Source organism: Devosia ginsengisoli, assembly GCF_024707105.1.
Taxonomy (GTDB): Bacteria; Pseudomonadota; Alphaproteobacteria; order Rhizobiales; family Devosiaceae; genus Devosia; species Devosia ginsengisoli_A.
On sequence record NZ_JANQAJ010000006.1, the window covers coordinates 726,799 to 952,395 of the forward strand.

The window sequence follows — 225,597 nt, forward strand, 5'->3', positions numbered from 1 at the left end:
CCGTAGATGACAATCCTGACGACAGGACTATCGGTCCTGAACCGGAGGATTTGAAATGGAACGTCGTTTGCTGTGTGCCGCAGTCGCGGCCTTGACCATGCTCTCCCCATTGCCCGCCTTTGCCATGAAGGGGATCGACGCCGCGCGCGCCTGCGAGGCGCGCCCCGGCTGCAAGGTGATCTATGACAATAGCGGTGGCGACGTGATCGTCATCGTCGTCGATGGCTCGACGATCGTCTGCCCCACCCCGCAAGGCGAGTGCGAGGTCTGGACCCGGGTGGGCGGCGCCCGCCTGCCGCATGTCAATGTCGACAGCGTCATCGCCGATCCGGGCCGGACGCCGGGTGGCGGCAAGCCATCGGTCGCGCCCAGGCCCGGTGGCCTCACGATCACACGCTAGGTCCGACTGCGACAAAGCATCGCAATATCCATTGCTTAACCAAACAATCCCGTTAATCTCCTCCCCGGAAGGGGCTCTAGGAGGGCAGGCCGTGCGGGTTGGAGGACTGGCATCGGATCTTGCGTTGAGTCCCCGGAGGAAAATCTAGAGGGACTTCGAATGACTTTGGCACTCTGGCTGATCGTCCTGTGCGGCGCTCTGTCCATCGTCTATGGCGTGATCACCACCCAGCAACTGCTTGCCGCCGACAGCGGCTCGGCCCGCATGCAGGAAATCTCGGCGGCCGTAAGGGAAGGCGCATCGGCCTATCTCAAGCGGCAATATACCACGATCGGCATTGTCGGCGTGGTCATCCTGATCGCCGCCTTCTTCCTGCTCGGCATCTATGCCGCCATCGGCTTCCTGCTCGGCGCGGTGCTGTCTCGGCGCCGCCGGCTTCATCGGCATGAATGTGTCGGTGCGGGCCAATGTGCGCGTGGCCCAGGCCGCGGTCTCCTCGCTCGGCAAGGGGCTGGACCTGGCCTTCAAGTCGGGCGCGGTCACCGGCATGCTGGTGGCTGGCCTCGGCCTGCTCGGCGTCACGCTCTATTTCATCGTGCTGACCCAGATGCTGGGCTTCGAGCCCACCAGCCGCATCGTCATCGACGCGCTGGTGGCCCTCAGCTTCGGCGCCTCGCTGATCTCCATCTTCGCCCGTCTCGGCGGCGGCATCTTCACCAAGGGTGCCGATGTGGGCGGCGACATGGTGGGCAAGGTGGAAGCGGGCATTCCGGAAGACGATCCGCGCAACCCGGCCACCATTGCCGACAATGTGGGTGACAATGTCGGCGACTGCGCCGGCATGGCCGCCGACCTGTTCGAAACCTATGTGGTGACCATCGTCGCCACCATGGTGCTGGCCGCCATCATCCTGCCCGACGCTTTCAAGCTCATCGGCATGGTGCTGCCGCTGGCCATTGGCGGCGCCTGCGTGGTGACGTCGATCATCGGCACCTATTTCGTCAAGCTCGGTGCCGACAACAACATCATGGGCGCGCTCTACAAGGGCATCATCGCCACCGGCGTGCTGTCGCTGGTGGCTCTGCTCCCGGTCCTGTGGTTCGTCTTCGGCGATCTCAATGTCGCCATCGAGGCCTCCGACAAGACCTTCACCCCATGGGCCCTGTTCTGGTGCGGCGTGGCCGGCCTGGTCATTACCGGCCTCATCATCGTCATCACCGAATACTATACCGGCACGGGTCGTCGCCCGGTGAATTCCATCGCCGAAGCTTCGGTCACCGGCCATGGCACCAACGTCATCCAGGGCCTCGCCGTGTCGCTGGAATCGACGGCCCTGCCGGCGCTGGTCATCATCGCCGGCATCATCGTCACCTATAATCTTGCCGGTCTCTTCGGCATCGCCTTCGCCGTCGCGACCATGCTGGCCCTGGCCGGTATCGTGGTGGCGCTCGACGCCTTTGGCCCGGTCACCGACAATGCCGGCGGCATTGCCGAAATGGCCGGCCTCGACGCGGCCGTGCGGCACAATACCGACGCGCTCGACGCGGTCGGCAACACCACCAAGGCCGTCACCAAGGGCTATGCCATCGGTTCGGCGGGCCTGGGCGCCCTGGTGCTGTTCGCGGCCTATACGCAGGACCTGATCTACTTCTCGGGCCTGCCCGATGCTCCCGCCATCTTCCAGGGCGTGGGTCAGCTCACCTTCTCGCTGGCCGATCCCTATGTCGTGGTGGGCCTGCTGTTCGGTGGCCTCCTGCCCTTCCTGTTCGGCGGCATGAGCATGACCGCCGTGGGCCGCGCGGCCCAGTCGGTCGTGGTGGAAGTGCGCCGCCAGTTCAAGGAAAAGCCGGGCATCATGGCCGGCACCGAAAAGCCCGATTACGGCCGGGCCGTCGACATGCTGACCAAGGCGGCGATCAAGGAAATGATCGTGCCGAGCCTGCTCCCCGTGCTGTCGCCCATCGTGGTGTTCTTCGTGATCTACTGGATCGCGGGCGCCGCTGCCGGCTTCTCGGCTCTGGGCGCCATGCTGATGGGCGTCATCGTCACCGGCCTCTTCGTCGCCATTTCCATGACCGCCGGCGGCGGTGCCTGGGACAATGCCAAGAAGAGCTTCGAGGACGGCTTCACCGATAGCCACGGCGTCAAGCACCTCAAGGGTTCGGATGCCCACAAGGCCTCCGTCACCGGCGACACCGTCGGCGACCCCTACAAGGACACGGCCGGCCCGGCCGTCAACCCGATGATCAAGATCACCAATATCGTGGCCTTGCTGCTGCTCGCCGTGCTGGCGCATCTGGGGTGAGGCATCAGTCTGGACGAAAACTGTGGCGGCCGGGTCATTCCCGGCCGTCGTTTATTGAGCACGAGGACTGCGCCCCACCCACCGGGCGGCACCTCCCCCTTGATGGGGGAGGTTGGGAGGGGGTGACGAGAGCCACGATGTCGGGGCCAATCCCACCCCCACCCTTGATCCCTCCCCACAAGGGGGAGGGTGTCGACTGAGGCATCGAGGCTAAGACGGAGGAGTGCTCGTCCTTATGCCCAAGTCATCCCTGCCCAGAATTCTGCGCCAACAGCCGACACAGGCAGAAATCCGCTTCTGGCGCCTGATCTATTCCTTGAGGCAGCAGGGTTGGCACTTCCGCAAGCAGGCACCGATCGGACGCTATGTCGTTGACTTCGCCTGTCACAGCGCCAGGCTGGTGGTCGAGATTGATGGCGATAGTCACTATACGGACCGCGGCATCGCCCATGATGCGGTCCGGACGGCCTTCCTTGTCGGTGAAGGTTACCGCGTGCTGCGCTTTACCAACCTCGATGTGATGGACAATGAAGAGGCGGTATACGATGCCGTTGCGGCGGCGCTGGGTGCAAGCGGACCCACCGCCTAGACACCGTCATCGTGGCTCTCGTCACCCCCTCCCATCCTCCCCCCTTGATGGGGGAGGCAGGAGGGGGTGAGGCGCTCGACATCCTCGACTTATCCATCTTATCTCCGCCCCCAAAACCTTCCATCACCCCGCGCGGCGGCCTGCAGGCGAACAGTGGCGGTGGGGGCCGGGCGTGGCTCGCCGCCGCGCAGGTTCGAGCCCGGGCGGAAGCGTGTGCGCGACCCCCCGTACAGTTCCAAAAACCGGCGCCCCGAGACGGCTTCCGTCTCACTCTTAATTACTTAGAGGCGTCAGCCGTCTCGGGGTCCGCTCACCTGTAGAACCGGAGGCTGGAGAGCCGTCCGGCCGTCACCGTTGCAAAAAACTTCGCGGAAAAATGTCGAACTCCGCTCCCCCCGCTCGTCGCCCTGTCAGATGGCGGCCGGGAGGGTCGCCGGACACACGGGAGAATACCAATGCGTAAAGTGACTGCAGGCCTGTTCTACTCCATCGATGGCGTGGCCGAGGCCCCGGACCAGTTCCAGTTCGACAGCTTTGACGATGAGTTGGGCGCGCTGCTCGGCAGCGTCATGGTCGATGTCGATACGGTACTGCTGGGCCGCAAGGGCTATCAGGAATGGGCGGGCTATTGGCCCAATGCCGGCGAGGACATGGATTTCGCCGCCTATATCAACAATGTTCCCAAATTCGTCGCCTCGCGCACGCTGAAGCAGGGTGACCTGACCTGGCAGAATTCCACCCTGATCGAAGGCGATGTCGAAGCCTTCGTGCGCGATCTCAAGCAGCAGGCGGGCGGCACGATCGCCGCCATGGGCGGCCTGTCGCTGGTCAGCCAGCTCACGCTGGCCGGGCTGCTGGACGAATTGACCCTCATCGTCCACCCGGTCATTGCCGGCAAGGGCAAGCGCCTGTTCGAAGACGGCACCCCCACCACGCGACTGGAGCTTATCAACAGCCAGATCACCAGCAAGGGCAACGCCCTGCTGACCTATGGCAAGCGGGCGGACTGACGCCCTTCCCCTCTCCCCTTGCGGGAGAGGGACGACATTTCTGCGTTCAGCAGAAATGTCAGGGTGAGGGGTTCTGCGCTCGCCTATGCTTTGATGCTGGTGGACAGCGCAGACCCCTCATCCGCCCTTCGGGCACCTTCTCCCGCAAGGGGAGAAGGGAGATGGTGCGCGGCGTGGGCAAGTTACGACCCCAAATCCGCATCCTGCGCTTCCAGCACGGCGATGACGCGGCCGAGCAGGCTCAAAAATTGCCTGCGCTCTCCGACATCGAGCTGTTCCAGCGCCAGCGCGTTGATGGCGGTCACCACGCGCTCCACCGTCTCCACCTTGCCCAGCGCCAGCGGCGTCAGCGCGACCAGGGCGCTGCGTTTATCCCCGGGGTCCTGCCGCCGGTGTATCATGCCGTCGCGTTCCATGCGCTTGAGCGTGGCGGCCATGGTGGGCTGCTCCACCGCGGCGCGGCGGGTCAGTTCCTTCTGCGTCAGCGTGCCGCCATCGGCCAGGGCGAACAGCACCGGCATATAGGCCGGGGCGATGCCTGTTGGGGCGAGCTGCCGCTCCAGTTCGCGGCTGAACAGGCGCGCGGCCCAGTTGGCCATGTAGCCGGCGGAGGTTTCGCGGGTCAGGACCATTTACATAGCTTGCTATCTAAATACATAGTGTGCTATCTATAACCCCTCAACCAATGCCCCGCAAGGAGCCCGTCATGTCGCTCACCAGCAGTCCAACGCGCTATGGCAGCGTCGCCATCGCCATCCACTGGATCACGGCCATTGCCGTTCTCGGCATGCTGGCCAGCGGCCTCACCGCCGCCAATACGAGTGACGAGGCGGCCAAGCTCACCCTGCTGCGCGGCCATGCCGTCACCGGTGTGCTGATCGGGGTGCTGACCCTGTTGCGCATCGTGTGGTTTCTGGCCTTCGACCGGCGCCCTGCCGCTGCCGCCGGCCTGTCGCGCGGGCAGGTGCTGGCGTCCCGCTTCGTTCATTACGGGCTTTACGCCGTCATCCTCGTCATGGTCTCGAGCGGCATTGCCACGCTCATCCTCAGCGGCGGCGGCGCACAATTGGCCGGCGCGGCGCCGCTGCCCTTGCCCGATTTCACCCTGGCGCCGCCCTTCACGGTGCATGGGCTGCTGGCGCGGGCGCTGATCGTGCTGCTCATCGGCCATGTCGGAGCGGCTTTGTGGCACCAGTTCGTCAGGCGCGATCGTCTGCTGGCGCGGATGGGGCTGGGCTCATAGCGGCGAGCTTTTCGAAGGCCCGCTGCTGCGGTGGCTTGGCCAAAGCCGCGGCGATGGCGTCGATGCAGCCATCCGGGGTCATCGTGCCGGTATCGACCACGAGGTCGTAAATGCCCGGCACATGTACCGCTTCCTGCCAGCGGCGCACCGGCTCGGGCACGCCCTCGCCCGCCGCATAGAAGCCGCCCTGCGGATCGGCATTGCGGCGGCGCATGATGGTTTCGATGGGACAGAGCACCCCCACGAACAGCACATCGAGCCCCGCCATGCGCTGGGCGCAACGCGGCAGGATGCCGAGCGGGGTCGAATAGAAGTCATGATGGCCGAGGTCGGCAACCACGTCAAAACCCTGCCTGGCATGAGCGGCAATAGCGTCATACAGCGCCAGGTAGAGCCGCATCACATCGGGCTCCAGTTCGGGCATTTCCCCGCCCGGCCGCAAACCTATCCCCGGCTTCAGCGCTTCGGGTAGACTCGCATTCTGGGCATCGACGCCCAGATTGATCCAGTGGCCGGGCAATCGCGCCTGCATGGCCTTGGCAATGGAGGATTTGCCGGAGCGGGGAGCGCCGTTGAGGATGACGATACGACCGGTCATGGCACGCGGATCGCTGTCATATTCTGTCCGTTCTGGTGCAGCATCAGGCTTGGCGCGGCGCCCTCCACCGGATCGGCAAAGGTGATCTGGGCATCGACGACACGGAAGAAGAAGCGCCGTTCGCTTTCCGGGAAGATTTCAAAACGCTCCTGCCCGGTCAACTGGGCAAAGAGCCGGTCATCTTCGGTGGTGATGGCGATGGTAACGCCGGGCGCCAGCAGATACTGGCCGGCATAATCGGGCAGGATGGAAAGATCGATTTCGGCGACTTCCCGCGGCTTTGGCTGGGGCCGCAACGGCAAAGTGGAATCCAGCAGATGCAGGCCGATATCCTCGATGCCGGCTTCGGTGACCATGCTGGACAGCACTACGACGCCATTGCCGGTCTTGCGGTCATAGCCGGCAAAGCTGCGATAGCCGCCGGTAATGCCATTGTGCCAGGCGATGTCGCGCCCGCCTTCGGTGAGGTTGAACCAGCCCAGGCCGATGACTTCACCCGCCCCGCCGGTGGGTCTCGTGCGGTCCAGCATGATGGCGAAGGCCGGTGTGAGCGGGCTTTCCACGGCGCCGCTGGCGGCGGCGATGAATTTGGCGAGGTCGGTGGTATTGGTGACCAGCGCGCCCACAGGGGCAAAGGCCTCCATGTCCCAGTTGGGCACTGGCTCGCCCGCCGCGTCGTGGCCCTGCGCCATGCCGGCAATGGTGCCGGGCGCGGTGGCAAGGCTGGTTTCGGTCATGCCGAGGGGATCGAAAATCTGTTCCTGCAGCAATTCGGCATAGGGCTTGCCGCTCACATGTTCGATGGCCTGGGCCAAGAGGGCGATGCCGACATTGGAATATTCGAATTGGGTGCCGATAGCGCGCGGCAGCTCATAGCTGGCAATCCAGGCCATGAGCTCGTCGGCGCCATAGCCCGAATAGGGATTGGCGGCGCCCTTGGCGATCAGGGCCTCCGGCAGGCCGGAAAAGCCGGCACTGTGGGTGGCGAGATCGAAGGCGGTGATGACCTTGCCATCGCGCTCGGGCAGCACGGTGCCCTCGGGCAGATAGTCGGTCAGCGGTGCGTCGAGATCGATCTGCCCATCGACCACCAGTTGTGCCAGCAGCAGGTTGGTCATGAGCTTGGTGATCGAGCCGGCCTCGAACAAGGTGTGCTCATCGACCGGCGTCGGATCGTCCTTCGACAGCGTGCCATGCGAGATGAAGCGCGACACGCCACCTTCGATCACCGCCACCGCGATTGCCACATTGGCTTGGTCGCGGGTGATGCGGTCGGCCAGGATCTGCTCGATCGCGGCGTCAGGCGGCATGGTGGCCTCCTGCGCCATGAGGGGCGTGGCGAGCAGGGCCACGGTGGCGAGGGCGGCAAAGGCGCGTTGCATCGGAGCCTCCGGATTGTGCATGGACCGCGTACCGGCATGCACAATCCATGCGGCAGGGATGAGGCCGGCTTACTTGGCGGTCTTGGCCAGTTCGATGGAATCGAGGATCACCTTCTTGGCGTCCTCATAGCCGCCGACATGGCTGATCTTGGCCCATTTGCCGGGCTCGAGATCCTTGTAGTGGGTGAAGAAGTGCTTCACGCGCTCCACCTGGATGGCCTGCATGTCGGCGATATCCTTGATCTCGTCATACATGCGGGTCAGCTTCGGCACCGGCAGAGCGAGGATCTTTTCGTCCTGGCCGCCGTCGTCTTCCATGAACAGCACGCCGATCGGGCGGCAGCGGACGACTGCCCCCGGAACGAGGGGCCGCGAATTCATCATGATGACATCGAGCGGGTCGCCATCGCCGCACAGAGTGTGGGGCACGAAGCCGTAATTGCCCGGATAGCGCATCGGCGTATAGAGGAAGCGGTCGACGAACAGCGCGCCACTGGCCTTGTCGATTTCGTACTTGATCGGCTCGCCGCCCATGGGCACTTCGATGATGACATTGAGGTCGTCGGGCGGATTCTTGCCGGTCGGGATGGCGTCGATATTCATGATTCAGGTCTCATTCATCGGGGGAGGCGACAAAGTCGCGGACTTGTGCCCACAACAGGCCGCAAAGGCAAGCCAGTTTGGCGCAACCCTGCCTGTCCCTTCTTGCCCAGCGAGGAACGTGATGAAACAGATCCTGGCCGCCATGCTTGCAACTGCCGCCCTCGCCACGCCCGCACAGGCGGCGTTCAACAGCGCTTATACCGATCTCGACCTGGACGAATGCCTGGTGCTCGATGCCGATGATTTCGGGGCCAGTTGGGCCTGCCCCGGCTACAAGGGCTATCCGCTGATGGTCAGCGAAGGCGACCTGCGCTTTTCGCTGGCCTATGGCTTCAATATCGATCCGTCCGATCGCTGGCAGACGCTGCCGCCGTTCAACCGCCTGGGCGAAAGGCTCGAATGGCGGCTCAGCAACGATCTCGGCCGCTGGATGCCGATCGCTACGATCGTGCGTTATCACACCGCCGATCCGGAAACCGGCGAGGACAAGGGGCAGGTGCTGGTGGTGACGCAGCTGGTCGAGGGCAATATCTGCCACATCGCCTATATCGACGCCGTGGCTAATGAGAATGCCAACGAATTGGCGCGCGAGGCGGCCGATACATCGGGTGATTTCGATTGCGTCAATGACGAGGTGGAGATCATCGGCACGTTCGAGGCCTATTAGGCCTTTTCGGCCTTGCCGACCTGATTGCGCAATATGGTGCGGTCGCGGCTGGAGACGCCGATCAGTTCGGCAATGCGCCAGACCATATTGTCTTCCAGCTCGTGGTTCTGCTTGTCGGAAAACACCACCATCCACATCATGCGCACGATTTCGATGCGGTCTTCCATGTCGAGCTGGGTCAGGCCCGAAGTGAACTTGTAGAAGTCCACCGCCTCGGCATCGCGCAGGGCCGCCTCACGGACCAGCTTGTCCACGGCGGTTTCGTCCATGTCATAATGGTCGGCCAGCGCGGTCTTGATGGCATTGCGCTCCTCGTCCTTCATCTGCCCGTCCACGGCGGCCAGATGCACCAGCAGCACAGCCACGGCCAGTTTGGGGTCGTGGTTGGACAGCATGGCTTCTGGCTTGTTGAACAGGCGGGTAATGGCCTCGAACATGGCGCAAGCCTCCTTCGGGGAGCGGCAGGAGTGGCGAAAGGGTTTGCACGCCGGGAGGCAGGCAGGCGGCAGAATTAGCAGTCCGGCCTTGTGGCGTGAATGGGCGAGGCGCCAGGTCACGCGCTCTTGACCGTGCTTGATGCGGAAGCGCCACACCCGTTCCCGCGAAAAGGACTCGACTCCGCGGGGATTCGGAGTCTAAATGTTCCTGTTTTGTTCACATAAGGATTGGTGCGATGCCCGCACCCGACCTGCAACAGCGCCTTGCTGCGCTGCGGGAAACCATTGCCGATATCGAGCGCAAGCCGGCCCTGGCCGAAGCGCGGGTGCTGGTCGAACAGCAGGGCAGCGCCTTCCCGGTGCTGGCCGGCGGATTGCTGCAGGAAATATTCACCGACGAGCGGCGCAATGCCGGGGCACTGCTCGGCTTCGCCCTGGCGCAGGCCAAAGGCCTGCTGACCGCGCAAAGGCGGGCCGTCATCTATCTGCAACTGGCCGACGAGGCGCAGAAGCTGGGCCTGCCCTATGGGCCGGGTCTGCTGAGCTTCGGGCTCGATCCCGATGCGCTGGTGCTGGTGCGGGCAGCCAATATGGGCGAGCTGCTCTGGGCGGTCGAGGAAGCCATTGCCTGTCGGGCGGTGGCAGGTGTGGTGGCCGATATCGGCAGCCACTCCAAGCTGCTCGATTTCACCGCCAGCCGGCGCCTCAGCCTGCGCGCTGCCGCCACGGGCGGCTCGATCTTCATGCTGCGCTACGGGCAGGGGCGGGCGGCGAGCGCGGCGCATCTGCGCTGGCGCCTCATGCCCATCCACAGTGCCCGTTCGCGCTACGACGCCAAGGCGCCGGGGCCGCTGCGCTGGCGGGCGGAACTGGAAAAGGGCGCCCTCATCAGGAACCAGACCGAATTTGTGCTGGGTTGGACGGAAAATGGATTCACAACACTCCCTGCTCAGCGCCGCCATGCAAACCGGCTCGCCGGGCGCGCGGCGCTTCCTCGTACTGTTCCTGCCGCATTGGCCGACGGATTATCTCAAACGGCGTGATCCGCAGCTTGGGGGGCCGCTGGTGCTCTACGAACCCGTCAAGGGCGGGTTGCGGCTGGCTGAAGTCGATGCCGAAGCCATGCGGCTGGGGCTCAGCGCCGGGCAGAACCTGGCCGATGCGCGGGCCATGGTGCCTGGACTGACCGTGCGCGAAATGGATCGTCCACAGCTCGAAGCGGCTTTTGCCGATTTTGCCGACTGGCATTCCAATGCCAGCCCGCTGGTGGCTGTCATGAACGAGGTCAGCGGCTTCGGCAACCTGGTGCTCGACATTACCGGGGTGGCGCATCTGTTTGGCGGCGAGCGACCCATGCTGCGTCTGTTGCTGACGCGATTGCGCGACCTCGGTTATACCGTGGCCGGCGCCATTGCCCCCACCATCGGGGCGGCCTGGGGCATCAGCCATTTTGCCCGCAGCCAGGTGGTCGAGGCGGGTGATCTCGAAAACATTCTCGATGCGCTGCCGGTTCATGCCCTGCGACTGACGCCGGTCCAGATCGCGGGCCTGACGCAGATGGGGCTCAAGACAATCGGCCAGCTCCGCCCACGGCCGCGCAAGCCGTTGCAGGCGCGGTTCGGCCTGTCGCTGCTGACCCGGCTCGACCAGGCCTATGGCATGGTCGAGGAGCGGATGACGCCGCGCCTGCCGCCGGCCGAACGCTATGCCGAGCGGCGCTTCGCCGATCCGATCGGGCTGATGGATGACGTGCTGATGACCTGCCACGACCTGGCCATCCAGCTCGCGATAAGGCTGGAGGCCGAGGGGCAGGGCGGACAGGCCTTTCATCTCTTCCTCTATCGCGTCGACCACAAGGTCATGACCTTGTCGGTCAATTCGGCACGGCTGACGCGCGATCCCCAGCATATTACCAAGCTGTTCGCCAACCGCTCCGAGCGATTGGAAGGCGAATACCATGCCGGCTTCGGCATCGACATGATCCGGCTGGCGGTCAGCTCGGTTTCCGAACTCGATGCGGTGCAGCTTGGCGCCTTCTCGCATCAGGGCGTGGCCGAGGATCTCGACCAGCTCAGTGACCGGATGAGCAGCCGGCTCGGCACGATGGCTGTGCTGAAAACGCAATTGGTGGCCAGCCATATCCCCGAACAGGCAGCGCGGTTGGTGCCGGCGCTGGCGGCCAATGATGCGTTGCGCGATGCCGGTTGGCCCGTGCCGCCGCGGCCGCTACGGCTGCTGCCCATGCCGGAACGGGTGGCCATCAATGCCGAAGTGCCCGACGGGCTGCCTGCTTCGATGATCTGGCGGCGCGACAGCTACAAGATCGAAAAGGCCTCCGGCCCCGAGCGGCTGGGCGCGGAATGGTGGCGCAGCGGCCAGCGGTTGCAACTGGTGCCGCCCCGGCCGCCGAAAAAGGGCGAAACCCCGCCCTATATTCCCAATCTGCCGCAATTCGATCCCGAGGCCGGCACGCGCGACTATTTCGTGGTCGAGGACGCAACCGGTCGCCGCTTCTGGATTTTCCGGCAGGGTTTCCATCGGGCGGGCGAGCCGGCGGTCTGGTACCTGCATGGATTTTTCGCATGAGCCAGGTCGTTGCCTTCGAGCCAAGAGCAGGTTCCCGGCCCCCGGCGGGCCAACCTGCTGCCGACTATGCCGAGCTGGTTTCGACCACCAATTTCTCCTTCCTGCGCGGCGGCTCGCATCCGGAGGAAATGGTCTCGGCCGCCATCCATCTAGGGCTCACCGCTTTCGGGGTGACCGACCGCAACAGCTTTGCCGGGGTGGTGCGCGGCTATGTGGTGGCGCGCGACCGGGACAAGGTCCGCTTTCCCGATTTCCGCTACCTGGTCGGGGTGCGCCTCGTCTTTGCCGATGGTACGCCCGATATCATCGCCTATCCTACCGACCGGGTGGCCTATGGGCGGCTGTGCAAGCTGCTCACCGTGGGCAATCAGCGCGGCGAAAAGGGCAAGCCGCTGCTCTATTTCCCGGATCTTTTCGGTACGGGCAATCCGGCTTCAGACAGCGAGCAGGGACCGCCGGAAAACTATGCGCAGGGCCAGCTCTTCATCCTCATGCCCGATGAGAGCGATTGGGGCCTGACGGCAAGGACGCTCGATACATTGGCGCGCCAGGTGCCCGGCCGCGTCTGGCTGGCCGGCACGCCGCGTTTCGATGGGCAGGATCGGGCCCGCCTCAACCGGGTGGCCGAACTGGCCCGGGTGCACCGCGTCCGGATGATTGCGACCAATGATGTGCTCTATCACGAGCCCGACCGCCGCATGGTGCAGGATGTGGTGACCTGCATCCGCGAGCATCTGACGCTGGAAAGTGCCGGCTGGCGCCTCGCCGCCAATGCCGAGCGGCACCTCAAGCCACCGGGTGAAATGGCCCGCCTGTTCCGCGACCATCCCGATGCCCTGGCCGAAACCGGGCGCTTCATCGCCCGCGTGGATTTTTCGCTCGGCCAGCTCAAATACAATTATCCCGAGGAAACCATCGGCAATGGCGAAACCGCCCAGCAGACGCTGGAACGGCTGACCTGGGAAGGGGCGGCGAAGCGGTTTCCCGAGGGGGTGCCTGACAGCATCAAGCGCTCGATCTGGAGTGAGCTCTGCCTCATCGCCTACAAGGGCTATGCCGCCTACTTCCTGACGGTGCACGACATCGTCCGCTTCGCCCGCGATGAGCGCAACATCCTGTGCCAGGGCCGCGGATCGGCGGCCAATTCCACCGTCTGCTATTGCCTCGAAATTACTGCGGTCGATCCACGCAAGGCCAAGCTGGTGTTTGGCCGCTTCATTTCGACCGAGCGTGACGAGCCGCCCGATATCGATGTCGATTTCGAGCATGAGCGGCGTGAGGAAGTGATGCAGTATGTCTATGCCAAATATGGCGGCAAGCGCACCGGACTGACCGCCAATGTCATTTCCTATCGCTCCAAGAGCGCCATGCGCGAGACCGCCAAGGCCTTCGGCATTTCCGACGATGTGATCAATGCCTTCAACCAGTTGAACTGGGGTTGGGGGTCGAGCGTCGAGCTGGGCAAGGTCCGCTCGATCGGGCTCGATCCTGACGATCCGGTGCTGGCGCAGATGTTCGAAGTCATCAAGGTCCTCAAGGGCTTTCCGCGCCATCTCAGCCAGCATGTCGGCGGCTTCGTCATCACCCGAGATTCGCTGGAAAGCCTGGTGCCCATCGGCAAGTCGGCCATGGATAATCGCAATATCATCGAGTGGAACAAGGACGATATCGACGCTCTGGCCATTCTCAAGGTCGATGTGCTGGCTTTGGGCATGCTCACCTGTCTGCAGCGGGCCTTTGGCCTGATGAAGGAGCATTATGGGCGGGAGGTGGAACTGGCTGAGCTGCAGAATGAAGAATTCAACCATCCAGACAGGGCAAAGCCCGTCTATGAGATGACCCATCGGGCAGACACGATCGGCGTGTTCCAGATCGAAAGCCGGGCGCAGATGTCGATGCTGCCGCGGTTGAAGCCGGTCGAATTCTACGATCTCGTCATCGAGGTTGCCATCGTGCGGCCGGGGCCGATCCAGGGCGGCATGGTGCATCCCTATCTCAAGCGCCGGCAGGGCATCGAGCAGGTTTCCTATCCCAGCAAGGCACTGGAAGAGGTGCTCAAGCGCACGCTGGGCGTGCCGCTGTTCCAGGAACAGGCCATGCAGATCGCCATTGTAGGCGCCGGTTTTTCAGCCGGCCGGGCCGATCAATTGCGCCGTGCCATGGCCGCCTGGAAACGCACCGGCCAGATCGAGCAGTTCGAGACCGATTTTCTCGCCGGCATGGCGAAGAATGGCTACAAGCCCGAATTCGCCCGCAGCGCCTTCGACCAGATCAAGGGCTTTGCCGAATATGGCTTTCCCGAAAGCCATGCGGCTTCCTTTGCGCTGCTGGTCTATGCCTCGTGCTGGCTCAAATGCCATTATCCCGATGTCTTTGCCTGCGCGCTGCTCAATTCCCAGCCCATGGGTTTTTATGCTGCCAGCCAGCTGGTGCGCGATGCGGTCGAGCATGGGGTCGAGGTCCGGCCGCCCGACATCAATCGGTCGGATCATGACAGCACGCTGGAGGATACGAAATGGCGCGCCAGTGACCATGTCTGGGAGCGCCATGCCCCCATGCGCGAGGTCATCTGGTCGAAAAAGGCATTGCGGCTGGGCCTGCGGGAAGTCGAAGGCCTGGCCAAGAAGGATATCGAGCGGATCGTGGAACTGCGTGGGGAAGGCTATACGTCCATCCGCGACCTGTGGCTGCGCACGGGGGTGCCCATTGCCAGCCTCGAAAAGCTCGCCCGGGCCGATGCCTTTGCCGAGCTGGGGCTCAACCGGCGCGAGGCGCTCTGGGCGGTCAAGGGCTTGATGGGCACGCATGGGGCCGAGGTGCTGCCGCTCTTTGCCGCCACGCAACCGGCACTGCCCGCGCCGGCGGAAGAGAAGACCAACCTGCCGCTGATGCAACTGGGTGAAGAGGTGATCCACGATTATGCGACGCTGTCGCTGTCGCTTAAAGGCCACCCGGTGCAGTTCCTGCGGCCCATGCTGGACAAGCGGGGCACGATAAAAGCGGCGGACCTGGGCAAAGTGGAGCCCGGACACCGGATCGAGGTTGCCGGGCTGGTGCTGGTGCGCCAGCGTCCGGGCACGGCAAGCGGAGTGATCTTCGCCACGCTGGAGGACGAGACGGGCATTGCCAATATCGTCATCTGGCCAAAGCTCTTCGAGAAAGACGAGATGCGCCGGACGCTGCTGGCGAGCCGCCTGCTGGCCGTGCATGGCAAATTGCAGAAGGAGGGCCTCGTGATCCATATCATTGCCGAGGACATGGTCGATCTCACCCCACAATTGCTCGATATCAGCAATGGCCGGGATATCGAAGAGATCGCTCCGCCCCGCAACGGAGGCCATGACCGCAATACCCAGCGCGAAGTTGAAATGGCCCGGCGACGAGCCTATGCGGCGCTGCCCGGCGGTCGCAATTTCCACTGAGGCCAGAGCCTTCGTTTGTCGCGTTTCCGAACCGCAAAACCGTTGCCGCTTTTGCTGGAAACGCTCTAGATCAGGATCTTGTCGATCGCCTTGGCCAGAGCGATGTCCCGGGCGCTGAGGCCGCCGGCGTCGTGGGTGGAGAGGCGGATGGAGACGCTGTTATAGCTGTTGGACCAGTCGGGGTGGTGGCCGGCTTTTTCGGCCGCCAGGGCGACCCGGCTCATGAAGGCGAAAGCCTCGGAAAAATCCTTGAACTTGAAGACGCGGTCGATCGCGCTGGCCGCCTCGTCATAAATCCAGCCATTGAGGCCGCGCAGGCCCGTTTCCCGTTCCGCGTCGCTCAGCTTTTCGACCATGCCGTTCACCTGTTCCAGACCTGCAGCATCGCATCCCTAGACAGGCAAAGCGACGCTTCCGTGGCGGGTGTTAACGCGGCGGCAAGCAATTTGGCCGCAGCGTGATGACCAACCCGGATGGCCGATAGCCGGCCGGGTCAAATTCAGATCCGCGAGCGAGGGGGCGGCGCGTGGTTTGGACCAGACGAGTTGCGGCCTTTGGCCTGATCGGGGCGCTGGCCATTCCGGCCGCCGCTGCGACCGAGCTGGTGGTTTATCACAACTGGGCTTCGCCGGCCGAGCTGACGGCGCTCAACGTGCTGCGCGACGCGCTTGAAGCGCGTGGGCACAGCTGGGTGTCATTGGCCATTCCGCATGATGCCAATGGCGATATCGATGTGGTGCAACTGATCCAGGCCGGGGCCACGCCCAATGTCTTCCTGCAGTTGCAGCCCGATATCTATCGCAGCCTCGATGCCGAGGGAAAAGTGCTGCATCTGGAGGCGCAGTTTGCCGAGAGTGGCGTGCTGGCGCAATTTCCGCCCGTGGTGCGCGACGCCATCACCGTCGATGGCGCCATCGTCAAGACACCGGTCTCCATTCACGCCGATGCGATGATCTATTATAGCCGCGCCGTGGCGGAGGCCGCGGGTATCGACCCCGAAAGCTGGACCTCGCTAGAGGATATGTGGGTCGATTTCGATGCCGTGCGGGAGGCGGGTTTCCAGCCCATTGCGCAGGGCGCCCAGCCCTGGCAGGTCGGCTACCTGACCCATGCGCTGGTGGCGAGCCTGGCTGCCCCCGGCGTCTATGCCGGGCTTTACGGCGCCGTCACCGATCCGGCCGTGCTCTACGATGCCAGCCTGCGCGAGGTGTTTGCCTGGCTGCGCCGCTTCCAGCAGGAAGCCGATGCCGGGGCGGCGCAGCGCGACTGGAACATGGCCACCAATATGGTGATCAACGGCGCGGCTTTGCTGCAGGTGCAGGGCGACTGGATGAAGGGAGAGTGGCGCGCGGCGGGGAAGACTGAGACCGAGGACTATGGCTGCCTTTTCCTGCCCGGCGCGGCGCATCTGCCGGTCACCGTGGATAGCTGGGGCCTGCTGGGCGGCGTCCCGCCCGAAGTCGAAGCCGCCGAACGGACCTTCGCCGATGTGGTGGTCGATGCCGATGTGCAGGCGCGCTTCGCCGCGGCCAAGGGCTCCACGCCGGTTCGGTTCGATGCGCGCGGCGGCGCGGATGCCTGCTCGCAAAAGGTGCTGGCGGCGCTGGACCGGCCGGATTTCGCCCGGCCCACGCCACACCTGACGGCGCCTCCGGCCTGGATTGCGGCGGTGTGGGATATCGCCAACGCCTATTGGAACGATCCGGCCATGACGCCGGAAGCGGCGATTGCCGCACTCAAGGCCGCCCAAACGGCGTTCTAGCGCCCGCCCCCTGCCGAAGCAGCCGGTGTTAAGCTGTTGTTCACCCTGCCATCGGGAATTTCCGCGACCCCATAGGCGTTTTGCTCAAAGCAAGGCGTTCTTAAGGGCTTAGGGGTTTCTATAGCTGCTAACCAGGGGAACTACGTGTTTACCTCAGCGCGAAAGACAATGCCGGCCCTCGACTATGTGTCGATCATCCGCTCGGTCTACAGGGACCGGCGCGCGATGTTGGCGGCTGCGTGGGGAACGGCGCTGGCAGCGGCGCTGAGCGCCTACAAGTCCCAATCATTGCCGCTTTTCGCCATTGCCCTGGCCTTCATCATCATGGGCGTGCTGCGCTATGCCGATTCGCGCGCCTTCCAGCGGGCGGATATCGGCAGCGACGATGCCGAAGCGGCCGAACACTGGGAAAACCGCGCCGTGGTTTCCGGTGCCCTGACGGGCATCGTCTATGGCGCGTGGTGCTTCATCTCCATGGTCGTCGTCAGGGATCCTTTCGCCGCGCTGACCAGTGCCACGCTGACCACGGCCGCCATGGTGGGCCTGGTGGCCCGCAATTTCGGGCTGGATCGCCTGGTCACCATACAGATGGTGCTGGTCATCCTGCCGCTGTCGGTCGGCTATGCCATGCATGGCGATATCTACCATATCGTGCTGGCCCTGCTGCTCGGCATCATGCTGGCGAGCTTCCGCAAACTGGCCGCCGACACCCGCTCCATCCTGCTCAGCGCCGTGCATGGCCGCGTCGAGGCCTCGCGCCTGGCGGCAGAACTCGACATGGCCATGACCACGCTCGAGCATGGCCTGTGCATGCTCGACGAGCGCGGCGTCATCTCGGTCGCCAATGAGCGGGCGGTGCGCCTGTTCAACCTCATGGGCCAGTCCGACCTGCTGGGCCAGCCGGTCAGCGCCGTGCTCGGCACGCTGGGCGATAGCGGCGTGCTGCCACGCACCGCAGTCGATCGCCTGCTCGACGTCATCGGCAAGCATACGTCGGGCAAGGTGCTGCTCTGCCTGCCGGCGGGCCGCTATTACGAAGTTTCGGTCAGCTCGCGCCTCGAGCGCAGCGTGCTGCTGTTCGAAGACATCAGCGAGCGCATCGCCTCGGAAGAGCGCATCAATTTCATGGCGCGCCACGATACGCTGACCGCGCTGCCCAACCGCACCTATTTCGGCGAATTGGCCACCGAGGACATGGAGGCCCGCCGCTTCGCCGGAGCCCGGCCGCGGCTGGTCTCGCTGATGATCATCGACATCGACGACTTCAAGCATGTCAACGACACGTTCGGCCATATCGTGGGCGACGAATTGCTGATGCAGGTGGCCAACCGCCTGCGCCAGACCGTGCCGGCCGAAGCCGTGCTGGCGCGGCTGGGCGGCGACGAATTCGTCATCTATCGCGGCGCCGTGGGCGATGCGGCGCAGGCCCAGGCCGATGCCACCGCTATTCTCGGTGCGTTTTCCGAGCCATTCCGGCTCGAAGGGCTGACGCTGTCGGTTACGGTCAGCGTCGGGCTGACCACCAGTGCCATCGCCACCGAAGCCCTCGACGACCTGATGACCAAGGCCGACCTGGCGCTCTATTCGGCCAAGGGCGACGGCAAGGCCCGCAGTCAGCTGTTCCACGCCCAGATGGATATCGACTACCACTATCGCCAGCGGCTCAAGGCCGATTTGCGCGATGCGGTGCGGGATGGCGCCCTGTCGCTTTCCTTCCAGCCGCTGTTGGACATCGCCACCCGCAAGGTGGTGACCTGCGAGGCGCTGGCCCGCTGGAACCATCCCGAACTGGGCCCGATTCCGCCCTCGACCTTCATTCCGCTGGCCGAAGAAATGGGCCTGATCTCCACCATCACCTCCTGGGTGATCGGGCATGCGACCGAGCAATGCAGCCATTGGCCGGGCAATGTCGGCGTAGCCGTCAACATTTCGGCGCGCGATTTCCGTGGCAGCGACCTCGGCAACCTGGTGGAAGACGCGCTGGCCCGGTCCGGCCTCGATCCGGCGCGGCTCGAGATCGAAGTGACCGAGACGGCCGTGATCGAGGAGCGCGAGATCGCCCATCGTGTGCTCAGCGACCTGGCCGCCAAGGGCATTGCCATTGCGCTCGACGATTTCGGTACCGGCTATTCGTCATTGAGCTATCTCAATGCTTTGCCCTTCACCAAGCTCAAGATCGATCGCTCCTTCGTGGCCGATATTGCCAGCAATCCGCGTTCGCTGCGCCTGCTGGCCAATGTGGCCCGGCTGGGCCGCGATCTCGACCTCACCGTCATCGCCGAAGGGGTCGAGACCGAAGAGCAGCTCAATACCATGCTGGCGCATACCGAGATCCAGCAGGTGCAGGGTTATTTCTTCAGCCGGCCGCTGCCCGAGCGCGATATCGGCGAGCTGATCGGCCGGCTCAATGCTGCCCAGGCCACGCCCCAGGCAAACCTTCGGCATGGTTAATCTGCATTAACACTTTGTAAACGAGTATTAATTCTTGCCCGACAGGTCTTCACGTCGGTGCGATCATCATTTTTTCCAATGCCGACATGCCTAACAAAAGATTAATATCCCCGCAGACTAGGGGACTTGGTAATGAGTTCGGCATCCCAGCAAAGCAGTGCGCCCTCCCGTTTCGCCCTGACCTTGATCGATCTGCTCGACCGGGTGCAGTACCGGCGCGTCTCGGTGGAGGATCAGCTCGATCCGATCTACCGGCTGCGCTACGAGGCCTATCGGCGGGAGGATTTCATCCCCGTCAATTCCGAGCAGATCACCCGCGACACCTATGACGAAGCGCCCAATTGCTATGCTTTCGGCGTCTATATCGACGACAAGCTGGTGAGTTCGATCCGCCTGCATTTTGCCACGCAAGAGCAACGGACTTCGCCCAGCCTGGGCATCTGGCCCGACGTGCTGGGCGGCATTCTCGACAATGGCGAGACCTATCTCGACCCCAGCCGCTTCACTGCCGACCGCGACGCCACCCTCGCCTTCCCGGCTCTGCCCTACCTGACGCTGCGTCTCGGCGTCATGGCCAGCGAGTATTTCGGCGCGACTTACTGTCTTTCTTCGGTTCGCCCCGAACATGCCCCTTTCTACAAAAGGGTGTTCGGTTCGACCCAGTTGGCCGGCGAGGGCCACTGGGGCGAACTGGCCTTTCCCGTCTGCCTCTATGCGACCTATCTGCCGGTGACGCTGCCCCGCATCATCGAGCGCTATCCCTTCTTCATGTCGACGCCGGAAGAGCGGGAAATCCTGTTCGGCGCCGAACCCCGTGCGATCCAGGCCATTGCGCCCACGGCACGCCAGGCACACCGCCTGCGCCTGGTGGGCGCAACGGAAGAAGCCTGACGCTGAAGGGAAGTGGTGCCGCTTGCGTGACTCGAACACGCGACCCCATCATTACGAATGATGTGCTCTACCAACTGAGCTAAAGCGGCAACGGCTGGCCTTTTACGTTGGGTTTGCGGCCGGTGCAAGAGGCAAGGGGGCTTCCGCGGGCAATTGCGGTGGCAGGGGATCGGCGGCCGGGCGTCCGGTGACGGTCATGGGGATTTTCCACTCGAAGGCGTCGAGCTTGCCGGTGACCGGCGACATGGGTTCCCATTCGTCGCTGACCAGGCCATCGGCGGTCCAGGCGGGGTCGCGCGGCGCGCGCACGGCGCGGGCCAGCCATTCGCGGGCCTTGCCCTGGTCGCCGCTCTGGCCCTCCTCGATTTCGGCCATGAGGCTCGCCACGCCCTGCGTCGCATCGGCGCCGATAAAGGGCGCCAGCGCCTTGCGGGCCAAAGGCCAGTCATAGGCGTCGATGGCTGATCGAGCCAGGACCATACCGGCGGCGCGATGGGGCGGCGGGGTCTGGATGATCTCGCCCAGGCGCTTGAGCCGTTCCACCGCCGAAGCGCCGGGCTGGGCATGGGCATAGAGCGTGGCCACATCCGGATGGCCGGTGGCGCGCCAGATGCGGCGCAGCAGGCTCATGGCCTTGCGCGTATCGCCCCTGTTGATGTGGATGCGGGCGGCGATCAGTGCGGCGGGCACGAAATCGGGCAGCAGTTTCAGCGCGGTCAGGGCGTGGTCGAGCGCGGCCAGCGGATCGCTGGTTTCGGCCTCGCGGGCGCGGGCGGTTTCGATCACCGCCTGGCGGCGGCGCTTGCGGGCGCGGTCCTCGCGGCTCTGCGCCTGTTCGACATTGACCATGGCCACGGCGGCGGCCCATTGGCCGCGCCGCGCCAGGTCGTCGAACACGGCATCGGCCGCCCAGCCGCTTTGCGGCGCCAGCGCCAAAGCCTTGCGGGCAAAGGTCAGCGCCGCCTCGGGCCGGTGCTGGGCGCGCGCCTGGTCATAGAGTCCGGTGAGCGCCGCCACGGCGGTCTTTTCGCTGGCGATAAGGGCGCGGTAATGCTCGCGGGCGGCCGGCATGTCACCCAAAGCCAGGTCGGCACGGGCCTCGAGCAGACGTGCGGCGGCATTGGTCGGCAGGCGCGCTTGCGCATCTTGGGCCAGCATGCGGGCGCGAGCCGGATCGCCCGCCTGCAGGGCCACGATGGCGTCGGACAGGGCTTCGACGCCCTGTTCACGTCGGCGTTCGCTGCGGCGACGGGCCATGTTGCGTGGCGCCGAGAGAATGCGGCGGATTATCGCCCAGAGCCCGATGACCAGGATGGCGATGACGATGAAAATGACGATAGCGGCGCCCAAGCGCGGCTGCATGCGATAGCCGGCCGCTTCCAGCGTCAGCGTGCCAGGCAGCGAAATGAGCCAGGCCGCCAAGGCGGTGACGACGAGGCTGCCGGTTATCCACGAGGCGAGGCGGATCATTGGCCGGCCTCGCCGGACAGGGCGCTGACGCGCAGATTGTCGAGGAAACGCGTGGCCTCGGCCTGGCCGGCGACCAGGGAAGGCAGGTCCTCGCCGGCTGCCAGCATCGGGGCGGGCAGCGAGGCGAGCAGGGTCTCGGCGGCGATGAAATCGCGCCGGGCAATGGCGCCTTCGAGGCGCGACATCACCGCGTCGGGCGTGTCGCCCTCGATTTCGCCGGTAGGCCGAAGCGCAATGGCCGAGCGGAACCAGTCGAGCGCGCCATCCTGCCATTGGGCATTGGGGTCGGCCGGGCGCCCGGCCAGCATGGCTGGCAGCACGGTGGCGAAGCGGCTGGCAATGATGTCGGGTCGGGGGAGGCCGGTTTCGGCATTGTTGGCGATGGCTGACGGCACGGTTGCCGCGGGCAGCGCGGCGCGGAGGGCGCCGAGTTCGTTGGCATAGGGCCGGCCGGTGTCGAAGGCGGTTTCCAGCCCCGACAGGATCAGCGGCAATTGCAGTACCGCACCGATATCGCCGGGTTGCTCGGCGAGGGTCGCGGTGGCTGCCGACATCGTGGTGTCGAGCGTGCGCAAGCCGGCTTCGGCGGTGCCGAGGCGTGCGGCGACTTCATCGAGGCGTGCGGTCAGGGCCGCCAGGTCGGTGCGCAGCGTTTCCACTGCGCCGGTATCGGCGGCAGGCACCGGTGCGTTGGCGAGCCTGTCGATCCGCGCCGTCAATGCCGCAATGTCGCCCTCGATATTGCCGAGATCGACAGGAGCGGCGCTGGCCGTGGCGGGCGCTGCCGGCTCGGCCGATTCCAGTGCGCCGATGCGCTGATTGAGCGCCGCCAATTCGCTCTGCGTGGTCTGGGTCACCGTTTCGAGTTCGGGAATGGCGGTGGCGAATTGCGCCAGGCGCGGGTCCGCGGCGGGGGTAGGGGCCGGCGTGGTCGGCCACAGGCCGAGCCAGGCCAGGCCATAGGCTGCGACGAGACCCAGCACGCCGCCCGCCACAGCGGCGCCAAAGGCAAAGCCGCCGGATGCCGGGGCAGTGTCGGCCGGCTTGGCGCGCGGGGGTGGTTCCTTCGCCGGGGCAGGCTTGCTTTCAGGCTTGGCTTCGGGCTTGCCGGCGCCGGTTTCGCGCGCCTTGAGGTCGAGCACCGGCGGCTTGACCGGGCCGGTCTTGCTCTCGGTCGGCTTGGGATCACTGTCCTTGCTATCCGCCATTGCTGACTGTCCTCTTCTCGGAGCCGATCATGGCCCAGTTTGCTCGCGGGCAAAAGCCAAAGCGAGCGACATCATGGCGTCTTCGTCGGGCCGATCAGCCAGGCTGATGCGGCTGAAGCGGGCTTCCAGCAGCGGTTCGGCCACCGCTTCGGACATGCACAGCATGGCCAGCCGGCTGCGGCGGGTGCGTGGCAGGGCGTCGGCCAGCCGGGCAAAGACCTCGGCCGAGCGCCGCGAATAGGCCAGCACCGCGCCGATTTCCTCGCCCAGCTCGGCCAGAACAGCATCAGGCAGGGCATCGGCCGCTACCATTTCGTAGACTTTTGCTGTCGCCACCATCACGCCCAGAGGGGCCAGCGCCTTGGCGAGGTCGGCGCTCTGGTGCTTGCCGGCGGGATAGAAGATCGGCCCTTTCATGCGGGCAATGGTCATGGCGTTGACCAGATCCTGAAAGGCTCCCGCCGCGCTGCTGACTCGCTCGAAGCCGGCTTCATTGGCTTCGCGCGCCGTATGGTCGCCCACGGCGAAAACCGGCAGGTGCCGATAGGGCGCCAGCATGTCCCGGTCGGCGAGGGCACGGACGGCATTGGCTGATGTCAGCACCATGGCGGTGAAGCCATCGGGCGGCGGCAGGCTGGAATCGAGCGTCTGCCGTACCATGAGCGGCACGGCAACACCGGCGATGCCGAGCGCATCGAGCCGCGCCAGCGTCGCCTGTGCGTCGGGCTCGGGCCGTGTCACCAGCATTTTCATGAGCGTTGCGCCCATTGTGCCAGCCAGTCGGTGCCGGCCTGGGCGATCAGGTCGTCGCCCACCTGCCGGCCAAGCGCTTCGGGGTCGCTGCCGGTGGCGGCGCTGTTGAATTCGGTGCGGCCGTCCAGGCTCAATATCTGCCCCTTGAGGGTGAGGGTTGCGCCATCGAGCCGGGTCAGCGCGCCCACCGGCGTGCGGCAGGAGCCGTCGAGCACGGCCAGCATGGCGCGTTCGGCCGCGATAGAACGGTGGGTCGGCTCATGGTCGAGCGCCGCGACGAGTTCGGCCATGCGCGCGTCATCGCTGCGCACGGCCAGGCCGATAGCGCCCTGCGCCGGGGCCGGCATGAAGATTTCGGGGTCGAGCAAGGCGGTGGCGCGGTGGCCCTCGCCCAGGCGGTTGAGCCCGGCCATGGCCAGCATGGTGGCATCGGCCACGCCATCGAGCAGCTTCTGCAACCGCGTGCCGACATTGCCGCGGAAGGGTACGATGGTCAGGTCCGGCCGCGCCCGCAAAACCTGCGCGGCGCGGCGGATGGACGAGGTGCCGAACTTGCCGCGCTCGGGCAGGTAGTCGATATCCCGCGCCTTGACCGACAGGAAGGCGTCGCGCACGTCCTCGCGTTCGAGAAAGGCGACGAGCCGGATGCCGTCGGGCAGACGGGTCGCCACGTCCTTGGACGAATGCACGCCGATATCGACGCGCCCGGCCAGCATGGCCTCGTCGATTTCCTTGGTGAACAGGCCCTTGCCGCCGATTTCGATCAGGCTGGCATTGCTGGCCTGGCTGCGGTCGCCGCCGGTGGAAATCACCTCGATGGCGATATCATCTTCGCTGACGCCATGGGCCTCCGACAGCAGGCGCCGCACCAGCCGCGCCTGGGCCAGAGCCAGCGGGCTGCCACGAGTTCCGATGCGGGCGAAGGGGGCGGGCGATTGCAATGTCTTTGCGTCCTATAGTAGGCAGAACCATCCCCAGAGGGAGTAACCAGTTCGTCGTGACCGGGCAAGCGCCAGCCATTATCCTCGGCATAGAGACCAGCTGCGACGAAACCGCGGCGGCGGTAGTCCTGCGCGACGAATCCGGCAGAGGCACGATTCGTTCCAATGTGGTGCGCAGCCAGCTCGATGAACATGCGGCATTCGGCGGCGTGGTGCCCGAACTGGCGGCGCGGGCCCATGTCACCTATCTCGACCACATCATCGCCCAGGCCTGCCGCGAGGCCGGCGTGACGCTTGGTGATGTCGACGCCATTGCGGCCACGGCCGGGCCGGGGCTGATCGGGGGCGTGCTGGTGGGCCTCACCACGGCCAAGGCGCTGGCGGCGGCGCTCGACAAGCCGCTGATCGCGGTCAATCATCTCGAAGCCCATGCGCTGACGGCGCGGCTGACCGATGGGGTGCAGTTTCCCTATCTCATGCTGCTGGTGAGCGGCGGGCACAGCCAGTTCGTGCTGGTGCGCGGCGTGGGTGACTACGAGCGCTGGGGTACGACGATAGACGATGCGCTGGGCGAAGCCTTCGACAAGGTGGCCAAGCTCCTGAGCCTCGGCCATCCCGGCGGTCCGGCCGTCGAAGCCATCGCCAAATCGGGCGATCCGAAACGCTTCAAGTTTCCGCGCCCGCTGCTGCGCGAGGCCCGGCTCGATTTTTCCTTCTCCGGCCTCAAGACCGCGGTGCGGCTGCAGGCCGAGGCGCTGGCGCCGCTCAGCGACCGCGATGTGGCCGATATCGCCGCCAGCTTCCAGGCATCGGTGGCCGAAATTGTCGCCGTGCGGGCCGGGCAGGCTCTGGCGAAGTTCAAGGCCGAACTGCCGGAGGCCACGCCGCAACTGGTGGTGGCGGGTGGCGTCGCTGCCAATCAGGCCATCGGCGCGGCTTTGCGTGCCGCCTGTGCCGAGGCAGGTGCCGCGCTCATCGTGCCGCCCATCGCGCTCTGCACCGACAATGGCGCCATGGTCGCCTGGGCCGGGGCGGAACGTTTCGCTCTCGGCGTACATGACGGGCTCACCTTCACCGCGCGGCCGCGCTGGCCGCTCGATCTCGAAGACATGAAGGTTGCGCCCGATGCGGCTTGAAACGGTATCGGTCATCGGCGGCGGCGCCTGGGGCACCGCGCTGGCACAGGCGGCCGCCATGGCGGGCCGAAGGGTGTCGCTGGTGGCGCGCGATGCGGCCCAGGTCGACGAAATCAATACCAGCCGCACCAATGTCCGCTATCTCGGGACGCAGCAATTGCATCCCGCCATTACTGCCGCGACCAGTGCGAGCCTGGCCGATATCGTCATCCTCGCCGTGCCGGCGCAGGCGAGCCGCATGGCCCTGGGCGCGCTCGACCCGGCCTTGCTCACCGGCAAGCCGGTCGTGCTATCGGCCAAGGGGCTCGAAACCGGCACGCTGGAGCGGCAGAGCGAAATCCTGCTCGACATGGCGCCCGAAGCCATTCCCTTTGTGCTGTCCGGCCCCAGCTTTGCTGCCGACGTGGCCGCGGGTCGACCGACCGCCGTGACGCTGGCGGGCGACGATGCCAGTGAGACCTCGGCGCTGGCAGCGGCCCTGGCCGGCCCCAGCTTCCGCCCCTATGCCGCCGATGACCGGATCGGGGTCGAAATCGCCGGGGCGCTCAAGAATGTCTATGCCCTGGCCTGCGGTGCCGTCGAAGGCGCGGGGCTCGGCGCCTCCGCCCGTTCGGCGCTGATTGCCCGGGCCTATGCCGAAATGGCGCGCATGGTCGCGGCCATGGGCGGCTCGGCCACGACGCTCACCGGGCTGGCCGGGCTGGGGGACCTGACGCTGACCTGCACCTCGGTGCAGTCGCGCAATTACCAGTTCGGCATGGCCTTGGGCCGCGGCCAGTCGGTCGAGGCAATCATGGCCGGCGGGGCCAAACTGGCCGAGGGCGTCGCCACCACGCCGGTTGCCGATGCGCTGGCCAGAAGCCTCGCTGTCGAGGCGCCACTGATCCAGGCGGTGCATGCCGTGCTCAGTGGCAGCGCCGATATTGCCACAGTCGTTGCGGGGCTGATGTCCCGCCCACTCAAACGGGAGGATTGATCCCATGCCGCTCTTCGTCATGATCGCCAAGGACAAGCCGGGCACCGGCGACAAGCGTACCGCCACGCGTCCGGTGCATATGGATCACCTTGCCGCCATGGGCGAAAAGCTGGTCTTTGCCGGCGCGCTGATGGGGGATGATGGCAATCCGGAAGGTTCGCTGCTGGTGCTCGAAGCTGATAATCTCGAGGCGGCCAAGGCGGTGCTGCTGGCCGATCCCTTCGTCTCCGAGGGTATTTTCGGCTCGGTCGAGGTCAAGCCCTGGCGCATCGCTTTCAATCATAGCGGACGGGAGTTCTAGCCATGGCCTATTGGCTGATGAAATCAGAGCCTGATGTCTTCTCCTTCGACGACATGATGGCCAAGACGAAACACGGCGAACCCGAGCAGTGGCATGGCGTGCGCAATTACACGGCGCGCAACAACATGATGGAAATGCAACTGGGGGACCTGGCCTTCTTCTACCATTCCAATATCGGCAAGGAGATCGTTGGCATCATCAAGGTGATCGCCCTGGCCCATCCCGACACCACCGCCGAGCCCAATGACAAGGGCAAGGTGGTCTGGCAATGCGTGGATGTGGAAGCGGTGAAACCCTTGCCGCGGCCGGTGACCCTGGCCGAGGTCAAGGCGACGCCCGAACTCGCCAATCTCGAACTGGTCAGGCTCTCGCGCCTGTCGGTGTCGCGGGTCGGCGAGGATGAGTGGAAGCTGATCTGCAAGATGGGTGGGCTTTAGGTTTCCTGGGGCTGGTGTTCGTGGCTTTACCCCCACCCTCATTCCCTCCCCACAAGGGGGAGGGAAGCCTGGCCGGTGGATGAGGTAGCATTGGACCACTGCCCTCGCCCATGCGCCTCCCTCCCCTTGATGGGGAGGGACTGAGGGTGGGGTGACGGGGGCCACTGAGCCACGGTCGAGAGACGCTAGGCTATAGGCTCTTCGGGCGCTATCCTTCCCCCCTGCGCAAAACAGCGCTTCGGGGGAGAACATCATGTCGCATTTCGCCGTCAACTGGCTGGCCGTGATCCTGGCCACTGTTGTGAGCTGGGGCTTCGGGGCCGGCTGGTACATGTTGCTGGCCAGGCAGTGGACCGCCGCCATCGGCAAGAAGCCGGAAGATATCAACAAGGCCGATTACACGCCCTATCTCTGGTCGGTGCTGTGCCTCGCCATCATGGCCTATTTCATCGCCCTGTTGACGCCGCTGCTGACGGGCTCGCTCAGCGTCACCAATGGCCTCATCGTCGGTGCGCATATGTGGCTGGGCTTTATCGTCACGTCGATGGTGCTCAATCACCGCTACCAGGGCGCGCGCTGGTCGCTGACGCTGATCGATAGCGGCTACCTGCTGGCGGTGCTGCTGATCGATGGCGCTATAATCGGGGTATTCGGTTGAGGCGTTTGCGCCTCAGCTCTCCACCACGATGGGCGGCACATGCTTGGGCTCGGCCGGCGGGGCGTATTTGTTCAGCAGGCCGACCTGGGTGATGGAGAAGATCACGGTCAGCGGCATGACGCCCCAGACCTTGAAGGCCACCCAGATATCGGTCGAGAAGTTGCGCCACAGGATCTCGTTGATCACGGCGAGCACCACGAAGAACAGGCCCCAGTTGAGCGTCAGCCGGCTCCAGCCTTCGGGGCGCAGCTTGTAGACGTCGCCGAACACATATTTCAGCAGCGACTGGCCGAACAGCAAGCCGCCCAGCAGCACTGCCGCGAACAGCGAATTGGTGATGGTCGGCTTGATCTTGATGAATGTGTCGTCCTGCAGCCACAGCGTCAGCCCGCCGAAGATCAGCACGACGACGCCGGTCACCAGCGGCATGACGGCGATCTTCTTGAGGATGATCCAGGTCAGGACCAGCGAGATCACCATGGCGCCCATGAACCAGGCGGTGGCGACGAAGATGTCGGCGCGCGCATTGGCGATGAAGAACACCACCAGCGGGCCCAGTTCGAGCGCCATCTTGGTGAGCTGCGGGCGCAACTCGTCCCAGTTGATTTCGGGCTCGGCTTTCTCGGTGGCTTTTTCGACCATGGGCAAGGCTTTCAGTTCGACGCGTTGCAATGTGAGGGCAAGCGCCGGGTGATGCAAGGCGGGATAGACCGCAAGCGTGGTGAGATTGGGGCTATTCCCCCCGGCAATGGCCCGAGCGAAGTCGCTGGCGGTAAATGGTTCGAGATCGCCCACGCTTTCGCCCACGCCGATGAAATGCACCGGCAGGCCGAATTTCCGGGCGATGGCGACCAGAATCCCGCCGCGCGCCGTGCCGTCCAGCTTGGTCATGACCAGCCCGGTTACCCCGGCGCGCTGGCCGAAGATTTCCACCTGCCGCAACGCGTTCTGCCCCGTCGTGGCGTCGAGCGTCAGCAGGGTGGCATGGGGCGCCGTGGGGTCGACCTTCCTGATGACGCGGATGATCTTTTCGAGCTCGTTCATCAGCTCGTCGCGGTTCTGCAACCGGCCGGCGGTGTCGATGATCAGCACGTCGCGGCCTTCGGCCCGGGCCTGCGTCACGGCATCGAAGGCGAGCCCCGAGGCATCGGCGCCGGCCGGACGGCTGATGACAGGGGCATTGGTGCGCTGGCCCCAGACCTGCAATTGCTCGATCGCGGCGGCGCGGAACGTGTCGCCGGCCGCCAGCATCACCGACTTGCCCTCGGCGGCGAATTTCTGCGCCAGCTTGCCGATCGTGGTGGTCTTGCCCGAGCCGTTGACGCCGATCATCAGGATGACGAAGGGCTTTTGCGTCGTATCGATTTCCAGCGGTCTGGCCACGGGGCCCAGCACTTTCTCGACCTCGGCGGCCAGCACGGCGCGCACATCCTCGCCTGATACATCGCGATCGAAGCGGTCGCGGCGCAGGGTTTCGGTGATTGCCATGGCCGTCTCGATGCCGAGATCGGCCTGAATCAGCACATCTTCCAGTTCGTCGAGCGTCGCCGCATCGAGCTTGCGCTTGGTGAAGACCGAGGTGATCGAGCCGGTGAGCTGGTCCGAGGAGCGTTTGAGGCCGGTGGCCAGCCGGGCAAACCAGCCCTGGCGCGGCGCTTCGACAGGCACTTCAACCACGGCGGGCGGGTCGATGGCGACCGGGATGGTCTCGACGTCAGGCTCCGGTTCAGGCTGCGGCGCGGCGGCGGCTTCGTCCTCGATATCCTCGACATAGTCAGGCGTGGTCTCGGGCGGACCGGGGAATGGGACCGGCTCGGGCTCTGGCACCACGTCCGGCGGTGGCGCTGGCGTGGGCGGCACAGGGTCGGGCGCCGGGACCGGCGTTTCCGGACGCGTTTCGGGCGGCGCCGGCGTATCGCCGCCAAACAGGCGCTTGAAAAATCCCGGCTTCTTGTCGGTCATGCGTATGCCTTTGGTCCGTGCCACGACCTCGTCCTTCGACAAGCTCAGGATGAGGTCTACTGGTTGGCTCGTTCTTTAAGTCGCCCTCATGGTGAGCCTGTCGAACCACGAGGGCGTGCCCAGATCAAGCCGCTTCGCGCAAAGCCTCGCCCACCAACCCGTCGGCGGCAATGCCGGTAATGCGAACGGCCAGCAGCTCGCCCGGTTGTGATCCCGCTACGGCCACCGGCACGAATTGTTCGGTCCGGCCCAGCCCGTTACGCTCGATCAGCACATTCTCGACCACGCCGACCCTGCTGGCGCAGAGTTTTGCGAATTGCCTGTCGCCCTCGGCGCGCAGCAGTGTCGCGCGGTCGCGGGCCACGCGCTTGCTGACCTGCGGCATGCGGGCGGCGGGGGTGCCTTCACGCGGGGAATAGGGGAAGACATGCAGATAGGTCAGGTCCGCCTCGGTGACGATAGCAAGCGTATTGGCGAACATGGCATCGGTTTCGGTGGGGAAGCCGGCGATGATATCGGCGCCGAATACCATGTCGGGGCGCAGCGCACGCAGCTTGCCGACAATGGCCAGCGCGTCGTCGCGGCTGTGCCGGCGCTTCATGCGCTTCAAAATCATGTCGTCGCCCGATTGCAGGCTCAGATGCAGATGCGGCATCAGGCGCCGGTCTGACGCCACGGCGTCATAGAGCGCTTCGTCGGCCTCGATGGAATCGATCGAGGAAATGCGCAGGCGCGGCAGGTCGGGCACATGGCGCAGGATGGCCTGGGTCAGCTTGCCGAGCGTCGGGCTGCCCGGCAGGTCGGGGCCGTAGGAGGTGATGTCGACGCCGGTCAGCACCACTTCGCGATAGCCATTGGCGACGAGCTTTTTCACCTGCTCCACCACCATGCCCATGGGCACGGATCGGGAAGGCCCGCGACCATAGGGGATAATGCAGAAGGTGCAGCGGTGGTCGCAGCCATTCTGTACCTGCACGAAGGCGCGGGCGCGGCCATCCATGCCCTCTATCAGGTGGCCGGCGGTTTCCCGCACGCTCATGATGTCGTTGACCTGCACCTTGTCGTTGAGCGGCGTGCCGAAGACCATGGGCGCATAGCTTTGCGCCTTCATCTTGTCGGCATTGCCGATGACGAGGTCGACCTCGGCCATGTCGCCGAAGCTGCGGGCCTCGGTCTGGGCGGCGCAGCCGGTGACGATGATGCGGGCTTCGGGATTGTCGCGACGGGCCTTGCGCACGGCCTGCTTGGCCTGTTTCACCGCCTCTGCAGTGACAGCGCAGGTGTTGATGATGATGGCATTGTCGAGCCCGGCTTTCTGGGCCTCTGATTTCATCACCTCGGCTTCATAGGCGTTGAGCCGGCAGCCGAAAGTTACCGTTTCCACGGCCATCAGGCCGCCACCTCGTTGCGCGCCCAGATGCCGGTGGCCGGGTCCAGCGTGCCGGTCCATTCGCGCTCGGCGGGGCCGGTCAGCACGACATGGTCGTCGTCGCGCCATTCGATGAACAAATCGCCACCCGGCAGGGTGACGGTCGCCGCGCGCGCCGTGCGGCGGGTGCGGGCGCCATTGACCACGGCGGCGCAGGCCGCGGTGCCGCAGGCCTCGGTCAGGCCTGCGCCGCGTTCCCAGGTGCGCAGGATGATCCTGTCCGGCGCCATAACCTGGGCAATGGAGATATTGGCGCGTTCGGGGAAGATGGGGTGGTTTTCCAGCATCGGCCCGAAGCGATCGAGCGCGTAATTCCACACATCGTCAAGCACCCAGAAGGTGGCATGCGGATTGCCCATTGAGGCGACCGAAGGCGAATGCAGCACCGGCGCGTCGATCGGCCCGATCTGCAATTCGATCTTGCGGGTATCGGCGAATTCCTCGGCAAGCGGAATGTCGTACCAGGCGAATTTGGGCGTGCCCATATCGACGGTGATCATGCCATCGTCGCGGGTTTCGCCGAACAGGATCCCGGCCACGGTCTCGAAGGTGAAACGCTGCCGGCCCTGCTCTGACGTGAGAACCTGCACGACGCAGCGCATGCCATTGCCGCAGGCCTGGGCGATGGAGCCGTCCGAATTGATGATCTCGATATAGTTCGCGGTGCCCGGCGTACGCGGATCATGCACGGCCATGATCTGGTCGAACTTGGTGCCCTCGGTGGCATTGATGGCGATGGCCGCTTCAGGCGTGACCCGGTCGGCGCGGCCGCGCATGTCGGCCACGATGATCTGGTTGCCCAGCCCGTTCATCTTGAGAAACGGCACGCCGCTCAATGGTCTGCCTCGCCGGAGGTTTTGCAACGAATGGCCCTATATGGCGGATAGCACGCGAAATTGCCAGTGGCCGGAATGAACAGCCGCCATGCAGCCCATCCGGCACGGCGCCATACGTACCGCGGAAAACCTAAAATTGTTCATATTCTGTAAGGGTTTCGCACTTCATGGCGCTTTAACCAGCATACCAGTCTGGGCGGGTCAAAGCCCGGCTTGTCGGTTATCTTCACCGCAGATGTTGAGGATCGACCCATTCTGTCATCGCTTAGGAGCCCGGCCCCATGAACATGACCATGCAGACCGACCAGATCATCACCGACTGGCAGCCGCATTTCCCGTCCCTGTGGGGCAATCATTCGCTGGCGCTGAGTCACCGCCTGGCCGCCTCGCCGCTGTTCAGCGATGACGCGCTGGCGCAGTTGATCGACAAGAGCCCGCGCGAGGCCTACCACGTCAATTATTCGCAGAAGACGCCGGGCAACCCGCCCAAGCGCCGCGAGGGCGAGATCAAGGGTTTGTCCGGCAAGGAGGTGCTCGATGTCGTCAGGAATGGCAATATCTGGGTCAATCTCACCGCGCCGGCCAGCGTCGATCCGGCCTATGGCGAGCTGCTCGACAGCCTCTATGCCGAATTCGAGGAGCGCGTCCCGGGTTTCAAGAGCTACAAGCGGAACCTCACCATCCTGATTTCTTCGCCCAATGTTTCGGTGAAGTATCATTCCGACGTGCCGGGCCAGAGCCTGTGGCAGGTGCGCGGCACCAAGAAGGTCTATGTCTATCCCGCCAATAAGCCCTTCATTTCCCAGCCGGCGCTGGAAAAGCTGATCCTGGGCCAGTTGCGCGAAACCGACATGCCCTATGAGGGCTGGTATGACGACTATGCCGAAGTCCATATGCTGGAAGAAGGCAAGATGCTGCATTGGCCGCTCAACGGGCCGCATCGCGTGGTCAACGAGAACATGATGAATGTCTCTTTCACCACCGAGCACTGGACCGACGAGCTGCGCAAGCATTATGCGGTCAACTATGCCAATGGGTTCCTGCGCTCGAAGCTGGGGTTCAACAAGCTCAGCCAGCAGGTGACCGGCGCCTCGTATCTGGCCAAGCTGGGTCTGGCGGGTCTCGTCAAGTTCACCCCGCTCAATCCGCAGAAGAAGAAGGTCTATACGGTCGATTTCCAGGTCGATCCGGCCGCGCCCGAAGGCGTGCGCGACATCGAGGGCTATTCCTTCAGCAAATGACATCGCTCTCGGCTCTTCCCCGCACCGATGAACGGCGGCACTTTCATGCTGCCGACCGCATCGGTGCGGAGGTTTCCGCATTGCGTGCCGATGTGGTGCGGACGCGCGAGGCGTTCGATGCCATGGCCCATCAGTGGCAGGGGCTGGAGTGGCAGGCCGATGGCGCCGTGCTGTTCCAGGGCAGCGGCTGGGCCAGGGCGATCTTCGATTTCGAGGCCGCGCGCGGCAATGCCGGTTTCGATCCGGTCGTGGTCACGCTCAGTGACGGGCAGCGGCTCGTCGCCGTGCTGCCGCTCGAACGCATCCGCACCCGCGCCCGCACCGTGCTGGCGCCGCTCGGCCATGCCTTCAGCCAATATTCCGATGTGCTTGTTGGGGCCGGGCTGGAGCCGCGCGATGTGATCGCACGGCTGCTGCGCACCGCCATCAAGGCCGCACCCTGCGACGCGGTGAGTTTCCTCAAGGTGCGCGGCGACAGCCTGCTGGCCAAGGGCATGCCGGACAATCACCTGGTAACCGGCACCGAACAGGGCGCGCCCTATGTCGCGCTCAGCGCCTTTGCCGACTACGCCGCCTATTTCCAGACCATCAAGTCCAAGACGCGCAAGAATATGCGCAATGCGCGCAACCGACTGGAGCGCGACGGCGCGGTGACCCACCATATTGCCGAAAGTGCCGAGGAGACGCTTGATGTCATCGAGCGGACCCTCAGCGGCCGCGCCAATCGCCTCAAGGACCAGGGCCTGACCTCCCGCGCCTTCCGCGATACCGCCTTCACCAGTTTCTGCACTGCCATGGCCGCGCGAGCGGACCTGCCTGTGCTGGCCATGTCGCTGCGCCACAAGGACGAGCCCATTGCCGAGCAATGGGGCTTCATCCACAAGCAGCGCTACTATGCCTTCGTCGCTTCCCGGGATTTCTCCAATTCCGACGAAAGCCCCGGCAAGCTGCATCTGGGTGAAGTCATTCATGCCTGCGCCGAGCGCGGCCTTGCCGGTGCCGACCTCATGGTGCCGGTCATGCCCTACAAGCTCACCTGGGCCACCGAAGTGGTGACGGTGCGCGACTATGCCCTGCCGGTCACCCCGCGCGGTATGCTGGTGCTCCATATCTGGGACAAGACGATGCGGCCCCTGTTCAAGCAGACCGTATTGCGTATGCCGAAGGGGCTGCGCAGCCTGATGATGAAGCTGGCCGGCCGGGGGCTTTAGTCCGGACTTGAACCAAACGTCTTGAGACCTCCTCACCATGAGGTCTACTGGTTATTCGACATGCCGATTGCCCATAGACATAGCGCTGCCGTCTCGGCGCTTTCCCTGACCGGTACCGAATCCGTGCTCGAGATCGGCTGCGGTCATGGCGTCGCGGTGCGACTGGTGCTGGATCGGCTCACGTCAGGCACCATTACCGCGCTCGACCGTTCGGCGAAGATGATCGATGCGGTCGCGGCCGGCAATGATGCCGCGCTGGCCACCGGTCGGCTGGTGACGCGGGCCGAAGCACTGGAAGATGCCGATTTCGGCGGCGCCACCTTCGACGCCATCTTCGCCGTCAATGTCGACCTCAACCTGCGGCTGGGCACGCGCTGGCCTTCCATGCTGAAAAACCTGCTGCGGCCCGGCGGGCGTATCGTCCTTGCTTTCGATCCGCCGCCCGACAGCAGCAAGGGCCATGCCTTTGCCACGAAGTCCCTCGACCGGCTGGCGGCGGTGGGTTTCAGGGCCACGTTGTTGCCGGCTCATGGCAAGGTCACGGTCATCCGGGCCGAGGCCTAGCGCCTTTTCTTGACTCTCCCGCGCCTTTCCCCTAAACGCTGGCCCATTCATCAGGCACAAGTTCCTGACCAGCCGACCGGGACCCCCAGTGGTATAAACCGATCCCGGAGGCCACCATCCGCCAGCGCGTTGCGCCCGCGGGTGGGTTTGGCGTTTGGACCGATGGATCCTATGTCTCGCGGGTAACCCGCAGAGAAGGACCAGTTTATGTTCGAGAGCCTTTCAGACCGGCTTGGCAAAATCTTCGATGGACTCCGCGGCCGCGGCGCGTTGAACGCTGCCGATGTCGAGGCAGCCATGCGCGAAATCCGCCGCGCGCTGATCGAGGCCGACGTTTCCCTCGAAGTGGTCCGGGCCTTTGTCGAGCAGGTCAAGGAGCGCGCGGTTGGCGCCGAAGTCACCCGTTCGGTGACGCCGGGCCAGCAGGTGGTCAAGATCGTCCATGACGAGCTGGTCTCGGTGCTGGGCGACAGTGCCGTCGCCATCGACCTCAATGCCAAGGCGCCGGTGACCCTGCTCATGGTCGGCCTGCAGGGCTCGGGCAAGACCACCACTACCGCCAAGATCGCCAAGCGCCTCACCGACCGGCAGAAGAAGAAGGTCCTTCTCGCCTCGCTCGATACGCGCCGCCCCGCCGCCATGGAACAGTTGCGCGTACTGGGCGAACAGGTGGGCGTCGATACGCTGCCCATCGTCACGTCGGAAACCCCGGTCGAGATCGCCCGCCGCGCCGAGCGCGAAGGCCGTCTCGGCGGCTATGATGTGCTGATCCTCGATACGGCCGGCCGCACCCATATCGACGAAGAGCTGATGGCCGAAACGGCCGAGATCAAGGCCATCGCCAATCCGCATGAAATACTTCTTGTGGTTGACGCTCTCACTGGCCAGGACGCCATCAACGTTGCCCGCAGCTTCGACAGCCGGCTCGATGTGACCGGCATCGTCATGACCCGCGTCGATGGCGACGGCCGTGGCGGCGCGGCGCTCTCCATGCGCGCGGCCACCGGCAAGCCGATCAAGCTGATCGGCGTCGGCGAAAAGATGGATGCGCTGGAGGATTTCCATCCCAGCCGCATCGCCGACCGCATCCTGGGCATGGGCGATATCGTCTCGCTGGTCGAAAAGGCCGCCGAGCACGTTTCGGCCGAAGACGCCCAGAAGATGGCGAAGAAGCTCAAGAAGGGCTCTTTCGACCTCGAGGATTTGCGTGCCCAGCTGCTGCAGATGAAGAAGATGGGTGGCATGGGCGGGCTCATGGGCATGCTGCCCGGGGCCGGCCAGATCAAGAAGGCCATGGCCAATTCGAATGTCGACGAGAAGGTGTTCGATCGCCAGATCGCCATCATCAATTCGATGACCAGGAAGGAGCGGGCCAATCCCGACCTGCTCAATGCCAGCAGGCGCAAGCGCATCGCCGCCGGCGCGGGTGTGGAAGTCAGCGAGATCAACAAGCTGAGCAAGCAGCACCGCCAGATGGCCGACATGATGAAGAAGGTTGGCAAGGGCGGCATGGGTGCGCTGGGCGGCATGTTTGGCGGCAAGATGGGCAATATGCTCGGTGGCATGCCCGATCTGTCCAAGATGGACCCGGCCCAGCTCGAACAGATGGCCCGCCAGGCCGGCATCGACCCCAGCGCTCTCAAGGGCCTGCCCTCGGCAGACCTGCCTGCGCCCAAGGCATTGCCTGATAATGTCGGCGCCCTGCTCAAGAATTCCGGCAGCCCGCTGCTGCCCGGTCTCGGCGCCGGTGGCGCTCCCCGTTTCCCCGGCCTTCCCGGCCTGGGCAAGAAGAAATAGTCGTTTCAACCAAACCTAGGATACCAAGAAAATGGCCCTCAAGCTCCGTCTCGCCCGTGGTGGCACCAAGAAGCGCCCGTTCTACCACATCGTCGTTGCCGATGCCCGTTCGCCCCGCGACGGCCGCTTCATCGAAAAGCTCGGCACGTTCAACCCGCTGCTGGCCAAGGATGCGGAAAACCGCGTCGTGCTGAACACCGAGCGCGCCAAGCACTGGCTCGATGTCGGCGCCCAGCCGACCGACCGCGTGCTGCGTTTCCTCGATACCGCCGGTATTGCCAAGCGCGATGCCCGCAACAACCCGGAAAAGGCCAAGCCGGGCGAGAAGGCTACCCAGCGCGCTGAAGACAAGGCCGCCAAGGCTGCCGCCGTCGAAGAAGCCAAGAACGCTCCCAAGGAAGCTCCGGTCGAAGAAGCTCCTGTCGTTGAAGAAGTCGCTGAGGCTCCGGCTGCCGAGGAAGCTGCTGCGGAAACCACTGCCGAGTAAGTCCGGCACCGAAAATACGAAAGCCCCGGTGCGCGAGCGCCGGGGCTTTTTGTTGTCTCGGAACTCTCCAACTCCTCGGTGTCATCCCGGCCTTGAGCCGGGATCCATCTCGATATTGCCGTTCTGCCGCAAGGTGGTCCGAGTGATCCACCTTGCGGCTGTGGCCGCATCTCAGGATGGGCCCCGGGTGACATCGCGGGTGGGGAGGTGGCGGTGGCTAGGCCTTAAGCTTGGCCAGGATCGCCGCGCCCATTTCTTCCGTTCCCACCGTCTTGCGGTTGTCCTGGGCGATATCGCCGGTGCGCAACCCGTCTGACAGCACGGCCGAAATGGCATTCTCGATCTTGGTCGCCAGCTCGATCATGCCGAAGCTGTAGCGCAGGGCCATGGCGACCGAGGCGATCATGGCGATGGGGTTGGCAATGCCCTTGCCGGCAATGTCGGGGGCCGAGCCATGCACGGGCTCGTAGAAGGCCTTGCGCTTGCCGGTCACTGGGTCGGGTGCGCCGAGGCTGGCCGAGGGCAGCATGCCGAGCGAGCCGGTCAGCATGGCGGCGACGTCCGAGAGGATGTCGCCGAACAGGTTGTCGGTCACCATGACGTCGAACTGCTTGGGATTGCGCACCAGTTGCATGGCGGCGTTATCGGCCAGGATGTGGTGCAGCTCGACATCGGCATAATCCTTGCCGACGCCCTTGACCACTTCGTCCCACAGCACGCCGGACTTCATCACATTCTTCTTGTCGGCCGAATGCACCTTGTTGTTGCGGGTGCGGGCCAGGTCGAAGGCGACGCGGGCAATGCGGTCGATTTCATAGGTCTCGTAGACCTGGGTATCGATGGCGCGCTTCTGGCCGTTTTCGAGGTCGGTAATGGTCTTGGGCTCGCCGAAATAGACGCCGCCGGTCAGTTCGCGCACGATCAGGATATCGAGGCCTTCCACCAGTTCGCGCTTGAGCGAGGAGGCATCGGCCAAAGCCGGGTAGCAGATGGCGGGACGCAGATTGGCGAAGACCGCCATTTCCTTGCGCAGGCGCAGCAGGGCGGCTTCCGGGCGATGCTCATAGGGCACATCGTCCCATTTCGGTCCGCCCACGGCGCCGAAGATCACCGCATCGGCGGCCTTGGCCTTTTCGGTATCCTCGTCCGATATGGCCACCTGGTACTTGTCATAGGCCGAGCCGCCCGCCAGGCCGGAATCGGTCGAGAAATCGGTGAGCTGTTCGGAATTGGTCCATTTGATCAGCTTTTCCACCTCGAGCATGATCTCGGTGCCGATGCCGTCGCCGGGCAGCAGGAATAGGGAATGGGTGGCCATGAAAATCCTCGCCGTACTGGTGGTTACGCCTTTGCCGCGCACATAGAGGCATTTTGGCCCGCTGTGCAAGGGTGTGCAGGGCGGATCGGTCCTGGCGGATATGAAAAAGCCGGCCCGAGGGCCGGCTTTGCTCGTTCAGCGCTGCGGCCCGCTTCAGCCGGCGAAGAAGGGCTGGGTGCCGTGCGCCTCGATGGCGGTGGCCAGGCGCCCCAGCGCATGGATATAGGCGGCCGAGCGCACCGAGACGCTGCGGTCCTGGGCGATGGCCCAGACGGCGCGGCCTTCGCGTTCCATCATCTTCTTGAGGCGGGCATGGATCTCTTCGAGGTCCCAGTAGAAGCCCTGGCGGTTCTGCACCCATTCGAAATAGGACACGGTGACGCCGCCGGCATTGGCCAGGATATCGGGTAGGACGACAATGCCCTTGTCGGTCAGGATCTTGTCGGCTTCGGCGGTCACCGGGCCATTGGCCAGTTCCAGCACCACCTTGGCCTTGATCGAGGCGGCATTGTCCACCGTGATCATTTCTTCCAGCGCCGCGGGCACCAGCAGATCGGCATCGACGGCGATCAGGTCATCGGAGGGGATCACCGCGGCGCCCAGTTCAGCGGCCATGTCGGCGACGTGCCGGCCGGCATTCTTGCCCTCGATCAGCCGCGCCACGTCCAGCCCGTCGGGCTTGTGGATAGCGCCGGTGGAGTCGGACACGGCCACGATCTTGTTGCCATCCTCATCGGCCAACTGGGCGAAAAACTGGCCGGCATTGCCAAAGCCCTGGATGGCGACGGTGCGCGAACCGGACAGGCCCAGTTCCTGCGCCAGGTGCCGCACCAGATAGAAGCCGCCGCGCGCGGTGGCATCGTTGCGGCCCAGCGAGCCGCCCAGGGCAATGGGCTTGCCGGTGATGACGGCGGGCGAAACCGAACCGGTGATCTGGTTATATTCGTCGGCCATCCAGCCCATGATCATGGCATTGGTATAGACATCGGGCGCCGGAATATCGCGGTCGGGGCCGACCGTGCTGGCAAAGGCCTGCATATAGGCGCGCGACAGGCGCTCCAGCTCGGTCTTGGACAGAGCATGCGGGTCGACCCGCACGGCGCCCTTGCCGCCGCCATAGGGCAGGTTCATCACGGCGCATTTGAAGGTCATCCAGAAGGCGAGCGTCTCGACTTCCTCGATCGTGCTGTCCGGATGGAAGCGGATGCCGCCCTTGGTGGGGCCGCGCGTATCGTCATAGCGGCAGCGCCAGGCCAGGAACGACTTGCGCGAACCGTCATCCATGCGGATCAACAGGCGCGTCTTGGTGGTCTCGCGCGGATATTTGAGTTTCTCGATGACATCCTGGTCGATCTGAAGGTGGCTTGCAGCCTCTTCGAGCCGGATCAAGGCGCGGTCTAGCAGGGTGTCGTCGGTCATGGTTAGCCCTCATGAGCGGAAAATGTGCATAACGCATAAATATGCGGCACTGATCTGCCATGACGGCGTGCTTAGGTCAATAAAGCTGACGCAAGTTGCTCAGATTTGATGCTTTTCGCCTATTGACGGTGCATTTTCTCGCCAGCAATGTCGTGATATGACGAACCCATGAGCCCAGACGTGTTCCCCTCGCAGCCACTGCCCGAAATCCTGGTCAATTCAGACGATTACAATCGCGTCATGCTGCTCGCCGAGCGGGTGAGCATGACCATGCCCTATGTCTCGGCCTATCTGGAGCGCGAGCTGAACCGGGCCGAGGTCTGCCAGCCCTGGGACCCGGCGGGCGTTTCCATGGGCCAGCGCGTCATGTTCCGGCTCGACGAGGAGCCGCTGACCCGGATCGGGCGGCTGATCTATCCCAACCGCGCTTTTGGCGAAAAGGGCAGTGTGCCGATCCTGGGCCCGGTCGGCGCCGCGCTGATCGGCATGCATCGCAATTCATCCATCGAATGGCTCGATGACGGCCGCACCCGCACGCTGACCGTGCTCGATTACGGCTGGTAGCCGACCGCCGCCACGAAGCCATTGGTGTCGAACAGTACCCAGAAGGTCAGGGCGTTGGTCAGCACATGCGCCAGCGCCGTCCAGAAGATCGAGCCGGTGCGCCAGGCGATCCAGCTCCAGATCAGGCCCAGGCCCGCTGCGCCGCCGACCAGGTAAAGCCAGCCACCGTCAAAGGCGATGTCGTGGCTCAGCGCCAGCGGTATATGCCAGGCGGTGAACAGCACCAGACTCAGCACGAAACCCAGTCGGGGTCGTTCGGCGAAACGGGTCAGGAAGCCGCCGCGCCAGGCCGCTTCCTCCAATGGTCCGTTGATCAGCGCCACCAGTCCCGCCAGCATGGCGGCATGCGTGGTCAGCAGGGCGGTATTGGGCACGAAGGCCACCATGGCCACCGCGCCGACCTGCAACAGCAGCAGGCCCGGTACGAACCAGTCGCGCCAGGCCAGTTTCTCGGAAAAAAGCCTCGGGCTTCGCCGCCCGCGCACATGCCAGAAAATCACCGGCAGGCAGAAGCCCAGCCAATAGACGAGCAGGGACAACAGAAAGCCCCGCGGTCCGCCCAGGGCTTCGGTCAGAACAGGCACGATAAAGACCAGCGCCGCGATCAGCACCAGCGCATGCAGGACAAGAGCAATTTGTGGGCGGGTCATGGAGGCGGCTTGTTCCGGTGGAACCCGCATTGAGTCAGAAGATGGGGAATTGGGCAATGGCCCCAGATCGGTGTACCCGATTCCACCCCACCCTCAATCCCTCCCCATCAAAGGGGAGGGAGGCGCCAGCTCCGAAGCCCGTATTCATCGTCTTCCTCCCCCTTGTGGGGAGGGATCAAGGGTGGGGGTGGGCCACAAGCACCAAGCTCGCGGCAGCAAGCAATGAATTCAATTCGCCTGGCTGCGATCCACCAGTTCAAAGTCGTCTGCCGCCAGATCGACCTTGAGCGCCAGTTGCTGGCGGTCGAGTTCCGCCAGCCAGGCGGTCCAGGAGCAGGGGCTCATGCCGTCGTCCTGGCTGTCAATCTGTGGTTTGCGGCGCCGCTGGAAGCTCAGCTTGAGCTGGGCGCGCTCCTCGCCGAAGCGGTTGCGCACCCGAGCGATGGCCGGAATGCCGTGCCGGTCGGTCACCCAGTTCTGGATGTCCCGGTGGCGCGTAAGCGTGTGAATCTGGGTCATGGCCTCCCCTCCAAAATATGGTTACTAACCTCGTAAAACGGGTCCGGTCCTCCGCCGGTTCCCCGCTCCGGGATCAATTGTCGTCCAGTTGGGTGACAAGGTTGAGACGCGTCATCTCCTCGGGGTTGAAGTAATAGAGCCGGTCCGGCGGGGTCTCGAGCGCATGCAGCCAGAGCGCCGGGTCTACGCCCGTTTTCGTCAGGTGGCTGATGATCTCGGCGGTGGTGGTCTGGGCGTCGCTCATGGCGGTGCCGGCGACGCGCAAGGCATTCTGCGGCTCGCCCGACAAAGCGGCGGCATAGATCTGGTGGACGCCGATGGCGGATTCGGCGCTGGCGATGCGTTCCTTGCCCGAGGCGAAGATGATGGGGCAGGACGAGGCGCAAAGGGAGCCGGCAGCGACCTTGGTGGCAAGGCCCTTTTCATGGATCAGACTGCCTATGGCGAGTGCATCCACGACCGATCCTCCAGGCGAATCGAGAACCACAGTTTCCACGTATTCGCCCCGCGCCGCAATCTCGGCGGCAAAGCGCTCGGCCGAACCGAGGTCGATCGAGCCGGTCAGGCGCAGTTCTCCACCGGGTGCTAGGGCGATTTCCAGCGGCTGTTCAAGCACTTCCGGGCTGGTGGTTACATGTGGCGCATTTGCGTCGCCCGGTCCTGCCGGGTTGAATGGCGGCAGGATGGGCCGGGTAGGAATGGCCAGGGCCGCGCCCTCATTGGCGGTCAGTTCGCGATAATCGACATAGAGCACCGAGGCCGTACCGGCGAGCAGGGCGAAAAACGCCACCCGCAGGATGGCGCCATCCTCGATGGCGGCGACGGCGCGGATGGCCCGCTGGTAGAATGAACCGCTCTCGCTTGCCGCGGGGGCATTGGCCTCGGTCTTCATGCCGGGCGCGGCGTATCGGTGCGCTTGCGTTGTGCCGCGTCGATCGGGGTTACCGTGCCATCCTCGGCCGGCGCTTCGGCCACTTCCTCCACCGGCTCCGGCTCGGCTGGTTCGGGCTTGGGCCGCCCCGTCGTCACGTCGATGCCGGCGGCTTCCATCTGGCGATAGAGCGCCATGGCGCGCAGCATTTCGGCGGCGGTGATGTTCTCGGCCTCTTCCAGCGAGGCGGAATCCCGGCGCATGGCGTCATGCACGATCATCAGCACCAGGACCAGCACGACCGGCAGCAGGTCGATGGAAATGGCGCCGGCCCAGCTCGGGATGAAATCCTGCCAGTAGCGGATCACCGCCTCGGCGCTGGACAGCGGCACGAAGCGGCGCTGTTCCACCGCCGGATTGGCGAGGATTTCGTCGGCCGCCGTGGTCAGCGCCAGCGATTGCGAGGCCACCGAGACGCGCACGGTTTCCATCACCTGGTCCTGCCGCAGGGCCAGGTCGCCCGAGCGGCCATCGGCCACCGGGGCGATGAAGCCGGCGCTGAGATCGGCCGAGGCGCGCTTCACCGAAGCGGCCACATCGGTCTGCTGCAGGGCGGCGATAACGGCGGAAAGCTGCACGGCTTCGGCCTGGAAACTGTCCGAGCGCGGCTCGATGGCGCCCGGCGTCGAGACCAGTTCGCGCATCGTGGCGAGCCGCGCGGAACCCTGTTCGAACAGCAAGGCCACCTCTTCGCGGCTGCCGGTTATGGTGGCGGCGAGCTGGTTCATCTGTGCGCTCATCTGCGTCAGCAACTGCACCACGCTGCCCGAGCCCTGCGTGCCGGTCAGCGCCCCGCTTTCGCGCTCGTCGGCGGCCAGCCCGGCAAAGCGCTCGGCCGCCCGTTCCACATCGGGCAGCAGGCTTTGGCTGGCCAAAGCATTGGCATGGGCCTGGTCGAGATCCTCGGCATAGCCCTGCAGGGTCACGGCCATATGCTGTTCCAGCGCGGCCGAGCCGGCCAAAGCCGCCGCATTGAGCCAACTCGACATGGCGATGATCATGGCGCAGCCTACCGCCATGGTGAGGAACAGCGCGATGCGCTGCACGCCTGATGTGACCAGCGGCACGAAGCGCAGCATGAAGCTCCAGAAGGCATAGATGGCGACCGATACGGCGGCCGAATAGATCACTGCCGCGAAGAAGACGAAGCTGGCCGAGCCATCAAGCAGGCCGCGCACGCCCAGATAGGTATAGACGCCCGAAGCCAGCGCCAGCACGGCCAGGGCAAAGCGCGACATCGTCTCGACGCCCTTGACGGTTTCGTTGAGGCGGTAAGCGTTTGGCTTGAGCTGCATGTGTTCCGGGCCCCGACTGTTAAGAGGAGGTTAACACAGCGATGGCGGCAAGATGTAGGCGGAGAGCGTGCGGGGTTAATGACGGTAGCGTGAGAAGGAACCGCCGATATTGCAGTCGTCCTTCCCTCCCCTTGTGGGGAGGGATCGAGGGTGGGGGTACACACGCGCCGGACTCGCGGAGAGGACCCCCACCCGACCCCTTCGGGGCCACCCTCCCCACAAGGGGGAGGGAGAGGGGCCGGTGGCCAATTACCCATTCAGCTTCCGCAGCAGTTTCTCCACGCGCTTGCGCTTGCTGTCCTGCCCGATCCTGCCCAGCCTGTCCTTGAGCACCGCCAGAAATCCCGGCTTCTGCTCCGGCGTCAGCACCGTCGCCGTCTGCTCGGCATAGGTGGGGAACTGGTTGGGCGCGGCATGTTTCAGCCGCTCCACCAGGATGGGCACGGCCTTGTCGCCATAGCCAGCCCGCGCCAGCTTCACCAGGATCGAATTGCAATGATCCTTGGCGATGACAGAGCCACGGTCGGCCGCTTCGATAATGGCGGGAAGTTCCGCCACCAGGGTCGCAGCGCGCTGTTCGGCCACCGCGTCCAAAGCGGTCATGGCGCCCCAGACCTTGCGGTTGTTGGAGCTTTTCAACGCCTCGATGAAAACAGGGCATTGCCCGCCCACCAGAGCCGGATTGCGCGCGCCGACCTCGTAAAGCACCTTGAGCGCATCATTGGCCTGCCGCGCCGGCCCCGATCGCACGGCTTCCGCCAGTTCGGCCACGGCCGCCTTGTCCTCGCGGGCCACGATATCCTCGGCCAGATCAACATTGGGTTGTTCATCGCGCCGGTCCAGCGCGCCGGGAGAGTCGGTCGAGTACGGTCATGGCAACCTGTTCTGTAAGCCCTCATGGTGAGCTTGTCGAACCACGAGGGCGGGCACACAGATATTGCCATGACCTCGTGGTTCGACAAGCTCACCATGAGGTCTATTGAGGGTTCAGGCCTCCACCGCCACATCCAGCGCCAGCGTCACCATCTCCTTGAGCGAGGTCTGCCGCTCATTGGCGTCGATTTCCTCATGGGTGATCAGGCAATCGGTCATGGTGCAGATGGTCAGCGCCCTGACCCCGAAACGCGCCGCCAGCGTATAGAGTGCCGCCGCCTCCATTTCGACGCCGATCACGCCATGGTCGGGCAGCTTGTCGTAACCGGCAAAGCCGTCGGCATGGTAGAAGATGTCGCTGCTCAGCATATTGCCGGCATGAAAGCGCATGCCCGCCGCCTCGGCCTTTTCCGCCGCGGCGCGCAGCAGGCCGAAATCGGCGATGGGCGCGAAATTATACGGCCCGAAGCGGTCGCGCACGATGGCGCTGTCAGTCGAAGCGGCCTGCGCCAGGATCAGGTCGCGCACCTTCACCCTGGCATTGAGCCCGCCACAGGTGCCGACGCGGATCAGCGTCTTGAGGCCATAGGTGTTGATCAGCTCATGCACATAGATGGAGAGCGAGGGCTGGCCCATGCCCGTGGCCTGCACGGAAACCCGCTTGCCCTTCCATGTCCCGGTATAGCCCAGGCAATTGCGCACCGAATTGACCAGCTTGGCATCATCGAGGAACGTCTCGGCGATCCACTTGGCGCGCAGCGGGTCGCCCGGCAGCAGCACGGCTTCGGCATAGTCGCCTTGCTTGGCGTGGTTATGGGGGGTCATGGCGGCTCCTCGTTTTTGTCCACTTGGTCAAATCAATGCCATTGCCCCGGCGGAACGGCAAGCGTCCGCGGGAACGGCAAGGTCGGCGGGAACGGCAAGCGCCGCGCTTCGTTTGCCTTCCAGACACCAAGGAGGCCTCTCATGTCCGACACGGTCGAAGCCAAGGTCACCCACCGCTTCGCGGCCAGCCCCGAGCGGGTCTATGACACGTTTCTCGATCCCGACAGGGTGCGTGACTGGCAGGCGGCGTGGCTCCGCCATGGCGGCATGGGCGGCGATGTCACGGCGAGCGAACTCAACCCCATCGTCGGCGGCACCTTCCTTTTCGCCGACAAGCGCGAGGATGGCGAGGCGCGCCATTGGGGCATGTTCCTCGATCTGGAGCGGCCGACCAGGATCGCGTTTACCTGGATCGTCGACGAGAGCGAGGAGGATGACCCTTCCGAGGTCACGCTGATCATCGAGCCGGAACCTGACGGGCCGGGCGCCATTGCCACGCTCTATCACGCCATGGATGCGCAATGGGCCGACTATGTCCCGCAGACGGAAAAAGGCTGGCAAGCCATGCTCGAAGGCCTCGATTCGGTGCTTTAGCCGCTCCGGTCTTGACCCGGTCATGCCGGAGGTCCATTTACGCTGCCGCATCTGGAGATAGATCAATGGTCGCGAAGATTTTCATCGATGGCGAAGCTGGAACCACGGGTCTGCAGATCCGCGAGCGCCTGGCCGGCCGGCGTGATCTCGAAGTGCTCTCCATATCAGCCGACAAGCGCAAGGATCAGGACGAGCGCAAGCGCCTGCTCAATGCGGCCGATATCGCCATTCTCTGCCTGCCCGACGATGCGGCCAGGGAAAGCGTCAGCCTGATCGAGAATGGCACGACGCGCGTCATCGACGCTTCTACCGCTTTCCGGGTCGATCCGGACTGGGCCTATGGCTTTGCCGAAATGGACAAGGGCCAGAGCGAGAAGATCGCCACGGCGCGCTTCGTCGCCAATCCCGGCTGCTGGCCGCAGGGCCTCATCGCCACGGTGCGGCCGCTGGTGGAAGCCGGACTGCTGCCGGCTGATACTGCCGTCACCTATAACGGCATTTCCGGCTATTCGGGCGGCGGCAAGCAGATGATTTCAGAATATGAGGCGGCCGGCAGCGCTGCCAGCCATTTCATGCCCTATGCGCTGACCTTCAATCACAAGCATGTGCCGGAAATGACCAAATATACCGGTCTCGCCGGCGCGCCGCTTTTCGTGCCCACCGTCGGCGATTTCGCCCAGGGCATGACCACTTTCGTGTCGCTGCAGCTCGGCCAGTTGGCCAAGGTGCCCACGGGCCGTGACCTGCACGCCGCCATTGCCGATCACTTCGCCGGTATCAGGGACAGCTTTGTTACCGTCGCGCCCTATGAAGAGATCGCCAAGACGCCTGATCTGGACCCCGAGATGCATAACGGCACCAACACGATGACGCTGCACGTCTTCGCCAATGACGCCCGCGCCCAGGCCGTGCTGGTGGCGGTCTACGACAATCTGGGCAAGGGCGCCTCCGGCGCCGCGGTGCAGAATCTCAACCTGATGCTGGGCGTGAGCGCCAAAGAGAGCCTGGCGGCCTGATCGCTGTCCACCCACCGGCTCCCCCTCGCCCCTTGTGGGAGAGGGGGCAATTTCCTCGTTCAGAGGAAATTGCGGGTGAGGGGTCTGCGCCATCCCATGCTTCAATGCTGGTGGATGGCTCTGCGCCCCCTCATCCGCCCCCTTCGGGGCACCTTCTCCCACGAGGGGAGAAGGGGAGCACTGGCTGCGGCATCCCCAGCCGAACGCTTTCACCCTATCCCGACTTGACCCAAACCCTGCTTTCGCGCGATGAACCGCCCCAAAGCGAGGTTTTCCAGCCATGGACAAGTTCACCAGCCTGACCGGTGTCGCGGCGCCCCTGCCGATCATCAATATCGACACCGACATGATCATCCCGAAGCAGTACCTCAAGACCATCAAGCGGACGGGTCTGGGCACGGCGCTGTTTTCCGAGATGCGCTACAATGAGGACGGCACGGAGAATCCGGATTTCGTGCTGAACAAGCCGGGTTACCGCAAGGCCTCCATCATCGTGGCCGGCGACAATTTCGGCTGCGGCTCTTCCCGCGAGCATGCCCCCTGGGCGCTGCTCGATTTCGGCGTGCGCTGCGTCATCTCCACCAGCTTCGCCGATATCTTCTACAATAACTGCTTCAAGAACGGCATCCTGCCGGTCGTGGTCACGCCTGAGCAGCTCAAGCTGCTGCTCGACGATGCCGAGCGCGGCTCCAATGCCACGCTGACCGTCGATCTCGAAAGCCAGACCATCAAGGGTCCGGATGGCGGTACCATCCATTTCGATATCGACCCCAGCCGCAAGCAGATTCTGCTCGAAGGCCTCGACGATATCGCCGGCACGCTGAAATCCGATCCGTCCATCACGTCCTTCGAGACGAAGATGGCCGCCGACCGCCCCTGGCTTTAAAGGCAAAACATGGTCCAGCGCGTTTCCACCGGTTCGCCCTTCGAGGCGACTTTCGGCTATTCCCGTGCCGTCAGGCACGAGGATACGGTCTATGTGTCGGGCACGACGGGCTATGACTATGCCAGCATGACCATGCCCGACGATATCGGCCAGCAGGCAAGCAATGCGCTGGCCACCATCGACAAGGCGCTCCGCGAGGCCGGTTCGTCCATCCAGGATACGGTGCGCGTGGTCTATTATGTCGGCGACCGCAATGATGTGGATGCGGTGGTCAAGGCCGTGGGTCCGGTGTTCAAAGATATCCGCCCGGCCGCCTCGATGCTGATCGTCTCGATGATCGAGCCCGGCATGAAGATCGAGATCGAGGTCACCGCCCGCATCGGCGCGGCCAATTCCTGATCAGTCGCGCTGGCGCGAGCCCTGCCGGCGTTCGCCATAGGGCAGGGCCGCCGGCGGCATTTCCGCGTCGGGCTCCGAGACGCAGACCCGGTCGCGCCCGCCTTTCTTGGCCTCGTAAAGCGCCGCATCGGTGCGGCGCAGCAGGTCTGACAGGCTGTCCCCGGCCTTGAGCGAAGCGACGCCGAAGCTGGCGCTGACGCGGCAGTCCGGCCCCAGATTGGCGATGGAGAGGCTGGAAAAGCCTGATCGTACGCTTTCGGCATAGAGCCGTGCCGTGGGCAGGTTGGTGCCTGGAATGAACACGGCGAATTCCTCCCCGCCCAGCCGGCCGATCACGGCGCGTTCGTCGGCGGTGGCGCCCAGCATGTCGGCAAAGGCGCGGATCACCCGGTCGCCCGCCTCGTGGCCATGGCTGTCATTGATGGTCTTGAAGTGATCGAGATCGGCCACGACCATGGCGCCGGGTATGCCGGTGCGCAGGGCGGTGGCCAGCAGGCTTTCGGCCCGTTCCTCGAAGCCGCGCCGGTTGAGCAGGCCGCTGAGCGTATCGGTTTCCGAGCGCGCGGTGATTTCGGCCATGGCATCGCGCACGATGATCAGCAGCATGAGCAGGCCATTGGCGATCAGCAGCATCGCGCCCGAACTCTGCGACAGGGCAGCGTAGGTGGTGCCGATATAGGCCTGGGCGCTGTCGCCCGAGCCCAGCAGCACGGCCGCAAAGGGCTTGAGCAGGAATTGCAGGCTGGACAGGCCGAACAGCACCGCCAGCCAGACATCGAGCACCTTGCGGCGCCTGAAGCGCAGCACGATCGCCAGGCACATCAGGGACGCGATGGAATAGGGCAACTGGTAGGCCAGGCCACGCAGGATGGAGTCGCGCGGCATGGAGATGGTCTGGCTGTTGATGAGCAGCGCGACGACGACAAGGGCGCCCAGCGCAGACCAGGGCGGGGTGAGGCGATAGTGCCGCGCCAGCCCGACGACGATGAAGTTGGCGGCAAAGAGGTAGGCGGCGAAGATGCCGAACTGCACCAGCCAGGGGTCTTGCTGCAGGGGCAGGATGAGCTCGAGCAGCGGATTGAGCATGCCCACGCCATAGGCCAGCGCCAGCCAGCGCGCACCGACCGAGGAGCGCGCATAGGCCGCCACCACGCCAAATGCGGTGGCGAAGACCCCGGCGATGAAGAGATTGATTGCCAGAACGAAGGCAGCAGCGCTCATGGCCCGACCCGAAACGTCAACTGCCGCAATGGTAGCGACAGGGGCGAAACGTGAGGTTAACGGGGCAAAGTTGGGGCGGTCGAGCCACCGGACCTACCCTCTCCCCTCGTGGGAGAGGGTGGAAATCCGCGTCCAGCGGATTTCCGGGTGAGGGGCTGCGCTCGCCCATGCTCCAATATTGAGGGAGAGCTCAGTGCCCCCTCATCCGCCCTTCGGGCCCCTTCTCCCACGAGGGGAGAAGGGAAGACGCCAAAGTCACCCCTCCTCAAGGGAGAGGGGAGACGACTGAAGGTTCAGCGTCCCGCCACCCCGAACGCCTCTGATATCAGCGCGTAGCTGCGCCGCCGCAGCTCGTAGCTGTGCATGGTCGTCGTGATCATCACCTCGTCGGCCGCGCAGCTCTCTGCCTTTTCGGCAATGGCATCGCGTACCGTCTCGGGCGAGCCGACGATCCACAGCGTCGATTGATGGTCGATGACGCTCTGCTGCTGCGGCGTCAGCACGCGGGCATGGGCTTCCTCCGGGCTCATCAGCTTGCGCTGCTCGCCCGTGGTGAACAGGGCCCAGCTCACCGCCTGCGAATGCGACAGGTACTGCGCTTCATCGTCCGTCGGGGCGCAGACCACCGAAAGGCAGAGCATGGTTTTCGGCTTCGGGAAGGCCTCATTTCCCTTGAAGCCATAGCGATAGGCCTCGAAGGCCGGGGCAGGGGGTGTATGGCTGAAATGGGCGGCAAAGGCATAGCCCATGCCCAACTGGCCGGCGGCCTGGGCGCTGGCGCCCGACGAGCCGAGCAGCCACATGGGCGGCAGCCTGATCCCGCCGGGCGAGACGGGCACCCGCGAAAACGGGTGGTCCTGGGGAAAGCCATCCTCGTCGAAGGCCATCAGTTCGGCCAGATAGGCCGAAAATTCCTCGCCGCCGCCGCTGCGCAGGGCCCGCATGGCATGGCCGTCGCCGCCCGGCGCGCGGCCGATGCCGAGATCGATGCGGCCGGGAAACAGCCCTTCGAGCGTGCGATAGGCCTCGGCGATGCGGAGCGGCGCATGGTTGAGCAGCATGACGCCGCCCGAGCCGATGCGGATATCTTTGGTATGCGCCGCGGCGCTGCCGATGAGGATTTCCGGCACCGAGGAGGCGATGGAGGGCATGCCGTGATGCTCGGCATACCACAGCCGCGTATAGCCCAGCCGGTCGGCTTCCTGCGCCAGCAGGATGGTTTCGGCCATGGCCTGGGCCGTCGTGGTGCCTTCGGCAATGGGGGCAAGGTCCTGCAGCGACAGGGCGAAGGGAGCGGCCATGGTCATATCCTTATGCGGCGATTCCGGCTTCTTCTATCGGCAAAATGCGATGAAAGCGAGATATCTGCGTTAGCGTCTGGTTCATTACAATTTTACTCAAATCTTGCCGAGGGACCGCCCCCTCCCTTCAATCGAAGATTGACGGCAAGGAGCCAGCCCATGCGCAGCCTGATTTCCCGACTGAGCCTTGTCCTGGCGCTGCTGCTCGCCGCTGCACCAGCCGCCCAGGCCCAGTTCAATTTCCTGCCCGAGGTGCGGGCCGGCATCTCGGCACGCGGCGTCGATGGCGGCGGCAACCTGCTCGATCCCGCCAGGATCGGCGATGCCAATGTGGAATTGCTGTTCACCGCGCCCGACCTCAATGCCTGGTCGGTCATTGGCGAGCTCCGGCCGCATCTGGGCGCCACGATGAGTTTTCGCGGCCAGGACAGCTACGGCTATGCCGGGTTGAGCTGGACCTTCCAGGCGCCGATCCTGCCCGTCTTCGTCGAGGCCAGCGCCGGCGGTGTGGTGCGCAGTTCGATGTTCAACGCGCCGCAAAACGATCCGGCCCGCAATTTCGGCTGTGGCGTGGGGGTGCGCGTCGCCGGCAGCGTGGGCGTCAACCTGCCGCTGGGCGCGTCACTGATCGGCACGGTGGAACACCTGCCCGATTTCGGCGCCTGCGGGGCGACCAGGGCCAATACCAATGTCGGGATGCGGCTGGGTTTCAGGTTTTAGGCGGTAGTAGCAGTAGACCTCATCCTGAGCCTGTCGAAGGACGAGGTCGTGGCTGGAAGGTACAGCGTGCCCGCCCTCGTGGTTCGACAAGCTCACCATGAGGTCTAATGGCTTGTCGTTTAAGCCACCTGTCCGGCAGCCCAGCCGGACGCCCAGGCCCATTGGAAATTATACCCGCCGAGCCAGCCGGTCACATCAGCCACTTCGCCAATGAAATACAGCCCCGGCACATCCCGCGCTGCCATGGTTTTCGCATCAAGATCGCGCGTATCGACCCCGCCCAGCGTCACCTCCGCCGTGCGATAGCCTTCCGAACCCACCGGCTTCAGCGTCCAGGCCTTCAGCATGGCCTCCACCACAGCCAGTTTCTTGTCGGAAAAATCCCCGATCATGCCACCCATATCCAGCTCGTCGCCGAGCAATTGCGCCAGCTTTTTCGGCAGTACATTGCCCAATACCGTCTGCACCTGCAGCTTGGGCGTCGCCTTGCGGGCCGCTCGCAGCATGTCGCCGGCATCGCGATGCGGCAACAGGTCCACCGCAATGGCGTCGCCTTCGCGCCAATAGGACGAGATCTGCAGAATTGCCGGCCCACTGAGCCCGCGATGGGTGAAGAGCAAAGCCTCCTCGAATGCCGTCCGGCCATGGCTGACAATGGCTGGTGTGGCGATGCCGGAAAGCGGTTTGAGCTTTTCCAGCGCCCCCGCCTCGAAGGTCAGCGGCACCAGAGCCGGGCGCGTTTCGGTCAGCCGCAGACCGAATTGCGTCGCCAGCTGATAGCCCAGCCCGCTCGCCCCCATCTTGGGAATGGATTTGCCGCCGGTCGCGACGATGAGGCTCTCTGCCGTCACCGACGCGGTCGAAAGCTGCACCGCAAAGCCGCTCTCGTCCCGGCTCACGGATTCAACGCTGGTTTCCAGCACCAGCGTCACGCCAGCCTTGCGCATCTCGCCCAGAAGCATGGTGATGATCTGTGTCGCCGGTCCGTCGCAGAACAATTGCCCCAGCGTCTTCTCGTGGAAGGTGATGCCATGTTCGCGCACCAGGGCGATGAACATGTCGGGCGTATAGCGGCTCAGGGCGGAGAGCGCGAAACGCGGATTGGCGCTCAGGAACCGGTCGCGACCCTTGTCCACAGTAGCGTTGATATTGGTGAAGTTGCAGCGTCCGCCGCCCGAGATGCGGATTTTCTCGCCGGCATATCTGGCGTGGTCCACCAGCAGCACCGAGCGCCCACGCCGGCCGGCCTCGATCGCCGCCATCATGCCGGCGGCACCGGCACCCAGGATCACGACATCATAATGGGGCATGGCTGGTCCTGTTCATTGAGCGACCAGGAGTAGACCTCATCCTGAGCTTGTCGAAGGACGAGGTCGTGGTGAGATCGTGCCACGCCTCGTGGTTCGACAGGCTCACCATGAGGCTGTTGGTGGCTTGATGCCCGCTCTTAGTCGAAGTGATGCACCAGGCCAAGGGTGACCTTGGTTGTCGGTATGGAATAGCGCTTGGTGCTGGGACCGGGAACGCCATCCATCCGACCCAGCAGCAGCGCTTCACCGCGCAAGGCACTCTTGCCCCAGAGCGCATATTCAACGCCCCCGCCAAAGGCATAGGCGCCTGACGCCTCCACCAGCCCCACGCCGCCTGCGGCATAGGCCAGCACGCCCGGCGCCGGCACCACGCCGATGCGGGCCAGCGCCAGCGCATCGAGCCCGGCATCGCCCGATGTGTCGAAATTGGCCCCGAGCTGCACTTCGACGCCGGCCCGCATCATATCGCCCAGCGCATGATTATAGCCGGCCAGCCCTCCCATTTCGAAGCGGCTCAGGTGCCAGCCATGGCCGTAATCGTCGTAGAAGTTGAACTGCGGATCGGTCAGCCCGCCGATATTGATGCCGGCATAGAGTCCGGAAAAATCGGTCACCGGACCCGTATTGAATGTCGTCGCAGCCGGTCCGCCATCGAGCTGCCATATGGCCCCCGACGTCACCCGCATGGCCGAAATGGCCGGGATGTCATTGCCATTGGGCACCGGGCCGAGCTGGCCGATGCCGGCCGCTTCCAGCCGCAGGGCCATATTTGACGTCACCATCACCTCGGCGCCCATGCCGGCCTCGAAGGCCCAGCCTTCGCCCATGCGGCCGGCGCCGCCGAGCAGGTAGAACAGCGTATTGTCGCCGGCGGCAAAGCCCAGCCGGGCCAGGGCCATGGCGCGCAGATAGGCCGAGCTGGAAAAATCGGTGGCCACCGTCGCCTGCAATTCGGCGCCCACGACCACGCCCGGCGCGACGGGCTGGTTCCAGCCGATAACGGCGCCGATTTCGGGGCGGATTTCCCAGCCGGTGGTGTTGAAATTGTTCTTGCGCGCCGAGATCGGGCCGAGCAGCACGCCGGCATAGAGCCCGTCAAAGGCGCTGGGCGCGGTGAATTCTGCAGTGATGTCGGGGCTGAAATAAAGCGCGGTATCCTGTGCTACCGCGCCGCCCGTCAGCGCCAACAGACCCGCCCAAACCCCCACACATACGCCAGCACGCATGACCAATCCCCCGTCTCGCGCTATTGCCGCGCGAAGACCTTCACAGCGCAATAATCTAAACCCTTAATGGCGTCTTAACATAGTCCTTGTTGCAATGGCGCATCACCGATGCTGGCGGTGTGGCAATTTCATTGACTCTTTCCTATTTGGGCGTATGAGAAGTCCTGCTTTTCAACCGAAGCAGTCATTCGATGCGCAGCCTTTTCGATAGTGCGGACCTCGCAACCACCCGGCGTTTCGCCGGTGGCGTCGCTGTGTCGATGACCAAAACCACCAAAACCGCCTGACGCTTTTCCCCGGGTCGTCTCCCGACGGGGAGAGGCTCAAAGCACTGACCGCGATGGATAGCCATCGCGCGGGGGCGGAAATGGCAAGGGACTGGAGTTCCAAAATGGGTTATCGCGTCGCTGTCGTCGGTGCCACAGGCAATGTGGGCCGGGAAGTTCTCAATATTCTGGCCGAACGCAAGTTCCCCGCCGACGAGGTGATTGCCCTGGCGTCGTCCCGCTCGATCGGCCGGGAAATTTCCTATGGCGACAAGATCCTCAAGGCCAAGAATCTAGACGATTTCGATTTCAAGGGCGTCGATTTCGCCATCATGTCGGCGGGTGGTTCCATCTCCAAGGACTGGGCCCCGCGCATCGCCGCCTCGGGCTGCATCGTCATCGATAATTCCAGCTACTGGCGCTACAATTCGGACGTGCCGCTGATCGTGCCGGAAGTGAACGGGCAGGTGCTCGACCGCTGGCTGGCCGATCCCAAGCGCGGCAATATCATTGCCAATCCCAATTGCTCGACGGCCCAGCTCGTGGTGGCGCTCAAGCCGCTGCATGATGCCGCAAAGATCAAGCGCATCGTCGTCTCGACCTATCAGTCGGTCTCCGGCGCCGGCAAGGAGGGCGTGGACGAGCTCTGGAACCAGACCAAGGGCATTTTCGTCAACGATACGGCGACGCCCGGCAAGTTCCCCAAGCAGATCGCCTTCAACGTCATCCCGCATATCGATGTGTTCATGGAAGACGGCTACACCAAGGAAGAGTGGAAGGTGCTGGCCGAAACCAAGAAGATTCTCGATCCCAAGATCAAGGTGACCTGCACTGCCGTGCGCGTGCCGGTCTTCGTGGGTCATTCCGAAGCGGTCAATATCGAATTCGAGAACCCGATTTCGGCCGACGAGGCGCGCGACATCCTGCGCGAGGCACCGGGCATTTCGGTCGTCGACAAGCGCGAGCCGGGCGGTTACGCCACCCCGGTCGAGTCAGTGGGCGAATACGACACCTTCGTCTCCCGCATCCGCGAGGACAATACGGTCGAAAACGGTCTGGCCATCTGGGTCGTTTCCGACAATCTGCGCAAGGGCGCCGCGCTCAATACGATCCAGATCGCCGAAGAACTCATTGCGCGCGGGCTGAAGGCGCGCCTGGCGGCGTAGGGTCCGCACCAGACTGCCCCCCCCCCCTTGTGGGGAGGGAGCCAGATCGAGCGCCTGCCGCCTCGCACTCCAAACTGCAAGTACCCATGCCCCTCCGCGACATAGCCCTGGCCCTCGGCGTCGTCCTCATCTGGGGGCTCAATTTCGTCGCCATCAAATGGGGCGTCGACGAGATTTCGCCCTTCCTGCTGACCGCGTTGCGTTATCTCGGCTGCGCCCTGCCGGCCGTCTTCTTCATCCGCAAGCCCAAAGTGAGCTGGGGGCTGCTCGTCGCCTATGGAATGACCGTCGGCGTGCTGCAATTCGGCTTCCTGTTCACCGCCGTCGGGCTGGGCATGCCGGCCGGGCTGGCGAGCCTGGTCATGCAGATGCAGGTGTTTTTCACCATGGCGCTGGCCGTGCTGCTGCTGGGCGACCGGCCGACCATGCTGCATCTGGCAGGTGCCGCCATTGCCCTTGTCGGCCTCGGCACGATCGGGGCCGAGCATATCGGCGGGGCCGTGCTGGTGCCGCTGCTGCTGACACTGGTCGCCGCCGGTTTCTGGGCCATTTCCAATATCCTCACCAAGCAGGCCGGCCAGGTCGACATGCTGGGTTTCGTGGTCTGGGGGAGCCTGGTGCCACCGCTGCCCATGCTGGCCCTGTCGCTGCTGGCCGAAGGGCCGCAGGCCGTCGCCGGGCTTCTCACCATCAGCCCGCAGGCCATCTTTTTCGGTGCTGTTCATCGCCTATGGCTCGACCCTGGTCGGCTATGGCTGCTGGGCGGTGCTGCTGGGCCGGCACAAGGCCAGCGTCATCGCGCCCTTCTCGCTGCTGGTGCCGGTGGTCGGCTTTGCCGCCGCCTTCGTCTTCCTGGGCGAACAGGTCAGCGCGTTGGAAGTGGCGGGAAGCCTGCTGATCTTTGCCGGCCTTGTCCTCAATGTGTTCGGGCCGCGCCTGCTGGCGCGGTTGCGGGTGGCCTGATGCCCATCCGCCACGTTCTGCTCGCCTTGCTCGTCGTCGTCATCTGGGGCTTCAACTTCGTCATCATCAAGCTCAGCGTCGAGGCGCTGCCGCCCATTCTGGCCGCCGGCCTGCGCTTCGTGGCAGCGGCTTTGCCGGCGGTGTTCTTCATCCGGCCGCCCAAAACGCAGTGGTATTATGTGGTGGGGTTCGGGCTGGCCTTCGGCTTTGCGCTCTATGGCTTCCTCAACCTCGCCATCGCCTGGGGCATGTCGGCGGGGCTGAGTTCGCTGGTGCTGCAGACGCAGGCCTTTTTCACCATGGCGCTGGCCTTCCTGCTGCTGGGCGAACGGCCCAGCCGCTTCCAGGTCATCGGCGCGCTGATCGCCTTTGCCGGCATCGGCGTCATCGCCATCGAGCGGCTGGCCGCCACCGCGCTGCTGCCTCTGGGCATGGTGCTGCTGGCGGCGCTGAGCTGGGGCATGGCCAATGTGCTGACCAAGAAAGCCGGCCGCGTCAATGCGCTGGCCTTCACCGTCTGGGGCGCGCTGGCCGCGCCGGTGCCGCTGATCGGCCTGTCGCTGCTGGTCGAGGGGCAGCAGGTGGTGCTCGATGCGCTGGCCGGCTTCGGCTGGAGCGATGCGGGGCTGATCGCCTTCCTCGCCTATCCGGCGACGCTGTTGGGCGGGGGCATCTGGAGCTGGCTGCTGGGCCGGCATCCGGCCTCGGTCGTGGCGCCCTTTACCCTGCTGGTGCCGATCACCGGGCTGCTGTCGGGCTATCTGGTGCTGGGCGAGACCATTACCTGGATCGAGATCGGCGGCGCCGCGCTGGTCATTGCCGGACTGGTCGTCACGGTATTGCGCGGCCGGGCAGCCGAGCCGGCTATCCGGCTCGACTGAGGGCGGGCCTATTCGGCCGGCGTTGCCGGCAGGGTGGTCGGCTGCAGCGCATTGAGCTCGTCGGGGGTCAGGCCCCCGCTGGCATCGGCATCGGCACTGTCGAACTCTTCCTGCGTCAGGTCGGTCCAGATCACCTGCAGCTCGGCAAAGCTCAGTTCGCCATTGGCGTCGGTATCGACATCGGCAAAGCTGGTGGGCGTCTGGGCCAGGGTGGCCGTGGTGGCCAGACCGAGAACGGCCAGGCTCAGGACAAGTTTGTGCATGGGATAACTCCACTGGAGGGTCGCAGGGTGCGACCGGGTATAAAAGAAGCCACCCCAGGGAGGCATGGGGTGGCTTCATTGGGCGCCCAGGAACTGGGCGTTAGCGGCTTAGTTCGCCGGGGCGGCCAGGGAGGCGACCAGGGCGTCATACTCTTCAGCCGACAGATCGCCATTGGCGTCGGTATCGGCGGCCGTGAAGGCCTCTTCGGTCAGGTCGGGCCAGGCAACCTGGGCTTCGGCCAGGGTCACGCCGCCGCTCGCATCGGCATCGACGGAAGCGAAATCGGTGGCAGCCTGGGCGAACGCGGCAGTCGAGAGACCGAGAACGACGAGGGACGACAGGATGATCTTCTTCATGGGAGGTAAGCTCCAATGTTGGGGAGAAAAACGGTGACCGGTTAGCCAGTCTCCGACGAGCCGCTCTCCTGCGGCCCGTGGGACAGACATTGCTGGTCCATCATGGCCCTCGCGGGTCGGCTCCTTGGCCGGGCTGGATCGATGTCGGGGCATTTTCCGGGCAGGGCTAACCCCCCGGTTTCCGGGCCTTTCAAGAAGAAAAGCCGGGCCTGCACGCCGCTTGAATGCATATCATTTACCGTATCCGTTCACGATTACGGCAGGGCCGGTACAGATTCCCGGCAAAAAAGAGGCGATTGATCACGGCGAAGTGATCGACCCTCCATGGCTCGTGTCAGGCCGGCTGAAATCGGCGGAAAGACTGGGGGCGCTCAGATATTGGGGCGCTGGAAATCGCCGCTCTTGGCGTCCATGATCCACAGCTCGCCGGTCGAAATGTCGAACCAGGCGCCGTGCAGCAGGAGCTTCCCCGCCTTTTCCAGCTCGGCGATATAGGGGAAGGTGCGCAGGTTGCGCAGCGAGTTGCGAATCGAGATGCGCTCGAGTGCGGTCTGGCGTTCGGCCTGCGTCATCAGGCCGTTCTTGCCAAGCTGGCCGGGCAGTTCGCCCAGCATGGCCATCCATTTGCCGATGAAGTCGCCTTCGTCGAGCGGGGCCTGGTTGGGGGCCAGGGCCGCCTTGATGCCGCCGCAGCGGCCGTGGCCCATCACCACGATATTCTCGATCTCCAGCGCCTTGACCGCGAATTCGATGCCGGCCGAGGTACCATGCTGGCCGCCGTCGGGCTGGTAGGTCGGCACCAGGTTGGCCACGTTGCGCAGCACGAAGAGTTCGCCCGGCCCCGCATCGAAGATCATTTCGGGCGCCGCGCGGCTGTCGCAGCAGGCGATGATCATGGTGGACGGGTTCTGGCCCTCGCTGGCCAGGTCCCGAATCCGGTCCTTTTCACGCATGTAGCGGCCCGCCATGAAGTTGGCGTGGCCCTGGAGCAGGTGTTCGGGAAAGGTGTGCATGGCTTTTCGATTAGCGCTAAGCTTGGCCGAGATCAACTGTTTGCGCATCTGTCGGCGCGCATTGGGGCCTTGCATGCTTATCTATCGTTTCCTCACCGGCGAGGATGATTCCAGTTTCTGCCACAAGGTCACCAAGGCCCTGAGCGAAGGCTGGCAGCTCTACGGCTCCCCCACCTATGCCTATGATGCCGTCGCCAAGAAAATGAAGGCCGGCCAGGCCGTCACCCGCAATGCCAAGGACCAGCCCTACGATCCGGACAGGAAGCTGGTGGATTACTAGCCAAGCTGCTTCATAAGAGAGGGCCTCAATGATCGCCCCCGAGTGGAGCCACCCCTCGCCCCTTGTGGGAGAGGGTGTAATTTCCTCGTTCAGAGGAAATTACGGGTGAGAAGGCCATGAGGGCTACGCCCGAATGGCGCGCCCTCCCATGCATCAATGTAAGTGGATAGCGCGGCGCCCCCTCATCCGCCCTTCGGGCACCTTCTCCCACGAGGGGAGAAGGGATTCGGTCTCGCGGCCGGGACACGAGGGCTGGGAGCCTACCCCTAAACCTCTTCCCCAGCCGCCAGCCGGAGCGCCAGCGCCTGCAGCATCATTATCGTCTTGGCGTCGCTGATCATGCCGCTGCCCACCATGGCCAGCGCTTCGTCCAGTCCCAGTTCGAACACTTCGATATCCTCGCCCTCTTCGGTCAGGCCCCCGCCGGCACTCACCTGCCGGCCCGGCGTATAGCGGCCCAGGAAGCAGGCGCATTTCTCGGTCAGCGAGCCGGGGCTCATATAGGCGTCGAACAGGAAGATCATGGCTTCCGGCTCATAGCCGGTTTCCTCCACGGCCTCGCGCCGGGCGGCAGTTTCGATATCCTCGCCATCGGTCAGCCCCGCCGGGGCTTCGATCAGCCAGGCCGGATCGCCATTGAGATGGGCGGGCAGGCGGAACTGGCGCGTCAGGATCAGCGTGCTTGTGGCCGGGGCATAGAGCAGCACCGCGGCGGCGCTGCCATGGTCATAGACCTCGCGCTGCACGGTTTGCCGCGTGCCGTCGCGGCGGGCGTGGTCCACCTCGTAGCGGTCCAGCTTGCCCCAGCCATGCGCCAGCGGAGTGGTGCTCAGTATCGTCACGCGGTCGGTCATGCGGGCTCCTTTGTCGGTCCGTCTTCTGCCCCAAAGCGCCGTCCCGGGCCAGCCCACAATCCTGAATGCCAGCTAAACGCGCAGTTCACGCCGGAGTGAAGTGGGGCTCGCTAGAAGGCGCCCCATCAGCGGCGACCACAACGGCGCCGCACGCTTCAAGGGAATAAATCATGTCCAACAAGACTTTCGCCATTGCCTTCGCCATCGCCTCGTTTGCCGGCCTCGCTGCCGCCATTCCGGCCCAGGCCGCCACCCGCGCGGTCGATATCCATGCCGAGCTGTTCGCCAACCGCTGTATCGCCCAGGGCGGCGTGGTGACCGCCGCCAGCCCTGCCGTGGCCTGCCAGACGCCCGATACGGTCATCGTCTGCAGCTTCGTGACGCTCAACCGCGCCCATTGCCAGTGGCCGGGCATCGAAGGCCAGGTCGCGGTCAACCGCATCATCGGCATGCAGCCCGCCCATTCGGTCGGCGGCGGCGCCGGCGGCCCGGTCAAGAAGGATGGCGGCATCGATCTGCCCGACCTGCCGCTCGACAATGGTGGTGGCGGCGGTGGCATCGACCTGCCGGACCTGCCGTTCGACAATGGTGGCGGCGGTGGCGGTATCGACCTGCCGGACCTGCCGCTCAACAACGGCTGAGCCACACCCATCGCGTCATGCTGCCCTCGGATACATCCGGGGGCAGTTCTGTTTCCTATGCCTGCGCCAGATGCTCGTCCCGCAGCGCCGCCATCTGTCGCTCCACCGCACCGGGCCCACCGCGGTCGCGCGCTTCGCCCGTCGCCGCCATTGCCGGGTCGACCGGCATGTATTTGCGGCTCCAGCGGCTGATCTGGGCGATGACAGGCAGCAGGTCGATCCCCTTTTCGGTCAGCGAATAGATGGCCTTGAGCCGGTGGTTCGGGTCATCAGCCTTGCTCAGGATGCCGGCATCCACCAGCATGGCCAGCCGGTCGGCCAGGATATTGCTCGAAATGCCTTCATCCGAGGCCAGGAATTCGCGGTAATGGCGTTTGCCGGCGAACATCATGTCGCGAATGATCAGCAGGGACCATTTGTCCCCGAAAATTTCCAAACCCAGATTGATGGGGCAGCCGGAGCGATAGGTACGATCAGTCATGGCTTGACTCTAAGATGAATGCTTGCGAAAAGCAATCACTTGCATTTTGCAATCAAAGGAGGAGCCAATGTCGACCTTTGTCATCGTACACGGCGCATGGGCGGGCAGTTGGGGCTGGGATCCGGTGGCCGAGCGGCTGCGGGCCAGCGGGCACCGCGTGCATGTGCCGACGCTCAGCGGTCTGGGCGAGCGCTCGCATCTGGCCCATCTGCCGATCGACCTGATCACCCATATCGACGACATCGTCAACGAGATGGTCTGGCATGCGCTTGATGATGTCGTGCTGGTGGCCCATTCCTATGGCGGCTTTGTCGCCACCGGCGTCGTCGAGCGCGCCGCCGACCGGATCGCCTCGATCGTCTATCTCGACGCCTTCATCCCCGAAGATGGCCAGTCCTTCGCGGACATTATCGGCGAGAAGCTCACCGGTCCTGTCGTGCCGGCCCCCGAGATCGGCGGCAACGAATATCCCACCGAGGCCGAGCGCGACCGCATCGCCGCGCTTGCCACGGCCCAGCCCACCGGCACCTTCACCGAACGCCTCAGGCATAGCGGGGCCTATCGTCAGGTCGCGCGCAAGACCTACATTCTGGCCACCGGCTGGGAGGGGTTCCAGCAGGTCGCGTCGCCCTTGCGGGACGATCCGGCCTGGACGGTTCATGAATTGCCCTGCGGTCACGACGTGCCCCTGCTCATGCCGGACGAACTGGCGGCCTTGCTGGAACAGGCGTGAGGCGGCCGCAGCGACATTCCAGACCGAGAACTAGGTAGCGTGGTTCATGATCGAAAGCGCCACCATCGTCAGGCCGGCGAGGATCACGGCGAAGCCGAGCAGGATATTGCCTGCCACTTCGAGGATGGCCCGGAGCCTGCGGGTTTCGCCCTGGCTCTCGACCCAGGCGACTTCGACCGAGAAATACCAGGCCAGACCGGCCAGAAAGATCAGTATGGCCGCGATCGTCGTTGCGGTCGTGCCGTGCTGGCTGACGATTAGCGCCAGATCGAGCGCCAGGACGAATGGCACCGTCGCATAGCATTGGCTGTAGAAGGCCGGCTTCAGGACCTGCTTGGTGACCCTGGCGCCACGCTGCCTGACATCGCGCAGCGCGAGAATGAGTGGAAAGAGGCTGAAGGCCACCGCGCGGGAAAACAGCAGGTTCTGCTCACTGTCGAAGAATCCGCCGAGCGGGGGAGACGGCCCTTCGACGATCAGTTGCAGCAGATAGGCGAAGAACATGGTGAGCAGCAGGAAGATCGGCGGGCTGAGCGCATCATCGAACCGCCCCACGCCGTCGTCCTGGAGTTCGGTCTTGGCGTAATTCATCATGTTGTGCGGATGCCGAAGGCAGCGCCAGAGCGTTATCGGATAGAACAGAGCCCAGGAGACGATCTCGTAAAGCAGCTCTTCGATCGATTTGAGCAGCTTCATGAAGTCCATGCGTGATCTCCCAATGCCATGCCGCAGACCATAATATAGCTGGCTGCGAGCACTATGCGTAGCCGGGCGCCGTTTGATGGCGATCATTCGCCTGCGCCGGCAGCCAGCTAATTTGCCGGGCGTGTCGATTTCTCTCCCTGCTGCTCGTCGTCAAGGCAGAGAAGAGGAGATTTCCCATGCTGAGACGCACCTTCCTGTCCCTGACCGCCGCGCTGGCTTCGCTCATGGCGCTGCCCGCAACCGCCCAGCAATCCGACCAACCCGCTCCAGGAGCCGCCATGTTGCCCGCCCCGTCGAAATCCGGCTACGCCCCCGTCAACGGCGTCGAAGTCTATTATGCCGTTTATGGCGAGGGCGATCCGCTCGTCCTGCTGCATGGGGGCCTGGCCAATATCGACATGTTCGGGCCCAATGTCGCCCTGCTGGCGCAAGGCCGTCAGGTCATCGCCATCGACCTGCAGGGCCATGGCCACACTTTGCCCTTCGATCGCCCGATGAGCTACGAGGCCATGGCCGACGACGTCGCCGGCGTGATCCAGTATCTCGGCTTCGAAAAGGCCGACCTCATGGGCTATTCGCTGGGCGGCGGTACGGCCCTGCGCGTGGCGATCCAGCATCCGGAGCTGGTGGACCGGCTGGTCGCCGTCTCCGCCCCCTATGCCTGGGCGGGCTGGCACGATTACAATCAGCAGGGCATGCGCTCGATGACGCCCGACATGGCCGAAGGCATGAAGGGCACGCCGCTCTATGAATCCTATGCGGCGGTCGCGCCCGATGTGAACAACTTCCCGGTCCTGATCGAGCAGGTCACGGCGATGATGATGCATGATTTCGACTGGGCCGCCGAGGTCAGGGAGATCGAGGCGCCGACTCTTCTGATGTTCGCCGACTGGGATGCGGTGCGCACCAGCCATGTCGCCAGCTTTTTCGAACTGCTTGGTGGCGGGTTGCAGGATGCGCTCTGGGACGGCTCGGGCATGAATGCCAATCGCCTCGCATCATCCCCAATGCCACTCATTACAACATCTTCAACGACACCCGTCCCGGCGAAGCCGCCATCGCCTTCCTCGATGCCGCCGCGCAATAGACCCCGGCGCGATTCCTCGAAAGCCCGGCATTGCCGGGCTTTCTATTGGGCGAACCTGCGAGCCCCGATAACGCACAGGATGACCGCGACCGTAACCAGCAGCATGATCGGGGTCACCTCTTCGCGCAGCAATGTGGCGGCCAGCGCCAGGCCGAAGAACGGCTGCAGCAATTGCAACTGGCCGACCGCGGCAATGCCGCCCTGGGCAAGGCCGCGATACCAGAAGACGAAGCCGATCAACATGCTGAAGAGCGAGACATAGGCCAGGCTGATCCAGGCCGGTGCGGCGACATCGGCAAATGAGCCGGGCCAGTAGAGCAGCGTCAGCAACCCCATCAGCGGCAGCGACAGCACGAGCGCCCAGCAGATCACCTGCCAGCCGCCGAGCCTGCGCGAGAGCCTGGCGCCTTCGGCATAGCCCAGCCCGCAAACGACGATTGCGCCAAGCATCAGCGCATCGCCGACCGGCGAAGCCGTCAGCCCCTGCGACAGGGCGAACCCGGCCACGAGGGCACTGCCGAGCAGCGAGAAAGCCCAGAAGGCGGCCCTTGGACGTTCCCCGCCCCGGACGACGCCGAAGATTGCCGTCGCCAGCGGCAGCAGACCGATGAAGACGATGGAATGCGCCGAAGTGACATGCTGCAAGGCGAGGGCGGTCAGCAGCGGGAAGCCGACGACGACACCCAGGGCCACGATGGTCAGTGATGCCAGGTCGCCACGGGCCGGCCGGCGCTCCCGGAACAGCAGCAACAGTGCCAGGCTCAGGATACCGGCAATGGCGGCGCGGGCCACCGTGAGGAATACCGGATCGAAGGCCTGTACGGCCACACGGGTGGCAGGCAGCGACCCGCTGAAGATGATGACCCCGATCAACCCGTTGATCCAGCCGCTTCTTGCCTGTTCCATGACCCGCTCCCTGTCGCGGGCCCTTATCCGTTGCCGCTGGCGAAAGTGCCAGCTACAGTGCGGTACGGTTTGAGCGAACTGTTATGGCCACTGAAGCAATACAGACAGAGCCGGTAAGCCGCATCGGCATGGTGATGGCGACCATTCGCCAGCGGATTGCCGCCCGGACCTTGGTCGCCGGCTCCAAGCTGCCATCGGTGCGGGCGCTGGCGCGATCCATGCAGGTCTCGGTGTCCACCGTGGTGGAGGCCTATAACCGGCTCGTCGCCGAAGGGGCGATCCTCTCCCGTCCGGGATCGGGCTTCTATGTCGCCTCCCAGGTTGCCCCGATGGAGTTGTCGGCGCTGGAGCCGAAGCTGGACCGCGCCATCGATCCGCTCTGGATATCCCGGCAATCGCTGGAAGGGGACGAGGCCGTGCTGAAGCCGGGCTGCGGCTGGATGCCGGCATCGTGGTTGCCGCAGCAGGTTATCCGCAAGGCTCTGCGTACCGTATCGCGGGGCCGTGCCGAAGCGCTGGCGAATTATGGCTCGCCACTGGGATTGCCGCCGCTCCGCCAGTTGATCAGCCGGCGGCTGGGCGAGCGTGGTGTGGAAGCATCTCCCGATCAGATCATGCTGACCGAAAGCGGCACGCAGGCCATCGATCTGCTGTGTCGATACCTGCTCGAGCCGGGCGACACCGTGCTGGTGGACGATCCATGCTATTTCAATTTCCAGGCCCTGTTGCGGGCGCATCGCATCAGGATGGTCAGCGTGCCCTACACGCCGACCGGGCCGGATATCGACGCCTTCGCCGCCATTCTCGCCGAGCGGCACCCGCGGCTCTACATCACCAATTCCGCCGTGCACAATCCGACAGGGGCCATCCTGTCGCCGGTCACCGCGCACCGCGTCCTCAAGCTGGCCGACCAGCATGGGCTGATCATCATCGAGGACGACATCTTCGCTGACTTCGAGCATGTGCCGGCGCCGCGGCTTGCCGGGTTCGACGGGCTCAATCGGGTGATCCAGATCGGCAGCTTCTCGAAGACCCTGTCGGCATCGGCCCGCTGCGGCTTCGTTGCGGCCCGGCCGGAATGGATCGAGGGGCTGATCGATCTCAAGATCGCGACCATGTTCGGCGGGGCGCGGCTGAACGAGGAACTCATGCATGCCGTGCTGAGCGATAGCGGCTTTCGCAAACATGCCGCCGCCCTGCGGGTCAGGCTCGAACGCGCGCGCCGCGAAGTGGGGGAGCGTCTCCGCGAGATCGGCGTCATGCCCTGGATTGAGCCGCGCGCCGGCATATTCCTCTGGTGCCGCCTGCCCGCCGGCATGGATTCTGCCGAGGTGGCGCGCCTTGCTCTGGCTTCGGGGCTCGTTCTCGCACCGGGCAACGCCTTCAGCGTCGCACAGACTGCGGGCGCCTATATGCGCTTCAACGTTGCGCAGATGGACGAACGTGTATTCGACATCTTGCAGTCCTGCATCCGACAAGGCCTGCTTTCGCCTTCCACCCGACAATAAACGCCGCCGCCCGAACCGATGCGGCAGCAGCGTTCAGCCATCCAGCCAGGTGGCAAGGCCGTCCAGGGTCTGCAGTCCATATTCCACCGCGCCGAAGTCGATGACCGCCTGCCGCCGCTCGCGACTTGGGTGAAGCTGGCGCATGGTCAGCACGGTCTTGCCGTCGGCCTGTTCATCGAAGGTAATGGTCATGTAGAAGCGCTCGGGATCGTCGGGCTCCGGAGTGCCGTAATCCACCACGATCAGTTCGCCGGGCACGATCTTGAGGAAGCGCATCATGTTGGGGAAGCGCTGCTGCTGGCCTTCGAACTCGCCCACCATGTCGAAGCGCCACACGCCACCCTCGCGGATATCGGCCTCATGATTCTCGATGACGAGGCCGGCCGGACCATACCATTGGGCCAGCGCCTCCGGATCCATCCAGGCGGCGAAGACCTTGCGGCGCGGATGCTTCAGCACCTTGACCAGAACGATCTCGCGATCGAGCGACCAGGTCTCGAACAGCTTTTCCATGCTCATTCTCTTTCCGTCCTGTCCAGATAGGCTTCCAGCCGGTCGAGCCGCTCGGCCCAGCCGCGGCGCTCCGCTTCCATCCAGTTTGCCGCCTCGTCGAAGCGCGCCCGCTCCAGCCGGCACCAGCGGCTGCGCCCGCGCTTCTCGCTGGCAATCAGCCCGCACTCTTCCAGCACTTTGAGATGCTGGGCGAAGGAGGGCAGCGCCATGTCGAAGGGCTCGGCCAGAACAGTCACAGGCATCTCCCCTTCGGCAAGCCGTGACACCACGGCGCGGCGGGTGGGGTCGCTGAGGGCGTGAAAGGCAAGGTCGAGCGGGGTCGAATGATAAGGCATGCGCCACGGTAAGGTGGATCGTGCAGTTGCGTCAACAACAATAAGGCACTTGCCTTTGTATTCCATCTGAATTATTAAGGCATCTACCTTACTATCAGGAGGCGCCAATGGCCGTTCGTGTCGATCTCAACATTTCCCTGGACGGTTTCGCGACCACCACGGATCAGACGCCCGACAATCCGTTCGGCGATGACTGGCCGCGTCTGGTTGCTGCCTATGCCGCCACCCGAACGGTGCGTGAGCGCGTGTTCAAGGACAGGTCCGGAGCAGGCACTACCGGCATCGACGAGCAATATGCCCAGGCCTATTTCTCAACTATCGGAGCCGAGATTATCGGCGCGGCATGTTCGGGCTTCACGCGCATCCCAACGATCCCGACTGGCGCGGCTGGTGGGGAGAAGAGCCGCCCTTCCGCGTTCCGGTCTTCGTTCTCACGCACAAGCCGCGGCCCCCCATCGAAATGGAAGGGGGCACCACGTTTCATTTTCTCAGCACCGCGCTCGCCGATGCGCTCCAGCAGGCGGCGCGCGTCGCCAATGGCAAGGATATACGCATTGGCGGCGGCCTCACCATCGTTCGCGACGCTCTCAAGGCCGGTCTTGTCGACAGGCTGCATGTCGCCATCACACCCATCCTGCTCGGACGCGGCATCCGTCTGTGGGACGACCTGCGCGGGCTGGAAGCCGGTTACACCGTCAAGGCAGAAACCGCCGAGAGCGGGACCGTGCACCTCACTTTCCAGCGCCAGCCGGGGGCCGGCGATCTACGGTGGTCATGGGCCGCCCGGTCGGTGGCTTCTTTCTGGTTAGCTGACCGAAACATGCCGACCGCTCGCCCCGCGAGAGTGATGGCAGCCGAGCGGACCGGCTGCCTCCGGGATTGTGCCGGATTGCCCGATGTCCCCAGGGTCCAAACCACCACCGCAGGCCACTTCGTCCGTTCCGCGCACACCTCGTGCGCTCCACGAACAAAGTGCGGAATGCGCCAAAAGTTGCAGTCCGGCGCTTTGATTTTGTAACCTTTGGGCGCTAGAAGTCTCAAACCATTCCAAACTGCGAGCGGCAGAGCCGCGCGCCAGCGAGGCTTCATGACGGTTCGCTCCCGCCCCCTTTCGCCGCATCTGCAAATCTACCGCTGGACCATCACGATGACGATGTCGATCGTCCATCGGGCTACCGGCATCGCCAATTATGCCGGCACGGTGCTGCTGGTCGCCTGGCTGGTCGCCGCCGCCAGCGGGCAGGAAGCGCTCAATGTGGTCAATGCCATCTATGGCTCCTGGTTCGGCCAATTGGTGCTGTTCGGCTTCACCTGGTCGCTGATCCATCACATGCTGGGCGGCATCCGCCATTTCATCTGGGATTTCATCATCGGCATGGAGCCGGGGCAGCGCGAGGCGCTGGCCTGGGCCAATCTGATCGCTTCCATCGTCCTGACCCTCCTGGTCTGGACCGTTTTCGTCTGGATGGCATGATGCGCGACACCGTCATTACCCGCGACATGGTCGCCAATCCCAAGACCAAATACGGCAATGCGCGGGCCTCGACCCGGCATTTCATCACCCAGCGGGTGACCGGGGCGATCAATATCGCCTTTCTGATCTTTCTGCTGTTCGTGGTGGTGCGGCTGGCCGGGCAGGATCGGCCGGACATGGTCTCCGTGCTGGGCAATGCCTGGATCGGCCTGCCGTTGGCGGCGCTTTTGGTCGTGGTGACAGTGCATATGCGCAACGGCATGCGCGATACGCTCGAAGATTATTTCGCGGGCAGAATCTATCGCCTGCTGATGCTGCTCAACACCTTGTTCTGCATTCTCGTCGCGGTGGCCGGGGTCGCCGCGCTTCTCAAGCTCGTCTTCTGGGGTTAACGCAATGGCGCAATACGAACTCATCGACCACGAATTCGACGTGGTCGTGGTTGGCGCCGGCGGCGCGGGTCTGCGCGCCACGCTCGGCATGGCCGAGCAGGGCTTCAACACCGCCTGCATCACCAAGGTCTTCCCCACCCGGTCACACACCGTGGCGGCGCAGGGCGGCATCGCCGCCTCGCTGCAGAATATGGGGCCGGATTCCTGGCAGTGGCACATGTATGACACCGTCAAGGGGTCGGACTGGCTGGGCGACAATGACGCCATGGAGTACCTGGCCCGCGAGGCGCCGGCGGCGATCTATGAGCTCGAACATTACGGCGTTCCCTTCAGCCGCACCAATGAGGGCAAGATCTACCAGCGCCCGTTCGGCGGCCACATGACCGAATTCGGCGAAGGCCCGCCGGTGCAGCGCACCTGCGCCGCCGCCGACCGTACCGGCCACGCCATCCTCCACACGCTTTACGGCCAGAGCCTGCGCAACAATGCGCAATTCTATATCGAATATTTCGCCCTCGACCTGATCATGGGCGAGGATGGCTCCTGCCAGGGCGTCATTGCCTGGAAGCTCGACGACGGCACCCTGCACCGCTTCCGCGCCAAACTGGTCGTGCTGGGCACGGGCGGCTATGGCCGCACCTATTTCTCGGCCACTTCAGCCCATACCTGCACCGGCGACGGCAATGGCATGGTGGCCCGCGCCGGCCTGCCTTTGCAGGACATGGAATTCGTGCAGTTCCACCCCACCGGCATCTATGGCGCCGGCGTCCTCATCACCGAAGGCGCGCGCGGCGAGGGCGGCTATCTGACCAATTCGGAAGGCGAGCGCTTCATGGAGCGCTATGCCCCCAATGCCAAGGACCTTGCCAGCCGCGACGTGGTCTCCCGCTGCATGACGCTCGAGATCCGCGAGGGCAGGGGCGTGGGTCCCAAGAAGGACCATATCTACCTCCATCTCGACCATCTCGACCCCAAGGTGCTCCATGAGCGCCTGCCGGGCATCACGGAGTCGGCCAAGATTTTCGCCGGCGTCGACCTCACCCGCGAGCCCATCCCGGTGCTGCCGACGGTGCACTATAATATGGGCGGCATTCCCGCCAATTATCACGGCGAGGTGCTGAATCCCACGCCGGACAATCCCGATCGCGTCGTGCCGGGCCTGATGGCCGTCGGCGAAGCCGCCTGCGCCTCGGTGCATGGCGCCAACCGGCTGGGCTCCAATTCGCTGACCGACCTCGTGGTCTTCGGTCGCGCCGCCGCTTTGCGCGCCGGCAAGGTGCTCGACAAGGCCGCGCCCGTTCCCGGCATCAACAAGGCGCAGGACGACAGGATTCTCGCCCGCTTCGACCGGTTGCGCAACGCGTCGGGCAGCCAGCCCACGGCCAAGCTGCGCGACGAGATGCAGCGCACCATGCAGGCCGATGCCGCCGTGTTCCGCACCGACGAGTCGCTCAAGAGTGGCGTCAAGGGCATGACCGAGATCTATGGCCGCCTCGCCGATGTGCAGGTCACCGACCGCAGCCTGATCTGGAATACCGATCTGGTCGAAACGCTCGAGCTCGAAAATCTCATGGCCAATGCCATGGTGACCGTGGTTTCGGCCGAGGCGCGCCACGAATCGCGCGGCGCCCACGCGCATGAGGATTATCCCAGCCGCGACGACGAGAACTGGCGCAAGCATACGCTGAGCTGGATCGACACCGATACCGGCGCCGTGCGGCTGGGCTATCGCCCGGTCCATGTCGATCCGCTGACCCCCCAGAGCGAAGGCGGCATCGATTTGAAGAAGATCGCGCCCAAGGCGCGCGTGTATTGAGATGAAGCCTCTGGCACTCGCGATTGCAGCAATGCTGGCGGGAGCCTCGGCTCCCGCCCATGCCGTATCGGAGACCGCCGAAGGCTTTGCCGCGGCCATGCAGGGCTGCTGGAACCGCGCCAGCTGGAGCGCCGATATCGACGCGCAACGGGCCGATCCCGGCTATTCCATATCCAGCCAGATGTGCCTGTCGGGCGGCGTCGAAGGCGCGTTGACCCTGCTCGATTGTGGCGGCGTCAACAACCTGGTCGAGTGTAACCAGGCCGGCGGGCGCTATGTGTTCGCCGCCGAAAAATTCCAGCGCATCTATGACGATGGCCTGCTGGCCGGGGGCAGCGACAGTTGCGACGTGTTCCTCGAGGCGGGGCGTCAATTCACCCTGCGCAACTGCCAATGGGTGGTCGCGCCGGCTGCGGCCGAAGCCATCGGCGACGTGGTCTATGAGCGGGCGATCGGGCAATGAGCAAGGTCATTCGCAAGGAGCTGAGATGAGATTTTTCGCCATTCTGGCCGCCTTGGGCCTGCTGACCGTCCCGGCTCTCGCCGCGCCCAGCCAGGCGCAGAAGGATGAATTCTATGCCGTCTGCATGGGCATCGCGCAGGATGCGCAGCTCTGCGGCTGCAAGGCCGATGCGGCCATGACGCTGATCGACGAGCGCTTCATGGGTGTGGTCATCGCCGCGATGAAGGGCACTGCCTCGCCGGCATCGGGCGATTACAACGCCTACAATACCTACGTCGCCAAATCGAACCAGATCTGCAAGCCGAACTACTAGAATTTCGCGCCGGTTGAGCGGCGTGTGTTGAGAAGGAAGACCGACCCATGGTCGAACTGATGCTCCCCAAGGCCGATCGCCCCACCAAGGGCAAGACCTGGCCCAAGCCCGCCAATGCTAACAGGCTGCGCGAGTATCACATCTATCGCTACGATCCCGACCAGGGCGCCAATCCGCGCATCGATACCTATTTCGTCGATCTCGACGATTGTGGCCCGATGATCCTCGATGGCCTGCTGTGGATCAAGAACAAGGTCGATCCGACCCTCACCCTGCGCCGCTCCTGCCGCGAGGGCATTTGCGGTTCGTGCTCGATGAATATCAACGGGCTCAACACGCTGGCCTGCACCAAGGGCATGGATGACTCCACCGGCCCGATCAAGATCTACCCGCTGCCGCATATGCCTGTCGTGAAGGACCTCGTTCCCGACCTCAGCACCTTCTATGCCCAGCACCGCGCCATCGAGCCCTGGCTCAAGACCACTTCGCCCACGCCGGAAAAGGAATGGACCCAGTCGGTGCCGCAGCGCGCCAAGCTCGACGGGCTCTATGAGTGCATTCTCTGCGCCTGCTGCTCCACCTCCTGCCCGAGCTATTGGTGGAATGGCGAAAAATATCTCGGCCCGGCGGCCCTACTGCAAGCCTATCGCTGGCTGATCGATTCGCGCGACGAGACCACGCAGGAGCGGCTCGATGACCTCGAAGATCCGTTCAAGCTCTATCGCTGCCACACGATCATGAACTGCGCCAAGGTCTGCCCCAAGGGGCTGAACCCGGCCAAGGCCATCGCCGAAATCAAGAAGATGATGGTGGAGCGCAAGGCGGCCTGAGCCGCCTTGCTTTAACGCCGCATGAAGTCCTTTTCGATATAGGTCACCAGCGCCTCGAGTTCCTCGAGCGTGAAGGCGCCGTTGACCTGGACGCCTGCGGGGATCGGCCCCAGCTCTTCGCCGAAGCAGGACACGTCAGTATAGGCGCCCTTGAGCCAGCCCGGCATGCGCGTTCCGGGCAGGCCGCAGCTGATGATGTCGAGCATGGTCTGCCGGTCCAGCGCGCTGGTGCGCAGGTTGGGGCCCTTGGGGAAGTCGACGCTCACCCCGCCGGCGCCCTTGGGACCATGGCAATTGGCGCAGCTGCCTTCGACATAGACGCGGCGGCCCTCCTTGAGCATGTCGGCATCGGTATTGTCCTGGGCCAGCGTGGCTGGCCCCGCTGCGGCGAACAGTGCCGCCCCGCCCAGGACGGCAAGCCAGAGCTTTCGGCCCCCTTTCACTGAAGTCATCGTTCTCCCTTCCATTGGTGGAACCCGGCGGCATGGCTGCCGCCGGGACAGGCATGATCAGATCAGCGGTTCCTGCACGATATTGGTCGCGGCCATATAGCCGGTGACCGTGGCCCGGCCGATGCCGTGCTGGCGGCCGCCGCCGCTGGCTTCGCCGCCGGCATAGAGGCCGGGTATGGCCTGCCCGTTCATGTCCATCACCTGGGCCTTGCCGTTGATGCGCAGCCCGCCATAGGAATCGTTGACCGCCAGCGGGATGATCGCGGCATAGAAGGGGCCGGTCTCGATCTTGTGCATGACGGGTTTTTCGAACTCGTCGTCCACGCCCGCTTCGGCGGCAGCGTTATACTTGGCCACCGTCTCCTCGAGATATTTGAGCGGCATATGCTGGTAGGGGTTCTCGGTGACCTTGCGGGCCAGTTCGGCCAGCGTGTCCGCCTTGTGGAAGAACCCGTCCGGCGGCTCGGCGATATAGGGGTGGCGCAGGTCCCAGCCATTGGCGTCCACCGCATTCTGGTCGAAGATCGCCCAGACCGGTCCCGAGGCATAGTCCGGCCCGCGCGAGCCTTCATTCATGGCCAGGGCCGCATCGGCCGCCGCGCCCTTGTTATAGGTGTCGCGCACATGCTCGACGCTGCTGTTGCGCCAGTCGAGCGGGGTGAACGGGTTGTTCGTCCCCGACGAGCCGGGCGGATAGGCGGCATGGGTATCGGCATTGGCCGCGATCGAGCTCTCGTTGTAGAAGCGCTTGCCCACCTGGTTGACGGCGATGACATGTTCCCAGCCGCCCCCGCCGATCGGAATGCCGAAGGCGCGGATGAACTTGAAGACCGGGTGTCCCGGCATCACGGCGTCATAGACGGCGCGCGTGCCGATCGTGCCGACCAGGTGCGGCGTGCCCAGGCTATAGCCATAGGGCTGCAGCATGCCGGCCAGGTTGGCACCCACCCGCATGCTGGCGACGATGCCGCTGGCATCCTCATGGCGCACGCCCATCAGCCCGTCGCCATACTGGATGGATGGCTCGCTCATGCGCGGGTCGAACATGGTGCGGAACGGGATATTGCCCATATAGCCGCCCGTGCCGATGATGACGCCGCGGCGCGCCCTTATATTGATGACCTCCTTGGTCTCGTCGATATTGCCGTCGCTCCACCAGCTTTCCAGGCGCTCGCCGGTTTCGGGGTCGAAGCGCGGCGTATAGCTCGCCTTGACGCCGAGCACGCGGCCCGAAAACTGCTGCTCGCGGATCACCTCGTCCAGGTGCCGGTTGACCATGAAGCGCACGCCCTTCTTGCGCGCGCTGTATTCGAGCGAGCGGGCGATGACGAAGCCGCCATAGATCCAGCCCGGCGCGCCGAAGCCGGTGGCCGAGGGTGCCGGGCCCATGGACTGGTGGTTGAAGGGCGAACTGCGTTCCTCCTCGGTGCTGCCGGCATCCTCGGTGGTGATGGTGCCTGCCTCGATATCGGTGACGTCGCCCAGCTTGATCATCGCCCAGGGCGCGCGGGCCCGGCTCACGCCGCCGCCGTAATGGGTGCCGGCAATGCGGCTGAAGCGGATATGGTTGTCCATCAGGAACTGCCGCACGGCAGGGGCATTGTCGGCCCAGGCGCGGTGCAGTTCGCGGTCGTTGTAGCGATATTCGGCCACCGCGCCGTCATTGACCACCGACCAGTCGGTCATGTCGGTGAAGAGGCGCTCCGGGTCGTCCTCGAAATCCTCGGACGGATGCAGCGGGGCGGTCAGGCCCAGCCCGTCGGGGTCCAGTCCGAGCCGATCGCGCTCCTGGATGGCGTCGCCGCCGCCCAGCGAGGTCCAGCCGCCGCTATGGGCCAGCTTGCCGCCCAGGTCGTAATTCTGCTCGACCACCAGCACCGAGGCGCCCAGGTCGCGTGCCCGCACCGCCGCGGTGAGGCCTACGCCGCCGCCGCCGAGAATGACCACGTCGACCTCGTAGTCCCATTCGGTATCGTTGGCGTCGGCCGCCTGCGCGCCCGTGGCGCCGATGGCGGTGAGGCCCACGGCTCCCACGCCGGCCGCGGCGCCCTGCTTGAAGAATTCGCGCCGGCTCAGCGCATTGTCGTCGTCGTCATCCGGTTTTTTGGACATGCCTTCTCCTCCAGCCGGCACGTTGTGTGCGCGGCTCCCTAAACAACTCATGCTGATGACTTTTCCTCCACCCGACTGTTGCTCAGTTCTTATGGGGGTCGTCAGCTAGTATCCTAGCATACGATTATGCCGGCGCAAGTTTGTATGCATGCATATTTTTCTCTGTTTGAATCGGGCAGGAACAGGATGCATAAGGTGCGCCTTGCGTGATGCGGGAGACCTCTCATGGCCAAACAGGCGGAACAGGACCCGGCCGGGTCGGTTGGCGCGGCGATCCGATCGATGACCGACACGACCTATCGGCAGCATTCCGATGTGCTCTATTCCATCCACGAAGTGTCGCGACTGGTCTCGACCCTGTCCGACCGCGGCCTGGGCGCCCATGGCATCACTCACGCGCAATGGTGGGGCCTGATGCATATCTACGAGCATGAAGGGGCCACCCAGACCGAACTGGCCGAGATCTTCCATATGGGCCGGGCCGCCGCGGGCAAGCTGCTGGAACGGCTCGAAGCCAAGAACTGGGTGGAGCGCCGCCCCGATGCCAATGACAGCCGCGTGCGCCGCGTCTATCTGCGCCACGAGGTGGTGCCGGTCTTCCGCCACATGACCGACCAGGGCTGGCGCCTGTTTCGCTCCCTGCTCGAAGGCATTTCCGATGCCGACGAACAGGTCATCCTTGCCGGCCTGCGCCGCATCAAGGCCAATGCCGAGCGCTGAGCCTGTTTCGCGTTAGGCTCGATCTTGCCCCAGGCGCGGAGCCACCCCTCGCCCCTTGTGGGAGAGGGTGGTTTTCCGCGTTCAGCGGAAAACCGGGTGAGGGGCTTCGAACCGGCCGAAGGCAAAATCGCTCCAGCGGAGCGATTTTAGGTGAGAAGGCCATGAGGGCTACGCCCGAATGGTGCGCCATCCCATGCTTCAATGCTGGCGGGTAGCTCAAAGCCCCCTCATCCGCCCTTCGGGCACCTTCTCCCACGAGGGGAGAAGGGAAACGGGAGTTGCGGCCCCATCCCACCTCGGTCCCACCCCTCAAAGGGCGAGGTGGGCAGGAGCCGAGAATGCCACCCTAAAACGAAAACGGCGGGGCTTTCATCCCGCCGTCCATAAATCCCGCTGCTGCCGAATTACTCGGCTTCGCTGCTCAGGATGACCGTGCCGGCCTCATAGGCGGCCTTGCAGTCATTGGCATCGTGATATTCGTCGCTGTCCAGCAGCACCGAGGCGGCGTCCGGGCCTTCGAAGCGCGGGTCGTCGCATTGGTCGTCATTGGCATAGCTCGACTTGTTGTCGCCAAATTCGATGTGGCTGCTGTCATAGGGCGCGCCGGCGGCATATTCGGGCGAATAGACCATGCGGATCGATACCTGTCCGGCTTCTTCCAGCGTGCGGCAGTCGGTGGCATCGCCATACATGTCGTCGGTCATCAGCTTCTTGTCGGTGCCGGGGCCCTGGAAACGCAGGTCGTCGCATTCCCCGTCATTGGCCCATTTGCTCCAGTCGCTGCCATAGTCGAAGGCGGCGGTGGATGCGAGGGACGTGGCGGAGCCGCCAAAGGTGGCGGTGCCCGCTTCCACGGCGGCGCGGCAATCGTCGGCATCGTGGCCCATATCGGCGTCGAGCAGTTCGCTGGCAACGCCTGACCCCGAGAAGCGCGGATCGTCGCATTCGCCGTCATTGGCCCATTCGCTGGTATTGTCGCCATAGTCGATATCGGCGCTGTCACCCACGAAGGTCACCGTGCCGAGGTCATAGGCGGACTGGCAGTCATTGGCATCCTTGAGGATGTCGGCATCGACCAGCTCGGCGGCGGAACCGGTGCCCTGGAAACGCGGATCGTCGCATTCGCCATCATTGGCCCACTCGCTGGAATTGTCGCCGAAGTCGATATCTTCCGCCGTGGCGGCCGGTGTGTCGCCATCGCCCACGAAGGTCACCGTGCCGGTGTTATAGGCGGCCTGGCAGTCGGTGGCGTCCTTGAGGATATCGTCATCGACCAGTTCGGCGGCCGTGCCCGAACCCTCGAAGCGCGGATCGTCGCATTCGCCGTCATTGGCCCATTCGCTCGAATCATCGCCGAAGTCGATATCGGCTTCCGTGACATCAGGCGTGTCGCCATCGCCCACGAACTGGACCGTGCCGGCCTCATAGGCGGCGCGGCAGTCGGTAGCGTCCTTGAGAATGTCGTCATCGACCAGTTCGCTGGCCGAGCCGGTGCCGGCAAAGCGCGGGTCGTCGCATTCCCTGTCATTGGTCCACTGGCCGGAATCGTCGCCGAAGTCGATATCGGCAGCGCTGGTGGCGGCTGCCCCGCCCTCGACCAGGGTCACGGTGCCGGCCGCAAAGGCGGCGCGGCAGTCGGTGGCGTCTTTGAGAATATCGCTGTCGACCAGCTCGGCAGCCGAGCCGGAGCCTTCGAAGCGGGGATCGTCGCATTCCCCGTCATTGGCCCAGGGGCTCGAATCATCGCCGAAGTCGATATCGCCGGTCACGGCGGTGGTTGTGGCTGGCGGATTCTTCTTGTTGTCGAGCTTCTGCGCCATGGCTGGCGCGGCAAGCCCACCGGCCAGGACCAGGGCGAGCACGGCTCCGCCCAGAACCTTTTGGAATGCGTTCATCGGTTGTCCCTTCCCAGATGTCTGCCGCAAGTCGTGGCTGGACATTACAGCGGCTTTGCGGCGGCCAAAAGCCGTCGGCAAAAGATTCAGCCCGTTGCGCCACGCGCCCGGCGCTCGGCACGGGTGAACAGCACCGATCCTAGCAGGACCAGCGCCGTGCCCACCCCATGAAACAGGGTGAAAGGTTCGGAAAGCACGATGACGGCAATGACAATTGTCACGATAGGCCCGAAGGCGGCAGTGGAGGAAGTGGCCCGCGCCCCGATCCGTGCCATGCCAGCATTCATCAGGAAGCTGGGCAGCACCGTGCCGAGCACGCCCAAAGCCAGGCCATAGGTCCAGAGCTGCGGCGTCAGGGCCAGATAGCTTTGTGGTCCCGCGATGATCAGGTTCTGCAGAATCGCGCAGATGGCGGCGGTGGACATGCCGATGCAGGTGAACAGCGCCGAACCCAGCATCAGCATCTGCCTTTTGGCCAGGTGCTGATAGAGCGCGAAGGTAATGGCCGAGCCCAGCACCAGCAGTGTGCCGATCACGATGCCATCAGGATCGACCGCCAGGTTCCAGCCGAAAATCACCAAGAGGCCCCCGTAGCTCACCAGCATGGCGGGAACCACGCCCCAAACCATGCGGTCGCCGAAGAACCAGACGCCGAACAGCACGACGAAGAAGGGATAGGTGAACAGCACCAGCCGCTCATATTGTGCGGTGAGGAAATTGAGCCCGAGAAAATCGAGATAGCTCGACAGGTAATAACCCAGAATGCCGATGGCCATGCTCGATAGCACCAGCTTCGGGCTGAGCCCGGCGCGCAATCTGGGCTCTCGGCTCAATATGGTGACGAGAATGACCAGATAGACCGGCAGGGCCACCAGCATGCGCAGGCTCAGCAGCATTTCGGTCGAGACGCCCTCGCCATAGGCGAGCTTGATGAAGATGCCCTTGGTGGAAAACAGAATCGCGCCGCACACGGCAAGGCCGTAACCGATGGGGTCGTTGCGGGCGGGAGCGGTTGGTGCGGTCGAGGTCATGGAAGGGTCCTGGGAGGAGCCGCCATGCCAGTCACCGGAGCGCCAGAATGGCGGGCCGGTGAGACGAAGGGCTGGACGTCAGCGCTCGTTCCGGTCCCTGATGGGGCCGGTAAGAAGGATCGCGGAAATGAGGATCGCGGTGGCGTGCATGCCAGTTTGATAGGACCGGCGCGACGGTTCGGCAAGGCCGATATCGCCAAATGCGTTCGCACCTTCTTCTTCGCGTCGATGCTAACAGTCCGTTAACATTAGCCCCGCGGATGCGCCTTGCGGTAGCTCTCCAGCAAGCGGTCCGTATCGACGGCCGTATAGATCTGCGTGGTGGAGAGGCTGGCATGGCCCAGCAGTTCCTGGATGGCCCGCAGGTCGCCGCCGCGACCCAGTAAATGCGTTGCAAATGAATGCCTTAGCGCATGCGGCGTGGCCGAGGGTGGCAGTTGCAATGCACTGCGCAACTGCACCATCCGTTGCTGGATCAGCCGCGGCGACAGCACCCCGCCCTTGACCCCGCGAAACAAAGGCTCCTCCGGCCAGGATTTGAACGGGCAGAGCTCGATATAGAGGTCGATCGCCTTGCGCACTGGTTCGATGACAGGCACCAGCCGCACCTTGCCGCCCTTGCCGGTCACCCGCAGAACCTGGCTTTCGAGATCGCCCGAGGTCAGCGCCAGAGCCTCGGAAATACGCAGGCCCGCGCCATAACACAGCGACAGCACCGCCATGTCGCGCGCCGCCACCCAAGGGCGCTCCTCCATGTCAGCAGTCGTGGTGATGGTCTGCCGCGCCTCGATCACGGTCAGCGCCTTGGGCAGGCTCTTGGGCAGTTTGGGTGTGCGGATCACGTTGAGCGCCTCGGTCGCCACCACGCCTTCGCGTTCGAGGAAGCGGAAGAAGCTCTTGAGCGCCGACAGCACCCGCGCCAGCGAGCGCGAGCCCAGGCTTTCCGCGCGCCTCTGCGCCATGAAGGCGCGAATATCGGCGCCGCGCAGCTCCTTCAGCGTTGCCAGCGTCACCGGCCCGCCGGTATGGCCGGCGAGAAAGCTCAGGAACTGGCCGACATCGCGGCTGTAGGCTTCGAGCGTATTGGGTGCCAGCCGGCGCACCGAGCCGAGCTCGCGCTGCCAGCCGGCAAGCTGGGCGCGGATGAATTCGTCACTGGCAAAGGCGGAATCGACCATGGCTGCAGTCTGGTCCGGCATGGTAAACCCAACCTTAACCCGGCTCGGCCATGGTTGTTGCAAAGGAGACAGGCCGATGCGCATTTCATTCATTCCCGCCCTCGGCATTCTGGCGTCGCTCGGGTCCGGAACCGCCATGGCCCAGTCTCCCGATATGTGGCGGCAGGACCCCTATTGGGGCGGCGGCGCCACGGTGAACTACGCTCCCGACGATACGGTGCGCGCCAATGCCAGCCTCGGCGTCATGTATCTTGAAGGCAACGAAAAGGTGCTCAGCGGCGACTATACGGTCAGCCACCTGATCTGGCAGACCCTGACGCCGGTGCTGCGTGGCAGCATTGCCGTGGATTTCGGTGGCGGCCTCAGCGCCAGCCTCGAAGGCAGCATGGCCGGTTTCGGCAGCGGCTATATGGAAGATTACGACTGGCTCAAGGGCGACGATACCTTTGCCGACTGGTCCCATCGCAGCCAGCATCCCGATACAAGGCTCGACCATTATTTCACCGGCGCGGCCGCGCTGGGCTACGAACTGGTCAATGACGGCAGCGCGGTCATCCGGGCGCATGGCGGCATCAAATATTCCGATGTGCAATGGACCGCCTATGGCGGCACCTACACCTATTCCAGCGGCGGCGGCTTCCGCGACATTGCCGGCAGCATTCCCGATGGTGTGGCGGGCATCACCTATCGCCAGCAACTCCCGGAGCTGTTCCTGGGCGTCGACGGCGAGGAGCATTACGGCAATTTCCGCGTCGGCGGGCTGCTGCGGGGCGGGCTGACGTTCCTGGGCGTCGCCACCGACGATCACTATCTGCGCATTCCGCCGCTGCATTTCGTGGATTCGCTGTGGGTCGCGCCGACCTTTACCGCCGGCGTCGATGTCGGTTTCGCCCTTGGCCGCAATGCCGAGCTGACCCTGGCGGCCCGCTATGACCACATCTTCGAGCAGCGCGGCGATACCAAGGTCTACGACGCCAATACCGATACCTTGATCAGCAATACGGTAGCCACGGCCGCGGCCGGTCTGCGCAGCGCCGAGATCACGGCGGGAATCAAGGGCTCCTTCTAGAGCGTTTCCAGCAAAAGTGGCCACTGTTTTGCGGTTCGGAAACGCGACAAAACAAGGCCCTAGCGGACATGCAGGGTGAAATCGGGGCGCTGGCTGGGCGGAATGCCCAGATCGTCATAGAGCCGCGCCGGCACTTGCTGCGGTATCCGCTGGCGGCGCAAAGCCTGCTGCAGCAGGGCATAGAGACCGGCTTTTTCGGCAATGGCGACCAGCTCGTCGCTATGGTTCAGGCGATCGATCATCTGCGTCATGACACTCTCCTGTGCTTGGGACGTCATGTTGCACCCGATCCCTGACAGGGCCTGTCAGCAGTCGACGGCGCCCTGCCTGTGGCCCAATTGCACCATGTCCGAAGCCCAATGTCCGGCGGGCCAACACGCTGGCGTGAGCAGGCTTTTACCCGCCGGGCGGGCGGGCTAAGGCCGGGCCATGACGCGTCTGCTCAGCATTGCCGTCCTGATCGTGGCCCTGGTCGCCCTTGCCGCGCCCAGTCTGTCACTGGGCGTGAGCGCCTATCCGCCGACATCGACCCAGCTCCATGTTTCATCGGGTGACCTGATGGCGGCAAAGCCCTGCAAGTCGCTGGGTGGCAAGCGCGTGCTGCCCTGCCATCCCGATCTCGGAGTCATGGTCAGCCAGGCGTCACTTGTCTTCCCCTCGATCCGGCAGCGGTCGTGGCGCGATGTGGTGGTGCCACTCGCGGCGCCGCAGCCAGAGGCCGAATTGCCGCCGCCCAGAGCGGCCTGAGCTTTTCGTCCTTCACCATTTCCCTGTCCGCGGCCATAAGGCCGCCTATCCAGTATTGTCATGACCAGTCTTTCCCTTGGCCGCCGCCAGTTCATGGCCGGCGCCGCCAGTCTTTCCGCCCTGGCCCTTGCGGGGTGTGCCACCACGACCCAGCGCCCCAGCGTGCCCGCCGCCCCGATCCGCCATGCGGTCCCCGCCGATGTGCAGCTGATGTATGGCCCGGTCTATGACGAGCCTTTCCCGCTGCGTGCTGCCGACATGTCGCTGGTCGATCCGATCTACTGGCGCCAGCAGGTCATCGATCCGACGGGAGAAAAGCCCGGCACGGTCGTCGTCGATACGGCCAACCGCTTCCTCTATCACGTGGGCAACGATGGCATGGCCACGCGCTATGGCGTGGGTATCGGCCGTGACGGCTATGCCTGGTCGGGCCGCGCCCATATCGCCTACAAGCGTGCCTGGCCGAAATGGACGCCGCCCTCGGAAATGATCGATCGCCAGCCCGAACTGGAGCCCTATCGCTACGGCATGGAGCCGGGCATCGATAATCCACTGGGCGCGCGCACGCTCTATATCCACCAGGGCAATGTCGACACGATCTACCGCATTCACGGCAATCCCGACGAGCGTTCCATCGGGCAGGCGGTGTCGAGCGGCTGCGTGCGCCTGCTGCAGCAGGACATCATCCACCTGCATGATGCGGTAAGGACCGGCGCGACGCTCGTCGTCGCCTAAAGCGTTTCGATAGCCGGGGCTGGCAGAATCACTTGCGCTCCCTATGTTCGGATGCGAACAGAACGGGCACAAATGGAAGACCGTCCAGATATCGTCGCCGTCATGGTGGGGGTCGCGGTAGAGACCCCCTATAGCTATCGCGTTCCACCGGGCATGGTGGTGACGCGCGGCTCGATCGTGGCCGTGCCGCTGGGTCCACGGCTGACTTTGGGCGTGGTCTGGGGTGCGCCGAAGGACATGGTGGCGCATAACCGGCTGCGCGATATCGCCCTTGCCTATGACATTCCCCCGCTCAGCGAGGAACTGCTCAAGCTGGTCGATTGGGTTTCCCGCTATACTTTGGCAACGCCGGGCATGGTGCTGCGCGCCGTTTTGCGCTCCACCGAGGCGCTCGATCCGCCCCGGCCGGTCATTGCCTATCGCCGCACCGGCCATGAGCCGGAAAAGCTTACCCCGGCCCGGCTGCGCGTGCTCGATACCCTGCTGGACGACATGGCCTGGCCCAAGGCCGCGCTGGTCGGCGCCACCGGCGTTTCGCCCTCTGTCATCGAGGGGCTGGAGCGGGCAGGGGCCGTCGAACGGCTCGAAATGCCGCCGCCCCCCGTCGTGCTGCCGCCTGATCCCGATGGCGCCATTGCCACGCTCTCGGCCGAGCAGCAACGGGCGCTGGACGAGATCACCGCGCTCGACCCGCAGCAATTCGGCGTCGCCCTGCTCGATGGCGTCACTGGCGGCGGCAAGACCGAGGTGTTCTTCGAGGCGGTGGCCGACACATTGCGGGCTGGGCGGCAGGCGCTGATCCTGCTGCCCGAAATCGCGCTGACCAACACCTTCATCGCCCGCTTCACCCGCCGCTTCGGCACGAGGCCCGCCGAATGGCATTCCGACATGACCCCGGCGCAGCGGGCAAAAGTCTGGCGCGGCGTGCTCGATGGCTCGGTGCGCGCCGTGGTCGGTGCCCGTTCGGCCTTGTTCCTGCCTTTCCGCGAACTGGGCATGCTGGTGCTCGATGAAGAGCATGACGGCGCCTACAAGCAGTCCGACGGGGTCAACTACCATGCCCGCGACATGGCCGTGGTGCGCGCCCATCTCAGCAATGCGCGCGTCATCCTCTCATCGGCCACGCCATCGGTCGAAACGCGCAATAATGCCAATGCCGGGCGCTATGCCCATGTGCTGCTGACCTCGCGCTTTGCCGAGGCGGCCATGCCCAATGTCACGGCCATCGACATGCGGGTGGACGGGCCGGAAAAGGGCCAGTGGATCGCCCCGCAACTGGCGCGCGAGGTCTTCGCGGCCCTCGACCGGGGCGAGCAGGCGCTGCTGTTCCTCAACCGGCGCGGCTATGCCCCGCTGACGCTGTGCAAATCCTGCGGCCATCAATATCAATGCCCGGACTGTTCCGCCTGGATGGTCGAGCACCGCTTTCGCGGCGTGCTGATGTGCCACCATTGCGGGCACGAAGTGCGCACGCCCAAGGTCTGCGGCCAGTGCGGCGACACCGAAAGCCTCACCGCCGTCGGTCCCGGCATCGAACGGGTGGCCGAAGAGGCCGCTGCCCGCTTCCCCGATGCGCGGCGGGTGATCCTCTCCTCGGATATGGGCAGCAATGCCCAGCTGCGCGAGCGCTTCGCCGAGATCGAGCGGGGCGAGTTCGACCTCATCATCGGCACCCAGCTGGTGTCCAAGGGCCACCACTTCGAGAAACTCTCCGTGGTGGGCGTGCTCGATGCCGATCTGGGCTTGGCACATGGCGATCCGCGCGCCGCCGAAAAGACCTTCCAGATCCTGACCCAGGTGGCGGGCCGCGCCGGCCGCGCCTCCAAGACCGGCAAGGCGTTCCTCCAGACCTATCACCCCGATCATCCTGTGATGCGTGCCATGGTCACAGGCGACCGCGAGGCCTTCTATGCCCATGAGCTGATGGCGCGTGAAGCCGGCGGATTGCCGCCTTTCGGCCGGCTGGCCGCGCTCATCGTCTCGGCCAATGAGCATGAGGTGGCCATGGGCTTTGCCAAAAAGCTGCTCTCGGCCGCCCCCATGGCCGATGGCGTCCGCCTGTTCGGCCCGGCCGACGCGCCCGTTGCCATGGTCCGCGGCCGCCATCGCGTGCGACTGCTGGCGCAATCCGGCAAGGATTTCGACCTCTCCGGCTATGTCCGCTTCTGGCTGGGTTCGGCCGAGAAGGTGACCGGGAATCTCAGGGTCCAGGTGGATATCGACCCGATGAGTTTTATGTAGTCAGAGATGACGGCGCACATCCATATTCTGGTGCAGCACGCGAATGATCTCGATGCCATCATCGACCGCCCGGTAATAGATAAAGTGCGATCCGGAAAGTAGCTTCCGATGGCCTGGACGTATGGTAACGGGCACGCCGCTATCGGGGTTGGCAAGGGCAGCTTTCAGTTGGTTCCGAAGGGCCAGGTAATATTCGTCCGCCTGCGTTTTGGACCATTGCTCGAAAGAATAGCGCCAGATCGAGATCCAGGTCCCTTCGGGCTCTTTGGGAAATGTGGATTCGTGGCATGCTAGCCGAGATACTTGTGATGCATTTCGTCGAGGAATGCATCGGGGTCAAACGGGGTGAACGGCCCCTTCTCCCCCTCGATCAAAGCATCCTGCAGTGCCTTGACCTTGGCCTCGTGCTCTTCAAGAAGCCGCAGTCCCGCGCGCACTACATCGCTGGCCGAGCCATAGCGGCCCGCTTCGACTTGAGTGTCGATAAAATCGATGAAATGGTCGTTCAGTGAAACCGAAGTGTTGCGCGCCATGATCATGCTCCTTGGCCGCAAGGGTACCAATTTTTGGTACACGCTGCAAGCAGGGACCCCACTCCCCTGCGACACTTTCGCCGCATTTGAATCGCGCCCCCACGTCTTGCAAGCCGCGCGGGGCTTGTGCTAGAGCGAGCGCGACTTTGAAGGGGTCTCCGGACGGCCTCTTTCCCAGACAAGAATACGCGTCGGCAACCGCCCGGGTTTCCCCAGAGAGAACTAGGGCGGTGGAGCGGGCAGGCAACCAAGAGGGTGTAGCGGCATTGGCAGCGCAGAATTCAGTGCTTACCCAGATCGCCCGGCCATATGCGTCGGCGCTGTTCGATCTCGCCGAGAGCGAGAACCAGTTGGCATCGGTGGAAACGTCGCTTTCGGACGTGTCCCGCCTTATCGGGGAAAGTGCTGATTTCGCGCGCTTCCTGCGGTCGCCCGTCATTGCCGGCGACGACAAGGCCAAGGCGCTCGATGCGCTGCTGGCCAAGGGGCAGACCAATGCGCTGGTCGCCAACTTCCTCAAGCTCATTGCCCGCAACGGGCGCTTGTTTGCGCTCGATGCCATCATCGTGGCCTTCCGCGAACTGGCCGCCAAGGCGCGTGGCGAAATGACTGCCGACGTGACCTCGGCCAGCCCGCTCAGCGCGGCGCAGGTCAAGTCGCTGGCCGCGACGCTCAAGGGCAAGATCGGCAAGACCGTTACGCTCAACCAGTTTGTCGACCCGTCGCTGATCGGCGGCCTTCAGGTGAAGGTCGGATCGCAGATGATCGACTCTTCCCTCAAGACGAAATTGACCGCGATGAAGATCGCCATGAAAGAGGTCGGATAAATGGACATCAAAGCCGCGGAAATCTCTGCGATCCTCAAGGACCAGATCAAGAATTTCGGCCAGGAAGCCCAGGTTTCCGAAGTCGGCCAGGTGCTTTCCGTCGGTGACGGTATCGCCCGCGTCTATGGCCTCGACAATGTGCAGGCCGGCGAGCTCGTCGAATTCCCCGGCGGCGTCAAGGGCATGGCCCTCAATCTCGAAACCGACAATGTCGGCGTCGTGATCTTCGGCAACGACCGCGCCATCAAGGAAGGCGATGTCGTCAAGCGCACCGGCTCCATCGTGGATACCCCCGTCGGCAAGGGCCTGCTCGGCCGCGTGGTCGATGGCCTGGGCAACCCGATCGACGGCAAGGGTCCGATCGAGCATACCGAACGCCGCCGCGTCGACGTCAAGGCGCCGGGCATCCTGCCGCGCAAGTCGGTGCATGAGCCGATGTCGACCGGTCTCAAGTCCATCGACGCGCTGATCCCGATCGGCCGTGGCCAGCGCGAGCTGATCATCGGTGACCGCCAGACCGGCAAGTCGGCGATCATTCTCGACACCTTCCTCAACCAGAAGCCGGCCCACGACGCCAACGAGTCGGAAACCGACAAGCTCTATTGCATCTATGTCGCCATCGGCCAGAAGCGCTCGACCGTGGCCCAGTTCGTGCGTCAGCTCGAAGAAGCCGGCGCGCTGCAATATTCCGTCGTGATCGCCGCCACCGCGTCCGATCCGGCGCCGCTCCAGTACATCGCGCCCTTCACCGGCTGCGCCATCGGCGAATTCTTCCGCGACAATGGCATGCATGCCGTGATCGCCTATGACGATCTGACCAAGCAGGCCGTCGCCTACCGCCAGATGTCGCTGCTGCTGCGCCGTCCGCCGGGCCGCGAAGCCTATCCGGGCGACGTGTTCTACCTGCATTCCCGCCTGCTCGAGCGCGCCGCCAAGCTCAACGAAGACCACGGTCTTGGTTCGCTCACCGCTCTCCCGGTCATCGAGACCCAGGCCAACGACGTGTCGGCCTATATCCCGACCAACGTGATCTCGATCACCGACGGCCAGATCTTCCTCGAGACCAACCTGTTCTTCCAGGGCATCCGCCCCGCCGTGAACGTGGGTCTGTCGGTGTCGCGCGTGGGCTCCTCGGCCCAGGTCAAGGCGATGAAGCAGGTTGCCGGCTCGCTCAAGGGTGAGCTCAGCCAGTATCGCGAAATGGCCGCCTTCGCCCAGTTCGGTTCGGACCTCGACGCCGCCACCCAGCGCCTGCTGAACCGTGGTGCCCGTCTCACCGAGCTGCTGAAGCAGCCGCAGTTCTCCCCGCTCAAGACGGAAGAACAGGTTGCGGTGATCTTTGCCGGCGCCAATGGCTATCTCGACTCGCTGCCGGTCAACAAGGTTGCCGATTTCGAGAAGACGGTGCTCTCGGCCATGCGCGGCAAGCATGCCGACCTGCTCAAGACCATCGCCACCGAAAAGGCGCTCAGCGACGACTCGCGGGCCCAGCTCAAGGCTGCCCTCGACGACATCAAGAAGACCTACGCGGCTTAAGGCCATCATGGAGGCGACAAGCCCATGGCTTCGCTAAAGGACCTCAAGAACCGGATCGACTCGGTCAAATCGACCCAGAAGATCACCAAGGCCATGCAGATGGTCGCGGCGGCCAAGCTCCGTCGCGCCCAGGAAGCGGCCGAAGCGGCGCGCCCCTATGCCGAACGCATGGGCAAGGTGCTGGCCGCACTCGGCGCGGTCTACGACGGTCAGGAAAATGCCCCCGTGCTGCTCGGCGGTACGGGCAAGGACCAGGTGCATCTGCTGGTGGTCGCCACCGGCGAGCGCGGCCTGGCGGGCGGCTTCAACTCCTCGATCGCCCGCCTGGCGCGTGAACATGCCGCCAAGCTGCTGAGCCAGGGCAAGACGGTCAAGATTCTCACCGTGGGCCGTAAGGGCCACGATATCCTGCGCCGCCAGTATCCGAGCAATATCGTCGATACCTTCAATTTCCGCGAGATCAAGCAGGTCGGCTTCGTCCAGGCCCAGCAGGTCGCGGACAAGGTGTTGGAGATGTTCAACGCCGGTGAATTCGACGTGGCGACGCTCTATTATGCCAAGTTCGGCAGCGTGATCAGCCAGGTGCCGACGGCCCAGCAGCTGATTCCGGCGAAGCTGGACAAGGCAGAGGGCGAAGGCGCGGCGGATGTTGCGGCCGTGCCCTATGAATATGAGCCGAGCGAAGAAGCCATCGTCGAAGACCTGCTGCCGCGCAATATCGCGGTGCAGATCCTCAAGGCCCTGCTGGAAAACTCCGCCTCGTTCTATGGCGCGCAGATGTCCGCCATGGACAATGCGACCCGGAATGCCGGCGAAATGATCGGCCAGCTGCAGTTGAGCTACAACCGTCAGCGCCAGGCCCAGATCACCAAAGAACTCATCGAAATCATTTCGGGCGCGGAAGCGCTCTAAGCGAAGGACAAACAAATGGCAGAGAAAAAGGCCGGTCGCGTATCGCAGGTCATCGGTGCTGTCGTGGACGTCACGTTCGACGACCACCTGCCCGCGATCCTGAACGCTCTCGAAACCACCAATAACGGCCAGCGCCTGGTGCTGGAAGTGGCGCAGCATCTCGGCGAAAACGCCGTGCGCACCATTGCCATGGACACGACCGAAGGTCTGGTGCGCGGCGCCGAAGTGGTCGATCTGGGCGGCGCCATCTCGGTGCCGGTCGGTGAAGCCACGCTGGGCCGCATCATGAACGTCATTGGCGAGCCGATCGACGAAGCCGGCCCGATCTCGGGCGAAGCCCGGCGCGAAATCCACCAGGACGCGCCCAGCTTTGCCGAGCAGAACCCGGAAAGCCAGGTGCTGGTCACCGGCATCAAGGTCGTGGACCTGATCGCTCCCTATGCACGTGGCGGCAAGATCGGCCTGATGGGCGGCGCCGGCGTGGGCAAGACCGTGCTGATCCAGGAACTGATCAACAACGTCGCCAAGGCGCATGGTGGTTATTCGGTGTTCGCCGGCGTGGGTGAACGCACCCGCGAAGGCAACGACCTCTACCACGAAATGATCGAATCGGGCGTGAACAAGGACCCGCATGAGAATGGTGGCTCGGCCGCCGGTTCGAAATGCGCCCTGGTGTTCGGCCAGATGAACGAGCCCCCGGTGCACGTGCCCGCGTGGCGCTGACCGGCCTCACCGTCGCCGAGAACTTCCGCGACCAGGGCCAGGACGTGCTGTTCTTCGTGGACAACATCTTCCGCTTCACCCAGGCCGGCGCCGAAATGTCGGCTCTGCTGGGCCGCATCCCCTCCGCCGTGGGTTACCAGCCGACGCTGGCGACCGACATGGGCGCGATGCAGGAACGCATCACCACGACCAACAAGGGCTCGATCACTTCCGTGCAGGCCGTGTATGTGCCCGCCGACGACTTGACCGACCCGGCGCCGGCGACCTCCTTCGCCCACTTCGACGCCGTGACCGTGCTGAACCGCGCCATCTCGGAAAAGGGTATCTACCCGGCCGTGGATCCGCTGGCTTCCAACTCGCGCATTCTCGATCCGCTGACCGTCGGTCAGGAGCATTACGAAGTCGCTCGCCGCGTGCAGGAAGTGCTGCAGAAGTACAAGGCGCTGCAGGACATCATCGCCATCCTGGGCATGGACGAACTGTCCGAAGAAGACAAGCTGACCGTGGCTCGCGCCCGCAAGGTCGAGCGCTTCATGAGCCAGCCCTTCGACGTGGCCGAAGTGTTCACCGGCTCGCCGGGCGTGTTCGTGCAGCTCGAAGACACGATCAAGGGCTTCAAGGGCCTGGTGGCCGGCGAATACGATCACCTGCCCGAGGCCGCCTTCTACATGGTCGGCACCATCGAAGATGCCGTCAAGAAGGCCCAGAAGCTGGCCGCGCAGGCTGCCTAATGCAATAGCCCGGGCTACGGCCCGGGTGCTATCTCGTAGTGGAGCCTGGATATCGTTCCGGGCTCCAGTGCCAAAGGACCAAAAGTATGGCTGAAGGCCTCAAGATCGAGATCGTGTCACCCGAGCGGCTGGTGCTGTCGGAAGTCGTGACCTCGGTTACCGTTCCGGGCACCGAGGGCTATTTCACCGTGATGGACGACCATGCGCCGTTCATGACGACGCTGCGCCCCGGCTTCATCACCGTGAACAGCAATGGCCAGGACGCGATCTTCTTCGTCCAGGGCGGTTTTGCCGATGTCTCGCCTGAAGGCCTGACCATCCTGGCCGAGCGTTCCGTGCCGGTTGCCGAATTCGACCATGCCGACCTCGCTGCGCAGATCAAGGCGGCAGAGGCCGAACTGGCCGCTGCCGCGACGCCGGAAGACAAGTCCTACGCCCAGGAAGTGGTCAGCGCCCTCTTGAACCTGGCTATCGAGGCCGGCCAGCTCAACCAGGGCCACGTCCACTAGGACATTTTCCCCAAGGCAAGATTTCAGACCCGGTCATGACTGATGTCGTGGCCGGGTCTTTTGGTTTTTCAGGCTGGGGCACCAGCCCACCCGACCTCGATGTCATCCCGGCCTTGAGCCGGACCCACCCCGAGATCACGCCACAGCTAGGTGGCTCGTGCCCAAACACCCCCACCCTCATTCCCTCCCCACAAGGGGGAGGGAAGCCTGGTCCGTGCTTGCGGAGACATTTGAGATGATCTTTGAGGGTCGATCTGGCGCCTCCCTCCCCCTTGTGGGGAGGGAATGAGGGTGGGGGAGCCACAACCACTGCGTCATGGTTGGACCAGCATCTGCCCACCCACCGGCGCCTCCCGTGGACTTGATCCGCGGGTCACTCCCAACACGACACAAGTGGCGAGAGACTCCCGGATCAAGCCCGGGGGGGGAAGCGCCCGACTTGTCCATCTTATCCCCCTCGCCAAAACCGCGCGTATCATCCCCCCATCTTCCGGGATACGGGCGGCGCTGCAGCGACGGGCGTCCGGAGGCCAGCCGGGGGAGTGGGGGTCGCGCTCCGCTCCGGGTCGAGCGGACGAGGCGTTTGGGCGGGGTGCTACGGCTAGCCGCCAGGGTCTGCGATCGCGCCGTCCGAGCAAGTCCCGGCATCCCGAGACGGCTTCCGTCTCATTACTAAATTTACCAGAGGCGAAGGCCGTCTCGGGATCCGCACGTCTATCGACAACCGCATCACAGGCGGCGCTTTGGCTCGTCCAGTGCAATCGATTGCACAAACTTTGGGCAAGCCTTTGATCTGGCTATCAAAATTGCACGGCATCAATACTCGCTTAACCAAACAGCCGCATTCTCTGTTCCGGGGAAGAGCTTCTCGGTCGGCCCAGAAGGGCTATTGGAGACACAGGAATGGGTTCGTTGCTCGGCAATATCCGCCTCACCTTCGCCATTGCGGCCATGGCGGTCTGTTCCATCACCATTGCCATCGGCGCGGTCCTCCTCGGGCTATTCATCAGCCTGACCAATACGGCCAGCCACGATGCGGAACAGGAAGTGGCCAGCGCCACGCGCATTACGGCGGAGATTCTCCAGGTCAACCTGCCCAGTCTCGAGATCGCTTCCGACGAGGCCGGCAATGTCGCAGCGCTTACCATGCGCTCCATGCCGCGCTTCCGCAGCCATGACGTTATCGACACTATTGCCCGGGTCTCCGGCCAGAATGCCGCCATCTATGTCTATGATGCCGAGGTCGGTCCGGACTTCGCCGTGGGGACGTCGAGCCTCGTCAAACCCGATGGTGAACGCCGGCTCGATACGCCCATCATCGCCGGCACGCCGCTTTTCGAAGCCATGATGGCCAATGAAGCGGTGCGCGACGAAGAGATCGTCGAGGGCGTTGGTTATTTCACGCTCTACCAGCCCATTGCCATGGCCGACGGTACCGTCATCGGCGCGCTGCTGGTGGCTGTGGCGCGTGCGCCGATCGAGGCTGTCGTGGGGCAGAATCTCACCATGCTGGTCGCCGTGGGCGGCGGGGCGCTGCTGATTATCGGCCTTCTGGCGCTGTTGCTTTCGCGGCTCCTGACCCGGCCCATTCCCCGGCTTTCCGGCGTGATGAGCGCGGTGGCCGAAGGTGGCTTGGATATCGAAGTGCCCTATACCGAGCGGCGCAACGAGATCGGTGCCATGGCGCGCGCGGTGGAGGTGTTCCGCGCCAATGCCGAGCGCGTGGCTGAGCTGGGCGAGGAAACCAACCGGCATCTGGTGGCGGCTGCAGACCATACTGGCCAGCTCAATGCTATTTCCATGTCGCAGATGGTGGCCGAGTTCAGCGTCACCGGCGAGGTGCTGACCGCCAACGAGAATTTCCGCAAGCTGTTCGGCTATGATCTTGCCGACATACAGGGGCAACCCAATGCGCTCTTCCTGTTCGATGCCGATCCGGAAGCACCAGCCTATCGCCAGTTCTGGCTCGATCTGGCTGCGGGCCAGTTCAAGGCGGGCGAATATCGCCGTCGTACGCGCGACGGCCGCGAAGTCTGGATCCAGAGCACGTTCAGCCCGATCCTGGGGCTCGACGGCGTCGTCTACAAGGTCGTGCAGTTTGCCACCGACGTCACCGCCCGCAAGCAGGCAGTCGCGGCGGTGGAGGCGGGGCTCAAGCAGCTTGCCGAAGGCAATCTGACCGGCATGATCGACACGACGTTCCAGGCGGAATTCGAAGACCTGCGTCATGCCCTCAACGGCACGGTGACCCGCTTCGCCGAAGTGGTCGGCCAGTTGCGTGGCACTTCGCGCTCGATCAAGGCCGCGACCGGGGAAATCCTTTCCGGTGCCAACGACCTTTCCGAGCGCACCACGCGCCAGGCCGCCACTATCGAAGAGACCGCTGCGGCCATGGAGACCCTGGCCGGCACGGTCGCCGTCAATGCGAAAATGGGGCAGGATGCCGCCGGCAAGGCGGGCGCGGTGTCGCGCTCGGCCGCCGAAAGCGGTGCCGTGATGGACCAGGCCAATGCGGCCATGGAGCGCATCACGACAAGCTCGGGCAAGATTTCCAACATTATCGGCATGATCGACGATATCGCCTTCCAGACCAACCTGCTGGCGCTGAATGCCTCCGTCGAAGCGGCGCGGGCGGGCGATGCCGGCAAGGGCTTTGCGGTGGTTGCCGTCGAAGTGCGCCGGCTGGCGCAGTCGGCTGCCAGCGCTTCGGCCGAGGTCAAGGCATTGGTCGAACAGTCGGCCAACGAGGTCAGGGGTGGCTCGCAACTGGTTTCGGACGCCGCGGCGCGCCTGGCCGAAATGGCCGAGGCCGTGCAACAGAACAACGCGCTGGTAGAGGCTATCGCCAAGGCCAGCGGCGATCAGGCCGTGGCCATCGACGAAGTCTCGATGGCCGTGCGTACGCTCGACGAGATGACCCAGCACAATGCGGCTCTGGTGGAAGAGACCAATGCCGCCATTGAGCAGACCGAGGCCCAGGCGCAGACGCTCGATGGTATCGTGGATATTTTCGTCATCGAGGACAGCGCGGAAGCGACCGCGACTCTTGCTCCGCCCCGAAAGCGGGTGGCGTAGCGGTCAGGCCAAAGCGGCGCTGACCAGCGCCTTGGCATGCAGCCCGGTCGTGTCATAGACCGGCAGCGGGCTCACCGAATCGTCGATCAGCATGGTGATTTCGGTGCAGCCCAGGATCACCGCCTCGGCCCCGCGCGCCGCCAGTCTTTCAATGGCATTGATGTAGATGCGCCGTGATTCCTCGCGCACGATGCCCCGGCACAATTCCTCGTAAATGATGCCGTTGAGGTTGGTGCGATCGACTTCGGGAATGAGCGCGGTCAGACCGCGCTGGGCCAGCCGATCGCGATAAAAGCCCATTTCCATGGTGAATCGCGTGCCCAGCAGTCCCACGGTCTCGAACTTATCCCCCAGCAGCGCATCGCTGGTAGGATCGGCGATATGCACGAAGGGTACCGTGATGGCGTTTGTGATCTGGTCGGCCACGATATGCATGGTGTTGGTGGCCAGGCCGATGACCTCGGCTCCAGCAGCCTCGAGGCCACGGGCAATATCCGCCAGCTGCCGCCCGGCGCCATCCCAGTCGCCTGCCGCTTGCATGTCGGCAATGGGTGCGAAGTCTACCGAGTGGACGATCAGCGGCGCCGAATGCAGCCCGCCCAGCCGCGAAGCAACATCCTGGTTGATGGCGCGGTAGTAATGCGCGGTGGATTCCCAGCTCATGCCGCCGATGAGGCCGATGGTTTTCATGCCGCCTATCCGAGGTTGAAACGCCGGGGAATGTCGGCGAAAGCCTCGACCACCTTGTCATAGGCGTCCCGCTTGAACGGCACGATCAGGCTGGGCAGGCGGCTCAGCTTTTCCCAGCGCCAGGCATCGAATTCGGCGGGGTGCTTGCCGCCGCCGGGCGCGAGCACGTCGATCTCGCTGTCCTTGCCGGTAAAGGCGAAGGCGAACCAGCGCTGGCGCTGGCCGCGATACTTGCCCTTGAGCGCGATGCCGAGCGCTTCATCCGGCAGGTCGTAGTAGATCCATTCCGGTGCCTCGGCCAACAGGCTCACGGCGCTGATGCTGGTTTCCTCGTGCAGCTCCCGCAAGGCGGCCTTCAGCGGGTCCTCGCCCTTGTCGATACCGCCCTGCGGCATCTGCCAGGGCGCACCCAGTTCGGCGCTCTGCTCGGGGTCGCCTTCGGCCTTGCGCCGGCCGATGAACACATCGCCGTCCTGGTTGAAGACGGCAATGCCGACGCAGTCGCGATAGGGCAGGGATTCACGGTCGGGGCGGGCAGGCATGGCAAACTCTATTTCATCAGGGCGCTGGCCGGTACCAGCACGATGCCCTTGCTTTCAAGGTCGCGCGACCATTCGGTGACGGCTGCGACCGATATGGGCAGCGCACTCACAATACCGACTGCCTGGCCGTTCTCCAACGCCTTGGCCTCAAGGCTGGCAAGCGCTGCGAGAATGGCCTGGCGCGACGGATTGGCGTCGATCACCAGGTCGGCGCGGGAGAAGGGCACCTTGTTGCCACCGGCAAGCTGGTTGGCCAGCGAGCGGTTGGAGGAGCCGTCATCGAGATAGCCCAGCCCGCGGGCGCCCAGCTCTTCCATGATGGGAGAGAAATCGGCGGCCGAGGCGGTGAAGCGGGCCCCCATATTGTTGATGACGCCGACATAGCCGCCGAAGCGGGCCATCAGCCAGAACAGCTTTTCGAGGTTGGCGCGCAAGGGCTCGCCGGTCAGCAGGGTCTGCGGACCGGGGTCGTTCTGCGGGAAATCGAACGGCTCGAGCGGGATTTCGAGCAGTACTTCATGGCCGGCCGAACGGGCCGCGGCCACTGTCGTGGTCAGCGTCTTGCCATAGGGGGCAAAGGCCAGCGTCACGTCGTCGGGCAACTGGTCGATGGCGTCGAGCGACCCCTGTTCATTGATGCCCAGGCCTGTGACCACGACGGCGATCATCGCCATGCCGCTGGTCGTTGCCGGGTCCACGGGGCGGGCATAGGCGGCAAACGGGGTCTGCCCTGATGTCGACATGCGGGGAATGGGGCCGGCGCCGGTTTCCTCGCTGAGTTCGGGCAGGGCGCCAAAAATGTCGGGCAGGCTGGCAATGGAGCCGGCATCGGACGTGCCCGATGGCACGCTGGTTATCGAGCTGCCGGCGTGGAATTGCTGGGGGTCGGCAGTGATGGTGACCGGGCCCGTGCTGACCTGATTGGCCACTTCATTGCTGTTGCGCGTCGAAGCGATGGCTACCTCCTGGCTGGGGCGGCCACCATTGGGGTCGTCGGTCAGTACCAGGCGCAGCACGAAGGCAACGGCAATGAGCGCCAGCACGGCGAAGAGCGTGCGCGCGACCGGCAGATGCGGACGCTGGGACCCGGACTTGCGCTTGCGCCCGGTCAGTGGCGTCGTCAGGTCATTGGCCATCGTTCATGCGTTCCACGATGCAAAGTCAGCGGGGGCGAGGCAGCGAATCAGCCGCCTCGCCCCCGCAGGGTTTCATAGCACAGCGGTTCGCCCGCCGTTATTCGGCCTTGGCCGGGAAGGCCGGATCGGTCTCGGCGCCATCGATCAGGCGGATGGCATATTGCAGTTGGGTGTCCTCGGCCTTTTCGGCCGGAACATAGACCGAGGAGCCAACGCTGGTTTCTTCCTGGCCTTCGATGGTGATATGGCCAGCCAGCCCCGCCTCGCCGATAATCTCGTCGCGACCCTGGAATTCCTCGGGCACGACCTGTTTGATCTCGATGTCGGGGGTGATGCCCAAAGCCTGGATCGAACGGTTGTTGGGCGTGTAGTAGCGGGCCGTGGTCAGCCGCATGGCACCGTCTGGCCCCAGCGAGATGATCGACTGCACGCTGCCTTTGCCGAAGGAACGGGTGCCCACCACGGTGGCGCGCTTGTGATCCTGCAGTGCCCCAGCCACGATCTCGGAAGCGGAAGCCGAGCCGCCATTGATCAGCACCACCAGCGGCACATCTGATATCATGGCATCGAGGGCGTCGGGCTGGGCGTCATAGCGGGCGCTTTCCTCGGGAATGCGGCCGCGCGTCAGCACCACTGCGCCCTGCTTGAGGAAGGCGTCGGCGACATAGACCGACTGGTCGACCAGCCCGCCCGGATTGTTGCGCAGATCCAGGATGATGCCCTTGGGCGCCACGCCGTCACGCGCGGCATAGATGTCCTTGATAGCCTTTTCGACGCCGACAAAGGCCTGTTCGGAGAAGCGGCTGAGCCGCAGCACGGCCACGTCGCCCTCACCCTCGGTCTCGCCGCCTTCCATGCTCCAGCGCACGGCGCGCATGGCGATGATGGCGCGGGTCAGCTCGAAGTCGAGCGGGTCGGTCACGCCTTCGCGGAACACGGTGATCTTGATGGAGCTGCCGATCGGTCCCCGCATCTTGGCCACGGCTTCGTCCAGGGTCAGGCCCTGCACCTGCACGCCGTCGATCTCGATGATGAGGTCGTTGGCCATGATGCCAGCCTTGGCGGCGGGTGTATCGTCGATGGGCGACACCACCTTGACGATGCCCTCTTCCATGGTGACTTCGATCCCGAGGCCACCGAATTCGCCCGAGGTGTCCTCGCGCATATCGTCATAGTCGGCCGGGGGCAGATAGCCCGAATGCGGGTCGAGCGAGGTCAGCATGCCCTGGATCGCGGCACGGATCAGCTCCTTCTCATCCGGCGGATCGACATATTCGGCGCGGATGCGATCGAAGATTTCGCCGAACAGGTTGAGGTCCGCATAGATCTCCAGCGGATCGCGGGACGCCGCGGCATTCTCCTCCGGGGTGGGCTCGGGCTGCTCGCCGCTGGGTGCCGGCTCAGCGGGCGGCGTCTGCTCCTCGATGGGCGCGGGCGTCGGCGTTTCCTGGGCGACCAGCAGGCCGGCAGGCAGCGACAACGCCAGAACGATGGCAGCAACGCGAAGGGAGGTCAGGCGCATGAGGGTTCTATCCACTCTGTGTCGGGTTTGCCCACCATCCGGTTGGATCGACGGGCTCGTTGTTATGACGGAGTTCAATATAGAGGGTCGGCTGGGCGGCGCCAGCGTTGGTGGTTATCGAGCGCCCAATTGTGCGTGATCCCATGGTGCCCAGAGGCATGCCCATCTGCACGAATTGGCCGATATCGACAGTCACGGTTTCAAGGCCTGCAAGCAGGGCGGTGTAGTTCTGCCCCGTATTGAGAATGACGATCTGGCCATAATTGAGGTAGGGGCCCTTATAAAGCACCCAGCCGTCTGATGGCGCCACCACCTGCGCTTCGGCACGGGTGACCACAGATATGCCGTGGCTGATGCCGCCAAAGCCGTCGCCAGCGCCATAATCGAGTACGTTGACGCCATTGGTCGGCATAGTCAGGTAGCCGCGAGCGGCAGCAAAGGGAATGGCCGGCTCGGTACGGGCGGAATTGGCCAGCGCGACCCGAACCTGTTCGGGCGTCAGCGCGGGCGCATCCGGATCGACGGCGGGGCCAGCGGTGGAAACCGAACTGGCCCGTTCCGACAGGCTTCCGATCAATTCCTGCAGGCTCGTGGCGCGAGCGGCGAGGGCGACGGCTTCGGCTTCCTCGGCGGCCAGTTCATCGCTGCGCACTTCGATGCCCTGCTTGCGCGCGACGATCAGGGTGGCAATGCGCAGCCGTTCCTCCTCCAGCACCGCGTAATTGGCCTTGAGCGTCGCCTCTTCTTCCAAGGCCTGCAGCTTGATATCGGTCAGCGCCTTGAGGTCTGATGTCACTGCATCTGCCTTGGCGCGCAGTTGCGGCACGATGGCTGATATGAGAATGGCGCTGCGAGCCGAGCCCAAAGCATCGTCGGGGTCGACGATCAGGGCCGGCGGCGGGTTGAGGGTGATGCGCTCCAGCGCCGCCAGCACATTGGCGATTTCGGCATTGGAGCCGTCGAGCCGTCCACGTACCTCGAGCTCGTTGACGATGAGGTCGGACAGCCGCTGTTCGACATCGGCGACTTCGATCTCGGCGATGCTGACGCGCTGGGCGGCGGCGATGAGCGCAGCATTCTGCCGCGTGCGATCGCCCTCCATTTCGGCGATTTCGGCCTTGAGCGTCTCGATACGCTCCTGGCTGAGCGTCAGCGAGGCCTCGATTTCTTCGAGATCGGCCGGGGTCGGTGCGGCCGGTCCGGCCGGCGTTTCGGGTGCCGCAGGCCTTGTCGGCTCTGCGGCGGGTTCCGTGGCCGGAGCAGGTGGGGGTGTTTCAACCGGCGCGGTTTCGGCGGGCGTGGCAGAGGGCTCGGTCTGGGCGAGCAGGGGCAGGGTTGCGGTGCCGGTCAGCAGCAGGCCGGCCAGCAGGATTGTCAGTCTTTTGCCCGGCCTCAGCGCCATGACGTCTCCAACAGGCGCACGCGCCCGAATCAATCGGGCCACAATAGCAAAGTGCCCGCAAACCGCAGGTTAACGTTGCTTAACCATGCCGTGATTGCCGGCGGTTCAATCGCCACGATGATAGGGGTGTCCGCTCAGGATCGTCGTGGCGCGATAAAGCTGTTCGGCCAGCATGATGCGCACCAACTGGTGCGGCCAGACCATGGGCGAAAAGCTCAGCACCAGGTCGGCTGCTTGCACGAAGGCCGGGTCCAGGCCGTCGGCGCCGCCGATCACGAAGCTCACGGCCGGACGGCCATCGTCGCGCCAGCGGGCGAGCTGTCTGGCGAATGGTTCCGAGCCGATGGATTTGCCACGCTCATCGAGCGCCACAACCACGCCATCGGGCAGGGCGGCACGCAGCGCCTTGGCCTCGTCAGCCTTGCGGCTGGCCGAGGAGGACGCGCGGGATTCGCTGAGTTCGGTGACATCAAAGCCGGTCAGCGTCAGCGGCTTGCCGCCGCCGGCAGCGCGATCGAGATAGCGGGCAACCAGTTCCCGCTCCGGTCCGGCCTTCATCCGGCCGACAGCCGCAATCGTGATGCGCATCGATGAAGGCTAGTGGGCGTCGGCGGCGAAGTCCGCCTGCCACATCTTCTCGATATTGTAGAATTCGCGCACTTCGGGGCGGAAGATGTGGACGATGACGTCGCCGGCATCGACCAGGACCCAGTCGCAATGCGGCAGGCCTTCCACGCGCGGCTTGCCGTAGCCGGCCTCGCGCAGGGCGGTGATCATCTGGTCGGCCACGGCGCCGACATGGCGCTGCGAACGGCCGGAGGCCACGACCATGTGGTCGGCCAGCGAGGACTTGCCGGTGATATCCACGGCAACGATCTCCTCGGCCTTGGCATCGTCAAGGCAATCAAGGATTACATCGATCATGGGGCGTTCCGGGGCCGCGACGGGCACTTCGGACTTGGTGACGGTGTTCTCGGGCAGCGCGGCCATCAGCAATGGCCTTCCGCCCATGCCAGTGCATGGGTCATGCGTGGGGTCAGCATCCTTGGTTGTTGATCGGAATGTTGCAGGCGTTTGGCAAACGGCAAGCAGTCAGTTCCTGTTCCGGTGACTAAAAATCACACGCTTCAATATGCGCTTTACGTGACAGTTTCGCAAGATTGGGGCGTCACTTTGGCTTAACGTGTTGCCGGCCTGCCCTTATGGCGGAGGAAGAGAGCGGCGATTGCTGGCCATGGAGATAGACCCAGGCCGGCGGCGGGAGCGAAGCCAGACGCGGTGCGTCGTCCTCATCGATGCGCCAACGCGCCAGGTAGCTGGCGGCCATCGAGACCGGCGCCAGCCGGCTGGAGCCGGGGCGGACATAGACCGCCATGGGCACCATGGCTGCGATTTCCCGCCAGCGCTCCCAGCGGTTGAAATCTACCAGATTATCGGCACCCATGATCCAGACAAAGCGTCGGTCGGGCATGGTCTTGGTCAGGAAACGGATGGTCTGCCAGGAATAGGTGAAGCCCTGTGCCGCCTCGAAGCCGGTGACGCGGACCTTGGGATGGTCGAGCAGGCGCCGCGCGGCCTGGACGCGGTCGGTCAGTGGCGCCAGCTCGGTATGGTTCTTGAGCGGATTGCCTGGGGTCACCAGCACCCAGAGCGCATCGAGCTCCAGCCGGCGCAGCGTCTCCTCGACGACCAGGCGATGCCCGTCATGGATGGGATTGAAGCTGCCGCCGAACAGGCCGATGCGCATGCCGCTGCCGGATGGAGGCAGTTCGGTAATCCCGGGAATGCGGAGGGGATGGCGCAGGGTCAAAGGGGTCAGGGTCTCGTCTGGCCATTACCGCGGACGCGGTATTTGAAGCTGGTGAGCTGTTCGACACCGACTGGGCCGCGCGCATGCATCTTGCCGGTGGCAATGCCGATCTCGCCGCCAAAACCGAATTCGCCGCCATCGGCAAACTGGGTCGAGGCATTATGCAGCAGGATGGCGCTGTCGATCTCGTTGAAGAATTTTTCGACCGCGGCGGCATCCTCGGCGAGGATCGCCTCGGTGTGGTGGCTCGAATAGTGCTCGATATGGGCGATGGCCGCTTCGACACTGTCGACGATTTTCACAGAGATGATGGCGTCCTCATATTCAGTCTTCCAGTCTTCCTCGGTCGCCGCTTTGGCTTCCGGGACCAGTGCCATCACCGCAGCGTCGCCCCGGATTTCGCAGCCCTTGGCGATGAGCGCGTCGATGATGGGCTTGAGGTGGGTGGCGACCACATCCTTGTGGACCAGCAAGGTCTCCGCCGCGCCGCAGATGCCGGTGCGGCGCATCTTGGCGTTGAGGGTGACGCTCACGGCCTTTTCAAGGTCGGCGCTCCTGTCGATATAGACATGCACCAGCCCTTCGAGATGGGCGAAGACCGGGACGCGCGCTTCATCCTGCACGCGAGCGACCAGGGTCTTGCCGCCGCGCGGCACGATGACGTCGATATTGCCGCCGAGGCCCTTGAGCATTTCGCCCACGGCGGCGCGGTCGATCGTGGGCACCAGTTGCACGCATTCGACCGGCAGGCCGGCCAGATGCAGGCCATCGAGCATGCATTCGACAATGGCATGGCTCGAATGGAAACTGTCGCTGCCACCGCGCAGGATCACGGCATTGCCCGACTTGATGCAGAGGGCGCCGGCATCGGCCGTCACATTGGGGCGGGATTCGAAAATAACGCCGATGACGCCGAGCGGCGTGCGTACGCGCTCGATATGCAGGCCATTGGGCCGATCCCATTCGGCGATGGTAGTGCCGACGGGGTCGGGCAGTTCGGCAATGGTCTTCACCGCCTCGATAATGCCGTCAATGCGCGCATCGGTCAGTAACAGGCGGTCGAGGAAGGCCTTGGAAATGCCCTTGGACTGGGCGGCTTCCATATCCTTGGCATTGGCTGCGAGGATTTTCTTGCGATGCGCATTGATGGCGCCGGCGGCGGTGAGCAAGGCGGTGCGCTTCTGCTCCGATGTGGCGATGGCCAGGGCCCGCGCGCCGATGCGAGCCTTTTGGCCGATTTCGGCCATGATATCCGTGACGGACCTTTCAGCCTCAAGCGCGCTCATTGCTGTCCTCCTTCGTGCCCACCAGCACCAGGTTATCCCGATGTACCATGGCGCCGCGATTGCCCGAGCCGAGCAGTTCGATCACCGCATCGCTGCGCTTGCCGATGACCAGGCGTGCATCCTCGCTGTCGAAACCGGCCAGGCCCCGGGCGATTTCCATGCCGTCGGGATTGAGCACGGCCACGGTATCGCCGCGCTCGAATGCACCGGTGACTTTCGTCACGCCGATCGGCAGCAGCGACTTGCCGGTCAGCAGCGCCCGCGCCGCGCCGGCATCGACCGTCAGGGTGCCTGATACGGCCAGCGTGCCCATGATCCAGCGCTTGCGCGCCTGCGCCCGGCTCTGGGCAGCATGGAACAAGGTGTGGCGGGTGCCCTGGGTCAGCGCCCGCAGCGGATGGCTCTCGGTGCCTTTGGCGATGATCATGGCCGTGCCGGCCTGGGTGGCGATCTTGCCGGCTTCGACCTTGGTGGTCATGCCGCCGCGCGACAGGTGGCTTGCCGCGCCGCCCGCCATGGCCTCGATGGCAGGCGTGATGGACTTGATCACGGGCAGGTGCTCGGCAGCGGGGTCCCTGGCTGGGGGAGCGGTGTAGAGCCCATCCACGTCGGAAAGCAGCACCAGGCAATCGGCCTCGATCATGGTCGCGACGCGGGCCGACAGGCGGTCATTGTCGCCATAGCGGATTTCCGCAGTGGCGACGCTGTCATTCTCGTTGATGATGGGAATGGCGCCCAGGCCCAGCAATGTCGCAATCGTGGTGCGGGCGTTTAGGTAATAACGCCGCTCCTCGGTGATGTTGGGCGTGATGAGGATTTGTCCGGTGACGATGTCGTGTCGGCCAAGCGCCTCGGCCCAGGCCTGGCTGAGGGCGATCTGCCCGGCGCTGGCCGCGGCCTGGCTCTGTTCCAGCGTCAGCGCTACGGCGCTCAGGCCCAACAGCCCTCGGCCCAGCGCGATAGCGCCGGAAGAAACGATGACCACGTCTCGCCCCTCGGCCTTGAGCGCGGCAATATCGGTGGCGAGGTCGGCCAGCCATGCGGCGCGGAGCCGCCCTGCCTTGTCGACGAGCAGGGCCGAGCCGATCTTGATGGTCAGGCGCTTATAGGGCGCAAGGGCATTGGCGCTCATCAGGGGGCCCAGTTCGGCTCGGTCTTGCGGCGGGTAGCTTCGAGCCGCGCTGCCTTTTCGGCATCCAGCGTCTCGATCACGCCGTAGAGTACCTGGTCGACCCCTTGGCCGGTAACCCCCGAGACCTGCAGCACATCCTGCTTGCTGAGCTTTTTCAGCGCCTTGACCTTTTCCTTGAGGTCATCAGGCGCGATGGCGTCGGTCTTGTTGAGCACCACGATTTCCGGCTTTTCCGCCAGCCTTTCGTCATAGGCAGCCAGTTCGGTGCGGATGGTCTTGTAGGCCAGCTTCACATCGTCCTGCGTGCCGTCGATCAGGTGGATCAGCACGCCGCAGCGCTCGACATGGCCGAGGAACCGGTCGCCGATACCCGCGCCCTCGCTGGCCCCTTCGATCAGGCCCGGAATATCGGCCAGCACGAAATCACGCTCGCCGATCGAGACGACGCCGAGGTTGGGATGGAGCGTGGTGAAGGGATAATCGGCAATCTTGGGCTTGGCGGCCGAGACGGCGGCGAGGAAGGTCGATTTACCGGCATTGGGCAGGCCGACCAGGCCAGCATCGGCGATGAGCTTGAGCCGCAGCCAGACCCATTTTTCCGTGCCCACCTGGCCCGGATTGGCACGACGGGGGGCCTGGTTGGAGCTGGTCTTGAAATGGGCATTGCCGAAGCCGCCATTGCCGCCACTGAGCAGCACGACGCGCTGGCCCACCTCGGTCATGTCGGCAATCAGCGTCTCGTTGTCGTCCTCGAAGATCTGCGTCCCGACAGGCACGCGCAGGACCACGTCGGTGCCATCGGCGCCGGTGCGCAGCTTGCCCATACCATGGGTGCCGGTCTTGGCCTTGAAATGCTGCTGGTAACGATAGTCGATCAGCGTATTGAGCCCATCGACGCATTCGATGACGACATCGCCACCGCGTCCGCCATTGCCGCCATTGGGGCCGCCGAATTCGACGAATTTTTCGCGCAGGAACGATACCGCGCCGGCACCGCCGTCGCCGGAGCGAACATAGACCTTGGCCTGATCGAGAAACTTCATTTGCTTGAGGCCTTCCAGACGCTGCGCGTCATTATCGTGTCGATATGCTCCACCTCGGCGCCGCGCGCAAGGCAGAGCAGGGTGGAGCGGCCGGTTTGGGTAAATCCGAGCTTGGTCTGGATGGCCAGCGAAGCCGCGTTGAAATGGAACACGCCGGAATAGACTTCTGGGATGTCCGAGGCGGAAAACAGCCAGTCGAGGCTGGCCGTGACCGCTTCGGTCATGATACCGCGGCCCCAGAAGGGGCGGCCCAGCCAATAGCCGATAATGGGGCCATCGGGGCCGCGATGAAAACCGACCTGGCCGACCATGCCACTATCCGGCAGGTCGATGGCGAAATTGGTTTCCTCGAGCGGCAGGTTGGGCAGGCGGGTGCGCAGCCAGGCCCGTGCATCGCTCAGGTGATAGGGAAAGGGCACGCGCGCCAGATTGCCGGCGACCTCGAAATCGTTGAGGTAGCGGGCAATGGCTTCGGCGTCGCCGACCTGGGGCTGGCGCAGGATGAAGCGGGGCGTGCGCAGGGTGACGTTCATGATCAGAACTCCAGCCGCATCTGCATGACCCGCTGGTCGGCCAGCGTGCCGGCGGCATCAACGGTTTCGCCGGTCTCGATGAAGCCAACCTTGCGCAATACATTGCGCGAGCCGGCATTGCTCAGCAAGGCGCGGGACTGCAAAGCCGGGCAACCTGCCTGCCGCGCGGCGATGACCACGGCATGGGCGGCCTCGGTGGCGTAGCCGTGGCCCCAATAAGGCTCGCCCAGCCAATAGCCCAGCGCCGGCGGCGACCCATCGGCGAAGGTCAGGCCGACAATGCCCATGAATGTAGCATCGGCCAGGATGGCGTAGCACAGCTCCTCGGGGCTCGGGACGATCTGCTCGATGAAAAAGCGGGCGTCGGTCTCGGTATAGGGGAAGGGCAGCCGCGACATGACTTCATGGATGCGCTGGTTGTTGGCCAATCGCGCGATATCGGAAGCATGCGCCAGGGTGGGCATGGCCAGCACCAGGCGATCCGTCGTCAGCGTGGCGGGAAGGCTGTCCTTGAGAGCGTCCATCTGCGGTCTGCCTGAATGCGAAAAGGGGAACCGGCGAACCGGTTCCCCTTCAATTTCGCTTGCTGCGAACGCGAGCCGGGGAACTGGTCACCGGCTGGTTCGAAGGACCTGCCGGGTTATTCGGCGGCCTCTGCCGGGTCGACGGAAACGAAGACCTGCGAATTCGCACGGGTGCGGAACGACACCGAGCCGTCCACGAGTGCGTAGATGGTGTGATCCTTGCCCAGGCCGACGCCGGTGCCGGGGTGCCACTTGGTGCCGCGTTGGCGGATGATGATGTTGCCGGCGATGACGGCTTCGCCACCGAACTTCTTCACGCCGAGACGACGGCCAGCGGTATCACGACCGTTGCGGGATGAACCGCCTGCTTTTTTGTGTGCCATGGTGCGGGCTCCTTACTTCGTCTTGTCTTCGGCCTTGTCGGCCACGGCTTCCTGGTCGACCTTGGCGCGCGGGGGCTTGCCAGCGACCAGATCCTTGGCCTGGGCAACCCATTCGTCGCGCTCAGCGCGGCCACGCAGGTCGAGCTCTTCGTCGAACTTGGCGATATCGGCCTTCTTCCAGGCAGCGATCTGGGTGAGGCTGGTGACGCCGGCGGCGTTCAGCTTCTTTTCCAGCGCCGGGCCAACGCCACCGATGAGCTTGATGTCATCGTTGAAATCGGCGGCAGGCTTGGCGGCCTTCTTGGGCGCAGCGGCCTTGGCTTCGGTCGCGGCTTCAGCCTTGGGCTCTGCCTTGGCCTTGGGAGCGGCGGCCTTGGGGGCAGCGGTCTTGGCTTCAGCGGTCTTGGTTTCAGCCTTGGCCTTGGCGGGCTTTGCCTCGGTCACGGCATCGGTCTTGGTCGCGACGCCGGCAGCCTTGATGGTCGGCTTGGCGCCGCCGGTCAGGATTTCGGTGATGCGCACGGTCGACAGCAACTGGCGGTGGCCATTGCGACGACGATAATTGTGGCGACGGTTCTTCTTGAGAATGATGACCGTCTTCTGCTTGCGGGTCTCGAGCAGTTCGGCAGCGACGAGCGCGCCTTCGACGAGCGGTGCACCGACGGTGTCACCAACCATCAGCACCTGGTCGAAGGTGACGATGGTGCCGGCTTCGGCATCGAGCTTTTCAATCTTGAGAACGTCGTTGGCGGCAACCTTGTACTGCTTGCCACCGGTCTTGATCACGGCGAAAGTCATAGCTTAACCGGGAGCGTCAAACGCCCGGTCCCATTGTGTCGCGCTCTGTGGCGCCGCAGGTTTTTGGCCCTTTTCCTGCGGACTTCGAATGGATGCCGGTGCGAACCGGCGGCCAGCCTCGAACAGCGTTTTCAAACAAAGAAAAGCGCGCCAGCAGGGCCAGCGCACGTTTCGTGGGCGCTTATCGGGGCAAATGCCCCAAGAGTCAAGGCTTGGTCAGAGTTTCAGGCGCCGCTCGCATACCAGTCGCGCAGGCGCACCTCGGTATGGTCGCCCACCGTTTCCAGCGGCGCCAGATCGCTGTCCCCATAGTGGTAGGGATAGGCGATAGCCGGCTTGAACGTATTGATCGCCTCGGCCGCCTGTTCCGGCGTCATCGTATAGGGCAGGTTCATCGGCAGGAAGGCGACGGCGATATCGGTCAAAGCCAGCATATCGTCGGTCGGCTCGGTGTCGCCGGCTATATAGACCTGCTTGTCGCCCAGGGTGAGCACATAGCCATTGCCCGCGCCCACCGGGTGATACTGCATGCGGTCCTCGGTGATATTGTGGGCGGCAATGGCGCGGATGGCGATGCCATCGAGGCTGGTATCTTCGCCATTGGCGATGGCCGTCGCATTGGCCTTGAGCGCCTCGGGCAGCTTGTCGAACACTTCCTGGCTGGTGAGGATCGGCGCCGATCCGGCAATGGCTTCCAGCGTCGGCACGTCGAAATGGTCGCCATGGCCGTGGGTGACGAGGATGGCCGTTGGCGGGGGCAGGCCCTCATAGAGCGCGGCGCCGCCGACCGGATCGGCATAGATCACGGCGTCGCCAAAGCCCAGGACCAGGCTGGCATGATCAACCGGATGGATAATGATGTCGCCATCCGATGTGGGGATGGCGTCGCCCTCCAAAGTCATCGGCTCCTGTGCCCAGACGGGCATGAATGATACGGTTCCGGCCAGTGGCAGCGTTGCCAGTCCGGCCACGACGTCGCGGCGCTTTACCATCGGATCCTCCCTTGATCGCCAGCTTGCGTTCTTCGAACGCAAGTGAAGGCGGCGGAGTTCACCGTTGCACGAAATCGTGACGATCATCGGGCGCCTGTGCCGCGAGGCGTTGGCGCAATGCCGTTGCCGTCTCGGTCTCCCGACCCAGTACTGCCGGCTTGTGCACTGATGTCCAGTCGGCCAGCGACCAGACCGGCGCGGTGGCGGGGATGACGGCCAGTGGCAGATAGGCATCGGCCGGATGCCTGACGCCATCGAACAGCACCGTGATGGGCCTGCGCCGATATTCCTCGCCCTCAAAGGCATCGAGCACGGCCAGGTCGAGGTGGGACAAGTTATCGAGCAGCAATCCGGGCGCCGCTTCGTCGCCGGATGCGACCAATGCCGGATAGACCCGTCCGGGATGCATCACCGCCCGAAATCCGGGCGCCATGGCCCGGCGCAGACCGGCCACTGCCACCGGTCGCCCCAATACGGCGCCGAGCACATCGGCATCCTGCAGCGTGCCATAGATGAAGAGCATGGACCGGGTCCAAAGGCGAATGAAGCCCACAACAGGTGTTGCGGGGCTTTCATTGCTATGTCATAAGCCCGCCCGTGTCGACCGGCCGGCACCCTCCGGGGTGCCCCAATCGATCTCGCGGAGAGATGGCAGAGTGGTTGAATGCACCGCACTCGAAATGCGGCATGGGGGCAACTCCATCGGGGGTTCGAATCCCTCTCTCTCCGCCATTCTCCCCATTCCGGCAGTTTTGCTAGGCTGGCGCAAGCAGCGCATAATTTCCGCCCGGCACCCCCATTCCCGGGACTTTTCGCTGCCTGCGCCACCGCCATACTTGCAATTTCTGCCCAGATGCCGGGCCTCTGCCGGTTATGCCAAAACGTAGGTCGGCTTGTAGGTCCTAATGGACTGGTCTGCCGCGAGGTATAACTGGACTTAGCCCCCCAGGCAGAGCGATGGTCCGACCCACTGAACCAGTTGGGGTAGACCATGGCCAAGGGCAAGCGGGCGCTTTCGGCGCAGCAGGTGGCGGCGCTCACCGACAATGGAACGCATCGCGTCGATAACCAGCTCTATCTGCAGATCCGCGAGCAGGGCACGCGGAGCTGGGTGTTTCGCTATAGCCGCAATGGCAAGACCCATTGGGTCGGATTGGGTGCAGCCAATGATGTGCCCCTGAGCCGGGCCAAGGAACTGGCGGTGGTGGAACGGGCCAAACTCATCAATGGCGGCAATCCCATCGCCGAACGCCGCGCGGTTAAAGAGAGCCTGCGACTGGAGCGGGAGGTCAAAGCCGACAGTCCCAGCTTCGCCTGGTGCGCAGGCGAATATATCGAGGCCCATCGGGCCAGCTGGAAGAACCAGAAGCATATCGATCAGTGGGAGAGCACGCTGCGCATGTATGCCGGGCCAGTGATCGGCAAACTGCCTGTCGACCAGGTGACACTGGACCACGTGCTCAAGATCCTCAAGCCGATCTGGGTCAGCAAGCCCGAGACGGCCAGCCGGCTGCGCGGTCGGATTGAGAAGGTCCTGGGCTGGGCCACAGCCAAGACCTATCGCAGGGGAGAGAACCCGGCCCGCTGGGCGGGCGGTGAACTTCCCCACCTGCTGCCCGCCATTGGCAAGGTGCAGAAGATCGAACACCATGCCTCAGTGCCCTATGTGGAGATGCCGGGGCTGATGGCCAAGCTGCGCCGGCTGGACAGCACTAGCGCCAGAGCTTTGCGCTTCACCATCCTGACCGGCGCCCGCACGGGTGAGACCATCGGGGCCAAATGGGCCGAGATCGATCTCGAAGCTGCCACCTGGACCATTCCCGGCGAACGCATGAAGGCCGGCATCGAACATCGGGTGGCGCTGTCCGATGCGGCCGTGGCTCTGCTCAGGTCCATGCCGCAGGAGGGGGAGTTGGTCTTCCCCGGTCCCAAGGGCAAGATGCTCTCCAACATGGCGATGCTGAAGTGCCTGCGAGGTCTGCGGGAGGATGGGGCCACGGTTCATGGCTTCCGCGCCACCTTCTCGACCTGGGCCCGTGACGAAACCGACTATCCGCGCGAGCTGATCGAGGCCTCCTTGGCCCATGCGGTGGGTAATGCGGTGGAGCAGGCCTATAACCGCAGCGACTATCTGGCCAAGCGCCGTGCGCTGATGGCGGACTGGGGTCGGTACTGCGAAACTGGTCCTAAGCCCAGCAAAGCCACAGACGTGGCCAACAGCGGGATTACCACCCAGACTGCCATGGGAGCGCGGTAGACCCCTGATAAGCGGCTGTGTGGGCCTTTGTGGGGATCAACTTTCGGCAAGGCAGGGAGTTTGAGGCCGAAGGTGCAAGAAGCTCGAGCCTATCCGGCAATCGCGGCGGCTTTCCAATCCTTCAGCAACTGACCTGATGCTTCGTGTCGCCATTCTCCTGGTCCACTGGCACTGCGACCAGCAATCATGGCTGCCGCAGCGGAGGGGCTGGCGAACGTGACATCCTGGGTAAACAGAAGCAGGTTATCGCTGGGGGCTGCAGCCAAGGCACCTTGGGCAAGCAGCTGCTCTCGCAACGCCCGATAAGTATCCGGGAAGGTCGCCGTTGTGGATTGCCGAGCCGTAGAGCCGCTTAGCACCACGAACCCATCATCCGTCTCCCGCGCTCTGGCCGATGCGTCCCCGGGGGCAAAGGCGAAGATGTCGCTTCCGACCGTGCCAGATCGGGCGCTCGGTGCGCGGTCAGCGTTCAACGGCCGGAAGATATCAAAGCCAAACAGCGGCAGGATGAGCAGTGCCTGCTCGACGAAGGCCTCCATGTCCACCCGGTCAATCTCGGAAAGTCCGCCATAGTCCGGAAAGCGCTGATTGGCCAATCGGGCTCTCCCGGCTTGACCGACGCGCTTGAGCAATTGGCTTTCGAGGAAGCGGCTGCGGGACTTGTCCAGGCTATTGTCGACGGTCACCACCAGAGCGAGGCGCTCGAAGTCCATCGTGTTGCGCTGCAAGTGGGTGCGCATGCGGCTGGCGACGTCATCGGCCTCTCCGATATAGGCCAGCCGGCCACCGGGCTGCTCCATATCTTCCCCGATCATGACATAGACCCCGCCATGCGCGGCCTCGGGCCTTTTGAGCAGTTGCTGGACCCGACTGGCCGGCGCACACAGGATCTTGCCGGTCCAATTGCCAGCGTCGATGACGATGAGCCCTTGCGGTGTCCCATCCTCAAGATAGACGCGAAGGGTGCGAGAGACGAAAGCTGGAACGGGGTTCATGGGCTTGTGCTGAAGGGGAACCAAGCCAGCAGCAGACCATGGAGACATGAATAAATCCCTATTTGGGATAATCCTCTAACAGGATCAACTTGCTGCGCTCATCGTCTTTCCCTGGCGCGGCATGAGCAGATCCATCCACAGTCGAGACTATCAGGTTCTGCGAGACCTGCTGGTGGCTCAGCGCAAAGCGCAAGGATTGACGCAGGCCGATGTGGCCCTGCGGATCGGTCGACCGCAATCCTTTGTCGCCAAGTATGAGGGTGGGGAGCGACGGATCGATGTGGTGGAGTTCCTCACCGTCGCCAAGGCCCTCAATGCCGATCCGCAATCGCTGTTCTCCGCCTTTGTCGAGAAGCTAGGCTAGCCGCGTAGACTTGTCCGGCAAATCACCGCTTTGTCTGTCTGCACTGGACGAGGACAAAGCGATGGCTAGAGCAACACGGCGGCAGGTGATTGTAGCGAGTGCAATGCTGGCCCTGTCGCCGGCCGCATTCACACAATCCCGATCAGCCGAATATGTCGGCGACCAGGAGCTGGCAAGGCTCGGGCTTGAGCTGGAAAGGCGCAAGCGCAGGGCTCGCATTCTCCATCACCGATGGCGGCGGCAGAACAGCGACCATGCCTGGCAGATGTGGTCGGACGCCTGTGCGGACCTGGCCCGACTTTGTGAGCGGATCGCCCTTGTGTCGCCGACCACAATCCAGGGCATTGCTGTTCGCTATGAGGCACTTGCCGTCGGTCTGCTGGATGACGACATTGTCATGGATCAGGCCATCCGACAGCAGGCTGCTCTGTTACACCAATCCTTGGCACGTATGCTCTCTTCCTGATCTACCTGGTTATGACGGCCAAGTACGAGGACCCTGCTTGAACCGAAGTTGCACCAAGAGCTTCCAGGCGGCTCTGAGGTCAGCCAAGCCGACTATTCACTGAGCACAGTTTGCGCGTCACCTGGTGAGCGGCGCATCGCTCTATGTGAATTCCGCATAGTCTTGTCGTGCACCGCTGCAGGCGTTCTTGTGCACGGGTCCAGGCAACGTGCTTCGGGCCAGACCAATTGCGGAATGACGATGAACGACCTCGCAGGCAGCCTGAAAAACATCTGTGAAAGTGTCCCCTACACCGTGCGCTACAGCATACTCGACAAACGCCATGGCGGGTCTTTCGAGCTTGGCGCCAACGAAGAAACGCCATCGGCCAGCACCCGAAAAATCTCGATCATGCTGGCGGCACTCAAGGCGGTGCATGACGGCAGGCTCGAGCTGGACGCGCCGATTGTCTACGAACCTCGGCTGCGCGAAGAAGTCGCCAGCGGCATTTTCCGTTACCTGACCCCGGGAATTTCCCTGAGCCTGCGCGACGCCATCGTGGGAATGATCGTGCTGAGCGACAATGTCTGTACCAGGATGGTGCTGGAGCGCCTGACCTTGCAGGAGGTCAACGACTACTGCCGCGCCGTCGGGATGACCGGGACGCATCACCGCTTCCTCATTCCGCCGCTGAAGCTCGCCCCGGACCATGGCCTCAAGGAGGTAACCACAACCACGGCCGCAGACCAAACCCGTCTACTGGATATGCTTAGCGACAGCCGGAAGGACGCAGAAGCTGCGCATAGGCTGGGGCTGACACAGGAGCTTTGCCACTTCGCTCTTCAAACTCTGGGCCAGCAGATCCTGCGTTATGGCATACCATCACGCCTGCCCTACGACACGCAATTCGCCACGAAGGGCGGGCGCGGCAAGAGGGGACGAATGGATGCCGGGATCGTGTTTCGCGCTGGCGAGCCGCTATACATATTGGCGGTCTATACCGACGGGGTGCCTGCCGCGCTGGCGGATGGAACGCCGGGCTATACGTCAGCCCTCGAAACCATCGGCAGGATATCGCGTGCTTGCTGGGATGCGCTCCAATGATGCAGGAGAAACAGGACGGAACAGCCAGCGCGGCTGCTCTTGAGGTCATTGCCGCATGGTGCGCCGCTCCGCATTCCTTCAGCGCCCAGGCCAGGCAGAGCGCCAAACATGCCATTGTCGACACGGTGGGCTGCATGCTGGCAGGCGCCAGCGATCGCGCGACGTTGGCGGTTCGTGCAGCATTTGCCCGCGAGATCGGCACGCGCGGCGCGGCCGGTGTAGCAGGCGGCGACTGCGCTCCCGCTGCCCTTGCGGCGCTCGTCAATGGGACGGCGGCGCATGCACTCGACTTCGACGATAACTTCCATGGCGCCACGACGCATGCTTCGGCCGTGCTCGTGCCTGCCCTGCTCGCCATTGGCGAGCGCGTGGGGGCCACGGGTGCCGTCCTGATCGAGGCCTATCTCATCGGGCTCGAAGCGCAGGCGGCGATCGGCAAGGGCGTCAACCCATCGCATTACACTGCCGGCTGGCATTCGACATCGACCGTGGGTTGCATCGGCGCAGCGGCGGCAACCGCATGGCTCCGGGGGCTGGATCAGGCCGGCATCAGTGCAGCAATGAGCATTGCGGCCAGCATGGCTAGTGGCCTCAAGGGGCAATTCGGCACGCCGGTGAAGCCGCTTCATGCCGGTCTTGCCGCCCGCAATGCCGTCGAAGCTGCGCTGCTGGCTGGAGCCGGCATGACTGGAAGCATGGATGTCCTGGAATCCTCCCAGGGCTTCCTGAAGCTCTATGGTGGACCCGATCCGCGCGGTTGGGACAATCTCGCCTTCGGCGCAACCTCGATCATCGAGACGGTCGGGCTCGCGACCAAATGCCATCCATGCTGCGGATCGACCCACCGCGCCATCGACATGGTCCTCGACTGTCCGCCGTCAGCACCAATGGCACAGATTTGAGGTTGTGATTCCTTGAAAAAATCGCCCTCCAAGGCTCCCGCGGAGCGGGTGGTGAAGGATACACACCTGGCTGGCCTTGATGCTGATCGTCGGACAATAGCCCTCGAATATTTCTGGAAGACGCCGCCAGAGGTTCAAACGCTACTTCGGCGAGAGGTAGAGCGGGCGTGGCCAAGGCCTGAGCAAGAATAATTGGGTGACCGAGCGATCACGAGCATCGACCGCCTCGCGGATGAGGTCGCGATGTTGAACGCTCATCGGAATACGGCGACCACCGACCTTGCCCCGCGTGACCCGTTCGATCGAGGACTGCAGGGTCTCATCGCCCAGCAGCGAGGCGGTTTCCTCGGGATGTTCCGTCGACGGGAAGTCCTCAGGTCGGATGAGCCAGTGGAGCCCCTTGTAGCGCCTATCAGGCAGGACGGCCAGCAACCGGTGTGGTGTCGTCCTCGGCCTGACCATGGCCGAGATGATGCTGCTTCTGCTGTTCTGCCTCTTGCTCGTTTCGGGCACGTTACTTCAGGATCAGCAGGAGAAGATTGCGGCCCCTGAGCAACGTGTGAATGAGCTGGTGGCTGCCGGCGCAGTTTCCGCATCGCCGGAGGAGCAGGAGCGCGTGGCCAAGATGTCGCGGAGCTGGAGAGACTGCGCGAGGAACGTCAGCAGTGGCAACAGATGCTGCCCGCGTCGAACCTCGCTGATGAGCCGATACCCGACGAGGCGTGGCGCGAACTGAAGGTCGCGCAGGAGATCGGTCAAGCCATGGTCGACCGTGGGTTGACGCTGACCGAGGTGGTCATCCGCGTCGAGCAGACGACAAACGCCATTCCCGCTCCATCGGGTCACGACTGGCAGCGACGAGTTCAGGTTCGTGACCAGCAGCGCGGTGCTGTCCACGGATTTCAGAACGAGGCTGGAAACGGAGACGGCTCAGCAACTGCAGGATCTGATCGCTCGATACGATGTCTATGTGACCGAGGTCGTGGGTTACACCGACGAGCAGCCGATAACAGTACACAGCGGTTCACGTTGGACACGCTGGTGACGTTGCCCCCTGCAGATAATCCAGTTTGAAAAAGGCTCTGGCCCCACGATAGGACCAGAGAAACCGGCATCTTGACCTGTTTCCATGTCAAATGGCCATGTCCGTCACTTTTATCTCAGAAAATTCTTTCGGCGGTTAATGCCAATTTGGGCCCACAGAGAGCCCCGCTGAGGCCTCTGTTGACATTAGCATGTAGGGGGTGGCCTGACCTTATCATAAGCGGTGATATGAATCGCTTCCCGTCAGCATCCTGTTAAGCAACGCTCGTTGACTGGGGGCTTTTCTGTGCGAAAATATTCCTTTTGCTGAGCTGCTAGTGCCCTTACCGGTTCATAGCGGCGGCAGAATAGGTAGTCGCTTGGCGTCCAGCATATCGACCAAGATTTTAGCTTAGGCTCGCATTTCGGTGCGGAAGGATCTTCGAAAATCGTGTGCCCGGGCAGCCGATAGTTAGGAGGAGATGGTTTCGCCAATCTTCTTCTTCGAGTTGGAGTGATGATAATGACGGTCGATCTTCCTACGCATGACAGGTTCCAGTGGCTGTTTGAAATTTCGGACTCGACTGTAGTTTTCGAGCCGCGTTCCACCAAGGCCATGTGTGACCTGCGCGCAATCGACCCCGCACGATTTGAGACACTGATGGGCCACATCAAGTCGCTCAAATTCAACACGCCGCGTGGTGCGGAGCGCTTGCTCAAGGCAATCGACGCGCAGGCTCGGGAAATGCGCAGGCAAGAACGGCGCGGGAGTGTTCCGAACTCCGAACCCGGTGAGGACGGCTTCGTGCGCGGCGACAAAGGGCGAATCCTCAGCAACGCTCCCAATGTCCGAAATGCCATCGAGCGCCTGGGATATGTCCTGCGCTACGATTCTTTTGCTGGCCGGGTGCTTTTGATCGACCCGGCCGGTCAGTCGAAATTTCTGAGCGACGACGAGATGAAGGACCTCTGGGTCCAGATCGACGACAAGTTCCAGTTCCAGCCCACAACAGAGGTCTACCGGAACACCATCGGACAGACGGCCCGTCTCGACAAGTTCCACCCTGTCCTCGATCATATCCGCGAGACGTCATGGGACTGGGTGCCGCGCATCGACACCTGGCTCATCGACTATTTCCACATAGAGGATACGCCGTTTCATCGTGCTATCGGCCGCATTTTCCTCATTGCTGCATGTCGCAGGCTCCTGGAGCCGGGATGCAAGTTTGACGAAGCGTTACTGATCGGCGGGCCGCAGGGCGTGGGGAAATCAACCGCAATCAAGCTGCTGGCCATGAGGCCGGACTGGTTCACCGACTCTTTGCCGTTTCAGGACAGTGAGCAGAAGATCATCGAACAGACCCAAGGCAAATGGATCATCGAGATCGCGGAGATGCGCGGCGCTCGCAAGGTCGACCAAGAGTCCATGAAGGCCCACATGTCCCGAACCAGCGACCGTGCACGCCCAGCATATGGCTGGACCGTGCAAGAGGTGCCGCGTCAGTTCGTCACCTGTATGTCCACCAACAATCCGAAGTCATTATCCGATCCCACTGGCAATCGTCGCTTCTGGCCCATCTGGGTCGACCAGCCGGTCGATCTCGCTGGTCTTGCCGACGTGCGAGAACAGCTATGGGCAGAGGCCCTCGAATGGGCCGAGACCAAAGAATCCATCACGCTACCTAAGCACCTATGGGAGGACGCCCGCTCGGCGCAGGCAGAGCACACGCGAGACAATCCCTTCGAGGACACGCTGCGATTCCATATCCCGGACGAGCTCGAAGGGATCATCAGCTCGGAAGAATTGTGGGCCATCCTGGGCATCCCCGCTGGTCAGCGCAACATGCACGCGGAGACCTTTGGCGCTGCCATGGCGAGCATGGGGTTCACCCGGGTGCGGCGGAAGTACAAGGGGCGTGGCAAGGCGCCTTGCTATGCGCGCCCTGCCGTGGGTTCTGTCCCAGAACTTCATGTTGAGCGTGGATCAGATGGACGTGTCGTGCGGGTTGGTCCCGCCGTGGTTTTTGAAGATCACCGCGACGAGGATGACGAGGCTGCGTGATCCGAGGCTGGTAACATCCCCCAGCAGTTCTGATGGGCAAGGCTGATCGGCCGACAGCCTCATTCTACCAGGGACCGGGTGGCTCACGACCCCGGAGCGCGCAAAGGCCCGGAGATCTAAGCAAGGACCGCGGGACCGTGGGACCATGTCACTATGTATGGAGAGAGAAGAAACACTATACATTATAAGGGTGTAGTGCGTGTTTATCGCAACCAGGGCTACGGGAAGCACGATCTACCCGCGTCCCTCGGTCCTATGGTGGATAAACCCCCAAGTTGCGCGCTTCTCGGGTAGACGACCCCGCGGTCCACCGCAGCCCCTGTAGATTTTCGACGGGTCCTCCGGCCGGCTCCCCCCATGTGGGGGCGGCGAGAGCCGCATCTCGTCTCCAGCTAATGGAATTTTATCATCGAGACAGCATCGGGTCGTACGGCTAGTCTGGTTTACCTGACATTCGCCGGCCGCCTCGCCTCGGCGGCACCCCCGGACGATGGTGGGGCATTGGTCTGCGCGTCGGAGGGGGCACACGGCCGTACACGCGGCCACGTGGATGGATTACGCTAATACGACAGGGACGACAGCGGCCACGTAGGGTAATCGCCTACGTGGCCGCGTGTGTCATCAGTCGGTGAAGCAGGCCGCGCTAGATCGCGGTCGCTAGCCCAGTGTTGGTACTCAGGGGCGGTATGATGTGTTAGCTGGTGGTGCGATGACTTGGTCCTGACGCAAGGGCAGGCCTCCGGCACACAGACGCCATCATCGTTCGGGGGCAGGGACTGGCTAGGTTGTGGGTGATTGTGGCTTTGTATGCCACTTGCGATATGCTGAAGGTTGGACACGCCCCGATCTTGCATACGATGTGAATTGTGAACAACGCGACGGCTTAGGGGCGGTCGCTGCGTTGACACCATGTTCAGGAGCCCTATGCAGCCCCTCACCACCGTGAAGTCTTTCGATCAGAGCTTAATCGTGATCGAGGCCTTGGGACAGTCGAACGCGCCGGTAGGTCAGAACGAAATTCGCAAGCTAACCGGACTGCCGCGCGGCACCACGCAACGTCTCCTTACGGCCCTGGTAAGCCTTGGCTATGTGATCTTTGACGAGGGCCAATATTCTCTGGCTCCTAAGTGCCGACTCTTCGCCCTGTCTTTCTTCGACAGTTGCGGCCTCGCGGAGGTGGAACACATCCACCTGCCCGAGCTCTCTGACAGGCTCAACGTACCTCTGTCCATCCAAGTGCTGGATGACCAGGACATCGTGGTGACCGCCTACCACGACGCGGCGGCTGGACGTCGTACTTTCTTCGCCAAGCCGGGGACGCGTGTGCCCGCGCTGGAAACGGCAGGCGGCATCGCGCTTTTCGCCGCTCGACCAGACGGCCGCCTGGGCGCTCATGCCAACGCTGCGGCGATGGGTTTGAGTGTGTCCGCCATTGATCCCATGATCGACGCGGCCCAAAAAACAGGCTTTGCTCTCTTCGAGGGGGATATGGATCCGGGCCTGCTCGGTGTCGCCGTCGCGTTGAAGAATCCGTGCGGCAGCCCTTTCGCAGCCCTGCATGCAAGCATTTATAGTCAACAGAACGGAAGCGGCGGCGCAGAAGCGGGGTTAGGCGCCGCCCTCGTGAACCTTGCATTGGCGATATCCTTGGCCAAGCAGACATCGTCGACCACCGAGCGGTCGCAACGGCTGCCATCAGCTACGGACGATGGGGAGTCGAACGAACCCGACACGAGCTTATCTCGCGGTCTTCGCGTCGTGGCGGCGTTCGGTAAGTACCTTCCTGCCCCCACCATCGCGGATCTTGCGCGAGCGACCAACCTGGACCGGGCGGTCGTTCGGCGACTGCTGAACTCGCTCGTTGCGAGGGGATACGCCGAGATGCAGGAGGGACGCTATCGCCTGACGCCGAGAACCCTCGGTTTGGGCTACGCTCGATTTGCCACCGCGAGCTTGAATGAACTCGTCCAGCCAGTCCTCGATCAACTGTCGTCCGAGCTTGCGGAGTCAACGTCCGTCTATGTGCTCAAGGACGGGTTTTCCGAGTGCATCGCCCGCTCCGACATTTCGCGGCGACGGTTAAAATACATGGTGGAAAGGGGTACTAAACTGCCGCTTGCCTATTCAGCATCGGGTCGCATCCTGATGTCCACCGTACCAGACGAGAAGGTTCTGGATATCCTGCGGAGCCAGGAATTGGAGCCCCGAACGCCCTATGCGGCACGAACTGCGGAAGAAATTCTGGAGATCGTTCGTGCGGCGCGGCGTGACGGTTTTGTGGTGAACAACCAGGAGTTGGACGTCGGAATGCTCAGCGCTTCGGTCGTGCTCAAGAACCGCCGAGGCGAGGCCCTCGGTTCAATTGGTATCAGCTCGCAGGTGGAGCGGACGACGCCTGACCTGCTGAAGCGGGATTTCGTACCGATCCTTCTCGCTGCCGCGGGGGAGCTCGCGACCTACTTGTAGTTCATCCGCAAGGTGTGAAGGTGTGCGCCTGGCGCACACTTTCACACCTTGCGCACACACAATGGGTTTGCTACACCACGCCCTGCATGAAGGAGGGCTGTGCAGTGATAAACTTTGATGGGGTGACCTGCCTTGTTACGGGCGCTGGCGGGGAGATTGGGCGAGCAATCGCGGTGAAGCTGGGCGAACTGGGCGGAAACATTCTAGTGTGCGACCTCGACCTCGTCTCCGGTGAACGAACGGCTGCCGAGATCAAGGAGAAGGGTCACAAGGCCCAATTCTACCGACTGGATGTAGGCGACGAGGAAAACTGGAATGGCGCCATTGCAGCCGCACAGCGGGCTGGTGGCGACTTTTCTGTCCTGGTGAATTGCGCCGGCCTTTTCGGGCGGGGACCATCCGGTATTGCCGAGATCCCGTTCGAGGAGTGGCAGCGCGTGCATCGTGTTAATCTTGACGGTGCATTCCTCGGGGTCCGTGCAGGTGTTGCTGCTATGGCCGGCAAAGGTGGCAGCATCGTCAATATCGGGTCCGTCGTCGGCTATTTCGGCGCGCGCAGCGGCGTGGCTTATGGAGTCAGCAAGGCTGCTATCCGTGGTTTGACGCTGCAGGCCTCCTCCAGCGCCATCGAGGCGGGCACAAAGGTCAGGGTCAACGCCGTGCATCCCGGATATGTGCTGACGGAGTCCGCGTTGGGTGCTGCGCTCAAGCAGTTCCCGACGCGCGAAGAGGCGATTGCATCATTTGCCCGCCGGAACCCGAGCAATCGGGTTATCTTGCCCGAAGATATTGCCAAGGCGGTCGCCTTCCTCGCATCCGATGCCGCATCAATGATCAACGGGGCGGACCTGATGGTGGATGACGGGCTGTCGACCCAAATGCCGGGCAAGGTGTTCCAATGATTCATTACCCAACTCGGCCCAAGCTCGTCTTCTGCTTCCTCGACAACGTCGACGCGGCGAACCATGTCGCCTACGAGCAATGGTGGAGAGAGGCGGTCGGCAACGTTTCCCGGTGTGCCGAGGGATTCTGCCGCGCCCTGGCATTTCGCGCCGATCCGCGTCCGCCTGGGGGGATATTCAATTCCGTTCTGGCGCCGACCTTCCTGACTATGGTCGAACTGTCCCGCGCGGGTGGACTTCTGGACGGCAGCATCTCGAAAATGCTGTCACCGCCAGAACGTCTGGTGCCGGAACGGGCGCTGCACGGCGCCTACTTCGAGCCAAACCCGACACAGCGGCAAGGGCCGTTTTTGGACGAGAGCCACCCGGCAAGCATCTTCCTGATCGTCCAGGACGTGCAGCCGGCCGACGAGTCGGCATACAATTATTGGTACGACATCGATGATGGTATTGAACGGGCTGCTCCCAAGATGGGCCACTACACGGAACGGCAACGTTTTGATGGATTCCTGCGTGCAACCCGGCTGAAAGCCGTGCCCTTTTCTATGGATCGGACCGAAATACCGATCGTCACCAAGGCCAACCACATAGAGGTCTTTGAAATCCGGAGCACGGCCGTCATGCAGGGCGAGCAGTACACCGCTGCGGCGCACGAGCCTCCCAAAGTCTCGTCCACTAAGCCACCCTTCAAGCTGTGGGTTCGCCAAGCATTCGAAGAGGTATGGTCGATTACCGAGCACTGCTGATCGATTGAGGGGGGACGATTCGGCGCCCCGGTCGACGCCGTTCCTCCCCTCCCTGAGCACGCTCGGGAAGGCAAGATTCCTGGGTGCGTACCGTGATCGGCAATCGCGTTTCGGGCCCCCTCGCTGGCCTCGAGGCGAGTATCGTGGCCGGGGACTCAGGTTCAACCTGCAGACAGCCGCTCCTCGATCCATCGGCAGAGTAACTCGCAGATTTGTTCGCTGTTGCGTTCCAGCATAAGCATGTGACCGTTGCCGTGCACACCCATCCTGCCCAGTTCCAGGTGGTCCACGTCGGCCCCGAGCCGCCGGAAGTATTCAACGGTAAGGTAGTCGAACGTTCTGTGATACGACGCCTCGGCCGTCACGATGCCGATTGGCAGTCGCGACAGGTTCTTCAGCCGAGCCTTTGTGGTTGGCACCCAACCGCGTACTGTTTCTGGTCCTTCGGGAGCGTCATGCGGGACAGCACGCAACTCGTTTGCGTCCGTAAGATGGGGCTCGAAGCTCAACGGGCCATGCGTGAGGCCCCACGGCCGGGACATTTGGTCGGAGAGTGTGTAGAACTCGCTTCCACCGATGAACTGGATGTCGTGAAACGGCACCATTCCCGATTCAGTGGCCACAATGGCCCTGACAAGATCTGGGCGCGCATCGCCAACCCTCCAGCCGTATGCCCCGGATTCCGAGTGGGTAAGCAGGACGGCCGGCCCGATGCGCTCGAGCAGGCCGATCAACGCTGCGGAGTTCATCTCCTCGGCGAGCGCCGGATTGGTCAGGCTGGGAATCCAGCTAGCAGCGAATTGATCAAAGGCCGCGTCACCGATCCTGCCGGTGTCGCCCGGCCATTGCGTGTGACGCTCAGAGCCGGGCCAGAGGCGGAAGGCGGCGGTTCCGGTGAACATGTTCTCGGTGAACTCATATGGACGCAGCCCATAGCCGCCATAGTCCGGGAACGCGGCGGAGCGACCGCGCCCGACCTGATCTACAACGTATACGGGATACCCCCGTCGAAGGAAGTCGGTGGCCCAGCCGGCCCGGCCATCCGGCGTCGAGACAAAGTTGACTCCACTCTGCCACTTGCCGTGGATGAGCACGATAGGCGGCTTGCCGCGGTCCTCTGCAGGGGTGTGATACTCCACATACATCTGGCCCCGGATCTGCGGGCCGTCCCGCGTCGGCACGTAAGCGCCTCCGACAAAAAAGCACCCTTGATCCTGCACAGGCAACGCCTCTGCCGGCGTGTGATGCATGTCGACGCTCGTCATCCCATCCTCCCATTCCATGCCTCGTCATGAGGCCCCTTGACTTCTCAAAAACATTCTACATGATCACAATTTGTGCGCAATCGGCAAATTTGTGCGCTGTACGCACATAAACTTTGACGGCGAAAAGGGAGAAGCCGGATGGGAAGGTATTATGCAAGGACGCTGGCCACAGTGCTGGCTGCCACATGCAGCTTGGGCGCGATTGCCCAGGCGAATGCCGGGACTGTCACGATGTGGACGTTCCTGAACCCCGAGAACACCTCGGGACGCGAGGTCGCGCTGCGTAACGTGATTGAGAAATACGAAGCAAATCATCCGGGCGTGGACATCGTGGTCGAGCCGCAGGATTGGGCAACGATGACCGAGAAGTTCGTTCTCAGCCATAGTGCCAATCGCGCTCCGGACATCATCTGGAGCGCTCAGGACCTCGGGCTGCTGGTCAATTCCGGCGCCGTTACGTCACTCAATCCGTACCTTGCCGACTGGCTGGCGGAGAACGATGACGACCTGCTGTTCGACAACGCCTATGACAACGCCACCTATGACGGCGAGCTGATGGCCGTTCCGCTGTTCCCCTACTCCGTCCTCGTGTTTTACCGGAAGGATCACTTCGCCCAGGTCGGCCTCACCGAGGATGACCTCGATACCTGGGATGGCTTTGCTGCCGCGGTGAAGAAGCTCCAGGACGCCGGGTTGCCCGGGCTGCTCCTGCCGTTGTCCGAGGACAAACCAAGCAGCACGATCGCCACGACCGCCTACATGGATCTCAACGACGGCCATCTCCTCGCCGAAGGCTGCGTAGCCGATTTCGCTACCGACATCGGCGTACAGGCGCTGACGCTCCAAACGGATATGATCAAAAGCGGCTTGATCTCCCAGGAGGCTGTTGCCCGGACCAACGACGACGCGTGGGACCTCTTTATCGGCGGTAGAGGGAGCATCGTACCCCAGACCAGCGCCCGGGCGGGGGCACTGCTGTCGTCTTCCGATTGGGCGAATGAAGAGACAGTCGGCATCGTCCCGTGGCCATCCTTCACCACCGACCATCACGGCCCCTCGGTGGGCGCATCCTGGCAGGTCTCTCTCTGGAGCGGCTCGCAGAACAAGGAAGAAGCGTCCGATTTCATGGCCTTCATGGCCAGCGAGGAGGGTGCAAAGGAGTGGGCTGTCACGGGTGAGCAACTGCCGCTTCGTGCATCGGTCGCCAACCTGCCCGAACTTTCCGGCGGTGTCTTCGCGCTGAACCAGGCCGCATCAGAGGCGCTCAACGAAACGGGGCGCTTTCCCAGGCCCGGTTGTGCCGAGAGCTCCACAATGGGCGACTGGAACCGCGCCGCTCAGGACGTCCTGCTGAACGGAATCTCCCCAGTTGATGCGCTGCAGGAAGCCACCGACAGCACCAACCGGCGTCAATAGTCCGGCCCGAATGGCCCCGCCTGGCGGTGGGGCCATTCCCGCGATTCCCACATAACTGCGAAAGAGCATACAGAATGGCAGAAGCAGGCGTTGCTACGGTGGTCGGCACGGGGGGCAGAAGATCGAAGCTATTCAGAGTTGGAGAGGTGAAGCCATACCTCTTTGTCCTCCCATTCATCGGCCTTGAGGCACTTTTCCTCCTGCTGCCCCTTGGAATGTCTCTCTACTATAGCCTTTTCGACATCAAATATTTGATCGTCGGAGATTTCGTCGGTCTCCAGAATTATTTCGAGATATTCTCTAACCGACGCTTCCTCGCATCGGTTGGCGTCACAATGACGTTCAGCCTGTTCTCGCTGTTCTTCACGTTCATCGTGGGGTTCGCACTGGCCCTGTGGTTAGTAAAGGACAACGGCCACAGCGTGTTTATGCGCGCGATCATCCTCGTGCCATACGTAATCTCCATGCTTGTGGGCTCACTCCTGCTCAAATGGGTGCTGTCGCAGGACGCAGGTCTGACCGACCTGCTGCTGGGGCCGCTCGGGATTCCTAGTCTGAGCATTCTGGGCGATCCGAGCACCGCGATGGCGGCCATAGTCTACAACGGCGTATGGCGGGACTCGGCATTCGCCATGATGCTGCTCATGGCTGGTCTCAAGAGCATTCCCCTTCATATCTACCAGGCGGCCAAGGTGGATGGGGCGTCTAAGCTCTATACCTTCTGGCGCATCACGCTGCCGCTGATGCGAATGCCCATCCTCATCACTCTGGTCCGGCTCCTGCTCTACTTCGTCAACTCCCTCACCTTCCAACTGGTTCTCACCGGCGGTGGTCCGGCCGGAGCGACGACAAACATCGTGCTGCACATGTACCGCTCTGCCTTTGAGGACAGCCTGCTAGGCTTGGGCAATGCCATGTCGTTTGTGTTGTTCCTGTTCAACCTCGCCATCATCGCGGTGATCATCATTCTGTTCCGCGTATCCGGGAGAACGCCAAAATGAGAAGGGCTACCGTTCAAAAGATGGTCAACGTCATCGTCTCGGTGATCGTCACTGTCATTGTGCTGTTTCCAATACTCTGGGGGCTGTCGACTTCGCTGAAATCCACCGACCGCATCCTGAAAGTGCCGCCAGACGTCGTCCCCAACCCGCCGGTGCTCGACCACTACTACTCGATCTTCGAGCGCGGCCTGGGCCGATATCTGTTCAATACTGTGGTGGTATCCTCGATTACGGTGTTGGTGGTCCTGCTATTGGGGTTCATGGCCGCGTATGCGCTGGCGCGGATGGAATTCAGGGCCAAGAGGGCAATCACCACCGGCCTTCTCATCATCATGAGCATCCCGCTGGCCTCGCTTCTCGTGCCAACGTTCACCCTACTCGCCAATCTGAACCTGCTGGACACGCGCACGGGCCTGGTGCTGCTCTATACGACCTACGAGTTGCCGCTGACGATCTGGCTCATCTCCAACTATATCAAGACGATCCCAGAATCCTTCGAGCACGCTGCCCTTATCGACGGCTATTCGCGAGGGGCGGTGATGCGCAAGGTTACCTTGCCACTGGCCATGCCAGTAGTCATCGCCTCTAGCCTGTTCACGCTTACCTTCGCGTGGAACGACTTCATCGTCGCGGTCACGATGAACGCCTCGGAGGGCATCAAGACCTTACCGGTGGGGATTTACAACTTCCTGGGAATCTTCAGCCGCGAGTGGGGGCCGCTGACCGCCGCAGCGATGATCTCAATCATTCCAATCGTCATTATCTTCGTCGTGTTCCAGAGATACTTCGTCTCCGGACTCACTGGTGGTGGCGCAAAAGGCTAGGGGTCCAAACATGGGCAAGACAGTTGAATTCTGTGAAGTAGGCAAAAATTTCGGATCCGTGAGTGCCCTGCAGGGCCTCAACCTGAAGATCGAGGAGGGCGAGTTCGTCTCCTTTCTCGGACCGTCGGGCTCTGGCAAGACGACATCCCTGAACATGCTGGCAGGGCTGCTTTCTGTATCGGCCGGCGAAATCAAGATAGCCGGCCAGCGCGTCAACGAGGTGCCTCCGGAGCGTCGGAACATCGCGATGGTATTCCAGAACTACGCGCTCTACCCGCATCTCACGATTGCGGAGAACCTGGCATTCCCCTTGCGGGCACGCCGGGGCATGTCCAAGGACGAGATCGGCAAGCGCGTGAACGACGCGGCGGCCGTCCTTGGCGTGCCAGACCTGCTTGAACGCTATCCCAAGGAGCTGTCTGGAGGGCAGCAGCAACGCGTCGCGTTGGGTCGGGCGTTGATCCGCGATCCGGGTGTTCTGCTGCTCGACGAGCCTCTGTCCAATCTCGACGCGAGGCTTCGCATCCGCATGCGGCGGGACATCAAGAAGCTCCATGAGCGGCTCGGTGCGACGATTGTCTACGTTACGCACGATCAGGCCGAAGCGCTTACCCTCTCCTCGCGTATCGCCGTCTTCAATTTGGGTTCGTTGCAGCAGTTCGGGACCCCTGAGGAGATCTACAACAAGCCCGTCAACACGTTTGTCGCCAACTTCCTCGGCGAACGCGAGATGACGTTCGTGGAGGGCTCTATCGAAGAGCGCCAGGGTCGGCAGTGGTTCACGGCCCCAGGCGTAACTGTTCCGGTAGCCCATGAGACGCCACCCTCGCAGGCCGTGACCTTGGGCATCCGCGCTGAGACCCTGAAGCCAGTGCCAGCCGAGGGCGCCCTTATATCGGGAGAGGTGCGCGAGGTCGAACACTCTGGTGCCGATCTCATCCTCTACGTGACGGTCGGCGTCCAGCGGGAACTCGTCGTCAGGACCGAAGCGAACTCCGGTTTCGAGAAGGGAGACAGGATAGATCTGGGACTGGCGCAGTCCCATTTCCATCTCTTCGACACCGCCACAGGCGTGGCGCTGGCGCCTCGCGTCTGACGCGATTCCCAAACGCCGCAGGGCGCGCCGTGCGCGCGCCCCAGCTCGCCCAACTTTCCAAGCAAGTGGTTTGCCATGAGATCTTTGAGTCTAGCCGTAGATGTTGCTGTCGTTGGTGGAGGTCTTGCAGGGGTGTGCGCCGCCATCGCCGCAGCTCGTCAGGGGACCAAGGTTGTTCTGGTTCAGAACCGTCCCGTGCTGGGCGGGAATTCCTCAAGCGAGGTCAGGGTGCCCGTCGCTGGCGCGACGGGTCTGATGCACAACAGGTTCGCCAGGGAGACCGGCATCATCGGCGAGTTGCTGGTCGAGAACCAATACCGCAACAAGGCAGGCAATGTCCTTATTTGGGACGCCCTGCTGCTAGAATGGGTGAAGCGCGAGACCAACATCCGGCTTCTACTGAACACTGAGGTCCACCAGGTCCGTTCTACGCCGCTCAACGAGCCGGGAACGGCTGCGATCTCGGAGCTTGTCGCCTGGACCTCCGGCGCGGAGACAGAATGGACCATATCGAGCAAAGTCTACATCGACTGCACTGGTGATGGCTTCGTCGGCGCTTCTGCGGGCGCGCAGTTTCGGCTCGGTCGGGAAGCGAAGGCCGAGACGAACGAGCAGTGGGCGCAACCGGCAGCCGATGCCTATTCCCTAGGCAGCACCATCCTATTCTATACCAAGAAGAGCGACGTCGCTGTCCCCTTCGTCAAGCCATCCTTCGCCATCGACATCAAGGCGGCTGGCGTGCCCATCAGCCGGATTGACGCGGCAGATGACTCCGGCGCGAAGTACTGGTGGATCGAGTATGGCGGCATGCTCAACACAATCGATGACTACGACGTCATCCGGGACGAGTTGTGGGGGATTGTCTACGGGATATGGGACCACATCAAGAACTCGGGGCGGTTTGACGCAGACCACTTGACACTGGAATGGGTGGGAACGGTGCCGGGCAAGCGCGAGTCCCGGCGGCTTACCGGCGACTACACCATCACGCAGACCGATGTTATGAACCAGCGCTCGTACGCTGATACCGTGACGTTTGGCGGGTGGAGCGTCGACCTTCATGATCCCGGCGGCGCATACGCCCAAGGCACTCCGGATCGGCATATGGTGTCCGATGGCGTGTTCGACATTCCCTACCGCGCCCTCTATTCGAAGAATGTTGCCAACCTGCTGTTCGCCGGCCGCAATATTTCCACGACCCATGCCGGCAATGGCGCCACGCGCGTGATGGCCACCTGCGCAGCGATGGGCGAGGTGGTCGGGACGGCCGGCGCGCTCTGCGTGGCCAATGACCTCTCGCCGCGCCAGGTCGGCAGCGAGAGGATCGACGACTTGCAGCAGACGCTGCTACGCGCGGACGCCAGCATGATCGGTGTCTCCAACAAGGATCCGGGCGATATGGCGCGCCATGCCGAGGTATCGGCTTCGTCCTATCTCAAGGAAATCGCGCTTGCGGATGCCGCCCCAGAAGACCGAAGGTCCTTAAACACCGACCTGTCGATACTCGTTCCGGTTCATCCGCAGGTCGATGGGGTCGATCTTAAGATCGACGTGCACCGACCGACTACGCTTAGGGCGGAGCTTTGGAACACCGGCACAGGAAGGAACTACATCCCCGGAGACCTGATCGCCACCCTCGACATCGAACTCGCTGAGGGCGACGATCAGTGGATTTCCGCCAATTTCGACTGGCGTCCCAACGATCCGCAAAACGCCCTGGTCGTTCTACGCGAAAACCCGGACGTTTCCATGCACATGTCCAAGGACTACGTTTTCGGGATTCTCACCGCCGAGAAGGCCAAGGATCTTCCCAACAAGTGGTACCAGAAGGACGGCAGCAACCATACGCCGCCCGCGCCGATCCAATGGGCGATCCGCAACCTGAACCGGACATCGCCGGTGATGCGCCTGCGCTCGCTGACCGAGGCGTACTCACCGGAGAAGGTCGCCAATGGCAAGAGCCGCCCCGATAGCGGACCGAATCTCTGGATGTCGGAACGCAGCGATGGTCCCGAATGGATTGAGTTGCGATGGGCCGAGCCGCGGTCAGTCGGGGAGGTGCTGGTCACATTCAACGATGATGTCAACGAAAGGCTTCACAACCTCTTCAGGTACGAAACCGACTTCCGGGTTATTCCCGAGATTGTCAAAAACTACACGCTCGAGGTCGAGGGGGCGCAAGGCTGGGAGCTCATAGTTTCTGTCGATGGAAACAGGCAGCGGCGTCGACGTCATGTGTTGGAAACTCCGGTCGCGACGACGGCCCTGCGTATCGTGTGCATGGAGACCAACGGCAGCCCCTACAAGCAGATCGTTGAGGTGAGGGTCTACGAATGAGGAGCGAGGCCATGCACGGCTCGCGCGCAACAATGCCGTGCGGGATAGGTTGAGGATATGGATGACAAAGCCAGGACTCGGGCCGTTGTCGCCGCGATAGCGGCGGCAGTGATGTTCGCCTTCATGGACACGATCGCCAAGGAGCTTGCGCGGTCTATTGCAACCATCCAGGTCGCCTGGGCCAGATACGCATTCCACGCAATTGCCGTGCTGGCGGTGCTCCTCTACAAGCGGCAGAGTATCTTGCTTACGCGAGAGCGAATCGGCCTCCAGCTGCTGCAATCGCTATGTCTGCTGGCGAGCACCATAGCGATGTACCAAGCCTTGCAGCAGATTCCGCTGGCGATGGCGACCACGCTCCAATTTGCTTCGCCGTTTTTCGTCGTGCTCATTTCGGTCGTGCTGCTGCGCGAGGAGCAGAGCTGGCTGAAGCTCGGCGTGACAGTGACCGGCGTTATTGGTGTCGCGATCATGGTTCGTCCCAGCGGAGACCTGCAGGCCGCGACGGTGCTACCTGTGCTGTCAGCGCTGTTCATGGCGGCGTATTACGTTGTGACAAAGAAGCTTTCGGCGCATAACGGCCGCTCCGCGACGCTGTTCCTCATGGCGGCGATTCCCACGGTCATGCTGACGCTGTTCGCGCCGTTCTGGTGGCACGTTCCCACTTTACGGGAGGTCGGGCTGATGATGACCCTCGGGGTGATGGGAGCGGTCGGTCATGGATTGATACTGTATTCGTTCCAGTACGCCGAATCGTCGTCCCTGGCGCCTTACCTGTACATCCAGGTCCTGGTGTCAGGGCTTATAGGGCTGGTTTATCTCCACGAGCCAATCACCACGCAGTTCCTGCTCGGTGGGGGCGTCATACTGACCTCCAGCGCGATCCTACGGATATCGCAGAGGTCGATGGCTACGACGGTGCGGTGATGCAACGACCGGGGCTGAGGATGGCCAACGTGGGGAGGGTCAATCGAAAGTCCCTCTCCTTGGTCCGTTCGAGTGGTCTATGCTTGATGTCGTCAGTTCTCAGGTCGACTGTGGGTCATTTGGCGGTGAGAAAATGAGTATCGTAGCGTTGAAACGTTTCGTGGAGCAGGCGACGAAGGCAGTCAGCGAGATGACTGCCGAAGATATGCTCCTGCAGGAACTAGAGTCGGCGATGGCCGATTTAGTGAGCAACGACGACTGGTTGCCAGAACAGTTCGGTCGGGCGCATGAGCGCTACTATCGCCGGTACCTGCTCCACTGCGATCCGCTGGAACGGTTCTCAGTCGTTAGCCTGGTCTGGGGAGCCGGACAAGGCATGAGCGTGCACAATCACACAGTATGGGGCGTCGTGGGCATGCTGCGCGGGGCCGAGATCAACACCGGCTTCGAGCAGACCGCTGGTGGCAGCCTCGTGCCCCTTGAGGAACGAAGGCTGGAGACCGGCGAGGTGGCGCGCCACTCCCCCGACTTATGGCGACATCCATTCCGCACGCAATGCTTTGAGCGATGGTGTTTCGATCGGCGTGCACGTCTACGGTGGGAATATCGGGCAATTGAGCCGGCAGGTGTTCGACGTGGAGACAGGGCGTTCGATGGATTTCATCTCGAGCTTTGCCTCCGATGTTGTCCCTAACATTTGGCGGCGGGACGCATGAGCGATCCCCGCAGATCCATTTCGAGACGAATTGTTGATCGGTGATGACATGAATGAAAATGCCCCGCCATCCAAGGGAAAGGTCTTCGTAGAGGCCTTCGCGAGAGGGCTGCGCGTCATAGAGGCATTCGGGTCGGACGCTCGAAGACTGAGCGTGGCCCAGGTTGCGAAACGGGCGGACATCGACAGGGCCGTTGCACGGCGGCTTCTCTATACCCTGTTGGAGCTTGGCTACCTCAAAACTGACGGGAAGCAGTTTGAGCTCACACCGCTGGTCCTCCGCCTGGGTTTCTCATTCATATCCAGCGTCGATCTGGGAGGACGCATCCAGCCCTACCTGGATCAGCTCTCGCAGCGCGTGCAGGAATCCGTCTCGGTGACCGTGCTGATGGGGACGGAGATCACCTATGTGGCCCGCTCCGATGGGGCCGCGAGACCGGTTAACTTCGTGGCGCTCACCGGATCAAGCCTGCCGGTCTCAGCGACGTCCTCCGGCCGCCTACTACTTTCCACACTACCGGACGAGGAAGTGGAAAAGGTGCTCAGGGAGGCCCCTATCGTCAAATACACCCCTAGCACGGTGCTGGACCGGAACGAACTTCTCAAGATAGTCCAGCAGTCGCGGATCGACGGATGGGCCGTTGTGGAGGAGGAATTAGAGATTGGCTTGGTGTCGGGCTCGGTCCTGCTTCGATCGCGGTCGGGCGTCGATGTTGCGGCGCTCAACGTCAGCTCTCATCGGAGCCGGAGCGATCGGCGACGAATGGTCGAGGATCTCATCCCCCAGCTTCGGCAGACCGCCGATAGCCTTCAGGAGCTTCTGCTCTAGAGGAGGGATGGCGGAGGGTGCGATCCAACTCTACCAGTGTCCTCGTCATCGACGACAACGAATCCCGTCCAATTTGGCGAGGCTGAATCAAGGCGCGGACCTCACTGCTCTTTCTGTTAAGTGATCGAAACCAGATGAAGCTTCTCTATTCGCCAACTTCTCCTTACGTTCGGAAGGTTACAATCGTCGCCATGGTCACCGACCTTGCCGACGCGATAGAGCGTGTTACCGTCGCGCCGCACCCGCTCGTGCCTGATCGGACGCTGACCACGATTAATCCATTGGGCAAAGCGCCGACGCTGATTTGCGATGATGGCACCATTCTCTATGACAGCCGCGTCATCATCGAATACCTCGACGCACGGACGCGCGCTGCCAAGGTGATCCCGCCCGGCGACCTGCGCTGGAAGGCCCTTGCCCGGCAGGCGCTCGGAGACGGGATTCTCGATGCCGCGCTGCTGCTGCGCTACGAGGGTCTGGTGCGCGAGCCTGCACTGCAGTCGCATCCCTGGCGGCGCGGGCAGGAGGCGAAGATCGACGCTGCGCTTGAAGTGGCTACCCATCAGCTAGCGATCACCAATCTTGAATTCGACGTCGGCAATATCGCTATCGGTGCTGCTTTGGGCTTTCTCGACTTCAGGTTGCCCGAACTGGAATGGCGGTTGAGGCATCCAGCCCTGGCGAACTGGTTCGCCGCCTACGATGCCCAGCCTATCGCCCTGGCGACGCGTCCCGTATCGCCCATATAAGACCACGGAAGGAGGTTTCCATGAGCCGTGAGCCTAATTGCGACCCCGAGCACCAGCCAGCGCACAATCACGACCATTGGCGGAACGAGGGCGTCCGCGTCATCAAGGGAAACCAGCTCGATCATAGCACCGCGCAGACGCCCGGCATGTTCAGGCAGGCGGCCATCAACTACGCTCGCGTTGGTGCGAAGAATATCTGGGCTGGCACTGTTCGCATCGACCCAGATGCAAAGACTGGCGTACATCACCATGGTCCGCTCGAAAGCGTGATTTATGTGGTGACCGGTCGGGCTCGGCTTCGTTGGGGCGAAAAGCTGCAATACGTAGCGGAGGCCGGACCAGGGGATTTCATCTACGTGCCGCCCTATGTGCCGCACCAAGAGATCAACGCCGATCCGGAGGTTCCATTGGAGTGCGTGCTCGTACGGTCAGACAACGAAGCCGTTGTAGTGAACATCACGGACATCGATCCTGTTGAACCGCCCCAAGAGGTTTACTGGGTGGACCCCATCCATCGACATCCCCCCGACTGATAGCTCGTTGCGGTACGAACTCGACCATCTTGGACTGTAGTCTCGCTTGGAGGGCACCCAAGGCACAGCAACAACACCAGCGACGGAACCTTCGATCAGGCACGTCACCCCCGCCAACACGACCGCGCATCAGCCGAGGACATCGTGGAATTGAAGCAGCGCCGAGAATTGCTGGTTGCCGCCATCGGCACACTGCCTCGCCGTCACGCCGAGACCGCACGGCTCTGCTACCTCGAAGGCATGACCCTATAGGAAATTGGGCGCGCGTCGGGGCATCAGCCGACAGGGTGCGCATCTATGCTTGCAGTCAGCGCAGGCGGGGATTCAGAAGCGGCTATTCCACTAGCCCCTGTGTGACCCGACCTGCAACGAGCACATGACCGTGCGCGTCATCGACAGCGGAACGCAGATGTTCGTGGGGCACCGGAGCGGCTAGGCGACGAAGAGCCGTCAGGGCAATCTTCTTGGTAGGCGGTAGCGCCGACGTGGGCACCACATAGAATTCCCACTGTCTCGGCTCTCGATGGTCGGCACTGGCATCGACAACAGGGTGAAACGCAAAGACATAGATGTCTGCATTCCGACCTGCTGATGGCACCCAGCCACGACCATCCCATGCCATCTTGCGACTGGCTATGTCGAAGGACGGCTTCGCGGACACCTCGTCCTCCTTGTGCCAAGTCTGCTTGGCGGCCGATTGCTTAACCTCAAGCCGGGTGCCGTCCGGGTGGTCGAAGTCGCATAGCGCCCAGTCGCCTGAACACCACCGCCACGGCTCACCTAGGGCCGCCGCGATAATCGCCTCCGCCAAAGTGGCTCGATGTACATTGTTCACCAGCGGCTGGCCGTAGATGGCCCTCGTGGCCATATCGATGACAGCGGACGTGTGCATGGCTACACCCAAAAGCAACTCCCCCAATGATGATGCGGAGTCTGACAGCGCCGAGTCACGAAGCGATTAACGGCTCATTTTACTGAAATCGTAGATAGTTCGTAGCAATTGCCCCTGTAGGGGGGATGGCATATCTGCGCGCGCCGCATAGAGGCTGGAATGGATGTAGCGCTCGAGGAACCCTCGCGGCGCATCGCTATCGATGGCTTCCCCATCCAGACCGTATTCGACGATGTCGTCAGGCGTTACCAGGGCGGGCGCCAGCGATCGCGACAGCAGGAATCGATCCGGCCGATCGGGATGCCGCATGGAGACATGGCCGAACCCGTCAACCACCCCGCGAGCTGCCAGGATGCGGCTGGCGGCGGCCAGGTCGGCGAAAAGCTGCGTCGGCCTGGCGCTCATTGGTCGGCCGGGGGTAGGGGGCCGGCCTTGGGAAAGCACAGGGCGCCATCTTCGTCGGCGACAATATGGTCACCGCTTTCGACACGGACATCGCCGATGCGAACCGGCAGTCCGACCTGGCCTTCATTGTTTCGTACCGACTTGCGAGGCGTAGTGGCGAGCGCGAGGATGCCGAAATCCAGTTCCTTGAGGGCGGCGCTGTCACGCACCGCTCCCATGATGACGATCCCGGCCCAGCCGTTGCGCTGGGCGGCGCCGGCAACAAGGTCGCCAACCAGCGCGTGGCGCGTCGATGCTCCGGCATCGACCACCATGACGCGGCCGTCGCCCGGGCTTTCTGCAAGGGCCTTCACCTTCGAGTTATCCTCGAAGCACTTGACCGTTTCCACTCGACCCGAGAACCGGACGCGGCCGCCGAAATGGCGCAACGATGGCGGCAAGGTTCCAACGGCCTCCAGATAGTCGTCATAGAGTTCGCATGTCGATTTCATTTGGCCCTCCGATGGCTGTCATCAACCTAGGGCCGGTCTCGCGGCGGGGCCAATGCCTATATGTGCTATCACATATAGCAATGTGAGCTGGTTGTGGGCCGTTGGAGCTGGTGACTAATAGCCAAATCTTATGGCTGACCTGCCGCTTCCAATTTCCGTTTCTACCCCGACGGCGCTATGGGTCAATCGGAGCGATCGAGCGCGGCCAAGCCCGACCACCGCCAGAGCGTGAGGATTTCGAATGAGCGAACCCTGCCATGACATTGCGCATCTGGCGCATGTGGAACTCCTGACGGATCGTTTCGAGCAGAGTCTCGATTTCTTCACCCGCGTCTATGGCCTGGTGCCGAGCCTGCTTGAGGATGGTGTTGCCTATCTGCGCGGCTTTGACGACTACGAGTTCCATAGCCTCAAGCTGACGGCAGCCGATACGACCGGACTCGGCCATGTCGCCTATCGGGCCTCTTCGCCGGAAGCGCTGGACCGGCGCGTTGCGGCAATCGAAAAGCTGGGCGGCGGCATTGGCTGGGTCGATGGTGACGCAGGCCATGGCCAGGCCTTTCGCTTTGCCGACCCCGACGACCATGTGTTCGAGATTTACTACGACACCCGCCGCGCGGAACCGGGTGAGAATCAGAAATCGGCGCTCAAGAACATTGCCAGCCGCTTCACCGGCCAGGGGGTGGCGGCGCGCCGTATCGATCACCTCAATCTCCTGGCCAAGGATGTATCGGCGATCCGCGACTGGATGCCCCGGGCGCTAGGCAGCCGGGTTACCGAATATATCCAGCTCGACAACGGGCGGCTTGGCGGTTGCTGGTTCACGGTCAACAACAAGACCTATGATATTGCCTATACCGAGGACCATACGGGCCATACCGGCCGTTTCCATCACGTCACCTATGCGGTGGACCAGCGTGAGGATGTGCTGCGCGCCGCCGATATCTTCCTTGAGAACGGCGTCCATATCGAGACCGGCCCTCACAAGCATGCCGTGCAGGGCACGTTCTTTCTCTATGTTTACGAACCCGCCGGGAATCGCGTCGAAGTGGCCAATGCCGGCGCCCGCCTGATCCTGGCCCCGGACTGGGAGCCGGTCTGCTGGACCGAGGCCGACCGCAAGAAAGGCCAGGCCTGGGGTCTCAAAACGATCGAGAGTTTTCACACACACGGCACGCCACCTGTCCCCAGTCACGGCTGAGGCCCCTGTTCGAAAAGGGTATTCTCCATTGACCCAGGAAACCGCGGTGATCGTGAGCCTGCATTCCGGCGATCTTGTCCGGGGCTGCGACCTCCGGCTCGCACCCAAGGTGTCGCGCCGGACATGCGGCTCTACGACAACATGGTCGTGATGGGAGCAACACACACCATTTCTGCCCGCGCCATTTCCTTCATCGTGGCAGGCATCGTCTTCATGCAATTGCTGGACGGCGCCATTATCGCCACCTCCCTGCCGGTCATGGCGCAGGACCTGGGGGTGCCGACGCTGTCCATGAGCATCGGCGTGACGTCCTACCTGCTGGCTGCCGCCGTCTTCATGCCGATGTCATCCTGGCTGGCCGACAGGTTCGGCGCGGTTCGCATCTTTCTGAGTGCTATCGCCGTTTTCACCTTGGCCTCGCTGGCCTGCGCCCTGGCACGGGATCTGCCGCAATTCGTCCTGGCGCGGATTGTGCAGGGGATTGGCGGCGCCTTCATGGTGCCGGTAGGAAGGGCTATCGTGCTCGACAGGGCGTCCAAGGACGAGGTGATCCACGTCCTGGCCGCAATGATCTGGCCCGCTCTGGCTGCACCGGTCCTGGGGCCGGTGCTGGGGGGAGCGATCACCACCTATCTCTCCTGGCGCTACAACTTCCTGCTCAATCTCCCCCTGGGATTGGCCGGTTTCATGCTGGTTCTCGTGCTGGTCAAGGACAAGGGGCCGGCACGGCCGCGGCCCTTCGACTGGAAAGGGTTCCTCCTCTCGGCCGGGGGCTGGGGGCGCTGCTCATCGGCCTGGAGTTCTTCGTGCAGGGCGATGAATATGGATGGTTGTCGCTCGGCCTGGCCGCCTTGGGCATCCTTGGCTGCGTTGCCGCCGTGCGTCACCTGATGTCGACGCCGGAGCCGCTCATCAGCCTCGATCCCTTCCGCGTGCCCACTTTCGCCCTGTCGACCATTGCCGCGGGCTCCTACATGCGCCTGGCCGTCGATGCCATGCCGTTTCTCCTGCCACTGCTGCTCCAGGTTGGCCTTGGTTATGATCCGCTGCAGGCCGGCTCGCTGATGCTCGCCTACTTCATCGGCAACATGGCGATGAAGTCGGTAACGACACCAACCCTTCGCCGCTTCGGTTTCCGGGCCGTGCTGGTCGTCAACGGGGTCATCTCCGCGCTGCTTGTGGCAGCCTGCGCCGTATTGCTGCCCTGGATCCCGCTCTGGGCACTCCTGCTGGTTCTCGCCTTATCGGGGCTCAGCCGGTCGATGGAGTTCACCGCACTCAGCAGCGTCGCTTTTGCCGATATCGAGCGCGAGCGGCGTGGTCCGGCCAGTACATTGATCAGCATCGTTCAGCAGATGACCCTGGTCCTGGCCGTGGCTATCGCCACGCTGGCGCTGAAGCTCTCGCAATGGCTCCGCGCTGGGGACGCCATGACATTGTTCGATCTGCAGGTCGCTATCGGAGTCATGGCGGTGTTCGCCGCGCTGTCGACGGCGTTGCTGCTCCGCCTGCCAGGCGATGCCGGTGACGAAATCGCCGGCAGGGCCGCTCCTGCCCCGGCGCAACGATGAGGCCATGATTTTCCAGCTCAGAAAGGTCACTACATGACTGACGCTGCCCGATTTGCCGATACGCGGCGCAATTTCGACCTGCTGGCCGACGCTTTCATACAGGAAGGGGTGGATACGGTTTTTGCCCTCATGGGCGATGCCAATATGTACTGGGCAACCCGCATGGCCGATCGGGGGTGCCGGTTGACCTATGTCCGGCACGAGCATGCGGCAGTCGCAGCGGCGCTTGCCTATGCCCGGCTCAGTGGCAAGGTGGGCGTCGCCACCGTCACCTGCGGGCCGGGGCTGACCAATACATTGACGGCCCTGCCGGCCGCCGCCATCGCGCGGGTGCCGCTGGTGATTTTCGCGGGCGAACCACCGCTCAAGGCCGCCTGGTACAATCAGATGATCGAACAGGCGCCATTCGTTCTGGCGTCCGGCGCGGCCTATCACCGGATGCACGATCCGGCCCGTTTCACCCAGACCGTTCGTGACGCCTTTATCCAGGCACAGGTCGAGCGCCGCCCGGTGGTGCTGGGCGTGCCGATGGACCTGCAGGACCTGCCGGCTGCCGAGGCGACGCTCCCCCAGCCGGCCGCATTGCTGCTGCAGAAGCGCTATCCTGCGGCACCCGACCATCGGGTCATATCTGAACTCGTCGAACAGATTGGCGCTGCACGGCGGGTCGTCGTACTGGGCGGCCTGGGCGCACAGGGCGCGGTCAGCCAGGCCAGGTTGCTGGCCGAGCGCTGTGACGCCTTGCTGGCCACCACATTGCCAGCGCGCGGCCTGTTCAACGACGATCCGTTCTCGGTCGGGATCGCGGGCGGCCTTTCCAGTCCGCTGGCTGCCGAACTGCTGGCCGAGGCAGATATTGTCCTGGCCTTTGGAGCCTCCCTCGCGCACCATACTTCCATGGGCGGCAAGGTCTGGCCCAGGGCGCGAACGGTGCAGGTCGATACCGATCCGCAAGTCCTCAATCAGGGCCGGGCGGTCGCTGACCTCTTCGTCCAGGCCGACGCCAGCTCGGCTATCGAGGCCCTGCTGGAGCGGCTGCCGGCGCGCGCCTCTCGTTGGCGGACCCCGGAGCTGGCAGAACGGCTGCGACAGGCTCCCGCATTTTCCGAGACGATGGATCGCGACGATCAGGGAGCCTTCGACCCACGCCAGGTGGTAATGGCGCTCGACGCGGTCATTCCGCCTGACTGGACAATCGTTAACACGTCGGGTCACGTGTCCAGCTTTACCGCGCAAATGCAGCACCGCCCCTTCGGCCGCTTTCTGACCATTCGGGAATTTGGCGCCATCGGCAACGGAACCTCGTTCGCGCTGGGCGCTGCCGCCGCGCGCCGGGGCGAGCCCGTGGTGCTGCTTGATGGTGACGGAAGCCTGTTGATGCATATTCAAGAACTCGAAACCGTCGCGCGCCACAATTTGCCGGTGCTGGTCGTCGTGCTGAATGATGGCGCCTATGGTTCGGAAATCCACAAACTGCGGGCGCGCGGCATGAGCGATGCGGGAGCCGTATTCGGTTCGCCGGATTTTGAGACCATTGCGCGTGGTTTCGGGTTCACCGGCGAGCGGTTGGGCGATCTGGGACGTCTCGATGTCCTGATGGCCGGGTTCGCCGCTTCACGGGTGCCTAGCCTGATCGATATCCCGATCCGGCAGGACGTTGTGTCGGGGCAGATGAAACGGCTGGCGGCCAGCAAGTCCTAAATCTCGGAAACGACGTGTGTCGGTATCCGATAGCCAGCGATGAGAGGGCACCGAAGCGCCCTCTCAATGAGATATACTATTCCCCGAATATGTCGGCGTCGGTCCAGCCGAGCGCTTCCAGAACCATGCGGCGATGATAGGCGTCGCGTGAAGGATAGATGGTCTGGGTCCGCATTTCGGCCTCGCCCTGATGGAAGCGCATGAACTGGCCATTCGATTCCGCGGTCACTGTCCCCCATTCGGGCAGGCCTTCGCCATTCGGATTGCCGGTCTTGATGAAGTTGGCCAGGTACGACATGGCCAGCTTTTCCATGGCGAGGTCCGGATCGGTCCATGGCCGCTGATCGTCTGCGTCCGCATCAAGGGCGCCGGTGAAATAGTAGTTGTCGGCCGCGTGATAGGCTCCGTGAAAGCCTTCCTCGTCGCCCGGAGGGGCATGGTCCCAGTAGTACAGGTAGATATCGGCATCGTCGTTGTGGGCCTGCGCATATTCCGCGCCGATCCGCACATACTGGAACATGCGATCATTTTGCATACGCAGCCATAGCCGGTAGGCGTCCAGGTCGGTCATCGGGACGTAAAGATCGAAGACTTCGTCACTCTCCCCGCCTGCCATATAGGGCCGGGCAGTGGCGAGTTTCATCACTTCGGTCTTGTATTCCTCCGGCGACATGACGCCTTCGGGGTCGCCGTTCAGGCCGGTCCGCTCGTCGGCCGTCTGCCCGATCATGATATCGATGCCTTCGATGGCGCCGGGTTGCAACAGATTGACGGAATCCTCCGTCATGGTGTGGCGGTCGATCGTATAGAACTGGTTGGTGGCCACGGCACCGGCCATCTGGTTGTAAAGCGTCTGCTTGCGGCCACCGAAGGGTGCATTCCATGCCTCGGCCTCTATGGCCCGCAGGTCGGCAAGCGTCACGGGCTCGCCGAAGAGTTCGTTGAGCGCCGCCTGGTTCTGCTCCATCTTGGTCGCGCCATCGACGACCTTGCCGGGCAGAAAGCCGGTAAAGCTCGAAGCGATGAATGCGCGCTGGTAGAGACCGTCAGCGAGCGGGGTTCGCAGCAGGGCGACGGAATTCTCGCCGCCGGCCGACTGGCCGCCGAATGTGACCATGTTCGGGTCGCCGCCAAAGCCGGCGATATTGTCCCGAATCCATTCCAGCGCATCGACAAGGTCAAGCACGGCATAGTTGCCTACGGCACCATCCGCCTCTTCGGCCAGCTCTGTCAGGGCCAGGAAACCGAGGGCACCGAGACGATACTGAACCGACACGACCACAATGCCCTGCGCAGCCAGTTCTTCCGCCTGCAGGTCGTCATACTGCGCCGAGCCGGTCCGGTTGGCTCCCCCGTGGATGAGCATGTAGACGGGTAGCTTGGCATCGGCATTCTGGGCCGGCGTCCAGATATTGAGGTTGAGCCCGTCGTCGCTGGCGAGCGGATCGGATGCCGGATCGAAGTCCTGCAGCATCTTGGGACCTGCCGTGTCGGCGACCAGCACGCCTTCCCATGGCTCGACAGGTGGTGCAGGCCTCCAGCGATTCTCTCCGCCGACATTGCCGGCAAACGGCACGCCCAGAAACGCGGTGACACCCTCCTGGTCGGAAGGAATGCCCTGGACCAGGCCTCCTTCCACTTCGACATTCCCCAATGGTGTTTCCTGCCCAAAGGCCAGCGATGTCAGAAACATCGTGGCACAGATGGTCGGCAGCAGCGCAGCGCGAGCGATGCGATCAAGAGACATTTCGTCCTCCCAAGTTGATCTTGATGTGCAAGTCCTGGGAGCGCTGTGGCAGTGGCATTATTTTACGGCACCGTCGCATCTTCCGATGGACGCCAAGACCTGCCGAGGAAGGCCATTGAAGACCCAAACGGGCGGGTAGACCTGCCAATGCTATAGCAGTTATTGGTCGAATACGCCCTGAAGCCCGGCGCGGGACTCTTATGTCACGCCATCATCCGATGCCGAACCGCCTCAGGTCCTGTGCCGCCGTTACTCGCGCAGCGCGGGGAGGTCACGAAAGGCGTCGAGGCATTCCGGATTTGCCAACGCGGTGGTGTTCCTGACCGGCCGTCCATGGATCACGTCCCGGACCGCCGACTCGGAAATCTTGCCCGATCGGGTGCGCGGAATATCGCTGACTGCGAGAATCCTGGCAGGCACGTGTCGCGGGCTGACGCTCTTGCGGATTGTCGTACGGATGCGCTTTTCGAGGGCATCGTCGAGCTGTTCGCCCGGTCGGAGCCGCACGAACAGGATGACGCGCTGGTCACCATCGATATCCTGGCCGACGGCCAATGACTCGGTGATTTCCGGTACGGTCTCGACCTGGCGATAGATTTCGGCCGTGCCGATGCGAACGCCGCCGGGATTGAGCGTCGTGTCCGAACGGCCGTGGATCACATAGCCACCGGACGGACGCTCCTCGGCATAGTCTCCATGCGCCCACAGGCCGGGAAACCTGCCGAAATAGGCGTCCCGGTAGCGTGAGCCATCGTCATCGCCCCAGAATTTCACCGGCATGGACAGATGCGCCGTCCGACATACCAGTTCACCGGGCTGACCGGTGACAGGCGAGCCATTCTCGTCCAGAGTGTCCATATCCATGCCCAGCAGGGCGCATTGCAGTTCGCCCCGGCGCACCGGCAGCAGCGGATTGCCACCGAGGAAGCAACCGCAGATATCGGTCCCCCCGAAATAGAGGCGAGATGCACATCCCGCTTCCAGTCCGCATAGACATAGTCGAAACTTGCCGGGATGAGGGGCGAGCCGGTCGAGAGGATCAGCCGCAGCCTGTCCAGCCGGTGCGTGCTGCCGGGCTTCAGCCCGGATTTGAGGCAGGTGTCGATATATTTGGCGCTGGTGCCGAATACGGCGATGTCCTCGGCATCGATCAGGTCGAGCAGGCGTTCCGGCGCCGGGTAGAACGGATTGCCGTCGTAGGTGACCAGCGTGGCGCCCACGGACAGGCCGGACACCTGCCAGTTCCACATCATCCAGCCGCAGGTGGTGAAGTAGAAGAAGCGCTCGTCCGCGCGCAGGTCGCAATGCAGCACCAGTTCCTTCTTGTGCTGCAACAGCAGCCCGCCCGCGGAATGGGTGATGCATTTGGGTTTGCCTGTCGTTCCGGAGGAAAAGAGGATGGCCAGGGGCGCTTCGAACGCCATGCGCCGAAATTCGATTTCCCGCGGCGCGTGCTGGCCGAGGGCCTCGTCCCAGGCAATGACGGGCAGGTCGTCGAACTGGTCGGACATTGGCCCGATGACCACGATGCGGCTCAGCCTGCAGCCGGCGGCCACGGCGCGGATCGTCGGTGCGACATCGATCTGCTTGCCGGCATAGGCATAGTTGGAGACCGCGATGAGGACTTTCGGATCGACCTGGCAAAGCCGGTCCGCGGCTCCTGCCGGCCCGAAATCGGGCGAGCACGACGACCAGATTGCGCCAATTGCCGAACAGGCCAGGTAGCTGACGATCGCCTCGATATCGTGGGTTATGATGGCCGCGACCCGATCGCCTTGCCCGACGCCATTTTCCGCCAGGACCTGCACCATGCGGGACACGGCCTCATAGAGGGCCTGCCGCGTCATGGTTCGTCGCGTGCCGTCGTCCCGATGGGCGATGATGGCCAGGCCATCGTCCCTCCGGGACAGCAGGTTCTCGGCATAGTTGAGGCGTGCGCCAGGATAGAAGCGCACGTCACGTTGCTCCTCGGCAGGCAAGAACGCCGTGTCGGCGCGATCCCCGATAATGCCAAGGCGATCCCAGAGCTCGCCATGGAATGCATCGGGTGCCGCGATCGACCAGGCATGGAGCGCGGCATAGTCGGCCGGATCCGCTCCATGCAGCGCGCGCGTCGCATCGGCGAAGGCCCACATCGCGGTGCGTTCGATATCGGTCGGGCGCCAGAGAATATCGTTCATGACCGGCCTCAGCGCTCGACACACATGGCGATACCCATGCCGCCGCCGATACACAGTGTGGCGACACCGCGGCGGACGTTCAGCCGGGTCATTGCATGGACCAGCGTGGTCAAAATGCGCGCGCCGGATGCGCCGATCGGATGGCCCAGGGCAATGGCGCCGCCATTGACGTTGACGCGATCTGGATCGATCTCCAGCCCGCTTACGACCGCCAGGCTCTGCGCCGCAAAGGCCTCGTTGGCTTCCCAAAGATCGACATCGCCTGCCTCCCAGCCTGCCCGCGCCAGGGCCTTTCTGGATGCGGAAATCGGGCCGAGCCCCATGATTTGCGGATCGAGCCCGGTGGTCGCCCAGGACACGATCCGTGCCATGGACGTCGCCCCATGCCGATTCCGGGCAGTGTCCGACATCAGCACCAGCGCGGCGGCGCCATCATTGATGCCGGACGCATTGCCTGCGGTCACCGTGCCGGTGTCGTCGAAGGCCGGCCGGAGCTTGGCCAGCGCTTCGAGGCTGGCATCGTGGCGGATGAATTCATCTTCCGCGACCACCAGTTCTCCCTTGCGGGACGGTATCGTCACAGGCACGATCTCGTCGGCGAAATACCCCTGCCGCGTCGCTGCCGACGCTTTCCGATGCGAAGCCAGGGCAAAACTATCCTGGTCGGCACGAGCAATGCCGCATTGCCGCACGACGTTTTCAGCCGTCATGCCCATGGCATAACCATAGAAGGCATCCGTCAGCCCATCGCGCATGACCGTATCGACCAGCTCGATATCGCCGAGCTTCCTGCCCGCGCGCAGATTGGCGACATGGGGCGCCTGGCTCATGGATTCCTGTCCACCCGCGACGATGATCTCGGCATCGCCGGCAAGAATTTGCTGATAGCCGAAGGCCACCGCACGAAGTCCCGAGCCACACACCTGATTGACGCCGAAGGCAGTGCTCGTATCCGCCATACCGGCGGCGCGGGCGGCCTGGCGGGCAGGATTCTGGCCGGCACCAGCGCCGAGGACCTGCCCCAGAATGACCTCTTCAACCGCGTCCGGTCCGATCCCTGCCGCAGCAGTTGCCGCGCCAATGGCGACGGCGCCGAGCTGATGCGCTGCCAGGGTCGACAAGCCGCCACAAAGGGTTCCGATGGGCGTGCGTTTCGCGGAAACGATGTGAATATCGGCGGGCATGTGCGGTCCTCAGGCAGCGTTTCGACGCTCATTGCCGGCGAGGTTAGCGCTTGCGGGCCAGCAGCGGTTAGACGTATTTATACGTCATGACTGCACGACCAGCCACGACCCGGCAGTTTGCGCTCGAGGCGATGCCCGTACCGATGGTCTTTGCCACCCACAGGATCATTCGCGAGGTCAATCCGGCCTTTTCGGCGCTCTTCGGCTATTCCCCCGACGAGCTGGTCGACCAGAGTTTCAACACTCTCTATCCACGCCTCGCCGACTTCGTCATGGTCGGCAACCTGTGGCGAAAGAACTTCTCCGGTGGTCGGACCTATACCGACGAACGCATCATGAAGCGGCGGGACGACACCCGATTCTGGTGTCGCGTGCGTGGGCGCTCGATGATCGAGGCCGATCCATTCTCGGAAGCGATCTATTGTTTCGATGAAATGGCGCGGCCGGTTCTGGACCACCGCGACGGCCTGACCGATCGCCAGCGCCAGATTCTTTCGCTCATCGCGCTGGGCAAGACCAGTGCGGCGATCGCCCAGGAACTCGGCCTCTCCCGCCGCTCGGTCGATACCCACCGCTTGCGCCTGTTGCGCGCGCTCGGGCTCGGCAATACCGCCGAACTCATGGCCTGGTATTTTGGCGCCGCTGACCATCCGGCCTCGCGCGATTAAGGCGGCTTTTGGGTATGTGCGGCGCGCATGGTTGCGTCACGAGCCATGCCGTTGACCGCATGATGCTCCCATCTTCAACTTGTCGCCTTCCGTGGCATTCCGTCCCGGAGCAGGCGTAGCCCGTGCTGCACGCCGCTTAACCCGAAGCAGGTGGGTTTCCCGCCTGGCAGGAGGCGCGACGTTGCCGAGAATACTCTATCTGGTGCCCAACCTGTCCGACCCCGCCGTGTCGCGGCGGGTGGCGATGTTCCGCCTGGGCGGGGCCGAGGTGGATATTGCCGGGTTCCGCCGGGCAGACGCTCCGCCGGCCGATTTGCCGCTGGCCAATGTGGTCGAACTCGACATCACCCATGATGGACGCATGCTGCAGCGCCTGTTCGCCACCTTGCGCGCCGGGGGCACGGCGAAAGGCTGGGGGAAGGGCTTCGCACGGCCCGACGTTATCGTGGCGCGCAACCTCGAAATGCTGGCAGTGGCGAGCCGGCTGCTGCCGATCTGGCCCGACGCGCCGGCTCTGGTCTACGAATGCCTCGATATCCACCGGCTGATGCTGCGACAGGATGGCGTTGGCGGCGCGATGCGTGCGGTGGAGCGGCGCCTGATGCGACAGGCCGACCTTCTTATCACCAGCTCCCCGGCATTCATCACGAACCATTTCGAAGGTCAGTCGCCGCCTCCACTCGCCCTGGTCGAGAACAAGGTGTTCGCGCCGGACCTGGTTGAAACGGGTCGCAATCCTGTTCTGGCTGGAAAAGCGCAGCCGATCCAGATCGGCTGGTTCGGTGCGCTGCGCTGCAGCCGGTCGCTCGCGGCCCTGCAAGGGCTGGCGGCGGCTTTCGATGGCCGCATCGAGGTCACGCTGCGCGGCCGACCGGCCCTTACGGAGTTTTCCGATTTCCACGGCACGGTCGCCACGGCGCCGCATCTCAATTTTGGCGGCGCCTACAATTATCCCGGCGACCTGGCCGGCATCTACTCGGCCATACACTTTGTCTGGGCCATCGATCTGTTCGAGGAAGGGCAGAACTCCACCTGGCTCCTGCCGAACCGCCTCTATGAAGGGTGCCTGAATGGCGCCATTCCCATCGCGCTGCAAGATACCGAGATGGCCGCCTATATCGAGCGGCTGGGTATCGGCGTGATCGTCCCTGATATCGAGCGTCAAACGCTGGTCGAACTCTTTTCCGGCATGACACCGGAGCGGCTTCGCACGCTGGCCGACGCCGTGGCGCAGCTCGATCAGCGCCTGTTCCGCTGCATCGAGGCGGAATGCCGCCAACTGGTGAACCAGTTGGTGCGCGCGCCAGTTGTCCGCCCGGCGCTGGAGGCAGCCGAATGAGCGCCAAAACGCTGATCATCGTGCCCACGCTCAACGAAGCCCGGCATATCGGGCCGCTGCTCGATGCGCTGCTGGTCGAGGCGGAGGCGCTGGAGGCACGGATCGTCGTGGCCGATGGCGGCAGCAGCGACGGCACGCCCGATATCGTCGCCAGCAAAGCTGCAGCCACGCCGCGCATCGTGCTCATTCACAATCCGCGCCGTATCCAGTCCGCCGCGATCAACCTGGCGGTCGCGACCTTCGGCGCCGACATGGATTACCTCATCCGCATCGATGCGCATGGCAGTTACCCGGCCGATTACTGCCGGACGCTGGTGGCTGAAGCCGAGGAGCGCGGGGTCGGCAGCGTGGTCGTGCCGATGACCACTGTCGGCCACGCGGCATTCCAGCGCGCGGTGGCGACGGCGCAGAATTCGCCCATCGGCACTGGCGGATCGGCGCATCGCACCGGCAAGCTGTCGGGGCCGGTCGATCATGGCCATCACGCCCTGATGCGCGTCGCAGCCTTTCGCGCCGTGGGCGGCTATGACGAGAACTTCCGCTGCAATGAGGATGCCGAACTCGACTATCGCCTGCGTCGCGCCGGCAATGTGATCTGGCTCACCGATCGCACCGGGATGATCTATAGCCCACGGGACACCATGGCCGGGCTGTTCCGGCAATATTTCGGCTATGGCGGCGGCAGGGCGCGCAATATTCTCAAGCACCGGATGCTGCCGCGGCTGCGGCAGTTGGCGCCACTTGCCATCCTGCCGGTCGTGCTGCTGGCGGCTTTATCCATCTGGCACTGGGCTTTCCTCGTTCCACTGGGCCTGTGGGGCATTGGCTGCATTGCGCTCGGCATGCATGCGGCGCGGAAATATTACCCGCAATATGGCATGCCCATGTGGCTTTCTCCCTTGGTCGGCTGGGCTGCGATGATCATGCATTTCGCCTGGTCGTCCGGCTTCTGGCTGCATGTCCTCCAGCGCCCGTTCCGGCGCGAAGCGATGTGAGGCGGCATGGCAAGCATCGATATCTGTATCTGCACCTTTCGCCGACCGTTCCTGGCTAACACGTTGCGCTCCATCGCCATGCTGGAAACGGGCGGGCACGCGGTCAGGCTCATCATCGCCGATAACGATGCCGAGCCCTCGGCGCGACCGCTGGTGGCGGCGTTGGCCGCGAGCCTGCCTTTCCCGGTGCAATATCTGCATGCCCCCGCGGCCAATATCTGCATCGCGCGCAATGCCTGCCTCGATGCGGCTGACGCGGATTATGTGGCCTTCATCGATGACGACGAAGTGGTGAAACCCAACTGGCTGACGGCGCTGGTGACCCAGGTCGAGCGGAGTGGCGCGGCCGCCGTGCTGGGTCCGGTTTGCGCCATCTATGCCGATGACGCGCCGGCCTGGATGGTGCGGGGCGATTTCCATTCGACCCTGCCGGTCTTCGTCTCGGGCCGCATTCGCACGGGCTATACCTGCAACATGCTCATGCGCTGGTCCGAACCGTTCCGGTCGCTGCGCTTCGACCGCGCCCTGGGCCGCTCGGGCGGCGAGGACACCGATTTCTTCTATCGCCTGGTCGAGCAGGGCGGCGCCATCGATTACGCGCCCGACGCCGTGGTGGAAGAGCCGGTGCCACCCGAACGCGCCACCATGGCCTGGCTGGTCCGCCGCCGCCTCCGCTTCGGCCAGACGCATGGCATGCTGATGCGCGGCGCGTCATGGCACAGCCTGCCCGTGGTCGCCGCCAAGATTGTCTATTGCTGTGCCATGACGGGTTTTACGGCCCTTTCGCCGGTGCTCCGGCGCCGAAACTGGCTGCGCGCTGTCCTCCATATGGGGGTGGCGGGCGGCATTCTGGGCCTGCGCCAGGCCGAACATTACGGCCAGCCCGCCTCGCCCTGATCGGAGCCCCCATGCTTGACAGAACCAGCTATCCGGAAATGCTGCCACCGCAGCCCACCGACCTCAAGACCATCGATCTCGATCGCATCTTCGCGCTGATCCGCCGGCAGGCGCTGGTGCTGGGGCTATGCATCGGCGTCACCACGCTGCTGGCCCTCGCCTATCTGGTGCTGGCGCCACGGGCCTATGTTTCGGCCGGACAGATCCTGATCGACCGCAACCTGCAGCAGGTGACCAGCGATGGCGCGGCCACGCCCACCAGTGCCACCGATCTCGAAGCGCAGGTGCTCAACCAGATCGAGGTGCTGCGGTCGAGTCGCGTCGCCAAGACCGTGGCTGAAGCGGAAAACCTCATGGCGGACCAGGAATTCCTCAACCCGCCGCTGTCCTTCTCGCAGCGGGTGAAGAGCCTGGTGGGCATGGGCCCGCCGCAGCGGCCGGCCGTGCTCGAAGCCAGCCTCGACGAGGTTGTGGGAATGTTGCGCGCCAATGTCCAGGTGGACCGCATGGGGCGCAGCGCCATCATTCGCGTCGGCTACGAGGCTGCCACCCCCGAACTGGCGCAACGCATTTCCAGCGCCTATGCGCGCGCGCTGCTGCAGGACCAGCTCAATGCCGAACTTGAGGCGACCAGCGCGGCAGCCGATTGGTTGCAACAGCGGCTGGCGGAAATCGGTGAGAGCCAGCGCCAGGCGAGCCTGGCCATCGAGCAATATCGCCAGCAGGCCGGCCTCACGGTCGGCCAGGATCGCGACCTCACCACCAGGCGCATCGAATCCCTCTCCAACCAGCTTGCCGAGGCGCAGGCGGAAACCGCCCGCCTGCGCGCCCTGTCCGGCCAATTGAACAGCGTGGTCGCAGCGGGGCCGGAACAGGCCTCGGACTATGTCTCGCTGCTCAGCGGCTCGCAGACCGATCCGGCCGAGATCGCCACGCTGCGCAACCAGGCGGCGACGCTCAACAGCCGCATCGCCGAAATCGAGGCGAGCTATGGTTCGGACCACCCGCAGATCGCGGCCCTCAATGCCGAACGATCGGCACTTGATAACCGCATCTTCGCACTATTGCAGAATATCGACGCGCAATACCGCACCCAGCTCGCCATCGCCCAGCAGCAGGAAGCGGGCTTGCGCAGCGATATCGACGCGGAAGGCCAGAGCGCCGGCGCGGTGAGCCAGGAACAGGTGCGCCTCAATGAATTGCAGCAGCGGTCCGACGCCCTGCGCACGCTCTACAACAGCTACCTCGCCCGCTATGAAGAGGCGGTGCAGCGGCAGAGCTTCCCCATTCCATCGGTGCGCATCGTCACCGACGCGCTGCTGCCGGACGCGCCGTCCAGCCCGCGAACGCTGATAACGCTGGCGGCGGCGCTGATTGCCGGTTGTTTCATGGGCGCGGTCCTGGCCATGCTCAACGAATTGCGCGAGCGGGGCTTCCGCACCGGCGCGCAGGTACGGAAGCAGCTCGGCATGCGCTTCCTGGGTTACATCCCGCACCTCCGGATCGATGCCGCCTCGCCAGCCGGCAGGCAGAAAAGCATCCGCACCCTGGTGCGCGGCGCGCTGATGTCGCGCATGGGTCGGCGCTGGGGTGCCCCTTTTATCGAGACGCTGAAATCGACGCGCCTCGTACTCCAGCCGATGGCGGATCGCGGCACGGCCGTGCTGGGGGTCCTGTCGGTCCTTCCGGACGAGGGCAAGTCAACCTTCGCGCTCTCGCTTGCCGAGATGCTGACCGCGATCGGCGCGCGCGTCCTGCTTGTTGATGCCGATATCGGCGGTCGCCCCGGGCTGCCCGCGCGGATCATGCCATCGCAACAAGGCGATTGGCACAAGGTCGCGGTAACCGATCACGATACGGGTATGGTGATGCTGTCCGCCGCGGCGCCGGAAGCCGGCGGCGGCGATCTTTCCGGCATTGCCATGCAGAAGGTCCTGGCCGAGGCGCGGGGCCAGTTCGACTATGTCATCATCGACCTGCCGCCGCTGGGGCCTGTCATCGATGCGCTCTCGGTCCTGCCGTTCACCGATGCCAGCGTGCTGGTGGCCGAATGGGGCAAGACTCCGCGGCGTCTGGTCCGCAACATGCTCGAACGCGAGCCGGAACTGGCCGATCACATCATTGGCGTGGTGCTCAACAAGGTGGATCTCGGCACCCTGCCCAAATTCACCGAAATGGGGGGCTCGAAAGGTTCGCCTATCGCGGCGAAACCCGCATCGAGCAGATCGAGCAGACGGCGCCCAACTAAGGCGCCGCCTGGGCTCCTGGATTATTCGGCGGCGATCTTGAACCCGTCGATCAGCGCATTGCGCAGCCCGATCCTGGATAGCGCGGCCAGGAAGTCGTCACCGATATCGTCGCGATCAAGCGCATAGGCGACATTGGCGGTGAGGAAGCCGATCTTGGAGCCGCAATCGAAGCTCTGGCCCTCATACCTGACGCCGAAGAAAGGCTGGCTGTGCATCAGCGTCTGCATGGCATCGGTGAGCTGAATCTCGCCGCCGGCGCCGCGCGGCTGGTCGGCCAGCAGCGTGAAGATCTCCGGCTGCAGGATGTAGCGGCCCGAGATGATGAGATTGGAGGGCGCCTCTTCCGGCCTGGGTTTTTCGACCATGCCGGAAATGTGGAAACCGGAATCGTCACCGGCACCACGCCTCACCACGCCATAGGATGAGACGTCCTGTCGTGGCACATCCTCGACGGCGAGGACATTGCCGCCGGTCTCTTCATAGGTTTCCATCATCTGCTTCAGCACGCCGCGGCGCGCCTTGAAGAGCATGTCGGGCAGGAGCAGCGCGAAGGGTTCGTCGCCGATGATCTCGCGCGCGCACCACACCGCATGGCCCAGGCCGAGCGGCTCCTGTTGCCGGGTAAAACTGGTGCGGCCGGCGGAGGGCAGATCCTTCTGCAGCTCGGCAAGGGCGGCCTGCTTGCCGCGTTGTTCCAGCGTCGTTTCCAGCTCGAACTGGCGATCGAAGTGATCCTCGATGACCCCCTTGTTGCGGCCGGTGACGAAGACGAAGTGGGTGATTCCCGCCTCGCGGGCCTCATCGACGGCATATTGAATGAGTGGGCGATCGACGACCGTCAGCATCTCCTTCGGCATTGCCTTGGTTGCCGGCAGAAAACGTGTTCCAAGCCCGGCGACCGGGAAAACGGCAGTCTTGACGCGTTTTACCATGACCTTCTCCTGGTGATGTGTAACTTACGCGCGAAGTGGACCATGTGAAATTAAGTCGATCCAGGCAAATCGACTGATATTTCGGCATGGCTCGATTGCAGTTTTGCTGTTGTGTCTCTTTGTCCAAACTTGGGCACTTTTTCATCGAATTGTCGAATTTGAGCGACTTCTGCTGGGTAGCAGTTCAAAATTGTTCTGAAATTGTGAAGTGTATTGAGGTGCAGCCGATCCGAGGCAGCAAGTAAAGCGCCTGGCCCGGCGCACGGGTGTGACGCAGTCGTGAAGCCGGGGCCATTTTAATGTGCCCGCAAGGATTGTATTTACCCGGTGCTGGTAGTGACATAGGGCTGCCATGGCGCGTTGGTCGCCATGTCCTTGAACGACGTTTCGCCGATCAAAGGCGACAGGGAGGAATCCGTGGAAGGCAAGCGGCCCGAGGAAGGCCCGGCGCGCAAGCCGGCTTTGCTGGCTTCACCGGCAAGCAACGCCCGCCCGTCCCTTGCCTGGCCATGGGGGCTCGTGGCCATCGGCGTGATGGCCCTGGCCTGGGTCGGCATCTACCTGCTCTGGAACGGCCTGGTGTTCCTGTTCAGCCTGTAGTTTTTTGCGGTCAGTGTGGCAATGTACCAAACGGATACTTGCATCCGGCGCATGGCGCCGCCCGAGGCGCCGCCTAGACAGTAGAATGCATGCGGGGCGGTCAGCATCTACTTAAGTCGCTGATTTGTAATATCTAAGCACCCTCCATTTTGGGGGATTTTATGGCGCAGAGCTGAATGACAGCCATGCATGCCAAGCGTTGCCACGCTTTCAACCGCATGTTTGCCTCCCCTCATGTCACCAATGGCCCCGGGCCGGCGGCCAGCAGAAGCGGCTTTTCGGGCGGCAGTCCGAAGTCCGTTCTGGAGTCTGAGGATGTGGTCTCGATCGAGCGCGGTGCGCTTGGCAACCCTCTTCTCTCAAGGCCAATCTGAGAGAGAATGTCATGTCGATTAGCAATGCCGACCTCGGGTCTTCGAACGCTTCGTCCAGTGCCGGCATGCCTCGCCAGGGCACTGCCAAGCGGGCTTTCGATGTCGTGGCAGCGTCGACCATGCTGGTCTTTGCGCTGCCCGCCATGTTTTTCATCGCCGTCATCATGTTTTCGACCGATCGCGGGCCGATCCTGTTCGCTCATGAGCGGGTCGGGCAGAACGGCAAGCGGTTCCGGTGCCTCAAGTTCCGCTCCATGGTGGTCAATTCCCAGGAAGCGCTAAGACGGCACCTGGAGGCTTTCCCGCAGGCGCGCGCCGAGTGGGAGGCCTCGCAGAAACTGCGCGATGACCCGCGCATCACGCGGCTCGGCCGCTTCCTGCGCGTCACCAGCCTCGACGAATTGCCCCAGCTCATCAACGTCATCCGTGGCGACATGAGCCTTGTCGGGCCGCGTCCGATCGTGGAGGACGAGGTGATCCGCTATGCGGACAAGATTGACCATTATGCTGCGGTTCGTCCCGGCATTACCGGCCTTTGGCAGGTGAGCGGCCGCAGCGATGTCGACTACGACCAGCGCGTGCAGCTCGACTGCCGCTATGTCCGCGAATGGTCCTTCCTGGGCGACATGTTCATCCTCGTCAAGACGGTGAAGGTGGTCGCCTTCAGGACCGGCAGCCGATAGGAGACCTGCAATGGCGGTTTTTTCCCTGCGCCCCCGTGCCTTCCGCATTCGCAATCCCGGACGCGACGCCGAAACCGATCAGGTGCGGCTCGAAACCGTCCGCAATGCCATTGCCATGGCGCTGGGCGATGCCCGACGCGAACGCGATGGCCTGCAGCAACGCCTCGACCTTTATCATGCCCAGGCGGCGACCATGATCGACACGTCGGGCGATTACGGCACCCGCGCTGCGGCGGATGAAACCGTCATCCGTTCGGCCGAGCAGAACGCGGCCAATGCCCGGCGACGGCTGCAGATGCTCGATGTGCAGATCGGCAAATTCACTGAATTGATGGCCGAACTCGACAGCGGCGTGGCGGCGTCTGCCGCTTCCGCGACGGGCAATGGTGCCGCCTGAAGCGGTTCGCGCTTGAGCTGGGGAATGCAATGAATCCCGCTGCCCGCGACCAGCCGGCCGCTCCGCTCGTTTCGGTGGTGATGGCCAATTACCAGGCCGGCGACCGCATCATCCACGCCATGCGTTCGGTGCTGCGCCAGACCATGGCCGATCTCGAGTTGATCGTCAGTGATGATGGCTCGAACGACGTCAGCCTGCTCCATATGCGCCGCCTGATGGCCGAAGACAGCCGTGTTCGCCTGCTGACATCAGAAGCCAATGGCGGGCCGGCGCGCTGCCGTAACCGTGCGCTCGACGCGGCACGCGGGCACTGGATCGCCATCGTCGATTCCGACGATATCATTCATCCCGAACGCTTCGAGCGCTTGCTGGCTGCCGCCGGGCAGCACGGCGCCGATATCGTCGCGGATGACCTGCTGCTGTTCTTCGAGGACGGGACGGCGCCACGGCTGATGCTGGGCGAGGGGACCGACCGCTGTTTCACGGTTTCGCCCGAGCAATGGGTGCGCGCCGGCGTCGATGGCTCGCCGGCTCTGGGTTATCTCAAGCCCATGATCCGTTCGAGCTGCCTTGGGGCGTTGCGCTACGATGAAGCCCTGCGGATCGGGGAGGATTACGACCTCGTGCTGCGCCTTCTGCTGGATGGTGCAAGCCTGCTGGTCGTGCCCGAGCCCTATTATCTCTACCGCCGCCATTCCGGCTCCATCTCCCACCGGCTTCCCGTCGCGGATATGGAAGCGATGATCGCTCGCCAGCAGGCGCTGGTCGATGCCCATGCACCGCTGGATGCGGCCCTGTCGGCGGCCTTCGCACAACGGCAGCGCAATCTGCGCCAGGGCCTGAACTATGAGCGGCTGGTGGCCAGCATCAAGGCGCGGCGCTGGTCGGCAGCACTGGCGGCGCTGGCTGGCAATCCCGAACATCTGTGGCGGCTATGGCGCTCGTTCAGCGAGGGCCGGACTCGCAGGCAGGCGATCCCGCCACGTCACGTCTCGCCGCTTCTCATGCTGGGCGCATCCGAAACGGCAGGGGCCACCGATCCGGTGCCGGCCTATCTTTCTGCCGTCGCGACCGACTGGTCGGCCCCGCGTCCGCGCCAGGTTTGGCGGGAACTTGCGGCTCGGCGCGGGCTCGGCGCCATTCGCTGCATTCCGCTCGATGCGGCCGGCCGTTATGCCGCCGGTTTCATCCCGGAGGCTGAAGTTGCCGCGCCAGCGCTGGTGCGGGAGCCATCGTGATGGCTCGCCAACAGATCACCGTCAGCCTGGCCACGGTCCTGGTCTTCGGCGCCTTCGCGGCTTTGGTGCTCAACGCCATGTTCGGGCCGCTCGCCGCACTGACCTTCATGGGCTGCGCCGGCCTGCTGATGGTCAGCAATATCAACCAGAGCATGGATTCGGTCATGCGCTGGTGGTTCGTGCTGCTGCTGCCTGCCTATTGCATGCTGACGGCCCTGTGGTCGCTCTATCCCGCCAATTCACTGCGCTACGGCGTCCAGCTTGCCTTCACCCTGGTCTTTGCCATCGTCATGACGGGACGGCTATCGACCCGGACGCTGATGCGGCTGATGTTTATCGTCTATGGCATTGGCGTGCTGGCCAGCATCGGCTTCGGCCGCACCGGCACGGGCGGCGCCTGGCTCGGCGTCTTTGGCAGCAAGAATGCCTTTGCCGCCCATATGGCGGTTTTCGTGCTGGTGGCCGCGGCCGTTGCGGCAGACCGGGAATCCGCGCTCTGGTTGCGGCTCACTGGCCTCGCCGGCGCGCTGGCTTCCGGGCCGCTCCTAATATTGGCCCAGTCGGCGGGCGCCATCCTGATGGTGGCGCCCTGTCTCGCCATCCTGCTGCTGACCCTGCTGATCGACCGCCTGACGGGCATGCAAAGGCTGTTTCTCGCAACCATGATCGTCCTGGGCGTCGCCGCGCTCGGCCTGTTCGTGCTGGTGGCGGGCGATGCTATGCTGGCCGAAGTGCTGGAGGGATCGGGCAAGGATCCAACCCTCACCGGACGTACCGATCTCTGGGCGCTCGGGCTGAGCTATATCGCCGAGCGGCCTTTGCAGGGGCTGGGTTATCGCTCCTTCTGGGTCGTGGGCTTCGGGCCGGCCGAACAGCTCTGGGCCATGTTCGACGTACCCTCGGGCGCCGGCTTCAACTTCCACAACACCTATATTTCCAACGCCGTCGAGATCGGCCTGATCGGCCTCGGGCTCCAGGTCGCCATAATGTATGGCGGCGCTATCCTGATGGCCATCTACACCTTCGCCCGGCCCAATGCCGCCAATGCGCTGCTGCTGTCGCTGCAGGCGCTGATGATCCTGCGCAGCTTCATCGAGGTGGAAGTGTTCTTCGAGTTTTCCATCCGCTCCATCATGGGCGTGGCGACGCTGATCTATGCCTGCCAGGGCCTCATCGCCTTGCGGCGCAACCGGGCCGAGCGCCCGCAAATCCATCCCGGAGGCTTGCTGAGCCATGTCCGATAACCGATCCGGCCTCGTCAATATCCGCACCCCGACCTACAAGCGCCCCGAAGCGCTGCGCCGGGCACTGCAATCCATGATCGACCAGAGCTGGCCGGATTGGGTCTGCGACGTCTATGACGACGATCCCGATCAAGCCGGTCGCGCCGTGGTCGCCGCCCTTGATGATGCACGTATCCGCTATACGTCCAACAAGCCGCAGCTCTTCGCCTCGCGCAATATCGACCACTGCTTCAGCGCGGAAAACCCGCATGGCGCGGAATATTTCTGCGTCGTCGAGGACGACAATTTCATCCTGCCCGAATTCTGCGCCGCCAATATCGCGCTGTCGCGGCAGCAGGGCGTCGAGATCGTGCTGCGCAACCAGTTCTTCGAATATGCGAGCGGCACGCAAGAGGCACATGTCGGCACCAGCGGCGTACTCGACGAGCTGTTCACCGAAGGTCTCTACCAGCCAGACGATTTCCGCATGTCGCTGCTGGCGGGCATCGGCGTATCGAATGGCGGGCTGTTCTGGTCGGTGCGCGCCATTTCGCCACTCGAAATCCAGTATGCCTGCACGGCGACGCTGCAGGAATATCTCAGGACCTATTCGATCATCGAGCCGGTCTATGTCGCCATGCATCCCCTGGCGGTATGGGCAGAAAATGCGGAACAGACCACCCGCAATGCCGGGCTGGCCGCCGGCTACCTGCGGCGCGAACTCGACCTCAAGCGCGCGGTGCAGGCCCTACGCCGCAAGGTATGGCGCGAAGCCACCCGCGAGCAGCGCGCCCGCTTCATGCATGATCCGCGTTTCGCCACCCCTGCCGGCGCACGCGCGATCAACATCGGCAAGGCCCTGATCGGGGCGAGCCTGACCGGCCATGTGCCCGCTCTCGAAGCCTTCAGGCTCCGCCTGCGGGGCCTGGTGATCTGCCTGCTCGGCCGCGTCACGCCTGATTTCACCCGCTTCGTCGCCTCGCGCGACAGCCTGCGGCATGGCACAGGCCGGGCATGACCCTGGCGGCGGATACGCGCGGCACCCGGCTCGACCACCTTGCAACCGGGCGCGCTTCGGCCGCCATCAAGGGCACGATCTGGTCGCTGGTCAGCAGCCTCGTGCCGGCGGTGCTGGGCTTGCTCGTCTTTCTCGCCACTTCGCGGGTGTTGAGCCCGGCTGAATTCGGCATCGTGGCCTTCGCGGCCAGCATTGCCACGGTCGGCCTCGCCGTTGCGCCGGCCGGTTTCCGTGAAGCGCTGATCCAGCGGCGGGTCATTGCGGCCATCCATCTCGATACCGTGTTCTGGCTCTGCGTCGGAGCCGCCTTGCTCATCTATGCCGCGCTCTGCCTGGCCGGACCTTTCGTCGTGGGCGCCACGGGGCAGGAGCCGCTGCTGCTGCTCATTCCGTTCATTTCCCTGCGCGTGATTTTCGACATGGCGGCCGCTGTGCCCAATGCGCTGCTGGTGCGCACCATGTCGTTCAAGATGCTCGCCTTGCGCACCACGATCGCCTCGCTCGTGGCTGCAATCGTCTGCCTGGCCCTGCTCTGGTTCGGCTTCGGGCTCTGGGCGCTGGCGGCCTCGCAACTGGCCTCCTCGGTTACAACCTGCATCGGGGCGCTGGCCGCTGCCCGCTGGCGGCCCCGCCTGCGCTTCGAGCGACGCGCTCTTGGCGATCTGAAGGCATTCGGCCTGTTCTCGACCGGCAATCATTTCATTTCCACGCTGAGCCTCGACCAATTGCTGATCGGCATGCTGCTCGGCCCGGTCTGGCTGGGTCTCTATGGCTTCGCCCGACGCATCTTCCAGATCCTCACGGACCTGATCTCGGGGGCGCTCAACCTCGTCTCCTATTCGCTGCTCTCCTCCATGCAGCACGAACCAGCCAAGCTGCGCGAGGCCTATCTTCTCGGCACGTTCGCCTCTTCGGTGGTGGCCTTCCCGGTCTTTGCCGGGCTGGCGCTGGTGGCGGGTGATTTCGTGCCCCTGGCCTTTGGCACCCATTGGCTGGAAGCGGTACCCGTGGTGCAGGCCTTCTGCGCCCTGGGCATCCTGACCGCCGTCGGCGTGCTCCAGTCCTCGCTGATCCGCAGCCAGGGCCAGGCCGACCTCTGGTTCTACTACATCCTCGGCAAGCAGGCCGTGACGGTGCTCTACATCTTCCTGTTTTCAGGCTGGGGCCTCGTGCCGCTCACCATCTCGCTGGTGATCCTCAACGGCCTGATGTGGCTGCCCTCGGTGCATATGGTGGTGCGCCTGCTGCACGTTTCGGCCTTCGCCTATCTCGGCTCCTTCGCCCTGCCGATTCTGGCCACCGCTGTTATGGCGGGCGCCGGCTGGTTGGTGCAGCAGCAACTGGCCAATGCCGATGTCGTCCTGCGCCTCACCATGACAATCGGCGCCGCAGCCTTGAGCTACGGCGCCGTCATATTGCTGTTCGGCCGCGAGCGGATCGGGCGCCTGGTCGGCTTCCTGCGCCGACGCTAGGCTATCGCCCGGCGGCTCGCCAAGAAGGCGTCCACGGCGTCGCGGGCGCGCTCCGTAACCTCGACAATCTTCGCATCGCTGCTGAGCTGGGGTTCGAGCCGCGCCATGGCCTGCAGATGCCCTGCCGCGATCTGGGTCAGGATGCGATTGGGCAGTGTGGCGAGCGGTGAGGCACTGAAGCGCCCTACCTTGCCCAGCGCGCCGCCGCGCCCGGTGCGGGAAATGTAATATTCCAGCACGCTGCACGGCTTGAGCGGATTGAGGCGCACATCGAGGTCGAGCGCGCCTGACCAGTCGAACCATTTCTTGTGATGGCCGCCATAGATCGGGCGGGCGCCGATCCACGGCGTGCGCAGCGCGTCGGCGACAATGGCGCCATGCATGGCTTCGGTAATGAGCAGCCGCGCCCCAAGAATCTGGCTCAGCACCTTCTCGACCGGATCGGTCGCATCGATCAGCGTCATACCCGCAAGGCGGCAGGCTTCGGCCCAGTCGCCGCGCTCCAGCGTCTCGTAATGCGGCATGAAGGCGATATCGACGCTGTCGTCAGGCTCGGGCAGGTCCAGGGCGCGCAGCAGCACGGCGCTGTCGCAGATGGAGAGGGTCGGATCGATGCCGAGCGTCCTTGCCGTATTGGGGCCGCGCACGAAGCGGATGTCCCAACTGCCGTCATGCACGTCAGGTAGGCCCATATAGCCGGCATAGCCCGAGCCCATGACGAATTTGCGTGCCGCCGGATCGAGATGATCACCGATGATGGAGCCGATGCCGACGAAAAGCTCGCTTTCGTCTTCGTCCAGAAAGCCCTGGGGCAGCAAAGCAGGCCAGACATGCAGGTTCAGCTCGTCGCCGAAATTCGGCACCTTGCCGCGAAAGAATACCAGCTTCATCACTCGTCCTCATTGTCTTGGCACAGAATGGAGGCGTCGAATGCGCAGTCCGCGCCCAATGGCGTGAAACCCACCCAGTCCACTTCCATGGCAATGGGGGTATCGACCGCAGCAAACTGCCCCATCCAGTCGGTGAGCGTGTCCGTGCCCCACAGGCTGAAGAAAATGCGCTGCGGATTGTCGGGAATCGTCGTTTTGTCGCTCATGGTGCGAACCAGTTCGCCGTCGATGTAGTAGCGCAGCTCGTCCGGGCCCCAGGTGAAGGCGAAGGTGACGAAATCGCTGTCGGACTTATGGGGCAGGGCATGGGTCTGGCCGCTGCCGGTTTCGCCATCGCCGCTGATGCCGTTGACGAAAGTGGTGGTGTCTACCTTGCCGGTGTCGCGCAGCAGGATTTCGAAATCGATCTCGTCATGCGGCTTGCCCTGCTGGGCCCCGATATAGGTGAAGAAAGCCGCATTGAGCCCGGCGCCGGCGGGCGTCTTCAGCCGGGCCTCATAAGTGCCGAAACCATAGGCGGCGCGCGTCTGCAACTCGCCGCAGCGATATTGCCGCTCGCCTTTCGGAACGGGCGCGAAGCCGACATGCAGCATGCCGTCACTGGTTGTCACCTGATCGCCCGACCAGGTGCAGTTCTGGTGCGCGCCATTGTTCCAGCCGTCCGAAACATACCAGCGCGACTGGTCGAGCTGGTCGAAATCGTCGAAAAAACCGCCATCCTGCGCCAGCACGGGCGTGGTTCCGAGCCCCGCCGCCAGTGCCAGTGCGGCGAGCCAGATCGTGTTTGTCATCGTGGTTTCCTGTCTCAGGGTGCGAGTGTGAGGCGGGCGACAACGACATCGCCGGCTGCAAGCGGGGTGCCGAGATCGGCGGCGATTTCCTCGCCATTGCGGATGATCGCATAGGTGTAAGTGGGCGCGGCATCGCCGGGCACGGCGGCGCCGGTATAGAGCGCGGCCTCCTGCACCAGGCCGCGCTGGGTCGCGATCTTGAGCGCCAGGGCGCTGATCTGGCCATCCACCGTCTGCCGCTCCAGCGACAGGTCGGAAATGCGCTGGTCGGCGAGCCGTGCCTGTTCGCGATTGGCCGCGGCGATGTCCTGCTGCGCCTGAAGGGCGGCAGTCTGCGTGTCGAGAAGGCGCGATTCGAGATCGGCGACATTGGTCTGGAGCGAGGCGACGCGCGACACCAGAGCCAGGCCGTCATCGGAGAGCGCCGTGATCTTGTCGAGCTGCTCGCGTGCGACCACCAGCTGGGTTTCGGTGCCGCCCTCTTTCTGCTGGAAAGCCTCGATCTGGCTGGTCAGCAGGCCAACCTGATCGGTCAGCGAGGTGGATTGGGCCTCGGCCTGCCGCGTCTGGGCGTCGAGTATGGCCTTTTCGGCGGCCACCATGCTCTCGATGCCGGGCTTGCCTTCCAGCTCCGGCGGCACGGCGATGTCGCCTTGTCCGGCAAGCTCGGCATCGAGGCGTGCCCGGCGGATCAGCAGGCGATCATATTCGTCTTCGAGCACCTGCAATGCGCCGGTGGTGTTCAGCATTTCGCGCTCTGGGCGCGCCGAGGCCTCGGCGCTGCGCCGCTCGCCCCCGGCCAAAGCCAAGGCCTTGACCACGGTCAGGTTGGGGGCGAAGGGGTATTCGCCGGGTGCGGCCACGTCGCCGGAAATATAGACCGGTCCATATTGCGCCACCTCCACCGTGACCGTTGGCGCGGTGACCAGCCCGAGGGCCTGCTGCAACCCGGAACCAAGCTCGGCGGCCAGTTCGGCGGACGTCTTGCCCGCGCCAGCGGTGGCGCCGACCATGGGGAAGTTCACATTGCCATCCGCGCCGACCACATATTCGCCGCCCAGGGCCGTCCATTCCTCGAAGGTGGAATCGACCGCCTTCCACTGCACCACCTTGATGTTGATCTTGTCGGATACGCCCAGCATGTAGGGCTCGTTAGCCCCGGCGGGTCCGGCCACGAAGGTCATCAGGGTGCCGAAGGCGACGAGCCGGGCAATGGATCGAAAATGGTCCGGGGCAGTCCGCATATATCCCCATCCTTAAGTCTGGCAGCGATGCGCCAATCGTCGGCATGGATCATGCTCTCAATGGGGCAGAGGCCGCAGCAAGCACTCATCACCCGAGGCCGGGTGATGGATGCCAAGCTACTGATCTCACTGTATTTTTCTGTCCGGCTCGGAGCCTGCCGGTGCGATCACGGCAGATATGCGCGAGGCGGCCAACTGCGTGAGGGCGTTGCGGGCTGGCTACGGGCGGATTTGCGCGCAGCGGCGCCGGCCGGGGCAAAGCCGAGCGCCGTCAGCCGCCGCTTCTGCACCGGCGACAGAGCCGGCCAGACGCTGGTGCGTTGAGCTTCGGTTAGCGCGCCGAATTCTTCCTGATGGGCCGTGCTGCGGCTCTGGATTTCGAAAATGCGCGGATCGATGGCGCGCGGCAATTGTGGCAGGGCGCCGAACAGCACGGCCGCACGCTGCGGCGAGAGCTGCAGGTTGCGGCCATAATAAACCAGCACCTCCTCGAGGGCCGGATCGGCAACCGCCGCCCGCACTTCCCTGATGATATCATGGCAGGTCTGCTGCTTGAGCCGCGCGGTGAGGCCGTGAATCTGCGCGCGGGCCGAACGCGGCCCCAGCCGGAAATCGTCGAGCATGCCCCCGACCGGATAGCGGCCCACGCAACGCTGGCAGATCCACAGCCGCTCCGCCGCCCGCGCTACTTCATAGGTCAGCCTTTGCTCGGTCTGGCCGCAGAAATCGCAATTGCCCTGGAGCGCTACGTCGTCGCGGAGTTCCCAGGTGTAAGACCAGTCCTTGGGGTCTCCCACATATTCGCTCAGCGTGTAACGGATCCGGGTCATCGGCATGTCTCTCTGTTCGTTGCGCGCGAACCCTCACGGGTACGTTATCTGCAACACCAAAGATCGGCCGTTTCTTGGCAGGACTCCGTTATAACGTCGGACAGTCGCGATTAACGACGCCTCGTGGCCTGATTGATCTGCTGCCACGTCGCGATATCGGTTTTGAGGTTGGTGACGGCATAGCCACCGCCCACCGCGAGACCCATGAGACCGTCGGCCTTGGGCTCGCCTGATATAGATGGCCGGGCCAGATTGTCCTCCGGCCGATCGCTGGTTGAAAATCCGAGTTCGGCGAGCCCGCTATTGTCAAAGAACGGTTCGGCGCAATCGGCCGTCGCGAAGACGGCGCGGTGCCCGAGTTCGGGCCGCTGCAGCCCACGCGCGGCGAGGTCGGCCACATCCCGGAAGCTGGTCCACATATGCGTGCAGCGTTCGTCGGTGACCGCCGGCCCGCAATTGCCGATCCGCAGCGAGAGCGCACTGAAGCCGTGGGCATCGGCCAGATGCGCCACTGCCGCCTCGCCGAAAATCTTGCTGACCGCGTACCAGCCGTCGGGCCGGGGCGGATCGGTTTCCTGCACCAGTTCGCCGCGGGGATAAAAGCCCCAGCCGTGATGGCTGCTGGCATAGACGAAGTGACTGCCGCCCTCGGCGACGAAGGCCTCCAGCAGCCGCACCAGCCCGCGATAATTGCTGTCGATCGTGTCCTCGAAGCTGACGGTGAAACCATGCGCGCAGGCCAGATGGATCACCCCGGTGACGCCGGCCATGGCCTCGGCCAGCACGGCGCGGTCGCTCAGATTGCCGACCACCACCCGTTCGTTGCCGGCAAGGTCGCCCGGCGCGGTGCGGTCGAGCAGCACGATCTCGGCAAAGCGCTCGGCGAGATAGGGCCGGATGCCGCTGCCCACCAGGCCGCTGGCGCCTGTGAGCAGAATTCTCTCATGCTGTATGGTCATCTTCTGTCCAGTATTGAATTTCGTCGGGCCACTTCAGTCGGGAAAGCTGAAGGCGGCCACGGGCTCGGCGACGCCGGCCACCGATGATTGCAGGGCCAGCAGGCGACCGGATTGGGAGGCATTGCGCAGCGTCTCGGTGGAAAGGCCGGAGCGCGCGCTGGTGATGTAAAGCGTCGACAGGTCGGGGCCGCCGAAGGCCAGGCTCGTGGGCGTCGGCACCGGCAGCGGCACGACATGTTCGAATTCGCCGTCTTCATCGAGCCGCACCACGCTCCAGCCGTCATAGGCGCCAACCCAGAGCCGGTCATTGGCGTCGAGCGTCAGGCCCATCGGCGCGCCCGTGGCTTCCGGCAGGCGGCTGAACACGCGTTTGCGGCCATCGGCCTCGCTCATCACATAGATCGTGTTGCGCGCCGGCACCGAGGCATAGAAGGCCGTGCCGTCGCTGCTGATGGCTAGGCTGGTGACTTCCCCGCTGATTTCCCAGACCGGATCGCCCGGTCCGGCGGGGGTGAACTGGCCGATAGCAGAGATATTCCGCTCGGTATTGAAGACGGCAACCCAGACGCGACCCCGCTGGTCCGTCCGCACCGCCCGGGCCTGGAACTGGGCGTCGAAATGCAGTTGCCGCTGGGTGCCGTCGCGCCGCACCAGGATCGCCCCGCCACGGGTGAACAGCACGACCCCGTCATGGGTCAGGAAGGCGCAGTCGATACGGCGATCGAGCGTATCCAGCGTTATGGCGGTCGGCGTTGCATCGTACCAATGCACGGTCGGCCCGAGCTGGTCGATCCAGACCACGGCGCCCGCCTGGGCATGCCATAGCGCCGAGGCGCCGAGAAAGGCCTGGGCCGAGGTGATGGCCGTCGCGGGGGAAATGTCGCTGGTCGTTACCGCGCTGGTCCGGTTCAGTTCCTGGGAAATGCGCTGCGTGGCAGCCGCCAGTTCGTAGCCGAGCTGTTCGGCCCGGTGCGGCGTGATCCGGAATGTCGGTCCTGCCACGCTGATCGCACCGATCGGCTGACCCACGGCATTGAGAATGGCCGCGCCGGCACAGCGCGTGCCTTCGAGGATTTCCTCGTCGTCGATGGCAAAGCCGCGCGCCCTGACAATGTCGAGCTGCGCCAGCAATTGCGGCACATCGGTAATGGTCTTGTCGGTGAAGCGTTGCAGCGGCTGGTTGAGCAGGGCCGTGACCTGGGCAGTGCTGAGATGGGACAGCATGGCCTTGCCCTGCGAGGTGCAATGCACCGGCTTGGTCACGCCGAGCGCGGCGGCCGAGCGATGCGAATGGGCGCCGTCGAACCGCCCGAGCGAGCGCATTTTGCCCTCGTGCATGACCGCCAGATAGGAGGTTTCCCCGGTCATGTCGCGCAGGCGGCGCAATTCGCCCGCCGCCACCGAGACGAGGTCGCTCGACGACCACACATTCTGCGCCAGTTCGATCAGGTGAAAGCCCAGGGAATAGGTCTGCCGGCCCGGATCGGTGCGGACCAGGCCCCGCGCCTGCAAAGCTGCCAGGATGCGGTAGAGCGTTGCCCGCGGCATGCCGGTGCGGCGCGCCAGGTCGGCCGAATCGAGCAGCCCCGGTTCTTCCCCGATGTGATCGAGCAGGTCGAATGCCTTTTGCAGCACCGCCGTGCCGGCCAGCGCGGATTTTTTCTGGGAATCCGGGCTCCAGTTGTCGTCGAGGGTGGTGACCACCGGCTGGGTCGTCACTGTCATGCTCTTGCCTCGCGCTGCATGCCGGTACGGCCTAGGCGGAGTGCCACGCCACGCGCCGGAAGGGAAGGATATCGATATCCTTCCATACGCCCTGCTGGTAGTAAATCTCGCTGGCGATCAGCGCGTCGAGCGCGGCGCGATCGGGCACTTCGCAGAGCACGATGGAGCCGATCATCCGGCCCGCCTCGTCGAGCATGGCCCCGCCATCGATGATCACGCCTTCGGCCTTCAATTCGTGAATGCGTTCCATATGTGCCGCGCGATTGGCGAGACGCCGGTCCAGCGTGCCCTCGGCGGTGTCGTCGCGTGCGATGATGGTGAACTGCATGTCGGCCTCAATCGAGTTTGGGCGGGGCGGAGGGTGGCGCAAGGTGATAGCCGCGCGCGGCATAGTCGAAATCGTGCAACCCGTTCACCGCATTGGTCCGGTCGACCGGGGAGGCGTAATAGGCGCGGATTTCGCTGATGCGGGTGATATCTTCGTTGAAGATGTACCATTCGTCGCCGCGCAGCACCTGGTCGACGCCGGTCTTCCAATGCGTCCACTCGATCACCGCCTCGTGGCCATCGGCTCCGGCCAGCACCTTTTCGATGGTCCAGCGCGAACCCAGCGTCCTGACGCACCACACCCAGCCGTCGGCAATGGCCTCGGCGCCGCGCCAGGGCGCGCCGGGCAGGCCGGGCGGGAAATAATGCACCGCGTCTTGGGTGAAGCAGGCGATCAGTTCCGCCCGGTCGGCGGCGTTGCAGGCGGCAAAATAGCGCCGGATCAGGGCTTCCGCCCGGGCTGCCGGCGTGGCCGCGGAAGCGCTCATTTCGCCACCGGACGCGCGCGCCATTCGGCATATTCGCGCAGCGTTTCCTCATTGGGCGGGTAGGTGCCCCAGAGGGAGGCACCCGCGTCGATCTTGGTGAAGAGGAATTGCTCGCGCAGTTCCTGCTCGTGGCTGTCCTGGGCGACCTCTTCAGCGATCTGGCGCGGAATCACCACCACGCCATCGGAATCGCCGACGATGATATCGCCGGGATAGACGGCGACGCCGGCGCAGCCGATCGGCAATTGCATGTCCGCTGCGCGATGGAAGGCCGGACGGGTCGATGCCGTGCGCCCGGCGCAAAAGGCGGGCAGCGTCATCTGGGAAATTTCGTTGCCGTCCCGGAAAGCGCCATCGGTGACGGCAGCGGCAACGCCCTTGCGCAGCATCCGCGTCATCAGCATGTTGCCCGCGGAGGCGGCGCGCACGTCATTGCGGCTGTCGATAACCAGCACTTGGCCGGCCCCGATCGCTTCGACGGCTTCCCACTGGATATTGTCTTCGCCCCGCTTGTTCAGGTCGCCGAGATCCCAGTCGCGATCCTCGCGTGACGGAATGAAGCGAAGCGTGAAGGCTTCGCCGGCAAATGAGGCCGCGTTCGGATTGAGCGGCGTCAGGCCGACCAGAAACTGCTGGCGATAATTGCGCTTGAACAACTGCGTTGTGATCGTTGCCGTGCTGCAAGCCTTCAGCATGTCGAGCATGCTCGCCGTCATGGGCTGGTCCACCTTTGTCACTCTTGTACCTCCGAAAACCCGGCGCCCGCTGCCGCAACGCACACTCTCACATTTTGAGATTGTTTGTCGCAGCAGCAGAACTTCCTACGCGTAAAGCATACACTTGGCTCGGCGGCGCAACAGCCCTGGCGATAGGGGTCGTTTTCGTCTGATCTCACATTGTAAGAGTGCTTGGCGGCGCCTGCGTGACTTTCTGTGGCCGCTGCCGGGTTTTGCCCATACATTTCCCGGCACTGAATGCCAGGGAGGTTGGAATGGCCAAGCAGTCACACGGAACTATCTCGCGCCACCGCAAAGCGCGAGCCAATGCAATCGGTATGCTGATGGCGAGCGTGGCCATGGCGGCTGTCGCGATGCCCTCGTCCGCCATGGCGGATGGCGTCCAGATCAACGTGATCGACGTTTCGGGAAATCTGGCGCTCACCCAGCAGGTGTTCGACAATTATCTCGCCGCCAATCCCGAAAAGGTGTCGCGCTTCACCTTCACCAAGGCCCCGGCGCCCGAGCTGGCCGGCAAGATCCAGGCGATGCAGAACGCCAATCGTATGGATATCGACATCGTGCTGACCGGGGCCGACGGCCTCGCCGCCGGCATGCAGCTCGGTCTCTGGGAAGACCTGACCCCCTATATCGACCAGATCGGTGACCCCAACGAGGTCCTCAATCCCGGCGCGGTGACGCTGCAGGCCCTCGCCGACATGCAGGGTGTGGTGATCGCCTATTCCCAGCAGGGTCCCTTCATCGAATACATGCCTGATCGGGTGTCCGATGTGCCCGGTACGGCCGAAGAGTTGCTGGCCTGGTGCAAGGCCAATCCCAACAAGCTGATCTATGCGCGCCCGGCCAATTCCGGCGCCGGCCGCACCTTCCTGATGGGCCTGCCCTTCATCCTGGGCGATTCCGATCCCAAGGATCCGATCAACGGCTGGGACAAGACCTGGGCATATCTGGCGGAGCTCAATACCTGCATTGAATACTATCCGTCGGGCACCTCGACCACGTTCAAGGAACTCGGCAACGGGACCCGCGATATCGCCATCACCAGCATGGGCTGGGACATCAATCCGCGCTATCTCGGCACGGTTCCCGCCAGCGCCGAAGTGGCGATCCTCGACAACACGACGTTTATCGGTGACGGCCATCTCTTCAGCATTCCCAAGGGATTGAGCGAAGAACGCCGGGCCGTTGCCATCGATGTGCTCAAGTTCATGCTGCAGCCCGAACAGCAGGCCATCACCTACGATGCCGGCTATCTCTATCCGGGTCCGTCGGTGAAGGGGGTCACTATCGATATGGCGCCTGAAGAGAGCCAGCAGGTGATGGCCGAGTTCGGTCGCCCCATGTATGACGAGCTCATCGAAACCACGCCGATCGACGTCATCCTCGAGCCTGATCTCATGATCGAAGCGTTCCGCAAGTGGGACGAGGAGATCGGTGCCGGCAAGGGCGACTAAATCCGTTCTGACCTAACTCAACCGCCGCGCGGCCCTGCTGGTCGCGCGGTGTATTTTCCCTCGGGAGAGCCAGTGTGTTCCAGCAACTTGAGATGAAATCCATCACCCGCTCGTTCGGCGATTATCAGGCCCTGTCGAGCATGAATCTGTCGATCAAGGCTGGCGAGTTCGTCTCTCTGCTCGGGCCATCCGGCTGTGGCAAGTCCACGGCCCTGAACTGCCTTTCCGGCCTGCTGCCGCTGACGGCGGGTGAAATCTGGCTCGATGACCGCCGCATCGATACGCTGCCGCCCGAGCGGCGCGGCTTCGGCATGGTCTTCCAGAACTACGCCCTGTTTCCGCATATGAGCGCGAAGAAGAATATCCGGTTCGGCCTTGAAATGCGCAAGGTGTCCGCCGCCGATCAGAGCCGGCGCGTGGACAGCGCCCTGTCGCTGGTGCGCCTGCAGCAGCATGCCGACAAATTGCCCGGCCAGCTTTCGGGTGGCCAGCAGCAGCGTGTTGCCATTGCCCGCGCCATCGTCATCGAGCCGCCGCTGGTGCTGATGGATGAGCCGCTCTCCAATCTCGATGCTGCACTCAGGATCGAAATGCGCGAGGAAATCCTGCGCATTCACCAGACGCTGGGGCTGACCACCATCTATGTCACCCACGACCAGGACGAGGCGCTTGCCATGTCCGACCGTATCGTGGTGATGAAGGAAGGCGTCATGCAGCAGCAGGGCGCGCCGCAGGAGCTCTACAATCGCCCGATCAATATCGATGTGGCGCTGTTCATGGGCTATCGCAACCTGCTCGACGTGACCGCGACCGCCGCGCCGCGCGCCGGGCGCCTCAAAGTCAGCCACAAGGGCGCGGATTTGGACGCGACCGCCCTGACCGACATTGCCGATGGCCCGCTGATCGCCGCGTTCAAGCCGGATGATGTGGTATTTTCCGATAGCGGCCTGCCCGCAACCGTCGACAGCGTCATCTATGGCGGCCGCGACAGCACGGTGAAGCTCGATCTCGAACATGGCGGCCAGATCCATGCCCGCGTGAGCGATGCGGTTCGCCCCGGCGACCGCGTGCATGTTTCGGTGCCGGCCGAGCATCTGCTGGTCTATCCCCGGCCGGCCCAGCCCATCGCGAGGCCGTGACATGACCAGCGAAACCATTGCAGCCTCGACGGCATCGCGCAGCGCAAACGCCGATCCCTCGACGGTTGCCGGCCGCGACCTGCGCCTGTTGATGATCGTGCCGGGCGTTCTGGTGATCGTCGGGCTCTTCGTCTATCCGTTCATCTACGGCTTCATTTCCTCGTTCAATCCGCAGGGCGAGAATGCGGAATGGCTCGCCAACTACCAGCGCTTCTTCAGCGAACCGCGTCTTTACGAGACCGTCGGCAAGACGCTGTGGCTCGCTTTGCCGGTCACCATCCTCAATGTGGGGCTGGCCGTGCCCTTTGCCTTCATGCTGCGCACGCCGTCGCGGGGGCAGCGCCTGCTGTCCACCCTGCTGGTCATTCCGATGACGCTGGGCACCGTTCTGGTCGCCGAAGGGCTGATGCTCTATCTGGCGCCCAATGGCTGGCTGAACCGCAGCCTCCTCGAACTGGGCCTGCTGGGCTCGCCGCTGCGCCTGCTCAACAATTACTGGGGCGTGGCGCTTTCCCTGCTGATCACGGGCTTTCCCTTCGCCTTCATGATGATGCTGTCCTATACGACCGGCATCGATCCGACCCTGGCGCGCGCCGCCGCCACCCTGGGCGCCTCGCCGATGGAACAGTTCCGCCGCATCTATCTGCCGCTGCTGGTTCCGGGGCTCACCATCACCTTCTGCCTCACCTTCGTGCAGGCTTTCGCCGTGTTTCCATCGGCGGTGCTGCTGGGGGCGCCAGCCGGGGCGACACGCGTCATTTCCATCGCCGCCTATGAAATGGCCTATGAGGAATACAACTGGTCGATGGCCTCGACCGTGGCGATGGTGATGGGTGCGACGCAACTGGTCATCGTCGGCATCGTGCTTGGCCTGCGCCAGTTTTCCTATCGTGGCCCCGTTGTTGGAGGAAAAGGGTGATGGACTTCATCCGCGATACAATGCTGCCGCGCGCATGGCGCTGGTTCGTCATCGCCTGCATGGTCTTCTTCGTCATCAACGTGCTGTTGATCATCATCTCGGTCGTGGTCAGTTCCTTCGGCACGGGCTGGTTCACGGGCTGGCTGCCCGAGCAGTTCACGCCGAAATGGTATGGCGAGGCCTGGAAGGAGTTCCAGCTCCAGCACGTCTTGCTGGTCACGGTGGAAATCACCCTGGCGGTGGTCGCCATCTCGCTCGGCGTCGGCGTGCCGGCGGCCTATGCGCTGGCCCGGCTGCAGTTCAAGGGCAAGAGCCTCATCATGCTGCTGTTCCTCGTGCCGCTGATGGTGCCGCCCATCACGTACGGCATTCCGCTGGCGACCGTGCTCTACCAGACGGGCGCGGGTGGCACGATGTGGGGCGTCATCCTGGCCAATCTGGTGCCGAGCGTGCCCTTTGCGGTGCTGGTCATGACCCCGTTCATCGAGCAGATCGATCCGCGGCTGGAATCGGCGGCGCGCGTCTTCGGCGCTTCCTCGCTCACGACTTTCTGGCGCATCCTGGTGCCGCTGCTGATGCCGGGCATCCTGGCAGCGGGTATCCTGGTGCTGATCCGCACGATCTCCATGTTCGAGCTGACCTTCCTCACCGCGGGGCCGGACAGCCAGACGCTGATCGTCGCACTCTATTATTCGATGTTCGCAGCCGGGGTGCGGGCCCAGCAATCGGTGGACGCCATGGCCGTGATATACATGCTGACGACCATGACCGGCCTGCTGATCGCTCTTCGCTTCGTCGATCCGTCCCAGTTGGTGGGGCGGGTTAAAAGCCAGAAGGTCTGAATCCGTCCATGTCGCGCATCAAGAGCATATCCACCCGTATCGTCCGCATTCCCTTCGAGGATGGCGGGCGTGGGGAGGGCATCACCCCGACGCGCTGGCACATTCTGGATAATGTGCTGGTGCGCATCGAAGACGAAGACGGGCGCGTCGGCTGGGGCGAGGCCTTCGGCTATTTCTGCGCCCGGGCCGTGGCCGCCGCTGTCGAGGACATGATCGCTCCGCAGGTGATCGGCCGTGACATCGAGGATATCGCCGCCTGGAACCGCGCCACCCAGCAGGCGCTGCATCTGTTCGGCCGCTATGGCATTACCATCTTCGCCCTGTCCGGCGTCGATATCGCGCTTTGGGACCTCAAGGCCAAGCGGGACGGCAAGCGGCTGGCCGGGCTCATTGCCGCAAACCCGCCCGAAAGTGTGGCGGCCTATGCCAGCCTCGTCGCCTATCGCGATCCTGATCTGGCCGCCCGCTATGCCGGCGAGGCGGTGGCTCGGGGCTACGAATATATCAAATTGCATGAGATTGCCGCCGAGCCCATCGTCGCGGCACGCGCGGCGATGGGGCAGGGCCCAGGCCTGGCCGTCGACGTCAACTGCAACTGGAGCCGCGAGCAGGCCAGCGCCATGGTGCCGGTGCTGCGCGAAGCTGATGTCATGTGGCTGGAAGAGCCGATCTTCCCGCCCGAGGATGTTGCAACGCTCTCCGCCATCGAAGCGGCGGGCATTGCCATCGGCGCCGGCGAGAATGCCTGCACGGCCTTTGCCTTCGAGGCCCTGATATCAAACATCACCTTCCCCCAGCCCAGCGTGACCAAGGTGGGCGGCATCTCGGTTTTCCTCGATATCGCGGCAAGTGCCCGCGCGGCGGGTCGCGTGCTGATGCCGCATTCACCCTATTTCGGGCCAGGCTATTTCGCGACGCTCAACCTCTTCGCGGCGCTGCCGGAAACGGCGCTGTTCGAATATCTCTATGTCACGCCCGAAGCCTTTATCGGCCTCGATACGCCACAGCCGCATGGCGGTCGCATCGCGCTGCCATCCGGCCCGGGACTGGGCTTTGCGCCCGATGAGGCGGTGGTGGAGCACTATCTCGACCGCTCGTGGTCGGCTCGGTGAGTCCAGCGGGCCGCCTGCGCCTTGCCCAGGGCGGCCTGGAAGCCGAACTGGCGCCGGCCCTGGGCGGCCGGCTGACCATGCTGCGCCATGCCGGCCGCGACATTGTCGTGCCACTCCCCATGGACCATGCCGATCCGCTCTTCTGGGGCAAGGGCGGCGGCTATCCGCTGGTGCCGTATCACAACCGGATCGCGAATGCGCAACTGCATTTCGATGGGGCGGCGTTCGATCTGCTGCCACATCCCGATGCCTTGCCCCACAGCCTGCATGGCCCGGCGCAGCGCCGGCCCTGGCGGCTGGTCGAGCGGGACGCGGCCAACGCCGTACTGGCGCTCGACTATGCCGCGGATGCCGATTGGCCCTGGGCCTTCGAAGCGCGCCAGAGCTTCACGCTGGGCGACAAAGGCCTCACCATCGGCCTCACCCTGCGCAATACGGACACGACGCCGATGCCCGCTGGCCTGGGCTGGCATCCTTATCTCCCCGCCGGCCGCGTGACCCATGATGCAGCCATCCACTGGCCGCTTCGGCCCGACTACCTGCCGACGGGCAAGCGGCTGGACGGGCCGGGGCCACAGGCGGAAGCCACACGCTATGTCGAGGCATGGACCATGGCGGCCGTCGCCGTCGATGAAATGGACATCACCCTCACCGCCAGCCCGGAATTTGGCCATCTCGTGGTGCATGGCGCCGGCCAGTATGTGTGTCTCGAACCCGCTACCCATGTGGCCAACGGCTTCAACCTCGCCGCTGCGGGTCATGACCTTACCGGCACGCATAGTCTGGCGCCCGGCGAGGTCCTGGCCGGCACAATTCGGCTTATGGTCCGCGAAACCTCATAGCGTCCGTGAGGGCACGTCCTTGTGGACTTCGGCGATGTAATCCATGTCCTCATGGCGCTGGAAGAAATCCAGCCAGAGATAATGCATGCGCTTGCCGGGCGACACGTCAACGCCATGGTCGGAGCCGAGTGGGATATGCAACAGGGTGCTGCCGCCCAGCGCATGGCGCTGTCCGTCGATAAGCAGCGTGATGTCATTTTCCGCAAAGCTGAAGAATAGCTGGTCCAGCATGGGATGGGCATGCGGCTCGATGCGATCCGGCCCGATCGATTCCACCGAACCCATGCAGAAGCGGGGCAGCACATGCGCCCCGACCAGCGTGCGGCTGATGGTTTTCTCGCTCTTGAAATAGTCGCGATATTGCGGGCTTGCCGCATAGTCCTGGACGATGGGAAACGCCATGCCGGCCAGGTCGACCCGCGCGTAATCCTGCTCGGTCAGCGCCCAGTCCACCTCCAGCAATTCGGCATGTCCGTCAGCCTCGATATGGATATCGTCCCCCGGCCGCGCCACATAGCAGGTCTTGTCGGCAAAGCGGGTCGATACGCCACCCGAACGGATCGTTGCGGCCCCGGCGAGCAGGAACAGCACCACGAGTTGCAGCCGATCGCCACGCAGCGCCAGCGCGTCCTGGCCCAGCCGGTGATGGGCAACCTGCACGCCGGCAATCTCGCCCGGCAGCAGCGGACGCGAGCCCGGCGCGCTATTCGTGGCAACGGATTCCGCGTGGGGGGCGGCATTCGGCATGGCGTGTCCTCTTCGCAAACCGGAACGCCGATTCTCTAGCATTTCGCAGGCGGTGCGAAATGCCTTCAAACGGCCCCCTTCTCGCACTGCCCCACATGATGGGAATGGCAGGAAGGCGGACCTTCCTGCCCAATGACTAATAGGTACCGTCGATCACGGCGCCCTGATCCCTGAGGCGTTCCCGCAGGTCGGCGACGGGGAGTTGCCGCAGCGTGCCCGCCTGGGTCGAGCCGGTCATCGCCGCGGCGGTGCCCGCGGCCTGTCCCATGGCCATGCAGGTGCCCATGACGCGGGCCGAGCCATGTGCTTCGCGGGTCGCCGAGAAGCAGCGCCCGACCATCATCACGTTTTCGAGCCCCTTGGCGACCAGTGCGCCGAAGGGAATGTCATAGGACCCGCCATTGGGGATGGGCTTGCGCAACTGATCGCGGCCGGCGCCGTGAACGTCGATATGGTGGCAGCCCTTGGCGACGCCATCCTCACGCTTGCGCGCCGACAGCACGTCTTCGGCCGTGAGCATCTCTTCACCGATGATGCGGCGTGTTTCGCGGATTCCGACCCGCGGGGCAATGCCGGAATAGACGGCCTGCTCGAAGCCCGGGACAGCGGCGCGCAGGAAAGCCGCGCTGGTCCAGACCTGGTCCATCAGGTCGGGCAAAGCCTTGCTCAACTGATCGGTGCGGGTGGCATCGACATTGGCGATGCGCGTGGTGTTGCAATAGATTTCGCGGCGCGCCATCGAGACCGGACCGATGCCGATAAGGGCGGTTTCGTGCAACAGGCCGGTGGCGATGGCGTTCTGGATCAATGGGCCGTTGGCCACGAAGAACACCTTCGGAAAGCCCTGTGCCACCAGGCGCCTCACCTGCTCCTCACGCGGAATATCCGCGTAATAGGGATTTTCGGCCGCCGCGATATTTTCGGGATGCTCGCTGACGAATTGCATCAGCCGGTCGACCTCGACTCCTGCCATGCGGAAAACCAGGCTGACCGGCTGGAACTCGGTTCCGTCCCGCGCACCCTTTTCATATTGTGCGCCCGCCATCACCGCCAGATCGCCATCGCCCGAGGCATCGATGAAGATCTTGGCGCGGACCAGCGTGCGCTGGTTCTTGTTGAGGACCACGATGCCGGTCACGGCACCGTCCTGCACCACCACATCCTCTGCGAAAGTATAGAGCAGCAGGTCGACACCGGCGCGTCGCACCACATTCATCACGGCGATCTTCATGACTTCGGGATCGACGCAGACGACCCAGATCGTCCGCCAGTCGTAGAAGTGGCCGACATAGCCGCCCAGCCGTTCGGCTTCGGCGAAAATCTCCCGCGAAACGCCGCCCACGACCCATTCGCCGCGTGTCGAAATGCAGCCGTCGATGGGCAGGCCGCTGAGCATTTCCCCACCGATCATCGGGCCTGCCTCGACCAGCAGCGTGCGGGCGCCATTGCGGGCCGAGGCGACGGCCGCGGCCACGCCGGCAGCTCCGCCGCCCAGCACCACGACGTCGTAATCCACCTGATTCAACCGTTGCCCCATTCCGCCATTCCTCCATTGCGCTTGCAAACGTACAATGGCTGGACCATTATACCTATGCGTTGGCAAGGTCAATTTCCTTGCCGGGGCGGAAATGGCCGATGGGGATCAGTCGGATATGTCGTCGAAATACCTTTGCCTGATGCGATCCAGCAGCCGGCGCATGGCGGCTCCCGCTTCGGCGGCATCGCGCCTTTCCAGCGCGGCCAGTATCTGCTTGCGGTCGGCGAGGGCCATTTCGTGATGCTGCGGTTGCACCACCCTGGATGCCAGGGTCTTCCACATGGCGCCGGCCCGCAGCCGCCACAGGTCGCGTATCGTATCGACGAAAATGCTGTTGCGCGATGCGACGGCGACGACGTCGTGGAATGCCTGCCGGTTCATTTCGGCCTCCGGTCCATCGACATCTGCCTCCATGGCGGCGACGAACTGGCGCAAGCGCTCGAGTTCCGGCTCGGTGATGTTGCGGGCGGCGTCTTCGGCGGCGGCACATTCGACCAGCATGCGCATGCGGAATTGTTCATGCGGGCCCGGGCCGGGATCGCCCTCGCGTTCCCAGCGCAGTGCACCCGAGGCGAGGCGCGCGCGCACATAGGTACCGTCGCCGACCAGAACTTCGACAATGCCCATGGTTTCGAGCGCGATCATCGCCTCGCGCACCGTGGTCCGGCTGACCTGGAATTGTTGCGTCAGGTCGCGCTCCGGCGGCAACTGGGCGCCGGGTTCAAGTGGCGTGTCGCGAATATAGTCGGCGATCTGCCGCGCGATGACCACGTAAAGTCGCGGCATGGCGACCGGTCGGAAGTTGGGGGAGCGCCAAGGCTGCGCGTATCAGAACTGGGCATGGGGAACGGGTTCCAGAGGTTGGGGCGCGGGGCGTTGCATCATGGAATAGCCTGAGCGGGTTGCGGGCCGACATAGATCGACTTGAGGCGCGGCAAGGGCTGCGGCGCGTCATATTCTTCCATCGTATGAGCGACCCAACCGGCCATGCGGGCGCAGTTGAAGATCAGTTCACCAGAACCACGGCGCATGCCTGCGCAATGCACCAGGGCCGCGATGGCGAAACCTATATTGGGCGGCTCGCGCCCGCGCTGTCGCTGGATATCCACGATCTCGTCGAGACGGGCAATATCCGCCGCCGCTTCGCCGCTTTGGCGCAGCAGATCGAGGATCAGGCGGGCGCGGGGGTCGCCATGAGGGTAGGCCCGGTGGCCGAAACCCTGCATTTCGCGGCCGTGGCGCAATGTATCGCCGACGAACTGGCCGACATTCTGCTGGATATTGAGTTCAAAGAGGTCGCTTTCGATCGAGAGTGTGGAGGCGCTCTGCACGGTTCCGCCTCCGCTGTTGAGGCCAACGCTGACGACCGAATAGATATCGGCACGCACCGCTGCGGCAAGGCGTACGGCGGCAGTCGAGGGTGCGCCCAGGTCGTGATCGGCAGCCAGAATCAGCGTGGCATCGAGCGCCCGAACCAGGCCGGGCGTCGCCGGACGAGGGCTGAGGCGGCTCCAGATCAGCGCCGCAAGGCTGGAATCGCGCGGCGCCGACATTGCATCCATGGCGGAAAGCAGGCGAACCATCAGCCGCGCTGCCTTGCGACTCACCTGCTCGTGGCTGGTATCGTGCCGCAGGGGATCTTCGGTCGCGATGAAGGGGACCAGGCACCGCATCCGCTCCAGCGGAAGGGCGTCCCGGCCCATGCGTGCGCCGATATCGGCAAGCTCCGGTTCGGGTCGGACCGGGGGGAATACCGGTTCGTTCCCTCCGTCCTCGAAGCTGCCATGCCAGAGCAGGCGCACCACGTCTTCGAAGCGCCTGTCCAGCGCCAGGTCGCAGGCCGACAGGCCGCGATAATGCGGAGTGCCGTCAACGATCGTGGTGAGCGCGGAGCGAAAGACCGGCGATACGGCCTGGGGCGCCGACGCCTTGCGCGAGCGCAGGGCCAGCGCCTCCACCTCGGCAGGGTCGAACAGGCTTTCGCCCGTGCCGCCGTTGCGCCGGCCCAGAAGACCGCGGGACACATAGGCGTAGACGGTGTCCTTCTTCACGCCGAGGCGCGTGGCGACGGCCGCTGCCGTAAGCAGCGGCGTCCCTCTGGTTTCGCTCGACAATCTGTCAGCCATGGCCCTCTCCGGCGCCGGTTAAAGCAGGTGGAGCATAGCTAGCACATATTGATTATTAATCAAGTATTGACTGACAGAATGACTCTGGATCAATATTTGGATGAAAAGGGAGGAAGCAATGAGTAATATTTCCAGGAGGCAACTCCTCGCCGGCACCGCGGCCATGGCCATTCTGGCCGGGGCGCGTTTTCCGGTGCAGGCGCAAGAGGCGGTAAGCCGGGGCGGAACCATCGTGCTGGCAGAGTTGCTGGCCTTGGACAGCCTCGATCCGCAGCTCGCCAATGCACGGGCCCGCACCATGTCGCTGGTGTTCGATTCGCTGTTCAGCTACCGGCTGAAGCCCGGCTCTGCCGATGAGCTCGAACTCGGCTATGAACTCGCCACCGATTATCAGGAGACCGGCGACACGACGGCGCGCATGACATTGCGCGAGGGCGTCAAGTTCCACGATGGTTCGGACCTCACGGCCGAGGTGGTGAAGTGGAACCTGGAACGGGCGCGCGACCACGAGAAGTCAGCGGTGCAGACGTCGGTGGCCGAGCTGACCGGCATAACGGTGGTCGACGACCACACGCTCGATCTCGAATTCGAGACGCCCCAGCCTCTGTTCCGGCTGATGATGACCACCGCCAACGCGACCAATGTCTACATGGTCTCCAGGCAGGCCGTCGAAGCGATGGGCGAGGAGGCTTTCGGCCGCAAGCCGGTTGGCAGCGGTCCCTACAAGGTGGAGAACTGGCTGGTCGACGACCGGGTCGAGCTGGTGGCCTTCGACGGGCATTGGGAAGCCGGTATCGACGGCCTGCCGCTGCCCTATGCCGAGCGCTTTACCATCCGGCAGATGCCCGACCAGTCCGTGTCGGCGCTCGAACTGCGTGCCGGCAATGTCCACCTGATGGACCCGCTGGAGCAGGATCTCGACAGCCTCGAAGCGGCGGGCATCCAGATCCACGCCCAGCCCGGACGCGATGCCGGCCAGCCGAGCTTCTACATCAGCTCCAAGGCCGATGCGACGACGCCCTTCGCTCATGACGTACGCCTGCGCCAGGCGCTCCAGCATGCTATCGACCGCGAAGCCATGGCAGCCGCGCTGACCTTCGGCCGTGGGGAGGCGAGCTATTACTGGGGCTGGTATCCGGGCGTGCCGGGCTATGACGAGAGCCTGCCGCGCTACGAATACAATCCGGAAAAGGCCCGGCAACTGCTGGCCGATGCCGGTCATGCCGATGGCGCCGCCCTCACTGTCAAGGTCATCAACCGGCCCAAGGACCTGCAGCCGCTGGAAATCATGCAGGCCATGCTGGGCGAGGTCGGGATCACGCTCAACATCGAGACCATGGACCGCACGCCATGGGTGGAAGCGGGCCGGACGGGCAATTTCGAGGCCCTGTCACACGGGAATACCGCGCTGGTCGATCCCCTGTTCCGGCGCGAGACCATGACCGGCTCGGATGCCAACTGGGCGGGTTATTCCAACCCCGAGGTGGATGCCTTGTGGGCCGAGGCGTCACGCACCGGCGACACCGACGCCCGGGCCGAGATCTACAGGAAAATCCAGACGATCCTGTACAACGACGCCTACCACTTCATCGCGTTTCGCGCGCCCAAGATGCTGGCCATGGCGCCGGGGATCAGCGGCATCGATTCCGACTACAACCTTCGTTACACCCGGTTCACGTCCTGACGTAATCCTGGTCGACCATCCTGCGCGGCCGCGCGGGAGGGAGAAGAACAACACTCGCGGGGCAGTGGCTCCGCGAGTTGCAACAGGGATATGCAATGCTTGGCTATCTTCTGCGCCGGCTGGCCTCCGCGGCCGTGGTCGTCGTTCTCGTCAGTATTATTGCGTTCGCGATCGTATCGGTGCTGCCCGGTGACACGGCTGCTGCCCTGCTGGGCGAGGAGGGGGCTCGCAACAGCGAGCGCTATCAGCTCCTGCGCCAGGAACTCGGTCTCGATCAGCCGATTGTCGTGCGCTATTTCACATGGGTCGCGCATGCCGTGACCGGCGATCTCGGCCAATCCCTGCGCACGGGCGAACAAATCGGTCCCGCCATTCTCGCCCGCGCCGTGCCGACGGTGCAACTCGCCATCATGGCGCTGCTGATTTCGGTGGTCATCGCCATTCCGGTGGGGGTGATTTCGTCGGTATATTACCGCCGGTTCCCCGACCACTTGGGAACGCTCTTTGCCCTCACGGCCATCGCGACGCCGGGATTCTGGTTCGGAATCATGCTGATCATGCTGTTCAGCGTGACGCTGCGATGGCTGCCGCCATCGGGCTATCTGCCGTTTTTCCAGGATCCGCTGGGGTCGCTGCAACTCATGTTCATGCCGGCGCTGGCGCTGGCCACCGGGTTTACCGGCGTCCTCATAAGGCAGGTGCGCTCGTCCGTGCTGGAGGTCCTGAACGAGGACTATATCACCACGGCGCGCAGCAAGGGATTGTCGCCTGCCAAGGTGCTGTTCGGCCACGCTTTGCGCAATGCGCTGTTGCCTGTCGTCACGCTGGTGGGGCTGCAACTGGGTGCCCTATTCGGTGGCGCCGCCACGGTAGAGACAGTGTTCTCGATACCCGGCCTCGGGCGCCTCGCCGTCGATTCCATCTTCTTCCGCGACTTCACGATGATCCAGGCGCTGATGCTGGTACTGGCGCTGACCGTGCTGTTCGCCAGCGTGCTGACCGACCTGGTCTATTCGCGCATCGATCCGAGGATTCGCCGTGGTTGAGGCAGTGTCATCGTTCACCCGGCCGCGTTTGCGGATCAATGGCTTCGCCGTGCTGGGCTTCGGGCTGCTGGCGCTGCTGATCATCTGTGCGGCATTCTCGCCGTGGCTCGCGCCCTACGATCCGAACGCACAAGACTATCGCGCCGTACTGCAAGGTCCGTCTGCCGCGCATTGGCTCGGCACCGACCATACGGGTCGGGACATGCTGTCGCGTCTGATCTATGGCAGCCGCGTAGCGCTGAGCATCGGCTTTACCGCGGTAGGGCTCGCGGTGCTGCTGGGGGGACTGCTGGGCGTGGTCGCCGGCTATGCCCGCGGCCTGGTCGACGAGGCGATCATGCGTGTCATGGACGCCTTGCTGTCATTCCCGTCAGTGCTGCTGGCGCTTGGCATCATGGCGGCGCTCGGTCCAGGCGTTAACACGATCATCATCGCCATCGCCATTGCCGACCTGCCGATGTTCGCGCGTATTACCCGTTCGCAGGTGCTGACCGTGCGCGAGCGGGATTTCGTGGTCGCCACTCGGGCGCTCGGCGCCGGTCCGGCTCGCATCATTTTCCGCCATATCGTGCCGCATATCACCGGTCCGGTCGCTGTCATGGCGACCATCCAGGTCGGTCACGCCATTCTGACCGAGGCGGCGCTGTCGTTTCTCGGCCTCGGCATCCAGCCGCCCACGGCGAGCTGGGGCGCGATGATGCGCAACGGCTTTTCCTACATGGAGCGGGCGCCATGGCTGGCCGCCTTTACGGGTCTGGCCATCCTGCTCACCGTTCTCGCCCTCAATCTGGCCGGCGATGTCCTGCGGGACTGGCTCGACCCGCGCGGCGACTCCCGCCGCTAACCTGACAGGCATAGCACTATGAAGATCGTCGATGTCCGCACGCAACTGTTCGAATACCGCCTGGGCCGGCGTCGTGGTGATGCGCATGCGCCCAGCGGGCGCACGCACCAGAACAACGCCCTGGTGGAAATTCTGACCGATACCGACCATGTCGGCATCGCCATCGCCTCGACCAATGCGGTCTATGGCATTGCGCGGCTGAAGCGCGTGCTGATCGGCGCTGATCCCCGCCAGGTGCTCGGGCTCTGGCAGACCATGGTCGACCTCATCTTCAAGAGCGGCAATTCCGGCATCATGAACGAGGCGCTGTCGGCGCTGGACATGGCATTGTGGGACCTCAAGGGGAAAGCCTATGGCGAGCCGCTATGGCGGCTGCTGGGTGCGAAGACCAATCGCGTCCGCGCCTATGCGAGCGGCGGCGACATGCCGCTCAACGACGAGCAGCTCACCGCGTTCTACAGCCATATGGCGAGCCGGGGCTTTCGGGCCGCCAAGCTGAAGATCGGGCTCGACATAGAAGAAGACGCGCGGCGCCTCGCCCTGATCCGCGACGTGATGACCGTCAATGGCAAGCCGCCGGCGCTGATGGTGGATGCCAGCGAATACTGGCATGCCAAGCAGGCAGTGCGGCGCATCACCTGGCTTGAGGAGCGGTTCGACCTGACCTGGGTGGAGGAGCCGGTGCAGCGGGCCGACTATCGCGGGCTGGCCACTGTTTCGAGCCACATCAAGGCGCCTGTCGCTGCGGGCGAGAATCTCAAGACCGTGCTGGATTTCCAGTCCTATATCGAACACGGTTCGGCCGACATCGTGCAGGTCGGCCGCATGATGAGCGGTTTCACCGGCGCCATGCAGGTCGGCAACCTGGCCTATGCGCACGGCCTGCCCTGCGCCGGTTCGGACTCCGAAGCCAAGGTGTTCGCCCATGTCGCGGCCGCCTTGCCGAACCACATGATCCTCGAAGTGCATGACGATCAGGTCGAAGAGCCCATGCTCAGGGCCGACAACTGGATCGAGGACGGCCATGTCGTGCTGGGCGACAGCCCGGGCCTGGGGCTGACTGTCGACCGCGAAATACTCAAGGCCCATTCGATCGAAGCGCCACGCCCCGGCCGCTCGGGGGCGGGCTGGGCCGGCCGCCGCGCCGGCGCAGGGCTTATGGAAGTGCCGGCAACCGACGAAGAACGCCGCATCGGGGCACTCCCGACCGATGGAGACGAGTGATGAATACGCCCCGCGTTTCGGATGATCTGCTGGAAAAGATCGGCACGCTCGGTACGGCGACCGTATTCTATCTGCTGCATATGCGCAGCATCGGGCGCAAATATGGTTCTGGCCCGATCGCGATGACGGGCGTGGCGCCGCTGGCACCCGGACGCAAGCTGGTGGGGCGGGCGGTGACGCTGCGCTACCTGCCGTCGCGCGAGGATATGCAGGCGGAAATCGCCACCAGCGCGGGAGCCGATGGCATGAATGCGACGCCCCGCTGGCGGGTGATCGAGACCTGTGGGCCAGGTGATGTCCTCGTATCGGACGCGATGGGCCAAAGCGGTACCTCGACCGGCGGGGAGATCGTCTATGGCCGGCTGTTCCAGCGCGGGGCGGCGGGCATCGTGACCGATGGGGCCATTCGCGATGCGCAGGCGACGCTCGATATGGGCTGGCCGGTCTATGCGGGCGGTCGGGCGACGATGATCGGCGAGACCAGCCTGCTGCCTTACGAATACAACGTGCCGGTGCAGTGCGGCGGCGTTCTGGTGCGGCCTGGCGACGTGATCCTGGGCGACGACGACGGCGTGGTGGCCATCGCGGCCGGATTGGCCGAGGAGATCGCCATGGCGGGACGCGAGCACGAGGCCATCGAAAGCTCGATCCTGGCGAATATGCGCGAGGAAAATGCCTCGCCGTCGCGCTTCTATCCCTTCAATGCCAATACACGGGCCATGCATGCGGCGCGGCGTGCTCTGTCGGACGGAGGCCAAGGGTGAGCGCGCCACTGCTCGAAGTCCGCGACCTCGAGGTTGCCTTCGATACGCGCCGCGGACGGGTCAAGGCCGTGGATGGGCTCTCGTTCAGCCTGGGCAAGGGCGAGATCATCGCATTGGTGGGCGAATCCGGCTGCGGCAAATCGGTGGCGGTCCGCTCGGTGATGAAGCTGCTGCCCGAGCAGACGGCGCGCTACGAAGCGGGCTCGATCACGCTCGATGGCAAGGACCTGCTCGATCTCGACGACAAGGCGATGCAGAAGATCCGCGGCCACGACATCGCGCTTATCTTCCAGGACCCGATGTCGAGCCTCAATCCGGTGCTGACCATCGGCGAACAGATCGGCGAGGCGATCAGCCGGCACCAGCGCGTCAGCCGCCGGGAGGTGGTCGAGCGGACCATCGAATTGCTGCGGCGGGTCGGCATTCCCGCGCCCGAGACGCGTCTCAAGGCCTATCCGCACGAATTTTCCGGCGGCATGCGCCAGCGCGTCATGATCGCCATGGCGCTGTCATGCAATCCCCGGGTGATCCTGGCCGACGAGATCACCACCGCGCTCGATGTGACCATCCAGGCGCAGATCATGGACCTGCTGAAATCGCTGGTCGCCGATGCCGGCGCCGCCGTGGTGATGATCACCCACGATATGGGGATCGTGGCCGGCGCGGCCGAACGGGTCTATGTGATGTATGCCGGCACGGTGGTCGAAACCGCGACGACCGCTGACCTCTTCGCCAGGCCGGCCATGCCCTATACCTGGGGCCTGCTGCGCTCCATTCCCTCGCTGGAGCGGCCGGTGGATGAACCGCTCGTGCCGATCGAGGGCCTGCCGCCCAATCTGGCGCGGCTCGAACCGGGATGCCGCTTCCGGCCGCGCTGCGCCTATCGCCGTGCGATTTGCGGCGCGGCGGAGCCGCCGCTGGCCCCGGCGCCCGATGGCGCCGAAGGGCATCTTGCCCGCTGCTGGGGGCTCGATCCGGAAAATGGCTGGCTGCGGGATACCGACTGGACGAGCGATCTGGGCGATGCCGAAACGATGGCCGAAATCAGCGCTGCCGCCGCGCAGGTTCAGGGTGAGAAGCGATGACCGACACCAGCGAACCGATTCTCGATATCCGCAACTTGACGGTGCGGTTCGGCAAGGTGGCCGCCGTCAATGACATGAGCCTGACGCTGCGCCGCGGGGAAACGCTTGGCCTGGTGGGCGAAAGCGGCTCGGGCAAGTCCACCACCAGCCGCGCCGTATTGCAGATCAACCGGCCGACCAGCGGCGAGGTCTGGTTCGACGGCGAGGAGCTGGTATCGGCCAGCCGAACCAGGCTCAAGGCGCTCCGGCAGCGCATGCAGATGGTGTTTCAGGATCCCCGCTCGTCGCTGGACCCGCGGATGACCGTGGAGGCACTGCTGGCCGAGCCGCTCGTCATCTTTGGCATCGGCAATCGGACCTTGCGCAGGGCGAAGGTGGCCGAGATGCTGCGGCTGGTCGGACTCGATCCGGCCGTAGGAAGCCGCTATCCGCACGAATTTTCCGGCGGGCAGGCGCAGCGTATCGCGATTGCGCGGGCGCTGATCCTGGAGCCGGAACTGATCATCGCCGACGAGCCGGTCTCGGCACTGGATGTGTCCATCCAGGCCCAGATCATCAACCTGCTGGTCAAGCTGCGGACGCAACTGAACCTCTCCATGCTGTTCATCGCGCATGACCTGGCCGTGGTGCGCCATATCTCGGATCGCGTGGCGGTGATGTATATGGGCCGGGTGGTGGAACTTGCCGACCGCGACCGCCTCTATGGCGCACCGGCGCATCCCTATACGCGGGCGCTGCTGTCAGCGGTGCCGGTGCCCGATCCGGCGGTGGAGGTTCATCGCAAGCGGGAAATTCTCACAGGTGAATTGCCCAGTCCCGGCCGGTTGCCCTACGGCTGCGCCTTCCGCAGCCGTTGTCCGCTGCATGCGGCTTTGGGCAGGCCGGAGGTCTGCGCCAATGTGCTGCCGCCCCTAGTTCCCCTGGCGCCGAACCAGTCGGCGGCCTGCCACTTCGTCAGTGATGCGTCTGCAGCCGCAGCACGAGACCAGCGCGGTGGTGTTTCGGCCTGAGCGAGGCCGGCTTGGTTTCAGCAGGCTCAAGCCACGCTTCCAAAACCGCCGCCGGTTGGGGTTTCGATAATGATGGAATCCCCGATCTGCATGGCGATCTGGTCGCATGAGTCGAGCGCAACCATGTCGCCATTGCGCCGGATCACCGCATTGCGGCCCAGGCTGCCGCTTTTGCCGCCGGCGATGCCGGCCAGGGCGACCTTTCGGTTGCCGCTGAGGATGGCGCAGTCGAGGTCCTCGCGGAAGCGGATGACCCGGCGCGTGCCGTCGCCCGACCGCCAGCGACCTTCCCCGCCCGAACCGCGCCGGATGGAGAATTCGTCGAGGATGACCGGAAAACGAGCCTCGAGCACTTCGGGATCGGTGAGCCGCGTATTGGTCATGTTGGTATGGACGGCCGCTGCGCCGTGGAAGTCCGGCCCAGCCGGGGCGCCGGAGCAGATCGTCTCGTAATACTGGTAGGTGCTGTTGCCGAAGGTCAGGTTGTTCATCGTGGCCTGGGACAGGCCCAGCCGGCCGGTAGCGCCGAACAGGCAATTGGCCACGGCCTGGCTCACTTCCACATTGCCCGCCACCACTGCCGCCGGATAGCGGGGCGACAACAGAGTGCCTTCGGGAATGACGATGTCGATCGGCCGCAGGCAGCCGGCATTCATGGGGATATTCTTGCCCACCAGCACGCGGAACACATAGAGTGTGGCGGCCTGGGTGACCGGTTCGGGCGCATTGAAATTGGTCGGCTGCTGGGGGCTGGTGCCGGTGAAATCCACCATGAGCCGGCGCTGTGCCCGATCCACCGTCAGCGCGACGCGAATGACGGCGCCCTGGTCGGTGGGCAGCTCGAATGTGGCATCTTCCAGCTGGTCGATCACGCGCCGCACTTCTTCGGCCGCATTGTCCTGCACATGGCCCATATAGGCCTGCACGACATCGAGGCCGAACTGGTCGATCATGCGGGTGACCTCCTGGGCGCCGCGCTCATTGGCGGCGACCTGGGCCTTGAGATCGGCGATATTCTCCTCGACATTGCGGACCGGATAGCGGGCGCCGAGCAGCAGGCTGCGCAAGGCCCCCTCGCGGAAGCTGCCCTGGTCGATCAGCTTGAAATTGTCGATATAGACGCCTTCCTCCTCGATGGAGGTGGCGAGCGGGCTCATCGAGCCCGGCGCGATGCCGCCGATATCGGCGTGGTGGCCGCGGCTGGCCACGAAGAACAGGATGCGCTCGCCCGCAGCGTCGAAGACCGGGCTCACCACGGTGATGTCGGGCAGATGCGTGCCGCCGTGATAGGGGGCATTGAGGGCAAAGACGTCGCCCGGCCGGATGGACTGGTGGTTCTGGCGGAGCACGGCCTGCACCGAACGGTCCATCGAGCCCAGATGGACCGGCACATGTGGCGCATTGGCGACGAGATTGCCCTCGCCGTCGAACAGCGCGCAGGAAAAGTCCAGGCGCTCCTTGATATTCACCGAGCGGGCCGTGTTCTGCAGCACCAGCCCCATCTGCTCGGCGATGGACATGAAGAGGTTGTTGAACACCTCCAGCATAACTGGATCGACACTGGTACCGACGGCCTGGGTGGTGACCAGCGGTTCGATCCGCTGCAGCACGATATTGTCCAGCTCGGTGAGCTCGGCCTGCCATCCCTGTTCGACGACGATGGTCTGGTTGGGCTCGATGAGCAGAGCCGGCCCGGCGATCCGCTGGCCGGTGGCCAGGTCCTGGCGCATCGCCACCAGCGCATAATGCCACTGGCCCTGGCTGAAGAAGCGCGTCCAGCGTTCCGTGGCCACGCGACCCTGCCGGCGTTCGGCTTGCGGCGCTATCCCGGCGCCGCCGCCCACCGATTCGACGGAAACCGATTCAACGATCAGCGTGCGGCCCGCCTGCACGAAGCCGAAGCGGGTGCGGTGGAGCTCTTCGAACGACGCGCGCATCTGGGTCGCGCTGCCCAGTGGGACCTGCAGGGCCGAGTCGGTGCCCAGATAGCGCAGCTGCAGGCTGACCTGGTCCTGCACGGCGGCATCGTCGACGCCCTGCGCCTGCAACTGGGCGCGGTTCTGTGCCACGAGATCGGCGATCACGGCCGCGATCCGCTCTTCGGCGCGAGCATCGAGTTCCTCTTCCATGCCCATCTGGCGCTGGGCGCTGAGATCGGCCAGGCCCATGCCGAAGGCCGAGAGCAGGCCCGAAAAGGGGTGGACGAGGATGGATTTCATGCCCAGAGCGTCGGCCACGCGGCAGGCATGCTGGCCGCCGGCACCGCCGAAACAGGTCAGCGCATATGCCGTGACATCATAGCCGCGCGCGACCGATATCTTCTTGATCGCATGGGCCATATTCTCGACGGCAATGGTGATGAAGCCATCCGCTGCCTGTTCGGCGGTCATGTCGAGAGCGAGGTCACCCACTAGGTCGGCGAAGCGGGCGCGCACCAGGTCGGCGTCGAGCTTCTGGTTCTGTTCCGCCCCGAAAATGGCCGGGAAAAAATCCGGCTGCAACTTGCCCAGGGCGACGTTTGCGTCCGTCACGGTCAATGGGCCGCCGCGGCGATAGGATGCCGGTCCGGGATTGGCGCCGGCGGATTCCGGGCCGACCTGAAACCGCATGCCATCATAGGACAGAATGGAGCCACCGCCGGCAGCGACGGTATGGACCATCATCATCGGCGCCCGCATGCGGACCCCGGCGACTTCAGTTTCGAAGGCCCGTTCCCAGGCACCGTCATAATGGGTCACGTCGGTGGACGTGCCCCCCATGTCGAAGCCGATAATGCGCTTGAAGCCGGCCTGTTCGGAGGTGCGGGCCGCGCCCACCACGCCGCCGGCCGGGCCGGACAGGATGGCATCCTTGCCATGGAACATGTCCGCCGATGTAAGGCCGCCGCCCGATGTCATGCATAGCAGGCGCGCCTGGCAGGTCTCGAGGTCGAGATCGGCGGCGACGCCTTCGAGATAGCGCCGGAGAATGGGCGACAGATAGGCGTCGACGACAGTGGTGTCGCCGCGGCCAACGATCTTGATCAGCGGGGAGACTTCGTGGCTCACCGAAACCTGGGCGAAGCCGATATCACGGGCGATGGCGGCTAGCTGGCGCTCATGTTCGGGATAGCGATAGGCATGCATCAGCACGATGGCGACGGCGTCGATGCCGGATTGCCTTACGGCCAGAAGCTCGTTGCGCGCCGTCTCCAGGTCGATGGGCAGCTCCACCTGCCCATCGGCCAGCACGCGCTCGCTGACCTCGATCACGCTCGAATAGAGCGTTTCGGGCTTTTCGATGCGCATGGCGAAAATGTCGGGCCGGGCCTGGTAGCCGATTTCCAGCTGGTCGCGCAGCCCCCTGGTAATCAGCAGGGCGGTGGGTTCGCCCTTGCGCTCCAGCAAGGCATTGGTGGCAACCGTGGTTCCCATCTTGATATTGCCCACCAGGCCCGGAGGAATTTTCTCCCCGGGCTGGAGGCCCAGGAAGCGGCGGATGCCGGCAACGGCGGCATCGCGATAGGCTTCCGGGCTTTCGGACAGCAGCTTCATGGCCTCCAGCGAACCGTCCGGCTTCCGGGCGATGATATCGGTGAAGGTACCGCCACGGTCGATCCAGAAGTCCCAGAGCATAAACGCGTCCTCAGAAAGAGCTGGTTACAAGCTGATATTTTATCGATAAAATGTCAACATAAAATCGATGTCAGCTGGATTGCGCCTGCTTATTGGTGGATTTGAGCCAGTCGATCATCAGCGCCTGCTTGTCGCGGGCCGCCGCGCACCAAGTGGTGGCGAGCAGGTAGCCGTGGATGAGGCCCTCGCCCTGATCCAGCGTGACCGGAACCCCGCTCTGTTCCAGGCGGCGGGCATAGGCCAGGCCGCTGTCGCGCAGGATGTCGTTCTCGGCCACGGCGACGAAAGCGGGCGGCATGCCCTCCAGCGTGTCGGCCAGCAGGGGCGCCGCCAGCGGCGAGATCTCGATCGGGTCCCGGCGGGCAATAGAGCGCCGCATACTGGTCCATCTTGGTACGCAGCAGGCCCGGCACTTCGGCCATTTCGCTATAGGAGGGATGGGTGGTGTCGAAGTCGGCGACGGGATAGACCAGCCATTGCGCCAGGATCGAATAGTGTGTGCCGCGCAGTTGCAGCGTCACCGCCGCGGCAAGATTGCCGCCGGCGCTGTCGCCGCCGACCGAGATGGCGCCGGGGTCGATGCCCAGCATTGCGGCCTGGTCGAAGGTCCAGCGCGTTGCCGCGACGCATTCATGCACTGCGCGGGGGAAAACATGCTCGGGCGCCAGCGCATAGTCGACGCTGATCACGGTTTGCCTGTTGCGCCGCGCAATTTCGGCCGCGACATACCAATTGGTGGTCGAACTGCCGCGCACCCAGCCGCCGCCATGGAAATAGACCAGGCATGGTGCCTTGCGATTGTCGGGGTCGCCGTAGAACACGCGGACCGGCACATCGCCGGTGTCATGCGGCACGGCGAATGTGCGCGTCACGACGCTTTTGAGGCTCGGATCGAGCATGCTGTCGGCGATTTGTTCGTGATGCGCCCGCTGTTGATCCCAAGTGCTGTCGGCCGGCAATTCGGCCCAAGCAGCGGTCCAGAAGGCGAAAAAGGGTTGCAATTGCGGATCGAGCATCGCGCGCTACGCCCGGAGGCGCCTCCTCTATATGACAGACGCCGACTGGCGACAGCGGTGAGGGTTTCCATACTGCGGCTGGAGTTGTCAACGTTTTGCCGATATAATGAAGATATTTTGCTAGTGATGGAAGAAATGCATGCGCGTGTTGGCTGAACGTATCGTGGACCGGGCCTTGCTGGCCGCGCGGGATACGCCCCGGCAGGACGCCCTGCCGCTGCTGGCGACGAATCTGGCTGTCATGCTGAGCCGGCAGAGAGGCGCCGATCCCATCGTCGCCGTGGTGGGGGCGGATCAGTCGATCGGCGCCAAGGCGTTCCGGCATGGTGCGCGCCTTTACGGCCGGGCCCAGGACGACTGGTATCATCGGGGCCGGTCCCATATCGGCACCGGCGTCCTGCCTGCCGTGCTCGCGGCGGGGGCCGACGATGTCGTGCCACCCATGCTTGCCGGCTTTTCGGCGATGATGACGGTGTCGGCAGCCTATGGCGTGCAGGCCCATACGAGCGGATTGCGCCCGACATCGATGTTCGCGCCGGTGGGGGCCAGCGTCGCGGTCGCTGTCGTCATGGGGCTTGAACGCGGCCGGATCATCGACGCGCTCAGCGCGGCGCTGGTGGGCAGTTGCGGTCATTCGGCCTGCATGCTGGAGGGCTCGGACGAGTGGCGGTATGAGGTGTTGCTGGCCATCCGGGCGGGCGCGGAGGCCGCCTGGCTGGCGGGTCATGGCGCCACCTTCGTCAAACAGAGTTTCGAGGGCGATTCGGGCTGGTGCCGCGCGCATTTCGATGATCCCGACGGGGTGCGGCTGGCGGCGGTGCTCGACGCACCGCCCGAACCGATCGGCGCCGTATCGGTCAAGCCATTCCCGGCCAGCGGCGTCGCCATGGGCACGATTGCGACCGCGATCAGGGCGGGTATCGCCGCTGGCGGCGCCGAGGTCGGGCGTCTCGTTCTCCATGTCTCGCCCGCGGTGATGGGCGTGCCGGGTTCGATGGGGCAGGCGCCGTTCAAGACCGGCATTGCCGCCGGCATGAGCCTGTCGCGATGCTGCGCCGAGGCCTTCCTGACCGGTGGACTGGCGGCCGCCATTCCCTCCGATCGGCGCGCCGAGATCGAGGCCCTGGCCGCCCGGCTCGAACTGTTTGCCGATCCGGCGCTCGATGACGACACGGCACGGGTCGAGGCGCATATGGCGGATGGTGTGGTTATCGAGACGGGCTCGGCCGCAGCCATGCTCTATCCGAGCTGGCAACAGGTCCTCGACGATCGGGATTGCTACGTTCGATACGATGTCGATGCCGAGCGTTTTGTGGAGATGATCGACATAATTTCGCGGGAAAAAGTGGCGTCGGAAACACTTGTGGGGCTGATCGCGCGGTCCGATGCCTGATATGCACAGTCGAGGATACGGAGAACCGGCAATGACAGCGACTTCCGATAATAGTGAATCCGAAGAGATTGCTCTCGGTCCAATAGTGTCGTCTGCGCATCTGGCGCGGCAAAGCGCCCTGCCGCAGCTTTCCGAATTTGAATTCGGGCTGATCATGGCGGCCAACGCGTTCAACCGCTGGATGGTGCGCTGCATGTCGGCTGCCGACGAGGCGGGGCTGACCTCGCTGGAAGTGCTGGTCTTGCATTCGGTAACCCATCGGGACCGCGCCAAACGCCTCGCCGACATCTGCCTGGTCCTGGGCATAGAGGACGTTCACACCGTGGTTTACGCCATCAAGAAGCTTGAAGCGCGCGGACTGGTGAAAAGCGTCCGCCAGGGCAAGGAGAAGGTGGTTTCCATCACCACCAAGGGCGAGGAAGCCTGCGACCGCTATCGCAAGGTACGGGAGACCTTGCTGGTCAGGGCGGTTGGCGAACTTGGTTTCGATCCGGGTGCCATCTCGAGCGCAGCGGGGATCATGCGGGCCCTGTCGGGGCATTACGACCAGGCCGCGCGCGCCGCCGCCAGCCTCTGACTCTTCATTGTGGAGAAAACGTCGATAAATTATCGATTATATGACGAATAGATGTTGACACATCCGCATAGCGTGTGTGAGCTTTCCTTAGGCAAGTTGGAGATTGCTCATCGTTTGGGCAATTAAGCCGGGATGCGTTTGCTGAGGAGCGGCGCATCCGACAAGGGGAGCGACATGCAGGGGCAGGGTGTCCGCATTGCGATCATCGGCGGTGGCTTCAGCGGCCTTGCGGCTGTCATCGAACTGCGTCGCAATGGCTTCAGCGACATTGTCGTGTTCGAGAAATCGGCGGGCCTGGGCGGCACCTGGTATGACAACCGCTATCCCGGCGCCGAGGTCGATACGCCCTCGCACCTCTATTCCTTCTCCTATTGTCCCTATGACTGGACGCGCAGCCATGCCCTGCAGGGCGAGTTGCTGGGCTATCTCAACCACGTCGCCGATACGTTCGACGTGCGCCGGCATTTCCGCTTCAGCACCACGGTCAGGTCGGTGGCGTGGAGCGATGCCGAACAGGTCCACACCCTTCGCCTCGAAGATGGTACCGAAGAGCGCTTCAACGTCGTCGTCAGCGCTCTGGGTTTTCTCAATCGTCCCCTCGTGCCGCAATGGGCGCAGCGCTCCGTGCGCGACCTGACGGTGGTGCATTCCGCCCGCTGGCCGGAAGGGCTGGACCTGACGGGCAAGCGTGTTGGCGTGGTCGGCACCGGCTCCACCGCTGTGCAGGTGGTCGACGAAGGCTCCAAGGTGGCCGCGGCGCTGACCGTATTCCAGCGCGAGCCCAACTGGGTCGTGCCCAAGAATAATGTGACATTCTCGCACCAGCAGCGCCGCAAGTATCGCAGCACGCTGGCGCAACGCTTCTCCCGGTGGCGCTCGCATGTCGTCTATGAGCGGGCCAAGTTATCCGGCGAGCAGGTGCTGGGCAGCCGCTCGAACCAGGCCTGGCAGAAGCTGTGCGAGGACAGGCTCGGGCGCGAATTCGCCGACCATCCCGAATTGCGCCGGCGCGTCACGCCCAGCCATCCCTATCTCGGCAAGCGGCCGGTCATCAGCGATCATTATTACACGGCGCTCAAGCGCCCTAACGTGAGTGTGGCGCCGGCCGCCGACACGCTGGAGAATGGCGGTGTGGTGGATGCGGATGGAACCTTCCACCACCTCGATGTCCTGGTGCTGGCCACGGGTTTCCAGGCTTCGAGTTACCTCGGCGCCCTCGAGGTTCGAGGCCGGGACGGGCTGGACCTGCATCAATACTGGGGCAGCGATCCGCACGCTTTCCTCGGTATAAGCGTGCCGAACTTCCCCAATTTTTTTCATCATGTACGGGCCCAATACCAATACCGGGCCACTGGTCTTCATGCTCGAGGCGCAGGCGCGCTACATCGCCCGCTCGCTCAAGCCGCTCCAGGCCGGCAAGGCAAGCAGCGTCGAGGTCAATCCCGGCATCAACCAGTGGTATCAGAACTGGCTGCAGGGCCGCCTCGCCAAAACGGCGTGGAATGCCGCGAACAACTATTTCAAATCGCCAAGCGGCAAGATCGTCACGCAATGGCCCGGCGACGTGACCACCTATTGGGTGATGACCCGCCTGCTGCGCCGGTTCGCCAACACATATCGCTCCGGCGATGTGGCACCGGCGAGTGCCGGCTCGCAAACCTCCGAAAGCGAGAACAAGAATGCGGCTTGAGGGCAAGGTCGTGGTCGTCACCGGCGCTGGTGGCGGAATTGGTTCGGCAACCTGCGCGCGCCTGCTCGACGAAGGCGCCAGCATCGCCGCGCTCGACCGCTGGTCGGAGCAGAGCCTGGCCACTGCGGACCTGGCGCCCAGGGGGACGGTCTCGGCGCAGGCAGCGGGCAGGATCGTCGCCCTCGATGCCGACGTGACCGACGCAACGGCCCTGGAAGCCGCGGTCGCGGCGGCCGGCACGGCGCTGGGCGAGATCGATGGCGCCTTCCTCAATGCCGGAATCCTGCGCGGCGGCAATCTGCAAACCACCACCGACAAGGATTGGCAGGACACGCTCGACGTCAACCTGACCGGCGTGTGGAAGTCGGCCCGCGCGGTCACCGGCGCCATGCGGGCGCATGGGCGTGGCGGCTCGGTCGTCATAACCAGCTCCATTTCCGGCCTGCGCGGCGCCCAGGATTTTGCCGCCTATGCCGCGGCCAAGCATGGCGTGGTCGGGCTGATGCGCTCCATGGCGCAGGAATTGGGTCCCCTGGGCATAAGGGTCAATACTCTGCATCCGACCTCGGTCGATACGCCCATGGTCAACAGTCTCGAACATGCGCAGCGCTGGACCAAGAGCACGGGCGGCACTATGGCGGATCTGGAAGCGATCTACCGTGCCCGCCACCTGCTGCCGGTCGCCTGGCTCGATCCGCGCGACATTGCCAATGCGGTGCTGTGGCTGCTCTCGGACGAGGCCCGCTACGTCACCGGCGTGACACTCCCGCTCGACGCCGGTCTCTGCGTCAAATGACACTTTCATTCCACCTCAACCCGATCACGACAGGAACAGGTCAATGATCAACAGACGTAATCTTCTGCAGCTATCGGCCGGCGCGCTTGCCGGCTCTGCCTTCGGCGCCTTCCCGGCTTTCGGGCAGTCCGCCAAGAACTGGGATTTTGCCGATGAATATGTTGCATCGCTCAGCCCCGGCCGCGCTGCCAATTACTTCATCGAAGAGCTCAACAAGCAGGTCGGCGACGAACTGACCATCACCTATCAGGGTGGCGGCGCGCTGGGCTACAAGTCGGCCGAGCATTTCAATGCGGTCGAAACGGGCGCCGTGCCCATGGCCATCACGCTGGTGACCCAGCTCAACGGCGTCGATCCGCTGCTCGATCTGACCAATCTGCCTTTCCTGGTGCGCAATGCGAAGGAATCGCAGGATTTGTGGAATATCGCCCGCGACGAATATGCCAAGATCTTCGAGGAAAACGACCAGATCGCGCTGTTTGCCGCGCCCAGCCCGCCGTCGGGTATCCATTCCCGCGTGGCGCTGGACAATCCCGATGTGTTCAAGGGTCTGCGCATCCGCACCTTCGATCGTATTTCCACCACGACCCTGGCCAATGCCGGCGCCTCGCCGCTGCAGGTCGCCTGGGCCGATGTCGTGCCGCTGCTGTCGACCGGCGCACTCGACGCCATGCTGACTTCGGCGGATGGCGGCGTGTCCATCAGCGTCTGGGATTTCCTCGGCCATTTCACCGAGCTCAACTATTCCTCGGCGCTCTATATCGCGCATGTGAACCGCTATGAGTTCGAGGCTCTTTCGCCCCGCGTTCAGGATGCGATCATGGCGCTGTGCCGCCCCACCGACGACTATGCCTGGAAGACCATGGGTGAGCTGGTCGAGACCGGTTACGGAAAGTTGCGCGAGCATGGCACGCAGGTGAACACCAACCCGCCGGCCGCCGTGTTTGACCTGCTGGCCCAGGCCGGTGAGGCCGCCAAGGCCGAATGGCTGGAGCGTGTCGGCGATCGCGGCGCTGCCATCATGGAAGCCTTCGAGGCGTCTCGCGCCTGATTTGCCCAGGCGGGGGGATGCCTCTCCCCGCCTGATCTTGGCACACTAGGGGAGTGGATTCCCCGATAGGCAGGAGGTTCGGCATGGTGGAAGATCCAATTCTGGCAGATGAGGCTACCCCGCCTCCACCCGATCCGGCCTGGCTGCGACCCCTGGCGGTGCTTTCCAGCGCTCTCAACCTGGCCGCGGCGATTGCCGCCGGTGCGGTCGTCATCGGCATGGCGGGTCTGATCATGACCGAGATCATGCTCCGCTTCTTCTCGCGGTCGACCTTCATGACCGACAGTCTCGTGGCCTATGGTGTCGCCGCCTCCGTGTTCCTCGCGCTGGGCTGGACCATGGAGAAGAACGGCATGATCCGCGTACTCATGCTGCACCATGCCGTGCCCAAGCCCGTGCAATGGCTGTTCGAGCTGTTCTGCATCACTTCGGCCATCGGGGTGAATGCGATCTTCATGATCTATCTCTGGCGCCAACTGGCCAAGGATTTCACCCGCGGCACGATGTCGGGCCACTACCATCCCATCCCACTATGGATTCCGAGCGCCATCTTCTTCGTCGGGCTGGCCCTGTTGATGCTGCATCTGCTGGTGCGGCTGGGGCGCTTCTTTGCCCATGGCGTACCCAATGAACGCGAGGTGGTGCTGTGACGTCCCGTTTCCCAACCTGTCCAGTGGAGCTTCGCCATGGGTGACATGACCACCGTTGCCATCGTCCTCGGCCTCACCACGCTCCTGCTCGGCGTCGGCACCTGGCTGTGGTCCGGGCTGATCCTGGCCAGCATGGCGAGCTTGTGGATCGTCAGCGGCTTCTCGATCGACCGCATGGGCGCGATCCTGGCGAGCGTGGTGCCCAATTCGGCGATTTCCTGGGAACTGGCCGCCGTGCCGCTGTTTCTCTGGATGGGCGAAATCATCTTCCGGACCGACATCGCCCAGCGCCTGTTCGACGGGCTGTCGCCGCTGGCGCGTTACCTGCCCGGCGGGCTGCTCCACACCAATATCCTGGCCTGCACCACATTCGCGGCCGTTTCCGGTTCGAGCGCCGCGACCACCGTCACGGTGGGCCGCATCACTACCAAGGCCCTGGCGGATCGCGGCTATTCCCGCTCGCTCGCCAGCGGCTCGCTGGCCGGTGCCGGTACGCTGGGCCTGCTGATTCCGCCCTCCATCGCCATGATCATCTATGGCGTGCAGGCCAATGTCTCGATCATCCAGCTCTTCACCGCCGGCATCGTGCCGGGGCTTTTGGTGGCTTTGCTCTATTCGGGCTATATCGCTATGCGCTGCCTGCTCGATCCGAAACTCGCGCCGCTCGCCGAGGCCCTGCCCAGCATTGGCGAGGTGCTGCGCGGTCTGAGCAAGCTGTGGAGCATCGCGCTGCTGATCGTGATGATCCTCGGCTCGATCTATACCGGCCTCTGCACACCGTCGGAGGCCGCCGCGGTCGGCGTGGTGGGGGCAATCCTCGTGGCCGTGATCACCGGTCAGTTCCGCGTCACCATGGTCACCGAGTCGCTCATGGTCGCCGTCCGGGTGTCCTGCATGGTCGGCATCATGGTGGCAGCCGCGGCCTTCATGTCCTCGGCCATTTCCTATCTCCACCTGCCGCAGGTTATTTCGGCGTGGATGAACGACCTGCATCTGTCCTCGTTCGGCCTGATCCTCGTGCTGATGGCCTTCTACATCGTGCTCGGCACCTTCCTCGAAGGCGTGCCGATCATCGTCATCACCCTACCCATCACGCTGCCGCTGATCCTGCAGGCTGGCCTCGATCCGGTCTGGTTCGGCATCTTCCTGATCGTCATGGTGGAAATGGGCACGATCAGCCCGCCGGTGGGACTCAATCTCTTCATCTTGCAGGGCCTGACCGGTGACAGTTTCGGACGCACCGTGATGAATGCCCTGCCATTCTTCGTCCTGCTCTGCGTCGCCGTCGTCCTGATGGCAATCTTCCCGCAGATCGTGTTGTGGCTGCCCTCGGTGATCAACCCATCCACGATCATTCCGTCGTGACCGGGCGGCTGGACGGCAAGGTTGCCGTCATAACGGGTGGCGCCAATGGCCTGGGGGCCGAACAGGTCAAGCTGTTTACCGCCCGGGGTGCCCGGGTGGTCATCGCCGATATCCTGGCGGAGCAGGGCGAGGATGTCGCCCGCCTCTGCCGGCAAGATGGCCTCGATGTCGGCTTTATCACGCTCGACGTCACCAGCGAAGCGGCCTGGACCCGCCTGGTTCAGGATGTCGTGGCCCGATATGGCCGGCTGGATATCCTGGTCAACAATGCCGGGATCAGCGGCATGTCGGTCCAGCATCTCGCCCATGCCGACGCCTGGGACAGGCTGGTCGCGATCAATGCCAAGGGCGCCTATCTGGGCATGAATGCCGTGCTGCCCGAAATGGAGCGGCAGGGCGAGGGTGCCATCGTCAATCTGGGCTCGATCATCGGTCTGGTCGGCAGCCCGTTCGGCAATCCCGGCTATGCCGCCTCCAAGGCTGCGGTGAGCGCTCAAAGCCGCGCCATGGCCGTGCGGATGGCCCCCAGGGGCATAAGGGTCAATACCGTGCATCCGGGCTTCTTCCCGGAAATGCTCAACATGCCGGCAGGCGGCCGCGGCGACATTGCCGCCAGTATTCCGATGCGGCGCGTGGGCGAGCGCGCCGAAATCGCCGCTGCCGTCCTGTTCCTCGCCTCGCCCGACGCGTCCTATATTACCGGCATCGACCTGGTGGTCGATGGTGGCTTCACCGCGCAATAAGCCGAGCCTTCGGGATGACGGCTAGAGAATAGCCTCGCGCCACACGCCTGCCTGCACGGTGCCGCGTGGCCGGAGGGATTTCTGTGCCACCAGCAATGCGCCGAGGCTGTCGAACAGCTCCCGGGGCGTTTCCTCTATCGTGAAGAGGCTGGCATCGCCCGCGGCGCCCACTTTCAGCGTGCCCAGTTCCGGGCGGCGCAGGGCGGTCGCGGCGGCTGTCGTGGCCATGGTGACGACATCGGGCAGATCGACGCCCAGGGCGATGGCCTTGTTCATTGTCGTCAGCAGGTCCACGGCGGGGCTCTGCCGGTTGAACAGGTGCACGTCGGACGAGATCACATCCGGCAGGAAACCGGCGCGCTGCATCCGCCCGAAGGCGGCATAGTCGAACGAACCGCGGCCATGGCCGGTATCGAAAAATACGCCGCGCTCCCGCGCCGCCAGGCATGAGCGGTTCACCTCGCCACTGCGCGGCGACACCACCGCATTGGGGTAGGGCCGGCAGCAATGGGTCAGCACGTCGCCGGGCCGCAGCAGGTCGGCGATTTCGTCGATGGTGGGCGGGGGCATTTCGACATGCACCATGACCGGCAGGTCCAGCTCCTCGGCGGCCTGCAACGCCAGTTTCAGAGGGTCGATGACGCTGTCGCCGCTGGAACTGGGACCGACGCGGGCCTTGATGCCGACGATGATGTCGCGGTGGTCGCGTGCCGCGGCCACGCATTCGCGCACGCCGAGCAGGCGCCGTTCCCAGCCTTCGCCCACCGACAGGGCGCCACCAAAGCCGAAAATGCCGGCAAAGGAAATGTTGAGATAGGCGAGGACCCGCACCTCGGCCCGCTCGATCACATGGGCGCGGAAGCCGGCAATGTTGGCGGCCCCGGCGCTGCCCGCATCGACCAAAGTGGTCACGGCCGAGCCGCGCGCCAGTTCATCGGGATCGACGCCCAGCGAGGTGCCGCCGACATAGACATGGGTATGCAGGTCGATCAGCCCTGCCGTCACATATTGCCCGCCGGCATCGACCTCCGCCGCGGCCGTATCGGCCTCGGATACGTCGATCGCGGCGATCTTTCCCCCGGCAAAGGCGAGCGAGCCGATCCGGTCGAGGCCCTGTGTGGGGTCGAGCAGGTGGCCGTTTCTGACGATAAGGTCGTAATGCATCTGATCCCCCGACACGCCCTAGGCAAGAATGCTCGATTCGGCGCCGATGGCCAGTGCGCCGCGCAGGGCCGTGTCGTCAGGCGCCACGCGTGCCGTGAGGCCCAGTCCCTCGGCGGCGCGGCGGTAATCCTCGACGCGATCGTCGTCGCCCACGATATCGACCATGCCGCCGGGCTGCCACCAGCCGGCATTGCGCGCCTCGATGAATTCCCAGCCGATCAGCAATCCGCGCAGGTAGTCGCCGATTTCGGCAGGCGCCACCTGGCCGGCCAGCCAGCCGGTCCGCGCGGTGAAAAGGCGCGTCAGCAGGCCGTGGCGATCGGTGCCGGCGGCGCATTCGAGGCCGCGCGCAAAGGCCCGCCAGTCGCGCCCCTCGGGTTGGGTGGCAATGCTGGCCAGGCCCGAATGCTTGAGCAGCAGCGCAACCAGTTCGCCGGTGACGAAGGTGCGAAATTCCATGATCCTGCCACCGCCGATTCGGGCCCATTTGCCATTATTGCCGGGCATGACCACGACGCTGTCGCGATCCAGTCCATGGCCCACAAGTTGCGCTTCCTCGCCGCGCATCACGTCGGGGAAGGGCGCGGCGGCCGGTTCGCACAGGCCGGGAATGAGGGTCAGCCGATCGCCATTGGCCAGCGCCACATGGCGCACGGCCCGGGCGATATCGGCGAGGCCAGCGGGTGCGGACACATAGCCCATCTCCATCCAGCCGGAGCGGCTACCCACCATGCCGGCCGCCAGAATATGCAGCGCCCCATGCGCCTGGCGCCACGGCGCGAGCACTGCGTCGAGCACGGCTTCGTGGCGCCCTGCGGCATGCTTGAGGCCGTCATCGGTGCCGATGCGATCGATGACGATACCGGCCTCATCGACCAATGCCGCCTCCAGCCTCGCCGCACTCCAATCGATGACCACCCGCATTTTTGTCTCCTCCAGTTCGTTGACAGCCTCTAGCATTTCAAATTATGGTCCACAATAACAAACACACGATCCATATTGTGGACCATCTGAGGAGCTGTTCTGTTGTTGCAAGGCATTCTGCCCGTCCTGCCCACGCCCTATGGTGATGATGGCGCTGTCGATCCCGTCGCGATGCGGGCGCTGATCGAATTCGCCATTGGCGCCGGGGTGCAGGGCATGGTCTTTCCCGGCTTTGCCAGCGAGGTGGAGGCGCTCAGCGATGACGAGCGCATCAGCCTGATGCGCGTGGTGGTCGAGGCCAATGCCGGGCGGGTGCAGCTGATCGCCGGCGCCAGCGCCGCCACGATCGAGGCCGTAGTGCGCTTCGGCCGCGAAGCGCTCGACCTGGGCATTCGCTACCTGATGATCCAGGCGCCCAAGGAGGCAGGCACCCAGGCCGATGAGGTCACGGCCTTCTTCCGCGCCATTGCCGACCAGTTGCCGGGCATGGAAATCGTCTTGCAGAATGCCCCGCTGCCGCGCGGCTCCGATCTCGACCCCGAAACGCTGCTGACGGTAGTGAGCAACGTGCCGGCCATCACTTATGTGAAGGGCGAGACGCTGCCTTCCGGTCCGGCCATCTCGGTGCTCCAGGCCAATCCGCCGCCCCATCTCGCCGGCATTATCGGTGGGGGCGGCGCGCGCTATGTCATCGACGAATATGAGCGCGGCGCCTGCGGCACCATGCCGGCGCTCGAACTGGCCGACCTGCATGTGCAGCTCGACCGCGCCTGGCGCAGCGGCGACAAGGTGCGCGCCCGCAATCTCTATTCCCGCTCGCTACCGCTCCTGCTGCTGCAGGCGGTCTATCGCATGCATCTCACCAAGCATGTGCTGACGCGCCGTGGCGTCATCGACACCACGATTGTGCGGGCCAAGGGGCCCAAGCCCGATGCCATGGCGATCCGCGACATCGATAGCTGGCTGGCCGAGGCCGCCGATATCTTTACTCTCGCGCCGATTGCCCAGCGCGTTGGAGAGCCCGCATGAACGACCGCGTCAAATCGGTTACCCCCTATGTCCTGACCATTCCGCGCGACACGCCCTATCTCGGCGCGTTGCGGCCGGGCGAGACGGTCAACGCGCAGGGCTATTTCGTCCGCAAGGGCAACCAGACGGTCTATCCCACCGTCGATCGCAGCATTCTCGTGCGGATCGAGACCGAAAACGGCGTGGTCGGCTGGGGCGAGACCTATGGCATCGTGGCGCCCGGCGCCGTGCTGGCCATCATCAACGAACTGCTTGCTCTCTTCGTGGTCGGGCGCGATCCGATGGACGTCACCGCCATTCATGACGACCTCTACGGCCTGATGCGGGTGCGCGGCTATACCGGGGGCTTCTATCTCGACGCGCTGGCCGGCATCGACACCGCCCTCTGGGATATTGCCGGCAAGCTGGTGAACCTTCCCCTTTCGACGCTGCTCGGCGGCAAGCGTCATGACCGCATTCCGGCCTATGTCTCGGGCCTGCCGCAGCCGACCCGCACAAGCCGCGCCGATTTCGCGGTCGAATGGCGCGACAAGGGATTCTCGGCCTTCAAATTCGCCTCGCCGGTGGCCGATGATGGCGTCGTCGCCGAAATCGCCACTTTGCGCGAGGCCCTCGGGCCCGATATCCGCATCGCCTGCGACATGCACTGGGCCCATACCGCCGAGGAAGCGGTGGCGCTGATCCGTTCCATGGAGCCGCATGGCCTGTGGTTCGCCGAAGCCCCGGTCAAGACCGAGGATATTGCGGGCCTCGCCCATGTCGCCGCCAATGTCGCGACCACGGTCGCTGCGGGCGAAGAATGGCGCACGGTCCACGATCTGGTGCATCGCGTCGAGCGGCGCGCCTGCGGCATCGTGCAGCCCGAAATGGGCCATATCGGCATCACCGAATTCATGCGCATGGGCGCCTATGCCCAGGCCAATCATCTGCGCGTCATTCCGCACGCGACGATCGGCGCCGGCATTTTCATGGCGGCCAGCCTGCATGCCAGCGCCGTGCTGGCAGTCGTTACCGACCACGAATACCAGCATTCGATTTTCGAACCCAACCGGAGGTTGGTCACCGGCGACATGGATTGTGCCGCCGGCTTCTACAGTGTGCCAACGGGGGCGGGCCTCGGCGTCGAGCCCTCCGCGGAGGCACTGGCATTGCTCAAAGAACAGAACTGAAATCAGGAGGATAAGTTGATGTTCGAAGGATTGTCTCGCGCGCGGGGAGGGCTCCGCAAGGCCGGCCTGGCCCTGGCTCTATCCACGGCTCTGGTGGCCGGTGCCCTGTCGCCCATGCTGGCGGCAGCGCAGGAAACCACGCTGAAATTCGTGTCCTGGCAGAATGACGAGCCGGGCGTGGGCGGCTGGTGGGCCGGCCTCATCGAGGAATTCAAGGCCCAGCATCCCGGCGTCGAGGTCGAGTGGACCAAGGTGGAGCGCGCTGCTTTCGCCGACACCATGACCACGCTTTTCGCCGGCGGCTCCCCGCCTGACATCGTTCACCTGGCCTCGTTCGAGTTCCAGCGCTTCGCCAATGAAGGCTGGCTGGAAGACCTCGGCCCCTGGTTCGACAAGGGCGGCGTCAGCCTCGACGGCTGGGCCGGCCAGCAGATCTGCGAGCTGAACGGCGAGACCGTCTGCGTGATGATGCTCTATTTCGGCTACATCATGGCCTATAACGAGGCCATCCTGAATGCCGAGGGTCTCAGCGCGCCGACCAATTATGCCGAACTGCTCGAAGTGGCGCGCAAGACCACCAAGGACCTCAACGGCGACGGCATTATCGACCAGTATGGTCTGCATCACCCGACCAAGGTGGGCGGTGGCCAGTATGTCACCGAAATGCTGAACTATGTGCTCGACGCCGGCGGCCGCTGGACCAATGCCGAGGGCCAGGTGACCATCGACACGCCCGAAGTGATCGAAGGCCTGACCCGCTGGAAGACCATCGTCACGGAAGGGCTGATGCCGCGCGACCTGTCCTCGGGCGAAACCCGCCAGTTGCTGGCCGATGGCAAGATCGCCGTGGGTCTCGATGGTCCCTGGCTGGTGCCGATCCTGGCCAACGGCGCTGCTTCGGACGACGTCAAGATCGTCGCCGATCCGCTGAGCCCGCCGGTCGGCGGTTCGTCCAATGTGCTCGGCATGTCCAAGGACATTTCCGACGAGCACAAGGCGCTGGTCTGGGATTTCATCCAGCTCGCCATGAGCGACGATTTCCAGTCGAGCTATGCCACGCTTGCCGCCTCGCCGGCCCCGAGCCCGCGCGCCGACATCACCGAGGCCACCGCGGTGACCCCGGAATTCGGCCTCTTGGTCGAAGGCGCCCAGGCCGCATCGGCCGAAGGCATCGACCGTATCCCGGCCGGGCTCGAAATCCAGTACAACGAGTTCGCCAAGATGGTGATGGAAGAAAGCCAGCGCATGATCATCGAAGATCTCGACCCTGCCGCTGTCGCCGCCACCATGCAGGCACTCGCCGAGGACCTGCAGAACCAGTAGTCGCCAAAACCGGGTCGGTCGGAGCATATCCGGCCGGCCCGCCCCGCAATACCGGAGTGCGCTTATGAGCCGCCTTCCCCTTCTTGACCTGGCGCGGCCGAGCCGCCGGCACTGGCTGGGCTATCTGCTGCTGGCGCCCGCCGTGGTGCTGATCGCGCTGATCATCATCTATCCGCTCATCGTCTCCTTCGATATTTCCTTCCAGAAAGTCGATATCGTCCGGCTCGACCGGCGTGCGCCCTTCACCCTCGCCAACTACCAGCAATTGTTCGGTTCGGCCGAATTCTGGATGTCCTGCTGGGTCACGCTCAAGCTCGTCGTGGTCGTCACCGCCTGCTGCGTGGCGCTCGGCCTGGCGACGGCCCTGCTGGTCAATAACCGCTTCCGCGGACGCACCGTGGCGCGCCTGCTCGTGGCCCTGCCCTGGGCCGTGCCCGAGATCATCGCGGTCGTCATCTTTGCCTGGATTTTCGACTCGTCCTTTGGCCTGATGAACTGGTTGTTCTTCCGGCTGGGCCTCATCAACGAGACCATCAACTGGTTCTCCGACCCCAATGCGGCCTTCGTCGCCGTGGTCGTCACCATGGTGTGGAAGGGCTATCCCTTCGTCTCGATCATGGCGCTGGCGGGTCTGCAATCCATTCCCGAGGACTATTACAATGCCGCGCGGGTCGATGGCGCCAATGCCTGGAACCGCTTCACCAATATCACCATCCCCTCGCTGATGCCGGTGCTCGGCGTCACCATGGTTCTGGTGCTGCTCTGGGTGTTCCGCGACTTCTCGATCATCAATGTGATGACCGGCGGCGGGCCGCTGAAGTCGACGCAGACCCTTTCCATCATGACCTACGAGCATGCCTTCGGCTTCTTCAAGATGGGCTATGCCTCGGCCGTGGGCGTGGTGACGCTGATCTTCTGCGTGCTGGCCAGCCTGCTGATGATCGGCCGCAAGGCCGACGGCATCTACTGAGGAAACACCATGACCAGACGCCGCCTCAATATCGTGCTGATCTATGCCGGCGTGGTGCTGACCTGTGCCATCCTGCTGTTCCCCATCTACTGGCTGGTGGTCACGGCCCTGTCCAAGCCCATCGACCTTCGCGTCCTGCCGCCCAATTTCTGGCCCGAAGTGCCGCAATGGCAGGTCTTCGGCAAGGTGCTCGGCGACCGACCGCTGCTGCTCTGGCTGGGCAATTCGACCCTGGCCGCTGCGGGCGCCGTGACGCTCTCCATGTCGGTGTCGATCTTTGCCGGCTATAGCCTGTCGCGCTTCCGCGTGCGCGGCGGGCAGTCGCTGGGCCTCTTCATCCTCACCGCCAAGATGCTGCCGGCCACTTTGCTGGTCATCCCGCTGTTCGGCATTTTCCGCTCGGTGGGCCTGGTCGGTTCGCTCTGGTCGGTGATCCTGGCCCAGGCCACGCTGATCGTGCCCTTCACCACCTGGATGCTGAAGGGCTATTTCGACACCATTCCGCGCGAACTGGAACAGGCGGCCATGGTCGATGGCTGTTCGCCATTGGGGGCTTTGTTCCGCGTCATCCTGCCGGTGGCGACGCCGGGCCTTGCGGCGACCTGCCTCTACGGTTTCGTGCTGTCCTGGTCGGAATATGCCTATGCGCGCACCTTCCTCACCAGCGCCCAGGGCAACTGGACCGCCAATCTCGGGCTCACCACCATGAAGGGCGAATATGTCTCGGACTGGAACGAGATTTCCGCGGCCGCCATCATGGTCGCGATCCCCGTCCTCCTCATCTACCTTTTCCTCGAACGCTACCTGGTCAGCGGACTGACTGCCGGGGCGGAGAAATAACATGGCCGGAATCCGTATCGAAAATGTCCGTAAATCCTTCGGCGTGCTGGAGGTCCTCAAGGGCTTCTCGCTCGATGTCGCCGATGGCGAATTCGTCGTGCTGGTCGGTCCCTCGGGCTGCGGCAAGTCCACCATGCTGAAAATCCTCGCCGGGCTGGACGATGCCACCTCGGGCCAGATCCTGATCGGCGACCGCGAGGTGACCGATGTCGCCCCCGGCGACCGCGACGTGGCCATGGTGTTCCAGAACTACGCGCTCTATCCCCACCTCACCGTGGCCCGGAACATGGGCTTCGGCCTCAAGATGCGCGGCATGGCCCGCGCCGAGATCGACCGCCGCGTACTGGAAGCCGCCAAAATCCTCGATGTCGAGCACCTGCTCGACCGGCGCCCCAAGCAGCTCTCGGGCGGCCAGCGGCAGCGCGTCGCCCTGGGCCGCGCCATCGTGCGCGAGCCGCAGGCGTTCCTCATGGACGAGCCGCTGAGCAATCTCGATGCCAAGCTGCGCGTGCATATGCGGGCCGAGATCGGCGCTTTGCACAAAAGGCTGGGTGTCACCACCATCTATGTGACGCATGACCAGATCGAAGCCATGACCATGGCCGACCGCATCGTCATCATGCGCGATGGCGCCATCCAGCAGATCGCCGATCCCGACACCATGTTCCAGCATCCGGCCAACCTGTTCGTGGCCGGCTTCATCGGCTCGCCCGGCATGAACTTCATGCGCTCGACCGTGACCATGGGTGCCAACGGCCCGCAACTGCGCCTGTTCGGCCAGGATGTGCCCGTCGATCGTCCCATTGCCAACCTGGCCGGCAAGCCTGTCATCGTCGGCCTGCGTCCCGAGCATTTCGCGACGGGGGCCGGTGCTGTCCGTTTCACCGTCACCCCGCGGCTGATCGAAAGCCTGGGCAGCGAGAAATATCTCTACATCGATGTGCCCGAGGAGAACCGCGGCGCGGTCGCCACGCGCGGCGGCGAGGACGATCATCGCGGCGATTCCATCATTGCCCGCATCATGGATGTCGGGGCCATTCCCCAGTCCGCGGCGATCACCCTTTCCTTTGATCCGGCACGCCTCTATCTGTTCGACGCAGAGACACATGTGACGATCGCCGGCTAACCAGGGTAGACCCATGCCAAGACCTGCAGATGGTCCGTCAGGGCTGGAAGACCGCGACGTCCCCACCGGAGCCGCGGCGCTGGCCAAGGGCCTGCACCTGCTCGAAGTGATCGGCGATTTCGAGACGCCGCCCCGCTTCAAAGACCTGCAGACGCGCACCGGGCTGTCCAAGGGCACGCTGGCGCGCATGCTCAATACGCTCGTGCTGTTCCGCCTGGTGCGCCACGAGGAAAGCGACGCCACCTATCGGCTCGGCCATCGCCTGTTCGAGCTCGCCCATCGCGTCTGGGAGAATTTCGACCTGCGCGGTGCCGCCGCGCCGGTGCTGGACCGGCTGGCCGAGGATATGTCGGAAACCGTCGCCATCTGCTCCATCGATGGCGAGGAAATTCTCTATATCGACCATCGCAGCCGTGGCGGCGCCTTCGGTTTCCGCATCGAGGTCGGCCGCCGCGCGCCGCTGCATTGCACGGCCGGCGGCAAGGTCCTCCTCGCCTTCGCCGCCCCGCACGAACAGCGCGCTTTGCTCGACCGGCTGCCTCTCACCCGCTATTCGGACCGCACGATCACCGACCGCGATGCGCTGGTCGCCGAACTGGCGCTGACCCGGGCCCGCGGCTATGCGGTGTCGATTTCAGAACATGTGCCGGGCGTGTCCTCGGCCGCCGCGCCGATCTTCGACCATACCGGCAAGGCTATCGCCGCCATCGGCGTCTTCGGTCCCAGCGAGCGCATGGCCACCGATATCGTGCATATCTGGGGGCGCGATCTCATGGCGGCCGGAAGGCAGGTCTCCGGCAATGTCGGCGCCGCGCCGATGAACATCAATTCCTATGTCCGCACCGACCTTGTCGCCGATCCCGGCGTGCAATGCGTGCTGCCCTGGGGCGCCCATCTCGCCGAAGGCCCGCTCTGGGTGCCCGAGGAAAAGCGCCTCTACTGGGTCGATATCCTGGCCCCCTCCGTCCACCGCTTCGATCCGGCGACCGGCGACAATCGCGAGGTTGTCATGCCGGGCCTGGTCAGCGCGCTGTTGCCGCGCCGGGACAATGGTTTCATCGCGCTGGCGCAGAACGGGGTTTCCGCTTTCGATTTCGAGACCGGCGCCATGTCGCCCCTGGTCAATCCGGAAGCCGATATCGCCGACAACCGCTTCAATGACGGCCGCTGCGACCGGCGTGGCCGGCTCTGGGCCGGCACCATGCCGCTCGATGCCACCAAGCCCGCCGGCTCGCTCTATGTCGTCAATCCCGACCTCTCCTGGCGCCGCGCCGATACCGGGTTTTCGGTGGCCAATGGGCTCGATTGGAGCCCCGACGACCGCACCTTCTACTTCGTGGATTCCGCGCCGGGCCGCATCTACGCCTATGATTTCGATATCGATGACGGTGCCCTTGCCAACCGCCGGATTTTCGCCGAAGTCCCCGCCGCCAGCGGGCGACCCGATGGCCTGGCCGTCGATAGCGAGGGCTTTGTCTGGTGCGCCATCTGGGATGGATGGTGCGTCCGGCGCTATGCCCCCGATGGCAGCATCGACCGCGAAATCCGCGTCCCGGTGCCACGCCCCACCAGCGTGGCCTTCGGCGGCGATGACCTCAAGACGCTCTACATCACCACGGCCCGCGTGCGCCTGCCGTCGCGCGTGCTGGCCGAGGCGCCGTTTTCGGGCGGGCTCTTCGGCATCACCGTTCCGGTCGCCGGTCTTCCAGCCACCAAATTCCGGGGCTAGCGCCACATCGGTGTCGCTACTTCCCCGCCGCGGTATCGGTCAGCACGAGATGTTCCTCGGTGATGCGGAAGCCCGTGCGGGCGAAAGCCTTGACCATGGGCACATTGCTGAAATCGGTATCGGCGCCGACCGCCTCGCCGGGTGCATGGTCGTTCAGCCGCCAGGCCATTTCGGCCAGCAGTTCCGCGCCATAGCCGTGGCCGCGCTGGCTTGGCACCACGCCGATATAGCCAATGGTCGGCATGTCGTAATTGCGCGCCGGGATGATGACGCCAACCAGTTCACCTGATCCGGTATAGGCCAGTTGCCACCAGTCGCGCGGCGAGGGAAACCAGTAGAGCCCTTCCAACTGCAATTCCGCCGCGCGGTCGAGGCCGTGCTCGGCGACGCTGCGCTGGTCATGCGCGTCGAGACTGCCGTCCAGCACCTGACGCAATACAACCAGCATTTGTGCATCGTCGGCCGGGCGGAATTCCAGTCGATCGCTACGATCAGGCAGCCCGTCTTGCTCGGCCGACCAGCGGTAGGAATAGCGCTCGACGAACAGCGCCAGATCAACATTCCGCGCCGTCTGCAACCGGGCCTCCGCCGCCACCCGCACCATGGCGTCGTCGCGCCAGCCGGGCGGCAGGAACAGATGATAGTCCGGCTTGCGGCCTTCGTCGTTTCGCATGGTCTCATGCGCCTTGCGCAGCAGGGCCGTGCCCAGCTCGACCTGGCCGGGACCCGGTTCGGCCTCAAGCCAATCGAGCGAATAGGGCCTCTTGTCCTCGGGGCCGGTCCACCAGCAGGCCCGGGCCACCACCACGCCATCGCGGATCGCGACCCAAGTATGTTCGGGCCGATAGGCTTTGGCCGCCAGCAGGGCGACGTAGTCGCGCTGGCTTTCCCACAGCTCCGGCTGGCGCGGGAAGGGGTAGGACAGGAACAGGTCGGTCTCGCCCGGCTGCAGCGGACGAATGGTCAATGCGGTCATGACTCCTCCCACGCATATGGCAAGGGAGAATAGCCGCGATCATGGCCAGCTCAAGATGGCTCAGGAAACCTGTTCTTCCGGCACATTCGTCAGGCCGAAATGCGGGCTGGATTGTTTTTCCAGCCAGTCCACGAACAACTGCACTTCGGGCGGCGTCTCGGCGCGGTCCCGCCACAGCACGTGAAAGGTCGGTCCCGCCACGCGGATTTGCGGCCAGGGCTCGATGAGGTCGCCCCGCGCGAACTGGTCGGCCAGCGTGTGGCGGGGACAGACCAAAGCCCCGCCACCGGCCAGGGCCGCTTCCAGCGCCAGGTAGAAATGCGGGAAGTCGGTAATGGTGATGCCGGCGCCGGACAGGCCGGCCGCGGCCAGCCAGCGGTCCAGTTCCCCACCCCTTGTCTGCGAGGCCAGCAGGCGCAGTTTGAGAATGTCGGCCGGGCGCCAGAGATTGGCCTGGGCCGCCAGGCGCGGCGACAGCGCCATGGTCAGTTGTTCCTCGAAGATTTTCCGCGACGGCATGGCGGCCGGCAGGTCGCGGTCGGTGCGAATCGCCACGTCGAACGGAATTTCCTGCCAGTTCTCGCCCGTATCGGTATGCCGCACCTGCAGGGCAATGGTCTTGTGCTGCTCGGAAAAGTGCCAGCTTCGCGGAATGAGCCAGCGTGTCGCCAGTGTCGATGGCGCAATCACCTGCAAGGGGCGCGCCCGCTGGTCGCCGCGCATCTGCGCGGCCGAACTATCCAGCGTGTCGAGCAGTTGGGCCAGTGTCTGCGCCCAAGTAACCGCATCGGGCAGGGGGCGCATCTGCTTGCGATTGGGCTCGAACAGCGGCCGGCCAAGCCAGTCTTCGAGCGCCGCAATCTGTTTGCTGATCGCACCATGCGTCACGAACAGCTCATTTGCGGCCTTTGTAACACTTCCAAGGCGAATTACACTTTCGAAGGCTGTGATAGTCTTTAGTGGCGGAACTTTCCTATTCATCTGTTCCAAAACCTCACATATGCCGAATTACATTTCGCTTTTGGCTCGTTCGGAAATATATATACTAGCCTAAGTCAGTAATTATTAGTCGCTCTACTTTAATCGAGCGATGTTATACACTTTAGGTGACATCCATATGACCAAGGCCACCTTGCGTGCTTCTTCTGTGGAAGAAGCCGCGTCGCTGTTCATCAATGGCCGGAACTACCGGCTGCCGACCCGGCCCGTCGTGGTCATCTGTTTCGACGGCTGCGATCCCGATTACGTCGCTGCGGCGATGCAGGCCGGCGTGGCGCCCCATCTGGCGGCCATGATGCAGGACGGGTTCAGTGCCATCGCGCAGGCGGCCATGCCCACCTTCACCAATCCCAACAATGTGGCGATCGCCTGTGGCGCGCCGCCATCCGTGACCGGGGTTGCGGGCAATTACTATCTGGATCGCGCCACCGGCCGCGAAGTGATGGTGCTCGATGGGCACCAGATGCAGGTCGATACGATCTTTGCCCATTTCGCGCAGGCCGGCGTTGATGTCGCCGTGGTGACTGCCAAGGACAAGTTGCTCCGTGCCCTGGCGCGCAACATGGATGGCATTGCGCTGTCCGCCGAGTCCCCCGAAGGCGCCGTTGCCGTGCTGGGCGACCAGGCCCCGGCTGCCGCTGCCGACAAATATTCCGAAGCCCTGTCGCTCTATGTCCTCGATGCCGGCATCAGTCTTCTCGAAGCGGGCCGGGCCGATATCCTCTATCTCTCGCTGTCCGACTACGTGCAGCACAAATATGCCCCGGAGGCGCCCGAGGCGCTCGCCTTCATGGCTGAGGTCGACCGGCGGCTGGGGCAGCTCGTGGCACTCGGCGCGACCGTGGGCATCGTCGCCGATCACGGCATGCATGACATGTCCGGGCCCGACGGCACGCCCCGCGTGCTCTTCGTGCAAGATGTGCTCGAGGCGCAGTTCGGCGCCGGCAGCATCCGCGTCATCTGCCCGATCACCGATCCCTTCGTGCGCCACCATGCCTCGCTGGGCGGCTTCGTCCGCGTCTATATCAAAGAGGCGACTGTATCGCCCGAGGCCGTGCGCGATGCGCTGGCCGGCATGGTCGGCGTCTCGCTGGCCCTGCTGGCCGATGAGGCCTGTACCCGGTTCGACATGCCGCTCGAGGGCGAGGCCGATGTGGTCGTCGTCGCCGCGCCCGGCTTCGCCCTCGGCGCCACCCAGAGCGAGCACGATCTGTCGGCTCTGGCCGGGCAGCGCCTGCGCTCGCATGGCGGCACCAGCGAGCAGCCGGTGCCCTTCATCCTCTCGCGTCCGCTGACCGAGGACTACGCCACCAGGGCCGAAGCCGGCCTGCGCAATTTCGACATTTTCGACTTCACCATCAATGGAGTGACGGCATGAGCCCGGCCACCGAAACCGGCGGCATGGGCCGCGTCGTGCTGATGATCTGCGACGGCCACCGCAACGACTTCGTGCGGGCCGATACCTGCCCCAACATATCAGCCTTTGCGGAGCGCTCGCGGCGCTTCCTCAATCACCGTGCCATCTTCCCCTCGGCCACCCGCGCCAGCGCCGCCGCCATCGCCACCGGCTGCTGGCCGGCCAATCATGGCCTGCATGGCAATACGATGGGCCTGCCCGATGGCGAAGGCGTCCGCGTGCATGATGTGGGCGACCCCGCCTTTGTCGGCAAGCTGCGCAATGCCTTCGGCCGCACGCTCAAAGTGCCGACCATGGCCGAACGCCTGGCCCCCCATGGCGGTGCGGTCATCGCCTCCAATGTCTCGCCCGGCGCCGCCTATTTCCAGGACCCCGACAATTTCGGTCATGTCGTGCACCGCGCCGGCTCCTTCGGTCCCGGCGGGCGGGTGCTGGGCCCGGATGAAGCGCCTGTCGTCAGCCACGATTTCGCCGGCGACGAAGCCCTGGCCGAATGGTTCGTCAGCGATGTGCTGCTGCAGCGCCGGCCCCGGCTCTCGGTGCTGTGGCTGGCCAATCCCGATCTGGGCATGCATGCCGGACCGCTGGGTTCGCAGATGCATCTCGATGCCATCGTCTGCGCCGACCGTGCCTTCGCCCGCGTCGAAAGTGCCGTCGAGACCCTGCGGGCAGAGGGCGAGGACGTGCTCTTCCTCCTCGGCTCCGACCATGGCCAGGAAACCGTGCGCGAGCGCGTCGCGGTCGGGGCCCGACTGGTCTCGGTCGGCCTCAAGGAAGGCTCCGACAGCACCGATGTGGTGGTCGCGCCGCAGGGCGGCGGCGGGCTGCTCTATGTCGCGCCCCGCGCCGAATACCGCATCCCTGACATTCTCGCCTTCCTGCGCGCCCAGCCCTACATCGCCGAAGTCTTCCATGGCGCGGAAATGCTGCATATCGGCCAGCGCCCCGAAAACGGTCTCGCCATCGCCTTCGCCATGGCCCGCAGTGCCGAGCCCAACCCGTTCGGCGTCCCCGGCCAGATCACCATCTGCGTCAGCGACGAAAAGCCCGGCAAGCCGGAAGGCTATGGCAGCCATGGGGGCCTGGGCGATTTCGAACGCCATCCCTTCCTGATCGCCAATGGGGGTGGCTTTGCTCCCGGCACCGTCGAGCACGGTGTCACACGGCTGATCGATATCGCGCCTACCGTCATGCGCTATCTCGGCCTTTCCCGAGACGGCATGGACGGTCTCGCCCTCCCGCAGTTTTAACCCTCGGAGACTATCCAGATGAAAAAGCGTCTGCTGTCACTCGTCGCCGCCCTGCTGCTTGGTCAGGCCAGCCTGCCGGCTCTGGCCCAGGAATATGGTGGCATCCTGCACCTCAAATGGGGCACGCTCGATACCACCGACTTCCACCGCCATACCGGCACGATCTCGCTGCCGCATCCCTTTGCCGAGACCCTGACCTCGATCTCCTTCGACGGCAGCCCCAAGGGCCTGCTGGCCGAGGACTGGACGGTGTCCGACGATGCGCTGACCTATACGTTCAACCTCCGTCACGGCGTCAAATTCCACAATGGCCGGGAAATGACGTCCGACGACGTGCTCAAGAATTTCGAGCGCATCCGCAGCAGCGTGGAAGCCGGCTGGCTCACCACCGCCATGGAACAGGTGGAATCCTTCTCCACCCCCGACGACTACACGTTCGTCGTCCAGCTCAAGGCGCCCTTCGGCCCCTTCGTCAATCTCATCGCCGAAGCCTGGATCCTGGCCCCGGAATCGCCGGGCTGGGACAGCAATATCACCCAGCCGATCGGCACCGGCCCCTTCACCTTCGATAGCTGGACCCCGCAGTTGACGCTCAATGGCAGCCGCTTCGAAGACTACTGGATGGAAGGCAAGCCCTATCTTGACGGCGTCGAGTTCGACGTCCGCGAAGTGGCCGATGCCACCCTGGCCTTGCGTGCCGGCGACTACCAGGTGGCCAGCGTTCCTCTCGCCAAGGTCGAATCCATCGAGAGCGAAGGCTTCGAGATCGCCTTTCAGGGCGGCACGAGCTGGGACTTCATTTCCTTCAACAACCGCAATCCGCGCCCGCCCTTCGACAATGTGAAGGTGCGCGAGGCGGTGGCATGGGCCGTCGATCGCAGCCAGTTCAACACCATCATGAACGGCAAGTACGGCACGCCGGGCAACCAGCCAGTAGGCGAGGGCAATTTCTTCTTCGATACCGAACTGTCGGCCAGTGATCCGCACAATGTCGCCGATCTGGAAAAGGCCAAACAGATGCTGGCCGACGAGGGCGTCAACCCGGGCGACTACACGCTCTACATGGTTTCAACCGTGGGCAGCCGCAGCGGCCCGCTGCTGTCGCAGGTCCTGCGCTCGCTCGGCTTCGGCGTCGACATGCGCGAATATGACGATCTGGGCTACCAGCGCGCTCTGTCCGAATTCGACTGGGATATCTATCCCGGCGGCTCGGGCGCCCGTAACGACATCTTCCTGCGCTATGTGCGCCTGATGAGCGATGGCCCCAATCCGGGCCTGTGGGGCGGCATCCAGGATCCTGAGCTCGATGCGCTGATCAACCAGGCCATCTCCACCGCGGACCTCGATGAAAGCCGCGACTTCTACCTCCAGGCCTGGAAGCGCGTGATGGACAATTACTACACGTTCGGCCTCGCCCAGAAGCCGTCCGCCTATGCCATCAGCCCCAAGGTCCACGACATGACCATCGGCTTCAATGCCTCGGCCCATCGCGTCGACGGGGGCTTGGCCTTCGCCTGGATGGATCAGGACTAACAGCAGGAAACCGGGAGACCCGCCATGACGGCAGAAGCCCTCACACGGCCAGTTCGCACCCGCCTGGCGGGTCTCGATCCGGTGACCATGCTCGCCTGGCTCATCATCATCATCGCTCTCTTCATCGCCCTGGCGGGTCCCTTTCTCGCCACCCATGACCCGATGATGTTCAGCGCCGAGATGAACGAGCAGCCCGGCAACGGGCACCTGCTGGGCACCGACGATGGTGGCCGAGACGTCTTTTCCCGCCTCATGGTGGGCACGGGGCTCAGCCTCTTCTACGGCGCCAGCGCCGCCATGGTGGCGCTGGTGCTGGGCGCGGTAACGGCGCTGATCGCCATGTCCCTGGGCAAGCCGATCGAACTGGCCCTGTTCGCGGTGGTCGATCTGGTTCGCGCCCTGCCGGGCATCCTGTTCGCGCTGGCCTTCATCGTCGCTTTCGAGCCGGGGGCCTTCTCCGTGGTGCTGGCGCTGGGCGTCTCCTTCGCGCCCAACTTCGCCATGATCACCCGCGCCACCTATGAGCAGCAACTGGCCCAGCCCTATACGGCGGCCGCCAAGGTGCTGGGCGCCGGCCGCGGCCGCATCGCGCTCATCCATGTCCTGCCCAATATCGGCGGGGCGCTGATCACCCAGTTCGCCATCATCCTGCCGCGCTGCATCGTCTCGGAATCGGTGCTGAGCTTCCTGGGCCTCGGCGTCTCGTCCGAACTGCCCAGTTGGGGCCGCATGATCGCCACCGCGACCCCCTATATGGAAGAGGCGCCCCATGCGCTCCTCGCACCCATAATCATGCTCTCGGCCGTCACCTTCGCTCTGGCCATCATCGGCAATGCCCAGCGCCAGCGCCTGACCCATACCACCAAGAGGAGCGCCATATGAGCCCGCATCATTTCCGGCTGGCCGCCAATATCGGCCTCGACCTGCTGCGCGCCCTCGGCGTGGCCGTCGGCATCGTGGTCTTCACCTTCTTCGTCATCCGCATGATCCCCGGCGATGTGGTGGACGTGCGCGGCATCGAAGGCTCGCTCACCTATTCGCAGCAATCGGCCATGCGTGAGGAACTTGGGCTCAACAAGCCCTGGCTCACCCAGTTTCTCGACTGGTCCGGCATGATTCTGACAGGCGATCTGGGCCAGTCGGCCCGCTTCGCCCGGCCCATTGCCGACCTGCTCGGGGCCGTGCTGCCCTCGACGCTCCTGCTCGGCGCCACCGCGCTCGCCATCGGCATTGTCGTCGGCGTCACCGTTTCGGTGCTGGCTGTGCTGTTTCCGCGCTCCGTCTTCGTGCCGGTGGTGGATTTTATCACCATCTGGTCGATTACCGTGCCGACCTTTTCCATCGGCATCATGTCGCTGATCGTCTTCGCCGTCTGGCTGGGCTGGATACCGGCTATCGGCAATTTCCTCGTCCCCGCCCTGATCCTGGGCCTCGATACTGCCGGCTCCATCGCCAAGGCGCTGCATGAGGATATGCGCGAGGTCCAGACATCGGAATTCGTCCGCTCCGCCCGCGCCCGCGGCGTCAGCCACGCCCGCATCGTGCTGCGCCATATCCTGCCCAATGCGCTGACCGTCACCATCGCCATTATCGGCCTCATGCTGGCCGGCGTCTTCACCGGCGCCATCACCATGGAAGTGGTCTTCGGCCTGCCGGGGCTCGGCACGCTCACGCTGCAGGCCATCAAGGGCCGCGACTATGCTGTCGTACAAGCCATCATCATCTGGCTCGGCGTCACGGTGATCTTCGCCAATTTCGTCGCCGATACCATCCGCAAGCTCATCAACCCCCGCTTGAGGACGATCTGATGACACCTCTGCTCCGCGTCACCGATCTGCGCGTCACCCTCGATACCCGCAGCGGACCCGTCGAAGCCGTTCGCGGCGTCTCCTTCTCCATCGCCAAAGGCCAGACTTTGGGCCTTGTGGGTGAATCGGGGTCGGGCAAGTCGCTGACGGCCATGTCGCTGGTGGGGCTGGCCCCGCCCGGCACCAGTCTGCAACTGCAAGGCACGGCCCTGTTCGACGGCATCGACCTGCTGGCGCTCGATGAACGCGGCTTGCGTGCCCTGCGCGGCAAGCGCATCGGCGTCGTTTTCCAGGACCCGGCCGCGGCGCTCGATCCGCTGATGAGTGTGGGCGATCATCTCCGCGAGGCTTTGCCCCATGGCCTGCCGCGCGCCGAAGCCGATCTGCGGATTGCCAGGCTCCTGGACGAAGTGGGCCTTGGCGCCATTCCTCATGTCCAGCGCCGCTATCCGCACGAGCTGTCGGGCGGCCAGCAGCAGCGCGTGGTCATCGCCTCGGCCCTGGCCGGCGATCCGGACCTGCTGATCGCCGACGAACCCACCACTGCGCTCGACATGAGCGTCCAGGCCCAGATTCTCGAATTGCTGCATAATCTGCAGCTGGCGCGTGGCATGGCCATGCTGCTCATCACCCACGATCTGGGTGTCGTCTCGAAATATTCGACGCAGGTCGTGGTGCTCAGGCGCGGCGACATGGTCGAGCAGGGGCCGACCGCGACCCTGCTCGCCCGCCCTGCCCAGGACTATACGCGCATGCTGCTCGATAGCCGCCCCCGGCTCGAAGCGCTGGCCTCCACCGCCGCGGACGCCAAGCGCGAGGATATCCTCACCGTCTCCGGCCTCTCCGTCAGCTATCCGGGGCCGCGGGCCTTCAGTCCGCGTATCGTGGCGCTCGACGCTATCGACTTCGCGCTGCGCCGCGGCGATGCCCTGGCCATTGTAGGGGGAAAGCGGCAGCGGCAAGAGCACGCTGGGCAAGGCGCTGGTCGGGCTGGTGCCGCCCGATCGCGGCGCGATTCATTTCGAGGAAAGCCCGTTGCGCCCCGCCCGCATGGAGCGGTCCATGCGCCGGAAAATCCAGTATATCTTCCAGGATTCCTACGGCGCGCTCAATCCGCGCCTCAATGTGGAACAGGCGCTGGTCGAGCCCTTCGCCATCTATGGCAAGCCGCGCCGCACTTGGCGCGACGAAGCGGTGCGCCTCCTCGAAGAGGTGGACCTGTCGAGCGCCTATCTCGGCCGCTATTCCTGGGAACTGTCCGGTGGCCAGCGCCAGCGCGTCAACATCGCCCGTGCCTTGGCCGTATCGCCGGACCTGCTCATCTGCGATGAAATCGTCTCGGCGCTCGACGTGTCAGTGCAGGCACAGGTGCTCGACCTGCTGGCCCGGCTGCGCCAGACGCGGCGGCTCAGCCTCATCTTCATCAGCCACGACCTGGCCGTGGTCGGCACGCTCTGCAACCGCACGCTGGTCATGCACAATGCCAGGCTGGTCGAGGAGGCCCCCACCGGCGACATCCTCAACGCGCCGGTGCATCCTTATACGAGAACACTGGTCGAAGCGGCCCGTGCCGTCGAATTTGCCGGCACACCCACCCGGAAAAAAGCCACGCGCGAGGTCGTGGCCTAGCGGCGGGGTGCCAGGTCCAGCACGAAGCGCAGCGAGAGGCTACCTTCCCACCACATGGGGAAATTGGTGCCCCATTTGTTGTTGTAGAGGTTGAACCGCAGGCCGGCGCTGAAATCGGGCCGCTCCGGCTGGAACGGCAGGAATGGTGCGCCGGCTGGGGCAACCAGCGCGGAATCGAGCGGGGTCATCGTCACGGCCTCGCTGCGGATCGCCTCGACCGCCTGCAACTGGCCACCGCCGCGCCGGACGATATTGTCCCCGGCGAGCCAGAGCCCCATTTTCCGCAATTCCCAGGAACCCGCGCCGGCCGGCGTCACCTCGAGGAATCCGGCCTCGGGCATTCTATTGGCTGGCTTTTCATGCAGCATGAGCGTCAGCTCGACCCGGTTCTCGTCCAGTCCGCGCAGGCTGAAGGCGTGCCGCTCCGGTCCCCCCAATTGCCGCCTTGCCTCCTCCGGCAATTGGCCGATGGCGGTCTGCCCATCGCGCGAAATGCCGAGATGGGCAGGCACGAAGCGCGCCGTTCGCGCGGTTGCCGCCGCGGCGAGCCCCGGCTTGTCGTGGTCGAGAATGGCCCAGTCCTGCCGGTGCTGCAGATAGGAATCGAGGTGCTTCTGCAATTCGTGCCAGTCATAGCTCTCGTGCCGGTAGCCGATCAGGCTGCCATCCAGTCCCTCCAGCCTCCGCCCATCCGGCGCCGCCAATCGCACGATATCGCCACTTTGCGCATCGAGTTCCGCGCGCCAGCCATCATGCCCGATTTCCGTGCCCGCCACCGGCTCGGCCGGGACGCGGGGCATCAATTCGGCCAGCGCCGCCTCGGCCGCGGCACGATCCGCCGGCGCAAGCTGGTCGATGGCGCTGGTCAGATAGGCCCGCTGCTCCGCCCAGGATTGCTCGCTATAGGCGAAGCGATAATCCTCCCGCCGCGCCACTTCGAATTTCTCCCGGTCCCACGCGACCTCGTCGCGGAGATAGGTCTTGATATCGACGCCCCAGGTATGTTCGGGCACCATGGTCAGCCCGCGCCCGAAGGCCAGCCGTTCCGGCGTCGGCGCCTCGGCCCAGCGATCATAGAGCCGCGACAGCGCGCGGAACCGCGCCAGCTTTTCGGGGTCGCTCCCCGTGCCGTGGATCCAACTGTCGCCGATCTCCTCGGTCATGACAGGAAGGCTGTCGCGCCGGGTCCACATGAGGTCGCCGAAGGCATCGAGCGTCGAAACCAGGATTTCCGTATCGGGATTGGCCGCACGGATATGGCGCAAGGCCTCGACCGTCTGGCCGACGCTTTGCGGGCCGATATTGTCGTTGGTATGGGCAAAGCTCAGCCCGATTTCGCCACCAGCGGGAAAGTCGGTGGCGCCATAGGAGCCCTGATACATGACCACGATTTCGCTGCCATCGGGCGCGCGCCAGCGGAAAATCGGCGGCACTGATGGCACCGGGCTCGCCGTATTGACCCCCAGATGCAGGAATTTTATGCCGGCCTCGGCCAGCAGCGGCACCATGCCCAAAGTATGGCCGGGCACATCGGTCATCTTGGCGGCCGTCGTCTGCCGCCCGAAGCGCCGGTCAAGCTCGCCGGCATAGGAGAGCCCCGCCCGGAACAGGGCAGGCGACATCAGTTCGGTATGGGTGGTGAAGGGCAGGCCATGCCAGGTGATGAGCCCACGCTCGATCGCGCGTTCCAGCCGCTTCACCCGTTCCGGGCTTTGCGAATTGAGGTGATCCCAGATCAGCCAGGCGCCCGTGGTCCAGATGAAGGCGGGATGCGCGGGGTCCTCGGCGAAAAAGTGCTCGCCCGTCGCGATGGCCTGGGGGATGAACTGGTCATGATACTGCGCCCGCACTCGCGCGGCGTGATCGGTGAAGCCGATATCGAGATGGGTCTTGAAGACCAGGTGGATCTGTCTGGACATGTTGCCTTGCTTCAGCCGACCGTGCCGCGCACGACCAGCCGTGTATTGAGCGTTTCCTGGAAGCCGGGGGCCTCGGGATTGTTGAGGCGCAGCAGGATGAGCCGCACCAGTGCCCGCACGCGTTCCTCAAGGTCGAATTTCACCGTGGTGAGGTTGTAGCTCTTCCAGTGCGACTGGGCGATATCGTCGAAGCCGACCACCTTGACGTCCTCGGGCACGCGCAGCTTGAGCTCGTGCCGCAAAGCGTCGATCACCCCGAAGGCGCCGACGTCATTGGCGGCGAAGATCGCGTCGGCGCCGGTGCCGATGCGGAACAGGTCGAGCGTGGCCTGATAGGCCATGTCATAGCTGAAATCGCCGCGGGCGACGACCGGCGGTTCCATGCCCCTCTTGGCCATGACCTGCCGCAGCGTCCGCTCGCGCGCCGTGCTGGCGCGGGACTTTTCCAGCCCCGAGAGATAGGCGATGCGCCTGGCGCCATAGCCCTGCAGCAGCGCCACCGCCTGGTCGATGCCGTCATATTGCAGCACGTTGAGCCGGTCCTGCAGCGGCTTGTGCTCCGGCTCGTCCGGCATGCCGGGCAGGGGGTAATGCACATAGATCGGCACGGCCCGGTCGAGAAATTTCGCCAGCGTCTGCGGTTTCACATTCTCCACGAAGGCGATGACCGAGTCGGGATTGAAGCCGCGCATATAGGACAGCAATTGCTCGTCCATCGAATAGTCGGTGCGGGTCTTGAACAGCAGCGTGGCGAAGCCCTCGGCCTGGAGCGCCGTGGTCAGCGCGTCGATTTCCTGGCTTTCCCAATGGCTGCACACATCGGGCACGATGACCCCGATCAGGTGCGAGCGCCCGCTCACCAGCGCCCGCGCCGCCCGGTCCGGCGTATAGTTCAGCTCCTGGGCGATCCGCAGGATCAGTTCGCGCTTTTCGGGCTTGAGCGAGGCATGGGCATTGAAGGCGCGCGATACGGCGACCCGGGAAACATTGGCGCGTGCCGCGACCATTTCCGCCGTCGCCCGCCCACCCCTTGCCGCTTGGGATATCGGCATATGTCACTGGCTCCCGATTGACAGCGTGTTCAAAAACGCGGTCTATTCTGCTTGGCTGTGCCAAAGGTTCTACAACAATAACAGCCGGAGGAAAGCCAAAACTGTGCCGGAATGACGACAGTCGTGTGACAGGCGTGGATGCAGATTCACGGATAAAAAATTGCACACGATTTCATTCGGCTGTCATCTGACCTGCTTAAGGAGAGCAGGTCGCAGCGGGTTGCGCCTGCGCTCGCTCATCGGGAGAGGACCCCATTATGAAGACCTTTTTGACCGCTAATCTGTCGGTTCTGGCCGCTGCGCTGATGGTCAGCACGGCCATGGGCGCCGACCTGCGCATCCTGACGGCCGTGACCGGCGGCAAGGATGCCGCCGAACACGAACAATTCGTCGCCGAACTCGAAAAGCATCTCGGACTCGATATCGAGATGGTCAAGCCGGCCTCCGACTATAACAACGTGCTGTTCACCTCGCTGGCCAGCGGCGAGCGCTATGACCTGATCTACGGCGATTCCAAGATGCTGCCGGGCCTGGTGGAGCAGGGTGCGCTCACCGACGTGACGGACCTCGTCGCCGCTTCCGCCGTGCTCTCGGATGAAACCGCGATCCCGGCCGGAGAATGGCAGCTCTTCGACATCGAAGGCCGCAAATGGGCGGTGCCGAACAAGTTCGAAGGCGGCACCTTGCCGACCATTCGCCAGGACTGGCTGGAAGAATCCGGCCTCGACACCCCGGTGACCCTGGACGACTGGACCGAGTTCTTCCGCTGGGCCAAGGCGGAAAAGGACGCCTATGGCCTGTCCACCTCCAAGCTCTACGACATTCAGGGCTACATGTCGGCCGAAGGCGTCAAGGCCGGCTATGTGCTGGTCGATGGCAAGCGCACCATTCCCTATGCCACCCCGGCTGCCGCGGCGGTCTATGACTGGTTCGGCATGCTGTCCAAGGAAGGCCTCCTGGACCCCAACTTCGTCACCAACGGCTCGGGCGAATTCCGCAACCTGTTCATGACCGACCGGGTCGCCGCCGTCACCTATTGGGATGCCTGGGTCGGCCTGTTCAACAATATCATGGCCACCGACCATCCCGATTCCAGCTTCGAGGCCAAGGGCGTTTCCGGCGTTCCGGGTCCGGATGGCGAGATCATCCTGCGGCGCGGCGATGCCTCGCTCTGGATGATCCCGGCCAATGCCGAACATCCGGAAAATGCCATCAAGTTCCTCGAATTCTGGCATTCCGAGCCCGGCTATGTCCTGGGCACGCTGGGCATCGAGGGCGTGGACTATAACAAGACTGCCGATGGCCAGTATGAGCTGACCGAGCAGGGCCAGGCCCATGGCATGGACCACGGCTCGCCGCGCGTCGCCTCCACCACCTGGGAAAACCCCTTCCCGCCGCTGCCCGGCGTTGAAGAAGCCCAGGCGATCATCATGGAAGACGCGACCATGGAATACCTGCCGGCCGAGTGGAGCGAAGCCGCCCCGATCGTCGAAAAGCATGCCTTCCAGGCCATGCTCGGCGAAGTCACGGGCGCCGAAGCGGTCGAGGCCATGCATGCCGAATTGCTGGCTGCCGGCCTGATCGACGAATAATCCCCTGTGGGCCGCCGGGAGACCGGCGGCCCGCTCCGCCTTGCCAGAGGGACCAGCCATGCTTGATCGCGTTCGCCGGCACTGGATGCTTTACCTGCTGATCGCGCCGATCCTGGCCTATTTCTTTGCCTTCCTGTTCTATCCCATGGGGCAGGGCATCTTCCTGTCGTTCCAGAAGGCGGGCCTGCTCGGGCCGGTCGGTTTCGTCGGGTTCGACAATTACGCCAAGGTGTTTTCCACCCCCGCCGTATGGCAGGCGATCTGGAACACGCTGATCATTGCGGCCGGCATCACCATTGTCGGCACGCTGGTGCCGATCCTGCCGGCCATCGCCTTGCTGCAGATCACGCCGGACTGGCTGAAGCGCGGCTTCCAGACTGCGATCTACACGCCCTACCTGTTGTCCTGGGTGATCATTGTGGGCATCTGGCTCAACACGCTGTCGCCCCTGGGCCTCGTCAACACGCTGCTGCTGGCCTTCGGCATCATCGACCAGCCGATCAATTTCTTCGCCGATCCCGCCTGGGCAAGGCCGATGGTCATCGGGCTCACCGTCTGGAAGGACGTGGGCTTTCATGCCCTCATCTATCTCGCCGCCTTGCTGTCGCTGAGCCCGGACATTCTCGAAGCCGCCGATATCGACGGCGCCAACGACTTCAAGAAGATCCGCGATATCCTGCTGCCGCATCTGATGCCGATGATCCGGGTAGTGTTCCTGATCACCCTGCTCGGCTCGCTGCGCACCTTCGATTCCGCCTTCCTGATGCTCAACGGACGCACGGCCGACCAGATCCGGACGCTCGCCATCTTCACCTATGAGCGCGGCATTCTGAATTTCGACCTGGGCCTGGCCAGCGCCGCCGGCGTGGTCCTGCTGATCGTTTCGCTGCTGATTTCGGGCGTCGCCCAGATCTTCACCCGCACCCGGCCGGAGACCTGACATGCTCAAGTCCCGCTCGGTCCGGTTCCTGTCCTATGCCATCCTGATCGCGCTGGCCGTCACGATGATCGTGCCGCTATGGTCGGTGGTGGCCACGGCGTTTTCCAGCAAGTTCGCCTCGCTGCAGCCCGGCATCAAGCTCTGGCCGGAAACCTTCTCGATCGAGGGTTTCGAGACGCTGTTCCGGCGCCTCAATTTCGTTCTGCCCTTCGCTAATACGCTCTATGTCACTGTCGTCGGTACGGCCTTGCATGTGCTGCTTTCGGCCATGGGCGGCTATGTGCTGATCCAGCAGGACCTGCCGGGGCGCAGGATCATCGCCGGCATAATCCTCTTGACCCTCACCATTCCCACCCAGGTGATCCTGGTGCCGCTTTTCGTGGTGTTCAAGCAGTTCATGCTGCTCAATACGCTGCTGTCGCTGATCGTTTCGGAAATGGTCTCGGCCTTCTCGATCCTGCTGATGAAGACCTATTTCGAGCAGGTCCCCAAATCCATGATCGAATCCGCCCGCATGGACGGCGCCGGACATTTCAAGCTGCTCCGGGATTTCTACCTGCCGCTGGCTCTGCCGGGCGTGCTGACGGTCACGGCCTTCCAGATCGTGCACAAATACAATCTCTTCATCGAGCCGCTGCTGTTCATCAACGACCCGCAGAAGATAACCCTGCAGATCGCCCTGCAATCGGTGATCCTGGGCGAAAGCGCCACCTCGACCAATGACTTCATCGCCCCCAATGTCACCATGGCCGCCATCGTGCTGGCGCTGGTGCCGCTGCTGGTTTTCTATCCCTTCATGCAGAAATACCTGATCCGCGGCCTCACCGTGGGCGGGGTGAAGGAATAGTCCTCGGGACAATCGCAAAATGCAGTTCACCGCCCATGTCACCCGCGCCGACCAGGCCGCCAATCCCTACTATTACCTCCCCTTCGATGTCCCCGAGGGGACGACCCGCATCGATGTCGTCCTCGCCTATTCCAAGGCCGAGGATTGCGTCGTCGATCTCGGCGCCTTCGATCCGCGCGACACCGGCTATCCCACGCGCGAGGGGTTTCGCGGCTGGAGTGGCGGGGCGCGCGACCGCTTCTTCATTGCCACCGACGATGCCACGCCCGGCTACGTGCATGGCGAAATCCAGCCCGGCACCTGGAATGTGATCCTCGGCCTCTACAAGGTCCCCGAAGCCGGCGCCGATGTCACGGTCACCATCACGCTCGATGCCGCGCCGCGTCGCCTCGAACCCCAGCCGGCCCGCACCTTTCCGGTGCGTCAGGGCGCCGGCTGGTACAAGGGGGATCTGCACTGTCACACCTTCCATTCGGACGCCAGGGGCGCCCCTGAAGTCCTGCATGCGGCGGCCAAACAGGCCGGGCTCGATTTCCTCGCCATTGCCGACCACAACACAATCACCCAGCGCCGCTATTTCCATCCGCAGTCCTCGCCCGACCTCGTCTTCGTACGCGGCATGGAGGTGACGACGGCGATCGGCCACGCCAATGTCTTCGGCGTCGATGAGTGGATCGATTTCCGCATGACCCGGCCGTCCGACGCCCATGTGCTGGAAAAGCTGGTGCATGAACGGGGCGGCCTGCTTTCGATCAACCATGACAAGCCGGTCATTCCCTGGGACTATGACATGCCCGCCGCCGACTGCCAGGAGGTCTGGCAATCGACCTGGCTGGATTGGAACTGGGTGTCGCTGGAGCGCTACCAGCAGCGGCTTGCCGCCGGCATGAAGCTCTCGGCCATTGGCGGCTCCGACTACCACCAGCCTGCCGACCTGCGTCCCGAGGGACCGCTGGTGCTGGCGCGGCCTACCACCGTTCTCCACCTTCCCGAATTGAGCGAAGATGCGGTTCTCGCCGGCATGAAGGCGGGGCATGGTTACATCACCGAAAGCCCCGATGGCCCGCATCTGGAAATCCGCTGCGGCACATCCGTCATGGGCAGCACTGCCACAAGCCCGGATGAAGTCGGCATCATCGTCCGGGGCGCTCGCGGCGACCGCCTGGTGCTGATCGATGCCAATGGCCCCATCGCGGAGATGGATATTCCCGACGACGACTGGACGGCAAGCCTGAAACTTGCCGCGCCGAAAACCTTCCTCCGCGCCGAAATCATTGCCGTTGCCAGCCGGGACCGGCTGGTAGCCGAACTCGCAGCAGAGGTCGAAGGGCAGGTTCCCGCCGACTATTTCAAGGGCGCGCGGATTGCCGACCAGCCCATTCGCCGCGCCCTGAGCAACCCCATCTATATTGAGGCCTGATTTCCATGCTTATCGCCAACGCACCCTGTTCCTGGGGCATTACCGGCTCGGCCAGCAATGCCTATAGCTGGCAGCAATATCTCGACCAGGTCGCCGAGGCCGGCTATCGCGGCACCGAACTGGGGCCCTATGGCTTCCTGCCCAAGGATGTCGGCCTGTTGCGGGACGAGCTGGCCAGGCGCGACCTGGTGCTGATCGGCGGCGTCCATGTCCACAGCTTCGGCGATGCCACTTCGGCCCCGGACCTGCTGGCGACCCTGCGCGAGCTCTCCGCGCTGATGCAATCGCTCGGTGCCGGCCATGTCGTCATCATGGATCGCAGCGAATTCTACCCCAAGGGCCAGGAAGGCGTACTCGACGCTGCCGGCTGGGCCGGGCTCACGCAG

Annotated in this window: 212 protein-coding genes, 2 tRNA genes and 11 pseudogenes (1 of these 225 only partly in view); 132 read left to right on the forward strand and 93 right to left on the reverse strand. The window is 64.0% G+C overall.

The window, feature by feature from the left end; genetic code table 11:
• Nucleotides 1-55: 55 nt before the first annotated feature.
• The 4 genes and pseudogenes from NVV79_RS07405 (at nt 56) to NVV79_RS07420 (ending at nt 4,304) form a co-directional block, all read left to right on the forward strand.
• The gene (locus NVV79_RS07405) at nt 56-400 is read left to right on the forward strand and encodes a hypothetical protein (protein ID WP_303987666.1); all 345 of its coding nucleotides are present in this window, start codon (nt 56-58) and stop codon (nt 398-400) included.
• A 159-nt stretch (nt 401-559) separates the two neighbouring features.
• Nucleotides 560-2,705, forward strand: a pseudogene (locus NVV79_RS07410) (sodium-translocating pyrophosphatase).
• A gap of 235 nt (nt 2,706-2,940) precedes the next feature.
• Nucleotides 2,941-3,294 (forward strand): endonuclease domain-containing protein, encoded by a 354-nt coding sequence (locus tag NVV79_RS07415; RefSeq protein WP_303987668.1) that lies wholly within the window; start codon nt 2,941-2,943, stop codon nt 3,292-3,294.
• Between the two features lie 455 nt (nt 3,295-3,749).
• A complete protein-coding gene (locus NVV79_RS07420) occupies nt 3,750-4,304 on the forward strand; it encodes a dihydrofolate reductase family protein (protein ID WP_303987669.1) in 555 nt (184 codons plus the stop codon).
• A gap of 182 nt (nt 4,305-4,486) precedes the next feature.
• Here NVV79_RS07420 and NVV79_RS07425 read toward each other — a convergent pair whose 3' ends face one another.
• Entirely contained in the window at nt 4,487-4,936 is a 450-nt protein-coding gene (locus tag NVV79_RS07425; RefSeq protein ID WP_303987671.1) for a MarR family winged helix-turn-helix transcriptional regulator, read from the reverse strand.
• A 74-nt stretch (nt 4,937-5,010) separates the two neighbouring features.
• On the opposite strand from NVV79_RS07425, the gene NVV79_RS07430 reads away from it, so the two are divergent.
• A complete protein-coding gene (locus NVV79_RS07430) occupies nt 5,011-5,547 on the forward strand; it encodes a cytochrome b (protein WP_303987673.1) in 537 nt (178 codons plus the stop codon).
• Here NVV79_RS07430 and NVV79_RS07435 read toward each other — a convergent pair.
• The 3 genes from NVV79_RS07435 to ppa form a co-directional block, all read right to left on the reverse strand.
• A complete protein-coding gene (locus NVV79_RS07435; RefSeq protein ID WP_303987675.1) occupies nt 5,504-6,145 on the reverse strand; it encodes a chloramphenicol phosphotransferase CPT family protein in 642 nt (213 codons plus the stop codon). The genes NVV79_RS07430 and NVV79_RS07435 overlap by 44 nt on opposite strands.
• Entirely contained in the window at nt 6,142-7,527 is a 1,386-nt protein-coding gene (locus NVV79_RS07440; protein WP_303987676.1) for a serine hydrolase, read from the reverse strand. The genes NVV79_RS07435 and NVV79_RS07440 overlap by 4 nt, the downstream gene beginning before the upstream one ends.
• A gap of 69 nt (nt 7,528-7,596) precedes the next feature.
• Nucleotides 7,597-8,130 (reverse strand): inorganic diphosphatase, encoded by a 534-nt coding sequence (ppa, locus tag NVV79_RS07445; RefSeq protein ID WP_303987678.1) that lies wholly within the window; start codon nt 8,128-8,130, stop codon nt 7,597-7,599.
• 121 nt (nt 8,131-8,251) lie between these two features.
• On the opposite strand from ppa, the gene NVV79_RS07450 reads away from it, so the two are divergent.
• A complete protein-coding gene (locus NVV79_RS07450; RefSeq protein WP_303987679.1) occupies nt 8,252-8,797 on the forward strand; it encodes a hypothetical protein in 546 nt (181 codons plus the stop codon).
• Here the strand turns inward: NVV79_RS07450 and NVV79_RS07455 are convergent.
• Nucleotides 8,794-9,234 (reverse strand): TerB family tellurite resistance protein, encoded by a 441-nt coding sequence (locus NVV79_RS07455; RefSeq protein ID WP_303987680.1) that lies wholly within the window; start codon nt 9,232-9,234, stop codon nt 8,794-8,796. The genes NVV79_RS07450 and NVV79_RS07455 overlap by 4 nt on opposite strands.
• Before the next feature lie 236 nt (nt 9,235-9,470).
• Between NVV79_RS07455 and NVV79_RS07460 the strand changes: the two genes are divergently transcribed.
• From NVV79_RS07460 to NVV79_RS07470, 3 genes are read left to right on the forward strand one after another with little or no spacing between them, the layout of a single operon-like run.
• Entirely contained in the window at nt 9,471-10,277 is an 807-nt protein-coding gene (locus NVV79_RS07460) for an ImuA family protein (RefSeq protein ID WP_303987682.1), read from the forward strand.
• Entirely contained in the window at nt 10,162-11,820 is a 1,659-nt protein-coding gene (locus NVV79_RS07465) for a DNA polymerase Y family protein (protein WP_303987684.1), read from the forward strand. Before NVV79_RS07460 ends, NVV79_RS07465 begins: the two co-directional genes overlap by 116 nt.
• Nucleotides 11,817-15,242 (forward strand): error-prone DNA polymerase, encoded by a 3,426-nt coding sequence (locus NVV79_RS07470; RefSeq protein WP_303987686.1) that lies wholly within the window; start codon nt 11,817-11,819, stop codon nt 15,240-15,242. The genes NVV79_RS07465 and NVV79_RS07470 overlap by 4 nt, the downstream gene beginning before the upstream one ends.
• A 65-nt stretch (nt 15,243-15,307) precedes the next feature.
• Here NVV79_RS07470 and NVV79_RS07475 read toward each other — a convergent pair whose 3' ends face one another.
• Nucleotides 15,308-15,598 (reverse strand): 4a-hydroxytetrahydrobiopterin dehydratase, encoded by a 291-nt coding sequence (locus NVV79_RS07475; RefSeq protein WP_303987688.1) that lies wholly within the window; start codon nt 15,596-15,598, stop codon nt 15,308-15,310.
• A gap of 170 nt (nt 15,599-15,768) precedes the next feature.
• Here NVV79_RS07475 and NVV79_RS07480 point away from each other — a divergent pair, with 170 nt between their 5' ends.
• The 3 genes from NVV79_RS07480 (at nt 15,769) to NVV79_RS07490 (ending at nt 20,346) form a co-directional block, all read left to right on the forward strand.
• Entirely contained in the window at nt 15,769-17,004 is a 1,236-nt protein-coding gene (locus NVV79_RS07480) for an ABC transporter substrate-binding protein (protein WP_303987690.1), read from the forward strand.
• Between the two features lie 168 nt (nt 17,005-17,172).
• Nucleotides 17,173-19,455 (forward strand): bifunctional diguanylate cyclase/phosphodiesterase, encoded by a 2,283-nt coding sequence (locus NVV79_RS07485; RefSeq protein WP_303987692.1) that lies wholly within the window; start codon nt 17,173-17,175, stop codon nt 19,453-19,455.
• A 132-nt stretch (nt 19,456-19,587) separates the two neighbouring features.
• The gene (locus NVV79_RS07490; RefSeq protein ID WP_303987693.1) at nt 19,588-20,346 is read left to right on the forward strand and encodes a hypothetical protein; all 759 of its coding nucleotides are present in this window, start codon (nt 19,588-19,590) and stop codon (nt 20,344-20,346) included.
• Nucleotides 20,347-20,359: 13 nt separating this feature from the next.
• Here the strand turns inward: NVV79_RS07490 and NVV79_RS07495 are convergent.
• From NVV79_RS07495 to hemC, 5 genes are all read right to left on the reverse strand, one after another.
• A tRNA-Thr gene (locus NVV79_RS07495) sits at nt 20,360-20,435 on the reverse strand.
• A gap of 13 nt (nt 20,436-20,448) precedes the next feature.
• A complete protein-coding gene (locus NVV79_RS07500) occupies nt 20,449-21,816 on the reverse strand; it encodes a heme biosynthesis protein HemY (RefSeq protein ID WP_303987695.1) in 1,368 nt (455 codons plus the stop codon).
• Nucleotides 21,813-23,024 carry a COG4223 family protein gene (locus tag NVV79_RS07505; protein ID WP_303987697.1) on the reverse strand — a complete coding sequence of 404 codons (1,212 nt, stop codon included), beginning with the start codon at nt 23,022-23,024 and terminating at the stop codon, nt 21,813-21,815. The genes NVV79_RS07500 and NVV79_RS07505 overlap by 4 nt, the downstream gene beginning before the upstream one ends.
• A gap of 27 nt (nt 23,025-23,051) precedes the next feature.
• Nucleotides 23,052-23,792, reverse strand: coding sequence for a uroporphyrinogen-III synthase (locus NVV79_RS07510; RefSeq protein WP_303987698.1), 741 nt, complete (start codon nt 23,790-23,792; stop codon nt 23,052-23,054).
• Complete coding sequence (gene hemC / locus NVV79_RS07515; RefSeq protein WP_303987700.1) at nt 23,774-24,718, reverse strand: hydroxymethylbilane synthase; 945 nt, start codon at nt 24,716-24,718, stop codon at nt 23,774-23,776. The genes NVV79_RS07510 and hemC overlap by 19 nt, the downstream gene beginning before the upstream one ends.
• Before the next feature lie 77 nt (nt 24,719-24,795).
• Between hemC and tsaD the strand changes: the two genes are divergently transcribed.
• From tsaD to NVV79_RS07540, 5 genes are all read left to right on the forward strand, one after another.
• Nucleotides 24,796-25,854 carry a tRNA (adenosine(37)-N6)-threonylcarbamoyltransferase complex transferase subunit TsaD gene (gene tsaD, locus NVV79_RS07520; protein WP_303988353.1) on the forward strand — a complete coding sequence of 353 codons (1,059 nt, stop codon included), beginning with the start codon at nt 24,796-24,798 and terminating at the stop codon, nt 25,852-25,854.
• Nucleotides 25,844-26,830 (forward strand): NAD(P)H-dependent glycerol-3-phosphate dehydrogenase, encoded by a 987-nt coding sequence (locus tag NVV79_RS07525; protein WP_303987701.1) that lies wholly within the window; start codon nt 25,844-25,846, stop codon nt 26,828-26,830. Before tsaD ends, NVV79_RS07525 begins: the two co-directional genes overlap by 11 nt.
• 4 nt (nt 26,831-26,834) lie before the next feature.
• The gene (locus NVV79_RS07530) at nt 26,835-27,131 is read left to right on the forward strand and encodes a YciI family protein (RefSeq protein WP_303987702.1); all 297 of its coding nucleotides are present in this window, start codon (nt 26,835-26,837) and stop codon (nt 27,129-27,131) included.
• Nucleotides 27,132-27,133: 2 nt separating this feature from the next.
• A complete protein-coding gene (locus NVV79_RS07535; RefSeq protein WP_303987704.1) occupies nt 27,134-27,568 on the forward strand; it encodes an EVE domain-containing protein in 435 nt (144 codons plus the stop codon).
• A 253-nt stretch (nt 27,569-27,821) separates the two neighbouring features.
• Nucleotides 27,822-28,226, forward strand: coding sequence for a DUF1761 domain-containing protein (locus NVV79_RS07540; protein ID WP_303987705.1), 405 nt, complete (start codon nt 27,822-27,824; stop codon nt 28,224-28,226).
• Nucleotides 28,227-28,238: 12 nt separating this feature from the next.
• Here NVV79_RS07540 and NVV79_RS07545 read toward each other — a convergent pair whose 3' ends face one another.
• From NVV79_RS07545 to dapF, 4 genes and pseudogenes are all read right to left on the reverse strand, one after another.
• On the reverse strand, nt 28,239-28,868 hold the full coding sequence (locus NVV79_RS07545) for a septation protein A (RefSeq protein ID WP_303988355.1): 630 nt from the start codon (nt 28,866-28,868) through the stop codon (nt 28,239-28,241).
• Nucleotides 28,869-28,967: 99 nt separating this feature from the next.
• Nucleotides 28,968-30,188: pseudogene (ftsY, locus tag NVV79_RS07550) on the reverse strand (signal recognition particle-docking protein FtsY); the annotation flags it as partial.
• A 124-nt stretch (nt 30,189-30,312) separates the two neighbouring features.
• On the reverse strand, nt 30,313-31,578 hold the full coding sequence (gene mtaB / locus NVV79_RS07555; RefSeq protein WP_303987707.1) for a tRNA (N(6)-L-threonylcarbamoyladenosine(37)-C(2))-methylthiotransferase MtaB: 1,266 nt from the start codon (nt 31,576-31,578) through the stop codon (nt 30,313-30,315).
• A complete protein-coding gene (dapF, locus tag NVV79_RS07560; protein WP_303988357.1) occupies nt 31,578-32,429 on the reverse strand; it encodes a diaminopimelate epimerase in 852 nt (283 codons plus the stop codon). Before dapF ends, mtaB begins: the two co-directional genes overlap by 1 nt.
• A gap of 305 nt (nt 32,430-32,734) precedes the next feature.
• Here dapF and NVV79_RS07565 point away from each other — a divergent pair, with 305 nt between their 5' ends.
• From NVV79_RS07565 to rpsP, 5 genes are all read left to right on the forward strand, one after another.
• A complete protein-coding gene (locus tag NVV79_RS07565) occupies nt 32,735-33,694 on the forward strand; it encodes a hypothetical protein (RefSeq protein WP_303987709.1) in 960 nt (319 codons plus the stop codon).
• Nucleotides 33,691-34,905: a GNAT family N-acetyltransferase gene (locus NVV79_RS07570; RefSeq protein WP_303987711.1), complete on the forward strand. Its 1,215-nt coding sequence runs from the start codon at nt 33,691-33,693 to the stop codon at nt 34,903-34,905. The genes NVV79_RS07565 and NVV79_RS07570 overlap by 4 nt, the downstream gene beginning before the upstream one ends.
• Before the next feature lie 60 nt (nt 34,906-34,965).
• Nucleotides 34,966-35,469 carry a class I SAM-dependent methyltransferase gene (locus NVV79_RS07575; RefSeq protein ID WP_303987713.1) on the forward strand — a complete coding sequence of 168 codons (504 nt, stop codon included), beginning with the start codon at nt 34,966-34,968 and terminating at the stop codon, nt 35,467-35,469.
• A 207-nt stretch (nt 35,470-35,676) separates the two neighbouring features.
• Nucleotides 35,677-37,266 carry a signal recognition particle protein gene (ffh, locus tag NVV79_RS07580; RefSeq protein ID WP_303987715.1) on the forward strand — a complete coding sequence of 530 codons (1,590 nt, stop codon included), beginning with the start codon at nt 35,677-35,679 and terminating at the stop codon, nt 37,264-37,266.
• Nucleotides 37,267-37,297: 31 nt separating this feature from the next.
• Nucleotides 37,298-37,753 (forward strand): 30S ribosomal protein S16, encoded by a 456-nt coding sequence (rpsP, locus tag NVV79_RS07585; RefSeq protein WP_303987717.1) that lies wholly within the window; start codon nt 37,298-37,300, stop codon nt 37,751-37,753.
• A 217-nt stretch (nt 37,754-37,970) separates the two neighbouring features.
• Here the strand turns inward: rpsP and leuB are convergent, their stop codons facing one another.
• Nucleotides 37,971-39,071 carry a 3-isopropylmalate dehydrogenase gene (leuB, locus tag NVV79_RS07590; protein WP_303987718.1) on the reverse strand — a complete coding sequence of 367 codons (1,101 nt, stop codon included), beginning with the start codon at nt 39,069-39,071 and terminating at the stop codon, nt 37,971-37,973.
• Nucleotides 39,072-39,224: 153 nt separating this feature from the next.
• Nucleotides 39,225-40,490, reverse strand: coding sequence for a Glu/Leu/Phe/Val dehydrogenase (locus NVV79_RS07595; protein ID WP_303987719.1), 1,266 nt, complete (start codon nt 40,488-40,490; stop codon nt 39,225-39,227).
• Nucleotides 40,491-40,658: 168 nt separating this feature from the next.
• Here NVV79_RS07595 and NVV79_RS07600 point away from each other — a divergent pair, with 168 nt between their 5' ends.
• Nucleotides 40,659-41,054 (forward strand): nucleoside diphosphate kinase regulator, encoded by a 396-nt coding sequence (locus NVV79_RS07600; protein WP_303987721.1) that lies wholly within the window; start codon nt 40,659-40,661, stop codon nt 41,052-41,054.
• On the opposite strand, the gene NVV79_RS07605 is transcribed toward NVV79_RS07600, so the two are convergent.
• The 6 genes from NVV79_RS07605 to deoD all read right to left on the reverse strand — a co-directional run bounded on the left by NVV79_RS07605 (nt 41,042) and on the right by deoD (nt 46,147).
• A complete protein-coding gene (locus tag NVV79_RS07605) occupies nt 41,042-41,704 on the reverse strand; it encodes a CPBP family intramembrane glutamic endopeptidase (protein ID WP_303987722.1) in 663 nt (220 codons plus the stop codon). The two genes, NVV79_RS07600 and NVV79_RS07605, sit on opposite strands and share 13 nt — an antisense overlap.
• Nucleotides 41,705-41,932: 228 nt before the next feature.
• The gene (locus tag NVV79_RS07610) at nt 41,933-42,223 is read right to left on the reverse strand and encodes a hypothetical protein (protein WP_303987724.1); all 291 of its coding nucleotides are present in this window, start codon (nt 42,221-42,223) and stop codon (nt 41,933-41,935) included.
• A 73-nt stretch (nt 42,224-42,296) separates the two neighbouring features.
• Nucleotides 42,297-43,115, reverse strand: coding sequence for a hypothetical protein (locus NVV79_RS07615; RefSeq protein WP_303987726.1), 819 nt, complete (start codon nt 43,113-43,115; stop codon nt 42,297-42,299).
• Complete coding sequence (locus tag NVV79_RS07620; protein WP_303987728.1) at nt 43,112-44,449, reverse strand: hypothetical protein; 1,338 nt, start codon at nt 44,447-44,449, stop codon at nt 43,112-43,114. The genes NVV79_RS07615 and NVV79_RS07620 overlap by 4 nt, the downstream gene beginning before the upstream one ends.
• A gap of 249 nt (nt 44,450-44,698) precedes the next feature.
• Complete coding sequence (locus NVV79_RS07625) at nt 44,699-45,244, reverse strand: hypothetical protein (RefSeq protein WP_303987730.1); 546 nt, start codon at nt 45,242-45,244, stop codon at nt 44,699-44,701.
• A gap of 192 nt (nt 45,245-45,436) precedes the next feature.
• Nucleotides 45,437-46,147, reverse strand: coding sequence for a purine-nucleoside phosphorylase (gene deoD, locus NVV79_RS07630; RefSeq protein ID WP_303987732.1), 711 nt, complete (start codon nt 46,145-46,147; stop codon nt 45,437-45,439).
• A gap of 141 nt (nt 46,148-46,288) precedes the next feature.
• Here deoD and NVV79_RS07635 point away from each other — a divergent pair, with 141 nt between their 5' ends.
• The 4 genes from NVV79_RS07635 to NVV79_RS07650 all read left to right on the forward strand — a co-directional run bounded on the left by NVV79_RS07635 (nt 46,289) and on the right by NVV79_RS07650 (nt 49,042).
• Complete coding sequence (locus NVV79_RS07635; RefSeq protein WP_303987734.1) at nt 46,289-46,741, forward strand: SRPBCC domain-containing protein; 453 nt, start codon at nt 46,289-46,291, stop codon at nt 46,739-46,741.
• Nucleotides 46,742-46,806: 65 nt separating this feature from the next.
• Entirely contained in the window at nt 46,807-47,757 is a 951-nt protein-coding gene (gene argC / locus NVV79_RS07640) for an N-acetyl-gamma-glutamyl-phosphate reductase (protein ID WP_303987736.1), read from the forward strand.
• Between the two features lie 280 nt (nt 47,758-48,037).
• Nucleotides 48,038-48,643: a 3-isopropylmalate dehydratase small subunit gene (leuD, locus tag NVV79_RS07645; protein ID WP_303987738.1), complete on the forward strand. Its 606-nt coding sequence runs from the start codon at nt 48,038-48,040 to the stop codon at nt 48,641-48,643.
• A gap of 9 nt (nt 48,644-48,652) precedes the next feature.
• Nucleotides 48,653-49,042 (forward strand): RidA family protein, encoded by a 390-nt coding sequence (locus NVV79_RS07650; protein WP_303987740.1) that lies wholly within the window; start codon nt 48,653-48,655, stop codon nt 49,040-49,042.
• Here NVV79_RS07650 and NVV79_RS07655 read toward each other — a convergent pair whose 3' ends face one another.
• Together NVV79_RS07655 and NVV79_RS07660 are read right to left on the reverse strand one after the other, a co-directional pair.
• The gene (locus NVV79_RS07655) at nt 49,043-50,263 is read right to left on the reverse strand and encodes a GGDEF domain-containing protein (protein WP_303987741.1); all 1,221 of its coding nucleotides are present in this window, start codon (nt 50,261-50,263) and stop codon (nt 49,043-49,045) included. It lies immediately after the preceding gene.
• A gap of 293 nt (nt 50,264-50,556) precedes the next feature.
• Nucleotides 50,557-51,564, reverse strand: coding sequence for an LLM class flavin-dependent oxidoreductase (locus NVV79_RS07660; protein WP_303987743.1), 1,008 nt, complete (start codon nt 51,562-51,564; stop codon nt 50,557-50,559).
• 159 nt (nt 51,565-51,723) lie between these two features.
• On the opposite strand from NVV79_RS07660, the gene NVV79_RS07665 reads away from it, so the two are divergent.
• Nucleotides 51,724-52,284: a hypothetical protein gene (locus NVV79_RS07665; RefSeq protein WP_303987745.1), complete on the forward strand. Its 561-nt coding sequence runs from the start codon at nt 51,724-51,726 to the stop codon at nt 52,282-52,284.
• A gap of 119 nt (nt 52,285-52,403) precedes the next feature.
• On the opposite strand, the gene NVV79_RS07670 is transcribed toward NVV79_RS07665, so the two are convergent.
• Nucleotides 52,404-53,594, reverse strand: a complete 1,191-nt coding sequence (locus NVV79_RS07670; protein WP_303987747.1) for an NAD(P)/FAD-dependent oxidoreductase — start codon at nt 53,592-53,594, stop codon at nt 52,404-52,406.
• A 137-nt stretch (nt 53,595-53,731) separates the two neighbouring features.
• Entirely contained in the window at nt 53,732-54,781 is a 1,050-nt protein-coding gene (locus NVV79_RS07675) for an outer membrane protein (RefSeq protein WP_303987748.1), read from the reverse strand.
• Nucleotides 54,782-55,211: 430 nt separating this feature from the next.
• Between NVV79_RS07675 and NVV79_RS07680 the strand changes: the two genes are divergently transcribed.
• The 4 genes and pseudogenes from NVV79_RS07680 to NVV79_RS07695 form a co-directional block, all read left to right on the forward strand.
• Nucleotides 55,212-56,252, forward strand: a complete 1,041-nt coding sequence (locus NVV79_RS07680) for an aspartate-semialdehyde dehydrogenase (RefSeq protein WP_303987750.1) — start codon at nt 55,212-55,214, stop codon at nt 56,250-56,252.
• A gap of 86 nt (nt 56,253-56,338) precedes the next feature.
• A pseudogene (locus NVV79_RS07685) lies at nt 56,339-56,665 on the forward strand (EamA family transporter); the annotation flags it as partial.
• Between the two features lie 301 nt (nt 56,666-56,966).
• Nucleotides 56,967-57,215 carry an EamA family transporter gene (locus NVV79_RS07690; protein ID WP_303988359.1) on the forward strand — a complete coding sequence of 83 codons (249 nt, stop codon included), beginning with the start codon at nt 56,967-56,969 and terminating at the stop codon, nt 57,213-57,215.
• Nucleotides 57,216-57,241: 26 nt separating this feature from the next.
• Nucleotides 57,242-58,096, forward strand: a pseudogene (locus tag NVV79_RS07695) (EamA family transporter); the annotation flags it as partial.
• Between the two features lie 8 nt (nt 58,097-58,104).
• On the opposite strand, the gene NVV79_RS07700 reads toward NVV79_RS07695, so the two are convergent.
• The 3 genes from NVV79_RS07700 to NVV79_RS07710 all read right to left on the reverse strand — a co-directional run bounded on the left by NVV79_RS07700 (nt 58,105) and on the right by NVV79_RS07710 (nt 59,729).
• Nucleotides 58,105-58,359 carry a hypothetical protein gene (locus tag NVV79_RS07700; protein ID WP_303987752.1) on the reverse strand — a complete coding sequence of 85 codons (255 nt, stop codon included), beginning with the start codon at nt 58,357-58,359 and terminating at the stop codon, nt 58,105-58,107.
• A 108-nt stretch (nt 58,360-58,467) separates the two neighbouring features.
• Nucleotides 58,468-58,716 carry a hypothetical protein gene (locus tag NVV79_RS07705; protein ID WP_303987754.1) on the reverse strand — a complete coding sequence of 83 codons (249 nt, stop codon included), beginning with the start codon at nt 58,714-58,716 and terminating at the stop codon, nt 58,468-58,470.
• A gap of 371 nt (nt 58,717-59,087) precedes the next feature.
• Entirely contained in the window at nt 59,088-59,729 is a 642-nt protein-coding gene (locus NVV79_RS07710; RefSeq protein ID WP_303987756.1) for a carbonic anhydrase, read from the reverse strand.
• 73 nt (nt 59,730-59,802) lie between these two features.
• Here NVV79_RS07710 and NVV79_RS07715 point away from each other — a divergent pair, with 73 nt between their 5' ends.
• Entirely contained in the window at nt 59,803-60,009 is a 207-nt protein-coding gene (locus NVV79_RS07715) for a DUF1737 domain-containing protein (protein WP_303987758.1), read from the forward strand.
• Nucleotides 60,010-60,275: 266 nt separating this feature from the next.
• Here the strand turns inward: NVV79_RS07715 and NVV79_RS07720 are convergent, their stop codons facing one another.
• On the reverse strand, nt 60,276-60,863 hold the full coding sequence (locus NVV79_RS07720) for an NUDIX domain-containing protein (RefSeq protein WP_303987760.1): 588 nt from the start codon (nt 60,861-60,863) through the stop codon (nt 60,276-60,278).
• 170 nt (nt 60,864-61,033) lie between these two features.
• Between NVV79_RS07720 and NVV79_RS07725 the strand changes: the two genes are divergently transcribed.
• Entirely contained in the window at nt 61,034-61,504 is a 471-nt protein-coding gene (locus NVV79_RS07725) for a hypothetical protein (protein WP_303987761.1), read from the forward strand.
• Between the two features lie 55 nt (nt 61,505-61,559).
• Here the strand turns inward: NVV79_RS07725 and NVV79_RS07730 are convergent, their stop codons facing one another.
• A complete protein-coding gene (locus NVV79_RS07730) occupies nt 61,560-61,985 on the reverse strand; it encodes a helix-turn-helix domain-containing protein (RefSeq protein WP_303987763.1) in 426 nt (141 codons plus the stop codon).
• A 67-nt stretch (nt 61,986-62,052) separates the two neighbouring features.
• Here NVV79_RS07730 and NVV79_RS07735 point away from each other — a divergent pair, with 67 nt between their 5' ends.
• Nucleotides 62,053-62,718: an alpha/beta fold hydrolase gene (locus tag NVV79_RS07735; protein WP_303987765.1), complete on the forward strand. Its 666-nt coding sequence runs from the start codon at nt 62,053-62,055 to the stop codon at nt 62,716-62,718.
• 30 nt (nt 62,719-62,748) lie between these two features.
• Here the strand turns inward: NVV79_RS07735 and NVV79_RS07740 are convergent, their stop codons facing one another.
• On the reverse strand, nt 62,749-63,423 hold the full coding sequence (locus NVV79_RS07740) for a permease (protein ID WP_303987767.1): 675 nt from the start codon (nt 63,421-63,423) through the stop codon (nt 62,749-62,751).
• A 278-nt stretch (nt 63,424-63,701) separates the two neighbouring features.
• Here NVV79_RS07740 and NVV79_RS07745 point away from each other — a divergent pair.
• Nucleotides 63,702-64,313 (forward strand): annotated as a pseudogene (locus NVV79_RS07745) (alpha/beta fold hydrolase); the annotation flags it as partial.
• Between the two features lie 239 nt (nt 64,314-64,552).
• On the opposite strand, the gene NVV79_RS07750 reads toward NVV79_RS07745, so the two are convergent.
• Nucleotides 64,553-65,416, reverse strand: coding sequence for a DMT family transporter (locus NVV79_RS07750; RefSeq protein ID WP_303987769.1), 864 nt, complete (start codon nt 65,414-65,416; stop codon nt 64,553-64,555).
• Nucleotides 65,417-65,499: 83 nt separating this feature from the next.
• Between NVV79_RS07750 and NVV79_RS07755 the strand changes: the two genes are divergently transcribed.
• Nucleotides 65,500-66,924, forward strand: a complete 1,425-nt coding sequence (locus NVV79_RS07755) for a PLP-dependent aminotransferase family protein (RefSeq protein WP_303987771.1) — start codon at nt 65,500-65,502, stop codon at nt 66,922-66,924.
• Nucleotides 66,925-66,957: 33 nt separating this feature from the next.
• On the opposite strand, the gene NVV79_RS07760 is transcribed toward NVV79_RS07755, so the two are convergent.
• Both NVV79_RS07760 and NVV79_RS07765 read right to left on the reverse strand, forming a co-directional pair.
• Nucleotides 66,958-67,437 (reverse strand): SRPBCC family protein, encoded by a 480-nt coding sequence (locus NVV79_RS07760; protein WP_303987773.1) that lies wholly within the window; start codon nt 67,435-67,437, stop codon nt 66,958-66,960.
• A gap of 2 nt (nt 67,438-67,439) precedes the next feature.
• Nucleotides 67,440-67,772 (reverse strand): helix-turn-helix transcriptional regulator, encoded by a 333-nt coding sequence (locus NVV79_RS07765; protein ID WP_303987775.1) that lies wholly within the window; start codon nt 67,770-67,772, stop codon nt 67,440-67,442.
• A 107-nt stretch (nt 67,773-67,879) separates the two neighbouring features.
• On the opposite strand from NVV79_RS07765, the pseudogene NVV79_RS22545 reads away from it, so the two are divergent.
• From NVV79_RS22545 to NVV79_RS07800, 7 genes and pseudogenes are all read left to right on the forward strand, one after another.
• Nucleotides 67,880-68,517: pseudogene (locus NVV79_RS22545) on the forward strand (dihydrofolate reductase family protein); the annotation flags it as partial.
• A 342-nt stretch (nt 68,518-68,859) separates the two neighbouring features.
• Entirely contained in the window at nt 68,860-69,246 is a 387-nt protein-coding gene (sdhC, locus tag NVV79_RS07775; RefSeq protein ID WP_303987778.1) for a succinate dehydrogenase, cytochrome b556 subunit, read from the forward strand.
• On the forward strand, nt 69,246-69,638 hold the full coding sequence (gene sdhD, locus NVV79_RS07780; RefSeq protein ID WP_303987779.1) for a succinate dehydrogenase, hydrophobic membrane anchor protein: 393 nt from the start codon (nt 69,246-69,248) through the stop codon (nt 69,636-69,638). Before sdhC ends, sdhD begins: the two co-directional genes overlap by 1 nt.
• Before the next feature lie 4 nt (nt 69,639-69,642).
• Nucleotides 69,643-71,454 (forward strand): succinate dehydrogenase flavoprotein subunit, encoded by a 1,812-nt coding sequence (gene sdhA / locus NVV79_RS07785; RefSeq protein ID WP_303987781.1) that lies wholly within the window; start codon nt 69,643-69,645, stop codon nt 71,452-71,454.
• Between the two features lies 1 nt (nt 71,455).
• Entirely contained in the window at nt 71,456-71,917 is a 462-nt protein-coding gene (locus tag NVV79_RS07790) for a hypothetical protein (protein ID WP_303987783.1), read from the forward strand.
• Nucleotides 71,918-71,942: 25 nt separating this feature from the next.
• Nucleotides 71,943-72,230 (forward strand): hypothetical protein, encoded by a 288-nt coding sequence (locus NVV79_RS07795; RefSeq protein ID WP_303987785.1) that lies wholly within the window; start codon nt 71,943-71,945, stop codon nt 72,228-72,230.
• Nucleotides 72,231-72,277: 47 nt separating this feature from the next.
• Complete coding sequence (locus NVV79_RS07800) at nt 72,278-73,060, forward strand: succinate dehydrogenase iron-sulfur subunit (RefSeq protein WP_303987787.1); 783 nt, start codon at nt 72,278-72,280, stop codon at nt 73,058-73,060.
• Between the two features lie 11 nt (nt 73,061-73,071).
• Here NVV79_RS07800 and NVV79_RS07805 read toward each other — a convergent pair whose 3' ends face one another.
• Together NVV79_RS07805 and NVV79_RS07810 are read right to left on the reverse strand one after the other, a co-directional pair.
• Nucleotides 73,072-73,512 carry a cytochrome c gene (locus NVV79_RS07805; RefSeq protein ID WP_303987789.1) on the reverse strand — a complete coding sequence of 147 codons (441 nt, stop codon included), beginning with the start codon at nt 73,510-73,512 and terminating at the stop codon, nt 73,072-73,074.
• Nucleotides 73,513-73,569: 57 nt separating this feature from the next.
• Nucleotides 73,570-75,624 carry an FAD-binding protein gene (locus NVV79_RS07810; RefSeq protein ID WP_303987791.1) on the reverse strand — a complete coding sequence of 685 codons (2,055 nt, stop codon included), beginning with the start codon at nt 75,622-75,624 and terminating at the stop codon, nt 73,570-73,572.
• Between the two features lie 225 nt (nt 75,625-75,849).
• Between NVV79_RS07810 and NVV79_RS07815 the strand changes: the two genes are divergently transcribed.
• Nucleotides 75,850-76,344 (forward strand): MarR family winged helix-turn-helix transcriptional regulator, encoded by a 495-nt coding sequence (locus NVV79_RS07815; RefSeq protein WP_303987793.1) that lies wholly within the window; start codon nt 75,850-75,852, stop codon nt 76,342-76,344.
• Nucleotides 76,345-76,748: 404 nt separating this feature from the next.
• Here NVV79_RS07815 and NVV79_RS07820 read toward each other — a convergent pair whose 3' ends face one another.
• The 3 genes from NVV79_RS07820 to NVV79_RS07830 all read right to left on the reverse strand — a co-directional run bounded on the left by NVV79_RS07820 (nt 76,749) and on the right by NVV79_RS07830 (nt 80,469).
• Nucleotides 76,749-78,239 carry a hypothetical protein gene (locus tag NVV79_RS07820; protein ID WP_303987795.1) on the reverse strand — a complete coding sequence of 497 codons (1,491 nt, stop codon included), beginning with the start codon at nt 78,237-78,239 and terminating at the stop codon, nt 76,749-76,751.
• A gap of 86 nt (nt 78,240-78,325) precedes the next feature.
• Nucleotides 78,326-79,270 carry a DMT family transporter gene (locus NVV79_RS07825; protein WP_303987797.1) on the reverse strand — a complete coding sequence of 315 codons (945 nt, stop codon included), beginning with the start codon at nt 79,268-79,270 and terminating at the stop codon, nt 78,326-78,328.
• 248 nt (nt 79,271-79,518) lie between these two features.
• Nucleotides 79,519-80,469 carry a tyrosine recombinase XerC gene (locus tag NVV79_RS07830; RefSeq protein ID WP_303987799.1) on the reverse strand — a complete coding sequence of 317 codons (951 nt, stop codon included), beginning with the start codon at nt 80,467-80,469 and terminating at the stop codon, nt 79,519-79,521.
• Nucleotides 80,470-80,524: 55 nt separating this feature from the next.
• Here NVV79_RS07830 and NVV79_RS07835 point away from each other — a divergent pair, with 55 nt between their 5' ends.
• Nucleotides 80,525-81,517: an omptin family outer membrane protease gene (locus NVV79_RS07835; RefSeq protein WP_303987801.1), complete on the forward strand. Its 993-nt coding sequence runs from the start codon at nt 80,525-80,527 to the stop codon at nt 81,515-81,517.
• A 59-nt stretch (nt 81,518-81,576) separates the two neighbouring features.
• Here the strand turns inward: NVV79_RS07835 and NVV79_RS07840 are convergent, their stop codons facing one another.
• On the reverse strand, nt 81,577-81,768 hold the full coding sequence (locus tag NVV79_RS07840; RefSeq protein ID WP_303987803.1) for a hypothetical protein: 192 nt from the start codon (nt 81,766-81,768) through the stop codon (nt 81,577-81,579).
• Between the two features lie 178 nt (nt 81,769-81,946).
• On the opposite strand from NVV79_RS07840, the gene NVV79_RS07845 reads away from it, so the two are divergent.
• From NVV79_RS07845 to NVV79_RS07855, 3 genes are all read left to right on the forward strand, one after another.
• The gene (locus NVV79_RS07845; protein WP_303987805.1) at nt 81,947-82,264 is read left to right on the forward strand and encodes a hypothetical protein; all 318 of its coding nucleotides are present in this window, start codon (nt 81,947-81,949) and stop codon (nt 82,262-82,264) included.
• Between the two features lie 60 nt (nt 82,265-82,324).
• Complete coding sequence (locus NVV79_RS07850; protein WP_303987806.1) at nt 82,325-82,999, forward strand: L,D-transpeptidase; 675 nt, start codon at nt 82,325-82,327, stop codon at nt 82,997-82,999.
• Between the two features lie 72 nt (nt 83,000-83,071).
• Entirely contained in the window at nt 83,072-85,240 is a 2,169-nt protein-coding gene (locus tag NVV79_RS07855; protein ID WP_303987808.1) for a primosomal protein N', read from the forward strand.
• On the opposite strand, the gene NVV79_RS22550 is transcribed toward NVV79_RS07855, so the two are convergent.
• Nucleotides 85,241-85,567, reverse strand: a complete 327-nt coding sequence (locus NVV79_RS22550; protein WP_369684713.1) for a type II toxin-antitoxin system RelE/ParE family toxin — start codon at nt 85,565-85,567, stop codon at nt 85,241-85,243.
• The gene (locus NVV79_RS07860) at nt 85,531-85,773 is read right to left on the reverse strand and encodes a type II toxin-antitoxin system ParD family antitoxin (protein ID WP_303987810.1); all 243 of its coding nucleotides are present in this window, start codon (nt 85,771-85,773) and stop codon (nt 85,531-85,533) included. The genes NVV79_RS22550 and NVV79_RS07860 overlap by 37 nt, the downstream gene beginning before the upstream one ends.
• Before the next feature lie 230 nt (nt 85,774-86,003).
• On the opposite strand from NVV79_RS07860, the gene NVV79_RS07865 reads away from it, so the two are divergent.
• From NVV79_RS07865 to NVV79_RS07890, 6 genes and pseudogenes are all read left to right on the forward strand, one after another.
• Nucleotides 86,004-86,600: a F0F1 ATP synthase subunit delta gene (locus NVV79_RS07865; RefSeq protein WP_369684706.1), complete on the forward strand. Its 597-nt coding sequence runs from the start codon at nt 86,004-86,006 to the stop codon at nt 86,598-86,600.
• The gene (gene atpA, locus NVV79_RS07870; protein ID WP_303987814.1) at nt 86,601-88,136 is read left to right on the forward strand and encodes a F0F1 ATP synthase subunit alpha; all 1,536 of its coding nucleotides are present in this window, start codon (nt 86,601-86,603) and stop codon (nt 88,134-88,136) included.
• A 24-nt stretch (nt 88,137-88,160) separates the two neighbouring features.
• Entirely contained in the window at nt 88,161-89,048 is an 888-nt protein-coding gene (locus tag NVV79_RS07875; RefSeq protein ID WP_303987816.1) for a F0F1 ATP synthase subunit gamma, read from the forward strand.
• 15 nt (nt 89,049-89,063) lie between these two features.
• A pseudogene (atpD, locus tag NVV79_RS07880) lies at nt 89,064-90,502 on the forward strand (F0F1 ATP synthase subunit beta).
• Nucleotides 90,503-90,588: 86 nt separating this feature from the next.
• On the forward strand, nt 90,589-91,011 hold the full coding sequence (locus NVV79_RS07885) for a F0F1 ATP synthase subunit epsilon (RefSeq protein WP_303987818.1): 423 nt from the start codon (nt 90,589-90,591) through the stop codon (nt 91,009-91,011).
• Between the two features lie 903 nt (nt 91,012-91,914).
• Nucleotides 91,915-94,086, forward strand: a complete 2,172-nt coding sequence (locus NVV79_RS07890; protein WP_303987820.1) for a methyl-accepting chemotaxis protein — start codon at nt 91,915-91,917, stop codon at nt 94,084-94,086.
• Nucleotides 94,087-94,089: 3 nt separating this feature from the next.
• Here the strand turns inward: NVV79_RS07890 and NVV79_RS07895 are convergent, their stop codons facing one another.
• The 17 genes from NVV79_RS07895 to NVV79_RS07975 form a co-directional block, all read right to left on the reverse strand.
• Nucleotides 94,090-94,776 carry an aspartate/glutamate racemase family protein gene (locus NVV79_RS07895; protein ID WP_303987822.1) on the reverse strand — a complete coding sequence of 229 codons (687 nt, stop codon included), beginning with the start codon at nt 94,774-94,776 and terminating at the stop codon, nt 94,090-94,092.
• Nucleotides 94,777-94,781: 5 nt separating this feature from the next.
• Nucleotides 94,782-95,318 carry an RNA pyrophosphohydrolase gene (locus tag NVV79_RS07900; protein ID WP_303987824.1) on the reverse strand — a complete coding sequence of 179 codons (537 nt, stop codon included), beginning with the start codon at nt 95,316-95,318 and terminating at the stop codon, nt 94,782-94,784.
• A gap of 8 nt (nt 95,319-95,326) precedes the next feature.
• The gene (locus NVV79_RS07905) at nt 95,327-96,454 is read right to left on the reverse strand and encodes a divergent polysaccharide deacetylase family protein (RefSeq protein ID WP_303987825.1); all 1,128 of its coding nucleotides are present in this window, start codon (nt 96,452-96,454) and stop codon (nt 95,327-95,329) included.
• Nucleotides 96,455-96,551: 97 nt separating this feature from the next.
• Nucleotides 96,552-97,976 carry a S41 family peptidase gene (locus NVV79_RS07910; RefSeq protein ID WP_303987827.1) on the reverse strand — a complete coding sequence of 475 codons (1,425 nt, stop codon included), beginning with the start codon at nt 97,974-97,976 and terminating at the stop codon, nt 96,552-96,554.
• 7 nt (nt 97,977-97,983) lie between these two features.
• Nucleotides 97,984-99,378: a murein hydrolase activator EnvC gene (locus tag NVV79_RS07915; protein ID WP_303987828.1), complete on the reverse strand. Its 1,395-nt coding sequence runs from the start codon at nt 99,376-99,378 to the stop codon at nt 97,984-97,986.
• A gap of 105 nt (nt 99,379-99,483) precedes the next feature.
• Nucleotides 99,484-99,966, reverse strand: a complete 483-nt coding sequence (gene rlmH / locus NVV79_RS07920; RefSeq protein ID WP_303987830.1) for a 23S rRNA (pseudouridine(1915)-N(3))-methyltransferase RlmH — start codon at nt 99,964-99,966, stop codon at nt 99,484-99,486.
• Between the two features lie 9 nt (nt 99,967-99,975).
• Entirely contained in the window at nt 99,976-100,302 is a 327-nt protein-coding gene (gene rsfS, locus NVV79_RS07925; protein WP_303988363.1) for a ribosome silencing factor, read from the reverse strand.
• Between the two features lie 244 nt (nt 100,303-100,546).
• Nucleotides 100,547-101,188, reverse strand: coding sequence for a nicotinate-nucleotide adenylyltransferase (locus NVV79_RS07930; protein ID WP_369684707.1), 642 nt, complete (start codon nt 101,186-101,188; stop codon nt 100,547-100,549).
• Between the two features lie 5 nt (nt 101,189-101,193).
• The gene (locus tag NVV79_RS07935; protein ID WP_303987832.1) at nt 101,194-102,474 is read right to left on the reverse strand and encodes a glutamate-5-semialdehyde dehydrogenase; all 1,281 of its coding nucleotides are present in this window, start codon (nt 102,472-102,474) and stop codon (nt 101,194-101,196) included.
• Nucleotides 102,461-103,606 carry a glutamate 5-kinase gene (proB, locus tag NVV79_RS07940; protein ID WP_303987834.1) on the reverse strand — a complete coding sequence of 382 codons (1,146 nt, stop codon included), beginning with the start codon at nt 103,604-103,606 and terminating at the stop codon, nt 102,461-102,463. The genes NVV79_RS07935 and proB overlap by 14 nt, the downstream gene beginning before the upstream one ends.
• Nucleotides 103,606-104,649, reverse strand: coding sequence for a GTPase ObgE (obgE, locus tag NVV79_RS07945; protein ID WP_303987835.1), 1,044 nt, complete (start codon nt 104,647-104,649; stop codon nt 103,606-103,608). The genes proB and obgE overlap by 1 nt, the downstream gene beginning before the upstream one ends.
• Nucleotides 104,646-105,182 carry a GNAT family N-acetyltransferase gene (locus tag NVV79_RS07950; RefSeq protein ID WP_303987837.1) on the reverse strand — a complete coding sequence of 179 codons (537 nt, stop codon included), beginning with the start codon at nt 105,180-105,182 and terminating at the stop codon, nt 104,646-104,648. The genes obgE and NVV79_RS07950 overlap by 4 nt, the downstream gene beginning before the upstream one ends.
• Nucleotides 105,183-105,184: 2 nt before the next feature.
• Nucleotides 105,185-105,706, reverse strand: a complete 522-nt coding sequence (locus tag NVV79_RS07955) for a GNAT family N-acetyltransferase (protein WP_303987839.1) — start codon at nt 105,704-105,706, stop codon at nt 105,185-105,187.
• A gap of 116 nt (nt 105,707-105,822) precedes the next feature.
• Nucleotides 105,823-106,089, reverse strand: a complete 267-nt coding sequence (gene rpmA, locus NVV79_RS07960) for a 50S ribosomal protein L27 (protein WP_303987841.1) — start codon at nt 106,087-106,089, stop codon at nt 105,823-105,825.
• A gap of 12 nt (nt 106,090-106,101) precedes the next feature.
• Complete coding sequence (rplU, locus tag NVV79_RS07965; RefSeq protein WP_303987843.1) at nt 106,102-106,887, reverse strand: 50S ribosomal protein L21; 786 nt, start codon at nt 106,885-106,887, stop codon at nt 106,102-106,104.
• Between the two features lie 224 nt (nt 106,888-107,111).
• A complete protein-coding gene (locus NVV79_RS07970) occupies nt 107,112-107,879 on the reverse strand; it encodes an MBL fold metallo-hydrolase (protein ID WP_303987844.1) in 768 nt (255 codons plus the stop codon).
• A gap of 58 nt (nt 107,880-107,937) precedes the next feature.
• A complete protein-coding gene (locus NVV79_RS07975; RefSeq protein ID WP_303987846.1) occupies nt 107,938-108,402 on the reverse strand; it encodes a gamma-glutamylcyclotransferase family protein in 465 nt (154 codons plus the stop codon).
• Between the two features lie 119 nt (nt 108,403-108,521).
• On the opposite strand from NVV79_RS07975, the gene NVV79_RS07980 reads away from it, so the two are divergent.
• Nucleotides 108,522-108,611 (forward strand) — tRNA-Ser (locus NVV79_RS07980).
• Between the two features lie 259 nt (nt 108,612-108,870).
• On the forward strand, nt 108,871-110,136 hold the full coding sequence (locus NVV79_RS07985; protein WP_303987848.1) for a site-specific integrase: 1,266 nt from the start codon (nt 108,871-108,873) through the stop codon (nt 110,134-110,136).
• An 89-nt stretch (nt 110,137-110,225) separates the two neighbouring features.
• Here NVV79_RS07985 and NVV79_RS07990 read toward each other — a convergent pair whose 3' ends face one another.
• Nucleotides 110,226-111,131 (reverse strand): GIY-YIG nuclease family protein, encoded by a 906-nt coding sequence (locus NVV79_RS07990; RefSeq protein WP_303987850.1) that lies wholly within the window; start codon nt 111,129-111,131, stop codon nt 110,226-110,228.
• 172 nt (nt 111,132-111,303) lie between these two features.
• On the opposite strand from NVV79_RS07990, the gene NVV79_RS07995 reads away from it, so the two are divergent.
• The 4 genes from NVV79_RS07995 (at nt 111,304) to NVV79_RS08010 (ending at nt 113,946) form a co-directional block, all read left to right on the forward strand.
• Nucleotides 111,304-111,495 carry a helix-turn-helix domain-containing protein gene (locus tag NVV79_RS07995; RefSeq protein ID WP_303987852.1) on the forward strand — a complete coding sequence of 64 codons (192 nt, stop codon included), beginning with the start codon at nt 111,304-111,306 and terminating at the stop codon, nt 111,493-111,495.
• Nucleotides 111,496-111,598: 103 nt separating this feature from the next.
• Nucleotides 111,599-111,961 (forward strand): hypothetical protein, encoded by a 363-nt coding sequence (locus tag NVV79_RS08000; protein WP_303987854.1) that lies wholly within the window; start codon nt 111,599-111,601, stop codon nt 111,959-111,961.
• A 240-nt stretch (nt 111,962-112,201) separates the two neighbouring features.
• The gene (locus NVV79_RS08005; RefSeq protein WP_303987856.1) at nt 112,202-113,044 is read left to right on the forward strand and encodes a serine hydrolase; all 843 of its coding nucleotides are present in this window, start codon (nt 112,202-112,204) and stop codon (nt 113,042-113,044) included.
• A complete protein-coding gene (locus tag NVV79_RS08010) occupies nt 113,041-113,946 on the forward strand; it encodes an MmgE/PrpD family protein (protein ID WP_303987858.1) in 906 nt (301 codons plus the stop codon). The genes NVV79_RS08005 and NVV79_RS08010 overlap by 4 nt, the downstream gene beginning before the upstream one ends.
• Before the next feature lie 141 nt (nt 113,947-114,087).
• On the opposite strand, the gene NVV79_RS08015 is transcribed toward NVV79_RS08010, so the two are convergent.
• Both NVV79_RS08015 and NVV79_RS08020 read right to left on the reverse strand, forming a co-directional pair.
• Nucleotides 114,088-114,378 (reverse strand): hypothetical protein, encoded by a 291-nt coding sequence (locus tag NVV79_RS08015; protein WP_303987860.1) that lies wholly within the window; start codon nt 114,376-114,378, stop codon nt 114,088-114,090.
• Nucleotides 114,379-114,471: 93 nt separating this feature from the next.
• A complete protein-coding gene (locus tag NVV79_RS08020) occupies nt 114,472-114,843 on the reverse strand; it encodes a hypothetical protein (RefSeq protein ID WP_303987862.1) in 372 nt (123 codons plus the stop codon).
• Between the two features lie 649 nt (nt 114,844-115,492).
• Between NVV79_RS08020 and NVV79_RS08025 the strand changes: the two genes are divergently transcribed.
• From NVV79_RS08025 to NVV79_RS08040, 4 genes are all read left to right on the forward strand, one after another.
• On the forward strand, nt 115,493-117,031 hold the full coding sequence (locus NVV79_RS08025; protein ID WP_303987864.1) for a virulence-associated E family protein: 1,539 nt from the start codon (nt 115,493-115,495) through the stop codon (nt 117,029-117,031).
• 924 nt (nt 117,032-117,955) lie between these two features.
• Nucleotides 117,956-119,497, forward strand: a complete 1,542-nt coding sequence (locus NVV79_RS08030) for a helix-turn-helix domain-containing protein (protein ID WP_303987866.1) — start codon at nt 117,956-117,958, stop codon at nt 119,495-119,497.
• A gap of 104 nt (nt 119,498-119,601) precedes the next feature.
• Entirely contained in the window at nt 119,602-120,399 is a 798-nt protein-coding gene (locus NVV79_RS08035; protein ID WP_303987868.1) for an SDR family NAD(P)-dependent oxidoreductase, read from the forward strand.
• Nucleotides 120,396-121,145, forward strand: a complete 750-nt coding sequence (locus tag NVV79_RS08040; protein WP_303987870.1) for a hypothetical protein — start codon at nt 120,396-120,398, stop codon at nt 121,143-121,145. The genes NVV79_RS08035 and NVV79_RS08040 overlap by 4 nt, the downstream gene beginning before the upstream one ends.
• Nucleotides 121,146-121,306: 161 nt before the next feature.
• On the opposite strand, the gene NVV79_RS08045 is transcribed toward NVV79_RS08040, so the two are convergent.
• A complete protein-coding gene (locus NVV79_RS08045) occupies nt 121,307-122,410 on the reverse strand; it encodes an alpha/beta hydrolase (protein ID WP_303987872.1) in 1,104 nt (367 codons plus the stop codon).
• Nucleotides 122,411-122,641: 231 nt separating this feature from the next.
• On the opposite strand from NVV79_RS08045, the gene NVV79_RS08050 reads away from it, so the two are divergent.
• From NVV79_RS08050 to NVV79_RS08095, 10 genes are all read left to right on the forward strand, one after another.
• Nucleotides 122,642-123,826 carry an ABC transporter substrate-binding protein gene (locus tag NVV79_RS08050; RefSeq protein ID WP_303987874.1) on the forward strand — a complete coding sequence of 395 codons (1,185 nt, stop codon included), beginning with the start codon at nt 122,642-122,644 and terminating at the stop codon, nt 123,824-123,826.
• Between the two features lie 74 nt (nt 123,827-123,900).
• On the forward strand, nt 123,901-124,827 hold the full coding sequence (locus NVV79_RS08055) for a carbohydrate ABC transporter permease (RefSeq protein WP_303987876.1): 927 nt from the start codon (nt 123,901-123,903) through the stop codon (nt 124,825-124,827).
• Nucleotides 124,824-125,651: a carbohydrate ABC transporter permease gene (locus NVV79_RS08060; RefSeq protein WP_303987878.1), complete on the forward strand. Its 828-nt coding sequence runs from the start codon at nt 124,824-124,826 to the stop codon at nt 125,649-125,651. Before NVV79_RS08055 ends, NVV79_RS08060 begins: the two co-directional genes overlap by 4 nt.
• Before the next feature lie 10 nt (nt 125,652-125,661).
• Complete coding sequence (locus NVV79_RS08065) at nt 125,662-126,747, forward strand: ABC transporter ATP-binding protein (protein ID WP_303987880.1); 1,086 nt, start codon at nt 125,662-125,664, stop codon at nt 126,745-126,747.
• A 75-nt stretch (nt 126,748-126,822) separates the two neighbouring features.
• Nucleotides 126,823-129,084: an FAD-dependent oxidoreductase gene (locus NVV79_RS08070; RefSeq protein ID WP_303987882.1), complete on the forward strand. Its 2,262-nt coding sequence runs from the start codon at nt 126,823-126,825 to the stop codon at nt 129,082-129,084.
• Nucleotides 129,085-129,141: 57 nt separating this feature from the next.
• Nucleotides 129,142-130,011 (forward strand): DMT family transporter, encoded by an 870-nt coding sequence (locus NVV79_RS08075; RefSeq protein ID WP_303987884.1) that lies wholly within the window; start codon nt 129,142-129,144, stop codon nt 130,009-130,011.
• A gap of 79 nt (nt 130,012-130,090) precedes the next feature.
• The gene (locus NVV79_RS08080) at nt 130,091-130,705 is read left to right on the forward strand and encodes a hypothetical protein (protein ID WP_303987886.1); all 615 of its coding nucleotides are present in this window, start codon (nt 130,091-130,093) and stop codon (nt 130,703-130,705) included.
• A 55-nt stretch (nt 130,706-130,760) separates the two neighbouring features.
• Complete coding sequence (locus tag NVV79_RS08085) at nt 130,761-131,555, forward strand: IclR family transcriptional regulator C-terminal domain-containing protein (RefSeq protein WP_303987888.1); 795 nt, start codon at nt 130,761-130,763, stop codon at nt 131,553-131,555.
• Between the two features lie 134 nt (nt 131,556-131,689).
• Entirely contained in the window at nt 131,690-132,304 is a 615-nt protein-coding gene (locus tag NVV79_RS08090) for a glutathione S-transferase family protein (RefSeq protein ID WP_303987891.1), read from the forward strand.
• A gap of 20 nt (nt 132,305-132,324) precedes the next feature.
• A complete protein-coding gene (locus NVV79_RS08095) occupies nt 132,325-132,837 on the forward strand; it encodes a cupin domain-containing protein (protein ID WP_303987893.1) in 513 nt (170 codons plus the stop codon).
• Nucleotides 132,838-133,171: 334 nt separating this feature from the next.
• On the opposite strand, the gene NVV79_RS08100 is transcribed toward NVV79_RS08095, so the two are convergent.
• Genes NVV79_RS08100 through rraA form a run of 3 tightly spaced genes read right to left on the reverse strand, consistent with a single transcriptional unit; the run spans nt 133,172 to nt 134,625 of the window.
• Nucleotides 133,172-133,741: a hypothetical protein gene (locus NVV79_RS08100; protein WP_303987895.1), complete on the reverse strand. Its 570-nt coding sequence runs from the start codon at nt 133,739-133,741 to the stop codon at nt 133,172-133,174.
• Between the two features lie 54 nt (nt 133,742-133,795).
• Nucleotides 133,796-134,134: a class II aldolase/adducin family protein gene (locus NVV79_RS08105; RefSeq protein WP_303987896.1), complete on the reverse strand. Its 339-nt coding sequence runs from the start codon at nt 134,132-134,134 to the stop codon at nt 133,796-133,798.
• Nucleotides 134,131-134,625 carry a ribonuclease E activity regulator RraA gene (gene rraA, locus NVV79_RS08110; protein ID WP_303987898.1) on the reverse strand — a complete coding sequence of 165 codons (495 nt, stop codon included), beginning with the start codon at nt 134,623-134,625 and terminating at the stop codon, nt 134,131-134,133. The genes NVV79_RS08105 and rraA overlap by 4 nt, the downstream gene beginning before the upstream one ends.
• A gap of 241 nt (nt 134,626-134,866) precedes the next feature.
• Here rraA and NVV79_RS08115 point away from each other — a divergent pair, with 241 nt between their 5' ends.
• From NVV79_RS08115 to NVV79_RS08125, 4 genes are all read left to right on the forward strand, one after another.
• On the forward strand, nt 134,867-135,826 hold the full coding sequence (locus NVV79_RS08115; RefSeq protein ID WP_303987901.1) for a VOC family protein: 960 nt from the start codon (nt 134,867-134,869) through the stop codon (nt 135,824-135,826).
• Between the two features lie 123 nt (nt 135,827-135,949).
• Nucleotides 135,950-136,717 (forward strand): MFS transporter, encoded by a 768-nt coding sequence (locus NVV79_RS22555; RefSeq protein WP_369684708.1) that lies wholly within the window; start codon nt 135,950-135,952, stop codon nt 136,715-136,717.
• A complete protein-coding gene (locus NVV79_RS22560; protein WP_369684709.1) occupies nt 136,717-137,397 on the forward strand; it encodes an MFS transporter in 681 nt (226 codons plus the stop codon). Before NVV79_RS22555 ends, NVV79_RS22560 begins: the two co-directional genes overlap by 1 nt.
• A gap of 33 nt (nt 137,398-137,430) precedes the next feature.
• Nucleotides 137,431-139,098 carry a thiamine pyrophosphate-binding protein gene (locus tag NVV79_RS08125; protein WP_303987902.1) on the forward strand — a complete coding sequence of 556 codons (1,668 nt, stop codon included), beginning with the start codon at nt 137,431-137,433 and terminating at the stop codon, nt 139,096-139,098.
• A 76-nt stretch (nt 139,099-139,174) separates the two neighbouring features.
• Here NVV79_RS08125 and NVV79_RS08130 read toward each other — a convergent pair whose 3' ends face one another.
• The 3 genes and pseudogenes from NVV79_RS08130 to NVV79_RS08140 form a co-directional block, all read right to left on the reverse strand.
• Nucleotides 139,175-140,845, reverse strand: a complete 1,671-nt coding sequence (locus NVV79_RS08130; protein WP_303987922.1) for a carboxylesterase/lipase family protein — start codon at nt 140,843-140,845, stop codon at nt 139,175-139,177.
• A 249-nt stretch (nt 140,846-141,094) separates the two neighbouring features.
• Nucleotides 141,095-143,025 (reverse strand): annotated as a pseudogene (locus tag NVV79_RS08135) (acetoacetate--CoA ligase).
• Between the two features lie 8 nt (nt 143,026-143,033).
• Nucleotides 143,034-144,209: an acetyl-CoA C-acetyltransferase gene (locus NVV79_RS08140; RefSeq protein ID WP_303987924.1), complete on the reverse strand. Its 1,176-nt coding sequence runs from the start codon at nt 144,207-144,209 to the stop codon at nt 143,034-143,036.
• Between the two features lie 86 nt (nt 144,210-144,295).
• Here NVV79_RS08140 and NVV79_RS08145 point away from each other — a divergent pair, with 86 nt between their 5' ends.
• From NVV79_RS08145 to NVV79_RS08165, 5 genes are all read left to right on the forward strand, one after another.
• Complete coding sequence (locus NVV79_RS08145) at nt 144,296-144,877, forward strand: LuxR C-terminal-related transcriptional regulator (protein ID WP_303987925.1); 582 nt, start codon at nt 144,296-144,298, stop codon at nt 144,875-144,877.
• A gap of 181 nt (nt 144,878-145,058) precedes the next feature.
• On the forward strand, nt 145,059-146,216 hold the full coding sequence (locus NVV79_RS08150; protein ID WP_303987927.1) for a glycosyltransferase: 1,158 nt from the start codon (nt 145,059-145,061) through the stop codon (nt 146,214-146,216).
• Nucleotides 146,213-147,211 carry a glycosyltransferase family 2 protein gene (locus NVV79_RS08155; protein ID WP_303987929.1) on the forward strand — a complete coding sequence of 333 codons (999 nt, stop codon included), beginning with the start codon at nt 146,213-146,215 and terminating at the stop codon, nt 147,209-147,211. The genes NVV79_RS08150 and NVV79_RS08155 overlap by 4 nt, the downstream gene beginning before the upstream one ends.
• Nucleotides 147,212-147,217: 6 nt before the next feature.
• The gene (locus NVV79_RS08160; protein ID WP_303987931.1) at nt 147,218-148,108 is read left to right on the forward strand and encodes a glycosyltransferase family 2 protein; all 891 of its coding nucleotides are present in this window, start codon (nt 147,218-147,220) and stop codon (nt 148,106-148,108) included.
• Nucleotides 148,109-148,119: 11 nt separating this feature from the next.
• Nucleotides 148,120-150,483 carry a Wzz/FepE/Etk N-terminal domain-containing protein gene (locus NVV79_RS08165; protein ID WP_303987932.1) on the forward strand — a complete coding sequence of 788 codons (2,364 nt, stop codon included), beginning with the start codon at nt 148,120-148,122 and terminating at the stop codon, nt 150,481-150,483.
• Here the strand turns inward: NVV79_RS08165 and galU are convergent.
• Complete coding sequence (galU, locus tag NVV79_RS08170) at nt 150,378-151,289, reverse strand: UTP--glucose-1-phosphate uridylyltransferase GalU (protein ID WP_303987934.1); 912 nt, start codon at nt 151,287-151,289, stop codon at nt 150,378-150,380. The two genes, NVV79_RS08165 and galU, sit on opposite strands and share 106 nt — an antisense overlap.
• Nucleotides 151,290-151,658: 369 nt before the next feature.
• On the opposite strand from galU, the gene NVV79_RS08175 reads away from it, so the two are divergent.
• The 7 genes from NVV79_RS08175 to NVV79_RS08205 all read left to right on the forward strand — a co-directional run bounded on the left by NVV79_RS08175 (nt 151,659) and on the right by NVV79_RS08205 (nt 158,294).
• Nucleotides 151,659-151,889, forward strand: coding sequence for a hypothetical protein (locus NVV79_RS08175; protein WP_303987936.1), 231 nt, complete (start codon nt 151,659-151,661; stop codon nt 151,887-151,889).
• A gap of 385 nt (nt 151,890-152,274) precedes the next feature.
• Nucleotides 152,275-152,946 (forward strand): sugar transferase, encoded by a 672-nt coding sequence (locus NVV79_RS08180; protein ID WP_303987938.1) that lies wholly within the window; start codon nt 152,275-152,277, stop codon nt 152,944-152,946.
• A gap of 10 nt (nt 152,947-152,956) precedes the next feature.
• A complete protein-coding gene (locus NVV79_RS08185) occupies nt 152,957-153,343 on the forward strand; it encodes a hypothetical protein (RefSeq protein WP_303987940.1) in 387 nt (128 codons plus the stop codon).
• Nucleotides 153,344-153,372: 29 nt separating this feature from the next.
• On the forward strand, nt 153,373-154,581 hold the full coding sequence (locus NVV79_RS08190) for a glycosyltransferase family 2 protein (RefSeq protein WP_303987942.1): 1,209 nt from the start codon (nt 153,373-153,375) through the stop codon (nt 154,579-154,581).
• Nucleotides 154,581-155,825 (forward strand): O-antigen ligase, encoded by a 1,245-nt coding sequence (locus NVV79_RS08195; protein ID WP_303987943.1) that lies wholly within the window; start codon nt 154,581-154,583, stop codon nt 155,823-155,825. Before NVV79_RS08190 ends, NVV79_RS08195 begins: the two co-directional genes overlap by 1 nt.
• Nucleotides 155,815-156,822 carry a glycosyltransferase gene (locus NVV79_RS08200; protein ID WP_303987945.1) on the forward strand — a complete coding sequence of 336 codons (1,008 nt, stop codon included), beginning with the start codon at nt 155,815-155,817 and terminating at the stop codon, nt 156,820-156,822. Before NVV79_RS08195 ends, NVV79_RS08200 begins: the two co-directional genes overlap by 11 nt.
• Nucleotides 156,819-158,294, forward strand: coding sequence for a lipopolysaccharide biosynthesis protein (locus NVV79_RS08205; RefSeq protein ID WP_303987948.1), 1,476 nt, complete (start codon nt 156,819-156,821; stop codon nt 158,292-158,294). Before NVV79_RS08200 ends, NVV79_RS08205 begins: the two co-directional genes overlap by 4 nt.
• Here the strand turns inward: NVV79_RS08205 and NVV79_RS08210 are convergent.
• The 9 genes from NVV79_RS08210 to NVV79_RS08250 all read right to left on the reverse strand — a co-directional run bounded on the left by NVV79_RS08210 (nt 158,291) and on the right by NVV79_RS08250 (nt 166,285).
• Nucleotides 158,291-159,184, reverse strand: coding sequence for a polysaccharide pyruvyl transferase family protein (locus NVV79_RS08210; RefSeq protein WP_303987949.1), 894 nt, complete (start codon nt 159,182-159,184; stop codon nt 158,291-158,293). The two genes, NVV79_RS08205 and NVV79_RS08210, sit on opposite strands and share 4 nt — an antisense overlap.
• Nucleotides 159,184-159,975, reverse strand: coding sequence for a family 16 glycosylhydrolase (locus NVV79_RS08215; RefSeq protein ID WP_303987950.1), 792 nt, complete (start codon nt 159,973-159,975; stop codon nt 159,184-159,186). The genes NVV79_RS08210 and NVV79_RS08215 overlap by 1 nt, the downstream gene beginning before the upstream one ends.
• 14 nt (nt 159,976-159,989) lie before the next feature.
• Nucleotides 159,990-161,219, reverse strand: coding sequence for a polysaccharide biosynthesis/export family protein (locus tag NVV79_RS08220; protein WP_303987953.1), 1,230 nt, complete (start codon nt 161,217-161,219; stop codon nt 159,990-159,992).
• A 167-nt stretch (nt 161,220-161,386) separates the two neighbouring features.
• Complete coding sequence (locus tag NVV79_RS08225; protein WP_303987955.1) at nt 161,387-162,049, reverse strand: hypothetical protein; 663 nt, start codon at nt 162,047-162,049, stop codon at nt 161,387-161,389.
• Nucleotides 162,050-162,159: 110 nt separating this feature from the next.
• Entirely contained in the window at nt 162,160-163,008 is an 849-nt protein-coding gene (locus NVV79_RS08230) for an NAD(P)-dependent oxidoreductase (RefSeq protein ID WP_303987957.1), read from the reverse strand.
• Between the two features lie 33 nt (nt 163,009-163,041).
• A complete protein-coding gene (locus NVV79_RS08235) occupies nt 163,042-164,733 on the reverse strand; it encodes an SMP-30/gluconolactonase/LRE family protein (protein WP_303987959.1) in 1,692 nt (563 codons plus the stop codon).
• 31 nt (nt 164,734-164,764) lie between these two features.
• Nucleotides 164,765-165,061, reverse strand: a complete 297-nt coding sequence (locus NVV79_RS08240; RefSeq protein WP_303987961.1) for a YciI family protein — start codon at nt 165,059-165,061, stop codon at nt 164,765-164,767.
• 7 nt (nt 165,062-165,068) lie between these two features.
• A complete protein-coding gene (locus NVV79_RS08245; RefSeq protein WP_303987962.1) occupies nt 165,069-165,548 on the reverse strand; it encodes a nuclear transport factor 2 family protein in 480 nt (159 codons plus the stop codon).
• Nucleotides 165,545-166,285, reverse strand: coding sequence for a ribonuclease activity regulator RraA (locus tag NVV79_RS08250; RefSeq protein ID WP_303987965.1), 741 nt, complete (start codon nt 166,283-166,285; stop codon nt 165,545-165,547). Before NVV79_RS08250 ends, NVV79_RS08245 begins: the two co-directional genes overlap by 4 nt.
• Nucleotides 166,286-166,539: 254 nt before the next feature.
• Here NVV79_RS08250 and NVV79_RS08255 point away from each other — a divergent pair, with 254 nt between their 5' ends.
• The 6 genes from NVV79_RS08255 to NVV79_RS08280 all read left to right on the forward strand — a co-directional run bounded on the left by NVV79_RS08255 (nt 166,540) and on the right by NVV79_RS08280 (nt 172,593).
• A complete protein-coding gene (locus NVV79_RS08255; protein ID WP_303987967.1) occupies nt 166,540-167,739 on the forward strand; it encodes an extracellular solute-binding protein in 1,200 nt (399 codons plus the stop codon).
• Nucleotides 167,740-167,813: 74 nt separating this feature from the next.
• Nucleotides 167,814-168,878 carry an ABC transporter ATP-binding protein gene (locus NVV79_RS08260; protein ID WP_303987969.1) on the forward strand — a complete coding sequence of 355 codons (1,065 nt, stop codon included), beginning with the start codon at nt 167,814-167,816 and terminating at the stop codon, nt 168,876-168,878.
• A 91-nt stretch (nt 168,879-168,969) separates the two neighbouring features.
• Nucleotides 168,970-169,797 carry an ABC transporter permease gene (locus tag NVV79_RS08265; protein WP_303988367.1) on the forward strand — a complete coding sequence of 276 codons (828 nt, stop codon included), beginning with the start codon at nt 168,970-168,972 and terminating at the stop codon, nt 169,795-169,797.
• A 20-nt stretch (nt 169,798-169,817) separates the two neighbouring features.
• Complete coding sequence (locus tag NVV79_RS08270; RefSeq protein ID WP_303988369.1) at nt 169,818-170,639, forward strand: ABC transporter permease; 822 nt, start codon at nt 169,818-169,820, stop codon at nt 170,637-170,639.
• Between the two features lie 8 nt (nt 170,640-170,647).
• Nucleotides 170,648-171,751, forward strand: a complete 1,104-nt coding sequence (locus NVV79_RS08275) for a mandelate racemase/muconate lactonizing enzyme family protein (protein ID WP_303987971.1) — start codon at nt 170,648-170,650, stop codon at nt 171,749-171,751.
• Nucleotides 171,748-172,593 carry an aldose 1-epimerase gene (locus NVV79_RS08280; protein ID WP_303987972.1) on the forward strand — a complete coding sequence of 282 codons (846 nt, stop codon included), beginning with the start codon at nt 171,748-171,750 and terminating at the stop codon, nt 172,591-172,593. The genes NVV79_RS08275 and NVV79_RS08280 overlap by 4 nt, the downstream gene beginning before the upstream one ends.
• On the opposite strand, the gene NVV79_RS08285 is transcribed toward NVV79_RS08280, so the two are convergent.
• The 4 genes from NVV79_RS08285 to NVV79_RS08300 form a co-directional block, all read right to left on the reverse strand.
• The gene (locus NVV79_RS08285; protein ID WP_303987974.1) at nt 172,588-173,340 is read right to left on the reverse strand and encodes a hypothetical protein; all 753 of its coding nucleotides are present in this window, start codon (nt 173,338-173,340) and stop codon (nt 172,588-172,590) included. The genes NVV79_RS08280 and NVV79_RS08285 overlap by 6 nt on opposite strands.
• Nucleotides 173,341-173,476: 136 nt before the next feature.
• Nucleotides 173,477-174,877, reverse strand: coding sequence for an FAD-dependent oxidoreductase (locus tag NVV79_RS08290; protein ID WP_303987976.1), 1,401 nt, complete (start codon nt 174,875-174,877; stop codon nt 173,477-173,479).
• Nucleotides 174,878-174,982: 105 nt separating this feature from the next.
• Nucleotides 174,983-175,663, reverse strand: coding sequence for a FadR/GntR family transcriptional regulator (locus NVV79_RS08295; protein WP_303987977.1), 681 nt, complete (start codon nt 175,661-175,663; stop codon nt 174,983-174,985).
• Between the two features lie 95 nt (nt 175,664-175,758).
• The gene (locus tag NVV79_RS08300) at nt 175,759-177,003 is read right to left on the reverse strand and encodes a citrate synthase (protein ID WP_303987978.1); all 1,245 of its coding nucleotides are present in this window, start codon (nt 177,001-177,003) and stop codon (nt 175,759-175,761) included.
• A 118-nt stretch (nt 177,004-177,121) separates the two neighbouring features.
• Here NVV79_RS08300 and NVV79_RS08305 point away from each other — a divergent pair, with 118 nt between their 5' ends.
• From NVV79_RS08305 to NVV79_RS08335, 7 genes are all read left to right on the forward strand, one after another.
• Complete coding sequence (locus NVV79_RS08305; protein ID WP_303987980.1) at nt 177,122-178,687, forward strand: ABC transporter substrate-binding protein; 1,566 nt, start codon at nt 177,122-177,124, stop codon at nt 178,685-178,687.
• A gap of 95 nt (nt 178,688-178,782) precedes the next feature.
• Nucleotides 178,783-179,733, forward strand: coding sequence for an ABC transporter permease (locus NVV79_RS08310; protein WP_303987981.1), 951 nt, complete (start codon nt 178,783-178,785; stop codon nt 179,731-179,733).
• Nucleotides 179,726-180,577 (forward strand): ABC transporter permease, encoded by an 852-nt coding sequence (locus NVV79_RS08315; protein WP_303987983.1) that lies wholly within the window; start codon nt 179,726-179,728, stop codon nt 180,575-180,577. Before NVV79_RS08310 ends, NVV79_RS08315 begins: the two co-directional genes overlap by 8 nt.
• A gap of 18 nt (nt 180,578-180,595) precedes the next feature.
• Nucleotides 180,596-181,801 carry a mandelate racemase/muconate lactonizing enzyme family protein gene (locus NVV79_RS08320; RefSeq protein ID WP_303987985.1) on the forward strand — a complete coding sequence of 402 codons (1,206 nt, stop codon included), beginning with the start codon at nt 180,596-180,598 and terminating at the stop codon, nt 181,799-181,801.
• Nucleotides 181,801-182,565, forward strand: a complete 765-nt coding sequence (locus NVV79_RS08325) for a hypothetical protein (protein WP_303987987.1) — start codon at nt 181,801-181,803, stop codon at nt 182,563-182,565. Before NVV79_RS08320 ends, NVV79_RS08325 begins: the two co-directional genes overlap by 1 nt.
• A complete protein-coding gene (locus NVV79_RS08330) occupies nt 182,562-183,650 on the forward strand; it encodes an ABC transporter ATP-binding protein (RefSeq protein WP_303987989.1) in 1,089 nt (362 codons plus the stop codon). The genes NVV79_RS08325 and NVV79_RS08330 overlap by 4 nt, the downstream gene beginning before the upstream one ends.
• A complete protein-coding gene (locus NVV79_RS08335) occupies nt 183,647-184,660 on the forward strand; it encodes an ABC transporter ATP-binding protein (RefSeq protein WP_303987991.1) in 1,014 nt (337 codons plus the stop codon). Before NVV79_RS08330 ends, NVV79_RS08335 begins: the two co-directional genes overlap by 4 nt.
• A gap of 26 nt (nt 184,661-184,686) precedes the next feature.
• Here NVV79_RS08335 and NVV79_RS08340 read toward each other — a convergent pair whose 3' ends face one another.
• Both NVV79_RS08340 and NVV79_RS22565 read right to left on the reverse strand, forming a co-directional pair.
• Complete coding sequence (locus NVV79_RS08340) at nt 184,687-188,274, reverse strand: hydantoinase B/oxoprolinase family protein (RefSeq protein WP_303987993.1); 3,588 nt, start codon at nt 188,272-188,274, stop codon at nt 184,687-184,689.
• Between the two features lie 70 nt (nt 188,275-188,344).
• A pseudogene (locus NVV79_RS22565) lies at nt 188,345-189,290 on the reverse strand (alpha/beta hydrolase).
• A 139-nt stretch (nt 189,291-189,429) separates the two neighbouring features.
• On the opposite strand from NVV79_RS22565, the gene NVV79_RS08355 reads away from it, so the two are divergent.
• The 9 genes and pseudogenes from NVV79_RS08355 (at nt 189,430) to NVV79_RS08400 (ending at nt 197,555) form a co-directional block, all read left to right on the forward strand.
• The gene (locus NVV79_RS08355; RefSeq protein WP_303987999.1) at nt 189,430-190,683 is read left to right on the forward strand and encodes an MmgE/PrpD family protein; all 1,254 of its coding nucleotides are present in this window, start codon (nt 189,430-189,432) and stop codon (nt 190,681-190,683) included.
• A gap of 31 nt (nt 190,684-190,714) precedes the next feature.
• Nucleotides 190,715-191,260: a winged helix DNA-binding protein gene (locus NVV79_RS08360; RefSeq protein WP_303988001.1), complete on the forward strand. Its 546-nt coding sequence runs from the start codon at nt 190,715-190,717 to the stop codon at nt 191,258-191,260.
• Between the two features lie 174 nt (nt 191,261-191,434).
• Nucleotides 191,435-192,394, forward strand: a pseudogene (locus NVV79_RS22570) (flavin-containing monooxygenase); the annotation flags it as partial.
• Between the two features lie 187 nt (nt 192,395-192,581).
• Nucleotides 192,582-192,950 (forward strand): hypothetical protein, encoded by a 369-nt coding sequence (locus NVV79_RS08375; protein ID WP_303988007.1) that lies wholly within the window; start codon nt 192,582-192,584, stop codon nt 192,948-192,950.
• A complete protein-coding gene (locus NVV79_RS08380; RefSeq protein ID WP_303988009.1) occupies nt 192,940-193,746 on the forward strand; it encodes an SDR family oxidoreductase in 807 nt (268 codons plus the stop codon). Before NVV79_RS08375 ends, NVV79_RS08380 begins: the two co-directional genes overlap by 11 nt.
• Nucleotides 193,747-193,789: 43 nt before the next feature.
• Nucleotides 193,790-194,797 carry a TRAP transporter substrate-binding protein gene (locus tag NVV79_RS08385; protein ID WP_303988010.1) on the forward strand — a complete coding sequence of 336 codons (1,008 nt, stop codon included), beginning with the start codon at nt 193,790-193,792 and terminating at the stop codon, nt 194,795-194,797.
• Between the two features lie 83 nt (nt 194,798-194,880).
• Entirely contained in the window at nt 194,881-195,447 is a 567-nt protein-coding gene (locus NVV79_RS08390) for a TRAP transporter small permease (protein ID WP_303988012.1), read from the forward strand.
• Between the two features lie 36 nt (nt 195,448-195,483).
• Nucleotides 195,484-196,812: a TRAP transporter large permease gene (locus NVV79_RS08395; RefSeq protein ID WP_303988014.1), complete on the forward strand. Its 1,329-nt coding sequence runs from the start codon at nt 195,484-195,486 to the stop codon at nt 196,810-196,812.
• Nucleotides 196,767-197,555 carry an SDR family NAD(P)-dependent oxidoreductase gene (locus NVV79_RS08400; protein ID WP_303988016.1) on the forward strand — a complete coding sequence of 263 codons (789 nt, stop codon included), beginning with the start codon at nt 196,767-196,769 and terminating at the stop codon, nt 197,553-197,555. Before NVV79_RS08395 ends, NVV79_RS08400 begins: the two co-directional genes overlap by 46 nt.
• A gap of 21 nt (nt 197,556-197,576) precedes the next feature.
• Here NVV79_RS08400 and NVV79_RS08405 read toward each other — a convergent pair whose 3' ends face one another.
• Nucleotides 197,577-198,719 carry an amidohydrolase/deacetylase family metallohydrolase gene (locus NVV79_RS08405; protein WP_303988018.1) on the reverse strand — a complete coding sequence of 381 codons (1,143 nt, stop codon included), beginning with the start codon at nt 198,717-198,719 and terminating at the stop codon, nt 197,577-197,579.
• An 18-nt stretch (nt 198,720-198,737) separates the two neighbouring features.
• Complete coding sequence (locus tag NVV79_RS08410; protein ID WP_303988020.1) at nt 198,738-199,643, reverse strand: 2-dehydro-3-deoxygalactonokinase; 906 nt, start codon at nt 199,641-199,643, stop codon at nt 198,738-198,740.
• Nucleotides 199,644-199,742: 99 nt separating this feature from the next.
• Here NVV79_RS08410 and NVV79_RS08415 point away from each other — a divergent pair, with 99 nt between their 5' ends.
• The 7 genes from NVV79_RS08415 (at nt 199,743) to NVV79_RS08445 (ending at nt 207,829) form a co-directional block, all read left to right on the forward strand.
• Nucleotides 199,743-200,672, forward strand: a complete 930-nt coding sequence (locus tag NVV79_RS08415; protein WP_303988371.1) for a dihydrodipicolinate synthase family protein — start codon at nt 199,743-199,745, stop codon at nt 200,670-200,672.
• Nucleotides 200,669-201,841: a mandelate racemase/muconate lactonizing enzyme family protein gene (locus NVV79_RS08420; RefSeq protein WP_303988022.1), complete on the forward strand. Its 1,173-nt coding sequence runs from the start codon at nt 200,669-200,671 to the stop codon at nt 201,839-201,841. The genes NVV79_RS08415 and NVV79_RS08420 overlap by 4 nt, the downstream gene beginning before the upstream one ends.
• A gap of 114 nt (nt 201,842-201,955) precedes the next feature.
• A complete protein-coding gene (locus NVV79_RS08425; RefSeq protein ID WP_303988373.1) occupies nt 201,956-203,164 on the forward strand; it encodes an ABC transporter substrate-binding protein in 1,209 nt (402 codons plus the stop codon).
• A 64-nt stretch (nt 203,165-203,228) separates the two neighbouring features.
• A complete protein-coding gene (locus NVV79_RS08430) occupies nt 203,229-204,134 on the forward strand; it encodes a carbohydrate ABC transporter permease (protein ID WP_303988024.1) in 906 nt (301 codons plus the stop codon).
• Nucleotides 204,135-204,143: 9 nt separating this feature from the next.
• On the forward strand, nt 204,144-204,974 hold the full coding sequence (locus NVV79_RS08435) for a carbohydrate ABC transporter permease (RefSeq protein WP_303988026.1): 831 nt from the start codon (nt 204,144-204,146) through the stop codon (nt 204,972-204,974).
• 1 nt (nt 204,975) lies between these two features.
• Nucleotides 204,976-206,100 carry an ABC transporter ATP-binding protein gene (locus NVV79_RS08440; protein ID WP_303988028.1) on the forward strand — a complete coding sequence of 375 codons (1,125 nt, stop codon included), beginning with the start codon at nt 204,976-204,978 and terminating at the stop codon, nt 206,098-206,100.
• Between the two features lie 13 nt (nt 206,101-206,113).
• Nucleotides 206,114-207,829: an SMP-30/gluconolactonase/LRE family protein gene (locus NVV79_RS08445; protein WP_303988030.1), complete on the forward strand. Its 1,716-nt coding sequence runs from the start codon at nt 206,114-206,116 to the stop codon at nt 207,827-207,829.
• A gap of 16 nt (nt 207,830-207,845) precedes the next feature.
• Here NVV79_RS08445 and NVV79_RS08450 read toward each other — a convergent pair whose 3' ends face one another.
• Together NVV79_RS08450 and NVV79_RS08455 are read right to left on the reverse strand one after the other, a co-directional pair.
• On the reverse strand, nt 207,846-208,805 hold the full coding sequence (locus tag NVV79_RS08450) for a GNAT family N-acetyltransferase (protein WP_303988032.1): 960 nt from the start codon (nt 208,803-208,805) through the stop codon (nt 207,846-207,848).
• Between the two features lie 60 nt (nt 208,806-208,865).
• Nucleotides 208,866-209,786 (reverse strand): LysR substrate-binding domain-containing protein, encoded by a 921-nt coding sequence (locus tag NVV79_RS08455; RefSeq protein WP_303988035.1) that lies wholly within the window; start codon nt 209,784-209,786, stop codon nt 208,866-208,868.
• Between the two features lie 136 nt (nt 209,787-209,922).
• Between NVV79_RS08455 and phnA the strand changes: the two genes are divergently transcribed.
• The 7 genes and pseudogenes from phnA to NVV79_RS08490 all read left to right on the forward strand — a co-directional run bounded on the left by phnA (nt 209,923) and on the right by NVV79_RS08490 (nt 217,441).
• Entirely contained in the window at nt 209,923-211,182 is a 1,260-nt protein-coding gene (phnA, locus tag NVV79_RS08460) for a phosphonoacetate hydrolase (protein ID WP_303988037.1), read from the forward strand.
• Nucleotides 211,179-212,471 carry an alkaline phosphatase family protein gene (locus NVV79_RS08465; RefSeq protein WP_303988039.1) on the forward strand — a complete coding sequence of 431 codons (1,293 nt, stop codon included), beginning with the start codon at nt 211,179-211,181 and terminating at the stop codon, nt 212,469-212,471. Before phnA ends, NVV79_RS08465 begins: the two co-directional genes overlap by 4 nt.
• An 18-nt stretch (nt 212,472-212,489) precedes the next feature.
• Nucleotides 212,490-214,004, forward strand: a complete 1,515-nt coding sequence (locus NVV79_RS08470; protein WP_303988041.1) for an ABC transporter substrate-binding protein — start codon at nt 212,490-212,492, stop codon at nt 214,002-214,004.
• Nucleotides 214,005-214,028: 24 nt separating this feature from the next.
• Entirely contained in the window at nt 214,029-214,886 is an 858-nt protein-coding gene (locus NVV79_RS08475; protein ID WP_303988043.1) for an ABC transporter permease, read from the forward strand.
• Nucleotides 214,883-215,812 carry an ABC transporter permease gene (locus tag NVV79_RS08480; protein ID WP_303988045.1) on the forward strand — a complete coding sequence of 310 codons (930 nt, stop codon included), beginning with the start codon at nt 214,883-214,885 and terminating at the stop codon, nt 215,810-215,812. The genes NVV79_RS08475 and NVV79_RS08480 overlap by 4 nt, the downstream gene beginning before the upstream one ends.
• Nucleotides 215,812-216,297 (forward strand): annotated as a pseudogene (locus NVV79_RS22575) (ATP-binding cassette domain-containing protein); the annotation flags it as partial. The gene NVV79_RS08480 and the pseudogene NVV79_RS22575, both read left to right, overlap by 1 nt.
• A 508-nt stretch (nt 216,298-216,805) precedes the next feature.
• Nucleotides 216,806-217,441 (forward strand): ABC transporter ATP-binding protein, encoded by a 636-nt coding sequence (locus tag NVV79_RS08490; protein ID WP_303988048.1) that lies wholly within the window; start codon nt 216,806-216,808, stop codon nt 217,439-217,441.
• Here the strand turns inward: NVV79_RS08490 and NVV79_RS08495 are convergent.
• Nucleotides 217,438-219,360, reverse strand: a complete 1,923-nt coding sequence (locus NVV79_RS08495; protein ID WP_303988050.1) for a DUF5054 domain-containing protein — start codon at nt 219,358-219,360, stop codon at nt 217,438-217,440. The two genes, NVV79_RS08490 and NVV79_RS08495, sit on opposite strands and share 4 nt — an antisense overlap.
• Before the next feature lie 11 nt (nt 219,361-219,371).
• On the reverse strand, nt 219,372-220,412 hold the full coding sequence (locus NVV79_RS08500; RefSeq protein ID WP_303988052.1) for a LacI family DNA-binding transcriptional regulator: 1,041 nt from the start codon (nt 220,410-220,412) through the stop codon (nt 219,372-219,374).
• A 257-nt stretch (nt 220,413-220,669) separates the two neighbouring features.
• Here NVV79_RS08500 and NVV79_RS08505 point away from each other — a divergent pair, with 257 nt between their 5' ends.
• The 5 genes in view from NVV79_RS08505 to NVV79_RS08525 are tightly spaced (at most 58 nt apart) and all read left to right on the forward strand, a layout consistent with a single transcriptional unit that may run on beyond the window.
• On the forward strand, nt 220,670-222,004 hold the full coding sequence (locus NVV79_RS08505) for an extracellular solute-binding protein (protein WP_303988054.1): 1,335 nt from the start codon (nt 220,670-220,672) through the stop codon (nt 222,002-222,004).
• A 58-nt stretch (nt 222,005-222,062) separates the two neighbouring features.
• Nucleotides 222,063-222,944 (forward strand): carbohydrate ABC transporter permease, encoded by an 882-nt coding sequence (locus NVV79_RS08510; protein ID WP_303988056.1) that lies wholly within the window; start codon nt 222,063-222,065, stop codon nt 222,942-222,944.
• A gap of 1 nt (nt 222,945) precedes the next feature.
• Nucleotides 222,946-223,791, forward strand: a complete 846-nt coding sequence (locus tag NVV79_RS08515) for a carbohydrate ABC transporter permease (protein WP_303988058.1) — start codon at nt 222,946-222,948, stop codon at nt 223,789-223,791.
• 19 nt (nt 223,792-223,810) lie between these two features.
• Nucleotides 223,811-225,211, forward strand: a complete 1,401-nt coding sequence (locus NVV79_RS08520) for a CehA/McbA family metallohydrolase (RefSeq protein ID WP_303988060.1) — start codon at nt 223,811-223,813, stop codon at nt 225,209-225,211.
• Between the two features lie 5 nt (nt 225,212-225,216).
• Nucleotides 225,217-225,597 carry the beginning of a TIM barrel protein gene (locus NVV79_RS08525; protein WP_303988062.1) on the forward strand. Its footprint extends 474 nt past the window's final position, so 381 of the gene's 855 nt are visible here — the first part of the coding sequence; its start codon is at nt 225,217-225,219; the stop codon falls past the right edge of the window.

Excerpts from the sequence above, each read along its gene's own strand:
- NVV79_RS07765 (WP_303987775.1), bottom strand. The coding sequence starts at position 67,772 with ATGCCTTATCATTCGACCCCGCTCGACCTTGCCTTTCACGCCCTCAGC.
- NVV79_RS07430 (WP_303987673.1), top strand. The coding sequence starts at position 5,011 with ATGTCGCTCACCAGCAGTCCAACGCGCTATGGCAGCGTCGCCATCGCC.
- NVV79_RS08190 (WP_303987942.1), top strand. The coding sequence starts at position 153,373 with ATGAATCCCGCTGCCCGCGACCAGCCGGCCGCTCCGCTCGTTTCGGTG.
- NVV79_RS07705 (WP_303987754.1), bottom strand. The coding sequence starts at position 58,716 with ATGAAGAAGATCATCCTGTCGTCCCTCGTCGTTCTCGGTCTCTCGACT.
- NVV79_RS08360 (WP_303988001.1), top strand. The coding sequence starts at position 190,715 with ATGACAGCGACTTCCGATAATAGTGAATCCGAAGAGATTGCTCTCGGT.
- NVV79_RS08455 (WP_303988035.1), bottom strand. The coding sequence starts at position 209,786 with ATGAATAGGAAAGTTCCGCCACTAAAGACTATCACAGCCTTCGAAAGT.
- NVV79_RS07405 (WP_303987666.1), top strand. The coding sequence starts at position 56 with ATGGAACGTCGTTTGCTGTGTGCCGCAGTCGCGGCCTTGACCATGCTC.
- NVV79_RS07665 (WP_303987745.1), top strand. The coding sequence starts at position 51,724 with ATGCGCAGCCTGATTTCCCGACTGAGCCTTGTCCTGGCGCTGCTGCTC.
- NVV79_RS07615 (WP_303987726.1), bottom strand. The coding sequence starts at position 43,115 with ATGAAGACCGAGGCCAATGCCCCCGCGGCAAGCGAGAGCGGTTCATTC.
- NVV79_RS07935 (WP_303987832.1), bottom strand. The coding sequence starts at position 102,474 with ATGAGCGCGCTTGAGGCTGAAAGGTCCGTCACGGATATCATGGCCGAA.
- sdhD (WP_303987779.1), top strand. The coding sequence starts at position 69,246 with ATGCGCGACACCGTCATTACCCGCGACATGGTCGCCAATCCCAAGACC.
- NVV79_RS08340 (WP_303987993.1), bottom strand. The coding sequence starts at position 188,274 with ATGCTCTGGGACTTCTGGATCGACCGTGGCGGTACCTTCACCGATATC.
- NVV79_RS08270 (WP_303988369.1), top strand. The coding sequence starts at position 169,818 with ATGCTGCCGCGCGCATGGCGCTGGTTCGTCATCGCCTGCATGGTCTTC.
- NVV79_RS08225 (WP_303987955.1), bottom strand. The coding sequence starts at position 162,049 with ATGACCCGGATCCGTTACACGCTGAGCGAATATGTGGGAGACCCCAAG.
- NVV79_RS08305 (WP_303987980.1), top strand. The coding sequence starts at position 177,122 with ATGAGTAATATTTCCAGGAGGCAACTCCTCGCCGGCACCGCGGCCATG.
- NVV79_RS07575 (WP_303987713.1), top strand. The coding sequence starts at position 34,966 with ATGCCGATTGCCCATAGACATAGCGCTGCCGTCTCGGCGCTTTCCCTG.
- NVV79_RS08070 (WP_303987882.1), top strand. The coding sequence starts at position 126,823 with ATGAGATCTTTGAGTCTAGCCGTAGATGTTGCTGTCGTTGGTGGAGGT.
- NVV79_RS07420 (WP_303987669.1), top strand. The coding sequence starts at position 3,750 with ATGCGTAAAGTGACTGCAGGCCTGTTCTACTCCATCGATGGCGTGGCC.
- NVV79_RS07475 (WP_303987688.1), bottom strand. The coding sequence starts at position 15,598 with ATGGTCGAAAAGCTGAGCGACGCGGAACGGGAAACGGGCCTGCGCGGC.
- NVV79_RS08445 (WP_303988030.1), top strand. The coding sequence starts at position 206,114 with ATGCCAAGACCTGCAGATGGTCCGTCAGGGCTGGAAGACCGCGACGTC.
- NVV79_RS08255 (WP_303987967.1), top strand. The coding sequence starts at position 166,540 with ATGGCCAAGCAGTCACACGGAACTATCTCGCGCCACCGCAAAGCGCGA.
- sdhC (WP_303987778.1), top strand. The coding sequence starts at position 68,860 with ATGACGGTTCGCTCCCGCCCCCTTTCGCCGCATCTGCAAATCTACCGC.
- NVV79_RS07850 (WP_303987806.1), top strand. The coding sequence starts at position 82,325 with ATGACCAGTCTTTCCCTTGGCCGCCGCCAGTTCATGGCCGGCGCCGCC.
- NVV79_RS07725 (WP_303987761.1), top strand. The coding sequence starts at position 61,034 with ATGTCCAACAAGACTTTCGCCATTGCCTTCGCCATCGCCTCGTTTGCC.
- NVV79_RS08055 (WP_303987876.1), top strand. The coding sequence starts at position 123,901 with ATGGCAGAAGCAGGCGTTGCTACGGTGGTCGGCACGGGGGGCAGAAGA.
- NVV79_RS08080 (WP_303987886.1), top strand. The coding sequence starts at position 130,091 with ATGCTTGATGTCGTCAGTTCTCAGGTCGACTGTGGGTCATTTGGCGGT.
- NVV79_RS07535 (WP_303987704.1), top strand. The coding sequence starts at position 27,134 with ATGGCCTATTGGCTGATGAAATCAGAGCCTGATGTCTTCTCCTTCGAC.
- NVV79_RS07735 (WP_303987765.1), top strand. The coding sequence starts at position 62,053 with ATGTCGACCTTTGTCATCGTACACGGCGCATGGGCGGGCAGTTGGGGC.
- NVV79_RS08500 (WP_303988052.1), bottom strand. The coding sequence starts at position 220,412 with ATGCCGATATCCCAAGCGGCAAGGGGTGGGCGGGCGACGGCGGAAATG.
- NVV79_RS08090 (WP_303987891.1), top strand. The coding sequence starts at position 131,690 with ATGAAGCTTCTCTATTCGCCAACTTCTCCTTACGTTCGGAAGGTTACA.
- NVV79_RS08275 (WP_303987971.1), top strand. The coding sequence starts at position 170,648 with ATGTCGCGCATCAAGAGCATATCCACCCGTATCGTCCGCATTCCCTTC.
- argC (WP_303987736.1), top strand. The coding sequence starts at position 46,807 with ATGGTCGCGAAGATTTTCATCGATGGCGAAGCTGGAACCACGGGTCTG.
- NVV79_RS08335 (WP_303987991.1), top strand. The coding sequence starts at position 183,647 with ATGACCGACACCAGCGAACCGATTCTCGATATCCGCAACTTGACGGTG.
- NVV79_RS08175 (WP_303987936.1), top strand. The coding sequence starts at position 151,659 with ATGTCCTTGAACGACGTTTCGCCGATCAAAGGCGACAGGGAGGAATCC.
- NVV79_RS08520 (WP_303988060.1), top strand. The coding sequence starts at position 223,811 with ATGCAGTTCACCGCCCATGTCACCCGCGCCGACCAGGCCGCCAATCCC.
- rpmA (WP_303987841.1), bottom strand. The coding sequence starts at position 106,089 with ATGGCACACAAAAAAGCAGGCGGTTCATCCCGCAACGGTCGTGATACC.
- phnA (WP_303988037.1), top strand. The coding sequence starts at position 209,923 with ATGACCAAGGCCACCTTGCGTGCTTCTTCTGTGGAAGAAGCCGCGTCG.
- NVV79_RS07605 (WP_303987722.1), bottom strand. The coding sequence starts at position 41,704 with ATGACCCGCCCACAAATTGCTCTTGTCCTGCATGCGCTGGTGCTGATC.
- NVV79_RS08515 (WP_303988058.1), top strand. The coding sequence starts at position 222,946 with ATGCTCAAGTCCCGCTCGGTCCGGTTCCTGTCCTATGCCATCCTGATC.
- NVV79_RS07730 (WP_303987763.1), bottom strand. The coding sequence starts at position 61,985 with ATGACTGATCGTACCTATCGCTCCGGCTGCCCCATCAATCTGGGTTTG.
- NVV79_RS08140 (WP_303987924.1), bottom strand. The coding sequence starts at position 144,209 with ATGCCCGCCGATATTCACATCGTTTCCGCGAAACGCACGCCCATCGGA.
- NVV79_RS08010 (WP_303987858.1), top strand. The coding sequence starts at position 113,041 with ATGATGCAGGAGAAACAGGACGGAACAGCCAGCGCGGCTGCTCTTGAG.
- NVV79_RS07505 (WP_303987697.1), bottom strand. The coding sequence starts at position 23,024 with ATGGCGGATAGCAAGGACAGTGATCCCAAGCCGACCGAGAGCAAGACC.
- NVV79_RS07845 (WP_303987805.1), top strand. The coding sequence starts at position 81,947 with ATGACGCGTCTGCTCAGCATTGCCGTCCTGATCGTGGCCCTGGTCGCC.
- NVV79_RS08300 (WP_303987978.1), bottom strand. The coding sequence starts at position 177,003 with ATGGCTGACAGATTGTCGAGCGAAACCAGAGGGACGCCGCTGCTTACG.
- NVV79_RS07720 (WP_303987760.1), bottom strand. The coding sequence starts at position 60,863 with ATGACCGACCGCGTGACGATACTGAGCACCACTCCGCTGGCGCATGGC.
- NVV79_RS08185 (WP_303987940.1), top strand. The coding sequence starts at position 152,957 with ATGGCGGTTTTTTCCCTGCGCCCCCGTGCCTTCCGCATTCGCAATCCC.
- NVV79_RS07810 (WP_303987791.1), bottom strand. The coding sequence starts at position 75,624 with ATGTCCAAAAAACCGGATGACGACGACGACAATGCGCTGAGCCGGCGC.
- NVV79_RS07970 (WP_303987844.1), bottom strand. The coding sequence starts at position 107,879 with ATGGTAAAGCGCCGCGACGTCGTGGCCGGACTGGCAACGCTGCCACTG.
- NVV79_RS07840 (WP_303987803.1), bottom strand. The coding sequence starts at position 81,768 with ATGACGCAGATGATCGATCGCCTGAACCATAGCGACGAGCTGGTCGCC.
- NVV79_RS08075 (WP_303987884.1), top strand. The coding sequence starts at position 129,142 with ATGGATGACAAAGCCAGGACTCGGGCCGTTGTCGCCGCGATAGCGGCG.
- NVV79_RS08240 (WP_303987961.1), bottom strand. The coding sequence starts at position 165,061 with ATGCAGTTCACCATCATCGCACGCGACGACACCGCCGAGGGCACGCTG.
- NVV79_RS07820 (WP_303987795.1), bottom strand. The coding sequence starts at position 78,239 with ATGAACGCATTCCAAAAGGTTCTGGGCGGAGCCGTGCTCGCCCTGGTC.
- NVV79_RS07835 (WP_303987801.1), top strand. The coding sequence starts at position 80,525 with ATGCGCATTTCATTCATTCCCGCCCTCGGCATTCTGGCGTCGCTCGGG.
- NVV79_RS07855 (WP_303987808.1), top strand. The coding sequence starts at position 83,072 with ATGGAAGACCGTCCAGATATCGTCGCCGTCATGGTGGGGGTCGCGGTA.
- NVV79_RS08430 (WP_303988024.1), top strand. The coding sequence starts at position 203,229 with ATGAGCCGCCTTCCCCTTCTTGACCTGGCGCGGCCGAGCCGCCGGCAC.
- NVV79_RS08115 (WP_303987901.1), top strand. The coding sequence starts at position 134,867 with ATGAGCGAACCCTGCCATGACATTGCGCATCTGGCGCATGTGGAACTC.
- NVV79_RS07975 (WP_303987846.1), bottom strand. The coding sequence starts at position 108,402 with ATGCTCTTCATCTATGGCACGCTGCAGGATGCCGATGTGCTCGGCGCC.
- NVV79_RS07700 (WP_303987752.1), bottom strand. The coding sequence starts at position 58,359 with ATGCACAAACTTGTCCTGAGCCTGGCCGTTCTCGGTCTGGCCACCACG.
- proB (WP_303987834.1), bottom strand. The coding sequence starts at position 103,606 with ATGAGCGCCAATGCCCTTGCGCCCTATAAGCGCCTGACCATCAAGATC.
- sdhA (WP_303987781.1), top strand. The coding sequence starts at position 69,643 with ATGGCGCAATACGAACTCATCGACCACGAATTCGACGTGGTCGTGGTT.
- NVV79_RS07790 (WP_303987783.1), top strand. The coding sequence starts at position 71,456 with ATGAAGCCTCTGGCACTCGCGATTGCAGCAATGCTGGCGGGAGCCTCG.
- NVV79_RS08290 (WP_303987976.1), bottom strand. The coding sequence starts at position 174,877 with ATGGGGCAACGGTTGAATCAGGTGGATTACGACGTCGTGGTGCTGGGC.
- NVV79_RS07530 (WP_303987702.1), top strand. The coding sequence starts at position 26,835 with ATGCCGCTCTTCGTCATGATCGCCAAGGACAAGCCGGGCACCGGCGAC.
- NVV79_RS08505 (WP_303988054.1), top strand. The coding sequence starts at position 220,670 with ATGAAGACCTTTTTGACCGCTAATCTGTCGGTTCTGGCCGCTGCGCTG.
- NVV79_RS07950 (WP_303987837.1), bottom strand. The coding sequence starts at position 105,182 with ATGAACGTCACCCTGCGCACGCCCCGCTTCATCCTGCGCCAGCCCCAG.
- NVV79_RS08495 (WP_303988050.1), bottom strand. The coding sequence starts at position 219,360 with ATGTCCAGACAGATCCACCTGGTCTTCAAGACCCATCTCGATATCGGC.
- NVV79_RS08160 (WP_303987931.1), top strand. The coding sequence starts at position 147,218 with ATGGCAAGCATCGATATCTGTATCTGCACCTTTCGCCGACCGTTCCTG.
- NVV79_RS07650 (WP_303987740.1), top strand. The coding sequence starts at position 48,653 with ATGGTCCAGCGCGTTTCCACCGGTTCGCCCTTCGAGGCGACTTTCGGC.
- NVV79_RS07565 (WP_303987709.1), top strand. The coding sequence starts at position 32,735 with ATGAACATGACCATGCAGACCGACCAGATCATCACCGACTGGCAGCCG.
- mtaB (WP_303987707.1), bottom strand. The coding sequence starts at position 31,578 with ATGGCCGTGGAAACGGTAACTTTCGGCTGCCGGCTCAACGCCTATGAA.
- NVV79_RS07805 (WP_303987789.1), bottom strand. The coding sequence starts at position 73,512 with ATGACTTCAGTGAAAGGGGGCCGAAAGCTCTGGCTTGCCGTCCTGGGC.
- NVV79_RS07750 (WP_303987769.1), bottom strand. The coding sequence starts at position 65,416 with ATGGAACAGGCAAGAAGCGGCTGGATCAACGGGTTGATCGGGGTCATC.
- NVV79_RS07455 (WP_303987680.1), bottom strand. The coding sequence starts at position 9,234 with ATGTTCGAGGCCATTACCCGCCTGTTCAACAAGCCAGAAGCCATGCTG.
- NVV79_RS08200 (WP_303987945.1), top strand. The coding sequence starts at position 155,815 with ATGTCCGATAACCGATCCGGCCTCGTCAATATCCGCACCCCGACCTAC.
- NVV79_RS08105 (WP_303987896.1), bottom strand. The coding sequence starts at position 134,134 with ATGAGCGCCAGGCCGACGCAGCTTTTCGCCGACCTGGCCGCCGCCAGC.
- NVV79_RS08355 (WP_303987999.1), top strand. The coding sequence starts at position 189,430 with ATGCGCGTGTTGGCTGAACGTATCGTGGACCGGGCCTTGCTGGCCGCG.
- NVV79_RS08180 (WP_303987938.1), top strand. The coding sequence starts at position 152,275 with ATGTCGATTAGCAATGCCGACCTCGGGTCTTCGAACGCTTCGTCCAGT.
- NVV79_RS07900 (WP_303987824.1), bottom strand. The coding sequence starts at position 95,318 with ATGCCTGCCCGCCCCGACCGTGAATCCCTGCCCTATCGCGACTGCGTC.
- NVV79_RS07485 (WP_303987692.1), top strand. The coding sequence starts at position 17,173 with ATGCCGGCCCTCGACTATGTGTCGATCATCCGCTCGGTCTACAGGGAC.
- NVV79_RS08440 (WP_303988028.1), top strand. The coding sequence starts at position 204,976 with ATGGCCGGAATCCGTATCGAAAATGTCCGTAAATCCTTCGGCGTGCTG.
- NVV79_RS08230 (WP_303987957.1), bottom strand. The coding sequence starts at position 163,008 with ATGACCATACAGCATGAGAGAATTCTGCTCACAGGCGCCAGCGGCCTG.
- NVV79_RS07470 (WP_303987686.1), top strand. The coding sequence starts at position 11,817 with ATGAGCCAGGTCGTTGCCTTCGAGCCAAGAGCAGGTTCCCGGCCCCCG.
- NVV79_RS07460 (WP_303987682.1), top strand. The coding sequence starts at position 9,471 with ATGCCCGCACCCGACCTGCAACAGCGCCTTGCTGCGCTGCGGGAAACC.
- NVV79_RS07830 (WP_303987799.1), bottom strand. The coding sequence starts at position 80,469 with ATGCCGGACCAGACTGCAGCCATGGTCGATTCCGCCTTTGCCAGTGAC.
- NVV79_RS08390 (WP_303988012.1), top strand. The coding sequence starts at position 194,881 with ATGGTGGAAGATCCAATTCTGGCAGATGAGGCTACCCCGCCTCCACCC.
- NVV79_RS08395 (WP_303988014.1), top strand. The coding sequence starts at position 195,484 with ATGGGTGACATGACCACCGTTGCCATCGTCCTCGGCCTCACCACGCTC.
- rraA (WP_303987898.1), bottom strand. The coding sequence starts at position 134,625 with ATGAAATCGACATGCGAACTCTATGACGACTATCTGGAGGCCGTTGGA.
- NVV79_RS08285 (WP_303987974.1), bottom strand. The coding sequence starts at position 173,340 with ATGCCGAATGCCGCCCCCCACGCGGAATCCGTTGCCACGAATAGCGCG.
- NVV79_RS08310 (WP_303987981.1), top strand. The coding sequence starts at position 178,783 with ATGCTTGGCTATCTTCTGCGCCGGCTGGCCTCCGCGGCCGTGGTCGTC.
- NVV79_RS07860 (WP_303987810.1), bottom strand. The coding sequence starts at position 85,773 with ATGGCGCGCAACACTTCGGTTTCACTGAACGACCATTTCATCGATTTT.
- NVV79_RS07600 (WP_303987721.1), top strand. The coding sequence starts at position 40,659 with ATGAGCCCAGACGTGTTCCCCTCGCAGCCACTGCCCGAAATCCTGGTC.
- NVV79_RS08050 (WP_303987874.1), top strand. The coding sequence starts at position 122,642 with ATGTGGACGTTCCTGAACCCCGAGAACACCTCGGGACGCGAGGTCGCG.
- leuD (WP_303987738.1), top strand. The coding sequence starts at position 48,038 with ATGGACAAGTTCACCAGCCTGACCGGTGTCGCGGCGCCCCTGCCGATC.
- NVV79_RS07715 (WP_303987758.1), top strand. The coding sequence starts at position 59,803 with ATGCTTATCTATCGTTTCCTCACCGGCGAGGATGATTCCAGTTTCTGC.
- NVV79_RS08205 (WP_303987948.1), top strand. The coding sequence starts at position 156,819 with ATGACCCTGGCGGCGGATACGCGCGGCACCCGGCTCGACCACCTTGCA.
- NVV79_RS08325 (WP_303987987.1), top strand. The coding sequence starts at position 181,801 with ATGAATACGCCCCGCGTTTCGGATGATCTGCTGGAAAAGATCGGCACG.
- rsfS (WP_303988363.1), bottom strand. The coding sequence starts at position 100,302 with ATGATCGATGTAATCCTTGATTGCCTTGACGATGCCAAGGCCGAGGAG.
- NVV79_RS08125 (WP_303987902.1), top strand. The coding sequence starts at position 137,431 with ATGACTGACGCTGCCCGATTTGCCGATACGCGGCGCAATTTCGACCTG.
- NVV79_RS07910 (WP_303987827.1), bottom strand. The coding sequence starts at position 97,976 with ATGCGCCTGACCTCCCTTCGCGTTGCTGCCATCGTTCTGGCGTTGTCG.
- NVV79_RS08025 (WP_303987864.1), top strand. The coding sequence starts at position 115,493 with ATGACGGTCGATCTTCCTACGCATGACAGGTTCCAGTGGCTGTTTGAA.
- NVV79_RS07800 (WP_303987787.1), top strand. The coding sequence starts at position 72,278 with ATGGTCGAACTGATGCTCCCCAAGGCCGATCGCCCCACCAAGGGCAAG.
- NVV79_RS07595 (WP_303987719.1), bottom strand. The coding sequence starts at position 40,490 with ATGACCGACGACACCCTGCTAGACCGCGCCTTGATCCGGCTCGAAGAG.
- NVV79_RS07740 (WP_303987767.1), bottom strand. The coding sequence starts at position 63,423 with ATGGACTTCATGAAGCTGCTCAAATCGATCGAAGAGCTGCTTTACGAG.
- NVV79_RS08475 (WP_303988043.1), top strand. The coding sequence starts at position 214,029 with ATGACGGCAGAAGCCCTCACACGGCCAGTTCGCACCCGCCTGGCGGGT.
- NVV79_RS07655 (WP_303987741.1), bottom strand. The coding sequence starts at position 50,263 with ATGAGCGCTGCTGCCTTCGTTCTGGCAATCAATCTCTTCATCGCCGGG.
- obgE (WP_303987835.1), bottom strand. The coding sequence starts at position 104,649 with ATGAAGTTTCTCGATCAGGCCAAGGTCTATGTTCGCTCCGGCGACGGC.
- NVV79_RS07610 (WP_303987724.1), bottom strand. The coding sequence starts at position 42,223 with ATGACCCAGATTCACACGCTTACGCGCCACCGGGACATCCAGAACTGG.
- NVV79_RS08045 (WP_303987872.1), bottom strand. The coding sequence starts at position 122,410 with ATGACGAGCGTCGACATGCATCACACGCCGGCAGAGGCGTTGCCTGTG.
- atpA (WP_303987814.1), top strand. The coding sequence starts at position 86,601 with ATGGACATCAAAGCCGCGGAAATCTCTGCGATCCTCAAGGACCAGATC.
- NVV79_RS07885 (WP_303987818.1), top strand. The coding sequence starts at position 90,589 with ATGGCTGAAGGCCTCAAGATCGAGATCGTGTCACCCGAGCGGCTGGTG.
- NVV79_RS08320 (WP_303987985.1), top strand. The coding sequence starts at position 180,596 with ATGAAGATCGTCGATGTCCGCACGCAACTGTTCGAATACCGCCTGGGC.
- NVV79_RS08295 (WP_303987977.1), bottom strand. The coding sequence starts at position 175,663 with ATGCCGCGACTTTACGTGGTCATCGCGCGGCAGATCGCCGACTATATT.
- NVV79_RS08005 (WP_303987856.1), top strand. The coding sequence starts at position 112,202 with ATGAACGACCTCGCAGGCAGCCTGAAAAACATCTGTGAAAGTGTCCCC.
- NVV79_RS08095 (WP_303987893.1), top strand. The coding sequence starts at position 132,325 with ATGAGCCGTGAGCCTAATTGCGACCCCGAGCACCAGCCAGCGCACAAT.
- NVV79_RS07710 (WP_303987756.1), bottom strand. The coding sequence starts at position 59,729 with ATGCACACCTTTCCCGAACACCTGCTCCAGGGCCACGCCAACTTCATG.
- NVV79_RS07875 (WP_303987816.1), top strand. The coding sequence starts at position 88,161 with ATGGCTTCGCTAAAGGACCTCAAGAACCGGATCGACTCGGTCAAATCG.
- NVV79_RS08435 (WP_303988026.1), top strand. The coding sequence starts at position 204,144 with ATGACCAGACGCCGCCTCAATATCGTGCTGATCTATGCCGGCGTGGTG.
- NVV79_RS07500 (WP_303987695.1), bottom strand. The coding sequence starts at position 21,816 with ATGATCCGCCTCGCCTCGTGGATAACCGGCAGCCTCGTCGTCACCGCC.
- NVV79_RS07525 (WP_303987701.1), top strand. The coding sequence starts at position 25,844 with ATGCGGCTTGAAACGGTATCGGTCATCGGCGGCGGCGCCTGGGGCACC.
- NVV79_RS08410 (WP_303988020.1), bottom strand. The coding sequence starts at position 199,643 with ATGCGGGTGGTCATCGATTGGAGTGCGGCGAGGCTGGAGGCGGCATTG.
- NVV79_RS08385 (WP_303988010.1), top strand. The coding sequence starts at position 193,790 with ATGATCAACAGACGTAATCTTCTGCAGCTATCGGCCGGCGCGCTTGCC.
- NVV79_RS07620 (WP_303987728.1), bottom strand. The coding sequence starts at position 44,449 with ATGCAGCTCAAGCCAAACGCTTACCGCCTCAACGAAACCGTCAAGGGC.
- NVV79_RS08040 (WP_303987870.1), top strand. The coding sequence starts at position 120,396 with ATGATTCATTACCCAACTCGGCCCAAGCTCGTCTTCTGCTTCCTCGAC.
- NVV79_RS07415 (WP_303987668.1), top strand. The coding sequence starts at position 2,941 with ATGCCCAAGTCATCCCTGCCCAGAATTCTGCGCCAACAGCCGACACAG.
- NVV79_RS08195 (WP_303987943.1), top strand. The coding sequence starts at position 154,581 with ATGGCTCGCCAACAGATCACCGTCAGCCTGGCCACGGTCCTGGTCTTC.
- NVV79_RS07905 (WP_303987825.1), bottom strand. The coding sequence starts at position 96,454 with ATGGCCAATGACCTGACGACGCCACTGACCGGGCGCAAGCGCAAGTCC.
- NVV79_RS08030 (WP_303987866.1), top strand. The coding sequence starts at position 117,956 with ATGCAGCCCCTCACCACCGTGAAGTCTTTCGATCAGAGCTTAATCGTG.
- NVV79_RS08245 (WP_303987962.1), bottom strand. The coding sequence starts at position 165,548 with ATGAGCGCTTCCGCGGCCACGCCGGCAGCCCGGGCGGAAGCCCTGATC.
- rplU (WP_303987843.1), bottom strand. The coding sequence starts at position 106,887 with ATGACTTTCGCCGTGATCAAGACCGGTGGCAAGCAGTACAAGGTTGCC.
- NVV79_RS08425 (WP_303988373.1), top strand. The coding sequence starts at position 201,956 with ATGCTGGCGGCAGCGCAGGAAACCACGCTGAAATTCGTGTCCTGGCAG.
- NVV79_RS08510 (WP_303988056.1), top strand. The coding sequence starts at position 222,063 with ATGCTTGATCGCGTTCGCCGGCACTGGATGCTTTACCTGCTGATCGCG.
- NVV79_RS07890 (WP_303987820.1), top strand. The coding sequence starts at position 91,915 with ATGGGTTCGTTGCTCGGCAATATCCGCCTCACCTTCGCCATTGCGGCC.
- galU (WP_303987934.1), bottom strand. The coding sequence starts at position 151,289 with ATGGTAAAACGCGTCAAGACTGCCGTTTTCCCGGTCGCCGGGCTTGGA.
- NVV79_RS07990 (WP_303987850.1), bottom strand. The coding sequence starts at position 111,131 with ATGAACCCCGTTCCAGCTTTCGTCTCTCGCACCCTTCGCGTCTATCTT.
- NVV79_RS07670 (WP_303987747.1), bottom strand. The coding sequence starts at position 53,594 with ATGCCCCATTATGATGTCGTGATCCTGGGTGCCGGTGCCGCCGGCATG.
- NVV79_RS08145 (WP_303987925.1), top strand. The coding sequence starts at position 144,296 with ATGACTGCACGACCAGCCACGACCCGGCAGTTTGCGCTCGAGGCGATG.
- NVV79_RS07815 (WP_303987793.1), top strand. The coding sequence starts at position 75,850 with ATGGCCAAACAGGCGGAACAGGACCCGGCCGGGTCGGTTGGCGCGGCG.
- leuB (WP_303987718.1), bottom strand. The coding sequence starts at position 39,071 with ATGGCCACCCATTCCCTATTCCTGCTGCCCGGCGACGGCATCGGCACC.
- NVV79_RS07895 (WP_303987822.1), bottom strand. The coding sequence starts at position 94,776 with ATGAAAACCATCGGCCTCATCGGCGGCATGAGCTGGGAATCCACCGCG.
- NVV79_RS08155 (WP_303987929.1), top strand. The coding sequence starts at position 146,213 with ATGAGCGCCAAAACGCTGATCATCGTGCCCACGCTCAACGAAGCCCGG.
- NVV79_RS22555 (WP_369684708.1), top strand. The coding sequence starts at position 135,950 with ATGCGGCTCTACGACAACATGGTCGTGATGGGAGCAACACACACCATT.
- NVV79_RS07915 (WP_303987828.1), bottom strand. The coding sequence starts at position 99,378 with ATGGCGCTGAGGCCGGGCAAAAGACTGACAATCCTGCTGGCCGGCCTG.
- NVV79_RS07545 (WP_303988355.1), bottom strand. The coding sequence starts at position 28,868 with ATGGTCGAAAAAGCCACCGAGAAAGCCGAGCCCGAAATCAACTGGGAC.
- NVV79_RS22560 (WP_369684709.1), top strand. The coding sequence starts at position 136,717 with ATGTCGACGCCGGAGCCGCTCATCAGCCTCGATCCCTTCCGCGTGCCC.
- ffh (WP_303987715.1), top strand. The coding sequence starts at position 35,677 with ATGTTCGAGAGCCTTTCAGACCGGCTTGGCAAAATCTTCGATGGACTC.
- NVV79_RS08265 (WP_303988367.1), top strand. The coding sequence starts at position 168,970 with ATGATCGTGCCGGGCGTTCTGGTGATCGTCGGGCTCTTCGTCTATCCG.
- dapF (WP_303988357.1), bottom strand. The coding sequence starts at position 32,429 with ATGAACGGGCTGGGCAACCAGATCATCGTGGCCGACATGCGCGGCCGC.
- NVV79_RS07450 (WP_303987679.1), top strand. The coding sequence starts at position 8,252 with ATGAAACAGATCCTGGCCGCCATGCTTGCAACTGCCGCCCTCGCCACG.
- NVV79_RS08065 (WP_303987880.1), top strand. The coding sequence starts at position 125,662 with ATGGGCAAGACAGTTGAATTCTGTGAAGTAGGCAAAAATTTCGGATCC.
- NVV79_RS07760 (WP_303987773.1), bottom strand. The coding sequence starts at position 67,437 with ATGGAAAAGCTGTTCGAGACCTGGTCGCTCGATCGCGAGATCGTTCTG.
- NVV79_RS08375 (WP_303988007.1), top strand. The coding sequence starts at position 192,582 with ATGTACGGGCCCAATACCAATACCGGGCCACTGGTCTTCATGCTCGAG.
- NVV79_RS07680 (WP_303987750.1), top strand. The coding sequence starts at position 55,212 with ATGGGTTATCGCGTCGCTGTCGTCGGTGCCACAGGCAATGTGGGCCGG.
- NVV79_RS08210 (WP_303987949.1), bottom strand. The coding sequence starts at position 159,184 with ATGAAGCTGGTATTCTTTCGCGGCAAGGTGCCGAATTTCGGCGACGAG.
- NVV79_RS08165 (WP_303987932.1), top strand. The coding sequence starts at position 148,120 with ATGCTTGACAGAACCAGCTATCCGGAAATGCTGCCACCGCAGCCCACC.
- NVV79_RS08420 (WP_303988022.1), top strand. The coding sequence starts at position 200,669 with ATGAACGACCGCGTCAAATCGGTTACCCCCTATGTCCTGACCATTCCG.
- NVV79_RS08380 (WP_303988009.1), top strand. The coding sequence starts at position 192,940 with ATGCGGCTTGAGGGCAAGGTCGTGGTCGTCACCGGCGCTGGTGGCGGA.
- NVV79_RS07825 (WP_303987797.1), bottom strand. The coding sequence starts at position 79,270 with ATGACCTCGACCGCACCAACCGCTCCCGCCCGCAACGACCCCATCGGT.
- NVV79_RS07570 (WP_303987711.1), top strand. The coding sequence starts at position 33,691 with ATGACATCGCTCTCGGCTCTTCCCCGCACCGATGAACGGCGGCACTTT.
- ppa (WP_303987678.1), bottom strand. The coding sequence starts at position 8,130 with ATGAATATCGACGCCATCCCGACCGGCAAGAATCCGCCCGACGACCTC.
- NVV79_RS07490 (WP_303987693.1), top strand. The coding sequence starts at position 19,588 with ATGAGTTCGGCATCCCAGCAAAGCAGTGCGCCCTCCCGTTTCGCCCTG.
- NVV79_RS07435 (WP_303987675.1), bottom strand. The coding sequence starts at position 6,145 with ATGACCGGTCGTATCGTCATCCTCAACGGCGCTCCCCGCTCCGGCAAA.
- NVV79_RS08405 (WP_303988018.1), bottom strand. The coding sequence starts at position 198,719 with ATGCATTACGACCTTATCGTCAGAAACGGCCACCTGCTCGACCCCACA.
- NVV79_RS07440 (WP_303987676.1), bottom strand. The coding sequence starts at position 7,527 with ATGCAACGCGCCTTTGCCGCCCTCGCCACCGTGGCCCTGCTCGCCACG.
- NVV79_RS07795 (WP_303987785.1), top strand. The coding sequence starts at position 71,943 with ATGAGATTTTTCGCCATTCTGGCCGCCTTGGGCCTGCTGACCGTCCCG.
- NVV79_RS07425 (WP_303987671.1), bottom strand. The coding sequence starts at position 4,936 with ATGGTCCTGACCCGCGAAACCTCCGCCGGCTACATGGCCAACTGGGCC.
- NVV79_RS07955 (WP_303987839.1), bottom strand. The coding sequence starts at position 105,706 with ATGGACGCTCTCAAGGACAGCCTTCCCGCCACGCTGACGACGGATCGC.
- NVV79_RS08480 (WP_303988045.1), top strand. The coding sequence starts at position 214,883 with ATGAGCCCGCATCATTTCCGGCTGGCCGCCAATATCGGCCTCGACCTG.
- NVV79_RS07985 (WP_303987848.1), top strand. The coding sequence starts at position 108,871 with ATGGCCAAGGGCAAGCGGGCGCTTTCGGCGCAGCAGGTGGCGGCGCTC.
- NVV79_RS08465 (WP_303988039.1), top strand. The coding sequence starts at position 211,179 with ATGAGCCCGGCCACCGAAACCGGCGGCATGGGCCGCGTCGTGCTGATG.
- NVV79_RS08060 (WP_303987878.1), top strand. The coding sequence starts at position 124,824 with ATGAGAAGGGCTACCGTTCAAAAGATGGTCAACGTCATCGTCTCGGTG.
- rpsP (WP_303987717.1), top strand. The coding sequence starts at position 37,298 with ATGGCCCTCAAGCTCCGTCTCGCCCGTGGTGGCACCAAGAAGCGCCCG.
- NVV79_RS08470 (WP_303988041.1), top strand. The coding sequence starts at position 212,490 with ATGAAAAAGCGTCTGCTGTCACTCGTCGCCGCCCTGCTGCTTGGTCAG.
- NVV79_RS08130 (WP_303987922.1), bottom strand. The coding sequence starts at position 140,845 with ATGTCTCTTGATCGCATCGCTCGCGCTGCGCTGCTGCCGACCATCTGT.
- rlmH (WP_303987830.1), bottom strand. The coding sequence starts at position 99,966 with ATGCGCATCACGATTGCGGCTGTCGGCCGGATGAAGGCCGGACCGGAG.
- NVV79_RS08220 (WP_303987953.1), bottom strand. The coding sequence starts at position 161,219 with ATGCGGACTGCCCCGGACCATTTTCGATCCATTGCCCGGCTCGTCGCC.
- NVV79_RS08000 (WP_303987854.1), top strand. The coding sequence starts at position 111,599 with ATGCTGGCCCTGTCGCCGGCCGCATTCACACAATCCCGATCAGCCGAA.
- NVV79_RS07635 (WP_303987734.1), top strand. The coding sequence starts at position 46,289 with ATGTCCGACACGGTCGAAGCCAAGGTCACCCACCGCTTCGCGGCCAGC.
- NVV79_RS07510 (WP_303987698.1), bottom strand. The coding sequence starts at position 23,792 with ATGGGCGCAACGCTCATGAAAATGCTGGTGACACGGCCCGAGCCCGAC.
- NVV79_RS08450 (WP_303988032.1), bottom strand. The coding sequence starts at position 208,805 with ATGACCGCATTGACCATTCGTCCGCTGCAGCCGGGCGAGACCGACCTG.
- NVV79_RS08215 (WP_303987950.1), bottom strand. The coding sequence starts at position 159,975 with ATGACAAACACGATCTGGCTCGCCGCACTGGCACTGGCGGCGGGGCTC.
- NVV79_RS07660 (WP_303987743.1), bottom strand. The coding sequence starts at position 51,564 with ATGGCCGCTCCCTTCGCCCTGTCGCTGCAGGACCTTGCCCCCATTGCC.
- NVV79_RS07465 (WP_303987684.1), top strand. The coding sequence starts at position 10,162 with ATGGATTCACAACACTCCCTGCTCAGCGCCGCCATGCAAACCGGCTCG.
- NVV79_RS08235 (WP_303987959.1), bottom strand. The coding sequence starts at position 164,733 with ATGACAGTGACGACCCAGCCGGTGGTCACCACCCTCGACGACAACTGG.
- NVV79_RS07540 (WP_303987705.1), top strand. The coding sequence starts at position 27,822 with ATGTCGCATTTCGCCGTCAACTGGCTGGCCGTGATCCTGGCCACTGTT.
- NVV79_RS07755 (WP_303987771.1), top strand. The coding sequence starts at position 65,500 with ATGGCCACTGAAGCAATACAGACAGAGCCGGTAAGCCGCATCGGCATG.
- deoD (WP_303987732.1), bottom strand. The coding sequence starts at position 46,147 with ATGACCCCCCATAACCACGCCAAGCAAGGCGACTATGCCGAAGCCGTG.